At 49.8% G+C, this 230,686-nt stretch carries 177 protein-coding genes, 1 tRNA gene, 2 rRNA genes, 1 pseudogene and 1 CRISPR repeat array (2 of these 182 running past the window's edge); of the genes and pseudogenes, 82 read left to right on the top strand and 99 right to left on the bottom strand.

All coding sequences use genetic code 11. The annotated features are described in order from the left end of the window. The 11 genes from EL262_RS07810 to EL262_RS07760 form a co-directional block, all read right to left on the bottom strand. A protein-coding gene (locus EL262_RS07810; protein WP_025836506.1) for a lysophospholipid acyltransferase family protein crosses the window boundary here: on the bottom strand, nt 1-74 show its start. It extends 865 nt beyond the left edge of the window; the window shows 74 of its 939 coding nt (coding positions 1-74); its start codon is at nt 72-74; its stop codon lies beyond the left edge, outside the window. Nucleotides 75-94: 20 nt separating this feature from the next. Then, nucleotides 95-1,420 (bottom strand): tRNA (N(6)-L-threonylcarbamoyladenosine(37)-C(2))-methylthiotransferase MtaB, encoded by a 1,326-nt coding sequence (gene mtaB / locus EL262_RS07805; RefSeq protein WP_025836504.1) that lies wholly within the window; start codon nt 1,418-1,420, stop codon nt 95-97. Between the two features lie 496 nt (nt 1,421-1,916). Beyond that, nucleotides 1,917-2,687: direct repeats of the CRISPR family, unit length 37 nt; unit sequence GTCTTAATAGTCTTACTGACTGTCTTTGTATAGATAC. Between the two features lie 476 nt (nt 2,688-3,163). Beyond that, nucleotides 3,164-3,454: a CRISPR-associated endonuclease Cas2 gene (gene cas2, locus EL262_RS10275; RefSeq protein WP_036853297.1), complete on the bottom strand. Its 291-nt coding sequence runs from the start codon at nt 3,452-3,454 to the stop codon at nt 3,164-3,166. Between the two features lie 4 nt (nt 3,455-3,458). Then, nucleotides 3,459-5,480 carry a CRISPR-associated endonuclease Cas1 gene (gene cas1 / locus EL262_RS07795; protein ID WP_078735441.1) on the bottom strand — a complete coding sequence of 674 codons (2,022 nt, stop codon included), beginning with the start codon at nt 5,478-5,480 and terminating at the stop codon, nt 3,459-3,461. A 47-nt stretch (nt 5,481-5,527) separates the two neighbouring features. Further along, entirely contained in the window at nt 5,528-6,304 is a 777-nt protein-coding gene (gene cmr6 / locus EL262_RS07790; protein WP_025836495.1) for a type III-B CRISPR module RAMP protein Cmr6, read from the bottom strand. After that, complete coding sequence (gene cmr5, locus EL262_RS07785; RefSeq protein WP_025836493.1) at nt 6,304-6,801, bottom strand: type III-B CRISPR module-associated protein Cmr5; 498 nt, start codon at nt 6,799-6,801, stop codon at nt 6,304-6,306. The genes cmr6 and cmr5 overlap by 1 nt, the downstream gene beginning before the upstream one ends. Then, the gene (gene cmr4, locus EL262_RS07780) at nt 6,802-7,470 is read right to left on the bottom strand and encodes a type III-B CRISPR module RAMP protein Cmr4 (protein WP_025836491.1); all 669 of its coding nucleotides are present in this window, start codon (nt 7,468-7,470) and stop codon (nt 6,802-6,804) included. 11 nt (nt 7,471-7,481) lie between these two features. Beyond that, entirely contained in the window at nt 7,482-8,630 is a 1,149-nt protein-coding gene (cmr3, locus tag EL262_RS07775) for a type III-B CRISPR module-associated protein Cmr3 (RefSeq protein WP_025836489.1), read from the bottom strand. Nucleotide 8,631: 1 nt separating this feature from the next. Then, nucleotides 8,632-10,119, bottom strand: coding sequence for a type III-B CRISPR-associated protein Cas10/Cmr2 (gene cas10 / locus EL262_RS07770; protein ID WP_078735440.1), 1,488 nt, complete (start codon nt 10,117-10,119; stop codon nt 8,632-8,634). Further along, nucleotides 10,116-11,396 (bottom strand): hypothetical protein, encoded by a 1,281-nt coding sequence (locus EL262_RS07765; RefSeq protein ID WP_025836487.1) that lies wholly within the window; start codon nt 11,394-11,396, stop codon nt 10,116-10,118. The genes cas10 and EL262_RS07765 overlap by 4 nt, the downstream gene beginning before the upstream one ends. Before the next feature lie 265 nt (nt 11,397-11,661). Continuing rightward, the gene (locus EL262_RS07760) at nt 11,662-13,284 is read right to left on the bottom strand and encodes a hypothetical protein (RefSeq protein WP_036853294.1); all 1,623 of its coding nucleotides are present in this window, start codon (nt 13,282-13,284) and stop codon (nt 11,662-11,664) included. A 2,388-nt stretch (nt 13,285-15,672) separates the two neighbouring features. Between EL262_RS07760 and EL262_RS07755 the strand changes: the two genes are divergently transcribed. Both EL262_RS07755 and EL262_RS07750 read left to right on the top strand, forming a co-directional pair. After that, complete coding sequence (locus EL262_RS07755) at nt 15,673-16,557, top strand: trypsin-like serine peptidase (RefSeq protein WP_025836480.1); 885 nt, start codon at nt 15,673-15,675, stop codon at nt 16,555-16,557. Nucleotides 16,558-16,739: 182 nt separating this feature from the next. Continuing rightward, on the top strand, nt 16,740-17,009 hold the full coding sequence (locus EL262_RS07750) for a carboxypeptidase regulatory-like domain-containing protein (protein WP_025836478.1): 270 nt from the start codon (nt 16,740-16,742) through the stop codon (nt 17,007-17,009). 142 nt (nt 17,010-17,151) lie between these two features. On the opposite strand, the gene proS is transcribed toward EL262_RS07750, so the two are convergent. After that, nucleotides 17,152-18,633, bottom strand: coding sequence for a proline--tRNA ligase (gene proS, locus EL262_RS07745; protein WP_036846618.1), 1,482 nt, complete (start codon nt 18,631-18,633; stop codon nt 17,152-17,154). A gap of 210 nt (nt 18,634-18,843) precedes the next feature. After that, nucleotides 18,844-19,341: a thiol peroxidase gene (tpx, locus tag EL262_RS07740; RefSeq protein ID WP_025836475.1), complete on the bottom strand. Its 498-nt coding sequence runs from the start codon at nt 19,339-19,341 to the stop codon at nt 18,844-18,846. A 308-nt stretch (nt 19,342-19,649) separates the two neighbouring features. Here tpx and EL262_RS07735 point away from each other — a divergent pair, with 308 nt between their 5' ends. From EL262_RS07735 to lon, 4 genes are all read left to right on the top strand, one after another. Continuing rightward, on the top strand, nt 19,650-20,288 hold the full coding sequence (locus EL262_RS07735; RefSeq protein ID WP_025836473.1) for a porin family protein: 639 nt from the start codon (nt 19,650-19,652) through the stop codon (nt 20,286-20,288). Between the two features lie 377 nt (nt 20,289-20,665). After that, entirely contained in the window at nt 20,666-21,688 is a 1,023-nt protein-coding gene (gene pheS / locus EL262_RS07730; RefSeq protein ID WP_036852002.1) for a phenylalanine--tRNA ligase subunit alpha, read from the top strand. A gap of 15 nt (nt 21,689-21,703) precedes the next feature. Beyond that, complete coding sequence (gene nth / locus EL262_RS07725; protein ID WP_036847015.1) at nt 21,704-22,360, top strand: endonuclease III; 657 nt, start codon at nt 21,704-21,706, stop codon at nt 22,358-22,360. 188 nt (nt 22,361-22,548) lie between these two features. Next, the gene (lon, locus tag EL262_RS07720; protein ID WP_036852000.1) at nt 22,549-25,077 is read left to right on the top strand and encodes an endopeptidase La; all 2,529 of its coding nucleotides are present in this window, start codon (nt 22,549-22,551) and stop codon (nt 25,075-25,077) included. 464 nt (nt 25,078-25,541) lie between these two features. On the opposite strand, the gene EL262_RS07715 is transcribed toward lon, so the two are convergent. Both EL262_RS07715 and EL262_RS07710 read right to left on the bottom strand, forming a co-directional pair. Continuing rightward, nucleotides 25,542-26,159 (bottom strand): OmpH/Skp family outer membrane protein, encoded by a 618-nt coding sequence (locus EL262_RS07715; RefSeq protein ID WP_025836471.1) that lies wholly within the window; start codon nt 26,157-26,159, stop codon nt 25,542-25,544. 60 nt (nt 26,160-26,219) lie between these two features. Continuing rightward, nucleotides 26,220-26,429, bottom strand: a complete 210-nt coding sequence (locus tag EL262_RS07710) for a hypothetical protein (protein WP_025836469.1) — start codon at nt 26,427-26,429, stop codon at nt 26,220-26,222. A 197-nt stretch (nt 26,430-26,626) separates the two neighbouring features. Here EL262_RS07710 and EL262_RS07705 point away from each other — a divergent pair, with 197 nt between their 5' ends. The 5 genes from EL262_RS07705 (at nt 26,627) to EL262_RS07685 (ending at nt 34,966) form a co-directional block, all read left to right on the top strand. Next, a complete protein-coding gene (locus EL262_RS07705; RefSeq protein WP_025836465.1) occupies nt 26,627-28,081 on the top strand; it encodes an aminoacyl-histidine dipeptidase in 1,455 nt (484 codons plus the stop codon). A gap of 35 nt (nt 28,082-28,116) precedes the next feature. Next, entirely contained in the window at nt 28,117-29,208 is a 1,092-nt protein-coding gene (locus EL262_RS07700) for an endonuclease/exonuclease/phosphatase family protein (protein ID WP_025836464.1), read from the top strand. Nucleotides 29,209-29,211: 3 nt separating this feature from the next. Next, a complete protein-coding gene (rlmH, locus tag EL262_RS07695) occupies nt 29,212-29,688 on the top strand; it encodes a 23S rRNA (pseudouridine(1915)-N(3))-methyltransferase RlmH (RefSeq protein WP_025836462.1) in 477 nt (158 codons plus the stop codon). 334 nt (nt 29,689-30,022) lie between these two features. After that, nucleotides 30,023-33,715: a phosphoribosylformylglycinamidine synthase gene (gene purL / locus EL262_RS07690; RefSeq protein WP_025836460.1), complete on the top strand. Its 3,693-nt coding sequence runs from the start codon at nt 30,023-30,025 to the stop codon at nt 33,713-33,715. An 18-nt stretch (nt 33,716-33,733) separates the two neighbouring features. Further along, entirely contained in the window at nt 33,734-34,966 is a 1,233-nt protein-coding gene (locus EL262_RS07685) for a nucleoside recognition domain-containing protein (protein ID WP_078735438.1), read from the top strand. Between the two features lie 333 nt (nt 34,967-35,299). Here the strand turns inward: EL262_RS07685 and EL262_RS07680 are convergent, their stop codons facing one another. The 3 genes from EL262_RS07680 to EL262_RS07670 all read right to left on the bottom strand — a co-directional run bounded on the left by EL262_RS07680 (nt 35,300) and on the right by EL262_RS07670 (nt 40,989). Further along, a complete protein-coding gene (locus EL262_RS07680) occupies nt 35,300-36,253 on the bottom strand; it encodes a PorV/PorQ family protein (RefSeq protein WP_025836458.1) in 954 nt (317 codons plus the stop codon). 46 nt (nt 36,254-36,299) lie between these two features. Then, a complete protein-coding gene (locus EL262_RS07675) occupies nt 36,300-39,125 on the bottom strand; it encodes a S8 family serine peptidase (protein WP_078735437.1) in 2,826 nt (941 codons plus the stop codon). Between the two features lie 136 nt (nt 39,126-39,261). Next, a complete protein-coding gene (locus tag EL262_RS07670; protein WP_025836457.1) occupies nt 39,262-40,989 on the bottom strand; it encodes a BACON domain-containing protein in 1,728 nt (575 codons plus the stop codon). Nucleotides 40,990-41,617: 628 nt separating this feature from the next. Here EL262_RS07670 and EL262_RS07665 point away from each other — a divergent pair. The 3 genes from EL262_RS07665 to EL262_RS07655 all read left to right on the top strand — a co-directional run bounded on the left by EL262_RS07665 (nt 41,618) and on the right by EL262_RS07655 (nt 44,957). Then, a complete protein-coding gene (locus tag EL262_RS07665; RefSeq protein WP_025836456.1) occupies nt 41,618-42,331 on the top strand; it encodes a Crp/Fnr family transcriptional regulator in 714 nt (237 codons plus the stop codon). A gap of 61 nt (nt 42,332-42,392) precedes the next feature. Continuing rightward, nucleotides 42,393-43,751, top strand: coding sequence for an MATE family efflux transporter (locus tag EL262_RS07660; protein ID WP_036847131.1), 1,359 nt, complete (start codon nt 42,393-42,395; stop codon nt 43,749-43,751). Nucleotides 43,752-43,826: 75 nt separating this feature from the next. Beyond that, the gene (locus EL262_RS07655) at nt 43,827-44,957 is read left to right on the top strand and encodes a metallophosphoesterase (RefSeq protein WP_025836455.1); all 1,131 of its coding nucleotides are present in this window, start codon (nt 43,827-43,829) and stop codon (nt 44,955-44,957) included. A gap of 147 nt (nt 44,958-45,104) precedes the next feature. On the opposite strand, the gene EL262_RS07650 is transcribed toward EL262_RS07655, so the two are convergent. The 5 genes from EL262_RS07650 to EL262_RS07630 form a co-directional block, all read right to left on the bottom strand. Beyond that, nucleotides 45,105-45,872: a TIGR03915 family putative DNA repair protein gene (locus EL262_RS07650; protein WP_025836454.1), complete on the bottom strand. Its 768-nt coding sequence runs from the start codon at nt 45,870-45,872 to the stop codon at nt 45,105-45,107. Between the two features lie 6 nt (nt 45,873-45,878). After that, on the bottom strand, nt 45,879-47,144 hold the full coding sequence (locus tag EL262_RS07645) for a putative DNA modification/repair radical SAM protein (protein WP_078735436.1): 1,266 nt from the start codon (nt 47,142-47,144) through the stop codon (nt 45,879-45,881). Nucleotides 47,145-47,283: 139 nt separating this feature from the next. Beyond that, nucleotides 47,284-47,838, bottom strand: a complete 555-nt coding sequence (locus tag EL262_RS07640) for an RsmD family RNA methyltransferase (protein ID WP_025836453.1) — start codon at nt 47,836-47,838, stop codon at nt 47,284-47,286. Further along, a complete protein-coding gene (locus EL262_RS07635) occupies nt 47,829-48,692 on the bottom strand; it encodes a DUF3822 family protein (protein WP_078735435.1) in 864 nt (287 codons plus the stop codon). The genes EL262_RS07640 and EL262_RS07635 overlap by 10 nt, the downstream gene beginning before the upstream one ends. A gap of 60 nt (nt 48,693-48,752) precedes the next feature. Next, nucleotides 48,753-49,457: a hypothetical protein gene (locus EL262_RS07630; RefSeq protein WP_025836449.1), complete on the bottom strand. Its 705-nt coding sequence runs from the start codon at nt 49,455-49,457 to the stop codon at nt 48,753-48,755. Between the two features lie 136 nt (nt 49,458-49,593). Here EL262_RS07630 and EL262_RS07625 point away from each other — a divergent pair, with 136 nt between their 5' ends. Beyond that, nucleotides 49,594-51,060 (top strand): ATP-dependent DNA helicase, encoded by a 1,467-nt coding sequence (locus tag EL262_RS07625; RefSeq protein ID WP_025836448.1) that lies wholly within the window; start codon nt 49,594-49,596, stop codon nt 51,058-51,060. Between the two features lie 199 nt (nt 51,061-51,259). Here the strand turns inward: EL262_RS07625 and rrf are convergent. Together rrf and EL262_RS07615 are read right to left on the bottom strand one after the other, a co-directional pair. Next, nucleotides 51,260-51,368 (bottom strand): 5S ribosomal RNA (gene rrf / locus EL262_RS07620). Between the two features lie 367 nt (nt 51,369-51,735). Further along, nucleotides 51,736-54,632: ribosomal RNA gene (locus tag EL262_RS07615) — 23S ribosomal RNA — on the bottom strand. A 695-nt stretch (nt 54,633-55,327) separates the two neighbouring features. Between EL262_RS07615 and EL262_RS07610 the strand changes: the two genes are divergently transcribed. From EL262_RS07610 to EL262_RS07600, 3 genes are all read left to right on the top strand, one after another. Further along, nucleotides 55,328-58,738 (top strand): tetratricopeptide repeat protein, encoded by a 3,411-nt coding sequence (locus EL262_RS07610; protein ID WP_164715440.1) that lies wholly within the window; start codon nt 55,328-55,330, stop codon nt 58,736-58,738. A 211-nt stretch (nt 58,739-58,949) separates the two neighbouring features. Beyond that, nucleotides 58,950-59,912 (top strand): SPFH domain-containing protein, encoded by a 963-nt coding sequence (locus EL262_RS07605; RefSeq protein ID WP_036853827.1) that lies wholly within the window; start codon nt 58,950-58,952, stop codon nt 59,910-59,912. Nucleotides 59,913-59,951: 39 nt separating this feature from the next. Then, nucleotides 59,952-60,164: a type II toxin-antitoxin system antitoxin gene (locus tag EL262_RS07600; protein ID WP_025838765.1), complete on the top strand. Its 213-nt coding sequence runs from the start codon at nt 59,952-59,954 to the stop codon at nt 60,162-60,164. Nucleotides 60,165-60,511: 347 nt separating this feature from the next. Here the strand turns inward: EL262_RS07600 and EL262_RS07595 are convergent, their stop codons facing one another. Next, nucleotides 60,512-60,991 carry a Dps family protein gene (locus EL262_RS07595; protein ID WP_231551975.1) on the bottom strand — a complete coding sequence of 160 codons (480 nt, stop codon included), beginning with the start codon at nt 60,989-60,991 and terminating at the stop codon, nt 60,512-60,514. A gap of 135 nt (nt 60,992-61,126) precedes the next feature. Between EL262_RS07595 and EL262_RS07590 the strand changes: the two genes are divergently transcribed. From EL262_RS07590 to EL262_RS07575, 4 genes are all read left to right on the top strand, one after another. After that, nucleotides 61,127-62,065 (top strand): LysR substrate-binding domain-containing protein, encoded by a 939-nt coding sequence (locus tag EL262_RS07590; protein WP_025838769.1) that lies wholly within the window; start codon nt 61,127-61,129, stop codon nt 62,063-62,065. A gap of 336 nt (nt 62,066-62,401) precedes the next feature. Then, entirely contained in the window at nt 62,402-64,045 is a 1,644-nt protein-coding gene (locus EL262_RS07585) for a DUF6345 domain-containing protein (RefSeq protein ID WP_025838772.1), read from the top strand. Between the two features lie 251 nt (nt 64,046-64,296). Further along, nucleotides 64,297-64,614 (top strand): helix-turn-helix domain-containing protein, encoded by a 318-nt coding sequence (locus EL262_RS07580; RefSeq protein ID WP_025838773.1) that lies wholly within the window; start codon nt 64,297-64,299, stop codon nt 64,612-64,614. Beyond that, nucleotides 64,607-65,695 carry a type II toxin-antitoxin system HipA family toxin gene (locus EL262_RS07575; RefSeq protein WP_078735848.1) on the top strand — a complete coding sequence of 363 codons (1,089 nt, stop codon included), beginning with the start codon at nt 64,607-64,609 and terminating at the stop codon, nt 65,693-65,695. Before EL262_RS07580 ends, EL262_RS07575 begins: the two co-directional genes overlap by 8 nt. A gap of 254 nt (nt 65,696-65,949) precedes the next feature. Here the strand turns inward: EL262_RS07575 and coaD are convergent, their stop codons facing one another. The 4 genes from coaD to EL262_RS07555 all read right to left on the bottom strand — a co-directional run bounded on the left by coaD (nt 65,950) and on the right by EL262_RS07555 (nt 71,408). After that, nucleotides 65,950-66,411, bottom strand: a complete 462-nt coding sequence (coaD, locus tag EL262_RS07570) for a pantetheine-phosphate adenylyltransferase (RefSeq protein WP_036851109.1) — start codon at nt 66,409-66,411, stop codon at nt 65,950-65,952. Nucleotides 66,412-66,460: 49 nt separating this feature from the next. After that, nucleotides 66,461-68,350 carry a DNA topoisomerase IV subunit B gene (locus tag EL262_RS07565; RefSeq protein WP_078735847.1) on the bottom strand — a complete coding sequence of 630 codons (1,890 nt, stop codon included), beginning with the start codon at nt 68,348-68,350 and terminating at the stop codon, nt 66,461-66,463. Nucleotides 68,351-68,370: 20 nt separating this feature from the next. Then, on the bottom strand, nt 68,371-69,507 hold the full coding sequence (locus EL262_RS07560; RefSeq protein ID WP_036853841.1) for a hypothetical protein: 1,137 nt from the start codon (nt 69,505-69,507) through the stop codon (nt 68,371-68,373). An 89-nt stretch (nt 69,508-69,596) separates the two neighbouring features. Next, a complete protein-coding gene (locus tag EL262_RS07555; RefSeq protein WP_025838777.1) occupies nt 69,597-71,408 on the bottom strand; it encodes a Na/Pi cotransporter family protein in 1,812 nt (603 codons plus the stop codon). Nucleotides 71,409-71,497: 89 nt separating this feature from the next. Between EL262_RS07555 and EL262_RS07550 the strand changes: the two genes are divergently transcribed. Next, entirely contained in the window at nt 71,498-73,174 is a 1,677-nt protein-coding gene (locus EL262_RS07550; protein WP_025838778.1) for a nucleoside kinase, read from the top strand. 39 nt (nt 73,175-73,213) lie between these two features. Then, complete coding sequence (locus tag EL262_RS07545) at nt 73,214-74,419, top strand: metallophosphoesterase (RefSeq protein ID WP_051522775.1); 1,206 nt, start codon at nt 73,214-73,216, stop codon at nt 74,417-74,419. Between the two features lie 168 nt (nt 74,420-74,587). Here EL262_RS07545 and EL262_RS07540 read toward each other — a convergent pair whose 3' ends face one another. Genes EL262_RS07540 through EL262_RS07530 form a run of 3 tightly spaced genes read right to left on the bottom strand, consistent with a single transcriptional unit; the run spans nt 74,588 to nt 75,776 of the window. Then, a complete protein-coding gene (locus tag EL262_RS07540) occupies nt 74,588-74,812 on the bottom strand; it encodes a hypothetical protein (RefSeq protein WP_025838783.1) in 225 nt (74 codons plus the stop codon). Nucleotides 74,813-74,850: 38 nt separating this feature from the next. Further along, nucleotides 74,851-75,309 carry an N-acetylmuramoyl-L-alanine amidase gene (locus EL262_RS07535; protein ID WP_025838785.1) on the bottom strand — a complete coding sequence of 153 codons (459 nt, stop codon included), beginning with the start codon at nt 75,307-75,309 and terminating at the stop codon, nt 74,851-74,853. Between the two features lie 14 nt (nt 75,310-75,323). Beyond that, nucleotides 75,324-75,776 (bottom strand): HU family DNA-binding protein, encoded by a 453-nt coding sequence (locus EL262_RS07530; protein WP_025838787.1) that lies wholly within the window; start codon nt 75,774-75,776, stop codon nt 75,324-75,326. Nucleotides 75,777-76,164: 388 nt separating this feature from the next. On the opposite strand from EL262_RS07530, the gene EL262_RS07525 reads away from it, so the two are divergent. After that, nucleotides 76,165-76,665 (top strand): PH domain-containing protein, encoded by a 501-nt coding sequence (locus EL262_RS07525; protein ID WP_025838789.1) that lies wholly within the window; start codon nt 76,165-76,167, stop codon nt 76,663-76,665. Nucleotides 76,666-76,762: 97 nt separating this feature from the next. On the opposite strand, the gene EL262_RS07520 is transcribed toward EL262_RS07525, so the two are convergent. From EL262_RS07520 to EL262_RS07475, 10 genes are all read right to left on the bottom strand, one after another. Further along, a complete protein-coding gene (locus tag EL262_RS07520) occupies nt 76,763-77,176 on the bottom strand; it encodes a hypothetical protein (protein WP_126464399.1) in 414 nt (137 codons plus the stop codon). 732 nt (nt 77,177-77,908) lie between these two features. After that, nucleotides 77,909-78,145, bottom strand: coding sequence for a DUF4248 domain-containing protein (locus EL262_RS07515; RefSeq protein ID WP_036847502.1), 237 nt, complete (start codon nt 78,143-78,145; stop codon nt 77,909-77,911). Between the two features lie 209 nt (nt 78,146-78,354). After that, nucleotides 78,355-79,194 carry a hypothetical protein gene (locus EL262_RS07510; protein ID WP_078735846.1) on the bottom strand — a complete coding sequence of 280 codons (840 nt, stop codon included), beginning with the start codon at nt 79,192-79,194 and terminating at the stop codon, nt 78,355-78,357. Nucleotides 79,195-79,200: 6 nt separating this feature from the next. Beyond that, a complete protein-coding gene (locus EL262_RS07505; protein ID WP_025838797.1) occupies nt 79,201-79,767 on the bottom strand; it encodes a hypothetical protein in 567 nt (188 codons plus the stop codon). Nucleotides 79,768-79,858: 91 nt separating this feature from the next. Continuing rightward, nucleotides 79,859-80,527, bottom strand: coding sequence for an RluA family pseudouridine synthase (locus tag EL262_RS07500; RefSeq protein ID WP_036847496.1), 669 nt, complete (start codon nt 80,525-80,527; stop codon nt 79,859-79,861). Between the two features lie 24 nt (nt 80,528-80,551). Then, nucleotides 80,552-81,298, bottom strand: coding sequence for a 3-oxoacyl-[acyl-carrier-protein] reductase (fabG, locus tag EL262_RS07495; protein WP_025838799.1), 747 nt, complete (start codon nt 81,296-81,298; stop codon nt 80,552-80,554). Between the two features lie 28 nt (nt 81,299-81,326). Further along, nucleotides 81,327-81,920: a TetR/AcrR family transcriptional regulator gene (locus tag EL262_RS07490; RefSeq protein ID WP_025838801.1), complete on the bottom strand. Its 594-nt coding sequence runs from the start codon at nt 81,918-81,920 to the stop codon at nt 81,327-81,329. A 45-nt stretch (nt 81,921-81,965) separates the two neighbouring features. Beyond that, on the bottom strand, nt 81,966-83,282 hold the full coding sequence (der, locus tag EL262_RS07485; protein WP_025838803.1) for a ribosome biogenesis GTPase Der: 1,317 nt from the start codon (nt 83,280-83,282) through the stop codon (nt 81,966-81,968). A 57-nt stretch (nt 83,283-83,339) separates the two neighbouring features. After that, a complete protein-coding gene (gene era, locus EL262_RS07480; RefSeq protein WP_052095570.1) occupies nt 83,340-84,272 on the bottom strand; it encodes a GTPase Era in 933 nt (310 codons plus the stop codon). Then, nucleotides 84,259-85,260: a beta-ketoacyl-ACP synthase III gene (locus tag EL262_RS07475; protein ID WP_025838805.1), complete on the bottom strand. Its 1,002-nt coding sequence runs from the start codon at nt 85,258-85,260 to the stop codon at nt 84,259-84,261. The genes era and EL262_RS07475 overlap by 14 nt, the downstream gene beginning before the upstream one ends. 670 nt (nt 85,261-85,930) lie before the next feature. On the opposite strand from EL262_RS07475, the gene EL262_RS07470 reads away from it, so the two are divergent. The 5 genes from EL262_RS07470 to EL262_RS07450 are packed head-to-tail and all read left to right on the top strand — an operon-like array spanning nt 85,931 to nt 90,605. Continuing rightward, a complete protein-coding gene (locus EL262_RS07470; RefSeq protein ID WP_223191290.1) occupies nt 85,931-87,079 on the top strand; it encodes a TPM domain-containing protein in 1,149 nt (382 codons plus the stop codon). Between the two features lie 38 nt (nt 87,080-87,117). Then, nucleotides 87,118-87,720 carry a LemA family protein gene (locus EL262_RS07465; RefSeq protein ID WP_078735844.1) on the top strand — a complete coding sequence of 201 codons (603 nt, stop codon included), beginning with the start codon at nt 87,118-87,120 and terminating at the stop codon, nt 87,718-87,720. A gap of 16 nt (nt 87,721-87,736) precedes the next feature. After that, nucleotides 87,737-88,783, top strand: a complete 1,047-nt coding sequence (locus EL262_RS07460) for a hypothetical protein (RefSeq protein WP_078735843.1) — start codon at nt 87,737-87,739, stop codon at nt 88,781-88,783. A gap of 23 nt (nt 88,784-88,806) precedes the next feature. Next, nucleotides 88,807-89,691 (top strand): hypothetical protein, encoded by an 885-nt coding sequence (locus tag EL262_RS07455; protein WP_025838810.1) that lies wholly within the window; start codon nt 88,807-88,809, stop codon nt 89,689-89,691. Nucleotides 89,692-89,702: 11 nt separating this feature from the next. Beyond that, nucleotides 89,703-90,605, top strand: a complete 903-nt coding sequence (locus EL262_RS07450; protein ID WP_126464398.1) for a hypothetical protein — start codon at nt 89,703-89,705, stop codon at nt 90,603-90,605. Nucleotides 90,606-90,743: 138 nt separating this feature from the next. Here the strand turns inward: EL262_RS07450 and EL262_RS07445 are convergent, their stop codons facing one another. The 8 genes from EL262_RS07445 to fsa all read right to left on the bottom strand — a co-directional run bounded on the left by EL262_RS07445 (nt 90,744) and on the right by fsa (nt 106,562). After that, nucleotides 90,744-91,889, bottom strand: coding sequence for an OmpA family protein (locus EL262_RS07445; protein ID WP_025838814.1), 1,146 nt, complete (start codon nt 91,887-91,889; stop codon nt 90,744-90,746). Nucleotides 91,890-91,916: 27 nt separating this feature from the next. Continuing rightward, on the bottom strand, nt 91,917-94,091 hold the full coding sequence (locus EL262_RS07440) for a collagen-like domain-containing protein (RefSeq protein ID WP_164715439.1): 2,175 nt from the start codon (nt 94,089-94,091) through the stop codon (nt 91,917-91,919). A gap of 577 nt (nt 94,092-94,668) precedes the next feature. Further along, nucleotides 94,669-96,126, bottom strand: coding sequence for an RNA polymerase factor sigma-54 (gene rpoN / locus EL262_RS07435; protein WP_025838816.1), 1,458 nt, complete (start codon nt 96,124-96,126; stop codon nt 94,669-94,671). Nucleotides 96,127-96,130: 4 nt separating this feature from the next. Beyond that, the gene (tamL, locus tag EL262_RS07430) at nt 96,131-98,422 is read right to left on the bottom strand and encodes a translocation and assembly module lipoprotein TamL (protein WP_078735840.1); all 2,292 of its coding nucleotides are present in this window, start codon (nt 98,420-98,422) and stop codon (nt 96,131-96,133) included. A gap of 33 nt (nt 98,423-98,455) precedes the next feature. Then, a complete protein-coding gene (locus EL262_RS07425; RefSeq protein WP_078735839.1) occupies nt 98,456-103,156 on the bottom strand; it encodes a translocation/assembly module TamB domain-containing protein in 4,701 nt (1,566 codons plus the stop codon). A gap of 17 nt (nt 103,157-103,173) precedes the next feature. After that, complete coding sequence (locus EL262_RS07420; RefSeq protein ID WP_025838825.1) at nt 103,174-103,974, bottom strand: diadenylate cyclase; 801 nt, start codon at nt 103,972-103,974, stop codon at nt 103,174-103,176. 170 nt (nt 103,975-104,144) lie between these two features. Then, on the bottom strand, nt 104,145-105,617 hold the full coding sequence (locus EL262_RS07415; protein WP_078735849.1) for an RNA-binding domain-containing protein: 1,473 nt from the start codon (nt 105,615-105,617) through the stop codon (nt 104,145-104,147). 291 nt (nt 105,618-105,908) lie between these two features. Beyond that, the gene (gene fsa, locus EL262_RS07410; RefSeq protein WP_025839530.1) at nt 105,909-106,562 is read right to left on the bottom strand and encodes a fructose-6-phosphate aldolase; all 654 of its coding nucleotides are present in this window, start codon (nt 106,560-106,562) and stop codon (nt 105,909-105,911) included. Between the two features lie 406 nt (nt 106,563-106,968). On the opposite strand from fsa, the gene EL262_RS07405 reads away from it, so the two are divergent. The 10 genes from EL262_RS07405 to EL262_RS07360 all read left to right on the top strand — a co-directional run bounded on the left by EL262_RS07405 (nt 106,969) and on the right by EL262_RS07360 (nt 114,269). After that, nucleotides 106,969-107,640 carry a uracil-DNA glycosylase gene (locus EL262_RS07405; RefSeq protein WP_036847455.1) on the top strand — a complete coding sequence of 224 codons (672 nt, stop codon included), beginning with the start codon at nt 106,969-106,971 and terminating at the stop codon, nt 107,638-107,640. Between the two features lie 38 nt (nt 107,641-107,678). Next, nucleotides 107,679-108,680, top strand: a complete 1,002-nt coding sequence (locus tag EL262_RS07400; protein ID WP_025839528.1) for an aspartate-semialdehyde dehydrogenase — start codon at nt 107,679-107,681, stop codon at nt 108,678-108,680. A gap of 84 nt (nt 108,681-108,764) precedes the next feature. Further along, nucleotides 108,765-109,298: a hypothetical protein gene (locus tag EL262_RS07395; RefSeq protein ID WP_078735838.1), complete on the top strand. Its 534-nt coding sequence runs from the start codon at nt 108,765-108,767 to the stop codon at nt 109,296-109,298. A 32-nt stretch (nt 109,299-109,330) separates the two neighbouring features. Beyond that, nucleotides 109,331-109,870, top strand: a complete 540-nt coding sequence (locus EL262_RS07390; RefSeq protein ID WP_025839522.1) for a hypothetical protein — start codon at nt 109,331-109,333, stop codon at nt 109,868-109,870. 25 nt (nt 109,871-109,895) lie between these two features. Beyond that, on the top strand, nt 109,896-110,345 hold the full coding sequence (locus tag EL262_RS07385) for an META domain-containing protein (protein ID WP_025839520.1): 450 nt from the start codon (nt 109,896-109,898) through the stop codon (nt 110,343-110,345). 137 nt (nt 110,346-110,482) lie between these two features. Further along, nucleotides 110,483-110,564: transfer RNA gene (locus EL262_RS07380), tRNA-Leu, on the top strand. 348 nt (nt 110,565-110,912) lie between these two features. Then, nucleotides 110,913-111,536 (top strand): Crp/Fnr family transcriptional regulator, encoded by a 624-nt coding sequence (locus EL262_RS07375; RefSeq protein ID WP_036847609.1) that lies wholly within the window; start codon nt 110,913-110,915, stop codon nt 111,534-111,536. A 37-nt stretch (nt 111,537-111,573) separates the two neighbouring features. Further along, nucleotides 111,574-112,407 carry a sulfite exporter TauE/SafE family protein gene (locus EL262_RS07370; protein ID WP_244919652.1) on the top strand — a complete coding sequence of 278 codons (834 nt, stop codon included), beginning with the start codon at nt 111,574-111,576 and terminating at the stop codon, nt 112,405-112,407. 89 nt (nt 112,408-112,496) lie between these two features. Beyond that, the gene (locus EL262_RS07365; RefSeq protein WP_025839518.1) at nt 112,497-113,912 is read left to right on the top strand and encodes an MBL fold metallo-hydrolase; all 1,416 of its coding nucleotides are present in this window, start codon (nt 112,497-112,499) and stop codon (nt 113,910-113,912) included. Nucleotides 113,913-113,948: 36 nt separating this feature from the next. Then, nucleotides 113,949-114,269 (top strand): rhodanese-like domain-containing protein, encoded by a 321-nt coding sequence (locus tag EL262_RS07360; protein ID WP_025839517.1) that lies wholly within the window; start codon nt 113,949-113,951, stop codon nt 114,267-114,269. A gap of 199 nt (nt 114,270-114,468) precedes the next feature. Here EL262_RS07360 and EL262_RS07355 read toward each other — a convergent pair whose 3' ends face one another. The 3 genes from EL262_RS07355 to EL262_RS07345 are packed head-to-tail and all read right to left on the bottom strand — an operon-like array spanning nt 114,469 to nt 117,850. Further along, nucleotides 114,469-114,714 (bottom strand): hypothetical protein, encoded by a 246-nt coding sequence (locus EL262_RS07355; protein ID WP_025839515.1) that lies wholly within the window; start codon nt 114,712-114,714, stop codon nt 114,469-114,471. A gap of 47 nt (nt 114,715-114,761) precedes the next feature. Further along, nucleotides 114,762-115,685, bottom strand: coding sequence for a lipoyl synthase (gene lipA, locus EL262_RS07350; protein ID WP_420874822.1), 924 nt, complete (start codon nt 115,683-115,685; stop codon nt 114,762-114,764). Next, a complete protein-coding gene (locus EL262_RS07345) occupies nt 115,682-117,850 on the bottom strand; it encodes a S9 family peptidase (protein WP_078735836.1) in 2,169 nt (722 codons plus the stop codon). The genes lipA and EL262_RS07345 overlap by 4 nt, the downstream gene beginning before the upstream one ends. Nucleotides 117,851-118,300: 450 nt before the next feature. Between EL262_RS07345 and EL262_RS07340 the strand changes: the two genes are divergently transcribed. The 17 genes from EL262_RS07340 (at nt 118,301) to EL262_RS07260 (ending at nt 139,618) form a co-directional block, all read left to right on the top strand. Beyond that, nucleotides 118,301-119,941 carry an ATP-binding protein gene (locus EL262_RS07340; protein ID WP_025839509.1) on the top strand — a complete coding sequence of 547 codons (1,641 nt, stop codon included), beginning with the start codon at nt 118,301-118,303 and terminating at the stop codon, nt 119,939-119,941. Between the two features lie 234 nt (nt 119,942-120,175). After that, a complete protein-coding gene (locus EL262_RS07335; protein ID WP_126464397.1) occupies nt 120,176-120,610 on the top strand; it encodes a hypothetical protein in 435 nt (144 codons plus the stop codon). Nucleotides 120,611-120,952: 342 nt separating this feature from the next. Continuing rightward, complete coding sequence (locus tag EL262_RS07330) at nt 120,953-121,387, top strand: hypothetical protein (protein WP_126464396.1); 435 nt, start codon at nt 120,953-120,955, stop codon at nt 121,385-121,387. A gap of 335 nt (nt 121,388-121,722) precedes the next feature. Further along, entirely contained in the window at nt 121,723-122,121 is a 399-nt protein-coding gene (locus EL262_RS07325) for a hypothetical protein (RefSeq protein WP_078735899.1), read from the top strand. Between the two features lie 475 nt (nt 122,122-122,596). Then, complete coding sequence (gene pepE / locus EL262_RS07320) at nt 122,597-123,310, top strand: dipeptidase PepE (protein ID WP_025838693.1); 714 nt, start codon at nt 122,597-122,599, stop codon at nt 123,308-123,310. 51 nt (nt 123,311-123,361) lie between these two features. Beyond that, entirely contained in the window at nt 123,362-123,925 is a 564-nt protein-coding gene (locus EL262_RS07315) for a DUF1599 domain-containing protein (protein ID WP_078735898.1), read from the top strand. Further along, on the top strand, nt 123,922-125,196 hold the full coding sequence (locus tag EL262_RS07310) for a BT_3928 family protein (protein WP_025838695.1): 1,275 nt from the start codon (nt 123,922-123,924) through the stop codon (nt 125,194-125,196). Before EL262_RS07315 ends, EL262_RS07310 begins: the two co-directional genes overlap by 4 nt. 9 nt (nt 125,197-125,205) lie before the next feature. Next, a complete protein-coding gene (gene tpiA, locus EL262_RS07305; RefSeq protein ID WP_078735897.1) occupies nt 125,206-125,970 on the top strand; it encodes a triose-phosphate isomerase in 765 nt (254 codons plus the stop codon). A 452-nt stretch (nt 125,971-126,422) separates the two neighbouring features. Beyond that, complete coding sequence (locus tag EL262_RS07300) at nt 126,423-128,654, top strand: TonB-dependent receptor family protein (RefSeq protein WP_078735896.1); 2,232 nt, start codon at nt 126,423-126,425, stop codon at nt 128,652-128,654. A 110-nt stretch (nt 128,655-128,764) separates the two neighbouring features. Next, nucleotides 128,765-132,139 carry a SusC/RagA family TonB-linked outer membrane protein gene (locus EL262_RS07295; RefSeq protein ID WP_036847426.1) on the top strand — a complete coding sequence of 1,125 codons (3,375 nt, stop codon included), beginning with the start codon at nt 128,765-128,767 and terminating at the stop codon, nt 132,137-132,139. A 15-nt stretch (nt 132,140-132,154) separates the two neighbouring features. Further along, on the top strand, nt 132,155-133,660 hold the full coding sequence (locus tag EL262_RS07290) for a RagB/SusD family nutrient uptake outer membrane protein (protein WP_078735900.1): 1,506 nt from the start codon (nt 132,155-132,157) through the stop codon (nt 133,658-133,660). Between the two features lie 49 nt (nt 133,661-133,709). Next, nucleotides 133,710-134,702: a putative zinc-binding metallopeptidase gene (locus EL262_RS07285; RefSeq protein WP_025838697.1), complete on the top strand. Its 993-nt coding sequence runs from the start codon at nt 133,710-133,712 to the stop codon at nt 134,700-134,702. Next, nucleotides 134,699-135,700, top strand: coding sequence for a DUF4302 domain-containing protein (locus tag EL262_RS07280; RefSeq protein ID WP_025838698.1), 1,002 nt, complete (start codon nt 134,699-134,701; stop codon nt 135,698-135,700). Before EL262_RS07285 ends, EL262_RS07280 begins: the two co-directional genes overlap by 4 nt. A gap of 21 nt (nt 135,701-135,721) precedes the next feature. Beyond that, nucleotides 135,722-136,342, top strand: coding sequence for a hypothetical protein (locus EL262_RS07275; protein ID WP_025838700.1), 621 nt, complete (start codon nt 135,722-135,724; stop codon nt 136,340-136,342). Nucleotides 136,343-136,357: 15 nt separating this feature from the next. Then, nucleotides 136,358-137,545: a DUF4856 domain-containing protein gene (locus EL262_RS07270; protein WP_078735895.1), complete on the top strand. Its 1,188-nt coding sequence runs from the start codon at nt 136,358-136,360 to the stop codon at nt 137,543-137,545. A gap of 6 nt (nt 137,546-137,551) precedes the next feature. Then, entirely contained in the window at nt 137,552-138,646 is a 1,095-nt protein-coding gene (locus tag EL262_RS07265) for a fibronectin type III domain-containing protein (RefSeq protein ID WP_126464395.1), read from the top strand. Between the two features lie 24 nt (nt 138,647-138,670). Beyond that, nucleotides 138,671-139,618: a hypothetical protein gene (locus EL262_RS07260; protein ID WP_036847408.1), complete on the top strand. Its 948-nt coding sequence runs from the start codon at nt 138,671-138,673 to the stop codon at nt 139,616-139,618. Nucleotides 139,619-140,562: 944 nt separating this feature from the next. Here the strand turns inward: EL262_RS07260 and EL262_RS07255 are convergent. From EL262_RS07255 to EL262_RS07220, 8 genes are all read right to left on the bottom strand, one after another. Further along, nucleotides 140,563-141,834: a 3-phosphoshikimate 1-carboxyvinyltransferase gene (locus EL262_RS07255; RefSeq protein WP_025838703.1), complete on the bottom strand. Its 1,272-nt coding sequence runs from the start codon at nt 141,832-141,834 to the stop codon at nt 140,563-140,565. Nucleotides 141,835-142,671: 837 nt separating this feature from the next. Further along, nucleotides 142,672-143,544, bottom strand: a complete 873-nt coding sequence (gene deoC / locus EL262_RS07250; RefSeq protein ID WP_036850369.1) for a deoxyribose-phosphate aldolase — start codon at nt 143,542-143,544, stop codon at nt 142,672-142,674. A gap of 20 nt (nt 143,545-143,564) precedes the next feature. Beyond that, nucleotides 143,565-143,930, bottom strand: a complete 366-nt coding sequence (locus tag EL262_RS07245; RefSeq protein WP_025838708.1) for a nucleotide pyrophosphohydrolase — start codon at nt 143,928-143,930, stop codon at nt 143,565-143,567. Beyond that, nucleotides 143,927-144,382, bottom strand: a complete 456-nt coding sequence (gene dtd / locus EL262_RS07240) for a D-aminoacyl-tRNA deacylase (RefSeq protein WP_025838710.1) — start codon at nt 144,380-144,382, stop codon at nt 143,927-143,929. The genes EL262_RS07245 and dtd overlap by 4 nt, the downstream gene beginning before the upstream one ends. Then, nucleotides 144,379-146,196, bottom strand: a complete 1,818-nt coding sequence (gene uvrC, locus EL262_RS07235; RefSeq protein WP_025838712.1) for an excinuclease ABC subunit UvrC — start codon at nt 146,194-146,196, stop codon at nt 144,379-144,381. Before uvrC ends, dtd begins: the two co-directional genes overlap by 4 nt. Before the next feature lie 23 nt (nt 146,197-146,219). Next, on the bottom strand, nt 146,220-148,103 hold the full coding sequence (mnmG, locus tag EL262_RS07230; protein WP_025838714.1) for a tRNA uridine-5-carboxymethylaminomethyl(34) synthesis enzyme MnmG: 1,884 nt from the start codon (nt 148,101-148,103) through the stop codon (nt 146,220-146,222). A gap of 604 nt (nt 148,104-148,707) precedes the next feature. Then, nucleotides 148,708-150,087, bottom strand: a complete 1,380-nt coding sequence (locus tag EL262_RS07225) for a DUF5723 family protein (protein ID WP_025838719.1) — start codon at nt 150,085-150,087, stop codon at nt 148,708-148,710. A gap of 9 nt (nt 150,088-150,096) precedes the next feature. Continuing rightward, nucleotides 150,097-151,665, bottom strand: a complete 1,569-nt coding sequence (locus tag EL262_RS07220; protein WP_126464394.1) for a hypothetical protein — start codon at nt 151,663-151,665, stop codon at nt 150,097-150,099. A gap of 221 nt (nt 151,666-151,886) precedes the next feature. Between EL262_RS07220 and EL262_RS07215 the strand changes: the two genes are divergently transcribed. Further along, on the top strand, nt 151,887-152,705 hold the full coding sequence (locus EL262_RS07215; protein WP_025838723.1) for a hypothetical protein: 819 nt from the start codon (nt 151,887-151,889) through the stop codon (nt 152,703-152,705). A gap of 291 nt (nt 152,706-152,996) precedes the next feature. On the opposite strand, the gene EL262_RS07210 is transcribed toward EL262_RS07215, so the two are convergent. From EL262_RS07210 to pta, 4 genes are all read right to left on the bottom strand, one after another. Next, nucleotides 152,997-153,998, bottom strand: coding sequence for a nucleotidyl transferase AbiEii/AbiGii toxin family protein (locus tag EL262_RS07210; protein WP_025838724.1), 1,002 nt, complete (start codon nt 153,996-153,998; stop codon nt 152,997-152,999). Continuing rightward, on the bottom strand, nt 153,982-154,596 hold the full coding sequence (locus EL262_RS07205) for a DUF6088 family protein (RefSeq protein ID WP_025838726.1): 615 nt from the start codon (nt 154,594-154,596) through the stop codon (nt 153,982-153,984). The genes EL262_RS07210 and EL262_RS07205 overlap by 17 nt, the downstream gene beginning before the upstream one ends. A 143-nt stretch (nt 154,597-154,739) precedes the next feature. Next, a complete protein-coding gene (locus tag EL262_RS07200) occupies nt 154,740-155,939 on the bottom strand; it encodes an acetate kinase (protein WP_025838728.1) in 1,200 nt (399 codons plus the stop codon). Between the two features lie 42 nt (nt 155,940-155,981). Further along, complete coding sequence (pta, locus tag EL262_RS07195; protein ID WP_025838729.1) at nt 155,982-156,989, bottom strand: phosphate acetyltransferase; 1,008 nt, start codon at nt 156,987-156,989, stop codon at nt 155,982-155,984. Between the two features lie 957 nt (nt 156,990-157,946). Between pta and EL262_RS07190 the strand changes: the two genes are divergently transcribed. The 4 genes from EL262_RS07190 to EL262_RS07175 all read left to right on the top strand — a co-directional run bounded on the left by EL262_RS07190 (nt 157,947) and on the right by EL262_RS07175 (nt 165,516). Continuing rightward, the gene (locus EL262_RS07190; protein WP_025838730.1) at nt 157,947-158,723 is read left to right on the top strand and encodes an ADP-ribosylglycohydrolase family protein; all 777 of its coding nucleotides are present in this window, start codon (nt 157,947-157,949) and stop codon (nt 158,721-158,723) included. 221 nt (nt 158,724-158,944) lie between these two features. Next, nucleotides 158,945-159,646 carry an SIR2 family NAD-dependent protein deacylase gene (locus tag EL262_RS07185; protein WP_025838732.1) on the top strand — a complete coding sequence of 234 codons (702 nt, stop codon included), beginning with the start codon at nt 158,945-158,947 and terminating at the stop codon, nt 159,644-159,646. 20 nt (nt 159,647-159,666) lie between these two features. After that, on the top strand, nt 159,667-160,992 hold the full coding sequence (gene dgt, locus EL262_RS07180) for a dGTP triphosphohydrolase (RefSeq protein WP_025838734.1): 1,326 nt from the start codon (nt 159,667-159,669) through the stop codon (nt 160,990-160,992). 174 nt (nt 160,993-161,166) lie between these two features. Next, complete coding sequence (locus tag EL262_RS07175; protein ID WP_078735891.1) at nt 161,167-165,516, top strand: lamin tail domain-containing protein; 4,350 nt, start codon at nt 161,167-161,169, stop codon at nt 165,514-165,516. Between the two features lie 111 nt (nt 165,517-165,627). On the opposite strand, the gene pgl is transcribed toward EL262_RS07175, so the two are convergent. From pgl to gnd, 3 genes are read right to left on the bottom strand one after another with little or no spacing between them, the layout of a single operon-like run. Then, nucleotides 165,628-167,385 carry a 6-phosphogluconolactonase gene (gene pgl / locus EL262_RS07170; RefSeq protein ID WP_078735890.1) on the bottom strand — a complete coding sequence of 586 codons (1,758 nt, stop codon included), beginning with the start codon at nt 167,383-167,385 and terminating at the stop codon, nt 165,628-165,630. Next, complete coding sequence (gene zwf, locus EL262_RS07165) at nt 167,382-168,914, bottom strand: glucose-6-phosphate dehydrogenase (RefSeq protein ID WP_025838743.1); 1,533 nt, start codon at nt 168,912-168,914, stop codon at nt 167,382-167,384. Before zwf ends, pgl begins: the two co-directional genes overlap by 4 nt. A gap of 52 nt (nt 168,915-168,966) precedes the next feature. Beyond that, entirely contained in the window at nt 168,967-170,430 is a 1,464-nt protein-coding gene (gene gnd, locus EL262_RS07160; RefSeq protein ID WP_420874823.1) for a decarboxylating NADP(+)-dependent phosphogluconate dehydrogenase, read from the bottom strand. 326 nt (nt 170,431-170,756) lie between these two features. Between gnd and EL262_RS07155 the strand changes: the two genes are divergently transcribed. Both EL262_RS07155 and EL262_RS07150 read left to right on the top strand, forming a co-directional pair. Beyond that, nucleotides 170,757-171,521, top strand: coding sequence for a type IV toxin-antitoxin system AbiEi family antitoxin domain-containing protein (locus EL262_RS07155; protein ID WP_078735889.1), 765 nt, complete (start codon nt 170,757-170,759; stop codon nt 171,519-171,521). Then, entirely contained in the window at nt 171,514-172,419 is a 906-nt protein-coding gene (locus EL262_RS07150) for a nucleotidyl transferase AbiEii/AbiGii toxin family protein (protein WP_025838748.1), read from the top strand. Before EL262_RS07155 ends, EL262_RS07150 begins: the two co-directional genes overlap by 8 nt. 122 nt (nt 172,420-172,541) lie before the next feature. Here the strand turns inward: EL262_RS07150 and EL262_RS07145 are convergent, their stop codons facing one another. From EL262_RS07145 to EL262_RS07125, 5 genes are all read right to left on the bottom strand, one after another. Beyond that, nucleotides 172,542-173,000, bottom strand: coding sequence for a Fur family transcriptional regulator (locus tag EL262_RS07145; RefSeq protein ID WP_025838751.1), 459 nt, complete (start codon nt 172,998-173,000; stop codon nt 172,542-172,544). Between the two features lie 21 nt (nt 173,001-173,021). Then, nucleotides 173,022-174,977 carry a heavy metal translocating P-type ATPase gene (locus EL262_RS07140; RefSeq protein ID WP_025838753.1) on the bottom strand — a complete coding sequence of 652 codons (1,956 nt, stop codon included), beginning with the start codon at nt 174,975-174,977 and terminating at the stop codon, nt 173,022-173,024. Between the two features lie 96 nt (nt 174,978-175,073). After that, nucleotides 175,074-175,595 (bottom strand): isoprenylcysteine carboxyl methyltransferase family protein, encoded by a 522-nt coding sequence (locus tag EL262_RS07135; protein WP_025838755.1) that lies wholly within the window; start codon nt 175,593-175,595, stop codon nt 175,074-175,076. 369 nt (nt 175,596-175,964) lie between these two features. Further along, nucleotides 175,965-177,311 carry a sodium:proton antiporter NhaD gene (gene nhaD, locus EL262_RS07130; RefSeq protein WP_025838757.1) on the bottom strand — a complete coding sequence of 449 codons (1,347 nt, stop codon included), beginning with the start codon at nt 177,309-177,311 and terminating at the stop codon, nt 175,965-175,967. Between the two features lie 95 nt (nt 177,312-177,406). After that, on the bottom strand, nt 177,407-178,021 hold the full coding sequence (locus tag EL262_RS07125) for a flavodoxin family protein (protein ID WP_025838759.1): 615 nt from the start codon (nt 178,019-178,021) through the stop codon (nt 177,407-177,409). A 243-nt stretch (nt 178,022-178,264) separates the two neighbouring features. Here EL262_RS07125 and EL262_RS07120 point away from each other — a divergent pair. The 4 genes and pseudogenes from EL262_RS07120 (at nt 178,265) to EL262_RS10260 (ending at nt 180,418) form a co-directional block, all read left to right on the top strand. Then, nucleotides 178,265-179,166 (top strand): annotated as a pseudogene (locus tag EL262_RS07120) (IS982 family transposase). A gap of 53 nt (nt 179,167-179,219) precedes the next feature. After that, nucleotides 179,220-179,741, top strand: coding sequence for a MobV family relaxase (mobV, locus tag EL262_RS10270; RefSeq protein WP_234394721.1), 522 nt, complete (start codon nt 179,220-179,222; stop codon nt 179,739-179,741). A gap of 41 nt (nt 179,742-179,782) precedes the next feature. Next, nucleotides 179,783-180,076, top strand: coding sequence for a hypothetical protein (locus EL262_RS10265; protein ID WP_234394722.1), 294 nt, complete (start codon nt 179,783-179,785; stop codon nt 180,074-180,076). Between the two features lie 12 nt (nt 180,077-180,088). Next, nucleotides 180,089-180,418: a hypothetical protein gene (locus tag EL262_RS10260; RefSeq protein WP_234394723.1), complete on the top strand. Its 330-nt coding sequence runs from the start codon at nt 180,089-180,091 to the stop codon at nt 180,416-180,418. Between the two features lie 4 nt (nt 180,419-180,422). Here EL262_RS10260 and EL262_RS07110 read toward each other — a convergent pair whose 3' ends face one another. The 4 genes from EL262_RS07110 to EL262_RS07095 form a co-directional block, all read right to left on the bottom strand. Continuing rightward, entirely contained in the window at nt 180,423-181,574 is a 1,152-nt protein-coding gene (locus tag EL262_RS07110; RefSeq protein WP_025838238.1) for a PDDEXK-like family protein, read from the bottom strand. A gap of 16 nt (nt 181,575-181,590) precedes the next feature. After that, a complete protein-coding gene (locus EL262_RS07105) occupies nt 181,591-182,868 on the bottom strand; it encodes a PDDEXK nuclease domain-containing protein (RefSeq protein WP_078735901.1) in 1,278 nt (425 codons plus the stop codon). A 4-nt stretch (nt 182,869-182,872) separates the two neighbouring features. Beyond that, complete coding sequence (locus tag EL262_RS07100) at nt 182,873-184,174, bottom strand: site-specific integrase (RefSeq protein WP_025838240.1); 1,302 nt, start codon at nt 184,172-184,174, stop codon at nt 182,873-182,875. A 299-nt stretch (nt 184,175-184,473) separates the two neighbouring features. Continuing rightward, a complete protein-coding gene (locus EL262_RS07095; RefSeq protein ID WP_025838242.1) occupies nt 184,474-184,743 on the bottom strand; it encodes a hypothetical protein in 270 nt (89 codons plus the stop codon). Between the two features lie 326 nt (nt 184,744-185,069). On the opposite strand from EL262_RS07095, the gene EL262_RS07090 reads away from it, so the two are divergent. Then, a complete protein-coding gene (locus EL262_RS07090; RefSeq protein WP_025838244.1) occupies nt 185,070-185,624 on the top strand; it encodes a hypothetical protein in 555 nt (184 codons plus the stop codon). Between the two features lie 156 nt (nt 185,625-185,780). On the opposite strand, the gene EL262_RS07085 is transcribed toward EL262_RS07090, so the two are convergent. Further along, nucleotides 185,781-186,539: a DUF5715 family protein gene (locus EL262_RS07085; RefSeq protein WP_234983440.1), complete on the bottom strand. Its 759-nt coding sequence runs from the start codon at nt 186,537-186,539 to the stop codon at nt 185,781-185,783. Between the two features lie 71 nt (nt 186,540-186,610). Between EL262_RS07085 and dapA the strand changes: the two genes are divergently transcribed. The 3 genes from dapA to EL262_RS07070 are packed head-to-tail and all read left to right on the top strand — an operon-like array spanning nt 186,611 to nt 190,791. After that, nucleotides 186,611-187,501, top strand: coding sequence for a 4-hydroxy-tetrahydrodipicolinate synthase (gene dapA, locus EL262_RS07080; RefSeq protein ID WP_025838248.1), 891 nt, complete (start codon nt 186,611-186,613; stop codon nt 187,499-187,501). Nucleotides 187,502-187,536: 35 nt separating this feature from the next. Further along, a complete protein-coding gene (locus EL262_RS07075) occupies nt 187,537-188,799 on the top strand; it encodes a nucleoside permease (protein WP_126464393.1) in 1,263 nt (420 codons plus the stop codon). Between the two features lie 21 nt (nt 188,800-188,820). Next, on the top strand, nt 188,821-190,791 hold the full coding sequence (locus EL262_RS07070) for a DUF4954 family protein (RefSeq protein ID WP_078735902.1): 1,971 nt from the start codon (nt 188,821-188,823) through the stop codon (nt 190,789-190,791). Nucleotides 190,792-191,098: 307 nt separating this feature from the next. On the opposite strand, the gene sov is transcribed toward EL262_RS07070, so the two are convergent. From sov to EL262_RS07055, 3 genes are all read right to left on the bottom strand, one after another. Further along, nucleotides 191,099-197,746, bottom strand: coding sequence for a T9SS outer membrane translocon Sov/SprA (sov, locus tag EL262_RS07065; protein WP_078735903.1), 6,648 nt, complete (start codon nt 197,744-197,746; stop codon nt 191,099-191,101). A 39-nt stretch (nt 197,747-197,785) separates the two neighbouring features. Beyond that, nucleotides 197,786-198,397, bottom strand: a complete 612-nt coding sequence (ruvA, locus tag EL262_RS07060) for a Holliday junction branch migration protein RuvA (RefSeq protein ID WP_025838257.1) — start codon at nt 198,395-198,397, stop codon at nt 197,786-197,788. 70 nt (nt 198,398-198,467) lie between these two features. Beyond that, a complete protein-coding gene (locus EL262_RS07055) occupies nt 198,468-200,051 on the bottom strand; it encodes an RNA-binding domain-containing protein (protein ID WP_025838259.1) in 1,584 nt (527 codons plus the stop codon). 262 nt (nt 200,052-200,313) lie between these two features. On the opposite strand from EL262_RS07055, the gene EL262_RS07050 reads away from it, so the two are divergent. From EL262_RS07050 to EL262_RS07010, 9 genes are all read left to right on the top strand, one after another. Continuing rightward, nucleotides 200,314-200,769, top strand: coding sequence for a single-stranded DNA-binding protein (locus EL262_RS07050; protein WP_025838261.1), 456 nt, complete (start codon nt 200,314-200,316; stop codon nt 200,767-200,769). Nucleotides 200,770-200,824: 55 nt separating this feature from the next. After that, on the top strand, nt 200,825-202,168 hold the full coding sequence (gene gldE, locus EL262_RS07045) for a gliding motility-associated protein GldE (protein ID WP_078735904.1): 1,344 nt from the start codon (nt 200,825-200,827) through the stop codon (nt 202,166-202,168). After that, nucleotides 202,165-202,818, top strand: coding sequence for a 4'-phosphopantetheinyl transferase family protein (locus EL262_RS07040; RefSeq protein WP_078735905.1), 654 nt, complete (start codon nt 202,165-202,167; stop codon nt 202,816-202,818). The genes gldE and EL262_RS07040 overlap by 4 nt, the downstream gene beginning before the upstream one ends. Nucleotides 202,819-202,891: 73 nt before the next feature. Further along, nucleotides 202,892-203,254 carry a DUF4180 domain-containing protein gene (locus tag EL262_RS07035; RefSeq protein ID WP_025838266.1) on the top strand — a complete coding sequence of 121 codons (363 nt, stop codon included), beginning with the start codon at nt 202,892-202,894 and terminating at the stop codon, nt 203,252-203,254. A gap of 383 nt (nt 203,255-203,637) precedes the next feature. Next, the gene (locus EL262_RS07030) at nt 203,638-205,107 is read left to right on the top strand and encodes a monomeric [FeFe] hydrogenase (RefSeq protein ID WP_025838268.1); all 1,470 of its coding nucleotides are present in this window, start codon (nt 203,638-203,640) and stop codon (nt 205,105-205,107) included. Further along, complete coding sequence (gene hydE, locus EL262_RS07025) at nt 205,088-206,137, top strand: [FeFe] hydrogenase H-cluster radical SAM maturase HydE (protein ID WP_025838271.1); 1,050 nt, start codon at nt 205,088-205,090, stop codon at nt 206,135-206,137. The genes EL262_RS07030 and hydE overlap by 20 nt, the downstream gene beginning before the upstream one ends. A gap of 557 nt (nt 206,138-206,694) precedes the next feature. Continuing rightward, a complete protein-coding gene (locus EL262_RS07020) occupies nt 206,695-209,496 on the top strand; it encodes a S8 family serine peptidase (protein ID WP_078735906.1) in 2,802 nt (933 codons plus the stop codon). 50 nt (nt 209,497-209,546) lie between these two features. Continuing rightward, nucleotides 209,547-210,488, top strand: a complete 942-nt coding sequence (locus EL262_RS07015) for a PorV/PorQ family protein (RefSeq protein ID WP_025838273.1) — start codon at nt 209,547-209,549, stop codon at nt 210,486-210,488. Between the two features lie 92 nt (nt 210,489-210,580). Next, a complete protein-coding gene (locus EL262_RS07010; RefSeq protein ID WP_078735907.1) occupies nt 210,581-212,158 on the top strand; it encodes a BACON domain-containing protein in 1,578 nt (525 codons plus the stop codon). Between the two features lie 327 nt (nt 212,159-212,485). Here the strand turns inward: EL262_RS07010 and EL262_RS07005 are convergent, their stop codons facing one another. The 9 genes from EL262_RS07005 to EL262_RS06965 form a co-directional block, all read right to left on the bottom strand. After that, complete coding sequence (locus EL262_RS07005; protein WP_078735908.1) at nt 212,486-214,390, bottom strand: ComEA family DNA-binding protein; 1,905 nt, start codon at nt 214,388-214,390, stop codon at nt 212,486-212,488. 27 nt (nt 214,391-214,417) lie between these two features. Continuing rightward, a complete protein-coding gene (polA, locus tag EL262_RS07000; RefSeq protein ID WP_078735909.1) occupies nt 214,418-217,231 on the bottom strand; it encodes a DNA polymerase I in 2,814 nt (937 codons plus the stop codon). Nucleotides 217,232-217,356: 125 nt separating this feature from the next. Beyond that, nucleotides 217,357-218,901 carry a YifB family Mg chelatase-like AAA ATPase gene (locus EL262_RS06995; RefSeq protein WP_025838283.1) on the bottom strand — a complete coding sequence of 515 codons (1,545 nt, stop codon included), beginning with the start codon at nt 218,899-218,901 and terminating at the stop codon, nt 217,357-217,359. Nucleotides 218,902-218,921: 20 nt separating this feature from the next. Beyond that, complete coding sequence (locus tag EL262_RS06990; RefSeq protein WP_025838285.1) at nt 218,922-220,013, bottom strand: hypothetical protein; 1,092 nt, start codon at nt 220,011-220,013, stop codon at nt 218,922-218,924. Next, on the bottom strand, nt 220,010-222,070 hold the full coding sequence (locus EL262_RS06985) for a tetratricopeptide repeat protein (RefSeq protein WP_078735910.1): 2,061 nt from the start codon (nt 222,068-222,070) through the stop codon (nt 220,010-220,012). Before EL262_RS06985 ends, EL262_RS06990 begins: the two co-directional genes overlap by 4 nt. A gap of 35 nt (nt 222,071-222,105) precedes the next feature. Then, complete coding sequence (locus EL262_RS06980; RefSeq protein ID WP_025838292.1) at nt 222,106-222,345, bottom strand: immunity 17 family protein; 240 nt, start codon at nt 222,343-222,345, stop codon at nt 222,106-222,108. Between the two features lie 3 nt (nt 222,346-222,348). Then, nucleotides 222,349-222,774: a tRNA (adenosine(37)-N6)-threonylcarbamoyltransferase complex ATPase subunit type 1 TsaE gene (gene tsaE, locus EL262_RS06975; protein ID WP_051522740.1), complete on the bottom strand. Its 426-nt coding sequence runs from the start codon at nt 222,772-222,774 to the stop codon at nt 222,349-222,351. 334 nt (nt 222,775-223,108) lie between these two features. Further along, nucleotides 223,109-223,507 carry an ABC transporter permease gene (locus tag EL262_RS06970; RefSeq protein WP_025838296.1) on the bottom strand — a complete coding sequence of 133 codons (399 nt, stop codon included), beginning with the start codon at nt 223,505-223,507 and terminating at the stop codon, nt 223,109-223,111. Beyond that, on the bottom strand, nt 223,491-224,045 hold the full coding sequence (locus tag EL262_RS06965; RefSeq protein ID WP_025838298.1) for an RNA polymerase sigma factor: 555 nt from the start codon (nt 224,043-224,045) through the stop codon (nt 223,491-223,493). The genes EL262_RS06970 and EL262_RS06965 overlap by 17 nt, the downstream gene beginning before the upstream one ends. A 162-nt stretch (nt 224,046-224,207) precedes the next feature. On the opposite strand from EL262_RS06965, the gene EL262_RS06960 reads away from it, so the two are divergent. Continuing rightward, a complete protein-coding gene (locus EL262_RS06960; protein ID WP_126464392.1) occupies nt 224,208-224,609 on the top strand; it encodes a hypothetical protein in 402 nt (133 codons plus the stop codon). 133 nt (nt 224,610-224,742) lie between these two features. On the opposite strand, the gene EL262_RS06955 is transcribed toward EL262_RS06960, so the two are convergent. The 8 genes from EL262_RS06955 to EL262_RS06920 all read right to left on the bottom strand — a co-directional run. Continuing rightward, nucleotides 224,743-225,210, bottom strand: a complete 468-nt coding sequence (locus tag EL262_RS06955; protein WP_025838302.1) for a DUF1648 domain-containing protein — start codon at nt 225,208-225,210, stop codon at nt 224,743-224,745. Nucleotides 225,211-225,435: 225 nt separating this feature from the next. Next, complete coding sequence (locus EL262_RS06950) at nt 225,436-226,074, bottom strand: ribonuclease H1 domain-containing protein (protein ID WP_078735911.1); 639 nt, start codon at nt 226,072-226,074, stop codon at nt 225,436-225,438. Continuing rightward, nucleotides 226,074-226,832, bottom strand: coding sequence for a YaaA family protein (locus EL262_RS06945; RefSeq protein ID WP_025838303.1), 759 nt, complete (start codon nt 226,830-226,832; stop codon nt 226,074-226,076). The genes EL262_RS06950 and EL262_RS06945 overlap by 1 nt, the downstream gene beginning before the upstream one ends. A gap of 10 nt (nt 226,833-226,842) precedes the next feature. Then, the gene (locus EL262_RS06940; protein ID WP_025838304.1) at nt 226,843-227,520 is read right to left on the bottom strand and encodes a thiamine diphosphokinase; all 678 of its coding nucleotides are present in this window, start codon (nt 227,518-227,520) and stop codon (nt 226,843-226,845) included. Continuing rightward, on the bottom strand, nt 227,517-228,092 hold the full coding sequence (gene pnuC, locus EL262_RS06935) for a nicotinamide riboside transporter PnuC (RefSeq protein ID WP_036847563.1): 576 nt from the start codon (nt 228,090-228,092) through the stop codon (nt 227,517-227,519). Before pnuC ends, EL262_RS06940 begins: the two co-directional genes overlap by 4 nt. 291 nt (nt 228,093-228,383) lie before the next feature. Further along, the gene (locus tag EL262_RS06930) at nt 228,384-229,415 is read right to left on the bottom strand and encodes a porin (RefSeq protein ID WP_025838305.1); all 1,032 of its coding nucleotides are present in this window, start codon (nt 229,413-229,415) and stop codon (nt 228,384-228,386) included. Nucleotides 229,416-229,474: 59 nt separating this feature from the next. Next, entirely contained in the window at nt 229,475-230,221 is a 747-nt protein-coding gene (locus EL262_RS06925) for an ABC transporter permease (RefSeq protein WP_036852758.1), read from the bottom strand. Continuing rightward, on the bottom strand, nt 230,218-230,686 hold the 3' portion of the coding sequence (locus tag EL262_RS06920) for an ABC transporter ATP-binding protein (RefSeq protein ID WP_025838306.1). 239 nt of this gene lie beyond the right edge of the window; the window shows 469 of its 708 coding nt (coding positions 240-708); its start codon lies off the right edge, out of view; it ends in the stop codon at nt 230,218-230,220. Before EL262_RS06920 ends, EL262_RS06925 begins: the two co-directional genes overlap by 4 nt.

The raw sequence follows: 230,686 nt of genomic DNA, 5'->3' as shown, positions 1-230,686 counted from the left end.
TTGCCGATGAGTGCCATGGCGGTGTAGATGATACTGCCGACGATACGGTCCTTTTTGCTGAAGTCAGGGGTCATGAGGCAAAGGGTGATTTTTTTTATTCAGCCAAGGTGGCGGTCATTACTTCGGGATCCTCGTCCGATGGTGCTCCGATGAGGACACTGTGGACCTCACCCTCGGGGACAGCCCCCTTGGGCAGGCGCACACGTATGTAGTTGTCCGTAAATCCGTAGATGTAGTCTTCGTCCGAACTGTGTTCGAAGAGTGCCCTGCGCACACTGCCCTGATGCGAGGCATAGAACGCCCGGAGCTTCTCTGCGCTGAGAGCGATGAGGCGTTTGCTGCGGCGGTGCTTCACCTTGGAATCCACCGTGTATTCGATGTTGAGGGCATCCGTGCCGGGGCGTTCGGAGTAACTGAACACGTGTAGCTGGGAGATGTCCAAGCTCTTGACGAACTCATAACACTCCTCGAAATACTCGTCCCTCTCGCCCCTCGTGCCCACGATGACATCCACCCCGATGAAGGCATGGGGGATGAGTCTCTTGATCGTCTCTATCTTGTGGCGGAAGAGGGTCGTATTGTACCTGCGACGCATGAGCTTGAGCACCTCGTCCGACCCACTCTGGAGGGGGATATGGAAGTGTGGTGCAAATCGCTTCGACCTTGCGACGAACTCTATCGCTTCGTCCGTGATGAGGTTCGGCTCTATCGAGGAGATGCGGAAACGCTCTATGCCCTCCACCTCGTCAAGGGCCTTGATGAGGTCGATGAACTTCTCACCCGTACTGCGTCCAAAGTCTCCGACATTCACGCCCGTGAGGACGATCTCTCGGCCACCTTCGGCGACCACGGTACGAGCCTGAGCCACGAGGTCATCGATACGCCCGTTACGGCTGCGCCCACGAGCCTTGGGGATCGTGCAGTACGAACAGTTGTAGTCGCATCCGTCCTGCACCTTGAGGAAGTGTCGGGTGCGCCCTTCCGAAGACACCGAAGGGGCAAAGGTGTTGATCTCCTTGACAGGCGTATGGAGGATGTGTGACGAAGCATGAGGTGTACCGAGCTGACCGAGATACTTTACGAGATCGACCTTTTCGTTCGACCCAAGAACCATATCCACCCCCTCTATCGAAGCCACCTCCTCGGGCTTGAGCTGTGCGTAGCACCCCGTGACGATGATACGTGCCTTGGGGAAGTCCCTATGCACCTTACGTATCGTCTGACGGCACTTCTTGTCCGCCAGCTCCGTCACCGAACACGTATTGATGAGACACAAGTCGGGCGTCTCCCCATCCCTGATCGTACGCATACCGTACTCGATGAGCGAACGCCCGATGGCAGACGTCTCGGCGAAGTTCAACTTACAGCCCAGCGTATAGTACGCAAAGGTTTTATTTTCGAATATATTGTTGTCTGTCATTACCTAATATAAATATAGGTACAAAAATACGACTTCTACCCGACTTGCGAAAATCAAGCCTCCGCCCCCATCTCCTCCACCTCCCCCCCCAATACAAAAGATCATAGGACGCGACAAAAAAAGTCGTTAGACTTGATGACGAAAGTCGTTAAAGACGATTGATCGTCTTTAACGACTTTTTTTCTACTTCCCGATACCGTCTGAAAGCACATACGAGGACTTGACTGTCTTCACGATGGATATGGATAGATAGTCGTAACAGTCATAAGAGACAAAAAGCCTTTGTTCCGGTATGATACCGACAAAATAAGGGTGGGCATAAATGACAAGAGGAGATGATGACTCATCTCCTCCGATAGGGGGCGCGATGCCTTGCGGACATCTCACCGTAGAGGTCTCGCTCCTCCACACCGCAAATATAAAACAAAATAATAATAAAACGATGGATATAAGCGATTTCGAAAAGATATTTCCCTCTCTCTCTGCTCAACCTGCATCCTATATAGTCCTACTGACTGTCTTTGTATAGATACAAAAATTTGTTTACCTCTTCCGAGTGGCTGTATCAGTCTTAATAGTCTTACTGACTGTCTTTGTATAGATACTTTTAGGAGAAGCTCCTCAAGTTCCTCCTCCTTTTGAGTCTTAATAGTCTTACTGACTGTCTTTGTATAGATACAAGAATCTAGAACAAGGCACTTTCCTTAAAGGAAAAAAGTCTTAATAGTCTTACTGACTGTCTTTGTATAGATACGGGGACTTATTACCTCTTCCTTCTTCCACTACTCTTGGAGTCTTAATAGTCTTACTGACTGTCTTTGTATAGATACATAGAATCTTGGTATGCCGATCGTCCCAATGATAGTCTTAATAGTCTTACTGACTGTCTTTGTATAGATACACAAAGTCCCTAAAGGAGGGGGAATCAACGTTCACTTTGTCTTAATAGTCTTACTGACTGTCTTTGTATAGATACCAATTGTAGAAGGCCTACAAAAAAGTCGAGAGATGATAGCGTCTTAATAGTCTTACTGACTGTCTTTGTATAGATACTCCTTCCTCATGAGAAAAAGGGAAAGGGAAAGGGTCTTAATAGTCTTACTGACTGTCTTTGTATAGATACTCAGCTTTGCACTCGTCCTAAGGGAGAGGAAAAAGAGTCTTAATAGTCTTACTGACTGTCTTTGTATAGATACCCAACGACTTTGCAGACAAGCATTGTTGCTCAGTGTCTTAATAGTCTTACTGACTGTCTTTGTATAGATACAATTTGATTACCAGTGATTTACGAAAACACTCTTTTTATAAAGTCTTTTCTGTGAATCATTTATGTTTTTTCGAAAATCCCCCTTCTAAACTGTTTCTATGTGTACACTATCCTCACTTGATCAAGGGGTACTTCCTTGAGAGACAAAGATATACAATTATGTTGAAATTTCGAAAATCTATGTGGAAAAATCCATCAAAATGACATTTTCGAAAAATCGATAAAATGATAGTTGATAATCAGCGGGTTATACTTTGAGAAAAGTCTATTTTTTCGAAAATCGGGTTCGGGGAAGTCTGCTTGATGCGATTTTCGAAAACAGAGAAATTTAAGCATTTCCATAAGTAACTCATCAATAGATGTATAGCAACTTTTGACAAGGTTGTTTTTTTCGAAAATGTTCTTGTTATCGAGACCTCTTCGGTAAGGTTGTCAGATTTTACGGAATGGGAGCTTTTTTGAGCATACTATACTCTCTATATGATTTTAGTTCTCCTTTTCCGTCGACTCTCAGGGGTATATTTTTTTTCTTCAAACCATGCATTGGCATAACAACGACGACAAAGAGGTAGTACAAAAAGAGAATCTTTTCGTGAAATGATGGGTTGAAAACTATGCAATAGGGCGTTTAGCTGACTTTCTGTCTTTATGGTGCACATAAAGACAGATTTATTCACTCTGATACCATAGTTTTCAAGAATTTTAGCGACTTTCTGTCTACATCTATTCGAAGAAATATCGTAAGCAATCAATATTTTTGAGGGCATAAAACTACCATTTAGGGGTGTAAAACTTGACTTTATTCTCTTTTTTAAGGCAAAAATCTCGTACATTTTTAGTTTGTAGAGCCATTATTTCTGACAATGTTTTTTGTCCTGTTCGGAAGTATTCCGGGGAGCACCATCTCTCCTTTATTTTCGAAATAATACGAGTACGTGTATGTATGTCGAGCAGACCGCTTTTCTCCCGGCGGACTTCTTCCCTTTTAGATAGTATGGCCAAGACACTCCTATCAACGACGAAAGAGCGATATTGTTCCATAAGATCAAAGCATAGAGCCGGCTTATTGTCTTGAGTGCTGTGCAATATGCCAATATTAGGGCTCAGTTGCCACAGGTCTATGGTTCGCATCACATAGCTTTGCAATATGGCATAACCATAGTTGAGCATTTGGTTTACGATGTCTGAAGCCCCTTGCTGTACTCTCCCGTCAAATGCGTGTCCGGTGCGTTGTATCAGAAGTCCAAAAGCACTCCAATATATTTTTGCTCCTCGAGCTTCGAGAAGCATTGCATTTTGACGTACTTTTTCAGCAGTATTACCTGATATCGGAAGCTTTTCGATCGCTTTTAACTGCTCAATGGCTTGTTGTAGATATTGACATAGCTCTTCTTCTTTGCGAAAATACTTGTAATAGTATTTTAGGAGTTTGGCTTGATTTTTGATTTTGTTGCGCACCAAATCCGAAGCGAACTCACGTATCTGATCATCGGACAGACTCATCTGGGCTTTCATGTGAGAGGGAAGAATAGAATCCACACTGCTCACAGAGGCATAGGCTTCTCCTGTTGCCTTGTAGTAGATGATACGGATATTTCTTTTATGACAATAGTTTGCCACATGGCTACTGAACGAAACACCCGGAGCGATGATACTGATCTGTTCGATTTGGTGGGCGGGTTGTTTGCAGATAATATTTCCAAACTTTTTGACCACAAGACAATTACGATTTAGCCCGATAAATGCTCCTGCTTCAGAAACAACAAAGTCAAAAACCTCCTCTTGCTCCTTAAGGTATCTCTTGAACTGTTTTTTCAACACCGTTGCCTCCTGATCTACTTTTTTAGGTCTGTGAGATAGAGTGTTGAGCCAGGTTTGATATAGAGAGGGGTTACCGGGTTCGGCAACAATCTGTCCATTCCCTATGACTGTATGATTGCCTATATGTACCCAATGAGCTATGGAGAGCATAAGGGCTGCAATGGGATCGTAAGACGTTTGGTAGTACAATTGCCCCAATATCCCGGACATATCGTACTGCCGTTTTTCTTTCATTGTAGGCTTATGTGGAATGCTTATTTGAGAGAGCAACAGATCATCTTTTTCTTCAAAAATAAAGGGTGCTGACGGTGCAGAAGATGCGGTAGGCTCTTGGATGTACAAATCGTATAGGCGACGAGAAACCCGATTCATCAGACGAGAAAACGGGATACGGTCTGTAAAGATTTGGTCTATTTTGAGTGTTGTGGGGGTAAGAAATCGGATGCCAAGTGTGTCGCTCCATTGTGGCGCATGCCTCCAAAAGAACTCTACATCCAACTTCGCTTTAGATAAAGGTAGATTGTTTTCGTACCTGTCACTTTGAGCATTGAGCAATTGATAAGATTTATACCGAAGTCCATATTCATGAAAGAAGTTGTAAGCCTGCCACTCGGGCAAAAAGGTGAGGAAGTCCTCGACCAAGCGAGGAGAGCCGGAGATGATGGTAATGTAGAGGTCGAGGGCTTCGCCTGCCCCGAAACCTCGCCGAGTGGGCTTGTCCGCACGTATGACGAGTCGTGAGGAGGGGCTGCTACCGGATCCTTCAGGCTCTTGTGGTTTGAAGAGCTCGTCATAGAGGTGGGAGAAGCGAGAACTGTTTTTCAAGGCATTGCCTAAAGCATAACGTGGCAGGAAATACCATTTGCCCGAAAATGTAATGACCTGACGTGCTTCGAAACGTACCCTGAAGTGATACGCCGAAAAGGCTCTGAGAAAGACAGGCAAAGTCGCTGTATCGATGACTGACGACATACAGATGTGTTGTGCTGAGATATAAATGCAGGGTACGTGCAGTGAATTTACTTTTCGACAAACTGTCCGTACCCTACATTGGTCTTTGCCCCAAGACCGAAGGTGCAGATGATTTCTTTGAAGAGCTTAAGCTTGAACTCCGCAGGGAAGCCTCCGTGATCCTTGAGGATGAATCTAAACTGATAGGTCACGCCGGGATTGACCCTGAGGAAGCGCACAGGCTTGGGGTTCTGCAGAGGATGGGGGTGGTGGGTGATGTAATCTTCGCCGAAAAGATACTGTTTGGGAGTGCCAATGGGGACGGCATCGAGGAAGATGTCCCTATCATAGATGGATAGCCCTTTGCCTTCAAATACCGTTTTGATAAACTTTTCTGCATCTATCCCTTTGTTCTCTCCAAAGCCACACTTCTTAAGTACATCTTTATCCTCCAAGAAGCCCCACTCCAAAATGGCTGAGCGCAACATCCCCTTGATCGAAGATCCGGGAATGACGGGAAGTCCGGAGGTATAGTCAAAGTACATCCCGAGATTATACACTTCGGCGGAGTCTTCTTTGTCGGTCTGATTTCCGCTGCTCTTTGGCTTGTTGACCTCGTGGTGATAACCTATACCACAGACCAAGCCGGGGTAGGTGGTCTTCAGCTCAAAGGTCTCGATCAATCCTTTGCCAAAATCCTCGCATGGCATCTCAGGGATTATTTTAACCTCCTTGAGCTTGTCATGATCACCTTTGTTGAACTCAGAGAAATTGACAACTTCTCCTTTGCCATTGATCCTTAACGTGTCGAAATAACGCCGATAGTACCAGTAACCAAAATTCATCACTCATTACCTCCTTCCTTTTTCTCTTTCTCTCTGGCTGTAAATGTCCGGAGTGCCAGCTTGAGTGCCACTGCGTATTCAAGGATGAGCTTTTCCCAGCTTTTGTATTCGAGTGCGTTTGTCAAGGATCCTACGTTGCCTCCCTTGTTGCCGATAACAAGCTTTATGATTGCCGTGGGATCATCCGCTGTCACTTCTTTGTCTTCTTTATCCATATAATACATAAGATACAAGGCTTCAAGCCACTTTCTTCGATCATCTTTCTTTCGATCATCTTTCTTTCGATCATCTTTCTTTCGGTCATCTTTCTTTCGGTCATCTTTATTGTAAAAGATAAGCGTAGGAAGAAGCCCCGACTGTATGATGTTAGGGCCAAGGGCATTGATGTATCCTTCGTGGACTTTCTCGAACGAAGCAGTCTTAGTGTCCACAATCTTGACCTTCTCGATGACCCTCATTGCTAAGGGAATCAGGGTCTGTATCCTCTTCTTGTCCATCTACTTTTGAGTTTTCGTGCTGTTTTCAATCTTACAAAAGCCGTAACCGATAGAGCCGTTTGCTCCTATCTGTACAATACCCTCTTGAAGTATCGTGTCGAACCCCTTAAAAATCTCTTCATCGTCGTAGGATACAAAGAAGACAAATCGTGTCTCAGAGGGGATGACTTCCTCGTACCATAGATTTTTGCTCTCTCCGTTGTCCAGCTGGTTACGAGCAATCACGGGAAGTTGCTCAAGCTCAGCACGGATCGAATTATCATCACAAAACTCAATCTCTTCGGGAACGAAGTTGAGATCAAGCTCCTTAGCTAAATTTTCGATGGTGCTTGTCAGTGCGTTGCTTGTCCTGAGGGTATATGGCTTCTTCCCCTCATCAGAAGTGCGGATCGGGTAAGCGAACAAGTTCGCTTGAAAGAAAGTAAAGTGTCCCACACTGTTGGTCTGACTCGGATTGTTTGCATCACTCCCAAAGACATGATCTATGGAATCAAATTTCTTGCTCTTGAAGTACTGCCTCAACGCCCCCTTAAGGCTTGACGAATAAATACAAGGAAATCCTGTCGTCACATCTCGCTGCACACAATTATCGACGACTTCATAAGTGGCATCTCCCTTGCCGACGTGCATATTGGTGAGGCATCGGATGGTGTAAATCGCTGTTTTCATATATGATGATATTATTTTTCAGTTTCTGATGGTTTTATGATCATGGCATGGTTATAGCCGATTTTATGGAAGTTTTTCTTGTCCTTTAGAGCTTGGCAGAATGCTTTCGCCTTTTCATGGTCTTTGAAATAGAAGACCGAACCGGCAGCGTAAAGTTCTTGTTGAAAGCTGAGAACGACATGGGGTTCACCTCTGTTACTTTCGTCGCTACCCTCTGAGGTTTGAATAGGCTTCGAGTGACGCTCTTTACCCACATTGTAGTACTTTTTCGTTCCTATGCCGGTGAGTAGGCAGGCAAAGTCTTTCACCGTGGTGATGCCGAAGGTGGCTTCAGAGACCTGATCAGAGGAGATCAAAGCGTCGGACAGCAAGACCACGGTATAGTGCTGCTTGTCTTGAGTGAGGTCGGAGGGTTTCACCGAGAAGTCGAGCGTCTCCTCCGCGACTTCCATCACGAAAGGTTGTCGCTCACCACCGAGATAGACGATACTCTTCTCATTCATGGGGATGTTGATCTTATCGTTGGTTTTCAAAAGGGTTGCAAAGCAAAAGTTGCGGGCATTGTCTTTGCTGAACTTATAGAATGTCTGACGGAAAAAGGCATCATCTTGAGTTCCACCCTTGTAATCCTTACGAATACCGATGCGTTCGTCTGCGACAAAGAAGTCCTCTTCAGAAAACAATGTTTGCCCGTCTGACGAAATCCAACAAGACTCAAGTGCCTCCTTTGATGAATATCCCTCAAGCAATGGAGGGCATCCCTCTTTGTGAGAGAGCGAAAGCAGCTCGATCGATTTGCCATCCTTTTTCTGGTATCGCTTCCCGACGGGGACAAAAAGCTTACCGAACGTCTTATCCATGATGAAGACAGGAGAAAGCGACTCGATCTTACCGAACGACTGTTCTTCCGACTCAAAGGGCAAAAAGCTCTGCTTTCCGATCTCATTCTCTGCAAGAACAGGACAAGCGATCTGGTTGTTCTTGAAGACATCATCACCTGCCACTTGCAACAACCGGTATCTCAGCAATCCCAACAGGGTCGTCTGCTGAGGGAAGTGCGAAGAGTGGACGAAATAGTTGACATTATCGTCGCCAAAGGTATTCTTCTGCCCGAAGAAGAACTTATCCAATGGGGTTAGCTTTATGAGATAGGTCGTCATATCATTTCTCGTCTTTAGCGGTTACAAACTGGCAATAACGCAAGATCCCATGCAGAAGAGCCTTTTTCCCCTCCTGAGTTTGAGGTGCATCTTCGTCCTTATGCATCCGATAGATAAACTCTTCAAGTCGTTCGAAAAAGCCTCCTTCACCACGATGGTTCTTATGGACATCCTCATCGAAGAAGTTGGCAAAAACTGCCTTTATACGATTTTTGTTGCCGGTCACACTGTCCGTGAAGATGGCTTCGTACATCTCCTCGATCCAGTAAATGAGGCTGTTGATCATGGAGACATCACTCTTGAATGCTCGGATGAGCTCCACAGACTTTGCATACAAAGTAGTATTCCGGATATCAGACGTAGCATCGGAATGCTTACGAGGGAGTTGAAATTCGATCTTCTTCCCGCTGTGCTTTCGGATGGATATTGCCACGGCATCTTTTGTTTCAGTCTTTTTTACTTTGTCCAATGTGCCTATGGCGACATCCATGGCTTCGGACATTGGGCTTTTGTGATAGAAGATACTGACGCCATAAGACATCGACAACTGATTATCGGCATTAAGGTTCGTTCGAAATTTTTGGAAGCACTCATCGATAATCTCGATAATCCTGAAGATGTCTTTCTCGACATCACCTCCAAGTATCGGGGCAAAGAGCTTCAAGTCATCGCCACCGATATACACAGGCACAGCCTTTGTCTCGTTTCGCAACTTATTGACCACATCGACCGAAAAGTTGAAAAACGACTTGGCAAAATTTCTCATATCATCGGAACTCGAAAGTTTCCTTATATACTTCCCGAAGTTATCTCCATCGGCTTCTATGATGGCCAGGTACTTGTAACAGTTGCGATAACCGTCTTTCTTCGTCAGCTTCGTGTAGTCGATCTCACTTTTATCGCTGAGATTTTCTTTAATCATATCAGGGCTAAGCCACCCCGACACCGCTATCTCTGAAGTACTCTCAAAAGGCCTTTCGCTTTCACCTTTAAACCCCTGAAGAAATCCATTTTTGGCGTTCTCCATAAACTCCTCCATATAGTCCTTGCCCTGAGGCGAACTTTTGCAGAACAGTTCTTGGGTGTCCAAGTATTCGTTAAGGATTTTCAAGGGGCCTTCCTCTGCATCAGGCACATCCACCAAGATTGTGGAGATGGAGATATAGCTATCTAAGTACTCTGGAATGTCACCTATTCCTTTCTCGGTCAGCTCTTTTATGATCTTTTCTTTGGCTCTTTTGACGTGAGCCTTTGCATCGCCTTCAATAAAAAGCCTATCGGGAAATAATCCGACCTTGGTCTTTATTGTGTCGAAAGACGGTTCTTCCTCGGGTAAATGAGGAGATAGGATCGAGCATCCCCCCAACTCCTCTATAAGCCTTTTCATTATCCACGAAAACATATAGCTCGCAGTCCAAAAAGCTTTCACACTACGAGCCTTCCCGATAGTCTTAAATATCGGTCCGATTGTCACTGCTGTGTAGATCATAGAATTTCAAAGTAGCCTTGGTTGTTAGACAGTAGCCCTTTCAGGGAAATCTTATTGGGAATTGAAAGTATTTGCCCATCTTGATCGTTTTCCTCTAATGTCTTGAAAGAAAACTTTGCTCCCAATAGTTCTTTGGGGATATCATACATGATAACGAAAATTCTCTCATCAATAGGTTTATATAATAATGGAGAAGCAAAACGATCAATGGTGACTTTGTCCGGATCGGATTCTATATGCTGGACAACCACTCTTTTTGATTTAGGGGGCTCATTATCCGGAAACTCAAATTGTCGTGGCAAACCTAATAAGGCTCGCACGAAACGGTAATGTCCTCTTTCTTCTTCAGTCAAATGTACCCCTTCCGCAACTTGTTTCACAAAATCTTTTTCTATCTTACGCTTGTTATTCTCAAATCTTTTCTTCAAGAAATTATTTCTCAATTTATTGTGTATAGATGAGATCGTTTTTAATAGAGATAAGCTGGATACAGGGCTATTATTTTCAGGCTTTATTAAGAAAGCCTTTCCTTTGAAGAATGTTTTTAATCCTTTGAGTGTATTGTATTTCAGACTCACATTTTTAAGCTTACAACTTTGATCCGAAATCAAGATTTTCTTGACAGTATAACTCCCAAATCCTTTTGTCTGACGACTCCCAAAGTTATGTAGCAAAAAGAAGGCCTCTATATGCTCCGATAGTTGATCCAGCAAACCCTCGTGATTGCATAGTGTTTTCCCAATGATTTTTCCCTTATCAAAGAGACCTAGCCGTATTTTAGACCAGTCAGGCTCCTGCCCCTCTGTTAACTTTACCTTGTCTTCATTTGCAAAATAAGCTGTCTGATAAAACACCTTCAAATCAATAGATAAGTTTCTCTTCGCAATCGACTTAAGTTTTTTCAGATTTTCTTTTTGGGGATTTTGCACAAGACAAAGACTGTATTCCGGTTGATCGTTTTTCTCCAACCTGAAAGACAACTTATAGTTCAATGCTCCTTCTTGCCTCGGGATAAGGTATAGCTCCAATCTTTCATTTGTTTTCTCGTGGCGTTTGCGAGCCTTGTCATCCTCTTTTTTGAAGTATTCTATCCCTCTTTCGTAGGGATCCGTTTTTGACAAGGTTGGATCTTGAGCATGTTTCTTTCCGATCTCTGTCAGGATAAAGCGATCCAGCTTTGGCTTGACTTCCGAAGCACGCAGGGTTGCCCCGATGTCCCTTGCTTGGAAGTGGATGATGGGGGTGTGTTGTTTGAGTTCGAATTCTAACTTATGCATAAAGTCTTGTTTTCTTGATTTAAGGACTTACACCATGATGTCACCGGGGATGGCTCTTCATTCCTTATTTGCGAAGAGACTCCTTCTGTTGACCTCTGTTATATCGCATCTCTTCGATTTCTTTTTGAGCGTCTAGCTCTATTTTCCTGAGATGATACTTAAAACATCTGTCAATCAGGACGACAAGCATCACGGTCAGACAGACCGTAAGGATCGGCCAAAATATCAGTTGAAATAAGTTGATCTTTTCATACATAGATTTACGTTATTTGTTTTTTGTTTTAATATGGTATCTGATGGGGAAGTAGAGGCATACGGCGATGACGATTGTCGTTATGAAGTCTCCGATATTCCAGCTGTGCCAGCCCTTGTCGCTCCCAAGCCATCCAAGCAATGACCCAAACCATCCATCCGCCAAGGTGTTGATACCCAATACTCCTGTCAATAGAGCTAAGGGCAAGTAGAGATTTGCTGTCTTATTCAGATTTGACTGCTCCTCTATTTCGAGATAGTTGAACAGTTCGCTCATCTCTGCATCGAGGGCTTTGGCATCCCTCTCGATATTCATAGCCTTTTGGAAGAGGTCATACATCTCGATGCCTTGTATCTGAGATGTCACTTCACGGAAGACGACTTGGTTGAGGAACTTTATGTAGCTCTCATACAATTCTTTGATGTTCTTACTTGTCCTCTTCTTTTTCCCCAACGCATTTTGGGTAAGGTTGGCTATCTCTCCACTGAACCTCAAGATCCCGGCACGTTGCACGATACTGAGGATGGCCATCTGATAGTACATACTCAAGAATTGAGCCCCCAGCACACCAAAACGCGTAGTTGACAGATAGGTCGCAGAGTCTCTCGTGATTCCGATCAGTGTCCCGTACTCGACCCACCTCGAATAAGTGGCTTTCCTGATTTCTGAGATTTGGAAGTCGGAGTTTGCTATCCCCTTGCTATTCCCATCACCATACATATATCTGTACCAGAAGTTGCTCTCTTCTCCGACCTCATACAAGTAACCGGTGTCGATAGCCCCTCTATCGAGGACATTCCTTATTGCTCTGCAGATCATACCTTGCTTCATCCCTACCCTATCCGCCAGGCTGTCGTTTCTATAATAGCTCAAGAAGTACATCCTGTCGTCCATGATGGGCGAGATACGGATCGTCCCTCTTCGCTCATCCCGGTCTCTGAAGACAAACTTCCGCCACTCATCTCCCACTCGATCGGTCTTCGAGTAGCCGAAGACCTGCCGAATATGATCCGGTGGCAAAAAAGGGCTGCGATGATCCACTTCGTCCTCAAACCGACTGAAGTCTTCGTAGAAGTCCAGCGAAGCGATATGTCCCGAGATAGAGTTCGCAAGGAAGACGTCTTTAGCGTTCAGTCTCTTTTCCGAGCCTAAAAACTGCGGATATAGTCGTCGACCAAAGTCATTGATCCTCAATATGTCGTGCTCCTGCGTATAGAGATCATTGAGCAGGGAAAAAGCCACAAGCCCCACCCCCGTATCAAAGATATGTACCGATATCTTCGTCAGCTTCAGATGATAGGTTCTGTTGATGTCGGCTTTGATATCGATAGAGTATGTCCCCCCTTCGCCTTCCAACTCGTAGAAGTACACCGACTTATTTTCTCTCGTCCCATAGAGCGTGTTACGGACAAAAGGATAAAAGTAAGTGAACTCATTATAACGCGTGTGAGAGTCCCTGATCTCAAAAAACGATCTTTCCAGCTTGGTCTCCTGTCTGAATATCCTGTCAAAGGCATCGATGTCCGTACGTTCATTGTACGACAAGTCACCCTTTTGGGAGACCTGACGGCCGATATAGTCCCATTGAAATGGGAAGATGAAGATATGTCTGCTGTACGGCTTGTTGTTATTCATAAGTATAAATCTGAGAGCGACACCTTCTTCCCCTCCTGCCGAAACCCTTTGGAGTGACATCCTCTTCAAGGAGCCTTTGGCTATAAAACCCGGCGAGGCGAGTTAAACAAAGATAAAAATATTTAATGACATTTCAGAGTCTTTGGAAGAATAAATGCAATAAGACAAAATGACACAATCCGGACTCATCAACCTTTCCCGAAGAGTGCAAATGCACAATCAACGGAGAGCAACAGCAATTCATCGAGAAACACCTGATAGACAGCCATATCGAGACCAGACCCTCTTGACGAGAAAAAGATCATAGGAAGCGACAAAAAAAGTCGTTAGACTTGATAACGAAAGTCGTTAAAGACGATTCATCGCCTTTAACGACTTTTTTAGTGACTCTCCCTATCTATTCAAGTATATATTGATCAATCGAGCTTCATCGCTATGCCGTAGCCATCTTAATGACTGAATATGTATAGATAGGGTTCGGGGCTGAGACATTTTGGAGATACCGCTATCGGCCTTAATAGTCTTAATGACTGAATATGTATAGATAGCACAGTTGAGCATCAATATCGTGTCGGGCACTGCGGTCTTAATAGTCTTAATGACTGAATATGTATAGATAGAGAAGAGCTGGGTATGACCTCGACAGCCCTGGCAGGGTCTTAATAGTCTTAATGACTGAATATGTGTAGATAGCAAGAAGTAAAGGAGAACTTCCTATCCTCGGAAGCGTCTTAATAGTCTTAATGACTGAATATGTGTAGATAGCACGATACGACAGGCGACTATGGACTGTGATCACGTCTTAATAGTCTTAATGACTGAATATGTATAGATAGTTTCCTGAATTGGCTAAATGGTCTACAATCAACAAGTCTTAATAGTCTTAATGACTGAATATGTATATATAGGAAGGTCGAAAGGGTGGGTGGTATCTCGTAGCTGAGTCTTAATAGTCTTAAGACTGAATATGTATAGATAGAACGAGTCGACAAGATCAATAGAGAACTCCTATAAAGTCTTAATAGTCTCAATGACTGAATATGTATAGATAGAGTTTAAGTCTATTAAACAATTTATGCAACAATATGAGTCTTAATAGTCTTAATGACTGAATATGTATAGATAGGTTCTATGCTGGGATGATGAAAATGGTAAACATAGCGGAGTCTTAATAGTCTTAATGACTGAATATGTATAGATAGAGCAGAAAGCATTATCATAGGGCAAGGAGCATTTCGGTCTTAATAGTCTTAATGACTGAACATGTATAGATAGCCCATAGTGACCAACTACTCCGCACTAATAATATACGAGTCTTAATAGTCTTAATGACTGAATATGTATAGATAGTCTAGAGTCTCTTGTTTCAAATTCTTTTGGGAAAGAGTCTTAATAGTCTTAATGACTGAATATGTATAGATAGTCATTAGGTTGACCGATTGGGGGATTATTCCGTTACTTGTCTTAATAGTCTTAATGACTGAATATGTATAGATAGGGACTATATTACGATTGCCGTAATTACGTTTAGAGTTTTGTCTTAATAGTCTTAATGACTGAATATGTATAGATAGTGGCCGTTGCCTTACGCATAACAACGGCACAAGCCAAGGTCTTAATAGTCTTAAGACTGAATATGTATAGATAGCGAAGCAATCTAAAATCCACGCAGGCGGAGGAAGAAGGTCTTAATAGTCTTAAGACTGAATATGTATAGATAGAGATTGATTTTCAGAAACTTACTGAAGACCTCTTTTGTAATTAGTTGATAATCAGCAGTGATTATTTCTTCGAAAATCGCCCTCTTTGAATGTATCTGCATGAACACTTTGAGGCCAAAAGCAGCCCTCAAATTGCTGTACGGCAAAGATATATAAAGATTTTGATTTTTCGAAAAACCAAACAATAAAAATCAATTATTTCGATTTTCGAAAAACGCTCATTATGTACTATTGATTATCAGGCGGTTACAAATCGACAAAGTCGCATTTCTTCGAAAATCGATCCTCTATCAGTTCGACTGCTGCGATTTTCGAAAATAGACACAAAACTATATTTTCGATAACATCCTGATAGACAGCAAAAAGTGAATCTCAACACAGTCATTTTTTTCGAAAATGAAATCCACTCCAAGAGCAAACAAAGGTGATGAATGTCGGGTCGCTTAGTAGGGTACAGACACAAGAGAGGGATACCCTGTGCCTAAGATGGCTTCATCGGCATCCTCACATGGGAAGATGGGGTACGACATTGAAATAAATCATCGGGAACATGATTTTATGTAAAATAATTTGTATCATTGCATTACAGTCAAGCATGAAAACGACAGAAGGTGACACATGACCCTTCCTGATGATCCCGGGAGGGTCTCCTAAAAACACAATAACCATGACACAAAAAGAAAACTCTTTGAGAAAGACAAACCGTGAATTATTCATTTCCAGTGATGATGAGCCCACCGCTTCGCGTGGCAAGGTGGCTTTCGAGGACAAGGATGAGAAGTATGTAAGTGCAGAATTTGTCGCTTACCCTCGCACCGAAGTGAAGAAGGCAAAGAGCACTCCTCGTGCCATCATCCCCAAAAACCGTCCATCCATGGAAGCTGTCATAGGCGAGGATGAGAGAGAGCTCGTCATCCCCGAAAATTTCCCTTTCACTGCGATCTGCGCCCTCCGGATCAAGACACGCACGGGTGCCACCTACATAGGCACCGGCTACTTCGTGTCGCCCCGTGTCATCCTCACTGCAGGACACTGTGTGTACATCCATTCGGCGGGGGGCTGGGCAGAGGCCGTAGAGGTCTCTCCGGCTCGTAATGGCAAAGATGCTCCGTTCGGCTCGGTGATCGCAAAGAAGTTTTACGCCCTCGATGCGTGGAAGAAGAGACAGGACAGCAATTCCGACTTTGGGATCATCGTATTACCCGAAGATTGTCCTTTGGGCACTCGCACAGGCCATTTCGAATGCAAAACACTGAGGCTGAACGCAGACTACAAAAAACACCTCCTCCATATCTCGGGCTACCCGGGCGACAAGGGCGGTAAGCAACAGTGGTACATGTCGGGCATGGGGGAGTGTCAGGGACGGTTGCTCAAGTATGACATCGACACGATGGGGGGACAAAGCGGTTCGCCCGTGTGGATATGCGTAGACGGACAGTACCATGCTGTCGGTGTACACACGATGGGCAATCCCAACATGGGCAACTTCGCCACCCGGATCAACCGCACCATCATGAAGATCGTTGAGAGTATCAAAAAAGCCAATCCCTGACCCTGACAGATCTTCATCGGCCGACAAGGTCACGAGAGCTTGCCCTCATGACGATCCAAGGAGGCAGAGCCCCTATGAGGGCAGAGTGGCAGATGAAGTAAGACAAAACCGAGATCACCGACCGATAGCAATCCCGAAGGCTCAGAGATCGACAGACACCATCACCAAACAACGAATGAGTCATGATAGAAGTAAAAGTAACCACCCCGGACGGTAAACCCATAGCAGATGCTGTGGTATCCCTCAAGGAAGTGCCATACAAAGAAGCCTTCCCCGATATAGCAACACTCACAGATGACGACGGACGAGCGAAGATTGCTTGCAAGAGAGAGGCAGGCAAGTACTCTTTTGTGGTCGTCACGGAGGATTACGGGAGGTTTGTCATTGATGCCGAAGTTGCCAAGGATGACACATCCTCTCCCGTCCTGCTGATCATCGATCCGATGGAATGAGGATTGTGGCCCTCGTGTGACAAGACTGCTCCGCCATCGCTCGATCATCAGAAACCCCAAAAACAGAAACGGCACTTCTTCATGCTCAAAAAAGATGAAGAAGTGCCGTTTCTGTTTGTCTATGCCTTATGGGCGTGTATGCTTAGTAAGCACGAGCGAAGAGGACTCGGCGTGCCGATGGCTTGCCGGAGTACATACAGACACCGGGGGTAGTGTCACCATCGAATGGGATACAACGTATGGTGGCTTTGGTCTCGTTCTTGATCGCTTCTTCGGTCTCAGGCGTGCCGTCCCAATGGGCGAGGATGAAACCTCCGAGCTCAAGTTTTTCTTTGAACTCTTCATAAGTATCTACGACATAAGTGTGTGTCGAACGATAGTCGAGTGCCTTCTTGAAGATGTTCGCTTGGATGTCGTCGAGCAAGCCTTGTACATAGTCGGCGATGCCGTCGAAGTCGCGGGTCTCCTTACCGAGTGTATCACGACGCATGACCTCGATGGTACCATTCTCCATGTCTCGACCACCCATGGCGAGGCGCACGGGCACTCCTTTGAGTTCGTATTCGGCAAACTTCCATCCCGGCTTCTTATTGTCGGCATTGTCGTACTTCACCGAGATGCCACGCTTCTTGAGCTCAGCCACGAGGGGAGCGATCTTTTCGTCAATAGCTGCGAGCTGATCCATGGACTTGTAGATAGGCACGATGACGACCTGGATCGGAGCGAGGCGAGGGGGGAGGACGAGACCGTTGTCATCCGAGTGTGTCATGATGAGTGCCCCCATGAGACGGGTAGAGACCCCCCAAGAGGTCGCCCATACATAAGACTGCTTGCCCTCCTTGTCGGTATAGGTCACATCAAACGCCTTTGCGAAGTTCTGTCCGAGGAAGTGAGATGTACCACTCTGAAGAGCCTTACCATCCTGCATGAGGGCTTCGATGGTATAAGTGTCCACCGCACCGGCGAAGCGTTCGCTGGCACTCTTTACCCCCTTCATGACAGGCATGGCCATATAGTTCTCGGCAAAGTCACCATAGACATGGAGCATGCGCTCAGCCTCTTCGAGAGCTTCTTGCTCGGAAGCATGAGCGGTGTGTCCCTCCTGCCACAAAAACTCTGCAGTACGGAGGAAGAGCCTTGTCCTCATCTCCCAACGCACGACATTGGCCCACTGGTTGCAGAGGATGGGCAGGTCACGATAGCTTTGGATCCAGCCCTTGTAGGTATTCCAGATGATGGTCTCCGATGTAGGGCGCACGATGAGTTCTTCTTCGAGGCGTGCAGCCGGGTCGACGACAACACCCGTCCCCTCTTCGTTGGTCTTGAGACGATAGTGGGTGACGACGGCACACTCCTTCGCAAAGCCCTCGACGTGCTCTGCCTCACGGCTAAGGAACGACTTCGGGATGAAGAGCGGGAAGTAGGCGTTCTGGTGACCGGTCTCCTTGAACATATCATCGAGGATACGTTGCATCTTCTCCCATATCGCATAACCATAAGGCTTGATGACCATACATCCACGTACATCCGAGTTTTCGGCAAGGTCCGCCTTGATTACGAGATCCTGATACCACTGAGAGTAGCTGACACTCCGAGGGGTAAGTTCCTTTAGTTCTTTTGCCATAATCTGATCTATATCTTTTTAATGTTGTTCTTCTTATCGGATAGCGCAGTAGCGCAAAGACTTACAAAGTTAATACTTTTTGTAAGGATACATAATTATGTAGGCAAACATTCTGTGATCCGTCGCGGCTCCCGAGGGGGATCAAAAAAAGGGTGTGCCAAAATTTTTCATTTTGACACACCCCTTGTGGGTTCTCTTTGCAACCTTTTATCAGAGGACTGCGAGAGCTGCTTCGTAGTCAGGCTCTTGAGCGATCTCCGGGACAAGTTCCGAGTGAAGTACCTTGCCGTCTGTGTCTACGACAACCACGCTACGAGCGAGGAGACCTGCAAGAGGACCATCAACCATGCCGACACCGTAGTTTGCTTCAAAAGCAGGATAACGGAAAAGAGAAGCAGGGACGACCTTGTCGAGACCTTCTGCACCACAGAAGCGACCAAGGGCAAATGGGAGGTCCTTCGAGAGGCAGAGCACGACAGTATTGTCGAGGCTTGCCGCTCTTGCATTGAATTCTCTTACGCTCTTTGCGCATATACCTGTATCAACACTTGGGAAGATATTGAGGATCACCCTCTTACCCTTGAGGTCAGATAGAGACACTTCTGAGAGGTCTGTCTTGACTGCTGTGAAGCAAGGAGCTTCGGCACCCTTTGCAGGGAGATTGCCGCTGATGTTTATAGGATTACCTTGTAGCGTTACTGTTGCCATAGTTATAATATTTTGGGATTAAAAAACTTAATATCAATCTTTACTAAAACACCTGCCGACATCGATATGTTCACGAAAGGCTGTATAATTTGCGAGCAAAAGTCGCATCTCGTCTTTTTCATCCTTCAACAAGCACTTTTATTTCGGCAGCGAAGCCCTCAAGAATGAGGAAGCTCAAGCCAAGGAGCATCAAGATCAGTCGCTTTTTTTCATATATTTGCGACATAGGGGCGATGCCCCATGATCATGAAAACTCGGAGGGGGAGGCCTTCGGGGGAAGTGTTTAATCCTAAAAACAGAGAGAAGCTATGAAAAAGATTTTGCTCATCGCTTTTGCGCTACTGTGCACGACTGCAGTGGCTCAGAGCCGCCCTACACTCATCGTTGAGGCGGGTTATCAAAGAACAGATATCACCAAGTCTGAGAGGACAATACCTGCACACTGTCTCCGTGCCGGTGTTGCCATCGACTATGCCTTCTTTGGGCTGAACAGCTATGAACTTTCGTTACAGACCGGACTCTACTACTCGATGAAGGGGTTCAGGTCTGATCCTCAAGAGAAGATTCATGTCATTTATAGGATGCATTATGTGGATCTGCCCATTTTGCTCAACAATCGCTTTAAGATCACTGATGCACTCGATGCTTTTGTCAACTTCGGCCCATACATCGCTTATGGGATAAATGCAAAAATGAGCGGCACAGATGAAAAGGGCGAAAAGTTGGATATAAAGAAAAACTTATTCAAGGAGGCTTCTTCTGAAGACAAGCCGTTGTTCGAGAGGATCGACTATGGGATTCAGGTCGGTATGGGTGTCGAAGTACACCGCATGATGCTCAGCGTCGGGACTCAGTATGGACTCAATCCCATCTTCAAAGACGCCCCCGAAGTGGCAAAAAAATATAAGCACATAGGAGGCTACGTTACGGTCGGATACAGGTTCTGAGGGATGCTTTCGGAATAAATAAAACAGGGAGCTGTGCCAAGGATCTTTCCCTTTCGTGAGCACAGTTCCCTTTTAGTCTGTCGGAGAGCGTGAGAAATCCCCCGAGAATGAATAGCAAAGGTTGATCTACTCGAACGGGGCTGAACACCTCCGGCAACATAGACATTTGCGCACTACGGGACATCTCCTTGCAGAGTGGCGGACATGGTGTCACGCTCCTCCCAAAAATGATCTGTCGAGCAAAACCGTGAAAGAAGCCGATTCGTGACACACAGCACGAGGATCGGAAGTCTAATTCTTTCAATCAGATAGCTGTAATTAGGGACAAAAAGCGTAACTTCGCAGTTACGAATTTTATTTATAGCAAGATTAAGGATATGAGACAGAAGATACAAGCACTTAAAGCACAGTTGGCAGAGCTGGCTCCTGAGACCGCAGAGGCTCTGGAGGAGATGAGACTCAAGTATTTGAGCAAAAAAGGCGCACTGAATGCCCTCTTTGCAGACTTCAAACTTGTCCCCAATGAGGAGAAGAAAGAAGTGGGTGCACTCATCAACGAACTCAAACAACTCGCTACCGATAAGTATGCCGAGCTCAAGGAGAGACTCGAGAACAGTCGCCAAAAAGGGGATGCCTCTCTCGACCTCAGCCGTACGGCATACCCTATGCCTTTGGGCTCTCGTCACCCTCTCCATATCGTGAGGGATGAGATCATCAACATCTTTTCTCGCCTCGGCTTCAATGTCGCTGAGGGTCCGGAGATCGAGGATGACTGGCACGTGTTTGAGTCGCTCAACTTTGCCGAAGATCACCCCGCAAGAGATATGCAGGATACGTTCTTCGTGTCTCATACGCCCGAGTTGGTACTACGCACACACACCTCTTCGGTACAGTCTCGTGTGATGGAGCAGGGACAACCACCCTTCCGCATCATCTGTCCGGGTCGAGTGTACCGCAATGAAGCGATCTCTGCTCGTGCCCACTGCTTCTTCCACCAAGTCGAAGCCCTCTATGTGGACGAGAAGGTGACCTTCGCCGACCTTCGTCAGGTGCTGATGCACTTCGCCCAAGAGATGTTCGGTACGGAGACAAAGATCCGCCTCCGTCCTTCGTTCTTCCCATTCACAGAGCCTTCGGCAGAGATGGACATTTCTTGTAACATCTGTGGTGGAGAGGGCTGCGGATTCTGTAAGCATACGGGATGGGTCGAGATCCTCGGCTGTGGCATGGTGGATCCTGCCGTGCTGGAGTCGTGTGGCATCGACAGCAAGAAGTACACGGGCTATGCCCTCGGTATGGGCGTGGAGCGTATCACGAACCTGAAGTACCGTGTGAGTGACTTGAGGCTCTTCTCGGAGAATGACCTGAGGTTCCTGCGCCAGTTCACGGCAGCGCACTAAATGCCCCGACATCAAGTGAAGCGTCAGGAGAGATACGATGGGATCATCGCTTACTTCAAGGAGGCGATGCCGACAGCAGAGACAGAGTTGGTGTACACCAACCCTTTTGAGCTTCTCGTGGCTGTCATCTTGTCCGCACAGTGCACGGACAAGCGTGTCAACATGATCACACCGGCACTCTTCGAGGCCTTCCCCACGGCGGAGGTGATGGCTGCGGCTTCGCCCGAACTGCTCTTCGAGTATATCCGAAGTGTATCATACCCAAACAACAAGTCGAAGCATCTGGCTTCGATGGCAAAGATGCTGGTCGAGGATTTTGGTTCGGTCGTCCCTGATACCATCGATGAGCTGGTCAAACTCCCCGGTGTGGGGCGCAAGACGGCAAATGTCGTGGCTTCGGTCATCTATGACGTGCCCGCCATGCCTGTGGATACTCATGTGTACAGAGTGTCGCACCGTATAGGGTTGGTGCCTTCGACGGCCAACACCCCTCTGAAGGTGGAGCGTATGCTCGAACGCCACATCCCTCGCGACCTCCTCTCTCGTGCGCACCACTGGCTGATCCTTCACGGCAGATATGTCTGCATCGCTCGCAGTCCCAAATGTATGACGTGCGGCATCCGTGATTACTGTCGTCACGGAGAAAAGAAGACTGCTCTGGATAAGGGATGAGTGACACCGTCACTCCCGATGCGTCGATCTTGGAGGGACTGCAAACAGTCGTCTCCCGGACTTTGGCACGTATTTTGCTACACAATATATAATAGGGATGCCACAGACTCTTTCGGTAGAGCCTGCATGAAGTCGCCAAAGGCGATGCATCCCGAGTATTGATTGATCATTTTTTTGAATTAGTTATAATGAACTTAGATATTTTCTTGGACGAGGACTCCATCTCTCCGGATGACTTGACAGGTGGCATGACACCGATGATCTTTCCCGAGGATGTCGATATAGACTTGTCGGAGGGATTGGATAGTCTGCCCGAAGAACTGCCGATCATCCCTCTGAGAGACATGATCCTCTTCCCCGGCGTACTCCTCCCCGTCATGGTGGGACGTGCGAAGACCAAAAAGCTCGTCAACGCCCTCGGCAAGAAGGAAAATAAGCATGTCCTCGTCGCAGTGCAGAAAGAGCCTGAGACGGAGGATCCCGACTTCGAAGACCTCGTACATGTAGGTACGGTGGGTGAGATCGTGCGTGTGATGCAGGTGCAGGACAATGTCCTCACGGTGATCATACAGGGCAAGAGGCGTGTCGAACTGACAGGTCTGACCCGAACCGAGCCTTATCTCAATGGCACTTACCGTCTGCTTGAAGACAACAAGCCTGCGGAGGATGACATAGAGTTTCAGGCGTTGATCACCACCCTCAAGGAGAAGTGCATCTCTATCCTGGGACACCGTGGAGAGCTACCTCAGCCCGTGCTTCATGCGATAAAGAATGTGAAGGATCCTGAGGCAATGCTCAACTTTGCGTGCACCAACTTCCCATCGGACATGGCAGAGAAGCTCTCTCTTCTGATGATCGGTGACCTCAAGACGAGGGCTTACCGTATGCTGTCGGGCGCAAACACCATGCTCCAGCTCTTCGAGATGAAGCAGATGATACAGCAGAAGACGCGCAAGGAACTGGACAAACAACAGAGAGACTTCTTCCTCCAACAGCAACTCAAAGTCATCAAGGATGAACTCAATGAAGGCGAAGAGGATGATCTCCTTGAGCTTCAGAAGAAGGGAAAGAAAAAGAATTGGGACAAGAAGGTCTATGACACATTCAAGAAAGAGGTGAAGAAACTCCAGAAGATGAACTCCCAATCGCCGGACTACAGCATCCAGATGCAGTACTTGCAGACAATGCTTGATCTGCCTTGGGATGATGTCACGGAAGACAACTTCAACATCCCCAATGCGGCGAAGATCCTCGACAAGGATCACTTCGGTCTGGAGAAGGTCAAGGAGCGTATCCTTGAACACCTTGCAGTACTCAAACTCAAGGGAGACTTGCGCTCGCCCATCATTTGTCTCTACGGCCCTCCCGGGGTAGGTAAGACTTCGCTCGGTCAGTCGATAGCATCGGCACTGAACCGCTCTTACGTCCGTATCTCACTCGGTGGTCTCCACGACGAGGCGGAGATCCGTGGGCACAGGCGTACTTATATCGGAGCGATGCCGGGACGTATCATCAAGGGATTTGTCAAAGCCAAGTCGGCAAACCCGGTCTTTGTCCTCGACGAGATAGACAAGTTGGCACAAGACTACAAGGGTGATCCCTCGTCTGCTCTCCTTGAGGTGCTTGACCCGGAACAAAACAATACGTTCCACGACAATTATCTCGACATCGACTACGACCTCAGTAAGGCTCTCTTCATCGCTACAGCCAACAACATCGGTGCCATCCCCGGCCCGCTCCGTGACCGTATGGAGATGATCGAAGTGAGCGGCTACATCCTCGAAGAGAAGATCGAGATCGCTCACCGTCACTTGCTCCCTCGGGCACTCGAAAATCATGGCTTGTCAAAGAAAAATGTCAAAGTGAGCAAGAAGACCATCGCCGAACTCATAGAGCGTTATACTCGTGAGAGCGGTGTGCGTGAGCTCGAGAAGCGTATCGCCTCTCTCCTCCGTAAGGTGGCAAAGAGGGTGGCGGACATCACGGATAGAGGCGAGGAGATGCCTGTATTCACGATAAAGCCCGAAGACCTGAAGGACTACCTCGGTGCGCCCAAGTACACACGTGATCAGTATGAAGGGAATCGCTATGCAGGCGTTGTGACCGGCTTGGCGTGGACTTCTGTGGGTGGGGAGATCCTCCTCGTGGAAAGTGCACTCAGCCCATCCAAAAATGGACGCATGACCATCACCGGTAACCTCGGTGAGGTGATGAAGGAGTCAGCTCTCCTCGCATTGGAGTACGTGAAAAGCCATGCCGACTTATACGACATCCCCAAAGAAGTGTTTGACTATTGGAATGTCCACATCCACGTCCCCGAAGGAGCGATCCCCAAAGATGGACCGAGTGCCGGCATCACGCTCGTGACTTCGCTGATCTCGACATTTACACAGCGTAAGGTAAGGTCTTCTATCGCCATGACAGGGGAAATAACCCTCCGTGGAAAGGTACTGCCTGTGGGTGGTATCAAAGAAAAGATATTGGCTGCGAAGCGTTCGGGCATCAAGACTATTCTCCTTTGTGAGGAAAACCGAAAGGATATCGAGGAGATCAAGGATGTCTATATCTCCGGACTTGAATTCATCTATGTCACCGATATAAAGGAAGTCATCGAGCATGCTGTGATGGATACCAAGGTCAACCATTCGGTAGATTTGATGAAACACGTGAACCAGTTTAAGAAGTCTTCTGTCGAATGCAAAGACAAGGATAAATAAGGCATTTTCAGCCTTTTATATAAACAAAAAGACCGTCCGGAGGCTACTCCGAGCGGTCTTTTTTATGAAAAACGTAGCATTTTGATCATTTTATTAGCGGTATGCTTTGTTTTTAATTTGTATTTGTTTATATTTGCTATTGACACATGTTAAAATAGAGCAATAATACACTGAAAATGCTTTAGAAAACAGCCTTCGGACTGTTTTTGGTTGGGAGTAGAAAAGCCGTGAGGCATCTCAGCTCTTAATGATAATGATTGATGTTTTAGATTGATTTGTTTCATGGAGTTAGGGAGCTTGAGAAAGAACCCTAACTCTTTTTGTTTCACGCCATCGTGATGGCAGAGACACTGAATGAGTCCGGAAACATTTTTCACAGGAAGAAATAAAACAAAAAAAGAAGTGCCACCCGAAAGGATCGGATGGCACTTGACATTTATATGTGCTTGTCGTACCGAGAAAAATTATTGTGCTGAAGTCTCTTCAGTAGGGACATATCTCTTGTTGAGGAACTCGATGAGCTCAGCAGTGATGTCATACTTCTCGTCCGCAAGAAGGATGTTGTCACTCAATGTGTTGGAGTAGATGATCTGATACTTGTGAATCTCGTTGAAGAGCTTGACTTGTGACATGATGGTGTCTCTGAGGATACGATTCATCTCAAGTTGTTTCTCTTGGAGTTCGAGAGTGAGCTTTTGGTTGAGTCTCTCGAAGTCTTCACGCTTCTTGAGGATACGCATCTGCTCCTTCTCTGCACGCTCTCTGTCGAAGAAGGCGTTGTTTTGCAACTTGCGTTGGAACTCTGCTGCCTCAGCTTCGAGAGCACGCGCTTGCTGATTGAGGGTTGCCTGTGCCGACTCGCTCTTGCGTAGCACCTGCTCGTTGAGGTCACGAGAGAACTCATAGCCACTCAAAAGACTGTCCACATTGACGTAAGCCACAGGGAGTGTCACGACCGAGTCTGTCGAAGAGGAGATGTTGGCATGCCCCTTATTCTCACCCTTGTTGCTGAAGAATAGGATAAAAAGAACAAGGACCGCTACGGCCAAGACAACATTGATGATGGTGTTCAAATTTTTCATATACTCATTTTTCTTAATTAAATCATTTCCATGGACTACCCTCTATCCGAGCAGACACGATCACTCCTCGATGCGGTCGAAGAGGTTGCGGCGTTCTTGCTCCTCAACAGTCTGATAACGATGACACTTCAAGCCCTTCTCTCGGAGCGCAGGCTGATCCTCTACGTGCGAAGAGGGGAACTCCCCCTTCTTGGTGAAGAAGACCCTGAAACCCATCAAAAGCACCACGACACCTACAAGAAGTAGGGTCAATATGAGTAGTTTTGTCATCTTTTTTCGTAATTTTGAGCACAAAGATAAGTTTTTTATCGTGTTACTCAAAGGCTTCACTTTCCTTTTTTGTTTATTTATATCACAAATGATCGAGAAAGTGACATCCTTATGTGACACTTGCGCATCCAAGACAATAATTACGGTTGTCTCGCAAGGGACAGCACAATCATTCATACAAAAAAGTTTGATTTATTATGATTAAACAAGAGCCTCAAATTTTATTTGACTACTTCTACGAGATCACTCAGGTGCCTCGCCCTTCGAAGAAGGAAGGAAAGATCATCGCTTACCTCGAAAACTTCGCAAAGAAGCACAACCTCGAATATAAGAAAGACGAAGTCGGTAACATCGTCATCAAGAAGCCGGCGACTCCCGGCATGGAAGATCGCAAGTCGATCATCATGCAGTCACACATGGATATGGTGTGCGAGAAGAACAGTGATGTGACCTTCGACTTCGAAAATGATGCAATCCGCACGAAGATCGTCGATGGCTGGTTGATGGCTGAGGGAACGACTCTCGGTGCAGACAACGGTATCGGCTGTGCGGCTGAGCTTGCAGTCCTTGCATCAAACGACATCGAGCATGGTCCCATCGAGTGTCTTTTCACTGTGGACGAAGAGACCGGTCTCACAGGAGCTATGGCACTCAAGGAAGGCTTCTTCGACTCTGAGATCCTCCTCAACCTCGACAGTGAGGACGAAGGAGAGATGTTCGTGGGTTGTGCCGGTGGTATGGGTACGTTCGCAGACTTCACCTACGAAAAGATGTACGCTTGCCCCGAAATGCACTACCTCACAGTAGATGTCAAGGGACTTCGCGGTGGTCACTCGGGTGGTGACATCCATGTCGGTCTCGGCAACGCGAACAAGATCCTTGCTCGTTTCCTCTATGGTCTCTATGACATCGTGGACGGATGGACACTGGCTTCGTTCCAAGGCGGTAATCTCCACAACGCCATCCCTCGTGAAGCAAAGGCCATCATCGGTGTGCCCATGTCTCAGAAGGAAGCCGTCGCTGTGTTTGCCAACACCTTCTGCGCAGACGTGCGTAACGAACTTGCGGCAGTCGATCCTGATGTGATGCTCACCATCGGTAGCACAGAGAAGCCTGAGTTCGTCATCGATGATACCACAAAGGATCTCCTCATCTCATCTCTCATCGCTTGTCCTCACGGCGTCATCGGCATGAGCCATGCCATCGAAGGCCTTGTCGAAACATCAACCAACCTTGCATCTGTCAAGATGAAGGAAAACAACAGCATCCTCATCGAGACCAGCCAACGCAGTTCGACCGAATCGCTCAAGCAGATGGTCGGTCAGATGGTGAGAGCGACATTCGAGATCGCCGGAGCTTATGTCTATGAGCGTGATGGCTATCCCGGATGGGCACCCAACATGAACTCTGAGATCCTCAAGATCGCTGAAGAAAGCTATGAGTCACTCTTCGGCAAGAAGCCTCTTGTCAAGGCCATCCACGCAGGTCTCGAATGTGGTCTCTTCAAGGAAAAGTACCCTAACCTCGACATGATCTCTTTCGGCCCTACAATGAGAGATGTACACTCACCTGTCGAAAAGCTTGAGCTCAGCACCGTAGATCTATGGTGGAAGCACCTCTTGGATATCCTTCGCAGAGCACCTAAGAAGTGATCCTTTTACGCAACTAAAACGTAAACCAAGTAATAATGTCAGCACACAGAGACATCCTGCTATCGGGACTGCTCTGTGTGCTTTCTTTTTCATTCATCTCTTGGACAATACCTGCCGACACACTTGATTCAACCCTTTCAGACAATATGAGTCGCATAGTGATGTACAATGTCGAAAACCTCTTCGACACCTTCGATGATCCCGACACAGACGACAAGGACTTCCTACCCGACGGTGCTATGCACTGGGACAAGCCTAAGTACCACGACAAGTTGGGACGCATAGCGCAAGTCCTCTCAGACATCGGAGGATGGGGCTACCCGGGCATCATCGGTCTGTGTGAAGTCGAGAATGCCCTCGTCATCCAAGATTTGCTGAAGCGTCGCGAATTGGCTCGTGCCTCGTACCGCTTCGCCATCACAGAGGGAGGAGACTCCAGAGGCATAGATGTCGCCTTGCTCTGGGACAGCAGGGTGTATCGACGACTGCGCCAGAGAGAGATCCCCGCTTATCCACTCTCGGACAATCGACTTTGGATCGACTATCATGAGAAATTGCCTCGACATGGCGGTCGTCATGCCTTGTGGACGACTCTCAAACACTCACCGACAGGCGAGATCCTTGAAGTCATCCTCGTCCATGCACCATCGAGACGACAAGGCACTCGTTCTACTTCCAAGCAACGCATCAAGGTCATGACCCGCATCCGCAAGATCATAGACGACATTTTGCAGACGACTCCCGACAGACACATCGTACTCATGGGTGACTTCAACGACAATCCCACTGACCGCTCCGTCTCGATGACCCTTCAGGCGAAGACCCCTCACCGTGGAGATAGCATCGACACCTTATCGATATACAATATGTCCATGCTCACCCTCCTTGAGCGACAAGGATCACACCGACATCAGGGTCGGACATGGCTGCCCGATCAGATCATTGTCTCCGGGAGCCTCCTGCACCGAGCGAGCGGACTCCTTCGCGTATCACATCAAGGCACCAAGATATTTGACCCCAAGTACCTCCGTCGCCGTGACGGCAACCCTTTACGCTCTTTCAAAGGCACGCACTATGCCTACGGCTATTCGGACCATTTCCCCGTGTATATAGACATCAGATACTGACCCATGCAAGGCATAAGACTTATATTTGTCGGCAAGACCGATGCCAAGGAGATAGCCACGCTCTGTGCAGATTATCTCAAACGAATCAACAGATTCATCCCCATCGAGGTCATTGAACTACCCGATGTCAAGGCACGCAAGTCCCTCTCTCCCGACGAACAAAAAAAGCGTGAAGGCGATATGATCCTCGAAGCCATCGGCAACCTCGACGAGGCCATACTCTTGGACGAAAAGGGGAAAGAGCTCACTTCCAGAGCCTACGCCGAATGGGTCGAACACAAGATGCAGGTCGTTCCTCGTCGCCTTTGTCTCGTCATCGGAGGGCCTTACGGCTTCTCGGAAGAGGTCTATGCACGCTGTCGGGAACGCCTTTCGCTCAGCAAGATGACCTTCTCACATCAGATGGTACGTCTCTTCCTCATCGAACAAATCTACAGAGCCTTCACCATCATCCACGGTCACCCATACCACCACGACTGACCCTCCACATACGAAGAACTAAAATATCCTACATCATCTTTTCACACAAAGGAGAACACCATTCAAATCGAAGCATGGCTTTCAAGGATGGCAAATTTTAGGCTCACCGGATACATTCTGTCAAAGAGCAGAAAGCATTCTGTCCCGGGACAAAAAACTTTCCGTCCCCTGACGAGATGATCGACCTCGAAGGAGTGTGTATGGATTTGTGTCTGAACTCGTTGATATTTTTTATCTCCCGAAAGATGAGTGGCTTACTCCGTATGTGAGCGTAAATAGCTAAATTTGTGTATTAGTTAGTAATACACCACTATCATACCCTAAAATCAGAGATATGCTATCTTTCTTTCGACACAATGATGGTACGGTCTATGCGATACAGCATACTTCGACCTTTTCGGATGCAAATATCAAGGCTTTGACATGGCTCTTTGACGGAGCAGTCGAGGTATCGGCATCGGACTTGACCCACAACTATATCGGCCCTCGTGCGGAGATGATCACACCTTGGAGCACCACTGCTGTGGAGATCACCCAGACCATGGGTTTGCCGGGGATCGAGCGCATCGAGTTTTTCGTTGCGACAAAGCCTGATACGGCTTATGACCCCATGCTTCTTCGTGCCTATGAGGGCATCCATGAAGGAATATTTGCTCAAGACTTCGAGCCTGCTGCGATCCTCAAGGTGGAGGACATACAGACCTACAACGAAGAGCAGGGCTTGGCCCTCAGCGACGAAGAAATAGAGTACCTCAAGGGCGTCTCTCGTGAGCTCGGTCGTCCGCTCACGGACAGCGAACTCTTCGGCTTCTCTCAGGTCAATTCGGAACACTGTCGCCACAAGATCTTCGGCGGTACGTTCGTCATCGATGGCGAAGAGAAGGAGCGTTCGCTCTTCAAGATGATCAAAGACACTTCGGCAGCCAATCCCAACCGACTCGTATCTGCATATAAGGACAATGTTGCCTTCAACCAAGGGCCACGCATCGAACAGTTTGCACCCTCGGCAGGGGACACTTCGTCGTACTTTGGCACGAAGGAAATAGATACAGTGGTGTCGCTCAAGGCAGAGACGCACAACTTCCCGACAACCGTCGAGCCTTTCAACGGTGCAGCCACAGGGTCGGGCGGTGAGATCAGAGACCGTCTCGCAGGCGGTAAAGCCAGCATCCCTCTCGCGGGGACGGCTGTCTATATGACGTCGTATACGAGGGATGAAGACAAGGATCGTAAGTGGGAACAAAAGATCTCGGCTCGTCCTTGGCTCTATCAGACACCTCAACAGATACTTACGAAGGCTTCGAACGGAGCTTCGGACTTCGGGAACAAGTTCGGCCAACCACTCATCTGCGGTTCGGTCTTGACCTTCGAGCATCAGGAGAACGACCAGACCTGGGGTTATGACAAGGTGATCATGCTCGCCGGAGGTGTGGGCTTTGCGAACAAGCGCGATGCCATCAAGGGCAATCCCGAACCGGGAGAGAAGGTCATCGTCATGGGCGGTGACAACTACCGTATCGGGATGGGCGGTGGTGCCGTGTCTTCGGTGAATACGGGCGAGATGAAAGAGGCTGTGGAGCTCAACGCCATCCAACGCTCCAACCCCGAAATGCAGAAGCGTGTGGCCAATGTGGTGCGTTCGCTTGCAGAAAGTGATGACAACCCCATCATCTCCATCCACGACCACGGTGCAGGGGGGCATCTCAACTGCCTCTCGGAACTTATCGAAGCCACCGGTGGACACATCGACATGGATCGCCTTCCGGTGGGCGACCCTACCCTTTCGGCAAAAGAAATCATCGGAAATGAGAGCCAGGAACGTATGGGACTCCTTGTCAAAGAGAAAGACATCGAGCGCATGCGCAAGATCGCTGAGCGTGAGCGTGCTCCGTTTTACGTTGTCGGAGAGACCACCGATGATATGGCTCTCGTGTTTGAAAAAGATAATGGAGAGAAACCCATCGACCTCTCTCTACAACATATGTTTGGCAGTGCGCCCAAGACGATCATGACGGACAAGACCGTCGAAGCGACTTTCGCTACTCCCGAGTCTAAACTCTGTGGCGAGGACTTCGGTAAGCAGGTAGAGACCGTGCTACGTCTTGAAGCTGTGGCTTGTAAGGATTGGCTCACAAACAAGGTGGACCGCTCCGTCACCGGCCGTGTGGCTCGCCAGCAGTGTCAGGGTGAGCTTCAGCTCCCTCTCTCCGACCTCGGTGCGATGTCGCTCGACTTCAGAGGCAATAGCGGTATAGCGACCTCTGTGGGGCACGCTCCTGTCGTTGCACTTGCCAATCCTGCCGCAGGCTCACGTATGGCGATCGCCGAAGCCCTCACGAACCTCATCGGAGCTCCGATCCAAGGTGGTATGGAGGCGATCTCACTATCGGCCAACTGGATGTGGCCTTGTCGCAATGCCGGTGAGGACGCGCGTCTTTATGAAGCGGTAGAGGCTTGCTCAGACTTTGCCATCGAGCTTGGCATCAACATCCCGACGGGTAAGGACTCTCTCTCCATGACGCAGAAGTACCCCTCGGGAGACAGAGTACTTGCCCCCGGTACACTCATCGTCTCCGCTGCCGCAGAGACTGCCGATGTGCGTAAGATCGTCGGCCCTGTCATCAAGGATGTGAAGGGGAGTGCCCTCATCCACATAGATATGTCATTCTGTAAAGCATCTTTGGGTGGCTCGGCATTCTATCAGACTTTGGGCTATGTCGGTGGCGATACGCCCGATATCATGGACTCCGAATACTTCGCTGATGCTTACCTTGCCGTGCAAGGTCTCATCTTCGATGGTAAGGTCTTGGCGATCCACGACATCTCCGCAGGTGGTCTCATCACTACTCTTCTTGAGATGACCTTTGCGAATACCAAAGGTGGTCTCGACGTCACTCTTCCTGCGACTGATATTGACCTGCGCACCCTTCTCTTTGCGGAGAATCCAGGTGTCGTCCTTCAGGTGACAGACCCCAAGGCGGTTATGGCTCGTCTCGAAGAAGCCGGTGTGGGTTGCCCACAGATCGCCACCCTTTCGCCCGACCGTCGCCTCAAGATCTCCGCTAAGGGCAACGACATCACTCTCGATATCGATGCACTCAGGGATGTGTGGTACGAGGCTTCGAAACGAATGGAGCCCTATCAGACCAATCCTGCTCAGGCTACCGAACGTGCGAAGAACTACTTCCACCAACCCCTGCAATATCAGTTCGGTGCCAACTTCAAGGGCACGCTCGAAAGCTATGGCAAGACCCGAGACCGCAAGGAGCGTTCGGGCATCACTGCCGCCATCGTGAGAGACAAGGGGACCAATGGTGAGCGTGAGATGGCTTATTCGCTTCACCTTGCCGGCTTCGATGTCAAAGATGTCCACATGACCGACCTCATGACGGGTCGTGAGGATCTGTCCGAAGTGCAGATGCTCGTCTTCTGCGGTGGCTTCTCCAACTCTGACGTCCTCGGTTCTGCCAAGGGCTGGGCGGCAGGCTTCCTCTACAACGAAAAGGCAAAGGCAGCTCTCGATGCGTTCTACAAGAGAGAGGACACCCTCTCCCTCGGTATCTGCAATGGCTGTCAGCTCCTCGGAGAACTCGGGCTCCTCTATCCCGATCACGAGAAGAAACACCGTATGGTGCACAACGATTCGGGACGATTTGAGTCAGGCTTCGTCTCCCTCGAGATACCTGCCAACGATAGTGTTATGTTCGGCAGTCTAAGCGGACAGAAGATTGGCGTATGGATCGCTCACGGCGAAGGGAAGTTTGACCTCCCATACAGCACCGACAAGTACAATGTCGTCGCAAAGTACGTCTACGATGCTTATCCCGCCAACCCCAACGGTTCGCCCGAAGGTATCGCAGCCCTCACCAGCACGTGCGGTCGCCACATTGCCATGATGCCACACCCCGAGAGGTGTATCTTCCCATGGCAGTGCGGACACTACCCCGAGCATGAAGGCATGGATGTGACCCCATGGTTTGAGGCCTTTGTCAATGCGTTTGACTGGTGCAAGACTCATAAGAAATAAGACCTAAAAGATACAAGGATGTTGCTCAACTACATCTGGATATCGTTCTTCTTAATCGCCCTTGTCGCTGCGGTCTTTCAGACCGTGGTGACGGGCGATTCTGCTGTATGGGGAGCGATCGTGGAGAATATATTCGCTTCGGCGAAGACAGGCTTTGAGATCTCTCTCGGGCTCACCGGTGTGCTCACTCTGTGGCAGGGTTTGCTTAAAGTCGGCGAACGCAGTGGTATGGTCCCGCGTATGTCGAGAGCCACTGCGCCATTCTTCAAGGTACTCTTCCCTGATATACCTGCGGGACATCCCGTCAATGGGACGATGCTCATGAACTTCTCGGCCAACCTCCTCGGACTCGACAACGCAGCCACCCCTCTGGGGCTGGAGGTAATGCAACAGTTGCAGAAGCTCAACGAAGACAAGGAGCGTGCATCGAATGCCATGATCATGTTCATCTGCATCAACGCCTCCGGCCTCACGATCATCCCTATCACGATCATCATGTATCGCATACAGATGGGAAGCGCATCCCCCTCCGACATCTTTCTGCCCATACTCCTTGCCACAGGAGCAAGTACCTTGTCCGCAATCCTCATGGTGGCACTCCGTCAGCGGATCAACCTCCTACGGAAGGCTTTCGTCATCCCGGCACTCATCTTTGCAGGTCTCATAGGTCTGCTCTTCTATGCCTTCAATAATGTCCCCAAAGAGGCCCTTACCCACTACTCTACCCTCACCTCACACATCATCCTCTTCGGCTTCATCTGCCTATTCATACTCTCAGGGATGATTGCCCGGCGCAACGTATATGAGGACTTCATCGATGGGGCGAAAGATGGATTCAAGACTGCTGTCACGATCATCCCTTACCTCGTCGCCATCCTTGTTGCCATAGGCGTCTTCAGAGCATCCGGGGCTATGGATGCCGTCATGTCAGGGGTCTCCTCCGGAGTGGGAGCCTTGGGCTTCGACACGTCTTGGGTCGATGCTCTGCCCACCATGCTCATGAAACCTCTCAGTGGAGGAGGAGCAAGAGGTTTGATGATCGATGCGATGCAGACCCATGGTGCCGACAGTTTCGTAGGACGCCTTGTCTGCCTTGTCCAAGGCGCCAGTGACACCACATTCTACATCATTGCTCTCTACTTCGGTAGCATCGCCATCAAGCGCACTCGCTACACCCTCGGGATCTCACTCATTGCCGATCTCATCGGCATTGTCACAGGGATATTCCTTTGCTACATATTCTTTGGGTAAAACGAATTTGAGGGGGTATCTACCGCCGGAGTATATACGCTGAGCATATCGGATAAGGATGTGTCCGGACACTGAAGCGACACAACCCTTGTCTCCGATGAGAAAGCTGAGTTTTTTATCTCTATCCAAAACTCTCTTCACTTGATTATAATTCGGACACTACCCGTGACACATAGGTTATCGTTCGACTTAGAAGACTCAGATTTGAGGTCTTTAGGCACATCACTTTCATTTCTGTCATCAGAGTTTTTTGCCCATTGAGACAACCAAACAAAGAGGGTGTGACAAAATCTTCGTTTTGCCACACCCTCTTTATTATTCGGTATCGAGAGATCAATAGTCGAAGGATAGGGATACCATCATCCTTTTGGTGTCAAACTCTCCCAAGCCTTTGATGGCTGCAAAGTCGAGCTTAAAGTTGTAGAACTTCACACCTATACCACCGGTCCATGCGCTGGTGGACTGACTGCCATACTGATACCCTGCGCGAAGGCTGACCATCTTAAAGATAACATATTCCGCACCGATATTGGCCTGATATAGAGGCTTGGATGCCAAGAATGAGTATCTTCCACCAAGGGTGAGATTAAGCTCACGATTTTCAGAGAATGCAGAGCCAAGGTCTCCTGTGAGTTCAACTCTCGAAGGAAGAGCAAAAGCATCCTTCGAAGAGAAGGAGATAGGAGCTCCAAGATCTGACACACGAGCTGCGATATTCAAGTACTTTGCAGCACTATTATTGAAGCTCATAAAGTAGTTGGCTCCAAGGCTGAATGTACCTGTCATGGCAGTCCTGCCTGTGTAACTCTGGACAAAGGATCCGGATGCAAACGCAGACAACTGATCGTTGAAACGGAAAGCATATCCCAAGTCAGCCGTCCAGTCAAACGGAGAAACCTTCTTACCCGGTGTACCGAACTGATCCTTGACGGATGGAAGGGTGAGCCCACCCTGGTAGCGGAAACCTGCATATACGACATGGCGGTTGTGGAACTTCCATCCTGCAGTGGCCATCCCATTCAACAGTCGCCCTTCGACCATATTCATCTTGGGGAACAAAAGTCCGCTGGCAGAGACCGTCAGCTTCTTATCTGTCTGGAAGATGGAAGCGGGGTTTACATAGAGATAACTTCTGTCTGTATGAGTCAATGACACTCCACCCATCGCTGCAGCACGAGCATCAACAGGTGTCTCTAATACAGGAAGACTTTGAGCCATCGCCTTGGGTGCAGAGAGAAATCCCATCGCTGCGAAAGAGATCGCTCCTATGATATATTTTATCTTCATATCTTTTATGATTATTGATACAGTTGAGAATATTTACGATCTACGATTATCTCTTTTGTACAGTTCTTTCGAAAGGCTTGTTACCTACATTGACTCTCAGGATATATGTGCCCGGAGCGATCTTTTTTGTGTTGATCTTTGCAAGACCGGTATGATCAGCAGGTACTTCCTTATCAAAAACGACTGCGCCTGTAGGACTCTGCAAGACGATGCGAGCCTTTTTGTGAGACGGATTGAGCCAAACATTCAGCTCTTTTTGCATCGGAAGAGGCCATACGGAGTAAACATCAAGAGTAGGATCTTCGACCACAGTGACAATGAAAGAAGCTGTAGACGACATGTGTCCGTTGCTTACCTCTACGGATATCGTTGCACGTCCGGGCTTGTAACCCTTGATCGTAACCTTACCTGTTTCGTCAACATCTGCCGAAGCAACAGAGCCATTGGAAGAAGAGGCTTTGTACGTAAATGTCAGGTACTCTTGAGGAGCGACATACTCTGCAAGGTTGAGAGAAAGAGCGGTTTCTTTGGTCCCTATTGTTGGGGTTGGGAACGCTTTGACAAACTCAGGCTCAGCCACAGTGATGATTCTGAAAGGAATAGAGTATTCAGAAGAGCCTCCAAGTTCGTCTGTGAGAGTAATCTTGAACGAATATTCTCCTGCAGGAGAGAGTGGACGGATAGTGATTTTCAAACCTTCGCCGGTCTGTGTCACTGCGATAGAGTTACTCTTATCCTCCAACTTATATTTCCACTTGTGCCCATCTATTTCTGATACATTAAGGAAGTATTCAGCTTTTCCCAGGATATTGAGAAGGACAAGAGGACTTTGTGGCAGGTTAGTGATCACAGGAGGATTATTCTTCTTTGTCTTTACAGAAATGAATGAAGGCGTAGAAGCTATCATCCAACGGTCTATGGCGACAAGCGCAAAGTGATACTCCTTATCCGGAGTCAATTTCTTTACAGAGAAAGACATCTCATCATTGAGAGAGAGCCCTCTACCTCCAAGAAGAGGATTGGTCAAGAGAGCACCTTCTTTTTTGTAGTTGTTCGCATCAAGAGGCTTGGCAGACATATAAAGAGCATACTTGGCAGGTGTGCCATCATCTTCATCCTTGGGGACATTCCAGTAGAGTGTGATTTCTTGAAAATCGACACTTTCCTTGATTTTCTTGTCGTTGAATTTTGGAGATTCGGGAGCTTTTTGTCTGTTTTCAAGCGTCAAAGCGGCATAAGCATCAACGTAACCTGCCCCCAAACGACCTGCAGCTGAAGGATTTTCCTTGTCGATGTCAACCGGTAGAACGGATGCGAACAAACGAATCTTTAAGTCTTCATTGGTATATCCGGGGCCACCAAAGTGAGATGCTATAAGAGCAGCAACACCTGAAGCATGAGGACATGCCATGGATGTACCTTGATAATATGTGTACCAGTCACTTACATTGCTAGCATTTTTATCAGTAGTACTTAGGACACCCGCTCTTGTACCATATAGCATCTGATCGCCACCAGGAGCTGAGATATCTACCCAGTCACCATAATTGGAGTAAGTCGCTCTCTTAAAGTTGGTACCGATTGCAGAAACGGCTATACAACCTTCATAGGCTGAAGGTTGGCTTGTAAATTCCAATCCGTCATTACCGGCAGCAAAAAGGACGACCCCACCCTTCATTGGGGAGTCCGGTCTTTGATTACCCTTCCCGTCAGTACCGGCATATTTTACGAAATAGTCGATCGCAACCTTTAAAGACGCCGGAGTCGCAAATACCCCTGAACGATAAGGATATCCCCAAGAGTTTTGAGAGATGATAGCTCCATTGTCGGCACCATACTTGATTGCAGCCGCACCATTGCCACCTTGTGCACCCTCGCGGAAGATTGCAGCTGACATGATGCGGACACCGGTATTAGGATCTCCGTTACCTCCGGCTACTCCGGCTACTCCGACACCATTGTTATTTTTTGCAGCGATGGTACCTGCAACGTGTGTACCATGAGCATCTTCGTCCGGACGCAGATCTCCTTGATTGGTAACAAAACAGTATCCATTGATGTCATCGATGAAGCCATTCTTGTCATCATCCACACCGGGAGCTCCATTCAGCTCGGCTTGATTTACCCACATATTATCTGCAAGATCAGGATGATCTACGTCCACCCCTCCGTCCACGACGCAGACAATAACATTGGGCTTACCCGTAGAGATTTCCCAAGCCTTGAAAAGATTGATGTCAGAGCCCATAACTCCAGATGGGACACCGGCACCTACATTGTTGTAGTGCCACTGTTCCTTCAAAAGAGGGTCATTGAACGGCATTTTTGAGTCTCGTTTAAGATAGTCTTCCGTAGCACCTAACAAGTCTGTAAATCTACGAGGCTGATTGGCAGAAGCAAGAACAACTACCGGATTGAACTCTACAATCTCCACGCCTTCTACGTTATCGAGAGCCTGCATAGCTCCGGAAACCTCTACCTCTTTGTCAAAATACACTGTGAACCATAGGTGAAGACCTTCTTTTCTGGTTCTTTCCTCAAACTCACCTGCAGGAGGGAACAACCTTGTCACACTTTTGGCTCTGATGCTTTGAAGGGCTGCGCCCATAGGAGAAGGCACACTGTTTAGTTGTACTTCTCCAAATTGTGCCTGGATCAGACTCTGTTCGACCTCATCAGTTATCTTGATGATAACTTCTCCGGGGACAGCCGCTCCCGGAGGGACATCATACTTCTTCAACGAAGATGTAGATAATAGGTGTGGTTGGCCGTTTTGTTCGCCGTTATCCAAGAGGTGAAGTTCTCTTTCGTTTTGGCAACCACCTATCGCCAATAGTCCGGAGAGAACGCTCAGCAAATATAATTTTTTCATGATGTTTTTAGTCCTTTAGTGAAAAGTAGATAGAGATATCCCCACCGAAGAGGATACAGTGTACTCTGCTACACTCCCGGTGGGGATATCTAAACTATCTCATTTATACTTTTGCGTATATAAATGATTTACAGAATCAAAGATCCTTAAAAGAAAAACGATTTTGAATATTATTCGCTTGAGTTTTTGATACAGTGGCCATTTTTGCCTCAAGTTTAGCCTTTACCTGTGCCTTATCTACACCTAAGTAGTATTTGCTGAGACGAGAAACTTTGGCTTTTGAAGCACCTGCTTCATACCACAATGCCAACTGAAGTGATGGTTCTCCAGGATTCACATCGCTGAATCTTACAGTTCTGAGGAATAGCACGAAGTCGTCTGCAGTCACATACAAGAATTTTCCATCTTGTTCTTTTTCATTCGCAGTAAAGCCTTCCTTATCCTTGAGAGCGATAAATTCTTTTGTAGGCACGTAAGCACCGTCAGGACGCAACCACATCGCGTAATTGATCTTATCTTGAGTAAAGATCTGAGCAAACTGAGTCAAGCTTTGTAGAAGAGCTGGATCAAGACCTTGATCACCTGTCTTGTGGTAGTATGTCACTACATCCTTAGGTTCTTCTTTACCGACTTCACCTTGTTTAACGAAAGTTTGGTAATAAAGTTCCTCAGGCACACTTCTATTTTTACCATCCTGATCTTTCTTATAGCCACGTCCTTCCATGAATGCAACGATATCTTTCACCTTCTTATCAGGCTTATCCAACAAATCCTTGAGGAAATATGGGAACTTGCTGAATGTAGGATAGTCTTTATCTTGGATATAGTAGCGCTCAAATATGACACCGTACACAATAGAACCATCCTCTTGAGCTTCCTCGAGAATAGAAGCACGTAGTCTCTTTTCTGAGTTTTGGTACACAAGCTTCTTCTCTGCAGACATATCTTCCATGTAAGCAAAGCCTTCCTTCTTAAGAGTTTCGATGAAAGCTCCTTCTGCAACTCTCTCCCATGTGTCTGCGACCATAGCAATGAGTTCCCAAGTCATAGGATTATTGAGAGGGATGACATAAGAGGCATTGATAAAGCCTTCTGCCTCAGGAATCACTGTCAACATACCTGGCTGAGGGCCGAAGAAACCTTGAGATGGTTCACTGAATCTGATGACGATAGAGCCTCTTGCAGCTTCCATTTTCGCACGTTGATAAATGCTCATTTCAGTGTCAATGATAGGGAAGTAAACAGTACTAACCTGGTTTGCAGCTTGAACCACCTTGACAGCCTTTGTTTCAGCACCGACCCTGATATAGATCTTAGCTTCGCGTGCAGCATCAGTCTTGTTGGGGGCTACATCAGCCTTCACAAACTCACCCGCTTTAGTCGCCTTGAGCCAATCTACTTCTTCAGTTTCCATTGCCCATGTTCCACCATTGGTTTCTACTGCAATGAAGAATTGTCCACCATGAGCAGGAGCTTCAACTGTTTCGGAAGAAACATTGATGAAGATCTTTGATGCGCTCTGAGTCACTGCAATCTTTTCGACAAGACCACCGGCATAGACAACAACCTCAGCCTTACGGTCTTTTCCGAGCGTATTAGCTTCAGCACCGACAACGATACCTTCACCCTTACGAGTAGCGGTGAGCCATGTAGCATTGGTAGACACGTTCCACTTGGGTTGGTTAGTAGTCACTTGTACTTGAGCCTCTGTAGGGGTCTGTGCTTGATTGTTTAGAGTCAAAGCTTGGGTAGACAGAGAGAGTGTAGGTTCTTCAGGCCCGTCATCTTTGGGCTGACAAGAAACACTTACCAAGCTCGCAAGAACAACTGCTGAGAATACAGCAAGAAAGTTTTTCAGCTTCATAATCTTGAGATTTTAAGTTAGTAAAAAAACATTTTAGGTAATAAAAAATTCTGCTTGTTTTATATTCAATTGAACATCTGTCAAAATCAGTCTATATCCACCAAAATCACGTTGATGAGTATATCAGAATGTAATCTAAAAGCGCTTCAAGTATTAATTTCTGCTCATAAATTACGGTAAATATTTTCTAATAAACAAACTTTTCGACCTTTAAGATACTACACGAACCTGATGAAATAAGTCTTCACTCCATCATAAGCGATCCCAACACAACTAAACAAAAATCAATAAAACATTATAAAACAAGCATATAACAAACCAAAACAACATTCATTCGCAATATAAGGATGGCAAAGACCACATTAACAAAAAGTTTTTCCGAAGGCGTTTTTTAGAGACTTTATCTTCCTGTCATATACTCATCAGAAGGGTCCTCTTTCAAAAAAGGCTCAGCTGTAACCGGGTCTTCATCACCCATTCCTCAATGTGGCAATAAGTAGCCTTGGGGGTGTCCTAAGAATGAATACTTTACATCCACAACAAGAAAAATAATTTTGTAACTTTGCGAATAACCCCTTTGTACGGAGAGGGGAGATACAAAATAATAGGAAAGAAAGGTTTCAACGACATGACAGACAGACATTCTGTTGCGCCTGAACGTTGCCCTCACCTATCGACATTGATGCCCGAACTGTGGGCGCTCCTTGATGAAAGAGAGCGCGAGCAACTCTTGATCGGTGTATCTTTTTATGTCTTTCAGAAGGGTGAGGTGATCTTCGAGGTGGACTCGACCCCCAAGTACTGCTACATCCTTGCCAAGGGGCAGGTAAAAATAAGCAAGGATGGCATCGGCGAAAAGAGCCAGATATTGAGGATGATCCGTCCGTTGGACTTCTTCGGTATACAAGCTTACTTTTCGGGTCAAAACAATTCGAGCAATGCTGTGGCGATCTGCCGTAGTATGGTCTGTATATTGCCGATACACGTCCTTGAAAGCATCATATTGTCGAATGCAAGGGTAGGTCTCTTTTTCATTCAGAAGTTGGCCCGAAAGCTCTTTGAGACCGATCAACTCACCATCTCCTTGGCACAGAAGCACACGAGAGGTCGACTGGCAGAGTCACTCCTCATGCTCAAGGCGAAATATGGTCTCGAGCCCGACAATGCGACCATCAGCATCTATCTCTCTCGTCAAGAGTTGGCCGATCTATCGAACATGACGGCAAGCAATGCCATCAGGACGCTTTACTCATTTGAAGAAGAGCAGGTCATCGCTCTGGATGGGCGTAAGATCAAGATCATGGATGAGGACAAACTCAGAGAGATCAGCAAGATGGGCTGACATCGCTATCCTCCCTTAACCACTGCTCCCGGCACCAATGACTATGACCACAAGCGCAGACATCAACAACAGTGCGACCTATCAGCTGGCCAACGCTCCGATACCGAAGTTGCTGAGATCGTATGCCATACCCGCTGTGGTCGCCACGATGGTGAATTCGCTGTACAACATCGTGGATCGTATGTTCATCGGTCATGGGGTAGACAGTCTTGCGATATCGGGTCTTGCGATCACCTTCCCTATCCTTATCTTCCTTCAGGCCTTCGGACTACTCATCGGTGTGGGGGCTGCTTCTCGCATCTCTATCCTCTTGGGGCAAAAAGAACACGAGAAGGCCGAAAATCTCCTCGGCAACGCCTTCGTCCTCTCTGTCCTCCTCTCTGTCTCGACGATTGCGCTTTGTATGATCTTCCTCGACCCGCTGTTGAGGAGCTTCGGTGCAAGTGATGTCACACTTCCCTATGCAAGAGAGTACTTGGAGATAGCACTACCGGGGAACATCTTTGCGAACCTCTGCTTCGCCTACAACTCGGTGATGAGGGCTTCGGGCTATCCCACAAAGGCCATGAAAACTATGATCCTCGGTGCTGTGCTCAACACGATCTTGGACTTTGTCTTCATCTTCATCTTCGATATGGGGATCAGAGGTGCCGCTGCAGCTACGGTGATAGCCATGTTTGTGGGGATGTGCTATGTGATGTCACACTTCTTGCAGCAGGACAGCCTCGTGAAACTCAAGTCGAGGTACTTCAAGCTCAAGAAAGAGTACGTCATCGCCATCGTATCGATAGGTATGGCACCGTTTGCGGTCCAATTTTCGAGCAGTATCGTCTCCGTGATCTTCAACAAAGTCATCTACACCCATGGTGGCGACTACGGTATGGGAGCTTACGGTATCCAAAACAGTTACGGTATGCTCATCGTGATGCTCATGCTGGGGGTGTCTCAGGGGATGCAACCCATCGTAGGCTTCAACTATGGAGCCGGACAGATCGATCGCATGAAAGAGGCCTTTTGGCGTTCGTCTCGCGCCAACCTCATCATCGGACTCGTGGGCGTGGCCTTGGCTCTTCTCATTCCCGAAGTCATTGCCAAGGCCTTTACCGACGATCCCAAGATGATCGACATCTCCGCCGATGCTCTCCGACTGGTGATGTGGGCACTGTGGGGTGTGGGCTTTCAAGTCTCGGCAACACAGTTTTTTCAAAGCATCGGTCATGCCAAGAAGTCCGTCTTCCTCTCCATATCGAGACATGCCTTCTTCCTCGTACCCATCCTCCTCATCCTACCGAATTATATCGGTCTCACAGGGGTGTGGCTCTGCTTCCCCATCGCCGATGTGGGGGCGGCTACCCTATCCTCAATACTGATCTATCGTTTCATGAAACGTCTCCCGACGACCCCGACTCCTGAGATCTGACGGACGAAAGGCGGAGGGTGACACCTAAATTATATGTACAAACATTTTTTCTTTCGAACACTGTCAAAATAAGCCATGCACGTATTTCTACTCTCACTCATAGGTCAGACGATATTCAACCTCCTGCTGTTGCTCTTACTTTTCAAGGCGACGAAAAAAGGCGAGCTCATGCGCCGTGCAGGTATAGGTCTGCTCGCTGTCGAGTATCTCGTCTTTGTCACCCTCTTCGCTGTCAGAACTCACTTGTCCGAAGAGACGATCAAACATATCCTCAGGGTCTTCAACAACTACTATGTCGGGCTCATGATCTACCTCTTCTTCACAGGAATGGTCTTTCTGGGGATCTACCTGCTCAGCTTCTTCTTCGTGCGTGAGAAGGAGGCTCGCAAGCCGATCAAGAAGCGTTGGTACCGTCATGCCTTCCTCGTGATGATCCCCGTGACCGTCCTCCTATGCCTTTGGGGACATTACAATACCATTTCGCCCAGGATCGTCCGCCATGAGGTACACCTCCCTCGCACGGCACAGACACCGGACAGTCTGAAGGTCGTCTTCGTCTCTGACACACACATCGGAGAGATCATCAGCCTCAAGAACATACAACATCTCCAAGAGATGGTACGACGAGAAGATCCGACATTCGTCCTCATGGGTGGAGACATCCTTGACTACTACACATCCTATGCACACTTGCCCGGGATAACAGAAACGATGCGTGGACTACACGCAGATCCATCGAAAGTCTACTATGTCAATGGCAACCATGAATACTACTATGGCAGAGAGGAAAAGGAAGCATGGTTCAGAAGTCTCGGGACATTCCTCAAAGACTCCGTGGTGGCAGTCGCCCCCGATGTCTACCTCATCGGCAGGGATGACCACATGAACAAAGAAAGGGCTTCGCTCGCCTCCTTGAAGAGCCACGTACCCTCCGGAGCTGTGACCATCGTCCTTGACCACCAACCTAAAAATGTCATCGAAGAGCGTGAAGAAGGTATTCACCTTGCCCTGCACGGCCATACCCACGATGGGCAGTTCATCCCATTCAAATGGGTTGTCGGAGCAGCATTCGAACAGTCATACGGACTATACTCTAAGGGCAATACGACCTACTGTATCTCATCGGGCTATGGTGTGGCAGCCTCTACATTCAGGGTCGGCACCCGCTCGGAGATCGTCGTGCTGACGCTCTACTTCGACAAGTAGAGCATGACATAAAATTACTGCTCCAAACTAAGAGTATATAATCCTCAAAAAAAGGTCGTATGACTTGATGTAACAAGTCATACGACCTTTGTCATCAAACTTAACGACTTTTTTCAATACACCCAAAGGATATATTTGTAGTGGGATTTACTGCACCTCCGTGAGGTATCGCCAGTACTTTTTAGGCATGTGTTGGCGTTGGAGTCGGAGGTTGATGCGTTCGCGGATGGTGGTACTTTTGAAGTACTCTTTCCAGAGCTTTTGGAAGAAGAGTTCTTCGTCCGATAGTTTTTCATCCTCTATTTTTCCGCTCTTGAGAGCCTCGAGATCTTTCTCAGAGAAAGAAATATATCGGACACTCGACTTGTCGTAGTAGAGTCCGGAGTTTCGTTTGGTGTCGTAGATGATCCACTGCTGATCCGCATAGCGAGCCTCGAAATGAGGGGTGATGAGCGATAGGACATTATACTCGGGAGAAATGGGGGCGAAGTATATGTCGTCGGCAGTCCGCTGAAATCGGACAAACTGGATGAGTTTCCTCGACTCTCCGGCAACCTTCTTGGCGATCTCCTTGACCCGCACGATGTCGGCATCTCCGAAGTTCATCTCGAAGCCTTCGGGGCCGTCTATGATCTTACAGATGTATCTGAAAAGAAGCATCTCCACCTCGGGGAGTTCGGAGAGCCACACCAGCAGGAGCATATTTTGGGCAATCTTGGAAAGTTTTTTCTCCAACCCTACCCACACTCGTTTGGACTTCCGGGGATCTGTCTTTATCACATAAGAAGCCTCCACAAGAAGCGGTCGCTGAGCAGTGGCCGTGATGATGTCATCGGGACGTATCTTGTACTCGTAAGCGAAGAAGACACAGCACAGCAGGCCATCAAGGGTCTTGTCGTAGACAAAAAGTGTCATCCCTGATTATTCTCCAAAATTGAGGGGAAGTTGCATGGCTTTGGACAACACCTCCTGCACCTTCTTCTGTGAGACTTGCTTGCGCACGTATTCGGGCGTGACTTCGTTGATCGTCCTCATCGGGAGGTCGCGACAAACTATGAAATACTGCGCCCTCTTCATAACGACACCCATGCGTTTGAGTTGGAAGGAACTGAGCGTACCGAATCTCCGCGAGGCGAGGATGAGTTTGGCAGAGTTGACTCCGATACCGGGGACTCTCAAGATAACTTCGTAGGGAGCGGTGTTGAGATCGACGGGGAAGTATTCGGGGTGACGGAGAGCCCAGCCCATCTTGGGATCGACATCCAAGTCCAAGTCGGGATGGAGGTCGTCGACGATCTCTCGGGCATCGAAGTGATAAAATCTCATGAGCCAGTCGGCTTGATAGAGACGGTTCTCTCTCACAAGTGGCGGAGCCGGGAGCACGGGAAGACGGTTGTCCTTGGTATTGACCGGAATGTAACCGGAATAATAGACTCGCTTGAACGAGGGACGTCGGTACAATGCCGAAGCAAGCGTGAGGATCTGCTTGTCGCTGTCCGGCGTGGCACCGATGATGACTTGGGTACTCTGACCGGCGGGGACAAACTTGGGAGCGGATCGGTACTTCTTTCGCTCTTCGATGCTCTCCAACATCCCTTGTTGGATGAAACGCATGGGAGCGAAGACACCGGCATAGTCCTTCTCGGGCGCAAGGAGTTTGAGATTTTCTTCGGAGGGGATCTCGAGATTGACACTCATACGATCGACATAGGTCCCTGCCTTGGAGACGAGTTCTTGGCTCGCCCCCGGGATGCTCTTCATATGGATGTAGCCGTTGAAGCGGTGGACTTCTCGAAGAAGTTTGACAGTGCGTAGCATCTGCTCCATCGTGTAGTCGGGATTGCGTATGACACCCGAACTGAGGAAGAGCCCTTCGATATAGTTGCGACGATAAAATTCAATCGTGAGGTCGGCCAACTCGTCGGGCGTAAACATCGCTCTACGAACGTCGTTGCTCCTCCTGTTGGTGCAGTAAGCGCAGTCGTAGATACAGTGATTGGTAAGAAGGACCTTGAAGAGAGAAATACAACGACCATCGGGGGTGAAGCTGTGACAAATACCCCAGCCCGAGGTGGTCCCGACACCACCCTTGGCATTGCGACGAGAGGAGCCACTCGATGCGCAGGAGACATCGTATTTGGCGGCTTCGGCAAGAGTTTTCAGCTTCTCTATTGTACTTTCATTCATCGGGGGAGGAGGGTATTTGTTTCGGATGACACCGATACAAAAATAGCCCAAATTCCGATAAAATACCACCGAGAGGAAAAATACTTTTGCCGTCTTTTCCCACCCCTATCCGGAAGCCATTATCTATATGTGAGTTGTATCAAAGGGTATCTTCGGACGGATGCTCAAAGAATGAGAAGTGTACCGAACCGTACTGTTTGAGTTTGACAAAACAAGGGTGTTCGCTGAAATCATAAGTACCGGGATGCTCAAGGATGAAGAGACCATGAGATGCCAGAAGGGTACCACCCATGATGAGATCGGGCAGGGTATCGAGATTGTCTATGGCATAGGGAGGATCGGCGAAGATGAAGTCAAAGCGTTCGCCCACTTGGTTGGAGATGTACTTGAAGGCATCTCCCTTGATGAGCCGATAATTGGAGTCCTTGAGTTCGCCCAAGACCTTGCGTATAAATGCACAGTGAGCATGATCCATCTCAACCCCGACGACGGTGTGGCAGCCTCTCGAAAGCAACTCAAGGCCTATACTGCCCGTACCGGCAAAGAGGTCCAAAGCCTTGGTTTCTTCCCAATCGATGGAGTTTTCGAGAATGTTGAACAAGTTTTCCTTCGCAAAGTCTGTCGTAGGACGGGCTTTGAAGGTCTTTGGCACCGCAAAACGACGGTGTCCGTACTTACCACGTATTATTCGCATAAGTTGTCGAGGATAAATTCGGGAGGGAGTTGGAGCTTGCGGTCAGAGACGACCTTTGGATCGGCGATGAGGCCATGATAGGTGTTAAGGCTCAGATGTCTGATGGATGTCCCAAGTTTCTCCATAGGCACCTCGACATCCTTTGCGGGGTGCGTGTAGAGGCAGAGGTGATCACTTGTGGGATCGAGATCGAACTGTCGCCAGACTGCAGTGACAAAGTAAAGGACATCCATCGCCTGAGGAGTATCGAACCTATTGGCGAGAAGGAGTTGCCCGTTCCTTGCCAGCGTGATGTCCGTATAGCCATTACCAAGAATGACCATGACCACTGCGGGATGCACACGACGGGTATAACGCATGGCTACGGCAATGAGTGGACGCTGAAGATGATCGAAACGTGGGAAGGCAAACGAACGCTGACAAAACTCGTACAAGTCTGAGCGTACGGCCGTCTCTATCGTCGCAGGTGTATCATTGAGCGGAATGGAGAGGACGTGCTTCCCGTCGGTATCGAGACTGGAGACGACCCAATCGTTCGACGATGCGACAGGCTTGAGGTCCGTAGGTACGAGGGTATAACCCGAACCATCATCGGCAAAGACCCGCGTCGTCTTGAAAGGCAAAGATAACGTCGGATATGAGAAGAATACAGACTTCAATGACTCGACCATATCTCCTCCCTCAAAGGGGATGAAAGCCACTTTACTCTCTTCGGGCTTCTCTCTGTGAAATCCACAAAAAGAAAGTCCATCCGCAGTGATGCGGATGGACGTATCCAGGCTGAGAGCCAGTGTTTCTTCGTACTTTAAGTCCTCCGCGAGCCATCTGGAGCTGTCTATGTCTTTTCGTATCATAGCAGTGCAAGGGGACTTAGGTATAAGTTTATCATGAACGAAGCAACGGAAGGAGATTTTTTACTCCCAGTTACCTGCGTTGTTGTTGACCTCCTTGAGTGAGCCGACCTTAAGACCGGGGTAACGATTGATTGTTTCAGCGACAGACTCCAAGTTCTTGATAAGGTTTTTGTCAAGACCTTGTAGGTACACTTCATAAGGGACAGAAGCCTCAAAAACCTTGATGGAGATACCCGAAGCAGTCTCTACACTTGCTGTATCCATTGCAAACTTCTCGTTTGTTCCGGGGACGATTGCAAGGCTGTTCACATCATATCCTTCAGGGAAAAGACCTTCTTTCGCCACAGACCAGGTAGTATCTCTGGTAAAATACACACGTTGTCCATCTACGATGCTGACAAGGCCTTCCTTTTCTGCCTCTTTCCAGTCCCCTGTACGACGAGCCTTAGCTACAATTTCGACAGCCTTAGCTTCAGTCATGCCGGCTTCGAGCTGTTTGTCTGTAAGTTCACCCTCCTTACGTACGGTAGGTACCTGTCCGTTGTTGAGCCAGTTGATAAGTTCTTCAAATGAACCGGCATGGCGGTTGAACTGCTGCTTGTAAGCGATCTGAGCTTTACGGATATCGATCAACTTAGCGATGATGGCAGCTTCACGAGTCCCCTTTTCCTTCTTGAAACGAATAGGATTCATGATACTTTCGACTGATACCCATACCAGACCTACGATAGCGACGAGCAAAAGAATTTTGTAAATTGTCTTCATGAGGATTATATTTATTTATTTTGTAATTCGTTAGTCACACATGGGTCTACCCCACCACAATAGTTTGCATCAACAAAAATAGCAAACTTTATTGAGACTGACATCTTATTTGTTATAGAAAATAAACACTTTATACATGAGTGCAGAAAATTTCAGAGCTCGGATGAGCCATTTTTTCCCCTTCGAGCCCACTCGGACACAGGCGGAAGTCATAGACACCTTGGCCTCTTTCCTGCATGATGAGGACTACGATGCAGACCACGCCATCTTTGTCTTGAGGGGTTATGCCGGGACGGGAAAATCAAGCCTCATCGGAGCTTTGGCACGCACGATGCTTGCCGAAGGACGTCCTCTTGTACTGCTTGCTCCCACAGGAAGAGCGGCAAAGGTACTTCAGAGTTACTGCGGCATCCCTGCACACACCATACATAGAGTGATCTATCGAGAGCGAATGGGGGCAAATGGGGAATCCAACTTCGAGATGGGCTACAATCGTGGCAGACACGACACCCTTTATATCGTCGACGAAGCCTCTATGATCAACAACACCCCCGATGGTATCAGTCCCTTCGGGAGCGGCTGTCTCCTTGACGACCTTATGGACTTTTGCTTCAGTGTCGATGGAGCCAAGGTGCTTTTTATCGGAGACGACGCACAGCTCCCTCCTGTCGGGACGCCACTCAGTCCGGCGATGGACACGAGATATCTCAGTCGCTACACGGGGCGGATCTTCACAGGGACACTCACAGACATCGTTCGTCAGGACGAAGCCAGCGAGATCGTTACCCTTAGCCACATTCTCAGGGCACGTATCATCGATATGGAAGGAGGCTTGTCCGAGTGGGAAACTCCACTCCTCCCCATGCCCTCGGGCGAGGAAGTCAAGATCGTCTCCGGTTACGACCTCCCCGACCTCGTCGAGAGCTCTTATGCTCAAGTGGGCAAAGAGGAAACCATCCTTCTGACACGTTCGAACAAAGATGCTGAAGAATTTAACCGACAGATACGCTACCGTTCGCTCGGTTACGAGGATGACATCACTCCCGGCGAACTACTCATGGTTTGCCGAAACAACTACTTCCATACCCCCACAGATGCCGAAGGGCATCCGAAAAGTCTCTTTATAGCCAATGGCGAACTGCTCCATGTCGAGCGTTCTCGCAGGACAAAGGAGCTTCATGGCTTCACCTTCAGGGAAGCCGAACTCACCGATACCGAAGGCGGTATCATCCACGCCAATATCATCCTCGAGAGTCTCTACAGCGGTGCGGCAGCCCTCACGCCCGAGCAACGCCAACGTCTATTCGACAGCGTTGTCCTCGACTACCCATGGGCCACCAATAAAAAGCAACTCTATGGTGCTCTTAGAAAAGATCCTTATCTCAATGCCCTACAGATCAAATATGCTTACGCCATGACCTGCCACAAGGCACAGGGCGGACAGTGGCACGACGTCTATATCCACTTCGGTTACCTCACACCCGAAATGATCGATATCTCATTCTGCCGATGGTTATACACAGCCATGACACGTGCCAGCTCCAGACTATACTTCATCTCACCACCCGATTTCATCTTCGGGAAATGGACAGATGATTACTGATCACACAGCAAAGATATGATGAGACTCAAGACCCCGAGTCGATTATCATCGATTGCAGTCCTATCCCGTCGATTATCATCGATTAAAGTCGAATGAGTAGAAAGGGGGTGATCAAGGGGCGATCGGATCGGCAGGGAGCTAAACAACAAAAAAGAGAGAGCTTCGAAGACATCTGTCTACAAAGCTCTCTCGACTGTAAAAGTGGCGGCTACCTACTCTCCCACTTGCGTAGTACCATCGGCGTGATTGGGCTTAACTGCTCTGTTCGGGATGGGAAGAGGTGGATCCCCAATGCTATAGCCACCTTAATTATTTCGTTATTTCCCTCTTATTCATGACCGTTTCTTTACCCCCGGTCATCAGAGAGATATATTAAGGCATATCTGACAAGTCCAAGATAGAGAAGTAGAAATCGTCTACTCAAAGAAACTCACCGAAAACCTCTCGGCCTTCGTTCGTCCCATTCTCTCGATTCATCTCGCGCAGGTTCGATGTCTGTTCTATGAGACCGAACCCATACGAATTCTTTACACGTATACGACTTCGTAACAGTTTGGAATATCTGTCTTACTCCGTTCGTTTTGCTTATGATTTTTCTCTTTTGTTTCCTTCTATTCTTTTAGGCCCTTTACTTCCTTCAGGTTCTTCTGAAACCCAAAAAGAATACAAGAAAACGATATAAAGCGTTCGGGCTATTAGTACTACTCGGCTTTTACATTACTGCATTTACACCTGTAGCCTATCAAGGTCATCGTCTATAACCACCCTATAAAGATATCTAATCTTGAGGAGGGCTTCGTGCTTAGATGCTTTCAGCACTTATCCTTACCGTACGTGGCTACTCGGCAGTGCTCCTGGCGAAACAACCGATAAACCAGTGGTACGTCCAACACGGTCCTCTCGTACTAGTGTCAGACCCTCGCAAATATCTCGCGCCCACAACAGATAGAGACCGAACTGTCTCACGACGTTCTGAACCCAGCTCGCGTGCCACTTTAATGGGCGAACAGCCCAACCCTTGGGACCTTCTCCAGCCCCAGGATGTGACGAGCCGACATCGAGGTGCCAAACCGCTCCGTCGATATGAGCTCTTGGGAGCGATCAGCCTGTTATCCCCGGAGTACCTTTTATCCTTTGAGCGATGGCCCTACCATACGGAACCACCGGATCACTATGCTCAAGTTTCCTTCCTGTGCGACTTGTGTGTCTCCCAGTCAAGCGCCCTTATGCCATTACACTCTACGACCGGTTACCAATCGGCCTGAGGGCACCTTTAGAAGCCTCCGTTACGCTTTTGGAGGCGACCACCCCAGTCAAACTACCCACCATACATTGTCCTCATAATCCACGAGTTAGTATCCAAACATCAAAAGGGCCGTATTTCAACAACGACTCCACAAATACTGGCGTACCTGTTTCTCAGTCTCCGGCCTATCCTACACATCTAATGCCCAAATACAATGTAAAGCTATAGTAAAGGTTCACGGGGTCTTTTCGTCCCGTTGCGGGTAATCGGCATCTTCACCGATACTACAATTTCACCGAGTTCGCGGTTGAGACAGTGCCCAGATCGTTACACCATTCGTGCAGGTCGGAACTTACCCGACAAGGAATTTCGCTACCTTAGGACCGTTATAGTTACGGCCGCCGTTTACTGGGGCTTCAATTCAGAGCTTCTCCTTAAGGATGACTCCTCCTCTTAACCTTCCAGCACCGGGCAGGTGTCAGACTATATACTTCATGTTTCCAGTTTGCATAGCCTTGTGTTTTTGTTAAACAGTCGCCTGGGCCTATTCTCTGCGACCTACGTCTCCGTAGGCGTCCTTTATTCCGAAGTTACAGGACCAATTTGCCTAGTTCCTTAACCGCGAATCGCTCGAGCGCCTTAGTATACTCAACCCAACCACCTGTGTCGGTTTACGGTACGGGTCCCGGCATTGATTAACGTTTAGCGGTTTTTCTTGGAAGTCTGCTTACGCCCTTATCACTTCCCCCGAAGGTTCCGTGTACTATCAGGTTCGACTCTCGGTGCGGATTTGCCTACACCGATCTTAATCTACACCCTTCAACCTACTATTCCGTCAGTAGGCAGGACTGTCACTACTCCGTCACCACATCACTCAATGCGGGAGTATGGGAATATTAACCCATTCATCCATCGGGTACGCCTAAACGGCTACCCCTTAGGTCCCGACTAACCCTGATACGACGAACGTTGATCAGGAATCCTTAGTCTTTCGGCGAGGAGGATTCTCACCTCCTTTATCGTTACTTATACCTACATTTGCTCTTCCAAACAGTCCAGTACAGGTCGTCCCTGTGCCTTCTACCCTTTTTGGAATGCTCCCCTACCGATACTTACGTATCCCACGGCTTCGGTAGACAACTTATGCCCGATTATTATCCATGCCACAATCCTCGACTAGTGAGCTGTTACGCACTCTTTAAATGAATGGCTGCTTCCAAGCCAACATCCTAGCTGTCTGTGCATCGTGACCGCGTTTAATACAACTTAGTTGTCATTTCGGGACCTTAGCCGATGGTCCGGATTCTTCTCCTCTCGGACATGGACCTTAGCACCCATGCCCTCACTCCTTGGCACTGCCTATAAGCATTCGGAGTTTGTCTGGACTTGATAGGCGGTGAAACCCTCGCATCCAATCAGTCGCTCTACCTCTTATAGTATATTCCAAAGGCTGCACCTAAATGCATTTCGGGGAGTACGAGCTATCTCCAAGTTTGATTAGCCTTTCACCCCTACCCTCATCTCATCCGAAAACTTTTCAACGTTTAACGGTTCGGTCCTCTATGTAGTGTTACCTACACTTCAACCTGGACAAGGGTAGATCACTTGGTTTCGCGTCTACTGTAAATAACTATCGCCATTTAAAACTCGCTTTCGCTTCGGTTCCATGTCTTAAAACACTTAACCTCGCTATTCACAGTAACTCGTAGGTTCATTATGCAAAAGGCACGCCGTCACACAACAATTGTGCTCCGACCGCTTGTAGGCAGACGGGTTCAGGGTCTATTTCAATCCTCTCGTCGAGGTGCTTTTCACCTTTCCCTCACGGTACTTGTACACTATCGGTCTCTAAGGAGTATTTAGCCTTGGGAGATGGACCTCCCGGATTCACACAGGATTACACGTGTCCCGCGCTACTCAGGTATCTCGTCATGCAGGTCTTCTGTTTCGAGTAAAGGGCTGTCACCCACTGTGGCCGGCCTTTCCAAACCGTTCCTCTACATACCTCCTGTACACTTTATTCGAGACCCTACAACCCCGATATTGCCGAAACAACACCGGTTTGGGCTCATCCCCGTTCGCTCGCCACTACTAAGGGAATAACTATTGTTCTCTTCTCCTATGGGTACTAAGATGTTTCAGTTCCCCACGTTCGCTCAAACACCCATCGTGTCTGTGACGTGCCGTTAAACACGCCGGGTTGCCCCATTCGGAAATCTGTGGATCAAATCGTATGTGCCAATACCCACAGCTTATCGCAGCTTATCACGTCCTTCATCGCCTCTTAGAGCCTAGGCATCCACCGTCTGCCCTTATCTGCTTTATATCGAATCTTTACCAAGACCTCCTAAGAAATCTTGATTATATCTTCAATAAGCAAAAAAGTAACTTCCTAATGAACTATTACGTTTATTTCGTATACTTCGTAAACTATACTCTTTTACAAGTATAGCGCCCGAGATAAATCCTTCCGCCACAACCGTCCGACTTGCGCCAAACAGCAGAAGCGTAGAACTCGTTTCTCTCGTTTACGTTTTCTATTCTCTATTCTTTACTTGTCAATATGTCTATGATCGCGTTTCCGTGACACTCCCCGATGCTTCTATCGGCGAATGTGGGTGCAAAGTTAAGAACAACTTTTCATTCTTACAAGACCAACAGCAAAAATATTCGTCTCCATACCACACCTTACGAGCATCCTCGAAGAAAAAGCCCAAGGATACTCATTAAATATCTGTATCTAACCTTGCAGCTCCATGAAATCAATAAAACAAAAATGCCATGTCTAAAGGTCGAGATCAAGTCCTCTAAGTCGTTGCATCAAATTAGACAACTTTTTTCAGCACACCACCCTTTGAGGTATAAGGAAGCCCAACACACACAATCATATACTTTTATCATTTACACGTTAAAATATTATATTTGTACTTGTATAGCATCACGTCTCAAAATACAATAAATTCCATGAGCGAAAAAACCACTTTAGAGATCACAGAAATTAGTGATAAGAACCTAATACGAATGCTGATTGACAAGCAGAAGTCCAATGGGAACATGAAGTTCTGTTTTCTTATAGGCTCCGGTGCTTCTCGATCTTCAGGGATTGCAACAGGAGGTACATTGGCAGGTGTTTGGTACAAGGAAATTGAATCTGACACAGAAAAGGCCAAATTCGAGCAATGGAAGAAAAAAGAGGGCATTGATGAGAAGGATTTGGCTGCGTCATACTCTGCCATCTACAAAGAAAGGTTTCAAAACTGCCCCGAAAGTGGATATGAGGCGCTTATCAAAATCATGGAGGGGAAGAACCCTTCTATAGGATACATTATTCTTGCCAAAATCATTGTAGATGAGGGGCATAATGTCGTTATCACGACGAACTTCGACAACCTCTTGGAGGATGCCATAAGGACTTATACCGAAAAGAAACCGTTCATCGCCGGACATGAAAGACTTGCGGACTACGTGCCCAAACGGAGTGATCGACCCATCATAGTCAAGGTTCACCGTGACCTATACCTACAGCCCAAGTCCGATACTGAAGAGACGAGTGAGCTATCAGAGCAATGGAAAAGTGTACTGGATGACATCTTATCCAACTACTACCTCATTGTCATTGGATACGGAGGAAATGATGGCAGCTTGATGAAATATCTGGAAGCTAAAAAAGATGAGAGAAAAGGCAATTTCCGAAGGAAAAACATTTATTGGTGCCTGATGGAGGGAGAGGCTATACCGGAAAAAATTCGGAAGGTATTAGATCAAGAAGATCGAATCGTCAGGATTAAGGGCTTTGATGAACTTATGTATCAGTGTTATATTCGTTTAGGTTTTGATTTTTTGGATGAAATAGAAAAGATCGATCCCACTCCCCCTCATAAACTGCTCGCTCCAAGTTATGAGCGTATAGCCTCTTTGCAAAAGCAGAAGAAAGAGTTGGCTGAGAAGCTTGAAAAGAGAGAGAAAGAAGAAGAATCCAATCAGATCTCGGATTCTGACACATTAATTTATCTATTTAGAATAGGTATAGAAAATGACCTTGACAAGAAGGATGCTCTATTCAAAGAAGCTCTACAAAAATATCCCAACGACTTGGAATTATTAAGTCAGTATGCGAACTTCTTGACAGATATACGTAAGGAGCATGATAAAGCGGAAGAATATTACAAAAAGGCAATTGAAATAGATGAAAAGGACCCAGATAATCTCGGAAACTATGCTATCTTCTTGGAGGACATCCGCAAAGACTATGACAAAGCGGAACAGTATTACAAAAAGGCAATTGAAATAGATGAAAAACACCCGAATAATCTCGGAAACTATGCAATATTCTTGAAGGATATCCGTAAGGACTATGACAAGGCGGAAGAGTATTACAAAAAGGCCATTGAAATCGATGAAAAAAAACCGAATATACTGCGGAGCTATGCTATCTTCTTGGATGATATCCGCAAGGACTATGACAAAGCGGAACAGTATTACAAAAAGGCAATTGAGGCAGATGGGAAAAACCCAAATAACCTCGGGAACTATGCAATATTCTTGAAGGATATACGTGAGGATTATGACAAAGCGGAACAGTATTACAAAAAGGCCATTGAGGCAGATGGGAAAAACCCAAATAACCTCGGGAACTATGCAATATTCTTGAAGGATATCCGCAAGGACTATGACAAAGCGGAACAGTATTACAAAAAGGCCATTGAGGCAGATGAAAAGGACCCAGATAACCTCGGAAACTATGCAATATTCTTGAAGAATATACGTGAGGATTATGACAAAGCGGAACAGTATTACAAAAAGGCCATTGAGGCAGATGGGAAAAACCCAAATAACCTCGGGAACTATGCAATATTCTTGAAGGATATCCGCAAGGACTATGACAAGGCGGAACAGTATTACAAAAAGGCCATTGAGGCAGATGAAAAGGACCCAGATAACCTCGGAAACTATGCTATCTTCTTGGGGAATATCCGCAAGGACTATGACAAGGCGGAACAGTATTACAAAAAGGCCATTGAAATAGATGAAAAGGACCCAGATAATCTCGGAAACTATGCTATCTTCTTGAAGGATATACGTAAGGACTATGACAAGGCGGAACAGTATTACAAAAAGGCTATTGAAATCGATGGAAAAAAACCGAATATACTGGGGAGCTATGCTATCTTCTTACACAGCATCCGTAAGGACTATGACAAGGCGGAACAGTATTACAAAAAGGCCATTGAGGTAGATGGGAAAAACCCAAATAACCTCGGGAACTATGCAATATTCTTGAAGGATATCCGCAAGGACTATGACAAGGCGGAACAGTATTACAAAAAGGCCATTGAGGCAGATGGGAAAAACCCAAATAACCTCGGGAACTATGCAATATTCTTGAAGGATATCCGCAAGGACTATGACAAAGCGGAACAGTATTACAAAAAGACCATTGAAATAGATGAAAAACACCCGAATAATCTCGGAAACTATGCTATCTTCTTGAAGGATATACGCAAGGACTATGACAAGGCGGAAGAGTATTACAAAAAGGCCATTGAGGCAGATGAAAAACACCCGAATAACCTCGGAAACTATGCTATCTTCTTGGATGATATCCGCAAGGACTATGACAAGGCGGAACAGTATTACAAAAAGGCCATTGAGGCAGATGGGAAAAACCCAAATAACCTCGGGAACTATGCAATATTCTTGAAGGATATCCGCAAGGACTATGACAAAGCGGAACAGTATTACAAAAAGACCATTGAAATAGATGAAAAACACCCGAATAATCTCGGAAACTATGCAATATTCTTGAAGGATATCCGTAAGGACTATGACAAGGCGGAAGAGTATTACAAAAAGGCCATTGAAATCGATGGAAAAAAACCGAATATACTGGGGAGCTATGCTATCTTCTTGAAGGATATACGCAAGGACTATGACAAGGCGGAAGAGTATTACAAAAAGGCCATTGAGGCAGATGAAAAACACCCGAATAACCTCGGAAACTATGCTATCTTCTTGGATGATATACGCAAGGACTATGACAAGGCGGAACAGTATTACAAAAAGGCCATTGAGGCAGATGGAAAAGACCCAAATATCCTCGGGAACTATGCTCATCTCTTAATTGTAAATAAAGAAGACTTAGTCTCTGCGAAGCACTACATTCAAGAAGCATTTGACTATATTCCAAATGCGACAGACAAAGAAACGTATTATAATACTATTCTTGCTGAGCTATGGTTTTATCGGTATGCCCATTATTACGAAGAACATGGAGTAGAAGCAGAAAAAGAATTAACGCATCTGCTTGACACCGGAGTTAAATCTCCGGGGTGGGATCTGGCAAAAGATATAGAGATGGCCAAGAAAAACAATCACCCTCACATTGAAAAGGTCGAGGAGTTTGCAAAGCGTCTGACAGAGCCGGAGGCTTGACCATCAAAAAACAATTATAATCTGTAAATAGCAGGGCTGTTCTTTGATCAGGGGACAGCCCTGCTCCTTTTGAAGTAGTGATACCCTTTGCTCGGCTTAGTATTCTTTCCTTGAAAAGCTCCATAAACACATTGTGATTTCCATTTGGAAATATGAGAAAAAGTTACCACATTTGTGATATCAATATGATATCACACTAAACTTTAATATTATGAAAAAAGAATTCGACTTTTCGGGCGTGACACTCAATGGCTTTGCCATGCTTTTTCTCAACATCTTTCTCATCATAGGATCGATCCTCGGAGGAATATATTGGGGTTCGAGGGACGCCTTCCCTGCACAAGACCTCCTTATGTTCACATGTATCGGTGTATTTATCCTGACATGCTTCCTATGGGCAGGCTTTATGTTGCTCGAACCGGGAGAAGCAAGGGTGTGCGTGTTCTTCGGCAAATACCGGGGCACTTTTTCCAAGACCGGCTACTATTGGGTTAACCCCTTCATCCAAGCAAAGAAAGTTTCTCTACGTGCCCGCAACCTCGAAGTGAAGCCCATTAAGGTGAACGATAAGATCGGTAATCCCGTGATGATCGGCTTGGTGCTTGTGTGGAAGCTCAAAGACACCTACAAAGCATTCTTCGAGATTGACGCTCAGACCATGGCTGCATCGGCTGTCAAGGGGGCAGAGAAAGTACAATCCGTGGGACATGTCATGGAGGCTTTCGAAAACTTTGTCAAGGTGCAGAGCGATGCGGCTCTCAGACAAGTGGCCGTACAATACGCTTACGACAACGAAGACCCGAACAGCGATGAACTCTCTCTGCGTAGCGGGGGCGAAGAGATCAACGAACAACTCGAAGCCAAGCTCAACGAACGCCTTGCCATGGCAGGTATCGAGGTCGTCGAAGCTCGTCTCAATTATCTCGCCTATGCACCCGAGATTGCTGCCGTGATGCTCCGCCGTCAGCAGGCAAGTGCGATCATCAGTGCAAGAGAGAAGATCGTCGAGGGTGCAGTATCCATGGTCAAGATGGCACTGACTCAGATATCTGAAGAAAATATCGTCGATCTTGATGAGGAAAAGAAGGCCGCCATGGTGAGCAACCTACTTGTCGTCCTCTGTGCCGATGAGTCTGCACAACCCATAGTGAATGCAGGCACCCTCAATCACTGATAACCTCTCCATACGAGTGACACAACAACCGACAAGACTATGAGCAAAAACAATCCCACCAAAAGTTTCGTCCTCCGGATAGACACCGAGACGATGAACGCCATCGAAGCATGGGCGGCGGATGAGTTTCGCTCAACCAACGGTCAACTCCAATGGATCATCTCCGAAGCTCTCAAAAAGAGTGGAAGGCTGAAGAAAAAGAAAAACAAACCTGTCGTCCCGGCTTCGGAAGAAGACCCCAACGAGCCTTGACCTCCCCCTATCTTACCCGAAGGCTCGATCACAAGGCTTTACACACACCTCAAAAAGGTAGTACGATCCGATAAAAAAGGTCGTTAAGATCGATGACGAAAGTCGTTAGATTCAATACATCGAATCTAACGACTTTTTTTCGTTCATTCCAGAGGTGGTGGTGAGCCAAGTCAAGCATCCGAGAAAACCAACAAAAAAATCTCAAGTCAAACCCTTTCGTCGAACAAAAAACTCCCCCACGATCCGCGCGGACAGTGGGGGAGCAAACAGTGAAAGATTATAAATGAGTATTTATACGGATGGATCTATCTCCTTACCTTCCTAATATTTTGTGTAGATTGACTGTTTTACTTCAAAAATGCTGTGAGCATCCAGACAAGCTTCTCTTGACCTGCGATGTACTCGGACATCATGCCTGCAGTGACGTCGTCGTTGTTGTCAGCTGCAAGGGTAGCAATCTCTCTTTCGAGACGGATGAGGACTGCGACGGTCTCAAGGAGATTCTTGGAGATTTCGCTTGAACAAGTGATGATCTCTGACTGTTTGATCTCCGAAAGCTTCTCGATATCAGCATAGAGGCGTACAGGGACTCCGCCAAGTTGAAGGATGCGTTCTGCCACTTCATCGATGCGCTCTGCTTCAGCGTCGTACATCTTTTCTAACTCTTCGTGGAAAGTGAAGAATGACTTACCTTCGACATGCCAGTGAAAACCACGAAGGTTAGAGTAGTACACGTGAAGTGTTGCTGCGAGCTTGTTGAGCTTTGCGTTCATCTCTTGCGCGTAGTCAGCCTTAATGTTCAGGATTGAAAGAATGTTAGTGTTCATAATCAATATAGTTTTAGTTGTTTTATTTATTCTCAATTAGTTACACTGCAAAGTTATAAAATAAACATCTTGACAACAAACGATAATATCAATACCTTTATAAACGTTATCTATATTTAGCCCAAAAGCAGTGTAATGAACATCCAACAGTTAGAATATCTCCTTGCCTTGCGCAAGTACCGCCACTTCGTAAGAGCGGCCGAAGAGTGTGGTGTCACACAGCCGACACTCAGTGCGATGATAGCCAAACTCGAAGACGAACTCGGGGTCAAACTCCTCGACCGATCCTCACAGCCCATATCTCTCTCTCCGATAGGCGACAGAGTGGCCGACCAAGCTGTCGAGGTACTGAGGGGCATCAGAGGCATAGAGGGTCTCGTAGCCGAAGAGCGAGACGAGATATCGGGGGTGGTCTCGATAGGCATACTGCCGACGGTGGCACCGTTCTTGCTTCCCTTGCTACTGCCGATATGCCACAAGTATATGGGCAATATGGAGATAAGGTTCGTCGAACTCACAACTTCTGCTTGTGAAGCCGCCCTGAGGGATGGCACGATAGATGTAGCGATACTTGCAGGGGATCTGCAAGGCAATAAGTTTGTCACCCATACCATATACTATGAGGAGTTCGTGGGGTACGTGAGTCATAATGAGCCACTGTTCTCGGCTTCGTTCATTCGTAGTTCGGAGATCGAGCCCGATTCGCTGTGGTTGCTGGATGAGGGGCACTGCTTCCGCAACCAACTCATCCGATTCTGCGAATTCAAGAAGACCCACCCCAAGCGGATCAACTTCACCCTCGGCGGTATCGAGACTTACATGAGACTGGTCGAAGCCGGACATGGCGTGACCTTCATCCCCGAGCTCGCCATAGAGACCCTCTCCAAAGCCCAAAAGGAACACCTGCGTCGCTTCGCCATCCCTCGCCCTGTGCGTCCGGTGATGTTGGTACACAGCCCTTCATATATGCGTACCAAGGTGATCGAACATCTGACCTCTCTCATCCTCTCCGCTGTACCCGAGCGCATGCATACGATACACAAGGATCAGACGATGGCCAACAGGATCCAATAAAGAATACAGATAAACACAACCGACCAGCTCCGATCTAAATATGACTCCTTTGATGAAGGAAGGGACCTCCGGGCATGCTGTCCATCCCACCCAAAAAATGAACAAAAAGTATAATTTCAGATAAGAGATCGTTTTTTTGAAAACTTCATTCGTATCTCGCTTGCGGATTCAGATTATAATACGTACATTGCAAGCAAAGCTCAGACAAAAACTCTGATATACGAACATGAACACATGAGCTCAAAACCGCCATTAGGCGATGGCTCATTTTTTTAGTGAAAAACTCTTCGTCAGTAGTGACTGACGCATTAACAACCTTCTAATTATTTTTTTATCATGAGCTACAAAAAATTTATTGCGGAAAATCCTTTTCCCGCAGAGACAGAATCCGCAACAAAGGGCGTCAACTTGGGAGGGACAAGTGGAACTTACGGTGCTTGCAGCATCGAAGACTTCTTGCCTCGAACGTCTGACCTTAATCTGACACATGACGACGCTGAGGGCTTCCTGGACTATGTCACAAGATTCACCCCTGCAAACTTTTGGTATAAAGACCGGAATGTAGCTGTTTGGCTCTATGAGGAGACTTATGACAATTGGCAAGATCGGTATGGGATGGATGCTGTGAAAGTCTTCTATCACTCCGGGCATGGAAATATGTTTCCTGATGGGATCTTTGCTGCACCTATGGGAAGCATCTGGGACAATCGAGCGACGGCTTGGTCTGACAACATGGCCTTTGCCAATGAAAAACTAAGGTACCTCTTCTGGTCTACTTGTCTCGGTCTAAGAATTTCAGAAGGACACAATCCTATTCGTACTTGGTCTCGCGCAAACAAAGGGGGGCTGAGAATGATCTTCGGATACGACACCGTCAGCTATGACAACAAGAATTATGGCAAATTCTTCTGGAATGAGTGGAACAAAGGCCGTTCCTTCAAAGATGCTTTCATTGAGGCGAGTTGGAGAATATCGCACCGCCAAAGTCCTGTGGTATGTGCCATGGGAGCCAACCAAGCTGAAGCCAAGGCAAGACTAGCCAACGAGAGATTTTTTTACACACCCGGAGTCTGCAGTAACTATTGGGCTTGGGAATGGCGCAACGCCGTCAGAAAAGCCAAAAGAGAAAGTGCAAACTTGCTGAAAGAACCTCGCAACAAGAATGCACTAATCCTTGCACCGGATATGCTCGATGATACTCTGTTCTCTGCTATTGGCAACAAGGCCGGTCTCACCAAACGCACGGCTTCAACCATCAAGATTGATGACATGGGGACACGTATCATAGGAACAAAAGACCTGCGAGTAAGTGTCAATAGAGCAGGACACGTAAGCCTCGACATGGCAAAGGCAAACTACCGAAACACAGAGCTAATAGGAGAGAATAAGGCTCTCAAACTCGCAGAAGGCTTCATCTCCGAACTCGGCTTGGCAAAAGGGATAAAATTGGAACAAGCTACGACGTACCACACAATGCAAGGTGGTGGCAACGCAAAGACCGAAGAGCTCTATGATCCCAAAGTAATCGAAACCATCATCCAGTTCCGCCAAGAACACGACAACCTCAAGAGTGTGAACTCGGGACATGGGTTGATATCTGTAGCGGTAGACAATGATGGTAAGATCACAAGGGTGTTCAGTTCTCTCAAACCCATCGTCGACGAACGTGAGCAGGCCAGTGCTCCAAGGAAGGGAAAATCCGCTCCTGCAAAGGAATTTACAAGATCAAGAGACGAACTCTTCCAACAACAGATTGACAGAATCATAGGTGGCAAGGATTATTCTACCGTCAATTTTGATGAACGCACCAAAACCCTCTTGACACGAGAAACAGCAGACATAACTCCAACCGTGAAGATCATCGACGAAAAGATCGGATATGATTTCTCTTCAAACATTGTAAAGCCTGTACATCAGCGTGATGTAGAGATCGCTGTCGGCCCTTATGCTAAGCGATACAAACTCAGAGTCGATCTATAATGAGCAACAACCATCTGATAGTAAGCATAAATAGTAAATATTCTGACTCCTAAAGTGCTATCAGAAAATAGAATCCCAAAGGGGCTGTGTCAAAATTAGTTTTTGACACAGCCCCTTTGGGAGTGTTCAGGATGAGTTAAACTCAAGGTACTAAACAGTGCGCTCATGATATAAAAGTAGAAGTATAAAGATTTAATGATTATATTTGTAACAACCAATATATTGTTAATTACAGGCATAAAGACAGCATTATGAATAATATATTAGCATTTAATGTGCCTAACCTCGATGATATTGCATCACAGATTGCAGATAGAGTCAAGACTCGAAGATTAGAACTCAATCTGACTCAAGAAGGATTAGCAACAAGATCAGGGATTAAGTTTGCAACCTACCGAAGATTTGAGCAGACGGGGGAGATTTCACTGAAAGGGTTACTCCGAATAGGTCTTGCATTGAATGCCTTATCCGAGTTTGAACTGCTTTTTGCACAGAAACAGTATCAAACGCTGGATGAAGTGTTGAATGAAAAAAACACCACTCGAAAAAGAGGAAAGAAGAATGAATAACATCAAACAGATAGAGGTCATCTATGACAATCGTTTGGTCGGTCGATTGGCTCTGACAAAAGAGGGACTATGTGCATTTGAATACTCGGCAGAATGGCTCGGAACAGGCTTCTCTATCTCTCCGTTTGAGTTGCCACTGAAGAGTGGAGTCTTCATAGCTAAACGAGATCCTTTTGAAGGAGGTTTTGGTGTCTTTGATGACTGCCTGCCGGATGGCTGGGGGCTACTTATCCTTGATAGGTACTTACAACAAAAGGGGATCATCCCTCGGACGCTGTCGTTGTTGGATCGTCTTGCCCTGGTGGGCTCTACGGGGCGTGGAGCACTCGAGTTCAGACCAGATAGGAGCGTTGTGTCACAGAAAGACTTCGCTGACTTCGAACAGCTGGCAGTAGAGGCAGAGCGAATCCTCGACAGCGATGATTATTCAGGAGAAAGCATTATGGAATTTCAGTACAGAGGGGGTTCTCCGGGAGGAGCACGTCCAAAAATTTTTGTTCGTTACGACGACAAAGAATGGCTGGTAAAGTTCAGGGCAAAAAGAGATCCGAAACGGATAGGTATCGAAGAGTATCACTACTCCCTCCTCGCCAAAAAGTGCAGGATTGAAATGCCAGACACACACCTTTTCGAAGATAAATACTTCGGAGTCGAACGCTTTGATCGCACAAAAAATGGCAAGCTGCACGTAATAAGCGTTGCGGGACTTATCGGTGCAGATTATCGTTTGTCGAGCATCGACTACATCCATATCTTCAAAGCCTGCCTGGCACTGTCCCGGAATATGGCCGAGATGTGGAAAGTCTACCGTCTGATGGTATTCAATGTCCTTATAGAGAATAAGGATGACCATGCAAAAAACTTCTCGTTCATCTATCGTGATGAAGATTGGCACTTGGCTCCGGCTTATGACTTATTGCCAAGTGATGGTATCGGAGGGTTTAGGACAACGTCGATCAATGGTAGTATAACTCCGACAAAGGAGGATATCTTCGCCGTCGCAGTAAAAGTGGGGCTGGATAAGAAGGAGGCTATAAAAATCTTTGAGGAAATGGAGGGCATCATTCGGGAACAGAAATGATGTTGTATTGACGTGAAAAGAAAGTGAAATTTAAGGTAAAGGGATTAAGTATAATCGACGATATTTGACTATAATCGACGGTATCCGACCGTAATCGATCATAATCGACCAAGAGGATAATGTCGCACACTATCTTTGTCTTCACTTGGAGGTGTTCATAGACATTTTGATTAAGGTTATGGTAATATTATGGTATGATGATGGCTATCCGATAGCTTTTGCCAACGAATAAATCCCGCTTCTGTCTGTATTTATCAGGGAATGTACCGTGAGTAGTCTTCGCCGAAGGTGGCGAGCTCGCGGACGACGGATGAGCTGATACCTGCAAGCTCGGGAGAGGAGAAGAGAAGTATCGTATCCAATCCGAAGTGCGTGAGGTGGATGTCTGCCATACTGCGCTCGTACTCCATGTCGGTGACATTGCGAATGCCTCGGATGAGGACAGTGGCACCGTTGGCCTTGGCATAGGTGGCGGTAAGCCCTTCGTTGAGAGCCACGACGATATGTGGGTTGTCAGAATAGAGTTCTTGGATGGTCTTTAGGCGTTCGTCAGAGGGGATGAATGATGCCTTTCGGGGATTGACCCCGATAACGATATGGAGGGTATCCACAAGTCTGAGTGCCCTTTGGACAATATCCACGTGACCGATGGTGAAGGGGTCGAACGAGCCGGCATAGATACCTACTTTGGGAGAGGTTTGTTCGTTGTTCGTCATTGGCATGGATGGTGTTTGTGAGAGGGTAAAACTTGTGGAGGATGGGGCTTTATTCTTCAGGTTCGAGATTATGCACGATGAAGTCTTGACGGTCGGGGGTATTCTTACCCATGTAGAAGTCAAGAAGCTCTTTGATGTTGTCCTCTTTCTTCATCACCACGGGATCGAGGCGCATATCTTCGCCGATGAAGGCCTTGAACTCCTCTGCCTTTATCTCACCAAGCCCCTTGAATCGTGTGACCGAACAGCCTTTGCCGAGCTTGGCCATAGCAGCGTCACGCTCCTTCTCGTCATAACAGTAGATCGTCTCCTTATCCTGCTTGTCTCGAACTCGGAAGAGGGGGGTCTGAAGGATGAAGACATGATTTTGGCGTATGAGTTCGGGGAAGAACTGCAAGAAGAAGGTGATGATGAGCAGACGGATGTGCATACCGTCGACATCGGCATCGGTAGCGACAATGATCTTGTTGTAACGAAGGTTGTCGATGGAGTCTTCGATATTGAGGGCCGCCTGAAGGAGGTTGAACTCTTCGTTCTCATACACCACTCGTTTGGACAATCCGTACGAATTGAGCGGCTTACCACGGAGGGAGAAGACCGCCTGATAGTTGGCATCACGACTCTGAGTGATACTACCGCTGGCCGAAAGTCCCTCGGTGATAAAGATGGATGTCTTCTCAGGATTGGGGGCTTTGGGCTCGTTGAAGTGGTAGGAGCAGTCGCGGAGCTTCTTGTTGTGGATGGCAGCCTTCTTGGCACGCTCTTTGGCAATCTTGGTGATACCGGCAATGGCTTTGCGCTCCTTCTCACTCTCAAGGATCTTCTTCTGAAGTGCCTCAGCAGTAGCAGGATTTTTGTGAAGGAAATTGTCCAAATGAGTCTTGAGGAAGTCTCCGATGAACTTCTGTATCGTCACCCCCCCCTCTTCGATCTCCTTCGACCCGAGCTTGGTCTTGGTCTGACTCTCGAAGAGTGGATCTTGGATACGGATGCTCACAGCCGCGACAATGCCCGAACGGATATCGTTGAAGTCGAATGACTTGCCGTAAAACTCTCTGATCGTCCTTGCGACCGCCTCCTTGAATGCAGAGAGGTGTGTACCGCCGTGGATGGTGTTCTGCCCGTTGACAAACGAGTGGTACTCCTCACCGTACTGCGAAGAGTGAGTGATGGCGACTTCGATGTCTTTGTCGGTGAAGTGGATGATGGGATAGAGAGGATCGGAGGTCATGGTGTCTTCGAGGAGATCCATAAGCCCGGACTTGGAGAGGTAACGCTTGCCGTTGAGATTGAAGTTAAGTGAGGTGTGAAGATACGAATACATACGTATCATATCCATCACAAAATCTTCACGATAGGCATAACCCTTGAAGAGTGTATCATCCGGAATGAAACGTACGGCAGTACCATCCTTATCTTCGGGAGCATCGAAGAGATCGGTCTCGGAGACAAGCTGTCCCTTCTCGAAGATGACGGTCTTCCCCTTCCCCTCACGGTAAGAGGTGACCTCCATGCGAGAGGAGAGCGCATTGACGGCCTTGAGACCGACACCGTTGAGCCCGACGACCTTCTTGAAGACTTCGTTGTCGTACTTGGCTCCGGTATTCATCTTGCCGACGGCATCTTTGAGCGAACCTTGGGGAATACCTCGACCAAAGTCTCTGACAAAGACTTCCCTATTGTCCGTGATCGTGATGCGAACCATACGACCGAAGCCCATCGCAAACTCATCAATGGCATTGTCTATCACCTCTTTGAGAAGGATATATATACCGTCATCAGGCGATGAGCCGTCGCCGAGCTTCCCGATATACATACCGGGGCGTTGGCGAATGTGTTCCATAGGATCGAGGGTACGTACAGCTTCGTCGCTGTACTTACGCTGAGCCTCGGAGAGGGCGATATCTTCGTCTGATATGAGGGGTTGTTGGTCGCTCATCGGCTGATTGGGATGATGGATTATAACTCTTTGATGTATGCTCGGCGTGTCTTGTGATGCACTTTCTCGAAATAACTCCACTGCAGCTGTACGGATAGGTTCGTCTCCAACTCAGGGTTACTCTCGACGTACTCGACGCCATAGTTCTTGATAATGGGGATGAGATCCTCGAAGATGAGGGCATTGACACCCTTATTTTGATATTCGGGGATGATACCGATGAGCAGAAGATCGACCACCTTGGGTTTGGAATAAAGAGCTCTGAGGATGTGCAAAAAACCAAATGGCCATAGCTTCCCCTTGGCTTTCTTCATAGCGTGGCTGAGGTTGGGGATGGTGATACCGAAGCCCACAACTTCATCATCACTCTCACGAACAATAAGTGTAACGAGATCGAGACGTACCATGGGGATGTACATCTTGACATAGTAGTCTATCTGTGCCGGAGTCAGTGTCGCAAAGCCATAAAGGGGGGCATAAGAAGCATTGAGGGTCTCGAAGATGCGATGGGCGTAGGGATAGACCTCTTTGCGCTTCGTGAACTTCTTGGTAGCCAAGCCGTATTTCTCTCTGACAAGGTTTGCTATGCGACGATGCTTCTCAGGGATCTCGTCCGGGGCATAGATCTTGTACTCCTTCCAGTCCTGATCCTTATGGTAGCCTCGGCGTTCGAGTTGATCCGAGTAGTATGGGTAGTTGTAGTTGGTCGTTATCGTCGCAAGCTGATCAAACCCCTCAATAAGCAACCCTTCTCTGTCCAAGTCGGTGAAACCCATGGGGCCGTGTATGAAGTCACATCCTCGACGACGAGCCCAGTCCTCGACGGCCTCGAAGAGCTTATCAACGACCTCATCGTCATCGATAAAGTCCAAGAATCCGAAGCGGGCATGATTTTGATTCCAGGTCTCATTGGCTCTATTGTTGATGATCCCGGCTATACGACCGACGATCTGATCTCCTCTGTATGCCAAGAAGTATGCTGCATCGCAGAACTCAAAGGCGGGATTCTGATCCCAGTCCAGAGTCATGAGCTCTTCATCGATAAGAGAAGGCACATGGTATGGATTGTCTTTGTAGAGACTGATATTGAATGTCACAAAATCCCTCAAGAGCGACTTGTCCTTGATCCTCTTGAGGATGACCTTCTCTCCGGTCATGGGACTGCTCTTGAAATACTTTGTTATGGCTCTCTTGTATGTATCGTAGCGTCTTGACATTTCGGTCTGTGATTCGTGATATGAGTGCTTCAGAACTTCTTCTCAACGACTGCCTGAACGGTATTGAGGACGAAGTCTCCGAGGTGTTCACACTCGTTGATCATATCATTGTAGTAGACACTATCCTGATAGTCACAAGCCTTATTACCAAAGTCTTCGAGACTCTTCAGCTTGAGGTCATTACGCAGGTTATTGATAGCATTCTCGATATTGTAAGATTCGAGAGCATCTTCGGGAAGGATGTCGGACTTTTTGAGGATGATATTCATCCTGTCGAGGGCTTTTTGGTCAAGCTCTATCATCCTCTTGACATTGCGCATCATCTGTTCGGTAAAGTTGGCATTATTATCCACCTTACGCTTCACCGCCTGAGCAAGATTGTAACAAGAGTCTCCGATGCTCTCGATCTCGGTCGTAGCACGGAGCATGACTCGGATCTTCTCCTTACCCTCCATACTGAGGCGACCTTCGGAGACCTTGGAGAGATAGTTGGCTATCTCGACCTCCATACGGTCACAAATGTTTTCGTACTTCTCAATGCGGTTGAATGTCTCCATGAACTTCTCTTGATCCTTCTCATCCAAGAGCGAATCTACCATACCCAGCATACGTCCGGCTCTTTCGCCAAAGAGAGCCATCTCCTTCTGAGCCTGAGCGAGCGAAAGTTCGGAAGTAGAGAGCATACCGAAGGAGATATAACGCAACTGAAATTCCTCGTTGCCCGAGACCTCTTGCTTCGAAGGGATGATCTTGTTGCAGAGATAGACATACCCCTTGACGAACCAAATCATCACAGAAACGTTGATGATGTTGAAGAGCGAGTGGTAAAGAGATAGACCAAACGACGTGGCAACAACATACTTGTCCATCAACTCCTTATCAGCCATGAGTGAAGCATCGGCTGTGGAAGGGTCGAAGTCGTTGAGAAGTGCCAACCTCTGTGGATCCAGGCCGTTGATGAATGTGTACATCGACGTAGGATCTCCCGGTCCCCAGCCCGACACCAGATTGATGATCAGCGACAAGAAGGGTCGGAAGAGAATCAGCATCCACAACACCCCAAAGACATTGAAAATCAAGTGTGCTATGGCTGCTCTTCTTGCAGGCACATTGGCTCCGAGTGCCGCGATATTTGCAGTCACCGTAGTACCGATATTTTCACCCAACACCATCGCAGCTGCGAGATCGAACGATATCCACCCCTTCGAACACATGATGAGAGTGATGGCAACCGTCGCCGAAGACGATTGGACAATGATAGTGAGGATGGTACCCAAGAGCAAAAATATAATCACAGAGCCGAAGCCCATGTCTGTGTAACTCTGAAGGAATGCCAGTGCCTCAGGATTGGCTTTCAAGTCAGGGACATTGTCTTTCAGGAACTGCAACCCTATGAACAAGAAAGCAAAACCGATGATAAACTCTCCCCACGACTTCCTCGTACCATTACCGGAGAATATAAAGGGAATAGACAATGCTATCAGTGGGATAGCAAACGATGCAATATCCACCTTGAAGCCAAATAAGGAAATGACCCATGCTGTGACGGTCGTACCCACGTTTGCCCCCATGATGACGGTAACAGCCTGTGCAAGGGTCAACAGACCTGCATTCACAAAACTTACTACCATCAAGGTTGTTGCTGACGAAGATTGGACAAGAGCAGTGATGAGGATACCGGTAAAGACCCCAAGGAGTCTGTTTCTTGTCATCGCAGAAAGGATACTGCGCATCTTGTCTCCGGCAATTTTTTGCAACCCTTCACTCATGATCTTCATCCCATAAAGGAAGATACCGAGAGATCCGATCAGGGTCAAAAAGTCGAGAAATCCGTAATTCATTTGTGTAGAAAGTTAAAAATCGCCTGCGGAACTTGCAGGTAAATAGCTATCTTTAGGACAAAATAAATGAAAAAAAGTCGACTATTAAAATGAATGGACAAATAACTATAACCGAACGTATCACAAAAGAGAAACTCACCTTCGAATGCGGGGTGACTCTCATCGATGTATACGAGGCTTTCAGACCGGATCTGAAGTCTCTCCCCATGAATGCAAAGGTGAACAACATCACCCGACCTCTCAACCGCAGACTTTATCGCAACTGTACCGTTGAGTTCATAGACTATACTACGGACTCGGGCTTCCGCACCTATGTGCGTACCCTCGCTCTGATCTTGGGGAAGGCAGCACAAGAACTTGCGCTCAACGGCCGTGGCAATGTCGTATTCGAGCACGCAGTCTCCAATGGCTACTACTGTGTCTGGGGCAAAGGTCTTCCCACTCCCACACACGACGAGGTAAAGCAACTGAAGGAGAAGATGCAGGCAATCATCGAGAACGATCATACCATCCATACCCTACGCATCCCCACCGAAGAGGCAGTCGAGTATCTCAAGACACTCGGAAGGGACTCTTCCGCAGCACTCTTGGCACAAAAAGGGAGATGTTATGTAGACTCATATGAGGTCGATGGCTACCAAGACTTCATCTATGGGTCTGTCTTGCCCCGCACAGGTATGATATGGACCTTTGATCTTGTCCCATACGAAGAAGGGCTGCTTCTGCTTCCTCCGGATCCCGAAGACATCTCTCGACCTCAAAAAGTCATCTCCCAGCCGAAAGCCTTCAAGGCCTTCCATGGACACCTCAGCTTACTCAAATCTTTGGGTGTCGAAGATATCGCACCCCTCAACCAACGCATCCGTGACGGCAAATATGCAGAACTCATCACCATTGCCGAAGCCATGCAGGAGAAGCAGATCGCAGACATCGCCGAAGAGATCACTCGCCGTCACGCTGATGGAGTACGTATCGTGCTTGTTGCAGGCCCCTCATCTTCAGGCAAGACGACCTTCTCCAAACGCTTGCACACCCATCTTCAGATCAATCTCATCAAACCCTACGCACTCTCTCTCGATGACTTTTTCCTTGACAGAGAGTCCACACCGAGGGACGAAAAGGGAGATTACGACTTCGAGAGTCTCTATGCTCTCGATCTACCCTACCTGCGTGAGACGATGACACGCATCCTATCCGGCCAACGAGTACAAATCCCCACCTTTGACTTCATCTCAGGCTCCCGCATCTTCAGAGGCGAGGAGATCGAGCTCAAAGAAGAAGAGATCCTCATCATCGAAGGCATCCATGGACTCAATCCCGATCTGCTTCAAGGAGTCCCCGACTCTTCTATTTTCAGGGTCTATGTCTCCGCACTCACCACTCTGTCCATGGACGAACACAACTGGATATCTACCTCCGACAATCGTCTACTGAGACGTATGGTACGCGACTCCAAATTCAGAGGAGCACCCGCAACCAAGAGCCTCAAGATGTGGGCAGATGTCCGTCGAGGCGAGCGCAAATGGATATTCCCCTACCAGGAAAACGCCGACATGATGTTCAATAGTGCCATGCTCTATGAGATTGCGGCACTCAAAGTTCAGGCCGAACCGCTCCTTCTACAAGTCAAGGAGTCCGATCCCTGCTATAGCGAAGCACACAGACTTCTCAAGTTTTTACAGTTCTTCGAACCCATCACGTACAACCACATGCCTCCGACCTCACTTCTCAGAGAGTTTTTGGGAGGTAGCAGTTTTACGTACTGATTCACCAGACAAGAAGTTTTACCCTAATTCCGAAACCTTATGAAGCCAAAATCTCACCTATGCCCTTCCCGAGTATTCGGGTCTTGGTTCCTCACAGCAGCGGTACTTGTCCCACTTTATATGTCGTTCGGAAGTTGCACAGCCGGAGCGTATAAGTATCGGCCCCATCAGGGGATGACATCTACCCGGCAACAACCCGAAGAGTTCAATCTCAATGGGATAGATGGTCCCTACCTCGTTGGGGCAACCATCTATAGAGTGGATGCTTCAAACAATGTACAGGCTATCCCCTATAAAGTCGGCGATCCGATCTTGGTCGAAGTCCGCAACGAGGATTCCGATCGATTTTATGTTCCCAAGAAAGACAAGATCACCCTCAACCCCGAGATCTATCCCATGCCCAAGAGGCTCATTGCCATCTCCGACATCGAAGGTAATTTCGATGCTTTCGCAGGCTTTCTGATGGCACATCGGGTCATAGACGAAAAGTTCGATTGGATCTTCGGCGACGGGCACCTTGTGTTGGTCGGAGACTTTGTCGATAGAGGGAGCAACGTCGTCCCCGTCCTTTGGCTTATCTACAAGCTCGAAGATGAAGCCCGAAAGCACGGAGGGCATGTGCACTACATCTTAGGCAACCACGAACTCCTCAACTTCCAAGGCAAAACCAAGTACAACGACGAGAGATACATCAAGATTGCCACTATCATCACCGGAAAGGAAGACCCCAAAGAGGCTGTCCGATTCATGTACTCCAAGGAGACCGAGCTCGGCAGGTGGCTACACTCCAAAAATGGGATCGAGAAGATCGGAGACTATCTCTTTGTACATGCAGGGCTGAGTCCCAAACTCCCGGACCTTCGTCTCTCCATCCCACAGATCAACGAGATTTCGAGACAACACTGGGACAAAGATCTGTATAACCACCCCCAAAGTAACAAGGCTGCCAACTTCCTCATTGGCGAAGAAGGCATTTTCTGGTTCAGAGGCTTGGCGAAAGATCACAAGGGACACAAGAAGATATCAGAGGATGAGCTTGAGGACATCCTTGACTACTACCGTGCAGAGACAGTGATCTTCGGACATACTGTTGTCGATCAGGTGACGAAGGACTTCGACGGCAAAGCCATCAATATAGATGTGAAGCATGGCAAGTCCAAACACTCAGAGAAGACCCAGGGGCTCCTTATCGAAGATGGGATCGAATACAGACTCGACGGCACAGGTCGAAGGGTGAGGTTCTGACGGACAAGACCAAGTATCACCCAGACTCATGCCGACCGTGAATCAAGCTATCGCCCAAGCACATCGATAGACAGAGACAATGGTCAGCACGCTCAAAAAGATAAGGGCAAGTGTGAAGGTTCGAGACCTGACACTTGCCCTCTTCTCATTTAGGCACGAAGGGGAGGGCTATTCTCCCTTTTGTTTCCCCTTGACACGATGCGTGTAGTCGATACCGAAGACTGCCCCCACAAAGGTCAGTATCTCACCGAATGCCACCAGCACCGAAGAGTCGATCTCACCCCGAGGAGGCATCACGAGCGCAACGATGAGAAGCATCAGCCCCACGACCGACATGATGACAGCCATGACCAGCTGGACATTCATCTGACGAAAAGTTTCCATGATTTTCATTATTGTTTGATTGATGTTTGTTTTGTTTGATCAGTGATCTAAAGTGTCGCAAACTCCGCCCTCACATCGAAGCACGGACAAGCCTTATACGGATTGAGCTCTCTGTGTCCCACGACCCTGACCTTGCCATGCAGGTAATGCAGACGATCGACCAGCCGCTTCAGACTCTCACGCTGCGCACGAGTCCGAGTATCCTTGGGACGACCCATGGGATCCAGTCCACCCTCATAGCAGATCCCCAGACTCCGATAGTTATACCCTCGGGCATGAGCCCCGGCGACATCCATGCTCCTGGTGAGATAGATACGCCCCTCCATGGTGATGTAGAAGTGATAACCTATACCGTGAAATCCCCTCGCTCTGTGATCCCTGTCGAGCTGAGAGAGGACATAACGCCTGTCCTCTCTCGTCGCACTACAGTGGATGACGATCATATCGATGACACGCTCCGATCGCTCAAGCTCCGATGGCAGGACTTCCCTCGCCTCTGTCTTCATAGGCACAGGAGAGATTAGTCGCTCAACCCATCCGAACCACCACCGGGGACCGTCGGCTTATCCGCTTTAGGCTTCTCTTTCACTATCTGATTGAACGATATAGCCTTCATAGCCTCCTTGATCTTCACGCTGGGGACAAAGACGAGATTCACCTTCTTGATATTGTTCACAGAGAAGTCCTTCTCGGCATCCGTAGACTTGCTGCGCAGTGTGGAGTAGAAGCTACCCAGACGCCCCAGCGCCACGCCATAGCCCAGAGAGACAAAGTGTGTCACCGCATCCGACATTGCTTCGAGTACCGCCGTGATATCTGCCACGTGGAGGGTACAACGCCCTGCGATGTCATCCGCCAGTTCGTACAGCCCCACACGACCGACCTGCTTGGATGATGCATAGAAGACAGTCTTAGGCTCTGCCGAGTTCTTTTGTCTTGCCTTGATCTCTTTTACCTTAAAATTGATTGCCATAATGTTTTAGTTGTGTTTTGAGGTTAATTGATAATTTGTTGATTGATGGAATAGAAGACGACATTCTTAATTGTGCGCACGATTCATTTGATTTTCTTTTACGATCATCCGTCTCACATTCACAATGCAAAGTTATCACCACCCCGAGGCACACCGGTCGATTATCGTCGATTACCGTCAGTTATCGTCGATTACGGTCGGTTATGGTCTTATGGTCGGTTATGGTCGAAATAACGTCGATTAAAGGCAAACTTTACTGCACCGAAAGATGACAAAACAACAAAAAAAGCAGTAGTTTTGTAGCAAAGCGACAAAGAACAGCCTCTTCCCGACTGCCCGACGAAGGACATGGAGGCTCCTTAATGATCTATTAAAACACTATGTACAGATGAAAAACAACAAGTACTTCTTCAAGTGGGACACCTTCTCTATCGTAATCACGAGTCTCATCATCCTTGTCCCCATAGTCATCGTAACCTCCGCCCCCATTGCCACGACATTCGAAAGGATCGGTACGGGAGTCGTTATTGCACTGCTCATTTTCCCGGCCTTCCTCTGCCCACTGAATGCCGAACTCGATGGAAACACACTGCACATCAGGATGCCCCTTCATGTCAAACACATCGATCTCAACGAGTACACCGTCACACGAAGCAAGCAAGAAGACCATCTATGCCATCTCCGTCTCTGCGCATCGGGTGGCTATTTCGGCTATTGGGGCTTGTGGAGGAGCTCTGATGGCACCAAGTACATCTCCTATATCACCTCTCACAAAGACAACATCACCATCTTGATCCCCAAAGACCCAAAGAAAAAACAAGTGTGGCTCAACCTCCCGGTCGGCTTCCTCCCTCAGCCCTCCACAAGCACACACACCAACGAAGCATAACCTACAATCTCACATATACACAAGGGCAGTGCCGAAGCCATAACACTTCGACACTGCCCTTGTGTATAAAGACATATATTTCCCCAACAGGGTGATTTTACGGTGTCTCCAGACGCTTAAGCGTATAAGTAAGATCAGCGATATTGACACCCCATTTGTTCTTGTTATATTCGCTATCCTTGAAGTCCAACACCCATGAAGCCTCCGAGAAAGGATTGGGATAAAGAGTGGAAGACTTCAGGTTGTCTCGTTTTTCTATCGTTGGATGGTACATCATCCCTTGAAGCTTGTGATCATCTATTGAGTAAACTCCTATCGAGTCAAGGCGATCGACTTCCCCTAACAGATGATCCTTAACCAAGGTATTCACCCAAAATTCCTTTGTCCTCCTTGGAGCTGGCACATCCTCATATTCCTCGACAACCCGCGAGCTACTGAGTAGCAATGTATCCTTCTCAAAAACGGTCTCTAAATACCGAGGTCTGTAGAAGAAGACCATATACTCATTCAAATTGTTATCTCTTTGATAGATAACCGTGTGTTTGTAGGATTGATGGAAAGGGTCACACGAAGTCAACCAAAGACACGACACAAGCGCAACTAAAGCACTGATCAGACATCGGATAATTGCTGAATTTTTCATTGATTTTCGATAACTTATTGTAGAACTCTTGACAGTTCGGGCTATCAACCCACCCAATTATACATATTATCTGAGAATAAATCAAATATTGGCAACTTCCTCTCCTAAAAAAGAACCATATATAGATACCAAAACCACTAAAGAGAGGGATAAAAGAAGATAAAGACTCCTTATGTCGGTTCTCCGAGAAATCGACGGAGGAGTTCGATCTGCCGAGGAGCAAATCCATATTTACGGTCACTCCGAACCAAATCAAAAAACTCGAATAATGTTGAATGTTTATTTTGACAGATGTTGAATGTTAATCAACTTCATAACATCATAAAAACCTCATTTAAAGCAAGTTTTACACGATCAGTGTAAAATGTGCATCTTTATCATATGTAAATTGTACATATTATACTCCATATAAAAAATGTAGTATATGGATGCCAACGAAATGACCAAAATTCTCTCGGTACAAGGGTTCCTACCCAATAATCTATAAAGGCAAATAAACGATCGATCCCCTCGAATAGAATGTATTGAATATCAAAAAGGGCTGTGCCACTCTTTTTAGATGGCATAGCCCTCTTGATACAATTTCCCTCACAAGGCATCTCATATCGGATCTCCGAGAAATCGGCGGAGGAGTTCGACCTGTCGAGGGGTAAAGGTACGTTTGCGGTCACTCCATCCCGACTCGACGAGGGACTGATACAGCTCTGGATACTCTTTGATATCTCTTCTCAGGTTGCGTGAAGCCACTTCGGGCAATACATCAACATAATAAAGTGTTGCAAGCTCTTTCACAGAGCACATTTGATTGACAGACATGATTTTCAACGTTTTACTCATAAACTTCCTTGTGTTTTCCTAACTAATCCACATTTCAAAAAACTGCAAATATAGTTATAAAATATAACACAGCAAGGGTTCACGATGAGTATCGAGATAATGCAATTCATCCAAACAAAGGGAGAGCCGATCTCTCAATCGAAAAGAGATTTCTGAACCTATCTCACCAATCTATCAGTATTTTTGTGATTGAAGTGCACCTACATGGATTAGCCCTGCCCTCCTTGATATCCTCCATGGTCGTGAAGGTAACGAAGGTGGAATAGAATGGGGGTACCGTAGTCGGACTTTGAGAGGGGCTTGGCACTGTATGTAAGGATGTCGCGAAGGGGAAGATTGGGATGTGCAGACTTGTACTCTGAACCCAGCCAAATCGAGGCATGACAAGAAGCAGAAGAGAGGACGGCCTTTGCACGAGGAGTCATAGGCTTTTGATCGATCACCTCCTTGACGAGTGCTTCGAATGCTCCCTTGAGCTCAGCAAAAGTGGCATCTGAAGCGAGCAGGAGGGAAGTCATCCGCCCAAAGTCTATGGAACTGACATAAAGAAGCTCGGCTGCACGAGCGTGGATATTCTTGTCCTTTGGATGCAAGATACCGCCTTGAGGCAGATCCATCACAATTGAAAAAAGGATGTGTGTCAGATCTATGCGCACCAAAGTCTTCTTAGTCGTACGGATGGCACTCATGTTCCATCCATAAAGACGAGCATCCTGCTCCAATTCACTGAGATCGCTCACCCTCTTTATAGAGAAACGGAAGCCCATCGTCTGCCCTTTGGTCTTACGCTTTGCCACCGAAGCCTCTACGTACTTCATCATCTCCCCCCTATTCGCAACGAATGTCGCAGGTTGATTCAGGAAAGTGGGAATGATCGCCGTGATAGCATCCGGTGTGATCGTAAGCAGATCTTGTCTCCCACTCTCAAATGCCCTTGTCTCCAGGACGGCACCCAAATAGACTGCCTCAGGCGATCTAACGATATACCCCTGAGCATGAGTGGTCATGGCAAAAAGCAGTGAAAATACGAGGAATATAAGTCTTTTCATCATTCTTTATTTTTTTGAAGGGACGAAGACAAACTTAGCATCTTGTTCAAGGTAGTCCAACATTGCGCCCTCTGAGAGCTCCCAGTCTGAGCCCGACAGACTGCCGTACTCCACCCCTCTATGTAAGATGAGTCTATGAGGATATCCATCCATAAGGTTGAAGTAAGAGAGACGGAGCTTAAAGGTAGCATCATCCCCCATCAGCCCTGCCCAAGCCCATCGGCGAGCAAAGTCGTGGTAGAGCCAAAGTTCCTTTCCCTGCCACCGGATCTTGAACTTCTCGACGACACCCTCAGGCTTCTCGATCGTAAGGGAGTCTTTGGCGAAAAGGATCATACTTGGTGCGGTGAGATCGATGAGTTCGCCAAAGAGGGTCGACATCTCGCTTTCCCTCATCTTTCGAGTACCGCCATCCGTCTCACGATGGATCGAACTGAAGGTCGACAGCCCGACCCTCTTCATAAGGTATTCGTCAGATCCCCTCGGTTCGCCCTTGGGCTTCTCTTCACCCTTTCGACAAGCACCGAGCAAGCCAAGTGCAAGGAAGAGGAGGAAATAAATGTTGTACTTCATTGTATATCTCATTTGTCTCATTGTTTGTTTGATCAAAAGAAAGGGTGTGGCAAGATCCATACATCTTGGCACACCCTCATCCTTTATTTGACTATTTGAAATGCTTCCAAAGTCCTTCCGTATCGGGATAAGGGGCTATGATGCGGACCTTCTCCTTGCTCACGGGGTGGACGAACTCGATGCTGTATGCGTGCAGGGAGATCGATCCATCGGCATTGGATCGTCTGGCACCGTACTTGAGGTCGCCCTTGATGATCGTTCCATTGGCACTGAGTTGGGCACGGATCTGATGATGTCTTCCGGTCTTGAGAGTGACTTCGAGCAGAGTGTACCGATCCGAATGCGCCAAGGTACGGTAAGAAAGTTCAGCGCGCTTGGCTCCGACGACTTGTGAGCCGACGGGGTAGGATTTGTTCTGCTTCTCGTTCTTCTTCAAGAAGTGGACCAGGTCAGCCTCGGGACGTGCCGGAGAGGCTTCGACGATGGCATGATAGATCTTGCGCACCTCATCCTTACGGAAGAGCTCATTCATCCGTGTGAGAGCCTTGCTCGTCTTGGCGAAGACGACAATCCCCGACACCGGTCGATCAAGACGATGAACAAGCCCTAAGAACACGTTCCCGGGCTTGTCATACTTCTCTTTGAGATAGACCTTGAGACTCTCCACGAGAGGACAGTCACCGGTCTTGTCGCCTTGGACGATCTCTCCGGCGGCCTTGTTGATGATCAGCAGGTGATTATCTTCGTAGAGGACGGTCATGGGTATCTTTGAGGCTTACGGTGATCACATCACCATACCACCACAGACGTTGATGACCTGACCGGTGATGTAGGCCGAACTATCCGCAGCGAGGAAAGTCACGGTAGAAGCCACATCTTCGGGACGGCCACCACGACGAAGAGGGATGGTCTTGACCCAGTCTTCGACGACCTTAGGATCAAGTACCGCAGTCATGTCTGTCTCGATGAACCCCGGAGCAATGGCATTGACACGGATACCGCGGCTGCCAAGCTCCTTAGCAAGAGACTTGGTGAGCCCGATGACACCGGCTTTGGATGCTGCGTAGTTTGCCTGCCCTGCGTTGCCCGTGACACCGACGACCGAAGAGATATTGATGATCGAGCCTTGGCGGGCACGCATCATCACCGGGGTGATCGCATGAGAGAGGTTGAAGACAGACTTGAGGTTGACATCGATGACATCGTCCCACTGCTCTTCCGTCATGCGCATCATGAGGGTATCCTTGGTGATACCTGCGTTGTTGACGAGGATATCCACCTTGCCAAACTCCTTCATCACTTCGTCCACGAAGTCGTGAGCAGCCTTGAAGTCGCCTGCATCCGTAGCATAAGCCTTGGCTTTGACCCCGAGGGCTTTGAGTTCGTTCTCTAATGACTCAGTATTCTCGTTGAGCGAGCGTCCTGTAAATGCGACATCAGCACCTTGGCGTGCCATTTCGAGCGCGATGGCTCTGCCAATGCCTCTGGATCCGCCTGTGACAATGGCTACTTTTCCTTGAAGAAGTTTCATATCGTTTGATTGTATTTCTTATTGATTGCTATTTCCTTTTGGCTATACCGTCGAAGATGAACTGCTTGATGACCTTATTGATGTCTACCGAGCCGAGGATCTTACGTGAGAGCTGTCCCTTGATGTAGGGGACTTCGAGGCCTTTGAGCGAGTTGTGCAGGAGGATCGCCATAAATCGTGTGTCTGCGACCTCAAACTCCGATGCAGCCACCCCCTCTCTGAGGATCTTCTGTATCGAGCGGGTCTCCTGTATGTCAAACCTCAAGCGTGCACGCTCCACGAGCGAAATGTCTTGGAAGAAGGCCGCATTGAGCGAACCGTTGCGCTTGACCACTTCGCTGATGAGTGCGAGACGGCGTTGACCATACATGAGGAGCTTCTTCGTCGCTCTTATGGGTGAATCTACTATGGTAGCGAGTTCGTCCGAAAGGGAGTCCAACTCCTGCTCGATGACGGCGGTGAATATCTCGTTCTTACTCTTAAAATACGTATACAGTGTACGCCTACCCCTGTGCGACTCCACGGCGATGTCGTTCATCGTCGTCTTGTCGAACCCTACACTCGCAAAGAGCTTGCGCGCGGCATTGAGGAAGGCGGAGCGAGTCTTACTGATAACTTCCATGTCTCAGGATAGGGGTTTGATGGTGATACATTTATGTGGGTCGTATTACTTTTCCCGGAAAAAGAGGTTGATCGGAGTACCGGAGAAGTCCCAGTTGGCACGGATCTGATTTTCGAGGAAACGCTTGTACTCTTCCTTGATCCACTGAGGGAGGTTGCAGAAGAACACAAAGGAGGGGACAGTCACCTTGGGCAACATCGTGATGTACTTGATCTTGATGTACTTGCCTTTCCAAGATGGAGGTGGTGTCTTCTCGATGATCGGCAACAAGAGCGCATTGATCTGGTTGGTCGAGATACGGGTCTTACGCTTTTCGTAGACCTCCTTCGCAATGTCGAGCACCTTCAGGATACGTTGCTTGTTAAGCGCAGAGATGAAGATGATGGGGAAGTCCGTAAACGGAGCAAGACGACTGCGGATGGCACTGATATAAGAGTCCTGAGCCTTCTGCGAGCGGTCCTCTATGAGGTCCCACTTATTGACGCAGACGATGAGCCCCTTCTTGTTTTTCTGTATGACAGAGAAGATGTTGAGGTCCTGCCCTTCGATACCCTTGGTGGCATCGAGCATGAGGACACAGACATCGCTGTTCTCTATCGCTCTGATCGAACGTATGACGGAGTAGTACTCCAAGTCCTCGTTCACCTTACCGCGCTTACGGATACCCGCAGTATCGACAAGGCTGAACTCGTGTCCGAACTTATTGTATTTCGTATATATCGAGTCACGTGTGGTGCCTGCAATGTCGGTGACGATGTGCCTGTCCTCGCCCAAGAAGGCATTGATGAGGGAAGACTTCCCTGCGTTGGGACGACCGACGACGGCGATGCGTGGGATCTCGGACTCCTCTTCGTCCGAAGCATCATCGGCAGGGAGCAGCTCGACCACCTTATCGAGGAGGTCACCCGTACCCGAACCATTGACGGCAGATATGGGCATGGGATCACCGAGACCGAGGCTGTAAAATTCAGCGGCATAAGCCTCCATGGTGAAGTTGTCAGCCTTATTCGCCAAGAGGAGCACGGGCTTGTTGCTACGACGGAGCAGACGTGCCACACCTTCGTCGGTCTCAAGGAGCCCTACCTGTGTATCCACCATGAAGAGGATAAGGTCCGCTTCCTCGATAGCTATCTCTACTTGTTTATTGATCTCATCTTCAAAGATATCGTCGGATCTCACGATCCATCCACCGGTATCTACCACGGAGAAGTTGACCCCATTCCACTCGGCCTTACCGTACTGTCTGTCTCGTGTCGTACCCGGCTCATCGGTGACGATGGCGGTACGCGTCTTGGTAAGGCGGTTGAAGAGGGTAGACTTACCGACATTGGGTTGTCCTACTATTGCTACTAACCTGCTCATATTTCTTATTATTCGTATATTCTATGTAAAGAGGGTCTTTCGACCCGATCCGCCCCGTCAATCCTGACGATAGCCGAACGAACGAAGGATGTTTTCCCTGTTGCGCCAGTCGCTCTCGACCTTGACAAAGACTTCGAGGAAGACCTTCTTCTCGAAGAAGCGTTCGATGTCGGCACGAGCCTTCGAAGCCATCTTCTTGAGTGCCGCCCCCTTGTGCCCTATGATGATTCCCTTCTGAGAGTCACGCTCCACATATATGACCGCATTGATACGTATGAGGTCATCGCTCTCCTTGAAGCTCTCCACGACCACTTCGCAAGAGTAAGGGATCTCCTTCTGGTAGTACAGCAGGATCTTCTCACGGATGATCTCCGTAACAAAAAACCTCGCCGGACGATCCGTAAATGCATCCTTCTCGAAGTAGGGAGGCGACTCCGGCAAGAGCTCACGGATACGATCCATGATGTACTGCACCCCCACACCATGTAGGGCAGAGAGGGGCACGACCTCTGCCTGTGGCAGTCTCTCCTGCCAGTCCTTGACCATCTGCTCCAGCCCGGCAGGATCGGAGAGATCGGCTTTGTTGATGAGGACGAATACGGGACACTCCACCTTACGCACCTCGGCGAGGAACTCTTCGTTCTTCTCCCCCGACTCCACCGTATCCGTGACATACAGCAAGATGTCGGCATCACCGAGTGCCGAGCGTGAAAATCCCAGCATCGAGTCCTGCAACTTATACTGAGGCTTCAGCACCCCCGGGGTATCCGAGTACACGATCTGCATCTCGGGCGTATTGACGATGCCCATGATACGGTGTCGTGTGGTCTGAGCCTTCGAAGTGATGATAGAGACCTTGTCGCCGACGAGCTTGTTCATCAGCGTGGACTTGCCCACGTTGGGATTGCCGACGATGTTGACGAACCCCGACTTGTGTCCTGCCTTCACACCTCCGAAGAGGGTGTTGTTGTCGCCATCACTTCTTTCCATCATAAGCCCATTTTACGTACACTGCACCCCAGATGTAACCTGCACCGAAAGCCGTGAGGATGAGGTTGTCCCCCTTACGGAGCTTGTCCTCCCACTCCCAGAGGCAGAGAGGGATGGATGCCGAACTCGTGTTGCCATACTTCTGGATGTTCACAGCCACCTTATCCATGGAGAGATTCATACGACGAGCCACGGCATCGATGATGCGGAGGTTCGCCTGATGAGGGAAGACCCAAGCGATGTTGTCGTGGTTGAGACCATTACGCTGAAGCACCTCAGCCGAAGTGTCGCCCATCATCGAGACCGCAGCCTTGAAGACATACTGTCCCTCCTGATAGACATAGTGGAGCTTCTGATCGACCGTTTCGTGTGTCGTGGGACAAGCCGAACCACCGGCCTTCATGATGAGGTGCTCCTTGCCCTCTCCATCATTACGGATGATGGAGTCTATGACACCACAGCCCTCGGTATTGGGCTCTACAAGCACACAGCCCGAGCCATCACCGAAGAGAGGTGTCGTGGCTCTGTCGGTATAGTCGACCGCAGCACTCATCTTCTCCGTACACACGACGAGGATCTTTTTGTAACGACCCGACATGATGTAGTTCGCCGCCATCTCAAGGGTGACGATAAACCCTGTACAAGCCGCCTGCACATCGAAGCAGTAGGCCGATGTGATACCGGTCTCGTGAGCAATGATCGAGGCTGTGGTGGGGAAGTGATAGTCTCCTGTATTGGTCGAGCAGATCACCATCTCTATAGACTTTGGATCGATTTCATTGCGGGCAAACATATCCTTGACCGCCTGGATACCCAGGTACGAAGCACCTTTGTCTTTGTCTCTAAGTATTCGACGCTCTTTGATCCCGACACGAGTGGTGATCCACTCATCCGAGGTATCGATTAGTTTTTCTATGTCAGCGTTGGTCAAGACTCCCTCGGGGACATATCCGCCCACTGCTGTTATAGCTGCATGAAAACGTTCCATAGCCATTATAATTATTATTAGTTATACGCCTTGATTTGATACGAGTCACCCCCTGCTGACCTCTGTCTGTGAGTCGGTTTGACTGCTCCACGCAAGGGCACTCTTAGTCACAAAGGTACGAAAAAAAACATACGAGAATAGGAAATTTGGCACAAAAACTGCACACATTTTTGGATTTGTGCAGTAGCTATAAACAAGAGAGCCTAAAAATCTTGATTTCTTTGACTTTGCTCAAAGAGCCTTTGCCTCGCCTCGGGACGAAAGGGGGTGACATCCGCCGTCTGCAAAGAACGAAGCCCATCTCGGGACAAATCTACCCTCAACGATCCTCTTGATCGAGTTTAACGACTTTCATCATCGATCTTAACGACCTTCGTCATCAAGTCTAACGACTTTTTTCGAGACACTCGAATCAACCCCATCTGATCCCCCAAAGAAGACAGAGAAAAAGAAAAGGCACACGAAAAAAAATAACAAAAACAACTCGACGGATGGCTAAAGTACAAAGAAGTGTTTAACTTTGCGCAAGGGAACTAAAATACGTACACACTTAGTAATACCTAAAAAAACGACCATGGGGAGAGGAATAATGACATACAGACATTATTGTACCGAAAGGGAGGAGACTGCATCATCGGCCTCCAAACACCAACAAAAAAAAGATACAACCGTGAGATGGCAAAAGGTACTCTTACTGATCGCCATCCTCTTATCGACACTGTCACTCCGAGGACAGACTGCCTATCGCGTCAGTGATGTCCCTCCTATATCAAAGATTGAGGGAAGATACATCATCGATCCACAAGGTATCTTGTCGGCAGATGAGAGGGCCGAACTGACACAAAAGATCATCACGATACGCGACTCCACCGACATAGAGATCGCCGTCGTCCTCCTCCACGACTATGACCGGAACACGTACGAGTCCAACCGCCACTTCGGCAACGAGCTCTTCAACACCTGGAGACTCGGACACTCTCGCACAAACAAGGGGTTGCTCATCCTCTTCATCACTCGAGAAGACAAGAGGCAGTTTTCGCTGGAGATCGGAGATGGGCTCGGATACACTCTGACAGATGCTCAGAGCACTCTCGTACAGCGCAAGGTGATGCGTCCTCTACTGCGAGAAGACCATTATTACGAAGCCCTCATCGCAGGGATGGATGCCGTGGTCAAGATCGATCAGGGTGAAGATCTCAAGACTTCGGGCGGAAAGGCTTCGGAGGTCGTCGAGGAGCTGGATGGCTGGGGCTACTTCTTCCTCATAGGCCTACCGATGATTCTTGCCATTTTGTTTTTCCTCAAGTCGTTGTACAACGACAAGAGAGACATCGAAGACCTCGGCTGGATCAAAAAGCTCTACTACACGAGGATCGGAAAAGGGGTGTGGTTCAGCCTCCTTTGCCTGCCGGTCATTCCTGTATTCATCCTCTTCCTGATCGCACGACACTTCCTCACCCGACGCATGGCGAAGGACATCGTCTGCCCGAACTGTCAAGCGGTGAACAAAGTCACCAAAAGTGCCTTGGGGTGCAGCATGGACACGAAGCGGACCATCAAGGACGACGACACTTACACCGGCAGGATAGTCCACACGGCCTATGTCGAGTGCAAGGTCTGTGGTGCGGTATGGGACATCCAAGCCTACGAGGATCTCGTCGGGGTGGTACCGAAAGCGTATACTCAGGAGCATCGCAGGGCGTTCGAGTCGGGACAAGATTGGAAGTTGCCCGACTATTCGAGGTCGTCCGACTCTTGGGGCGGTGGTAGCGACTCGGGAGGGTACAGCAGTGGGGGGGGCTCTTCGTCAGACTATTGATACACAGATACGACATACATTATTTCATTCATACAACTATGGAACAGACAAAAAAAGGTAGTAAGAAGTGGCTCATCGGAGCTCTGATCATCATCGGTGCCATCGCCATATACTGCGTGAGCACATACAACAAAGCCGTCGGACTCGAAGAGGGCATCATGAACTCATGGGGAAATGTCGAAGCACAATGTCAGCGTCGTTTGGATCTGATCCCCAACCTCGTCACCACGGTCAAGGCTTATGCTCAGCACGAGCGTGAGACCTTCGAAGAAGTGGTCGAAGCGAGAGCCAAAGCGACACAGGTGACGATAGATCCATCCCGGCTGAATGCGGAGAACATCCGCGAGTTCGAGGCCGTGCAGTCACAACTCTCGGGAGCCTTGTCACGTCTACTTGCGGTGTCGGAGGCTTATCCCGAACTCAAAGCGAGCGAAAACTTCCTCGTCCTCCAGTCTCAGCTTGAGGGTACCGAAAACCGCATCGCCGTGGCACGACGGGAATTCAACAAACAGGTCAACGCCTACAACGGCTACGTAAGGACCTTCCCTGTCAACATGGTGGCAGGCTTCTTCGGATTTGAGAAGAAAGACTACTTCGCTGCCGAAGCCGGAGCGGAGAAAGCAGTGCAGGTGGAGATGTAAAATACGGACATAGGGGATGAGGAAGATTTTTTCATATACCGTCGGCTTGATGCTGATAGTCGTCGGGATCACAAGGGCTTCGGCACAGGAGACTTACACGGCGGAGAAGATTGTCTCGGAGCTGGATGGGAGCACGCTGATCCATCATATCTATGACCCCGAAGACTTGCTCGGAAAAGAAGCGCAAAAGCGCATCAAGGTAGTGTCTAATGCCATCTATTCGGAGCAGAAGGTCTGTCTCCACACGGTGGTCTTGCCGACCATACCGAGGGGAGCGGCCGAGACCCCGAAGGACTTCTTACGTGCCATCAGCACGAAGCTGAAGAGTTATGCCGACGAAGAGGGGCGGCGCAGAGTCGTCCTACTGTTCGTCACCGATGTGAGTGGGAAGTGGGCTTTTGCGATCGACGAACAGCCTCACATGCAGGCTCCACTCTCGGAGAAGACGGAGCAAAAGATAGTTTCGACCATCTCTGCGGACATGGAGACCCGGTCTTATGGATCAGCAGGAACAAAAGCTGTAGAGACGGTGGGGGCATTGTTCGGGATGAGGGACATCGAAGAGAATCTCTCCATGGAGATCACCCTTGCGATCCTCTGCCTCTTGGCGATTGCCATGGTGATCTACTACTCCATCCGAGAGTACAGACAGCTCAAAAGGGGAAGCATCGGCAGATACAGCATCAACAGGAAGCTGGACACCGCTGTCCTCGTCATCACGTTCGTCCTCTGTCTCCCCATATTGCCGGTACTTCCGCTTTACCTGTTGGCGATGAAGTTACTGCGTCGAAAGTACCCGATCAAATACCCTTGTCACAACTGTGGCAGTATGAAAGGATACGACTTCGTCGACATGAGACCTGGAGATATGCTACGGGAAGACTTGAAAAATGGATCTGCATTTTATTTCAGAGTGACGAAGTTCACCCTCTCCTGCAAACAGTGTGGACACCTCCTCATGGAGACCGAGGTCGAAAAGCTGAGTGGTGATCATGCAGTCACATTCACCCGAGAGATGAAGCCCCCTGTCTCTACCGAAGGGACTACGACAACGATGAAATGATAACAAAAACAAACCAAAGACTTATGATGGAATTTTTCAAAACGACCGCTGCCCTTGCGGTGCTGATACTTATCCTCGCTTCGTTCACTTCTTGCACAGACTCAAAGAAGAAGACAGATGAGTCAGGACAAGACACCACAAGCTCCACCAATGCGATACAGACCGACGACTATGCTCTCGGTGCAGGTGTGATGTCTGTAAGCGTGGACGGTGACATCATTGTACCGGATACCGAGGAGCAGTCCAAGGAGTTTACCCATGCTTTCCTCAATGATGCTTGGCGCAAAGTCACTTATGACGACAAGGAGAGAGGTGAAGTGGGAGCATACAGCGAAGACTTCTATGGCTTGGTCTATCACCTTTCGGACAGAGAGCGTTTGGACTTGAGCGACTCCTATCGATTTATGTTCCTCGCAGACTCTGCTTTCGTGGATCGATTCGAACCCAATACCTTCTCACGCCTCGCATTCGAGGAAGATGAGACTTATAGCCCTGCTTTTTCGGCAGTCTTGGAAGAGGCTAATGCAGAGATAGAAGAGCTTTACAACCGCCCGATCAAAGCACTCGACCTCTTTGCGCTTGCCGATAAGGGCGACCTTGTCGGCTTCTACGGCTCTTTCGAACCTGAGGGCAAGCAAGCTCTCGGCTTCATCGCCATCAAACTGGAGGAGGTCTTCTACATCTTCGAAGATCCCAAAGAAATTGGCGAATACGGCACTTGGAGAGTGGATGACGACAATATGTACCCTGCGCCCATCCTTCACGGCTACATGACGGACAAAGAAGGACACACTGTATTCTTGCTCTCTCGCCCGATATCAGAAGGTGTGCAGATGAATTATTATGTCCCCATGAATGGCAAACTCTCGCCCCTCAAGGCTCAGGGGTGGACAGTCCATCCGATGTAATACAGCCACGTATGAAAGTTATCTTTACGACCTTATCCACACTTGTGCTGGCACTCTCTGTCATCTCTTGCAGTGGCGGCAAAAAGAGTACCTCGAACGAAAACCAAACCTCCGACACGCCCCTCTCACAAACACATCCCTCCGAAGCTTGGCAGGACTTCCCTTTTACTCTATCCTTCGGGAAAGCAAGCGAAGACGGCAAACACATCGTCACCGAGGGGATGACCCTTGGAGATAAGCTCGATCGGATCTACGCTTTTGAAAACAAAAGTCTGAATATCCTCTCTCACTTCGATCGTCGGGTCATCGTTGTACGCACGCCGGTAGATACCCTTTCGGGCGATGCCTACAAGGTGCTCTATGCAGATGACGAGGATCTCGATGTCCTCTCCACTCAAGGAGGATTGGCGACGGAGTCAGCGTTTTTCGATCACTACCATGCGGAAGAGCTCAAAGATCTCGGCTTCGAAGATCCAACCTATCCCACGGATCACCTCACAAAGCGAGCAGAGGAGCTACGTCCCATCATCGAAGGACGATATGACTATAAGATCGAAAGCATCGATCCACTCTGCGCTACGGAGGATGGGAGTGTGGTCTTCTACCAAGCGACCCGAGAGGGGAGCGATGACGGTAATGTGCTCTCCCTACTCATCATGGACACAGAAGATGGGGTGATCAGTTATACCGAAGGGGTGACGAGAGATCTCTATGCCGGTAGGGATGATACGGACGAAGTGCTAAGAAGTTGCTTCCCTTACCCATCGGTGCATACCTACCTCAAAGGGAAAGATGGCTCACAGCTACTTATCCTCACAGACTCAAATGGCGGGCTGGGCATCTATCAGCTCTATAAGGTCGATGGGGAGACCCTCATCCCCTACACTGCCGAGCCTTGGCACAGAAGCAGATAATCTTGTCGTCGACCTTAGACAAAATGCAAAATTAAGAGCAAAGAAAGTACCTCATAAAGAAGAGGGTGCGTCAAAGATTTCACTTCGACACACCCTCTTCCGAGTTTTATCACTAAATCGAGAAAATACTCTGTATGCTTAGAGCCTGTTCCAGAAGGTATCGTCGGTGATCTTCTCGATAGAGACCTTGCGGTCACCTCTTCTGACAGCGTTGTCTTCGCGAGGCTCAGCTACAGAGATAGACTTGCCGACACCTCTGTACTTGAGCATTGCAGGGTTGACACCACGAGCGATGAGCTCGTCATAGACACGCTTAGCTCTTGCGACAGAGAGTTCGTTGTTGTATCTCTTGTTGCCCACAGCATCGGTATATCCGGTGATGAGCAAGCGTAGAGAGGTATCCTCCTTCATCATCTCTGCGACCTTGTCCAGGATGAAGTTATTTTCGGGAGCAAAAGTTGTTTTATTGAAGTCGAATGTGATCTGATCGAGGATGGCGTACTTGGTGACGACATCGACGACACGCACTTCCTTCTCAACAATACGATCGACAGGCTTCTCTACCTCTACATAAGAGATCTGTGGGCGTGGACGCTTGTCTTCGCCTCCGATGCGAAACATCACCCTCATCGTAGCCTGCGCAAAGCGTGGCTCATCCTTGCGGAACGACATGATGTAGTCACCTTGGAGACCGATACCCACTCTATTGTTGAGCCAAGTGTTGAAGCCGAGACCGAGAGACAACGGGAAATACCCCTTCTTTTCTTCTGTCACGCGTCCGCTACCCCACACATCATTGGACTCCCAATGTGCGGTACCTGTCTGATCATTGGTGAAGCGTCCCTTGGTGATCGAACTGAAGTCCTTGTACATATAGTTGATACCTGCACGTAGGTAAGGCTCCACATACTTCGAATTGAAGAGAGAACCGAGACGCAACTGAAGACCCGGCCCTGCCAGCCACAAGAAGTTGTATTTGCTCTCGCCCGAATTGCGAAGGATACCCATAGTCCCTTGTACATCGAGGTACAACCAGGGGTTCAACTCGCGAGCGATGTACAGATTGGCACCGGGAAGGACGTGCTTGACATCCATGTTGAAATGGTACAACTTAGGAGAGATCTCGGCGCCCGTGATAGAGACACGGTTCCAGTTGATCAACGATCCCCCGATACCTATCTCCCAAGCCTTCTTGGCAGGCTGATCCTCTTGTGCAACGACCGTAGTCGCGCACAAGCTGAAAGCCATCACAGAAAAACTGTATATAATATGTCTGATATTCATGATCGTAGTCTTACTTTTAGTCATTGCTTAGTTAGTCCAATCTACAGGTAGAGACTGCTTTGGAAGAGGGAAGTCCGGCTTGACTCCAAAGATATACTTCAGATGATAGTTACCAGAGTTTTCCTCAAGGATATAGTAGGGGAGAGCACGATAAGGTGCATATATAGCCCCGATGACATAATCGTTGGGAGTACCAAGCGTAGTCTTACCCTTCAAATCATCTTCGATGTACATCATGGTAGAGAGAACATACTTAGGATACACAGAGCGTGTGCTGAACTTCGCATGCCCCTTCTTCCAAGGAATGTCTGTATATGTTTGTGTAAGCTGTGCACCGGTCTTTCCGAATGTAAAGATCTTAGCCATGACCTTCTGTTGAAACTGAGCCTTGAGCTGCTGCCCGGTGATCTTCACAGGTCTCCATGGAGCTGTCTCGGAAGCCGGCATCTCGTACTTGATGTATGCTTCAGGAAGCTTATCCATATCAAGTTCGCCCCAAATTGTGGTGACGCCATGGACGATATCTATCTTGGTATCGTTCTTAAACTCTACCATAGGATATATCTCAGGTACGTGGATAGCCTGTGGAAGGATAGGATTCTGCCCATAGAAGAACTTTGTACCCTTCATTGAGAAGTACTTATCATTATTGTCCCATTCGTACTTTTTCACTTCATTGAACCTCTTGGTATATGTACCGAAGTCCGTGATGTCCGTAGGAGGATTGTTTCCGTTCTTCTCGGTGTCTGAAAGGACGACCGGACGAACGATCATGAAGGAATTCTTGGCTTCGTTGAAGTCTGCGTAAGACTTATTGATGCCCCATCTCTGAGACTCCGCACTGTCAGTGATATTTCCTTCGTTCACCGGGCTTGCAGGGTCGTTGACAAAAACCGCAGCAAACTCAGGCTTAGGGAACAGTTCGGGATAGGCTACCCACTGACCATCTACTTCTCTCTCATACTTATATGAGATGACAGTGAAGTGAGCAATCGGATAGGAACCGGCACCCATGGCAGCTGTAGGCTGACGTAGATACACGAAATTGGCTGTGATACGAGTGTTTATTCTATTAGGAACGATAGTATTTTTCGCTGAGGGTTCCATGACACCATTGATCGTAACCTCATCGGTGATACCTCGTCTCTGTCCTACAAGGAGTCTTTCGGGGAGTTGATCACGAGTCACTCGGAACTCTCCTTTCGAGTCTGTGGTGAATGTCTGTCCGGGGATACCAGGAAGACCCTTAACAGTAGATCCTGCAGGTGCCTTTGCTCCCTCTTTATCGAATACCGCAAAGACGACAGAACCATCCGAAGGATCTACATATTCGCCAAGAGTTGCATTATAATACTGTGGCAACACGTTGTACTTACCCTTGATGATAGTACCGGGAACGACACCATCTTCGCCTTGTTCGCCCTTCTGACCTCTCAAAAAGTCCATGAAGTCGTTGAAAGAAACTCTGTCACAATCCCATGGTTGGGTAGGATTGTGAGGATCCATGACCTGTGTAGGTTTACCACAGTTATTTTTTACCTCATCGACCCATAGCTCGTAAGCACTCTTACCATTTTCGCCATTGTTTCCGTCATTACCATCTTGGCCGTCTTGTCCCTTAGGACCCTGGTCACCCTTGGGGCCACGAGCAGGCTTACCGGTATCTCTGCCGTCGATCCACCAGTTGCCGTTCTCTCCGATGATGATGACAGGACTGTGACCGTCCTCACCTCTGGCAGGTACACCGAGGTCGGTATCTCCGATCCACCAGTTGCCATCCTTGATGTAAGGGGTCTTGCCGTCAGCTCCCGGACGTCCCATGAGGAACGCCCAAAAGTCTTGGACTGTGTTCTTCTTAGGATCCCACTTCTTTCCATCGTTGTGTGGGTCATCGACATCACCCGATGCGATGTATTCCTTCCATTGCTCGTATGCACTCACACCGTCTTGACCATCTTTACCGTCTTTTCCTTTGAGGAATCTGAAGAAGTCAGACTCAGAGACTTCGTCCTTGTTCCATTCGATGGTGCCGTTTGCAACCTTTTCTTTCCAAAGCTCATAAGTGCTTTGTCCTCTATCGCCCTTGTCTCCCTTTTCACCTTTGGGACCGATAGGAGCATAAATGTCTACTTGTGTACAAGAAAAAAACCATCCGACTATCAATAGTAGGATTGTGGCTTGAAGTACAAACTTTTTGTTCATCATACAATCAATCTAATCTTACATTTTCACAATAAACACACCTGAAACAGGTGCGCACTTTTCTAAAATTAAAACAAAGATAGTCGCACGGAACAAGAGTCACAAATCTTTTTACATTTATACTCAATAAGGTTCTCCTATGTCTATTCACTTCTCTTAGTTCTTTTTTTCGAATCCTCCTTATTTAACACCAATCAGCCCCAAAAGATCCACAAACGACTAAATAACAATCAGTTAAAACAACAAAACCTTCCATCAAAAAGTGATATTTAGATCGTTCAACGCCAAACACTGCACTTATAATCCTCTTTTTCAGATGCTTATTCAAGCATTACTAAAATTATATATTATAATCATTTAACTTTAAAGACAGCTGAAAACTATAAAACCGAACTCTTCAGGAGACTGTTACGCCCTTGATGTAAAAATATAAATCCCCCCCTAAGTGAGCTCTTGTTTCGAGGTGCTTGAAAGACTCTTTGCTCCTATTTCTACGCACATAAGTCCTCCCCCTTGACAGAAGAGCGACAAAAGTAAGAGATGATAAAGAAGGCTGTCTGAGCCTTTTGGGGAGAAGTCAGATCTCTTTGCGGAGTCTTGCGACGGGGATACCGAGACGATCACGGTACTTGGCGACGGTACGGCGAGCGACTATGAAACCTTCTTCCTTGAGGCGTTCGGTGAGCTGATCGTCGTTGATGGGATGGGTCTTGTCCTCGTTGGCGATGAGTTCGGCAATGAGTTCGCGCACTCGGTGTGTGGATACCTCTTCGCCGTCATCGGTGGTAGCGGACTCGGAGAAGAAGTACTTGAGCGGAAAGACACCGAAGTCTGTCTGCACATACTTTGTCGAAGTCACACGTGAGACCGTGGATATATCCGCCCCGATGAGGTCAGCGATGTCCTTGAGGATCATGGGACGCAGGAGGGCAAGATCTCCGGTGAGGAAGTATTCCCTCTGCTTGTCGACGATGGCGGTCATGGTGGAGAGGAGGGTCGTATTGCGCTGGTGTATCATGTCCACAAACCACCGAGCATCGTCGATCTTCTGCTTGACAAACTTGGCGGCCTCACGACTGCCTCTGTCGACCTTGCGGAGGTCTCCGGTGTAGTCCTTCATCCGATCGGTGAACTCTCGGCTGACTCGGACATCGGGGATGTCGGAGTGATTGAGAGAGACGACGAGAGTCCCCTCTTGCTCGGTGACGACGAAGTCGGGGATGATGATGCTGAGATTATCCTGAAGACGGCCGGTATAGTCGAGTCCCGGAGAGGGATTGAGTCGTGTGATGATCTTGATGGCCTGCCGTAGCTCTTCGTCGTCGACATCGAGGAGGGTGCGGAGCTTGTCGTAGGCCTTGGAGGCAAAGAGGTCGAAGTGATCGGCGATGATCTCTCGTGCAAGTCGAGTGGCAGGCGATGGGTCTTGCCGTCTGTCAAGCTGTGCCAATAGACATCCCTGCACACTGCGCGAAGCGACACCGGGAGGATCGAGGGTGCGTAGGACAGACTCGATGTGTGCCAGTTCGTCCTCGTTAATGTATATGGAATGATAGATCGCAAGATCATCCATAAGGCTCTCGGGATCACGACGGAGGATACCGTCATCGTCAAGACTGCCGATAATGAACTCAGCCACTCTGCGCTCGTCCTCAGAAAGGGAGGTGAGGAGGAGCTGTGCACGGAGATTCTCCTGTAAGGACTCTTCGTCCGCAAAGGGGATGTCAGAGGGAGAGACCCCGGACGAGCGTTCTATCTGCCTGAGCTTGTAGTCCGGGACGTCGTCGATGTCGGCATAGTCGCCAAGGATCATCTCCGCTTCGGTGAGGGCACTTCCGTCATCGAGACCATTGTCGGGGATTTCGGCATCTTGAAGATCTGTACCCTCTTCGAGAGCTGGATTGTCCTCGAGCTCTTCCTTGATACGCTGCTCCAGCTCCGTGACGGGGAGGGTGAGCATCTGCATGAGCTGCACCTGCCGTGTGGAGAGGCGTTGGGATAACTTTTGCTTGAGTGTACCTGTGTGCTCTGCCATGGCTTTAGAAGGGATAACCGATTGCGAAGTGGAAGGTGTACCAGTCGTTCGTATCGAACGTATTGAAGTACTTGCTCCTATCCTTGTACGGTGCATGAAGCGCTACCCCGGCATCGAGACGAAGGACGAGATAGGTGAGGTCGTAACGGATACCGAGCCCCGTACCGAGGGCAATATCCTTGGAGAGGTCTTTGACACTGAATGCCCCTCCGGGACGATGGGTGTCCGAGCGAAGAAGCCAGATGTTGCCGGCGTCAACGAAGGTCGCCAACTCAAGTCCGCCCATAATCTTGTGACGGTACTCGACATTGGCTTCGAATCGGAGGTCTCCCGTACGATCCAAGAGGGCATACTGGTCATTTTCGCGTGGGCGGTACGATCCGGGACCAATGGATCGGACATTGAAGCCTCTGATACTGTTTGCCCCACCGGCATAGAACTGTTCGGTATAAGGTGCTACATCGGCATTGCCATAACTATACACCGCTCCTCCAAAGAGTCGTGTAGCTATCTGTGCTCGTGGGCCGAAGCGGTAGTTGTAGCGGAGTTCGAGTGTCCCTTTGATGAACTGCGCATAAGGTGCACCGAGGAAACGGAACGGCCTCTTGCTCTGATCTTTGTTGCGATAAAGTAGCCCCAGCAGGTTACCGGCCTCGGATATATTCGCCTCGATACCGAATCGGTGCGGGCTCTCGGGATCAGAGGTCTCATAGCCAAGCATATACCCTGCCCCGGCGATGAACTGGTTCTGAAAGGCGAGCCTGAGGATAGGGTTGTCCGAGACGACACTGTCAAACCTCTCTGTCCTGCGCAAGAGGTGATTGTATGCTATACGCACAGGGGTGAGGGTATGTCGAAGACCCTTCGTGGGCTCAAACTGATAGGAGAGTGTCCCGGCAAACTGTCCAAGGCGGTAAAACTCGCCACGATTAAGGAGCTCGCCCGAGAGAGAGATACGTGTGCTGGCGGGGTAGAAGTAGGTCGTGTTCATGATCCAAGGGAGATAGACCCTCGGAAGGGTAAGGGCAGCGGTGAGGTTGAACTGGTAACTGTTGATGTCCCAGCTACGTCCGCCTGAGCGACGGTTGGTCTCCCATTCATAGTTGCCCCCGGTGGTAAGACTGAGGAGCTCTCCTCCTCGGAAGAGGTTCTTCTTATTGACCGTGAAGGCCAGACCGGGTCCGACCTGGTTGTTACTCTTGGCTTTGAAAGTCGCTTCAAGCTCGGAGAAGTAAGGCTTATCGATCATCGAAGAGAGGGTCACGCTGAGGGCATTGTTCAGTGTGTCCATGGGGGCATAGGCCACATCGGTATAGGAGAACGTATTGAGGTACGACATGAGGGCTGTCGTCCTGTTTTGGTACGTCAGGTTGTAGAGGTCTCCGTGCCCGATACGGATGCGAGGGCGGAGGACACTGAGCTTGACGGGAGGAGTATCCCGATAGCGAAAGAGGACACCCTCGTACATCACACTGTCGGTGAGAGGATGACCGGTGCCATCAAGGAGATTGTACGTGATACTCCTGACGTGCCACGGCTCATAAGCCTGCGGAAGGGTCTTGTCCGAGAGACCGATACGGAGCTGCACCTTGCCCGGGGTCTTGACGGTGTCGGCAGTGTAGACGATGTTCTGTGCCTTGAAGAAATAATAGCCCCTGCTCCTGAGCATCTCTGCGATACGCTCGCGTTCGGCTTCGAGCTTGGCCACAGAAAAGTAGTCTCCCGGCTCTATGAGTCTGTCCTTGGGCGAAAACAGATCGGCAGAGTCGAGGGGGACAATCCCGACATTGAACTCTATACTGTCGTACACATAAGGTATCCCAAGTCGTACCTTATAGCCCACCTTGGCTTGTAGAGAGTCTCCCTTCTTGGGGTAAACGGCAGGCTCGACATCGGCGTGGAAGTAGCCGTACTCCTCAAGTATGCGTGTCGCAATGGTCGCCCGACCGTCGGGGTTGGCAGTGGAGACAAACTTGGGCTTCGTCCCCAAGGTCTTGTACAGCCATCGACCGAAGAAGTTCGAACTGTCGTGAAACTTCTTGTCGAAGTAAAAGCCATAGGTGAACGGCAAACGGAGACCGAAGAAGTAACCGTTCGGCTTGTAAGAGAGTACGTCGGAGACATCCGAAAGCACTTCCGCCTCGTGTCGTCCACCTTGTTTCCCTTCGACCTTGATCTCCTTGACACCGAGATAAAACTGTTCGCCCTCGGGGATGTAAGGACGTGGCGAACAGCCCACCACAAACAGAGACAGGATAAATAATAGACTTATGACTAAACTTTTGCTATGCTTCATACTTCTGTAACCTCAAACAAAGGGGTTGATGACTTACTTGTCGGCCTTCTCATCTTTTGGCACCTCGCTCTTCTCCTTCGGAGGTTCGGGAAGCTGTGGGCGTGGTTTGAGATTGAACTTGAACAGTTCCCTCAGCCTTGCCATACGTCTGCGAAGGACATAACCCACACCCGTCTCAATGACTTCACCATCGAGGAGGTTCTCGTAGTTCTTCTTATGGAAGAGACGGACATAGTGTGTGCCGGCCTTGTCGAGACGATAGTCGATCGACATGTTGTTGATGAAGGACTGGCCTGAGGTGCGGGCGGCATTGTTGCCACCGGTCTCGACCTGTCCGCCGACAACGACGCTGATACGGTCGTTGTAGAACTTCTTCGCAATACTGTACGAATAGTTGGTGCCTCGACCGGTCTCGGCGTTTGCCCCCTCGATACCGACATTGATCTCTGCATCAAGTGCCTCCCCGACAAGGCTCGTGAACTGCGATGCAAGGAGCGAAGAGAGCGCGGTATTGACATCGAAGCCCCCTGTCGCGACTCCCTGACCACCGAAATATACACCTGTGGCAAGGAGCATGATCGCCTGACGGCTACGCTCCTCTTCGGTCATCGCCATGATGTTGTTGCGCATGGTCAGGTCTTCGGGTGAGTCCATCGTAAAGAGGAGCGAAAGATCCTCGACGTTGTTTTTTGCCAAAATGCTGACATCGAAGTTGACCTTACGTGAAGCCTCGTTACCGTTGGCGACATCGGACTTGATGCGAGAAGTAGCCTTGAAGTCGATGTAAGGATTCATGACATTGCCGGCCCAAGAGATACGGCTGTCTTTCTCCACGATAAACTTACGACTGATCGGTGGGAGGTTGTAGTAGACATACCCGTCACGGATCTCAAACGTACCGTTAAGACTCATCGTGCCATAGGGAGGCATCGAGAAGTTGAGGTCACCGCCCCCTTGGATGTAGGCTTTGTTCGCCTCGTCCTTGGTGAGGATGGCCGTTGCCCTGAGTGCAGGGTCGATGTGTACCCCCAGCCTGACGTTCATACCTCCGAGAGAAAGACTGTCGACAGCAGCTTTCTTCGCTACGAAGAGTGTGTCGCTGAAGTCGGTGAACTCTATGAGACCCGAGAACTTGTTGCGGTTCTCCAATGGGCTATCCTGCGCCACATAAGTGATGTTCGTGTTACCGTTGATGGAGACATTACCCGTCACATCGAGGGCACGAGCAGGGCCTTTGAGTCGGATATTGGCATCTGCACTGATGATACCATGGAGCATCGTCTTGTCGGTACGCTTCGAGTCGAGCAAAAGCATATCATTGCCTCTCAGCGTAAGGTTCATCTTCATGTCATCACTGAGGCGCACCGTACCGTTGGTGTAGAGCTTTGCATTCGTATTGGCAGCGAGGGCAAAGTTGTCGAGCCTCAGGACATCTTCCTTGACATGGATCTTCTTGTTGTCCAAGCCATAAGACTCATTGATCTTGGGGATGAAGATCGAAGCACTGTCGAAGTGCATCACCCCATCGATGGTAGCTGTGTTGGTCGTCTGGATGTCCTTGGTCGTGTCGTAGTTGCGGATGTCGGCATTGAGATACCCCTTGAGTTCGAGCATATCTTTGGGCAAGAAGGGGTTGGCCTTATCAAGAGGAAGCTCGCTGATCTTCGCACTCCATCGAGCCTTGGCACCCTCCCTCTTCGGAGCAAAGGCCTGCGCATCCATCACAAGCGATCCATCGAGGGCCAACTGAGCGACCGCAAAGGTTCCCATCTCCTTGGGTCTCGTATGACCGGCCACAATGATCGATCCCACATCCTTCTTGTCAAACTTGAAGTTATTGAGACGCAAGAAAGCCGTATAGTCATTGATGCCATCGGTCTTGATCCAGTTTGCATTGAGATTGATCATACCGTCCATGTCGGGTACGAAAGAGAGGTTTTTGATCTTCTCAAGGCTGAAGTTCCTGATGCTGAGGTTGAGTGTATCTGATGGTTCGGGACTCTCACCGAGAGATCTTACGGAGATCCCCGACTCATCCGGAGCGACGAGATCGATGTCGGCTTTGATACGCATTCTGTCGTGTGCCGGCAGGACGATATAGTTAGCACCCTTGACATCAAAACTATTGTATGCAAGTATCTGTGCTCCGGGAGTGAAACTGAACTTCAAGTCGTTGTTCGGCATCTTCGTCATATCGAGACCAAGCTGGAGGAAGCTCTCCTCATTGCGATCCTCCACTCTGGTGAAGACCTCGGTACGATGGACATTTGTCGTGAGGGAGACCATGGCATTGAACGGCTGTTGGTCCTTGAACTTCTCCTTGTGCACCGAAGCCACGGTGTAGAAGAACGAAGAGTCCTGGCGTATCACGGCGTCCATCTGATCCACACGGAAGCCTTCCTTCTGGAAGTTGTCCACGTACAGCTCGCCCGAAAGCCCCTTATCTGTCGATGTCCCCACGGACAAGGCAAACTTCTGCCATCCGATATAATGCTTGTCGAGATAGGTCCTCAGAGGGTTCGACCGGCCCATCGCCAACGAAAGACGCATATCCGGATAGAGCTTGATCCATGGGGATATATCAGTGATCCCCATAGTATCCGCAGTGAAGGTCTGTATCTCCTTCGACAGCTTCTCTATCCGAGAGAGGAAGTCCTTGAGACCGTTGCGTGATGAGAAGTCGAGGACGAGATCCCCGGACTTCACCCCGGCACCGAGAGAGTCCTTCGAAGAGTGGGCATTCATGTATATGTTTGTAGGACGGATGAGCCCCATGTCTGTCGAGAGATGGGCATTCTCTATCTCGCCCACGAAGCTGTAATACTCATCCATATCGCTTCGGAGCGAACTTCTCAGTTCGAGCGAAGCAGCATCCAGCACTCCGGTCTGTATGCCGAGCTTGGATGGGACGATCGTATCTATGAGGAGGTTGACACTCGCCACGAGATTTTTCTTCATGAGAGTCGCATCGACCTGTGCACTCACACCGAGGGCTTCGTTGGGGCTGTTGAGAGCCGCGAAGAGCTGTTGGTCACGGAGCTGAGAGACGAGACTGATGTCCTTGAGCGAAGTATGCATATACTCGAGCGAGTCGATGATGAAGTAGACATTTGCCACCGTCGAAGGCGAGAAGACATCCGTACCCCGACCTTCGGCCACGAGATGAGCACGCACCAAGCCTATCGTGTCTCGGGGTAAGAACTGCCTCATGTCCATATCCGCTATCGTAACATTTGCGCTATAAGCCTTGCTACGAGGGCTGAAAAAACCTTCGGCAGTCAACACCCCTCGGGGAGTGACGATCCTCGTGTCCGTAGACATCCTCTGTGGCGAATACTCCACGTAGCCATCCAATGTCACATCTTGAGGGATGCGCCACGAAGGGTTCGCCACACCGAAGAGGGCAAGGGTCTCCATCACCTCACCGGTCGAAGCCTTGATCCTGACCTTCGCTGTCCTGCGATCTCTCATGATCTCGTTGAGCGTCCCATCGACATTGAGGGCAAGCACCTCCTGCAGTCTCACATCACCCCGTACACGCAAGGCCTGATCCATACGTCCCTGCCCTGAGAGACGGAGCATGATCGGCTGTGACGGCCACTCCTGATCCATAGGCACAAACCTCTCCAGATCCCTCATATATATGAGTCCATTGAGGGCAACACTCATGTCCCCTACACTGTCGGGCTTCCATCCGGCAAACGGTATGCGGGCATCCCCCGTGAGGTAACTCGACATGAGTCGGACATCAAGGTTCTTGATGTCCATATATGTCTCATCCTTGTTGATATCGGCACTGAGCGACTCTACCGTCCACCCATCGGCCGTCATGAAGGTCGCCGACTGCACCTGAGCCAAGGTATAGATACTATCGTACTGCACCCTATGCACATCGAGAGCCAAATCCCAAGGCATGGGGAGCATCTCCATCTCCGGTCCTGCCTTGTAGACACGTCCATCGATGAGGATGTTGTCTGCCTTGTAGAGCGACTTTTCAAGGTTGATCTCGGCATTTGCTATCTTTGCTTTGTGGAGACTGATGTCCACGATATTGGTATCAGGGTGCATCGCAAAAGCCCCCCTCACCTTCTCTATATCCACCTTGCCCAAGTATATCTTCAACTTCGTAGGCTCGGTCTTGGGCTTTGGCTCCTTTTTCGTCGTGTCACCGTAAAATACGTAAGCCTCAGTATGAGCAAGGCGGAGACTGCTGAGTGCGAGTTTTTGCTCTTTGAGGTTGAAGCTCGCATTGTTGGCCCTCAGTTCCCCCACATGACCTTGGACAGCAAACGTGGAATCCGTCGTCATGAAGTCCACCTTCGCTCCCTCCAATGCAGTCTTCGATATCGGGATGATCCCATTCGCTATCGAGAAGACGGACACATCCGCCTCCAACTTCGACACGAACGCTATCGTATCCCCCTCGGCAGAGAGAGCCAGCACATCGCCAACCTCCACCGACAGAGGCAGTCCAAGGTGAAAACGCCCCACGGTGACATCCCAGCCCGTAGCCTTGGACACCTGCTTGGAGACAAGACCTATAGCCCAGTTCTGCAAAGGTGGGACATACAACAACCCCACCACGATGACCGGGAGCAGGAGTATGAAGACCAACACCCCTATCACCCACTTCAGCACCCTCCGCCGCTTCCTGGGCTTCGGAGCAGGGGTCTCTGTCACCGTTTCGGTCGGTTCGTTATTATTATCGATGATATCTCTTTCTTCTTTTTGCATCTGACAAAATGTCTATCCTAAGTCGTCTCTCTTACTGTGCTCAGATCGGTGGTCGTGGCGGACAAAAACTTTTGGAGCTCATCCGCGTTGACATCTGCCAAGATTTCACCCTTGTACGCCACCGACATCTTGCCCCTCTCCTCCGAAATGATGATGACCTTAGCATCCGTCAGTCGAGCCATCCCGAGAGCCGCACGGTGGCGAAGCCCCATTTCCTTGGGCATCATCACATTCTGAGCTACGGGGAGGATACACCCCGCCGAAGCCATGCGATAGTTGCTGATGATGAGCGCACCATCATGGAGCGGACTGTTTTTGAAGAAGATATTTTCGATCAAGCGCGCATTGACATCGGCATTGATGATCTCACCGGTATGCTCATAAGCCTCAAGGTCGATGTCCCCCTCTATGACGATGAGGGCACCACTCTTCTTCTTGGCCATGTTGACACACGCCAAGGTGAGCGAAGCGATGTAGCTTGCATCCAGCTTTTCCTCGCCATTCTCCTTACCGAAAAGGCGACCCAAAAACTTCCATCTCCCCCTCGACCCCAGCGCATTAAGAAATCTCTTGATATCATCCTGAAAAAGAATGACAAGCAAGAAGAAGCCCACTCCCATGAACTTATCGAGGATAGCCCCCATCAAGCGCATATCAAAGAGCCTGTATATCACCACCCAAAGGATGATGAACGAGATGATCCCCGTAAAGAGCGTACGACTCCCCGATGTCTTCAGTGCCTTGTACGTGTAGTACAAGAAGAGAGTCACGAGGAGTACGTCTATGAAGTCTTTGAGGGAAAACTGTATCCAATCCATCTTAAAAGCAAGATATAGTTAAACATATATCAAGGCTAAGATACACAAAATAATCGAAATCGCTCGTTAAAGAAAAGGAGGGATTTCACTTCAACCAATCGCCGAACAAAGACACAGCCCTAACGCCTATTTCAGCCACGTATTACACCATTTACAGAGACGTCTTCACTTTAAGACGTGGTTCTATATCTTTGGTGTTTGCTCCGAGGTTTTTCGGGGATAGTCATTTCAATTTTGCCCTGATCTAATAGCGGGCGAAGGTATTTCTTCAAAAAATGATCTCGGTTCCTTAACTCCAAAAACTCCATCATCTCTTCTCGACTTCGAGAAACTTCGCAAAAGGACAATAACATCGAGACTTTTTCATGTATGTTGTCATGTATGTTGTCATGTATGGTATCATGTATGGTATCATGCATGGTATCATGTATGTTGTCATGTATGTTGTCATGTATGTTGTCATGTATGGTATCATGGATATAATTGACGTTCGGGATGGTCAAGACAAAATCACTCTTTCCAAACACTTCAAAAAAAGGAGTCTTTTCTTTCGTATAACCATAAAGATCCTTTGTGGCATCAAATATTTTCTTCATTCCACTACCTCTTCGTTCCATAAATCTCAATCGGCTGAAGACATCGGCCAATATCGGATTACGTCTCTTTGAGATATAGGATCCATCCCTCATTGGTTCGAGTTCGCCACCACCATAGACCCCTCCGGGAGAAGAAATAACGAGACGGTCATCAAACATATCCACATGAACCTCTGTCCCTCTAAAGTCATATAACCTGTGTATCAAGGCATTGACAACTCCCTCAAAATAAGCACGTTCAGCATAATCAGGTTTTTCGATTCTGCTATCAGGTGTTTTGATCCATCCTTTCCGAGTATTTCTCCGGATAAACTCAGTGGTGTTTTTTAGCAAGGATATCAGATTACCACTGTATTCGGCATCGTCAGCGGCATCATCGTGCACCGATCCTTTTTGTAATCCGTTCCAACGGGTACAAAACACTCTACTATCCGACAACGGACATTGATCCGCAAAAAGCAATCCTGCATTGGTCAAATGAGCATCTTCGGTCGCCAAACCAAAAGAGACATAATCACTCTCTGTCATATGTTGATTCAGAGTGTGTAAGTAAGTTGCTTCCAGTAATGTGAAACTATAATCCGTTCGCAATTTATCTGTTATTTGACTGTCGTATGTCTCGTTCCGTCCCTTGAGGATAAGTTCATTCAGCTGATAGTCGGTCGCGGGGACAGACTCATCTCCCATACGGATATATGCTGTATGGTGGTGTTCGTGAACATAGTAAAAAGGTGTTTGCTTCCCGGAGTCTACACTGACAACCAAAACATCTTTACCCTCTCTCTCCAAAGGGATGCATTCAAAGGTGGGACGAGGTGTGATACGAGCGACTATCAGCTCTGTAATTTTGCTAATGACCGTTTGGATATTTTCTATGCCGATCACTTTACGTGTACCATCTTCTACGCCAAAATAGAGAGTCCCTCCAATACCATTGGCAAACGCACTTACACTTTTCAGCCAACTTTTAGCATTCTTTGTCTCAAGCCGTTCCTTGAAGTCGCTGTCTCCAGACTCGGCTATAGCAATATCTTTTATCTTTCTCATGTCCGTATTGTAGATATCAATAAAGATACTCCAAATAAACGAAAAGATTTTCATCCACAGTCGAGTTTACGACAAAACTACATCGCCACAAAGACATCACCTCGACCTATAGGTAACAGATACCTCCTTTCAGCCTCTTGTCGAAATTTTGTCGTCCGCCAAAATAGCCTCGTGCCAGAATGCCTGCCACTATGCATCTATGAACCAAACGCCCCACATCGAGAGCAGATGTCGCTCTCGATGTGGGGGTGTTATTTTTGGGTCTTGGCAAGTGAGTCCTTGCCGAGGAGATTACTTCAGATTAGCAGAGTCCTTGATGAACTGTGCCAAGCCGTTGTCGGTGAGAGGGTGCTTGAGCAGTCTCAAGATAGAGTCAAGAGGCGAAGTCACGACATCCGCACCCAACTTCGCACAGTAAGTGATGTGGAGTGGCGAACGTATCGATGCAGCCAATATCTCAGTGGTGAAGTCGTAGTTGTCGAAGATCTCACGGATCTCTTCGATGAGGTTGAGACCATCCTGACAGATGTCATCGAGACGTCCGAGGAATGGAGACACGTATGTAGCACCGGCCTTTGCTGCAAGGAGAGCCTGACCGGGAGAGAAGATGAGCGTACAGTTGGTACGGATACCTTCCGAAGCCAATGTCTTGATCACCTTGAGACCATCCACGGTGATGGGCACCTTGACCACGATCTTGGGATCGAGGGCAGCGAGTACGTGAGCTTCGGCGATCATCTCGTCATAGGTGGTCGAGATCACTTCGGCACTCACATCACCATCGACGATGTCGCAGATAGCCTTATAGTGTGCTTTGACAGCATCGTTGCCGGTGATACCTTCCTTGGCCATGAGAGAGGGATTGGTGGTGACGCCGTCGAGGATACCGAGATCCTGAGCTGTCTTGATGTGATCAAGATTTGCAGTGTCGATAAAAAACTTCATAAGTCTATACGATATAAATATTGGATAAATTGGATGTCTACAACAACTTCGGCAACACCGAAGCTACCATCATAGCAAAGGTATCTAATTTATCACCAATTGACAAGAGCCAACAGCCACAAACCCACATCCTAACCACCCCTCCCTCCCCCTTTGTCTCACAAAACAGAAGTCGAATGAGGATCATCCATGACGTTCGGAGTGACTGATTCGGATTTTGAAAAAACTCTTCTGTGATCAGATATATCTCACACAGAGATCTCATCCGGTGTCCATCGAAACAATACGGAGGACAAATGTTGGTCGCCCAAGGCGGTGTACTTATATCCAAAAAAGTTATCTTTGTACAAAATGATCGGGTAACAATGACAAGTACAACAGATATTGATTTCGAAGACAGTGAGAGATGGTACGGATAGAAGAGTCATGGCAGAGGGTCCTTGCCCCGGAGTTTGAGAAGGAGTACTTCGGCATCCTCATCGAGCGTGTACGACAAGCTTATACCACAGGACGTATCTATCCGAAGGGAAAAGACATCTTTGCGGCCTTTGATCTCTGCCCATTCGACAAGGTCAAGGTCGTCATCCTCGGTCAAGACCCTTATCACGGCCCGGGACAGGCGCACGGTCTGAGCTTCTCCGTGCAGGACGGTGTGGCGATCCCCCCATCCCTTCGCAACATCTACAAGGAGTTGTCGGACGACATGGGTGTGGCGTACAGCCCCACTTCGGGCAACCTCACACACTGGGCTCGGCAGGGAGTCCTCCTCCTCAATGCTTCGCTCACCGTCGAGGAGCATCGTCCGATGTCGCACAGCACGATAGGCTGGCATATCTTCACGGACAATGTGATACGCGCCATAAGCAAGGAAAAGGAGCATGTCGTATTTATCCTATGGGGTGCGTTTGCAGGCAGCAAGCGTGGACTCATCGACGAGACAAAGCACTTGGTGCTCTCGTCGGCACACCCTTCGCCGATGTCGGTGCACAGGGGATTTTTCGGGAGCAAACCGTTCAGTAAGGCAAACTACTTCCTCTTTGCCCACGGACTTGCTCCTATACAATGGATTATGGAATGATATTAACGGATTAACGAACAAGATAACAATTCTCGAATATGAATATAGCTATCGTCGGCGCAAGTGGTGCCGTGGGTCAAGAGCTCATCAGGCTCATCGAAGAACGCAACTTCCCCTACTCCTCCCTCAGACTCTTTGGATCGGCTCGTAGTGCGGGCTCGAAGTACCGTGTGCGTGGTGAGGAGATCGTGGTCGAGCTCCTTGAGCATGGAGATGCCTTCAAGGGGATAGACATCGCCTTCGTCTCTGCCGGCGGTGGCACCTCGAAGGAGTTTGCGGAGACGATCACCAAGCATGGAGCGGTGATGATCGACAATTCGAGCACCTTCCGCATGGACCCCGATGTGCCACTTGTCGTGCCCGAAGTCAACGCCGAAGCGGCGAAAGTACGCCCTCGTGGCATCATCGCCAATCCCAACTGTACCACCATCCAGATGGTCGTGGCACTCAATGCCCTCCATCGTGTGAACCCCATCAGCCGTGTCCACGTGGCGACCTATCAGTCGGCCAGCGGTGCAGGAGCTTCGGGCATGGCCGAACTTGAAGAACAAGTGGCACAGACGGCTCGTGGCGAAGAGCTCACGGTCGAGAAGTTTGCTTACCCCCTCGTGTACAACCTCATCCCACAGATCGATGTCTTTACGGACAACGACTACACCAAAGAGGAGATGAAGATGTACCATGAGACCCGCAAGATCCTCGACAAAGACATCGCTGTGAGTGCGACCTGCGTGCGTGTCCCGGTCCTCCGCGCCCATTCGGAGGCGATATGGGTGGAGATGGCTCGCCCGATGACGAAGGAGGAGGCGCACAAGGCATTTATGGAAGCTCCGGGTGTCGTCCTCATCGACAAACCTGCGGAGAAGGAGTACCCCATGCCTCGCTATCTCTCGGGCAAAGATCCCGTGTATGTGGGTCGGGTACGACAAGACCTGACGAACCCCAACGGGTTGACATTTTGGAGCGTGAGCGATCAGATCCGCAAGGGTGCGGCACTCAATGCCGTACAGATAGCGGAGTACCTGATCGACAACAAATAACCATGGCAGCAGATCCGAGAGAGGCCGAAAGCCGGGGCAAGGATTTCGCTCTCTCGGGGCTTGCTCCCCAAAACCTGACCGATCATGAAACGCTACGTTACCCTCGTGACCCTGCTGCTCTTCGCATCGTCACGGCTGTCGGCCCAAGAGGTCACACATGTACCGGAAAGAGAGCCCAAGGTCTTCGCCGAATTTTCGCTGGCGCCTGTATTCATCGGGGTGAGCCTTCACAAAAAGGTATCTCCTAAGGTGCTCATAGGACTGGATATGAAGACCTTCTTCCCGGTGCCGATCATCTACAATATGGTAGCGGGGGACGTGAGGTTTTATCCTCTCGACTATGTCTACAGCCGGCCAAAAGGGATAGGTCTCAATCCACTCGTTCGATCAGGCGTAGTCCTCTCTTATGCTCCATTTGAGGGTGTTGTGGCGTTGCATCCGTTTATAGGAGCAGGGCTGGAGGTCAATTACAAGAAACTCTTCTTGCGCCCTTCGGTCGTGATCAGCAGCCCTTTCGTGATCCACAGAGAGACCGACAAGCAGTCCTTTGGGGACGACTTCAAGGAATCGACACTGTTGAACTCGATATTCTTCAGCACCATAGGCTTCAAATTTTAGTCTTCCGCTCAAAACCTGATGTCTCTCTCACAATGAAATACCTCCTGCTACTCATCCTGCTCTCCGTGAGCACACTACACCTCCATGCCCAAGAGGTCGACATGTCCGACAGAGGGGCTTCTCCTGCCTCCAAAAACCTCTTCGACTACACCGCATCACCGGTTTTCTTCGGTCTGACCTACGACCGAGTACTCACCCCACGACACATCATCAGTGTGACAGCGAAGACCTGCAACTACCTGCCGATCATCTACTCATTGGTATCCATCAGCTACAAATACTACCCTACCGAGATCGCCCTACAGCCGGAGGTGTGGACGAAAAGGAGCATGGTACAAGCAGGTGTGGAAGTCCTGCCCTATTTCCCCTTGACAAACGATACGGGGATCTCACCCTATGTCGCAGGGAGCTTGGAGTTCAGTCGCAAGTCGCTCTTCATCCGCCCCACACTCACGGTGGGCTATCCGCTCACGATAAGGAAAGGTCGGGTCGAATTACCGACCCCGAAGGATATCCTTTTGATGTCGGCATTGACATCCATAGGGATGACGACCATAGGATTCAGATTTTAACTCACTAACAAATACATTATCAACTATGAAACAAATTGTAAGCTCTATCCTCGTGGCGGCAGCATTCATCCTCACAGCCTGCCAGCCCAAAGAACAAAAGACCACAGTCGCAGAGCTCGAAGGCTCATGGCAGATCGTCAAGGTGAATGATGTCATGACTCCGGACACGTTGTTGGACGAGTCGTACATCAGCTTTGACCTCACCCTTCAGACCATCAGTGGCAAGGCAAGTTGCAACCTCTTCAATGCCAGCTTCGAAAAGGACGAGAAGGAAGCAGATAAGTTCAGCTTCGCGCCTATCGCCACGACCATGATGGCTTGTCCTCACCTCGACTTCGAACGCCAAATCTTGGATGCCCTCCAGTCATCTGTGCAGGTCGCTCGTGATGGCGAAGGCTTCGTGCTCCTTGACGAGAACGGCAACAAGAGCATCTTTCTGAAAGCGATGAAGGCAACTTCCGCAGACCGGCAATAAGGAGTGAATTACGGTGAAGGGAACAATGAGAAGCCCCCGAAAAGACAGAATAACAAGAATAATCATCACTTTTTCGTCACGTATTGTCAGATTTCTCAAATTTGTTTACCTTTGCACCAGCAACAAAGAATTGGTGCGCCCAGATGGCGGAATCGGTAGACGCGCTGGTCTCAAACACCAGTGGAGCAATCCATCCCGGTTCGATCCCGGGTCTGGGTACTTGAGTAGAGGCTGAGGACATATTGATCCTCAGCCTCTTTCTTTTTGTCTGCTCCTCCCCAAAGCCAAAGCAGCAGTTCCCCCGACACCCACTTTTGAAGGTATACATCCAACTGAAAACAAAGGGATAAATAAAGTCCTTGGATCCTCACGATCAAGTCTTACGACCTTCGTCATCGAATCTTACGACTTTCGAAATCAAATCCCGGGACTTTTTTGGCTCGGATCGGAAGCCCGGCACAGATACCGACACCACACACACGACAAGTAAAAGACTATTAAAGGATTAGAATACTTTTCGAAGCCAGCTTTAGGGCGAAGTCACGTTTTTTTATTATGTTTGCCACCATGAAGCAGTTAGAAGACATAACCGAATTTCGCAGTTCGCCCGAACTCGTCGAAAAGCTCTACACCCACGGCATCCTCAAGGTATATAAGGCAGGTAGCGTGATCCTCAACGAGCACTCTCACATCCGCTCCATCCCCATCGTCATCAAAGGGGTGATGAAGGTCATACGCACCGAGGACGATGGGCGTGAGATCCTGCTCTATTACATCAAGGCAGGTGAGAGCTGTATCATGTCTTTCCTCGGGGGCTTGCACAACGAGACGAGCAAGGTGAAGGTCGAAATAGAGGATGATGCAGAGATCCTCTTCTTGCCCATCAACAAGGTCTCCCTCTTCATGAAAGAGCACCCCGAGTGGCTCAACTACATCTTCCGCACGTACCACAAGAGGTTCGAGGAGCTCCTTGAGACAGTCAATGCCATAGCTTTCAAGAAGATGGATGAGCGTCTGCTGGACCTTATCCACAAGAAAGCCGAACTCATCGAGGGCAATACCATACAGATCACACACGAACAGTTGGCGACCGAGCTGGGGACAGCCCGAGCCGTGGTGTCAAGACTGCTCAAACAACTCGAAGAGTCGGGAGCTGTCCGTCTGGGGCGCAACAAAATCACCCTTATGTGACAAAAGTAGCTGTACGGGGCTCGGCTTATGACGATCTTTGTGTCGTCCACCAACCGATCCCATCATGTACATCGCAGGTTATTTAGCTTCTATCCTAATAGGTCTTTCGCTCGGACTCGTCGGAGGCGGAGGTAGTATCCTCACCGTCCCCGTACTGGTCTATCTCTTCGGCATCGACCCTGTCTTGGGCACAGCGTACTCCCTCTTCATCGTAGGTGTCACGGGCATCATCGGGAGCATCTCTTACTCCCGTCACTCGCTTGTGGATGTGCGCACGGCGGTCATATTCGGACTGCCGTCGATCGTCGCTGTCTTCCTCACAAGGGCTTACCTCGTCCCTGCCATACCCCAAGAGGTGTTGAGGCTGGGAGACTTCGTCATCGATAAGAGCATGTTGCTCATGCTCCTCTTTGCGATACTCATGCTCGTGGCTTCCGTCAGCATGATCCGCCCGAGCACCCAAAGCCACAAGCCCCCACAATCAGCCCCAACGCACCGCAAGTATCCCTACGCCTTGATCCTCATAGAGGGTCTCGTGGTGGGATCGCTCACGGGCCTTGTCGGTGCAGGTGGGGGCTTCCTCATCATCCCTGCCCTCGTCGTCCTCGGGCGACTACCGATGAAACAAGCCATCGGCACCTCCCTTGTCATCATCTCTGCGAAGTCCCTGCTGGGCTTCTTGGGGGAGGAGGGATTGACGAGTCTGGACTGGGGATTTCTACTCTCCGTGACGGCATTTGCCACTCTCGGCATCTTCTTCGGCATGAAGCTCTCTCACCGTATTGACGGAGCAAGGCTGAAGCCTGCCTTCGGGTGGTTCGTCTTCGTCATGGGTATATATATCATCCTGAAAGAGACTTTGTTTGCCTGAAAACATCCTTATGTGACTAAAGTAGCTGTACGGGGGATAAAAATGCTTCATCTTTGCATCGTAACACAACAACAAAATCCGGCTATATTATGAAAGTAGAACAAATCTATACGGGCTGTCTTGCCCAAGGTGCATACTACATCACCTCCATGGGCGAAGCTGCCATCATCGATCCTCTTCGCGAGATCACACCATACGTCGAACGCCTCAAGCGTGACGGTGTCCGACTCAAATACATCTTGGAGACCCACTTCCACGCCGACTTCGTGAGCGGTCACCTCGACCTGAGCCGTGCCACCGGCGCACCCATCGTCTACGGGCCTACGGCCAAGCCGGGGTTCGATGCCATCGTGGTCGAAGATGGTCAGATACTGGAGCTTGGCAAGGCGAAGATCAAGGTCATCCACACTCCGGGACACACGATGGAGAGCTCCTGCTTCCTTCTCATCGACGAAGATGGTCGTGAGACGGCACTCTTCAGTGGCGACACCCTATTCTTGGGTGATGTGGGTCGCCCCGACTTGGCACAGAAGGCCGCAAACCTCACACAAGAAGAGCTTGCAGGTCTACTCTACGACAGTCTCTACGAAAAGATACTCCCACTCTCGGATGACATCGTCGTCTATCCGGGTCACGGTGCGGGTTCGGCTTGTGGCAAAAACATGATGCAGGAGACCGTGGATACCCTCGGCAACCAAAAGCGTGTCAACTATGCCCTCAAACAACCGAGCAAAGAAGCCTTCATCGCATCCGTGATCGACGGACTCCTCCCTCCTCCGGCTTACTTCGGTGGCAATGTGGCGATGAACAAGCAAGGCTACGACAGCTTCGAACACGTCTTGGAGCGTGGTCAGTCGGCACTCTCTGCGGATGAGCTCGAACACATAGTCGAAGCCTCCGATGCCCTTGTACTCGACACGAGAGCTCCTCAAGTCTTTGCACAAGGCTTCATCCCTCGCTCGATCAACATCGGCATCGACGGCGACTTCGCACCTTGGGCAGGAGCGATGATAGTGGATGTCAAGCAGCCCCTCGTCCTCGTGACCGAACCGGGTCGTGAAGAAGAGGTCATCACAAGGCTCAGCCGTGTGGGATTTGACAATGTCCTCGGCTACCTCGATGGAGGTTTCGAAACTTGGCAGGCTTCGGGCAAGGAGGTCGATCATGTCGAGCGCATCTCGGCAGAAGAGCTTGCAGGACGCTTCCCTCTCACAGACAGCATCATCGTGGACGTCCGCAAGGAGAGCGAGTATGCGGCAGAACACGTCGAAGAGGCTTACAGCCGTCCCCTCGCTTATATCAACGACTGGATACAGGATCTCCCTCGTGACAAGCACTTCTACCTCCACTGTGCCGGCGGTTACCGCAGTATGATAGCTGCGAGCATCCTCCAGGCAAGGGGATACCGCAACTTTACGGACGTCGAAGGGGGCTTCGGAGCCATCGCTCAGACGAGCATCCCCAAGACGGACTATGTGTGCCAGAGCAAGATGTCCAAACAATAAAGTCATTCATCACATCTGTAAAACATCATAATTATTATGTTCAAACTCATCAAAAGTCTCTTCTCTCGTCCGGATGATCAGACCCTCATAGAGGCCATCAAGGACGGTGCATTCTTGGTCGATGTCCGCTCTGCCGGTGAATTTGCTTCGGGCAGTGTCCCCGGAGCTGTCAATATCCCCCTCGATCAGATCGAAAAGAAACTCGACAAGTTCAAAGGCAAAAAGTCGATCATCGTCTTCTGCCTCAGCGGTGGCCGCAGCTCTCAAGCCCACGTCATCCTCCAACGCAACGGCTTCGACAACGTCCTCAACGGCGGCACGTGGAACCACGTCGCTTCCCTCAAGAAAAGCATCTGAATAACCGGCTTGAAACCGCCCTCCCCCGAAAGGCGGACTAAGGCCTAAATCAAGTCCCGAGACTTTTCTCATCGTCTCGGCCAGACAGTAGCGGAGGGCGCACACACACTCCACTTCATCTATCTACAATACAAGCAAACAGGGTGTGGCAGACCATGAGTCTTGCCACACCCTGTTTTGCATGTGTATCGGACAGAGACTACTTGTCTCGATCCGCATTGAGGATCTTGATGACCACGCTTGCGGCAGGGCCTTGGAACGACTTGCCCATCACCTCCGTGAGAGCAGCCATGACCTCGGTGTATTCGCCAAACACACGTGTGGAGATACTGCCGGGTTCGACTTTGAGGCGGTCGTACTTCTGAAGCTCGGCAATGAAGGCCTTGACGTGTGGCTTGAAGTCATCGACAAGGGGATAGTAACTGAGTTCGACTGAACATTTCATAGTTTACGGCTATTTGTGGTGAATGTTGTTATGAGATGCATCCTTTGTCACTTCGCCTTACCCAAGTCACGCAGACTCTTCTGCTCTTTAGCCTTGACAAATTGGCTGTCAGCGTGGTACGATGAGCGTACGAGAGGTCCGCTCTCGACGTGGGTAAGCCCGAGGGCTTCGCCGATGCGCTTATATTCGGCAAATTGGTCAGGGTGCACATACTCGACGACCTCTATATTGCGCTTCGACGGGCGCAGGTACTGACCGATGGTGAGGGTGGAGACCCCGTTGGCGACACAGTCACGCATGAGTTCTTCGACCTCTTCGGGCGTCTCACCAAGGCCTACCATAATGCCGGTCTTGGCGACAAACCCTCTGTCAGAGATGGCACGCAAGACCTTGAGGCTCGTGTCGTAGGTCGCACGGTGGCGTACCGTAGGGGTGAGCCTGCGTACGGTCTCAAGATTGTGACCGACGACATCAGGCTTGACATCGAGCACCTTCTGAAGGCAGTCGAGATCCCCTTGGAAGTCAGGGATGAGCACTTCGACGGTTGTCTCGGGGCATCGATCCTTGACCGCCCCCACACAAGCCGCCCAATGTCCTGCGCCATAATCGTCCATATCGTCCCTGTCGACAGAAGTGATGACGGCATACTTGAGCTTCATCTGAGCGACACTGGCGGCGAGACGACGAGGTTCGAGCGGGTCGACAGGTGCAGGCTTGGCGCAGGAGTTGGTGGCGCAGAAGCGACAAGCTCTGGTGCAGTCGTTGCCACAGATCATGAATGTCGCCGTGCCACGACTCCAACACTCGTGCATGTTGGGACACCTTCCGCTGGCACATATCGTGTGCAGACCTCCTGAGGAGAGTGTCTCCGAAGTGTGTGAATAGTTGTCCGTGCTACGGATGCTTATCTTGAGCCAATCGGGCTTCCGAAGAGGCTTGTTGGCTTTGGCTACTGAAGGCTTGATCATCATAGGTGCGTCTTGAAGTAGCTGATGACCTTACGGAAAAGGTGGTTGCGAGTATTGCCGCCACGGATGCCGTGATCCTTGTCGGTATAAACCATCATGTCATAATCCTTGTCTGCGGCGATGAGTGCCTCGGTGAGGTGCATGATGTTCTGGATGTGCACGTTGTCGTCCGCTGTACCATGGACGATGAGGAGTTTGCCTTGGAGACCATCCACGTGACTGAGCACTGAGGTCTGACGATAGCCCTCGGGATTTTCGTTTGGCGTACGCATATATCTCTCGGTGTAGATCGTATCGTAGAGTCTCCAGTCGCTTGGAGGTGCCACAGCCACACCTGCACGGAAAGTACCGTTGCCACGAGACATACACATGAGGACATTGTATCCGCCGAAGCTCCATCCGAAGATGCCGATACGGCTTCCATCGATGTAGGAGAGTTTGCCCAAGGCCTTTGCCGCAGCGATCTGATCATTGCTCTCGGTGATACCGAGGTTGAGGTAAGTACACTTCTTGAACTCACGACCACGGAAGCCTGTCCCTCTGCCATCGACACAGACGACGATAAAGCCCTCTTCGGCCATGGCTGTCGTCCAATCCGCCTCATACTCGTTCTTGACCTCCTGTGAGCCCGGACCGCTGTACTGAGTCATCACGACGGGATAACGCTTCGAAGGGTCGAAGTTCGAGGGCTTGATCATCCATGCAGAGAGCTCGGTACCATCGGCGATCTTGAGGGTCATGAACTCCTTCTTGGGCATCTTGTACTGCGCAAGGGTAGCACTGAGCTTGCTGTTGTCTTCGAGGAGCTTGACGACCTTGGCATCACGAGTGCGGCGGATCTCATATCGGGGCACCTCTGTCGCTGAAGAATGTGCAAGGAGGTAGTAACTCATATCTTTGCTGAACACGACCGAGCTCACGCCGTCCTTGGGCGAAAGGAAACGTTGCTTACCCTTCTTGTCCTGTGCGATGATGACACGATCGGCCGGTGTCGGAGAAGCCAACGAATAGATGAGTTCGCCCGAAGCCGTCACGCCATAAAGCTGTGCGACATCGCTCTTACCCTTGGTCACCTTGCCCACGAGCGTACCGTTCTTGCCATATCTGTACACCTGTGCTGTGCCGTCTGACTCGTTCACGTAGAGTGCACCCTCGTTGTCGAAGGTGAGCTGACGCACCCACTCGGTGTCGATGTACTTCTCGTCCTTGTCCTGGAGCCATAGCTTTGCAACAAAGCTCTTGGGATTGACGCTGTACACCTTGAAGATGCTCTGATGGCGATTGAGGGTGAAGACATACAATGCATCGCCACGGAAGTCGAGACGAGGGATGTAGTACTCAGCCTTTTCGGGGAGCCTGATCTCCTTGGTGTCACGATTGTCGACGTTATAGAGTTTGAGGGAGATGTCCGAATTTTTCTCGCCGGCCTTAGGGTACTTGTAGACGTAGTTGAGAGGATAGTTGCCACGGCCGAAGATGGTCATGTCGAAGGTCTTCACTGCGCTCTCGTCGCTGCGTACGAACGCCAAGAATGCTCCATCCCTACTCCACTCCATCAGTCCGATGGTATATAGTTCCTCCTCATACACCCAGTCGGTGACACCGTTGAGGATGGCATTGATCTTGCCATCGGTGGTCACACGCACCTCGGTGTCGTAGTCAAACTTCTTGATGTATATATCATTGTCGATGACATAAGCACACATACGACCATTGGGCGAAAGGGTCGGAATGCGTACCTGCCCCTTGGTCGTCGCCAGAGGCTTGACCATATTGCGACGGACATCGTAGTGGTAAGCGGTATAACTACGACTGCGACGATAGATGGGCTTTGTCTCTCTGAGGAGGACGATGTGATGTCCATTGTCGCTGATGCGGTAGTCGTCGATGCTCTCGAAGTCACACTCACGAGCCGTCTTGCAGTTGAACAACGTGTCCACGACCTTAGCCGTCTCATACGAATAGCGCACGATGGCACCATGATCTTCGCTCAAGATCGTGTAGTGCTTGCCATCGGCAGTCGATCGAAAACCATTACCTGCACTACGAGCCGCAAAAGCTCCGGTTGTGATCTCCTTGATGGTCGGCGTCTTCGCACTTGTCGTCTGAGCGACACACACGGGACTGCTCAAAAGGGCAGCCAACAAAAAGTATTTTAATCTGTTCATAGCTATTTTGTTTCTTACTCGGACAAAGATAACCAAAAACGACTTAACCTCCGATCCACCCTACTCTCTCTTCTCTCAACGATCCGAAAAAAGTCCGCAGACCCTCTCGAATCAAATCTTACGACTTTCGTCATCGAGTCAGACAAGCCTTTTATACGCATACATCTTCGCCACCCTCATCCACATACAAGTTGCTCGATTGCAAGATAATTTATACATTTGAGACATTGGGAAATGTGACTTATTCTCCCCTAGGATTTGAGTGTACCTGACGAAACAGGCTTCTCAGCAAACAATATCATTACACAAAAAGGAGACTGAAAAGCTATAGAAAAACCATTGGGAGGATATGCCCGAATAACACATAGTAGCATATTCATAAAAACATATCGTACCAAAAACGTTACCGACGCTCTTGGTATGAATTCCTTGATAGAGAAGGTGTAGCAGATGAAAGAAAACAGCTTATATGACAAGAAGTCCATTCGAGAGATAATGGGCAAAAGCGCTGACTGGAAAGAGGTTGCGAAGGACTGTGTGGCCTTTAGCAACGCAGAAGGTGGCATCATAGACTATGGCATAGAAGACAAGTCTGACACTCCCCCTATCGGGCAGATCATTGATGAGAGACTGCCTGTAACCTTAATAAACAAAATAAGTGGCATGACTATAAATGTCACGGCTTCACCAGAAATCATACGTCATGAAAATGGCTCTCAATACCTCCGTCTCCATATTTCTCGCGGACATACCATTGCATCAACAACATCAGGAAAGTACTTCTTGCGGATAGCGGACAACAGTGTGCCAATCACCGGAAATGAGATAACAAGGCTGGCTGCTGAGAAGGGGTATTACTCCTGGGAGACTCAAACAACCGTATGGAACTGGCAGGATGCCGATCACCAAAAATTGGATCTATTGATCCAAAGACTGACCTCTTCAGCCAGGGTCTCAGCCTTCACCAAAGATAAAGAGACTAAAGAACTACTTGACCACTACTTCTTGACAGAAGAAGAATCAGACAAAATGACTAACCTTGGGGTATTGTTTATCGGGACGCAGTCTCAACGAGGAAGGTTGGTCAATGCTCCTGTCGTCCAGTGCATCAAATATGACGAAAAAGGAGAGAAAGTACAAAAGTACCTCTGGGATGACTTCTCACAGACTCCTCAAGAAATAATAGAAAGCATCTGGGAAACAGTGCCCGAATGGAGAGAGACAAACGAAATCAGCGAGGGGTTATTTCGCAAAGAAATCCCGGCTTATGACAGTCGTGTCATTCGGGAGTTACTCTGCAACGCTCTAGTACACAGACCGTACACGACGAAGGGCGACATCTTCATAAATATACATCCAACCCGAATAGAAGTCACCAACCCGGGCACTTTGCCATTGGGCGTCACTCCGGAAAACATCCTTCACAAGACAGTCAAAAGAAACGAGCATTTCGCAAACCTTTGCTATGCACTCGGACTGATGGAACGTGAAGGATCCGGGTACGACAAAATGTATGAGATCCAGTTGTCCAACGGTAAGCAAGTACCACAGGTAAAAGAGGGAAATGATTCGGTCACAGCCATCATCGAGCGTCGTATCATCAGCAAAGAGGCGATCAAAGTCGTACAAGAGGCCCTACAAATAGCAGATCTAAGGCAAAAACAGATCATCTGCTTGGGTTTGATTGCACAACACGAGAGCATATCTGCCACAAGTCTGATCCGAACATTGCATCTTCGAGACAGGCATGAACTATCGCCTTGGCTTGACCCTCTACTCGAACATAGTATAGTACAAGCCGTAGGATCACACAGGGCGAAGGAATATCGAGTGAGTTCGCCCGTATTACAACAAAGCAACTACAAGGGGAAGACCTCCCTCAAGAGGATCGAAGATTATCGTATAAGGGAACTCATCGTAGAGGATCTGAAAATATACTCCTGTGCTCCGTTGAAGGATATACACCAAAGGGTAGGGAAGGAGATCCCCTACAAAAAACTTTGGCTCCAAATGAAGCACTTGGTAAATGAGGGTATCATCAAAGAAGTCGGCAGAAACAGATGGGTAAAATATCAACTCCACCGGAAATAGAGTCTCATTATTATTCTCTTTTCCAAAAAATGAAATAGAATATCGAATAGAAATTGAAGTGGAAATGAGAACTGGAATTGACACAGTCTTTTCTACTAATAATCAACACAATAGATATAATACTATTACTACAATAGAACTTGAGAATAGAAATGAGAATTGGAATAGAGTTTCATTGTCACTAAATAAATAACCTTACAGCAAAAACAATTTCACCTAAAACCAAATACAAACATGAAAAGAACCGTCCGTAACACACTTTTGAAAGGAGGAGCTCTGGTTTTCTCTTCAGCCATACTTGTATCTTTGAGCTATGATAGTGAGCGTCCACTAACCCGTTTATCCATGTGGATCATGATGATTAGTTACTATGCACTGCTTACGATCGTAGATGCAAAGATGCTCGCAGATGAGGCAAAGGAAAAAGATCGGAAGAAGTACAACAAAAGCCTCACCATAGGTGCAGTCATCATTTGCGTATTGGGGGGTATTGCCGGTATCTATAGTCTCACCATTCCGGATACGATGGGAGGGGTGGGTGCCCTTGCCGGTATAGCAATAGTCCTTTCATTTCTGAGAAAAAACCTCAAAGGTGAACATAGGCTCGCAGACATGAATGAGAAAAATGAGGAGGCAAAAGACACCGAAAAGACCATATCACAGGCATAAATTAAACATAGATACACACCACATGAAAGCCACATTCGGAGAGGAAACGCTCCGAGACTTCGTATTGCTGGTTGCTCCGCAAGAAGATTCACGAAACCTGATGGCTTGAAGAGATCAGCAAAGGGAGCGTGTCAAAGGGATCACCTCGACACGCTCCCTATCTCGTTTTCGTAAATGACCTCCGCAGACCCTCTCGAATCAAATCTTACGACTTTCGTCATCGAGTTTAATGACTTTTTCACTGTCACAAAAGCGGATTGGCAAATTTCACAAAAAATCATACCTTTGGGTTTGAAACACATTCTTCTCACAAGATTATATCACCTAAAACCAAATACAAACATGAAAAAATCCGTCCGTAACGCACTTTTGAAAGGAGGAGCTCTGGTTTTCTCTTCAGCCATACTTGTATCTTTGAGCTATGATAGTGAGCGTCCACTAACCCGTTTATCCATGTGGATCATGATGATTAGTTACTATGCACTGCTTACGATCGTAGATGCAAAGATGCTCGCAGATGAGGCAAAGGAAAAAGATCGGAAGAAGTACAACAAAAGCCTCACCATAGGTGCAGCTATCATTTGCGTATTGGGGGGTATTGCCGGTATCTATAGTCTCACCATTCCGGATACGATGGGAGGGGTGGGTGCCCTTGCCGGTATAGCAATAGTCCTTTCATTTCTGAGAAAAAACCTCAAAGGTGAACATAGGCTCGCAGACATGAATGAGAAAAATGAGGAGGCAAAAGACACCGAAAAGACCATATCACAGGCATAAATAAACATAGATACACACCACATGAAAGCCACATTCGGAGAGGAAATGCTCCGACACTTCAGGTTGCTCCGCAAGAAGATTCACGAAGCCTGATGGCTTGAAGAGATCAGCAAAGGGAGCGTGTCGAAGGGATCACCTCGACACGCTCCCTATCTCGTTTTCGCAAGTGACCTCCGCAGACCCTCTCGAATCAAATCTTACGACTTTCGTCATCGAGTTTAATGACTTTTTCACTGTCACAAAAGCAGATTGGCAAATTTCACAAAAAAATCATACCTTTGGGTTTGAAACACATTCTTCTCACAAGATTATATCACCTAAAACCAAATACAAACATGAAAAAATCCGTCCGTAACGCACTTTTGAGGGGGGCACTTATGGTCACCTTAGCGGTATTAACTATCTTTTGGCTCTATGATAGCGAACGTCCATTTACTTACCTATCCATGTGGTACATAATATTTGGCTACTATTTACTGAGCTCTGTCATAGATGTGAAGATGGCCATTGATGGGACAAGTGGCGAATCTCTGAAGAAATACAAAAAAGCTCTCATCGTAGGGACATCGGTGATTTGTATTTTGGGGGGTATTATCGGGATCTACAGCCTCGCTATTCAGTATTGGAGAGGAGCCGCCAGTGCGCTTTTCGGCATAATACTTATCCTCTTGTTCCTGAGAAAAGAGAGCAAAGAAGAGCGATGGATCGCCGACATGGAAGAGCAAGACGAGTAAGCAAAAGATTACATAAAAGCCACATTCGGAGAGGAAATGCTCCGACACTTCAGGTTGCTCCGCAAGAAGATTCATGAAACCTGATGGCTTGAAGAGATCAGCAAAGGGAGCGTGTCGAAGGGATCACCTCGACACGCTCCCTTTCTCATTTTCGCAAGTGACCTCCGCAGACCCTCTCGAACCAAGTCCATGGACTCTCAAAATCGAATCTAACGACTTTCGTCATCGAATCTAACGACCTTCGTCATCGAGTCTAACGACTTTTTTTCGGAGTCATGAAGGGATGTGAGATCACCATGTCAGAGGAGCTTTGAGGAGGGGTCGGAAAAAGAAATCGGAGGGTAAGGCAGTCATGAAAGGCTTAGGAATCAGAAAAATGCGTGATCCGTGCAGTGTGTGGGCTTCTTCTTCGGGGGAAAAAAGTTATATTTGTGGAGATTATAGAGTACAAACCAACATAAAATTTTTGATAGATATGAGACTACTTCTTATCAGCAACTCGGCATCTCCCGGAGAGACTTATCTCGAAAAACCAGGCGCAGACATCGCTCGTCACCTCGGCGATGCCAAGGGTGATGTGGTATTTATTCCGTTTGCAGGGGTCACGATGACCTTTGACGATTATGTCACAAAGGTCAATGCCGCGCTTGCACCGCACGGTGTCAAGGTAAGAGGTATCCATACCTTCGACGAGCCTCTTCGTGCCATTGCCGAAGCCAAGGCGATCATGATCGGTGGTGGCAATACCTTCCGCCTCCTCAAGATGATGCAAGAGTCTGGGATCATCAATGCCATCCGTGAACGCGTCAAGGCCGGTGTACCCTATGTAGGATGGAGCGCAGGTGCCAATGTGGCTTGCCCTACGATCTGTACGACGAACGATATGCCTATCGTCGAGCCATTGAGCTTCGAGGCACTCGGCTTTGTCCCCTTCCAGATCAATCCTCACTACCTCGATGCACATCCCGAAGGGCATGGAGGAGAGACTCGTGAACAACGCATCCGCGAGTATCTCGTGGCCAACCCCGGTGTCCGTGTCGTAGGACTCAGGGAGGGCTCTCGAATGTTTTACGAAGGTGGCAAGTTGACCCTCGTGGGCGAGCATACCGCACGTCTCTTCCTCTTCGGCGATGAGCCTCGTGAAGTGGCTCCGAGCGAAGATGTCAACTTCCTCTTGCGCAAGCCTTGAGGGCTTTTTCTCTCAAAATACTTTCACATCACAACAACATCTATCCGCCCTATGGCTCATACCCCCGATACATCGAGACAGTACGATGAGGTAGTACAGGAGTGTCGTTCGCTCTTCGTCGCGAAGCTCCAAGACTATGGTGCATCGTGGCGCATCATGCGCCCCACCTCCATGACCGACCAGATCTTCATCAAGGTCAATAGGATACGTACCATACAGGACAAAGGCATCAGCCTCGTGGGAGACGGCATCCGTGGGGAGTTCGTCGCCATCATCAACTACGGCATCATGGGACTCATTCAGCTCGACAAGGGGCACACAGAGTTGCCCGAAGAGCAGGTCGATGAGATCATCGAGTGGTACGACCACTATGCTTCGGTGGCGAAGTCCCTCATGCAGTCCAAAAACCACGACTACGATGAGGCTTGGCGCAGTATGCGTATCGCATCGCTCACGGACATGATCCTCACGAAGGTCTTCCGTACCAAGCAGATCGAGGACCATAAGGGACAGACCAATGTCTCCGAGGGGATAGATGCCAATTATCTCGATATGATCAACTACGCCGTCTTTGCGCTCATCAGACTCAACGAAGAGAAGGAGGGCAAAGCATGAAAAAGAGTATACAATGCCTCGTCTGGGGGGCTCGTATCGTCCTGAGCCTGCTCTTCATCTTCTCCGGTCTCATGAAGGGGATAGACCCCATGGGCACGGCGATCAAGATCGAAGAGTACTTCGCCACGGCATCGTTGCCGATGACGTCTTGGCTTGCGATGTCGGGGTCGGTGGCTCTGTGCCTGTTTGAGTTTACCCTCGGAGTGACTCTGCTCATCGGGGTATGGCGCAGGATCGCAGGGGCACTCGCGACGATCATGATGACAGCGATGACGTTGCTCACGCTCTATATCATGATCAAGGATCCTATCAGCGACTGCGGATGCTTCGGCGATGCGATGAAGCTGAGCAATGAGGCGACTTTTGTCAAGAACCTCCTGCTCCTGCCCCTCGCATTTGTGCTCCTCCACTATTCGGAGTATGTGAGTCCGTTGATGTCCTTCCGCAGAGGCAAACTGGCAGTGGTGGGCTTTGGACTCGTGATGGCAAACTTCCTCTTTGCCACCGTCACAGATCTCCCTGCCATAGACTTCAGACCGTTCAAGGTGGGGACCAACCTCTTGGAGGTCAAGTCGGCACAGAAGGCGCAGATGGACAACCCCGAAAACTTCCGCTTCGTCTACAGTAAAGATGGCGAAGAGCGTGTCTTCAAGATGAACGAACTCGACCAAGTCGACTCGACATGGGTCTTCGTAAGAGATGCCTCTCAGGAGCCTATGGCAGAGGTACAGGTCACGGCGGCAGACTTCGCACTCACCGATGTCGATGGGAGCGATGTGTCGCACCGACTGATGACTGCGCAGCCCTATATGCTGGTGTACTGTGCAGGTCTCAAGGGAGGTGACAAGCTCCTTTCAGAGCGTGATCGTCTGGAACGCCTCTCGAAGATCGCCTACGACCTCAACGGCTCGTTCTACATCGCCACGGCACACACCCTACCTACCGATTACGAAGCCCCCGTGTGGTCGCTCAGAGACATCGCCTCGCTGTACCACATGGATGCCACGCTCATGAAGACCGTCGTGCGCTCAGACCCTGCTCTCCTCATCATCAGTGACGGAGTACTCGTACGCAAGGTGGCTGACCGCAAGATAGACAGCCTCATCGAAGACAAGGACTTTGTCGCCAAAGTGTTCGATGCCGAGTACAACCTCTCTGCCGCCAAGCGTGCAGGCATAATGAAGTTTGTACCCTTTGTCATTGCATTGCTGGTGCTGGGTCTCTTGCTCTTCTTCGACAAAAAGAATGTATTAACCTATAAACCAAGATGAAAAATAGTTATGAGAAAGAATATCGTAGCAGGAAACTGGAAAATGAATACATCCCTCGCTGAGGGTATCCTCCTTGCCAAGGACGTCAAGGCATCCATAGAGGGCAAGACACTCCGATGTGATGTCATCCTCGGTGTCCCCTTCACACACCTCGCCTCTGTCGCAGAGGTCGTCAAGGGCTCACCCATCAAGGTGGCTGCCGAAGATTGTGCAGCTTACGACAAGGGGGCATACACGGGCGAAGTGTCGGCAGAGATGGTCGCTTCGACAGGTGCGACACACGTCATCTTGGGTCACTCCGAGCGTCGTATGTACTTCAAGGAATGCCACGAGACCCTTGCAAAAAAGGTACGATTGGCACTTGACAACGGTCTTACGCCCATCTTCTGTATAGGAGAAGTGCTCGAAGAGCGTGAGGCCGGCAAGCACTTCGAAGTCGTCAGTCGCCAAGTGGAGGAGTCTCTCTTCGGTCTCTCCGAAACAGACTTCCGCAAGGTCATCCTCGCCTACGAACCCGTATGGGCCATCGGTACAGGCAAGACAGCAACAGCAGAGCAGGCTCAAGAGATCCACGATCACATCCGCAAGGCCGTGGCGAAGAAGTATGGCGAAGCCGTAGCCCAAGACTGCTCCATCCTCTATGGAGGCAGCTGCAACGGTGGTAATGCTTCCGAGCTCTTCTCCAAGCCCGATGTCGATGGAGGTCTCATCGGAGGAGCTGCGCTCACAGCAGAGAAGTTCCTCCCCATCATCGAGGCCTTCGACAAAAACTGAGAAAGCAAGACTCCAAAATCACAGAAAAACCGTCACAGATGATCTCTGTGGCGGTTTTTTCATTCATGCGAGGGTAGATAGGCCTACCGGGGACGGTGAGCCAACAAATGTGGGTATATGAGATTTATTCATTTCGACACAAAGAGGCAATACATAAATACAAAACACATTTCATTGTCAATGAGTTATGCAGCTCTATCGATCGCCCTGTCGATATTCTGTGAAAAGGGGAGAAATACCAACATATTGGTATATCAAATGTAAACAAATACTTAATTGTGGTGATTGTGACAGTTTTTCAAAATATATTCCTTTGCACTCGTAAATATATTGAGTGGCAATACAGCCTGATTTTGTAGATCTTGCGGTGCGACTCGGATTGAAAGATTATTCTAAAACATAGTACAAAACTTCAAAAAGTGCAGGTCTGAAATACCCCTGTACAGATACAAATGAAGCGATCAAAATTTCTCTTTACGTGTGTTGTAGCTCTGACTCCGCTCACCCTCGCGGCTCAGAAGGTCGAGCACGAACGCGACACGACGTACAATCTGAAAGAGTTTGTGGTGGTGACCAAGCCGATGCTTGGGAGCAAGTTCCAAGCACGCAACCGTACAGGATCGGCGTACTTCCTGTCTCCCGAAGAGATAGCGAAGCTGGAGTACACGGACGTCATCCGTATGCTCAGATCCGTGCCGGGGGTCAATATGTATGAGGAGGATGGCTACGGCCTCCGCCCCAATATCAGCCTCCGTGGTACCAAGGCAGAGCGTAGCGAACGTGTATCGATCATGGAGGATGGTGTCCTTGCGGCTCCTGCGCCTTACTCGGCACCGGCAGCCTACTACTTCCCCAACGCTGCGAGGATGCACGCTGTCGAGGTACTCAAGGGTAGCAGTCAGGTACAGTACGGACCATTCACCACCGGTGGTGCCGTCAACCTCGTCTCGACCCCTATCCCTGACAGATTTTCGGGTAAGGTCAACTTCTCTTACGGTACAAACAACACGATCAAAGGTCACTTCAACATCGGCGACCGCTCTCGTCACTTCGGCTACCTTGTCGAGTACCTCCGCTATCAGTCGGATGGCTTCAAGAAGTTTGCCGACGGAGACAAGGAAGGCTTCAAGCGCAACGATGTGCTGGCAAAGTTTGTCGCCAATACGGACAACGAAGAAGGCATCAATCAGGCTCTCGAACTGAAGTTCGGCTATGCCGACGAATACTCCCACGAGTCTTACGTAGGTCTCTCGGAGCAAGACTTCAAGGCCACACCGTTCTTGAAGTACCCCGGCTCTCGCATGGACGACATGACGACCCGGCACATGCAGTGGGTAGCGACCTATCTCCTCGAACTCACTCCGACACTCAAGATCACGACCAATGCGTACTACAATACCTTCCATCGTAACTGGTACAAGCTCAACGATGTGCGTGCAGGTGTCACGAAGGATGAGAAGCGAAGCATAGAGCGGGTACTGGCCGATCCCGAGACCAATGCGGCTTACTTCGACATCCTTACGGGGCGTAAAGATTATGACGGTGAGGCACTCATCGTTCGTGCGAACAACCGTAACTACAAGTCGCGTGGCATCCAGTCCAAGATGGAGTACAACTTCCGCCTCGGCAGTGTGTACAACAACCTCGAAGCAGCCATACGCTATCACATGGACGAAGAGGATCGTTTCCAATGGGATGACAGCTACTCCATCAAAGGAGGTAAGATGTCCCTCTTCCTCCCCGGCATCCACGGCACACAAGCCAATCGTATCACTTCGGCCAATGCCCTCGCTGCTTATATCCTCAACAAAGTACGCTGGGACAAGCTCACTGTGACCGCAGGGGTGCGCTATGAGGATGTGGATCTGCTGAAGAAGGACTACACCAAGGCCGACCTCCGTCGCACCGGTGGGGTGAGGATCGAGACGCCTAACCACGCGAGAGCCATCATCCCAAGCCTTGGGGTGAACTATGAGTTTGCCAAGTTCTTGTCCGTCTTCTCGGGCGTACACAAGGGTTTTGCGCCACCGAGTGCGGAGCTCTATCAGAAGCCTGAGAGCAGTATCAATGTGGAGCTTGGCACACGCTTCTCGACCTCGGCGGTGAAGGCCGAGATCATCGGATTTTACAACGATTACAGCAACATGCTCGGTAGCGACCTTGCCGCAGGCGGTGGTCTCGGTACGCTGGAGCAGTTCAACGTCGGTGCCGCCCTCGTGCGAGGTGTGGAGTTTCTCCTTCAGGCACAGTTGATCGGCGAGAGCTTCGCCCTCAAACTGCCCTTCCAAGTCTCTTATACTTATACCGACACGGAGATGAAAAACTCCTTCGACAGCAATGCCTGGGGCACTGTCCACGTCGGTGATGAGATCCCATACATCTACAAGCACGCCCTCAATGTACAGCTCGGCGCAGAGTACAAGAGGGTCGATGCGACGGTCAACGTGCGCTACAACAGCGATATGCGTACCACACCGGGACAAGGCTCCATCGCTGAATCGGAGCGTGTCCCTGCGCACGTCATCATCGACGCATCGGCACACTGGAGACCTACGGACAGACTCACCCTCTCGGTCAATGCCATCAACCTTGCCGACAAGACCTATATCACCTCTCGTCACCCCTCGGGCTTGAGAGCAGGGCATCCGTTCGGCATCTTCGGAGGGTTCACTTATCGTTTTTGATTCAACCAATGTAAGCCTGCCCGACGGAAGACGTTCTGCCACACGACAGAAAGCATTCTGACAGGCGACAGAAAACATTCCGGCACGGGACAGAATAGAAAGAAGTATATATGAACAACTACAGATTTATGAGGTTACTCGTCGTCTTCCTTTTGATGATGTTCGGCGTTGCGCTCCAAGCGGAGGCTCAGCGTCCCATGAAGGTCAAAGGGGTCGTACAGACCACCAAGGGCGAGCCCCTACCCGGTGCGACCGTCAAGGTACGCAAGGGGGGTGGTACAGCAACCAATATCGATGGCGAGTTCGTCATCACGGCCCGTATGGGTGATGTCCTCGAAGTGAGCTTCGTGGGGATGATCACACAGAAGGTCAAGGTGACGGCCGAAAAGATGACCATCGTCCTCAAAGACAATGTCAAGGAGATCGACGAAGTCGTCATCACGGGCTATCAGACGATCAAGAACAGAGTCTACACCGGTGCTGCGGCATCGGTCAAGCTCGATGACATCAAGCTCGAAGGGGTGAGCGACGTCTCTCGTATGCTTGAGGGTCGTGTGGCGGGTCTGTCGATACAGAACATCTCCGGATCTTTCGGCTCGGCACCCCGCATCAACATCCGTGGGGGTGCATCCATCCTCGGCAACGTACAGCCCCTGTGGGTCATCGACGGTGCTGTGTATGAGGACTTGGTGTCGCTCACGCTGGATCAGCTGGCTTCGGGAGATGCTGTGACATTGATCAGTTCGGCTGTCGCAGGACTCAATGCTTCGGACATCGAAGACATACAGGTACTCAAGGATGCTTCGGCCACCTCCATATACGGAGCTCGTGCCCTCAATGGTGTGATCGTCATCACGACAAAGTCGGGCAAGCGCAATGCTCCGAACCGCATCTCATACTCGTACGAACTCAGTATGAGGGCCATCCCATCATACACACAGTTTGACCTCCTCAACTCCCAGGAGACGATGTCGATGTACATGGAAATGGACAAGAAGGGGTACTTCTCTCTCTCCAACGCCCTCTACGGCAGACGAAGTGGGGTGTACTATCAGATGTACAAGGCTCTGAGCACGATCAATCCGGAGACAGGCAACTTCTACCTCCCCAACACGGACGAGGCCAAGGCTGCCTTCCTCAAGGAGAGGGAGTATGCCAATACGGACTGGTTCAGAGAGCTCTTTACCTACAAGCCTATACACAGCCACACGGTGACATTTTCGGGCGGTGGAGAGCACTCCACCACGTATGCATCGGTGGGCTTCTATGACGATAAGGGGTGGACACTCGCGGACAACGTGAAGCGTGTGACTGCCAACCTCAAGAATGTCTACCACTGGGGAGAGAGCCTCAAGACCACGATCTCCGCTCAGGGTAATATGCGTAACCAGTCGGCTCCGGGAACCATCCCTCAGAAGAAGAATGCGGTCATCGGTGCATTCGAGAGAGACTTCGACATCAACCCATTCTCTTACGCTCTCGGTACGAGCCGTACGCTCTCGCCACGCAACAGTGATGGTACGCTCTCTTACTACCGAAACAACTGGGCACCGTTCAACATACTCAACGAGTACGACAACAACTACATGAAGACCAACGTATTGGACTTCAAGGTACAGGGAGAGATCACCTACAATGTCAATCGTCACCTCCGACTCATCGCTCTTGCGGCCGCTCGTCATGCCCTTACGAGCACTTCGCACTTCATCAAGGAGGGCTCGAACGTGGTACAGGCCTTTCGTGCCAACGAAACACCCGATGTGGCTCGCCAAAACATCTATCTCCTCAGGGATAAGGATAACCCGCTACACCAGCCTCAGATCGCTCTCCCTCACGGAGGCATCTTCAACAAGACGGAGACGTCGATGAAGAACTATATGGGGAGATTTGCGGTGGAGTTCAACAAGGAGATGGGAGAGCACGACCTCCGTGCGTTCGGATTTACAGAGGTACGCCATACCGATCGTACGATCAATCCGTTTCAAGGCTATGGGATACAGTACGACAGGGGTAATCAGATATTTACAGACCCTCGGATATTCCAAAAGTTGTCCAACGAAGGCAACAGCTACTTCTCTCTCCTCAACAGATACGAGAGAGGTGTGACCTTCTCCGGAAGTGCCACCTACGGCTACGCAGGGAAGTACATCTTCAACACCGTGCTGAACTACGAAGGCTCCAACACCGCAGGACAGTCGGCAGCCTCTCGTTGGCTACCGACATGGAACGTGGGTGTGAAGTGGAACCTCGACCGTGAGGAGTTCATGAAGGGATACAGCCATATCTCGGGACTTGCGCTCCGTGCGAGCTATGGTCTCACCGCAAAGATGAACGAGGAGGCGATCAGCTCGACCGCTGTCTTCAAAAACATCATCACCAACAGATTCGACATCAAGGACAGAGAGAATGCCCTCCGTATCCTGCACCTCGAAAACCGTGACTTGACATGGGAAAAGATGTACGAACTCAATATCGGTGCGGACATCAGGCTCTTCGGCGGCCGTCTCAATACGACCCTCGATGTCTATCAACGTAACTCGTTCGACCTCATCGACCTTGTGCGCACATCGGGCATCGGAGGGCAGTACTACAAGTATGCCAACTTCGGCGACATGAGGACAAGAGGGGTGGAGCTCCTCATCCATTCGAAGAACATCGTCTCCGACGACTTCTCCTGGACGACAAACCTCACCCTCAGTGCGATGGATCAGAAGATCACACGCCTCCTCAACACGCCCAATACCTTCGACATGGTGGCAGGTACGGGACGAGGCAACATCGTGGACTTCCCACGGGGATCGCTCTTCTCATTCAATTTCCAAGGGCTCAATGCCAATGGTCTGCCGACGTTTGACTTCGGTCTCTATCCATCGAACCAGAGTCCGAACAACAACGTCCACGGCGCAGACTTCCTCGATGCACAGTACTCCAAGTCGTACCTCATCTATCACGGTCCTATCGAGCCCGTGTACATCGGAGGTCTCTCGAATACGTTCAGGTACAAGGAGTGGGAGCTGTCGTTCTTCATCACGATGCAGGCAGGCAACAAGATCCGTCTCAATCCGACCTTCGATCCCAACTTCGCCGACCTCAATGTCTTCTCCAAGGAGTACTACGACCGTTGGCTCAATCCCGGCGAAGAGCTGAAGACCGACGTGCCTACACTGCCATCGCAGGACTTGATCCGTCAGATCGGTGTCGAAAACATAGAGAGAGCATACAATACCTACAACTACTCTCAGATGCGTGTCGCAGATGGTAGCTTTGTACGTATGAAGAATATCTCTCTCGGCTACAACCTGCCAAAGAAGATGAGAGAAGCCCTCAAACTCCAACACGCAGGCTTGAAGGTGAATGTCACCAACCCATTCTTGATCTATGCCGACAAGAAGCTCAAAGGACAAGATCCCGAGTACTACAAGTCGGGTGGGGTATCTCTCCCCACACCGAGACAGTTGACAATGACATTGAACATCGGATTTTAACACGCTATTATGCTTATGAAGAAGATATTTTTCCTGATGACAGTAGCACTTTCGCTGAGTGCGTGTCAGGACTTTCTAAGTACCAATCCCGACTCTTCGCTCGAAGTCAAAATAGACAGCGAGGACAAGATAGCGGAGCTCCTCACCGGGGCTTATCCCGATGCGAGCTACTTCGCATTCCTTGAGGCTCGCACAGACAATGTCGGCGAACGTGTCAACGGAGTACACTCGCGTCTCAACGAAGCGATGTACTTCTGGGAGGACTATGATCACGAGGACCTCGACACTCCTCTCAACTATTGGAATGCTTGTTACACGGGTATCGCTCAGGCCAATAAGGCTCTCGAACTGCTTGCGACATATCCCAAGACAGAGCGTGTCAAGGCGTTGTATGGTGAGGCTTTCCTCCTCCGTGCTTACCTACACTTCATGCTCGTCAATATATGGTCGGAGCCTTATGGCACTGCCAAGTCGGCTGTGGCACCCGGGATCCCTTACCTCACCAAGCCCGAGAAGAACGCCCTCGTGCAGTACAAACGTGGCACGGTGAAGGAGGTCTACGACAACATCGAAAAGGATCTGAAGTTGGGTATAACCCTCGTCAGCGACAAGTACTACAAGCACCCTAAGTTTCACTTCAACAAGAAGGCGGCCTATGCTTTTGCTTCGCGCTTCTATCTGATGAAAGGGGAGTGGCAGCTCGTCGTGGACTATGCCAACTATGTCCTCGGACATGACCCGGGCAAGATACTCCGTCCTTGGATCGGCTATGGACGCGAACTCGGGCTCAACCATGTCGGACTCTATCGCAAATATACCGACCCTGCGGAGCCTGCAAACCTACTCTTGACTTCGACAGAGTCTCGCATAGCTCGCAACAACCCTGTCGAGAAGTATGGCGTGACCTACGACTCGATGGTGGAGGTCTTCAACAACAAGGGGATCGATGGCTGTGACAACTTCAAGAAACCCAATCTCGCACCCCTCTACCTCTTCAACGCATCGAACATCCCCGTGGCTGATGCGAGATACATCGCAAAGTTTGACGAGCTCTCCGTCCTCGGACATGACGGTACGAGACCAAAAGGGCTCTATGTCACGAATGTGCTCCTCTCTACCGATGAGGTGCTCCTCAACAGGATGGAGGCCTACGCCATGCTGAGAGAGTATGAGCGTTCGATCGACGACCTGCTCTTGTTCATCAAGACGAAGTTCGGCGACATACCGGCCTGCACAAGAGCTGATTACACGTGGACCAACAGCAGCAACTACGAGACATACACTCCATTTTATGGCATGACGATCAAGCAGCTTGCCTTGGTGAAGATCATCACGGATTTTCGTCAGAAGGAGTTCGTCCACGAGGGATTGAGGTGGTTTGACCTGCGTCGCTTCTATATGCCGGTGAAACGTCAGTCAAAAAATCCGCTCTACCGCCCCCTCCTCAAGGAAGACCCACGCAAACTCCTTCAGATCCCCATAGAGGCCATCAACAACGGGCTTGAACCCAACCCCAGATGATGTCGGAGGATTATTGTCACATTCACAAAAAAGCAACGTATCAGGATTTATGAATACTAAGATATTATCGCTCCTTTCGCTCCTTATCCTCGTCGTATCGGGGTGCAGTCGCGAAAAACTCTCGGATCTAAGTGTGGTAGACAGCAACAAAGTGGAGAGACAGCATAACGAACTGGATCGGTGGATCAGAGAGACACTCACCCTGCCATACGGTATAGAGGTCATCTACCGCTGGGAGCGCAATGCGGCTCAGCCCGGGAGCTTTACCTATCCGCCCAAGGCCGACAATGTCAAGGCGGTGCTGGAGACGGCCAAGCATCTTTGGATCGACCTATATACGCAGGACGAGTTCGGAGGCAAAGACTTCATGAAGGGCAAAGCTCCCATCAAGATATACATGTATGGCGGGAAGAATGTCGATATACATGGATTCGAACTACTGTCGAATGCCACTGCCATCGGCTCTGAGATGCACATCTACAACGTCAATGACTTCGACCCCAAGGATCAGTCCAAAGTATATGCTTTGATGCGCAGTGTGCATCACCAGTTTGCCCGACGACTCTCCGAACTCTTTGCTTATGACAGAGACAAGTTCCTCGCGATCAGCAAAAATCGCTATGTGTCCTCCACGGGAGACTATCTCGCGACGGTGCAAAAAGGGATCACAGACCGCAGCAGGATCTTCTCGATAAGTGACTACGGCAACAAGAGGGGGACACTCACCATCAATGCCCTGCTCTCTGCGCAGGATGACTTCTGCGAGATCGTCAGCGCAACGATCACGTACACCGCCAAGGACATCAAGCAAGCCATCCGAAATGCTCAGACCCCTTATCCATCGGGGGATGATCCTCAGGATCAGCAACGGGCTCTCGAAGCAGCAAAGCAGGCTCATCACGAACTCGTCACCAAGCTCGACTTTGTCAACGACTACTTCTCCAAGACGGTCGGCATAAACATGGTACGATTTCAACGTGCTTCAAACAAACTCATGAGAACTTATTTATCCACAGAGGAAAAAAGCGAAACAGACAGATGAAACAATACGGAATTTACCTACTGGCACTCTTTATCGTCGCCTTCTCTTCGTGTAAGGAAGATGGGGTCTTCTCTCTATCCCCATCGGAGCGAAGTGCGCTGAGTATCTCGGATCTGAGAAAAGAGCTTACCGATGCTACTCATGGGTGGAAAGTCGTCTATTTCTCCAAGACCGACTCCACGATCTTTTCGGATGTGACGGCAAAGATAGGGAGGGGCTATGAGTACGATTACGGTGTCGGAGGTCATTACTTCCACATGAAGTTTGATCCCAAAGGGACTGTCCGGATGCGTGCCGACTATGACGAAGCATCGGCAGCAGAGTTTAAGGAGAGTGAGTTCGAAATCAAGCAAAACACCTATACACAGTTGAGCTTCACGACATACAACTACCTCCACAACCTCGTCAACGATGTCTTCTCCGGCGCACCGGACTTCCTCTATGTCGGCAAAGACCTCGACGGCAACCTCATCTTCAAGACCCCATCTTATGCAGAGCCTGCGAGAGAATACATCCGATTCGAGAAGGTCACCTCACCCGAGGACGAGCAGGCTGTCGTCACCAAGGCAGTCGAGAACAGAGCCTTCTTCGAGCAGATGCGTTACCCACAGATGAAGATCCAAAAAGGGGATCGTATCTACTTCAGCACGAATGTCGTCATCAGTCAGGACAATCTGTTCGAAGAGTGGGTGCAGAAGAGCATCAAGAGACGGTACAGGGTATTTCTCTATGACAAGACCCTCTTGAGCCTCAAGGAGAACCTGATCGGACTCGGATCGGGTTATACGGGAACGGACAAGGGGCTGAGCTTCCACACCGGGCTGAGATACAGCAAGGATGCCATCTTTTATGACTTTGAAAGGGTAGGGGACACCTTTGTCTGCGAACTCGTGCGTGTATATGACCCCAAGACCCGTATATGGAGGTATAAGAGCAAACACCTTGCTCCCAACGGTGAACCCACAGGTATGGTTGCGAAGATATGGAACGAAAACTAATTCATGGATAAAACGATCATTATGAGATATTTATTTTTACTCTTGCTACTTCTCCTCCCCTCGTGCAACAGGATCGACAGAGACCCAGCACCCGAGGACTATGATAAGTTGTTTCCCTTCGGTGGCATAGACAAACCCGACAACATAAGGGGAGACATGGTCGTGAAGCCATGCGATCCCGAACTGGCTCTCGAAAACTATACCTATCCCGGAGAGGATGTACCGGCAGGCGACGAATATGAAGTAGTACTGACGTGCGTGTTCAACGAAGTGGACAACAACGGTCGCTTTGTCGATCATTCGACTTCGCAATATACCGTCTCCTACATCAATGAGAAAAAGGAGCTCGTGGTCATCGTCTGTGGAGAGGATGGAGCAGGTGACGAGGAGGACGAAGAAGCACCTCCGGTGATGGAAAACGGCATCATAAAGGAAATCACCTTCAAGGTGCGTTCGGGCTTCCCCATGTACTTGTCCGTGAACGGTGTAGGGCCTCGAAATTCGAACGTCAAAGCAAGCATCAAAGCGACCTCTGTCGATGGTCTTGTAGAGACACCCGAGCTATCCACGGAGCAATATCAGAATGAAGAAGGGCCGAACAAACTTAGGACGCCTTACTGCGAATTCATTATTTTACCCTAAAGCAAAGATCAGATAATGGACAAACAATGGCAATACATTATAGCGATCATAGGGGGCATACTCTTGGGAGGCTGTACCCATCATCGCCCCGGAGAGGTCGTCGAGAGTGCATACATACCACCACTCTTCCCCGAGCCCAAGTACTCATTTGCACGCAATGGCAGCAGCAGTGTGGACATCCAGGAGTGCGAGTACCTGAGCACCCCATTGGATTATATCTACGAGAGCGGATTGAGGGAGGCACGTCTTGGCGCAGCCGCTGACTATGATCACATCATGGGGCTTTACCGAGAGGGGGATTTCGGCTTCAAGCCTCGCGAAGAGATCGCGAAGTCGGAGTTTGCCTCCTCCATGCGTGCTGAAGTCCGGACATATATCGACGGACTCATCGATGCTTCTGCCGCCATAGCAGGGAAAGGGAAGCCCGACTACGTAGAGCACCGCAGACAAGAGGCCAAGCCCGGCAATACCGGTTACGTAGGCAAAAATATAGGTGACAGAGACATCTACTTCGTAGACGAGAAAGGCTTCGTCGTCGCAGACATATTCAAATATGCCGTGATGGGAGCGGTATATCTGGACAAGATCCTCAACATCCATCTTGACCCCAAGACCTTGGGAGACGAAGCCATCCGAAAGGCGCACGAGTCGGTGACCCTGCCCTCCGGACGCAACTACACCGTCCTTGAGCACCACTGGGATCTCGCTTATGGTTACTACGCCTTTTGGAGACCATTGGCACAAGCCGAGGGTATCCCTGCACTACGAGACAGCGAATACAAGATATTCAGAGCCTTTGTCGAGGGGCGTGTCGTCATGGACACGTTCAGATACTCAGATATGCTTACCCAGGCCAAGATCATCAGAGAAGAGCTTGCCAGAGTACTGATCATCAGAGCCATGCACCTCTTGGTAGGCCCCAACACGATGGCAAACCTTGAGGAGAAGCCCAAGTACGCCTTCCGATTCATCTCACAAGCCTGCGGACTCATTTATTCTGCAATGTTCATCCGTGATGCAGAGGGCAAGCCATACTTCACTCAAGCCGACATAGAAGACATCTTACAAAGCCTTGGAGAGGGCGAGGGCTTGTGGGACAGCAAGCGACTCCTCTCCGATGCAGCGACCAAGGGGTCTCTTCGCAATATAGCGATGCGCCTCGGACAAGCCATAGGTATCACGCCCGAAGACATAAAAAAATAATTGATCATGATGAAAAATAAGATACTGATCCTACTCCTTTCGGCCCTCATGGGGTTGACCTGTCACACCGATCTCAAAGCCCAGCAGAATGTACTCCGTCACGGAGGGTTCGAAGAGTTTATCCAAGCCGGACTGAGCGAAAGGCCTTTGGGATGGCTCGTGAGCAACACCCTCTTTGGGATGAAGAGGGAGGGCCAACGCCCCGGTGGCAAAGGGAGCTATCTCCTACACGTGTATGCCAACGGGGGCAACTTCCACACCTTGGATGTCGATGATCCCGGCAACGTCCCCGTAGAGGGCGGCAAAGCCTATCGATTGACCTTCTGGCACAAAGGGAACAAGAGAAATCTCGTCATAAAAGTCAGATTTACGTGGTATCAAGGTGAGACCCACAAAGGAGTATCTCCCGAGTCCACTGTCAAGACCTCTGCGGAGACGTGGGTGGAGGAGGAGCTCTACTTCCGTGTCCCTGCGGATGCCGATAGGGGAGAGCTCAAGTTCACATTGGACTACAACAATGGCGGACAAGTCAGCTTCGATGATGTCGAGATGTTTCTCCATGAAGGAGATATACCCGAGCCACTCACACCGCCGGCCAATATCCGTGCGACCTCTCATCAGAGAGAGATTGAGTTTACCTGGGACAGAGCCGGAGATCCCAAGATCACATGGGAGGTCTCTGTCAACAACAAGCTCTATACCGACATCAAGACCAACAGCTTCACGCTCGACAACCTCAATCCGGACAGTCCTCATGCCGTCAAGATACGCTCCGTACAGGGGACAAAGAAGTCTGACTTCTCACCCACAAAATACTACCGTACCAAGCCTTTGGAGAAAGCCCTGGATGCGCCCGATCGTACCCCTTACCTGCGTACGATCTACCCCGACGGACGTAGCGAAAGACGCATCAAACCCTACTTCAATGACCTCGGCTCCTCCACCGCCACCATCACCTACATCATCGACGGTGCACCGGCAGAGCTTCAGGATGGTTATCTGGTCTTCTCCGGAAAGGGCGAGCATCGTCTCGTCGTAAACATCGACGAAGGCAATGGCAATAAGTTCAGACTCTCCTATCGCATCTACATCACTAACTGATAAATTCCATCCGAACGATACAGTATGACAACAAAAGCAACAACACTCTATACCTCCCTTGTCGCCCTCCTATTGTTCTCTTTTCAGAGCTGTAAGGAAGAAGACAAGACTCCCATCTCGGACATCAAGATCGGTAAGGAAGAGATGCTGAAAGAGGTCGCACTCAACCGTCAGACAGAGCGCAAGATCCTCCTCAGCGGTGGTAATGGGAAGTTCAGGGTCAATGTCGAAGACTCACGCATCGCCTCCGTCTCCATCAGCAGGGATACCCTCCGAGTCAAAGGACTCTTTGAGGGTGAGACCTTCGCCACCGTCACCTCTCATGACAAGAGAGCACGCCTCAAGATCAGTGTCGTCCCACCGACGCTCGGCTTCAGCCACGACTCCATCGTGGTATATCCCAAGGATCAGATCTTCTACGTCAGCCTTGCCGGCGGTGGCGAAAACGTCACGCTCAAAAAGGTAGACCCACACAACATCCTCTCCATGAGATGGAACGGCAGGACGGGCATCCTTGAGATGCACGCCCACTATGAGGGAGCAGTGGACATCACCGCCACAGGCGAAAACGGCACCGAAGCCAAGCTCCATGTCAAGGTCAAAGTCGCCGACGAGATCATCGAGCCCGGCGTCTATGGCACAGACAGGAAGTATTACAGCAGCAATGAGATCATGCGATGCGTGATGATGGTGGAGAAAGAGGGCTTCGGAGTGACGATGCACAACAGCGCACGACCCTATGGAGGATGGATCACCACCTACAACGGTGCTTCACTCCAGATCACACCCGAAGTCATCAACCCCAAGCTCGGGGACATCATCGAGGTAGATCTGCTCAATAAGGGCAATGAAGAGCCCATAATAGCGTCAGGCAAGTACAGCCTCACCATCGAGGAGATCAGAGAGAAGACCGGTACGGTCATCCTCCGTCATCCACGATTCAAGGTACATATACCTTACTACACAAGATAAATCATCTTTCAATCTAATAGTTCTGAAGTCCCGATCCGATCCCCGACGAGAGTCGACATCGGATCGGGCTTTTTTATGGCGTCATGGTTACTTAGCGAGGTAAGAGAGCGACAAATACTTCCGTATGCACAGAAAATCAGGGATCAAACCTCATAATCCCTGCCCCCAAGCCAGCTTTTTATATACAGACGTACGGAACAACCCCAGCTTTCCGGTCATATGAAGCATGGAGACCATAAATCGAGTGTTGATATTACATAGCCCGACAGAAAGTATTCTGTAATGCGCCGGAATTCATTCTGACGCGCGTCAGAACGATTTTTGGAGGGGACAACACGAAAAGCATTTCGGACACGATTACGGCCATTTATAGGCTTCTGAGGGGATTATTTTATTTCGTAGGGGGATGATTGCAAGAGCTGTACCCATTTTTTTGTGTGTGATACAAGCCAAATAGTAGTGACACATTGGTCCGTTGTGTCACGACACACGTATTTCGAGCTCATAGAAGACATAATCCCTGATTTTTCAGGCTTCGTAGTAGGGGAGACTCCGCACGCTGCATGCACCGGCTATGGTGTGGATGATAGATTCGTCACAACCACTGCGTTTCTGAAGATAAGGACTGTGTCACTGCAAAACATCTCCTCCACACAAGGGAGGGAAGAAGAGTTGACTTCAAGGTTTTCGAAAGACGATATTATTTCCATAGTATCTGTTTATCAATCATAAAGACAGACCGTAAATCCCTATCAATGCGTGCAAATATCATATTTCCCCCAGAGTAAAAGAAAAAAGTAGAGCCCCTGAGCACTCCCGATCCCGACACACCATCTGCACAGAAGGAGTCATAGGAAGGTCGATGAAAAGTCGTTAGATTCGATGAAACAAGTCTAACGACTTTCGTCATCGAATCTAACGACTTTTTTTGGGGGAGAGAATGATCAGGGGAGAGAGGGGATAGGATGGGGACGGAGGGTGGCGACCTTGGAAAGCTCGTCCCAAAAGGCGGGGTAACTCTTACGGACGCTCTCTGCTCCTTCGACAGTGAGACCTATGGGCATGGTGGCTCCTGCAATGGCAAAACTCATCGCTATGCGGTGGTCGTCGTGACTGTCAATGATGATGGGTGTAGAAGAGGGATTTCGAGGGGTGCCGTCGTACGAGAAGGTATCACTGTCGTACCTCAAACCGTCGGTGAACCCCATGGCTCGGAGACCCGAAAGGACGGTATCGAGACGGTTGCTCTCCTTGATCGCAAGACTACGAAGACCGACGAGGTGCACACTCCTTCCGAGCATGGCATAGCTCACCGCAAGGGTGGGGAAGAGGTCGGGATAGTGTGAGAGATCTATGGTGGGGACTTCGCCTTGATCCGGATCGGTGGGAATACGCTTGGAGAGTGTAACCCCACCGCTACTCTCGGCGGTGTATATGCCGAAAGCCTCAAAAAGTTTTGCGACGGTCTTGTCGCCTTGGAGGCTGTCGGTGAAGAAAAGCCCGGGCAGATACAGCTCAGACAAGTCGGGATGTAGCGCAAGGAGCTGATACCAGTATCCGGCACTGCTCCAGTCCCTCTCATCCGTGATCTGCGGAGGTAGGCGGTAGGGCGTGTCGGAGACGGTGATGAGATCGCCTTGCCACACCACGGATGCACCATACCTCTTCATCTGTTCGATGGTGAGGTCTATATATGGGGTAGATCCATCTTGTCTGCTTCTAAGCAACCTGAGACCACCTTTGACCTTCGGGGCAATCAGGAGCAGGGCACTCACATACTGCGAGCTCTCCCATCCTCGGGCATCGATCGTGCCATGCGAAGCGAGGTTGCACCCTCGGATGAGTAGAGGGAGATGCCCCTCCTTATCCATATAAGTAATGTCTGCGCCAAGAGTCTTGAGCGCATCGACAAGGGGTGCGATGGGTCTTTTCTGCACCTGGGGGTCACCTCGGAGGATGAAGCTACCCTCCGAGCAGGATAAGAGGGCGGTCATCAGTCTCATGGCGGTGCCGGACTGATGGATGTAGACAGGAGAACTTAAATTATGATCCTTACACATTAAATAACACTTCGAGAGTGCCTCACAAGCTTCCAGAAGGATCTGAATATCCTTACTTTCGTCCCTATGCTCACCCGCAGGTATCGGCTTACCGAGTATGTTTCGGATGATGATATCCCTCGAATAAATGCTCTTCGAACGGCTCAAAAGAAGCATTTCACGTTTTTTTAATGGTTTTTTCAGGCAAATCTCGACTTTTAACGCCATTAGAGAAAATTTATTCGTTTCCTTATTGTGTTATTTTAATTTTATTTTATACTTTTGTAGTACAGGTCAATGTCCTCTCTGAAGAACACATTTCAAGGATAATTATTTTGTAAATGAACCATGTCGTAAAGCTATCAATTATGAATGGTTTGTCAAACCGATTTCTCATGAAATTCAGAGATATGGGAGGATTTGGTCATGATTTTGAACTTACAATTCGCTTGAGAAAGATATCACTGTAAGGTACTGAGTTTTTTTAAGAGTTTTTACGCAGTACTCATTCGTTATGCAACGACAGTGCTAAATACTCGTAAGCTGGCATGCCGTGAGGCAGTCCTACCTTACGGGTATTTCTTTTTTTGTGTATCTACCATACCTCCGCCGTGAAACAACAGATATCCAAAACCTCCACGAGAGGAAAAATGTGACTTTCGTCTGAGAGACGACACAAAGTGAAAAATCGGATGACGGATAAAACATCTTTACGTTCGTCATTCGTGTGAAACATCATTCACCATCACTTTTGACACAGATAGGGTAGGGGAGAGCCAAAATGAGGCTTAGATGAAGGAGGATGACGAACAGCACTCGATTATTCGCCATTTACAGCTCGAATTTACGACTCAATTTTATTTTGGATAAACATATCGCCCAAAAAGAGATCTCCATTTTTAGAACCATTTATGAGCGTCGTTTTTTTCGACCTGAAATACAAAAAAGGGTACCTTATCCGAAGACAAGGTACCCTCGACCCATGATGGATCCGGATGATGATGTTATGACAGCTTAGTCGAGCCTCTTCTGAAGATCTGTGACGAGAGAGCTAGCACCGACACGGAAGAGCTTGTTGTTCATCCATTCGTCGCCGAGGATCTCTTTCACGATACAGAGGTACTTGATAGCCTCTTCGGTGGTACGGATACCGCCGGACACCTTGAGCCCTCTCTTGATACCATACTTGGCATCGTACTCCTTGAGGACTTGGCACATGACATAAGCAGCTTCGAGCGATGCTCCTGGATACTCCTTACCTGTCGATGTCTTGATGAAGTCGGCATCACAGAAGAGTGAGAGGATAGAAGCACGTTGGATGTTCTCCGCCTTCTTGAGTGCACCCGTCTCAAGGATGACTTTGAGCTTCTTGCCCTTGCAAGCCGCCTTGATCTCTTGGATCTCGTCAGCGACTTCTTGGTAGTTGCCTGCAAGGAAGTTGCCGAGGTGAAGGACAATATCTACTTCGTCAGCTCCATCTGCAACAGCGAGACCGGTCTCCACGATCTTTGTTTCGAGGAAGGACTGTGAGGATGGGAATGCACCCGATACACAAGCGATCGCGACGTCCTGAACCATGAGGGCATCCTTGACAGTCTTGACGAAGTTGGGGTACACGCAGATGGCAGCAACGGGTGGGATGGTAGGATTGGTCTCATCGAGCTCGTTGACCTGCTTTACGAAGTTGTAGATGTGATCGACGTGGTCGGTGGGATTGAGAGATGTAAGGTCTACGCAGCTATGGATGAGCTTGATGCTGTCCTTGTTGTTGAGGCTGTCGTAGTGCTTGTCGATGATCTTTTGGATCTCCGCCTTGATTTGTTCGTCAGAAAGGACGGGAGAGAAGCCTTCGAATGCTTCTTGAAATTTACTCTTCATGTTAATCATATCTTAATATTTTTGTGTAGTTATTCTTTCAGTTTGATATTGTTGATGTGTCTGTCTTTGTCCCTTGAGGTCTTCTTGTCTATGTTTCGTCTGAAAGCCTCAGAGAGGTCACAACCGGTCTGATTAGCGATACAAGCAACGACCCAAAGGATATCGGAGAGTTCGTCTGCGAGCTTATCGGTCGAGATATCTTCGCCTTTCTTCGCGGACTGATCACCGTAGATACGCGACATGAGCCGAGCCACTTCGCCGACTTCCTCGGTGAGGATAGCCATATTCGTCAGAGGAGAGAAATACCTTACCCCATACTCTTTGATCCATCGGTCTACCGACTCTTGCACTTCGGATAGGGTAGGGGAGGAGAGAGATGATTGATTTGTATTCATCTGTTCTTACTGTCTATGATGATGGTGACAGGACCGTCATTGACCAAGGCAACCTTCATATCAGCCCCAAATTTACCGGTTTGAACTCGCTTTCCCAAACTTTCGGATAGTTTTTCGACCATTTGTTCGTAAAGGGGGATGGCTTGTTCGGGTCTTGCAGCTCCGATGTACGATGGACGGTTGCCCTTGCGTGTATCGGCAAGCAGCGTGAACTGCGACACGAGGAGTATATCTCCGCTCGGATACGTTTGGGTGATGTCGAGATTCATCACCCCGGACTCGTCATCGAAGATACGCAGCTTCGGTATCTTCTTCAGGAGATAATCCATATCCTCTGCGGTATCGTCGACACTGATGCCAAGGAGGATGACCATCCCTGCACCGATCTCCGAATACACGGTGCCATCTATCGTGAGTCGGGCTTCGGTGACCCGTTGGATTACGACTTTCATTGCTCGTTATTGAAGTAGTTGTATATGATCTTTGCCTTGCTCTCGCCTATGACATCGGATAGGTCTTGGAGCGAAGACGAACGTATTCTTTTGATGCTTTTGAAGTGCGACAGGAGGGCTTTCTTGGTCACCGGACCTATGCCCTTGATGTCGTCCAGCTGTGATCTGTTTTGCTTCTTGGCACGCACCTCTCTGTGAAACTTTATCGCAAAACGATGCACCTCATCCTGTATCCTCGTCAAGAGATGGAAGGCCTGACTGCGCTGCATGATGCCGACGAGTTGGGGAGGATCACCGAAAAGGATGTTGGCGGTGTTATGGTGTTTATCCTTCGCCAGACCGAGGATGGGCACCTCGATACCAAGCTCAGCAAGGGCAGCAGAGACGGTGCTCATGTGCCCCTTGCCACCATCCGTGATGATGAGGTCGGGGAGATCAGCCCCTTCTTCGATCATCTTGCTGTAACGACGCTTGACGACCTCGCTCATCGAAGCATAGTCATCAGGTCCGACGACATCACGTATATGGTAGTGTCGGTAGTCCGCCTTGGAGGGGCGAGCACCCTTGAAGACGACACAAGCAGCGACAGGGGCATCCCCTGCGATGTTTGAGTTGTCGAAGCACTCTATGTGGTAAGGCAGAGTAGGTAATCCTACCGTCACCATGAGTTCGCGAAGGAGTTGGGTATTGCGTTGCTCAGGATTGAGTTTCTCCGCCTGCTTATACTTGTCGGTCATATACTGGCGGACATTTTCGAGAGAAAGATCCAAGACCCTCTTTCGGTCGCCCCTCTGAGGCACGGTGATCGATACGGAAGCATCGAGTTTGAAGCCCGGATCAAACGGTAATATCACCTCCTTGATACTGCCACTTCGGCTCGTCTGTATCAGCTCCTGCACGACCGAAGCCAACACATCGTCCTTATCCTCCTCCAGTCTCATCTTGTACTCCATCGTCTTTCCGGCGATGATATTGCCATGTCGTAGCTCAAGATAATTGACATAAAACGCTTCGCTGTCCGACTCGCAAGACACCACCAAAGCATTCCCGATGACATCGCTGATGATGGTCGACTTTGCTTGATGATTTTCGAGTGCAATGATCGTTTGTTGTATCTCGTGGGCTTTCTCAAACTCCAACTTCTCCGCATGGGTCAGCATGGCATCCTTGAGTTCGCTGACGACCTCCTTGATGTTGCCATTGAGGATCTTCTTCGCGCTCTCCACATCCTTACGATACTCCTCGATCGAGACATCGCCGACACAAGGTGCCTTGCACCTCTTGATGTGGTACTGGAGGCAGACTCGGAACTTACCCGCTCTGACACTCTCCGGAGTGAGGGCGAGCTTGCACGTGCGGAACTTGAACAACCACTTGAACAGTTTGATCAGCGTGTACGGCAGACTCCGATCCGGATAAGGACCGAAGTACAACGACCCATCCTTACTCATCTTGTGCGTCACAAATATCCTCGGGAAAGGCTCCCTCGTGACACAGATCCACGGATAGGTGTTACCCTCCTTGAGGAGGATGTTGTACATGGGCTGATGCTCCTTGATGAGATTATTTTCGAGAAGCAAGGCATCATGCTCCGTCTCTACGACGATGTATTCCACCGACACCAAGTCCCTGAGTAAAGCCCGTGTCTTGGGGTCGTTGTTCTCCTTTTGGAAGTACGAAGACACCCGCTTCCTGAGGTTCTTCGCCTTACCCACATAGATGACCGTACCACTATCGTTACGATAACGGTAACACCCGGGTTTCTCCGGAATGGCATTGAGCGAAGCCTTTATATTTTCTCTTGGAATAAGCATGATGTTCCACGTGGAACAATGGTTTATCTACCTATCAGCACCAATAGTATATTGATGTCGCTTGGGGATATACCCGGGATGCGAGCGGCTTGACCTATCGTCTCCGGATCTATCTTCTTGAGCTTTTGTCTCGCTTCGGTAGAGAGAGATTTGATCGAGTCATAGTCAAAGTGACCACGTATCTTAATGTGTTCCAATCTCTTAGCCTTATCAGCGAGTTCTCTTTCCCTATCTATGTACCCCTTATACTTCATGGCGATCTCTGCCGCTTCGATGATCTCCTCACGTCTATCACCTGGTAATGAAGCGATTGCGTTCGAAAGAGGAAGGATAGCCTCTGCCAACACCTTCAGCGATAGCGTAGGACGAAGCACAAGGTCGACGAGCTTACAACCGTGACGAAGAGGTGTCGTGCCGCATTCTTCGAGGAGCTTATCCACCTCCGAAGGAGACACCGAAGTATTGTGACAAAGGTGTACGAGATCCTCCATGAGGCGTTCTTTCTGACGAAGGAGCTCCATACGCTCCGCGCCACAGATGCCGAACTTGTCTGCCAGCGGTGTCAACCTCGCATCCGCATTATCCTGACGAAGGAGGATGCGGTACTCTGCACGGCTCGTAAACATACGGTAAGGCTCATCCACACCCTTCGTCACGAGGTCATCGATGAGCACCCCGATGTAGGCCTCATCACGATGTAGGACAAATTCGTCCGAAGCACTGTGCACCGCCAAGTGGGCATTGACTCCTGCCACTATACCTTGGCCTGCCGCCTCCTCGTACCCTGTCGTACCGTTGATCTGCCCTGCGAAGAAGAGTCTCTTCACAAGCATTGTTTCAAGCGTGTGCTTGAGCTGTGTGGGAGGGAAGAAGTCATACTCTATCGCATACCCCGGACGAAGGATGTGCGCATCCTTGAGCGCAGGGATGGCACGTATCGCCGCATCCTGCACCTCGTAGGGTAACGAAGAAGAGAAGCCATTGATATAATACTCCGTCGTGTGCTCGCCCTCGGGCTCAAGGAAGAGCTGATGACGCTCCTTCTCCGCAAACGTCGTGATCTTCGTCTCTATGCTGGGACAATACCTCGGCCCTATGCTCTGTATCTGACCGTTGTACAACGGAGAGTCATCGAGGCTGTCGGCGAGTATCTTGTGCACCTCGGGGTTCGTGTAGGTGATGTGACAAGGGCGTTGGACCAGGAGTTTGTTCGACACCCCCGGGAGGAACGAAAACTTATGGAAGTCCTCATCCCCATACTGCACCTCGCACAAGTCAAAGTGTATCGTACGGGCATCCACACGCATGGGTGTACCCGTCTTCATCCGGTCCGACTCGAAGCCCAACGAGCGCAACTGTTCCGTGAGCCCCATCGAGGCAGGTTCGGAGATACGACCTCCGGCAAACTGGAGCTTACCCACGTGCATGAGACCGTTGAGAAACGTCCCGTTGGTCAAGACCACCGCACGAGACACGAACTCCACGCCCATGAACGTACGCACGCCCCTCACCTCGCCATCCTTGACAAGCACCTCACTGACCGTATCCTGCCACACGGAGAGATTCTCCGTCTGCTCCACGATCATACGCCACGCCTCGCTGAACCTCTGACGGTCACTCTGCGCACGAGGACTCCACATCGCAGGCCCCTTGCTACGGTTGAGCATCCTGAACTGTATGGCCGTCTGATCCGACACCACCCCCATGTGTCCACCCAGAGCATCTATCTCTCTGACGATCTGACCCTTGGCGATACCGCCCACGGCAGGGTTACAGCTCATCTGAGCTATCTTGTTCGTATCCATCGTGATGAGCAAGGTCTTCGATCCCAGCCGTGCCGCAGCCGTAGCCGCCTCACAACCCGCGTGACCTGCACCTACCACGATGACGTCGTAGTTGACTCTCATTGTATATCGTTATATCCTTATTCGATTTTATAAAACTGTGAAACACACAAAGGTACGAAAAATAAGAGGCTCTGACAATACGGATATTCAGGGACAAAAACAGAAACAGATCGAGCTTCCGGCCGAAGCCCATCGGAAGGATTGAGGCGAAAGGTCTTATTTATGCTAAGTCTCACTATATCTGCCGACTATCTTCACGATTATCGGTATCTGAACGATTGCGACAATGACAAAAGCCCTCGAAGCCCCAAGCCCAAGAGTAAAAGAAAAGACACAGAGACAGACAGCGAGATTGATACCAAAGAGACCAAAGCATTCATTCTTTGTTCGATAATCACATCCGACAAGACACAGCCGTTTCGTCTGAAGTGACAAAAAAAGTCGTAGGATTCGATGAAACAAGTCATACGACTTTCGTCATCGAATCCTACGATTCGTTTTATCGCATCCTATGACTTTTGTCGGACAAAAGAGGATGATGAGGGATATGGTTGATATTCGTTGATTTATGGCAAAAAAGTACTCCCCCTTGCTCCGAGTGAGGGCAAGGGGGAGTAACGGTCATATTTTATACTTGGCTTACCTCTTCATGTTCAGAGAAGATTCAGAAGCGCAGGCTGAGCCCTGCACGACCTTGAAGGCTGATGAGGTTGAAGGGCAGGATGTGGTTCACGCCAAAATGGAACTGCAACCTATTGCCCAGAACAAGTCCCCAGCCGACGGTCACGGGCGTGCCGTGTAGGGAGCTGACACTGATCGCCGTACCGAGGAGATCCCATGGTTGCCAGTTCGCAGAGAGTGCCACATCGGGACGCCAACGCCCGAGGATGCTGCTACCACCGAGGAGACCGGTGATGGCGAGCTTTTCGATGGGGTTGTAGGTCACTCCGGCGTGGAAGTTGGCGTCGAGTGCCGAACTGATGTCCTTATCCTCACGATAGGTGAAGTTGTCCGAAAAGGCATTTTTCATCGTCTCTATGACATCCGTTTTGGTCTTCTTTCCGGGTGTCGAGGTGAGTCCGTCGGAGACATCTATACCCTTGAAGGATATGGCCTTGTCTCCCATTAGGTCTTCTTCCAACACGTTACTCCCTGCCCAACGGATGAAACCGAGGTCTCTCAACGAGAGTGAAACGCTCCACCGGTCGTTGATCTTGTAACTCGCACCGAGATCGACACCGAGACCATAGCTCGATGGGAAACGTGGTGTCACGGCAGAAGCGACGTCCGCAGTGGACCAGTCGATCTTGCCTTGAGCATCGGTCCTTGGGAGACCCTTGGCGTTGATATAGCCGGTCTGAAAGGCTTCGAGACGAAGCTCGTCACCCGAAGGTGAGGTATAGAGGCCGAAGTCGCTCTGTACAAGCTCTGCATAAAGGTGCCCACCGAGGAGCTTGAGGCGCGCACCGACCTGCAGACGGCCGTCGCTGAGGAGCTTGTCCGTAGCATAGCCGAGGGCAAGTTCGTTGTAGACACGAGCCTTCATCGACCCCATACGACCCCGTCGCCACTCACCGAGGGTGTTCATATTGCCCTCCGAGAGGAGCGTGCCAAAGCTCTTGTCTATCGATGCGAAGGCCGATGCTTTCGCCCCGAACGAAAACGAGAAGAAGCCTACCTTTGTCTTAAAACCAAACTGCAAAAGATTGACCTCTGCATCGAGACCTAAGTTATTGCCCGAAAGACTCTTGATAAGGCGGTCGTAATACACCCTCAAGAGCTGCTTGTCGTCCGAAGGCTTGGCGACATCGTAGAGCGTAAAGGGCACGTGTGCGGAGACGCTGATGTCGGAGATCAGGGGGATGCCGATGACAAGGTCGACATCCGTAGGGATGTAAGAGGGATTGAGCTGTATGCGCACGAAGTCCGCCCGTGAGCCCATCAAGGGTATCTCCGGACTTTGGGCTCTGAGGCTCTGGCCTGTCAAGGTAAGTAGACTGAGGAGTAGGAGGGTGCGGAATAGATTTTTACCGATGCTTGACATAGGGATGATTTATTTACTGTTGATCAATACGATGATGCGGAACCGGACATCTTGTTCGGGACGGAGCTCGACCCAACTGTCCGAAGACTTGACTTCGCCCGAGAAGCGGATGCGGTGTGCCTGCTCCAAGCGTCGGACTTGGTCGAGACTGAGACCCAGGCGGAGCTTACTCACCTGTGCCTGCGTGCCGTCGGGACTGTTTTTGAGGTCAAAGTCTATCGGTATCTTGCCTTGCTCGATCTCCTTGCCGGACTTGTCCAGCATCGTCAGTCCGTCTATCCTGAAGCCTATGGGCAGTCTGCTGCTCACGTCGATGTCCAAGGCAAAGTTGCGGAGCAAACCCTCTTGACTCTCGTCGATATGTTGGTTGAGAGGAATCCTCGGAGCTGCGAAGTCAAACTTGATCGGCAGGCGACCGAACTTCATCCTCAGCGGAATGTCCAAGACCAACGATAGATCGATGAAGCTCTCCTTGTCCAGCACGATCTGAGAGCGCGAAAAGTCGAGCGAGAAGGCATTTATGGAGACTCCGCTCTTCGACAAGCCGGAGAGGATATCGTCCAATACCCCTGCTTCGAAAGGTATCTTCTGCGAGCCCTCGGTATCCAAGGCATTGAGGGTGATGAGGGGCAGGGTGGGTTTGATGCGTAGGGTCTTTCCTTTTTTGTTGGTGAGACTGATGTCTGCTTTGGTGCTGAAGCCCATCTTACCTCTGTATCTGAGATCGAGTTCGAGACTGCTACCTTGTATGGCGAGATCTTCGAGATCATCCCATTCGTCATAAGCAAAAGTGATGGGCTTCTTGGGTTTGATGTCTATGGTATTGCTGAGTCGTCCCTCAAAGTTGGACACATCCAACTCCGACAGAGCCAAGTCCACCATGATCTCTCTCGGCAGGGTCTCGCCGGGGCGTTTGGTACCAAGTGTGCGAGCAGATAAGCGGTACTTCAAGGATATGGCACTGCCTTTCTTGTTCTCCATCGTGAGTCGGGGCAGGAGCTTGTCAAGCTCGCCCGAACCCTCATCCGTGCGCCATTCGACCTTGAGAGGACGGTTGTTTTCGTCCTTTATCTCCGGTAGTTCGAGCGAATAACTCATGTGTACGGGCAGATCGGGGATGGATAGTTTCGCACGACAAGACCAAGTCAGACGGTCTATGGAGACGACTTTTTCGGGTAGATTGAGGAGAAATTCGCCCTCTTGCACAGGCAACTGCACCTCCTCGGTCATCACCACCGCAGAGCCCGACCATGTCCTGTGGGGTACCGTCCATCGCACTTGTGTACGGTACTCCCTCTTCTCTGGAAGTATGAGTTCGAGGAGATTGGCTCTATACACCGACTCAAGGCGTTTGTGGAGCTTGAGTACCCCCTTGTCATCCACCCGGAGGACGGAGGCACGCTCCCGGTCTCCCTTGATGAGGATGTCCTTCAGATTGGCGGAGGCATAGACCGCAGGAGCGACCAAGGAGGGCGGTTCCTCCGCCACAAGTCGTACTTCGCCCTTGAAATAATCTCTGTCTATACACCCCAAGACCGAAAGGGCAAGTGCCAAAAGCATTGAAATTTGTCTGTACATAAAGGCTTAATTTATTTGATATTAGCACAAATATAATTCAAAATCATCTATCCATGATCCGGTATGACCATGATTGGGGAGAAATGATATTTGCTTAATCATCTGAATATATACCGTTTGACAAGAATGATACTTTGATAAATTTGTGCAACTTTGTAGTCTGCAAGCCATCGCTGCCCGACGGACAGAATGTGCCCACAACTCAAAAAAAAACTTTTGACATGACTGCGCCGAACAACTACAATACCACCAATGCCCACAGCAGAGACAGAGATCTGATCTTCTACGAGGATACCCATACGTACATACACAATGGGGTCGCACTCACCTCCGTCAGCAATGTCATCAAGGACTTCTTCCCCGACTTCGATGCCGAAGCCATGGCGCAGCGAAAGGCAGTTCATGAGGGAGTCACTCCTACATTACTTCTCGAACAATGGGATGCCAAGGGCGCAGTGGCAAGAGAGGTCGGCACATTCATCCACTCACAGATCGAACGCACATTCTTGGGTCTGCCCACAGAGATGACCTACCACTTCGTCTACGAGGGCAAAGAGATCCGTCGTGAGGAACACGTCAGCATCGAACGAGAGATGACTTACTTCGCCGACTTGTGCAAGCATCCCATCCTTCTCGAACATCCCATATACCGCACCGAATGGCGTATCTACGACGAAGACCTCCGTATAGCAGGAACGATAGACTGCCTTCTGCGTTCGCCCGAAGGGAAGTTCGTCCTCATGGACTGGAAGCGCAGCGAGAAGATCGGCAGAGAGGAATACGGCAACTTCATCCCCATGACGACCAATCCCTTCCCCTATGCCATAGGAAAAGGAGCGTTGTCTCACATGAGCGATACCCCATTCACCAAATATATACTCCAGCAAAACCTGTACAGCCACATCCTCCGCACTCGTTATGACATAGAGGTGGAGGAGATGTATCTCGCTGTCCTCAGCCCCGTATACAGCTCTTATCACCTCGTCAAGGTGCCTCGTCTCGACGCAGAGGTCGAAGCCATCCTAAGCACAAGGAGATAACGATAAAGAGCACACACTCTACACTTCTATTGGATAAGCCGTAGATAGCCTTATTTCGGACGAAAGCGAAGATCAGGCACGACACCATCCCTTCGGTTGATTACAGTCGATTACCGTCGTTTTTGATCGATTATCATCAATTATTGCTGACTTGATCCATCGGATCAGACACCCATCCCTCCAAACATTCCCAAGACAGTAAACTAAAAAGCCCGACAGAATACCCTCTGCCGAGCTACGGAACACTTTCTGTTGTGCAACAGAACGCATTCTGTCTCCTATCAGAAAAACTTACCTATTACGAAAATGATTCTCAAGATCAGAAATCCTATTCAACAACTCTCCAAAAAGCAATGATGAGCCGTAAATCATCGAAGTCTGCATCTCCTTATAATCCTTTTCCCAAACGTCTCTAACCTCAGCAGGAGGAAGCAATACTATACGATTCCGAATATCAGGTGTGTAGTCCACCCCTGACAAACTCGTAAATACTTCTCGGTGATGTGCAATACTTTCCCAAAGTTTGTCGTCCTTAATCACCTGCCTTGCAAAGTCATGATCCATCATCTTCTCCAGATCATACAGATGTCGTGACTTTCTGTCAGCTATAGTTGCCCTCCCTGTCGTGAACAATTCGTGCAACAAAAATGCTTTTTCCAAAAATGTCTTTGCAGGAGTAGAGGTTGTAATCTGTGGAGAAATAATATCTGTGTTGATATGATCAAATTTGGCAGAGATAAAGCTCTTGATTGTAGTAACTTCAGTGGGTTCGAATAACGAACGTGCACCTATCTCCAACATTATCTCAGAGTTAAGGTAACTGTCATACTGAAAAAGAGACTTGTATCGTACGTGTATCTTACGAGGCTCGGGATAAGTAGAATCACCTTCTCCATCCGGTTCGGGCACAATATCACACAGATGATCAAGTCCGAAGTCAACCATCGATTTACGAAGAGCCAAAGAAAAATCATCCTTCACAAATAAGGAAGACTGCTTGCGCAAGTTTTTTATCTGCCTCTTCGTCAAATCCCCGAAGAGCCCGAAATACTCTCGATCGATGACCAGATCAATGTCCTCGGAAAAGCGATCGATCAATCCGTAAGACTTACTTAGTGAAGTCCCTCCCTTGAAAACCAAGTAGTCGGAAAATGGTAAAGTAAAAACAATCTTCAAGATGATACTTACCCACAAGTCCTTCTCTACGGCTTGCGGGGGGATACCCATCTGTGCCGATGTCTGAATAATGATGATTCGCTGTTGTTCTTCGGTCAACTCAAAGTAGTTGTTCATAGATGTCTTTTATGATCGTACGTATCCAAACGGGCATCAACCTATAATCACCGGATACCCTGTTCTCAGGGATTTTCTCCAGTGTCCTTCGAAGGATCTTTTTATGTTCATCGGTGACATTATCTTGTCCTAAATCTTTGAGGGCAAAAGTGATGAGCTGAGCTGTTTTGTCTTGAAATGATAAATTCTTAGGGACAGTGTGTTTGAAAGTAATCTGATGCCCATTGAACATCCTTATTTTACGAGGAGATCCATCGGTCAAGAAGACTATGTTCATAGGTATCTGCGTCGTAAGACCGAGTATATTCATCGCATAGGCTCCTGCAGGTGTGATACGAGCCTTATCTCTCCTCGCTATACTCATGGCTATCTCATCGTAAGATGGATAAAGTACGCCGAGACCAAGTACCTTATCTCGTTTCGGATAATAGTACACGCCTCGAGCAAGACGAATAATCTTACCCGATTGAGTCAAACGCTCCAAGGATTTGAGGATTGTCTTATGCTCCCCGAGACTTATAAAATCACTCGAAAAAAAAACACTACCCCTTCCGCGTTTAGATATAGATTTAATTACCTTTTCATCAATACTTTCCATACTATTATTAACCTTATTTTGTCGCAAAAATACATCTTTTTTACGACAAAAGTAAGAGTTAATAAGGACAAAAGACAAGAGGGTGTACCGAATATGTTTCGGTACACCCTCTTTCCTATTTAGCTTTGGTGATAGATTCGGTATTACTTACCTGCGAGGGTGAGTGTATCTGTAGCGATCATCAACTCTTCGTCGGTAGGTACGATCATCACTGTCACCTTGCTTGAAGGCTTGGAGATGACGATTTCTTTACCACGAGTCTTAGAGTTGAGTTCGTTATCAAGCTCGATACCGCAATACTCCATGCCTGCACATACGATCTCACGTGTAGAAGTTTGGTTTTCGCCCACACCACCTGTGAAGATGATGATGTCGCAACCACCGAGTTCGGCCATGAACGCACCTATATACTTCTTGATACGGTGGTTGTACATATCCATAGCGAGCTTCGCACGTTCGTTGCCTGACTCGATAGCGTTCTCGATGTCACGCATATCCGAAGAGATACCTGACACACCGAATACACCTGATTCCTTGTTGATAAGGTTGCTGAATCCTTCGACATTGAGGTTTTCCTTACCCATGATGAATGCCAAAGCACCCGGATCGACGTCACCACAACGTGTACCCATCATGAGACCTTCGGTAGGAGTGAGACCCATGGTGGTATCGATGACCTTACCGTTCTTGATCGCATTCATAGATGCACCGTTACCGATGTGGCAAGTGATGATGCGTGCGTTATTGTAGTCCTTACCGAGGATTTCGCAAGCTCTCTTGCTTACGTATCTGTGGCTGGTACCGTGGAAGCCATAACGACGTACACCGTACTTCTCATACACACGGTATGGAAGAGCATACATAAATGCGTGTGGCTCCATAGACTGCTGGAACGCTGTGTCGAATACACCTACCTGTGGGATAGAAGGGAGGAGCTTCTTGATGGCATCGATACCCTTGAGGTTGGGTGGGTTGTGTAGAGGAGCGAGATCGATACACTCGTTCACCTTAGCGATCACTTCGTCGGTGATGAGGACACTTTCCTTGAACGCTTCACCACCGTGTACGAGACGGTGACCCACGGCGTTGATCTCGTCGAAAGACTTGATGCAGCCATACTGTGGGCTTGTGAGGTTTTCGAGGATGAACTCCACCGCGCTGGTGTGCTCAGGCATTTCTTTTTCGAGGACGACCTTTTCGCCGTTTGGCAAAGTCATCTTGAGGAACGAGTCCTTGAGACCCAACTTTTCGACTACACCCTGTGCCAACACATCCTTTGCAGGCATCTCGTATAGCTTGTACTTAACTGAGGAACTTCCGCAGTTCAAAACAAGAATTTTCATTATTTCCCTTTTGTCTATTTGTGTGTATAAATGTTGATTTCTTTACTTCTTGGCTGCCATGGCTTGGTTCGCAGTGATTGCTGCCATGTAGTAGATATCTTCGACCGAACAACCACGGCTGAGGTCGTTGATAGGAGCAGCCATACCCTGAAGGATAGGACCTACAGCTTCGGCACCACCAAGGCGTTGGACGAGCTTATAAGAGATGTTACCCACTTCGAGGTTAGGGAAGACAAGGACATTCGCCTTACCGGCTACGGTGCTGTCCTTAGCTTTCTGACGAGCCACAGACTCTACGAGAGCAGCATCGGCTTGGAGTTCGCCATCGATGGCAAGCTCGGGAGCCATTTCTTTCGCAAGGCGAGTAGCTTCGACCACCTTATCCACACACTCGTGAGCCGCACTACCCTTGGTAGAGAAGCTGAGCATAGCCACACGTGGTTCGATACCACCGATAGCCTTCGCTGTCTGAGCCGAAGCCACAGCGATCTGTGCAAGCTCTTCGGCAGTAGGCTGAGGCATCACTGCACAGTCCGCAAAGATAAGGAGACCATCTTCGCCATAACCCTTTTCCTTCACCATCATTAGGAAAGCACCCGACACACACTTCATGCCCGGAGCAGTCTTGACGATCTGAAGTGCAGGACGAAGGACGTTACCTGTCGTGTTGAGTGCACCGGCGACTTCACCATCCGCATCACCGTTCTTGATCATAAGGCAAGCGAGATATAGAGGATCTTCAGCCTTCTTTGTAGCCTCTTCGATGGTCATACCCTTGCTCTTACGGAGTTCGAAAAGGAGGTTGGCATAGACCTCTTTCTTGTCGTTGCTCTTAGGGCATACGAGGGTAGCCTCTTCGATGTGCTTGAGACCGAGCTCTCCGGCCTTTGCTCTGATCTCCGCAGGATCTCCGATAAGGATGACCTTGACCACCTTTTCAGCAAGGAGACGATCAGCAGCTTTGAGTGTACGCTCTTCTGTACCCTCGGGCAACACGATGCGCATAGGGTTGTTTTGAGCTCTCTTGATGATATCTTCGAGTAGTTTCATAAATGATATATTGATAATGAATTGAATTCTTGCACAAATGTAACCATTATTTTGTAGTCTGACGGACAATTAGTTTAGCTTTTTCCACACTTTTCATCTTCTTTATATTATATGGTAGTAACTTCTTTTTGAAGACTTGTGGAAAAAAGGTTATTCTAAAAAAAAAGAACTCGCCTAATAAACGATGATAATAGCTGTGGATATTGTGGATAGAGATTTTGAGACATTTTCATTAGCTATCACATGAGGATCTCTATTCACATCCATCCACAAGTCTATCCACAGCTTATAGACCTCTGATATAAGTAAATAAACATTATTGTGAATAGTCCGAATAATCACTGTGGAGAGCTAACTGATCTTGATTTTGTGTGGATTTGATGTGGATAACCCATAGAGTAACTTTTGGATAACTTTTGCCCTTATTTTTTGGTCACTTCGATAAAGATTTTATACCGATTTTGTATCCGTTAATCCAAATATTTTAACACTTATTTTTCCACAAGTTTTCCACAGCCTATTCACAGATTTTCCACAATCGATGTGGATAAAAAAAAGTCCTTGGACCTTCGAGATCAAGTTTAACGACTTTCGTCACGAAGTCGTTAAACTTGTCACATCGTCTTTAACGACTTTTTTTGAGGAATGGATATAAGAAAATAACCCTTTGTCTGTGAGTTTACTATAATTATCTACATTTTTATGAGAAACTTTATTGATATCATTCACACTTTTATGAGGGAGATAATTATGATTATATACATTTTTATGAGGGACTTTATCGATATTATTCACACTTTTATGAGGGAGATGACGAATCTATCTATATTATTTGAGAGTCATTATTATCTCAAAAAGAAGTAACTTTAGTGTGAGTTGATAGTTGGTATCTTGCTATCTGAGGACACCCTTGAGAGTCAGGTGAAGTTTCATCAAATAATAAATGTATATGGTATCATGTTAGGAGCTATTATAGGGGATATTGTAGGGTCGAGATTTGAGTTCAATAATACGAGACGTAAGGATTTTGAGTTTTTTACCGGAGAATGTGATTTCACAGACGATACCGTGTGTACTGTCGCTGTGGCGGATGCAGTGTTGAGGGATCTGGATTTTGGGAAGACTTTGCACGACTGGTGCAACCGTTATCCTTATCCCATGGGAGCTTATGGAGGTAGATTTTCGGAGTGGGTACATTCGAGTACTCCCAAGCCCTATGGAAGTTTTGGCAACGGTTCGGCTATGCGTGTTTCGGCTTGTGGTTGGCTACCGATGAGAGAAGAGGTACTGACGAAAGCCAAGGCTTCTGCCGAGTGCACACACAATCATCCCGAAGGTATAAAGGGGGCTGTGTGTGTGGCAGACTGTATCCATCATGTCCTCCGTGGAGCTACGAAAGAAGAGATAAAAGCCCTTGTGATTTCGGGATATGGTTATGATCTTGACCAAACGTGCGATGAGATCCGAGCTACAAACACCTTCAATGAGACTTGCCAAGTCACCGTACCTCAGTCTATTGTATGTTTTCTTGAGAGTAAGGATTTTGAAGACGCCATCAGGCTTGCCGTCTCCATCGGTGGAGACAGTGACACGATAGCAGCCATTACCGGAGGTATTGCCGAAGCTTATCATGGAATATCGGACGAAATGAGAGCCAAGGCTTTGACTTATCTCAAAAAAGACATGAAAGAAGTCATCGATCTCTTTGAAAAGAAATACGGAAAACATAAATGAAACATAAGGGCAAAGGCTTTTCTTCTTTGCCTTTGTGTTTTTTCGGGCACGGATTACTTACATACTCTACTTCTAATAAAAAATGAAGGTCTTCCAAAGGCTCTCAAAAAGGTGTGAGATCGAAGAGAAACTTTGTAAATCAGGTTATTTTCTTGCTGTGGAGTGGGGGAGTAATGGACTAAAAAATTCTATCTTTGTTTACAAACCAAGTTATTGTAACAATGGATAGAAAACCCATACTTACCGTACTTACGGGTGCGGGGATGAGTGCCGAGAGTGGTTTGGCCACTTTCAGGGATTCGGATGGTCTGTGGGCAAAGTACAAGATCGAAGAGGTCTGTACGCCTGAGGCTCTGCGTGCCAATCCCGCACTTGTCATAGACTTCTACAACATGAGGCGTCGTGAGTGTGCCAAGGCTCAGCCCAATGAGGCACATCGTCTCCTTGCCGAGCTTGAGAAGGATTACGATGTACGTATCGTGACCCAAAACGTGGATGATCTCCATGAGCGGGCAGGATCGACAAATGTCATCCACCTTCATGGCGAACTCTTCAAATGTGCTTCGATGGCCAATCCTTATCGCCCCCTTCCGCTCCCCGATGGTCGTATAGAGATGACTGTGGAGGACAAGGATGCGGATGGGTATATGCTCAGGCCGTTCATTGTCTTCTTCGGCGAACAAGTACCTCGTCTCGAAGACGGTGCTCGTGAAGTACAGAGGGCGGACATCTTCCTCATCATAGGGACTTCGCTCAACGTCTATCCTGCATCGGGCTTGATCCACTACACCAAGAGTGATACTCCTATCTTCCTCATAGACCCGAACGATGTCCATGCAGGATCTAAGGTTCATTATATCAAGGCAGGAGCTTCGGAAGGGATGAAGAAGTTCGTCGAAATCCTCAAAGACCTCAAGCTATGAGTCATACCGATAGAGGAAAGATGGATTGGCACAGGCTGATCAGTGATAGGAGGTTCGGACTGGAGGACTATGAGGTCAAGGAGAGTACCCGTACCGACTTTCAGAGGGATTATGACAGATTGATATTTTCGGCACCTTTCAGGAGGCTGCAAAACAAGACACAGGTCTTCCCTCTCCCTGGTAAGATCTTCGTTCACAACCGACTCACGCATAGTCTTGAGGTCTCTTGTATCGGCAGATCTCTGGGTACTCAGGTCGGTAGGGCTGTCAAGGAGCGTCATCCCGACCTCGAAGCGGACTTCTCCGACTTCGGGGCCATCGTCTCTGCTGCTTGTCTTGCGCACGACATGGGCAATCCACCTTTCGGTCATGCCGGCGAACGCGCCATCACAGCTTATTTCACCGAGGGTAAGGGGCGCAAGTGGGAGGCTCAGGTGCGTGCCGAAGGGTGTCGATGGGAGGATTTTGCTCACTTCGAGGGTAATGCCAATGCCATCCGACTCCTCACCCATGCTTTCGAGGGGCGTAGGGCAGGAGGCTTTGTACTCACATACAGCACCTTGGCTTCGATAGTGAAGTATCCTTACACTTCGAAGTACAATGGACATAAGTTCGGATTTTTCGAGACCGAAGAGGCTTCGTATGCCAAGATAGCTGATCATCTCGGACTCTTGAGACTTTCGCCCGAAGGCGAGCTACCCGTCTATGCCCGCCATCCGTTGGTCTTTCTTGTCGAGGCTGCGGATGACATATGCTATCAGATCATGGACATCGAAGATGCCTTCAAACTCAAGATATTGAGCTACGAGGAGACGACAGAGTTGTTGTTGGGCTTCTTCGACGAGGAGCGCAAAGCATCGCTCTCGAAGATGATGGAGCGTGTCCAAGACACCAACGAGCGGATCGCCTATCTGCGTTCGTCCGCCATAGGGGTACTGGTCGATGCCTGCGTGCAGTGCTTCCTCGATCATGAGGACGAGATACTTTCGGGGACATTCGACAGTTCGCTCATCAAGGTACTTCCCAAACGCCCAAAAGAAGCTTATGAGGCTTGTCAGAAGGTGGCTTATGGACGGATATACAACGCCAAGGAGGTCGTCGACATCGAGTTGGCCGGCTTCAGGATCTTCGAGTATTTGTTGGAGACGGTCATCGAGGCACAGTTGCAACCCGACCATGCGTACTCGAAGCTGTGGTTCAACCGTATCCCTTCGCAGTACGAACTCAACCGTACCACTCTTTACGGCAAGATACAGACAGCCCTTGACTACATCTCCGGGATGACCGACGTCTACGCTCTCGATGTCTATCGAAAGTTTACGGGGATGAGTCTGCCTGCGGTGTAAAAGCAACCAAAACAAGATATACAAGGCTCGACAAAAGATTGTATGACTTGATGCCTTGATTCATACAATCTTCGTCATCGGGATATATAACCTTTTGTCGAGCTTCGGATATATTTTAGGGACATCGATGACCTTGATGTCCGGCTCTCATGGAGAGCAAATTGAAACCTATACATGAAACAACCACAGCGAAACCTTATACTGATACTGCTGGTGCTCCTCCCCTTGCTCCGAGCCAAGGCTTCGACTCAGACCCTGCAAGACTGGCATGGAGACACTTCGGCATTCGTATTCAAAGATGGTGTACTATCGATAGCCGAGGGTGCAGCGGGAAGTTCTGCAATGATTTACAGGGGATTTTCCGATCTCGGTGATGTGTATTCTTTCAGCATCACTACCCTTATGGACAAACCTCCCACAAGTCGTAACACATTCAAGTGGGAGGTACTCTCACTTCGCAGCAATGGGGGTGAATATGGCTTGTATGTCGCGCCTACGGCTCAGGGACAGGGTGTGGGACTGTATCAGGAACTTCCCTCCGGCACAGACAGGTTGCTCACCTCACTTGTACTTCCCGACCGACTCAGCGACTGGCAAAGGCTTAAGATCCTTGTCGAGAGAGACAAGACAAAGTACCGGCTGAGGATCATCACTCCCACAGGTAGGGCGATCAAAGGAGATTGGCTCACATTGCCGGTGGAGGGTGATGTCATCAGACGGATGATATTCACCGCAAAGTTTACGAAGAATGCTCGTAGTCATCTCCATTGGCGACTTCCCACAGTCTCTGAGGGGCTCGAAGGAGTGCCGGATGATGAGGTGCATGTCGATGTGCAGATCCTTTCGATCAAGCCCGACCCTTCGGGAAAAGTAACCCTCACCCTCGACAGAGCCGTGGACACCTCCGGAGCCGAAGTCTACTGCGAAGGACACAATCCTACACTGCGCTCGCTTCCGCAGGATGATAAGAGCATGGAGATAGATCTGCACCGCCCATTTGTCGAAAGGAAAGTCTATACGATCAGTGTACAAGGCCTGAAGACGCTTGATGGTCGTGTCGTTAATACCTTTTCGTTCGAGATCTCGACAAGCGAAGACACACCACCATCGGATTTCGGAGCATGGACGGGAGACTTGTCACAGTTTGTACTCAGGGATGGCACACTGTCCGTACATCGGGATGCACTACCGCCGAGTGCCGAACTCATGCTTCGTTATGGAGAAGAGGATAAGATCAGAGTATTCGGCATGGAGAGCAGGATGGAGCGTATCCCGACGAGCCGTAATACCTTCCGGTGGCAAGTGGCTGCTTATGAAAATGGGACAACGAGGGAAGCTCTCGTCGTCAAGCCCGGTAATGATGGAGCTTCGGTACAGTTGTACAGAGAGACGACAAGGGGTGAGAAGGTCTCGAAACAAACATTGCTCACCTCCCTTGCAGTGCATTCGCCCAAGACGTCTTGGGCAGGACTGAAGATATTTGTCTTACGGGAGAAGAACGGATTGAGACTGAAAAGCATCGAAAAAGATGGAGAAGAACGACTTTCAGATCTTGTGCCGTTTGACGTCGGAGGTCGTTTTGTGGGAGAGATGCGTTTTGTTGCCAAATTTACGAAAGGCGAAAAGGATAAACTTCACTGGCAGATACCCAAGGTACTCCAAGAAGGGGATATGGTCGCACCACCCACACCACCATCACCGGGAGAGCCCGATCCTCCGTCACCGACAGAAGTAAGGATCGTGTCTACCTCTGCCACGGCGGAGGGTCGGATCACATTGGTCTTCAGTCAGGAGGTCGATGTGTCTGTGGCCAAGGTCACCTGCCGAGGCTTTGTTCCGATGATTTCGGCAATAACAGACGAACCCCGAAAAGCCCTCATAACGATGGGAAAAGAGCTCAAGTCGGACCACATTTACAAGTTATCCATCAAGGGTTTGCGCACCATTTCGGGCAAGACTGTGAAGACCCTTTCTTTCGAGGTACGTATCCCGAAAGTAGATACTCCTTCGGACGAAATGGTCGGTTGGTCGGGACAGACTTCACACTTCGTCTACCGATCGGGACGGCTCTCCATACATCCCGATAGTACCGGACCCAAGAGCACTATCTCCCACAAGTATGGAGAGATACCGACGGCTTGGAACTTCGATCTCGACTGCCTTATGGAGCGACTCCCCTCGGGTCAGAATACGTTCGAGTGGCATTTGTTCTCTTTCACTGATCGGCAGCGCAAGACATCCTACTTTGTGTGCCCGGATGCGACGGGTTCGGCCGTGCGTCTCTGCAGGGAGGTGAGCGACGGCTCCAAGTCTCCCAAGGTCAGTATCCTCTCCTCAATCGAACTCAATGATCCTTCTCAGTCTTGGCAAAGTCTACATGTGTCGGTCTCACACACCCGAAAAGGTCTTTGTCTCTCCCTCAGAGAGGGTGAACAGACCCTCTTTGCAGATACAGTGAAGATTGATCGACAAGGGGCTTTTGACGGCACTATGAAGTTCACTGCGAAGTACACCAAGAACGAAAAGAAAAAGCTGCACTGGCGACTCCCTGCTGTGACACCTGTCGAGGATGATCCTGCCGAAGAGCCCACACCTTCTCCCGATCCCTCACCCGAAGAGATCACAGGATGGGAGGGACAGCTATCTCACTTCGACTATCGGGATGGTAAGCTATCCATTGCGGAGAAAAGCAGCGGTCCTAAGAGTACCATCACCCACAAGTATGGAGATGCTCCGACGGCTTGGTCGTTTGCCTTGGGTTGTCTTATGGAGAGGGAGCCCTCGCCACAGAACTCCTTCCGCTGGGATTTGTTCTCTTATACCGATGATGAGCGCAGAAGTAACTCTTATTTCGTCCGTCCCGACCTCTCCGGCACATCGGTTCAGCTCTGTATCGAACGCTCCACAGGTACTTCGACATCCAAGGTGAAAATCCTCTCTTCGCTCGACCTCCAAGACCCTTCTCAGTCTTGGCATGGCCTCGACATCTGCGTCACTCACACCCGAAAAGGTCTTTGTCTCTCTCTCCAAGAGGGTGAACAGACTCTCTTTGCAGATACCGTCAGGATCGATCGACAGGGCACTTTTGACGGCACGATGAAGTTCACTGCGAAGTACACCAAGAACGAAAAGAAAAAGCTACACTGGCGACTCCCTGCTGTGACACCTGCCGAGGATGATCCTGCCGAAGAGCCCACACCTACCCCTCCTCCTGCGGAAGAGAAGACACTGTATATCTCAGAGATCATGGCTTCGGCACCTGAGGACGGGCCGTTTGAGGGTTTCAAGTATCTCGAACTCTACAATCCACATGAGACAGAGGTCTCTCTCCATACATTTGTCTTGCGTTACAAAAATACCTCTTACACCCTGCCCGAAGTCACTGTCGCACCTCGCTCTTATGTGACCCTCTTTGATGAGGATAATCCCCCTGCAGAGCCTCTGCCACACTCGGTAGGGATGGGTAAGTTTCCGGCTCTTTCGGGTACATTTGTCCTTCAACTCATCGGGGTTGATTCGAGGAAGGTTGTGGACCGTGTCAAGTTTGGGCACAGACTCTATGGTTATGGTTTTGAGAAGGGAAGAGCCTCGGTCGAACGCCTTTCTTTTTCGGGACAAGATGACCGATGGAGGCGATCCGACGATCCCCGAGGAGGGACACCGTCCGAGCCCACCAAGATGAAGCGTCCCCTGCCTGTCGTGTCAGGTACTGTCATCATCAACGAGCTCCTCCTCTCACCTCCATCGACGGGAGAGAAGTACATCGAACTTCACAACACGAGTGACAAGCCCATCCGTCTCCAAGACTTGTATCTGCGCTATCGCAATAAGCCTGAGGGCGATCCCACCGAGTGGAGACTCGTCACCTCAGAGCATCTCATCCCTGCTCATGGATACATCGTCCTCACTCCCTATCCTGATGCCTTGGTACGGTTGTACCGAGATGTGCCGACAGATGTACTCATCGAGCGCATAGACTTTCCCTCGCTCAGTCCTACTTATACGGAGATCTCTCTGCACGCTTATGCCACGGACGAAGTCATCGATAGGGTGGTTTACCGTCGTCAGCATCTCGGTTCGTCGACCAAAGACCGCAACGGCTTTGCTCTCGAACGCCGCCTTCCCACGCTCGATGGTACCAAGGAAAGTTCGTGGCGAAGAGCACTGAAAGAGAGTAACGGAGGTACACCCGGTCGGGTCAACTCTGTCTACGACCTTCCGGCTCTTTCTGAAGAGGAAGAGGAGGTGGGAGATCTCTGGCCCGATGACCCCGAACTCGACTACACACAGCTGGAGCGTTATGCCCGTCGTTATGCCGATCGACTCGTGATGGAGGTCTTCTCTCTGCTGGGACAACCCCTCGTGAGCCAACGAGGTACAGACTGCCTTCAGTTCATCGATGACTTCCGACAGAGTCGTCTGTCTTGGGATACACGACTCTATATCATCTCCATTCGTATCAGAGGCTCTGACAAACAGCATGACCTCCATTACAAGGGGAAGTGGTTGTACCGAGGTTTCTGAGATCTTTCCCTCCGGTATATGCCGTGGTACCACGAAAAAAAGGTGTCTGTCTTGTTTGACACAGGACAGACACCTTTTTGTATGCTATGTTGTTTGAGGGGGAGTGCTTCGTCACGCACCGCACTTGCGCTTGGAGACGATCGAATTGGCGAGGAGGATCGTGTGCTTGAGGTACTGATACTCTTCTTTGAAGACAGGAGAGAGCATACCTTTGTTGATCTCCTCGTTGATCCTTCGAGCACACCAAAACTCGCCCCCTACGGTCACTTCGGGAGGAGGACACTCGGTGCCGAGATTGATGACGTAGAGGTAGACGACATGGCCACCGTCGTTGTCATCGGAGTTGTAACGAAGCAAAAACTTTGGGTTATGCCCTTTCGGCAGACGTTTTTTGAGACGATCCAAGGCGGTCTGACGATCTTCGCCGGATCTGATGAATGTAGAGAAAGGGAGATCATAGTCTCGGCATTCTTCACGATCGGTACAAGGGTTTGGCGTGAGCCACACCTCTTGCCCTCGTATGATGGCTACGCGTACCTCTTGGCGACTTTCGATACATGTAGGGATCGTCGTGCGGGCTCTTCGTCGTGCACGTCCGAGGATGCGCAGTGTGTGCGTCGCCCATACCGATACGATGAGGAGGGCAGGGAGCACTCCATCCATCCATGTATGGCCTGATAAGACGATATAGAGCGGAAGGTAAAGTGCTGCGACTGCACCCATGAGTCGGTGTGAGAAGAGGAGCTCACGGCAGGTGGGATGCTTGGATAGTTCGCAGGTGCGTATCGAGGAGATGCCCCAGATACTTGCCACGACAATAAGACCGAAAAGGAGAGGTGTAGAATAGTTCCCTGAAAGAGACATCATGCCCTCCATAAGGCGCACAAGAATGACCTTGTGAAACGGAATGAGAAGCAGAAGAGGCAGATGGGCATAGAGACTGCGGTAGTTGATCCTGAAGAGGCTCTGTATGACCGCAAAGAGTATGAGGAGTCCCGCAGCGCAGAGGTGTGGCGTGAGTCCCCAAAGACCGAACCCTTCGCTCTCGGCCAACAGTATGGGCAGTACCGACAGCCAGAGCAAAGAGGGATTGAGTATCCCACTGAGGAGGTGAGAGGACAGACCTCTCTTCCTCGAAGTGGGGAGCTTGATGTCCGTGAATATCTCAGCCTTCTGTGCTATGCGCATGGCATAAGCCGCAGGCAGACGTCTTGTCTCGATATCCGAAGTCTTACCCACGGCGAGTGAGATGACTTCGGCGAGTCTGTCTGTCTTGGATGCTCCTGTGACGTGGAAGATACACTTCGGTGCACGGCGGATGCCTTCGTAAGAGAGTGCCACCCTTTCTATACCATTGACAGGGTGTACCGAGCGTAAGAAGTCCTTGTCGATGTCGTAAAGCTCTTGACCCGGGAAGAGCGAAGAGGTGTGTCCGTCTTCGCCTACACCCAGGATGACGAGGTCGAAAGGCTCCGGCTTTGCGTATTCCTTCTTGAAGGCTTCGACTTCTGAATTGTACTTCGCCACGGCTTCGTCGATGCTTTGTCCCTCGACATAGGCTATCGGGTGAAGCTTGTCGGAATCATAACCGATGGGATCGAAGACCGCCCTGAGGGCATTGCCGAAGTTGCTGTCCTTCGACTCCACGGGCACCATACGCTCATCGACCCACCAGAAGTGTATGTCTCGCTCTTGGAGCACCTCGGGGTGAGCCCTCCAGTAGTCGAAGAGCACCTTGGGTGTAGATCCGCCACTGAGGGCTATGCTGAACGGATATGACGACGCATCATCGTAGAGACGGATGATACGCTCCGAGAGGGCTTCTGCCACTTCTTGCGGACCGGGACGGTAGGTGTAGCCGGGCATCATAGTTCGCAGTAGAGGTCGGTATCGGTGAGGTTCTTACAAGGGTTGGTCCAATATCGCCTTTCGGGCATGAGTGCATCTGCCTCCTTCGGTCCCCACGTACGAGCAGGATAACCGTGGAGAGGGATCGTCTCGTCCTCTTTCCAAGCCTTGATGATGGGGTCGAAGTACTTCCACGAAGCCTCGACGGCATCGCTTCGGGTGAAGAGCGTGGGATCACCTTTCATACAGTCCTCAAGGAGACGCGAGTAAGCATCACCGACGGGTACGCCGCCGAGCTTATCGTAGGAGAAGTCCATCGATACCTGTTGGACATCGAAGCCTGATCCAGGTACTTTCATGCCGAAACGCAGTGCCGTACCTTCGTTGGGTTGGATACGTATGGTGAGGACATTAGGGATATGACAGTCGGTACAGTCGGGCGTAAACATCGAATGTGGAGTGCCCTTGAAATGGACGACGATCTCCGTCACCTTCGTCGGCATCTGTTTACCTGTACGGATGAAGAACGGTACTCCGCCCCATCGCCAGTTGTCGACATACATCTTCATGGCGACATAAGTCTCCGTACGGCTCTCGGGATCGACCTTGTCCTCCCCTCGATAAGCCTTGAGCTGTTTGCCATTGACCATCGATTCCGTGTACTGTCCACGGATGACTTCCTCATGTATTTGTTTGTCTTTGAGGGGTCTGAAAGATTGGTAGACCTTGACGATCTCATCACGGAACGTGTCCGAGTTGAAGACCGCAGGGGGCTCCATCGCCGTGAGAGCAAGGAGCTGTACGAGGTGGTTCTGTACCATGTCTCGGAGTGCTCCCGTCTCGTCGTAGAAGCCACCACGTCCCTCGATGCCGAGGTTTTCGACCGCCGTGATTTCGATACGATCGATGTAATTGCGGTTCCAGAGGGGCTCAAAGATACCGTTCGCAAAGCGCAGAGCCATGATGTTCTGTGCTGTCTCCTTACCCAAGAAGTGGTCGATACGGTAGAGCTGATCCTCCTCGAACGAAGAGGTATATACCTTGTTGAGCTCCAGCGCAGACTCCAGATCGTAACCGAAAGGCTTCTCTATGACGATGCGACGGATCTCCTCCGTACCATGCGCATTGCCCTCGTTGAGTCCCACGGATGTCAGGTGCTGAGGTATGATACCGTAGAGGCGAGGAGGCGTCGCGAGATAGAAGACATAGTTGCGAGGATTGTCCAGCTCCTTGTCGAGACTTTCGAGACGATCCTTGAAGCCGTCGTAATCTCCCACTTCGGCAGGATCCATGGCGTGGTAGTACAGATGACGGAGGAAGTCCCTTGCCACCTCTTCGGTGAATACCTCTTCGGGCAAGTGTTCCTTGAGTTTGTCATAGAGATAATCCCTGTATGCCTCATCGGTGTAAGCCGTGCGGGCAGCCCCCACGATGGCAAAACGCTCGGGCATCTTGTTCTTGATGAAGAGTTGGTACAGCGAGGGCACCAACTTGCGCATCGTCAAGTCTCCCGAAGCACCAAAGATCACGAGGATCAGGGACTTCGGCATTATCGGCTGTATATTTCTTGTTGTCAATGTCATAGATTGTGTTTTATACCTTTTAGACGGTGTAGACAGTGCTCTCGGCATCTCCGCCCAGACCGACCCAATCTTCGTGGAAAAACTCTCCCCTCGGTCTGTCTACCCTCTCGAACATGTGCGCACCGAAGTAGTCTCTCTGCGCTTGTATCATGTTGGCCGAGAGTCGAGCCGTCGTGAGAGAATGGAAGTAGTTGAGGGCCGAACTGTATGCCGGTATCGGCAGACCCACACGAGCACCCAGTGAGACGACTTCACGCCAGTCTTCGAGGGACTTGATCATCTCGCTCTTGAAGTATTCGTCGAAGAGGAGGTGTGGGAGCTGAGCGTTACGCTCATAGGCTTCAGCGATCTTGTTGAGGAAAGACGAACGAATGATACATCCCCCTCTCCACAGACGAGCCACATCGCTGAGGTTGAGGTCCCAGCCCCTCTCCGCCGAAGCCTCCGCCATGAGTTGGAAGCCTTGTGCATAAGACACGAGTTTGGATGCATAGAGAGCAGTCTCTATCTTCTTCACGGGCTCTCCCGTAAACGGTAGTGGCACGAGGTGAAGGTTGTACAGCTCTGTAGCCTCGGTACGCAAGCCTTTGAGCGCAGAGATGCTACGCTCGTAGACCGCTGTCGATATGAGGTTGAGAGGGATGCCATATTCGAGCGAATTGATCACCGACCACTTGCCCGTACCCTTTTGTCCTGCGGCATCGAGGATGATGTCGATGAGGTGTGTACCCGTTGCCTCGTCTTTACGACGCAGGATGTCCGAAGTGATCTCCACGAGGTAGCTCTCAAGGACACCTTTGTTCCAAGTGGCGAAGATGTCCGCCATGTGGTCGTTGTCGTAGTTGAGCACCTTCTTCATGATGAAATAAGCCTCCGAGATGAGTTGCATATCACCGTATTCGATCCCGTTGTGGATCATCTTGACGAAATGTCCCGATCCACCGCCACCGACCCAGTTGCAACAAGGAGCACCATCCTCCTTCGCCACCGCAGCGATCTTCTGAAGTATAGGCATCACATGAGGGCGAGCTTCGACCGCACCACCCGGCATGATCGAAGGTCCGTTGAGTGCACCCTCTTCGCCACCCGAGATACCACAGCCGACGAAGAGGATACCCTTTGCTCGGAGAGATTCCACACGGCGTTCGGTGTCGATATAGTTGGAGTTGCCCCCATCGATGAGGATGTCTCCCTCTTCGAGGTGAGGCAAGAGCTGATCGATGACCTGATCCACAGGAGCACCGGCCTTGATCATCATGACGATCTTGCGAGGACGTTCCAGCGAAGCCACGAACGAGGCAATGTCCTTGTGTCCTGCAAAACGTTTCCCTGCAGCACGACCGTTCATAAATCTATCGACCTGCTCTGCGCTACGGTTGTAGACAGAGACACGGAAGCCGTTGCGCTCCATATTGAGAGCGAGGTTTTCGCCCATCACGGCAAGTCCGATGAGCCCTATGTGAGATAGTTCCATATTATATATAGGTATGATATTTATTGAATTCTGATTATCTGTTTTATGTTTAACAAATATGATCTCTATAAAGTTTGACAACCCTCCTTTCGCTCCTCCGCAAAAAGTCGCCTAAGGAGATGTAAGAAGTTTGTCTGAGGTGATGCAACAAGTTAGAGTTTTTTTTCGGAGAGTCGGACATCTGACTTTTTTGAGGATGAGCCCTTGTTGGTTTATTTTAATTCTTACTAATCAACTATAAGTTTATTATACCTCATAAAAACAAACTGTTTCTTTGTCAGAGTATTCGAATGTTTATATATTTGTAGTTGAAGAATACCTGAAGAAAATAAACTATGAGTATATTAAAAGAGAGTAAAATAAACCAATTGCTCCAATTGGGACAGAAGGGGGGCTTATACTTCTCCACGTGGCTGAACAAACAAGGGTACTCTCCTCAGCTCATCAACCGTTATCGCTCCTCGGGCTGGCTGTCATCACTGAGCAGAGGGGTTATGTATAGGACAGGAGACTCCTTGTCAGCCTTCGGGGCATTGGTGTCGTACAATACCCAACTCAAAAAGGACTTCAGAGTTGCCGCACATTCAGCCTTGGAGCTGTGGGGATTCAACCACTATGTGCCTATGGGGAAGCCGCTGCTCATGGTAACTTCGAGACAAGAGACTACCCCTCAATGGATGAGGGCAGAGGCCTTTGACCGTGAGTTCAGAGCATTTGGGACAGAGGTGTTTTTGGTACCTCAAGTAACAAGTCTGAAGTATCTCGACTGGGATTTGCTTGTCTCTGCCCCCGAACAAGCCTTTATGGAGTGCCTTTTTCTTGCTCCCCGACATTACGGATATATGGACTTGTTTTATATAATGGAGCAACTCACTACTCTACGTCCCGACATAGTACAGCATCTCCTCCATACCACCAAACACTACCGACTCAAACGGGTCTTTCTCTATATGGCCGAAAAGGCAGGCCACTATTGGTTTGACGAGTTGGATCTGTCTGACGTAGACTTAGGCACACACAAACTACAGTTGGTCAAGTCGGGGGTGTACATCAACAAATACCGAATGACAATCCCCCAAGAACTCCATGACTATGAATGATACACAGTACAAGCATCAAGTGGCATTGCTGATCCGCATCATGCCTCTGGTATATCAGATCAAGGATTTTGCCGTCCATGGAGGTACGGCCATCAATTTGTTTCACCAAGATCTCCCTCGTTACTCTGTAGATGTTGACCTGACCTATATCCCTATCGAGCCTCGCAAAGAGAGTTTGGACAAAATCAATTTTCATCTGGCGAAGTTAAAGGCCTTGATAGAGCGTAGTATACCAGGAATTAAAGTGGTACACGAACCTGATATTTGGAAGTTAAAATGTGCCTATCAAGGAGCAATGGTCAAAATAGAAGTAAATGGAACCAAGCGTGGTATCCTTGGGGAAGTGGATGTCCGTACACTTTGCCCCAAAGCGAGAGAAGAGTTTCAGGCTGATTGTAAAGCCAGACTTGTTCCATACTCCCAACTCTATGGAGGAAAGATTGCTGCGGCATTAAGCCGACAGCATCCGAGAGATATTTTTGATTGCAAATACATCAAGGATGAGGCTTGGGGATGCGTCAAAGGTGGGCTGCTGTTGGCACTATTGGGGAGTGATAAGCCTATCATCGAGTCCCTTGCTCCTCACGATGTAGATCAAGAGGGAGCACTTGAAAATCAATTCAGAGGAATGACAGAAATCCCCTTTTCTTACTCTGATTACAAAGAAGCAAGGTGTACACTTATCCAAAAAGTGAATGATAGTTTAGATGATGGAGATAGAGCCTTTCTGCTGTCGTTTGAGCACGGTGCCCCCAAATGGGATCTATGTCCCGTGGGAGATCTCAGCGCCTTTCCATCTGTGCAGTGGAAGCTCCAAAATATCTCAAAACTAAAAGAGAAAGATCCCCAAAAATTTGCCCAAGGCATACAAAAACTCTTAGATCATCTGAAAATATGAATGTTATATAAGTTCGAAAGAAAGTCGCCTAAGGACGGAGGTAGGGAAGACAAACAAGTGTGCCACGAGCCTTATATTGATGGCTCGTGGCACACTTGTTTTATGGTGAGGGGGTGGAGGGCTTATTTCTTTTTCGAAGCGTTGCAAGCCGGGCATACCCCTTGGATGATGAGGTCCAATACTTGTGGAGTGAAGCCTTCGGGGAGTTCGATCGAAGGCAGGGTCGTCTGTTCGACACACACCGTCTTGCCACAACGCAAGCAGTAGAAGTGTGCATGGGGAGACTCGTTGTGCTCCTCTGCATCGATCTGTGAGACGGCATACTTGATCGCTCCTGTGCCATCATTGATGCGGTGGATCACGCCTACCCCTTCGAGGAGATGGAGTGTGCGAGAGATTGTACTCTTGTCCACCGTCGACAGACGCACCTCGATGTCGCCGAGGGAGAGGGCTTCGTCGGCTTGGGCAAGGGTCGTGTAGATAAGCTCTCTGAGTGCCGTGGGGCGCACTCCCTCCTGTCCGAAGAGAGCTTCAAGTTCGTTGATGCTCAGCACTTTCTTTTTTTCGGGATGATCACACATGGCACAAATTATTTTTAGTCGTTACTTTACTCTGAAGCCCAGTACCCTCATGGCATTGAGGACAACGAGGAGCGATACACCCACGTCCGCAACGATGGCAAGGGTGAGGGTGGCAAGCCCTGCGGTAGCCAAGATCATGATGATGACCTTGAAGGCTAATGCAAATATAATGTTTTGGAGCACTATACGGTGCGTAAATCGAGAGATGTCTACTCCTTCGGAGAGACGGAGGAGGTCGTCGGACTGTATGACCACATCGGCAGCTTCGATGGCTGCATCACTGCCGATGGCTCCCATAGCGAAGCTGAGATCACTCATCGCCATGACAGGGGCATCGTTGAGTCCATCTCCCACAAATGCCACGGTCTCTCCGGCACGGATGAGTGCTTGCACCTCTCTGACCTTGTCCTGTGGCAATAGTCCGCCTATACCTCTGTCAGCACCCACGGTACGAGCGACCTCATCGACGATGGGTTGTCGGTCTCCTGAGAGGATGACGACCTCACGTACACCCTTTTGATGCAGTGCGGAGAGGGCCTGAGTGCTCGTCTCCTTGTAGGTATCTGAGAGGAGGACAGCCCCTTGCCATACGTTGTCGATGGCGATGAGGACGAAGGTGTGGGTCTCGTCGATGAGCCCTTCGGGAAGGGCCACACCGTGCTTCTCCATCATCTTGGGACTGCCTACGAGGATGGTCTTTCCGCTTTCGGTACGTGCCGTGAGCCCGAATCCTGCATCCTCATGGATGTCTGTCACCGAGGGAAGCGTCTCGAAGCCGAAGTATCTGCACACGGCTTGAGCTATTGGGTGAGTGCTGTGGCCTTCGACAGCCACGAGGAGACGGAAAGTCTCTTCGCCTGCACCGTCTGCCGGCTTTGTCGAAGTGACATCAAAATTGCCACGTGTCACCGTACCGGTCTTGTCGAGCGCAAAGGCGGTAATTTGTCTCAGTTTGTCGAGATGTACGCTGCCTTTGAAGAGGAGGCCGTGCTTCGAAGCACTCCCTATGCCTGCGAAGTATGCGAGAGGCACACCGATGACCAAGGCGCATGGGCACGAAGTGACCAAGAATACCAGCCCACGATAAAACCATGTGTGGAAGTCATAGTAGAAGCCCCCATCATACATCGACCACAGCCACGGAACGGTGACGATAAGCACCGCAAGAGCTGTGACGATAGGGGTATAGACACGTGCGAACCTTCGGATGAAGGTCTCTGTCTTGGACTTGTACTGTCCCGACTCTTCGACGAGATGAAGGAGCTTGGCCAGCGTACTTTCGGAGTAAGGGCGACTCACCGTCATCTCTATGGGTGATCCCATCACGATAGATCCTGCGAGGATCATCTCTCCCTGAGAGACATCCACAGGTCTTGACTCTCCGGTGAGTGCCGAAGTATCGAGTGTGGCGATAGACGAAGACAGTGTACCATCGAGAGAGACACGTTCGCCCACACGCAGACGGATCACCTCACCCACGGAGACTTGGGACGGATGTGTCTCTTCCTCCTTGCCGTCACGCAGGACATGGACGGTATCGGGGCGCACATCGAGCAGGTCGCCGATGTTGCGACGAGCCTTCTCCACCGCCTTGTCTTGGAGGATCTCACCGACGGTATAGAGGATGATGAGGGTGAGGGCTTCGGGATACTCTCCTATGTAGAAGGCACCGATGGTCGCCAAGATCATGAGCGAAAGTTCGTTGAAGACGGATCTCTCCTTCTTCCACAGCTCCCACGCCGAGTCGAATATGGGTTCGGCCACGAGGAGGTAGGCGAAGAGATACCAAGCCTTGGGCAACCAACATATCCCCCAGCAGGTAAATCCATTCCACCCGAGGGCGACACCGATGATGAGCATCGCTGTCGCCACTCCGAGGCGGATGTATTCGTTTCGTTTCGATGTCTTGTCTCCGGTGTGGCAGTGAGATGTGCCACATCCGCAAGACGATTGGGTATTATGATTATTGCAACTCATGATGACGATGTTGTTAAGTGGTTTTTCTTCCTATCACAAATGTAAGGATTAACCCCTGCAACCGAGTTGCAATATGCTTTTTGTGGGGCAAAGATCTTATTCGCCCTTGACCCAAAGGTGCTTCATCGCCACCTCTTCCTGACGGATACGGACAGCAAGGAGGCACGCATACACAGGAAGTCCGAAGATGAGTGTGTACCAGGCGTTGCAGAGGAGGGCTACACCGATGAGCTCGGGGATGATGTTGAGGAAGTAGTTGGGGTGACGTACGACCTTGAAGATGAAGCTCGTATCGATCCTTTGGTTCGGCACGATGTAGAGCTTGACCGTCCAGATGTCATGGAGCTTGTAGATGACATAGAAGAGCATCACATAGGCAAAGGCCATCACACCCACGCCCCAAGCCGAAAGGTTGTTGAACTCTATCCCCCTTGCATAAGCCTCATAGAGCGCAGAGAAGTAGTAAGCAATGTGTGCGAGGGTGAGTAGGAGCGAATTTTTCTTGCCGTACTGGACACCGCCCTTGCTGATGAGGCGTTTCTCATTGCGAATCGAGTAGGAGAGCGACACAAGTCTGAGCGCAAAAAAGACTGCGAAAGTGATGATGATGTACTGCATGGTCTGTAATGATTGATTTGTTAATGAATTGTGTTTGTTCTGATTTTCGGTGCAAATATAGTTTTTTTGAGAGAAAGCCACTTTAATAAATTTACACAAATTTGCGATGAGTGTGCTTTCGTGCATCTCCTTTGTCTCGATCTTTTGCCATCATGGAGTCCTGCCTGACAGCTCCCCGAAAAAAAAGTCGTAGGACTTGATCACGAAGGTCGTAAGATTTGAAGACGAAAGTCGTAAGACTTGATTGAGACGATCCAAGGACTTTTTGTGGTGCTGTGTGCGTGGGAGATACGGGGGCGGATGTGAAGAAGGGGCTGTGTCGACAAGGATATTGTGACACAGCCCCTTATGTGGCAAGGTATTGTCAGTTTAGAAGAGGTGGCTCTGGAGGAGGAGTATCCCGAAGCCTGCGATGTAACCCAGCACTGCCAATGGTGAGATGCGACGGAGGTACCATGCAAATGAGACCTTCTCCAAGCCCATCATGATCACCCCCGCGGCCGAACCGATGATAAGGAGGCTACCTCCCGTACCGGCACAGTAGGCAATGAGGTTCCAAAACTCCCCATCGACACAGAGCTGAGCCGACATGGGATCGATCTTGTACATCCCCATGGATGCAGCCACGAGAGGGACATTGTCCACTATGGATGAGGCAGCCCCGATGAGGAAGCTCTGTGTCTCCAGCCCGAGGATCTCCATCTCTGTGGCGAGCGAGCCGAGGATGCCTGTGAGTTCGAGGGTCTTGACCGACATGAGGATCCCGAAGAAGAAGAGGAGCGTGGCGATGTCCACCGTCTGTACGACGAGGCTGACCTGTCGCATGAGCCCTTCTTTGATGTATTTGCGTCTGCGTCTGTAGAAGATGTCGGTGTACATCCATAGGACACCGAGACCGCCAAGCATGGCGAGGAAGGGGGGGAGATGCGTCACAGCCTTGAAGACAGGGGTGAAGAGGAGGATGCCGACACCGAGGGCGAGGATGATGAGCTTCTCATGGCTCGTCATGCGGTGCTGGAGCTCGGCAAGGGCGGCCTCTTCGGCAGAGACTTCCGTATCGTCGGGCGGACAGACTTCACCGTGTAGGAAAGGGGTGACGACGATGAGGGGGATGAGGATCGTAAAGATGCTTGGCAAGAGGAGCGAGGGTATGAGGTGTCCTGCCGTGACATTGCCGTTGACCCAAAGCATGATCGTCGTGACGTCACCGATGGGGGAGAAGGCTCCCCCTGCGTTGGCACTGATGACGACTATCCCTGCATAGAAGAGTCGTAGATCTCTGTCTCCTATGATGCGCCTCAGGATCATGATCATCACGATGGTGGTGGTCATGTTGTCGAGGACGGAGGAGAAGACGAAAGCTATCGATGCCACGACCCACAGCAGTGTCCTCTTCTTGCGTGTGGTGACGATGTCGGCGACATAGCTGAATCCGCCATGGAAGTCGACGACCTGCACGATCGTCATAGCTCCGAGGAGCAGGAGGATCGTCTCTCCTATCTCTCCTACCGTCTCCATCAGGCGCGACTCGACGAGGGGGACGACACCATCGGAGCTGACAGCAGGCTCAAAGGCCGTGAGGGCATACCTGTACAGCACCCACAGCCCCGTACCCATGACGAGGGCTGTCGCTGCTTTGTTGATCTTGAGTGGGTGTTCGAGGGCTATCATGAGATAGCCGAGGATGAAAAGTGAGATGAATAAAACTTCAAACATACGTGTACTTACCTAAATGTCTGTCTCTGTGAAACAAGAAAGTGGTGGATGGCTCCGATGACCGAAGCCCTCCGGATGATGATTGCAAGGGGGGATCAACGCACAAAGTTGGTGCGCTCCTTCGGTTCGGCTTCAGGCAGAGGTCTGTCGGCCTCCTTGATGCCTTTGAGGAGCCAGGACATATTGCGCCCGAGGACACGTAGGGTCTGCAACCCTTCGGCATCCTGAAGCACTTCGCCCGGAGTCTCACCGTGGATGATGTTCCAGTACTGAGACGATACGATGGGCATATTGCACGCCATGAAAAATCTGTTGAGACTGTCGAAGGTCGTCGTCGCTCCTCCACGGCGAGCCACCACGACTGCCGCGGCAGGCTTGTATGAGACGGCATCCCTGTTGGAGTAGAGGAGGCGGGAGAGGAGTGCTGTGAGACTGCCGTTGGGGCCTGCGAAGTAGGTCGGCGATCCTACGATGAGGGCATCGGCAGAGAGCATACGCTCACGAGCTTCGTTGTACAAGTCGTCCTCGAAGACACATCGTCCGATGGTCTTGCAACGCCCACAGCCTGTACAGCCCTGTATCGGCTTGGTGCCGATCTGCATGATGTGGGTGTCTATCCCTTCACTTTGGAGTATCTCTGCGACGACCGAAAGGGCGGTGAAGGTATTCCCCTTGGCACGTGCACTGCCGTTGATGAGTAGGACGTTCATAGTCTGTGTTGTATTTATTTTTATGGATGAATGGATGTCCAAAGTTACGACAACTATCTCTATCTCTGTGACAATCCTTGTATTAAAAAATGTCAGTTCGACGTAAGAAAACGAAGAATGAAACAAACTCACAAACCACATTAACGGCCTAACATAGTTGTGGTTATAATTGAAAAAGTGGCGAATGATTTGTGTATTAGTATCTGAAAACCAAGGTGATACACACAAATAAAACGCCACTTTATGAAGACAAATATAGTTGATATTTTTTGTATGGTAGATGACTTCTCAAAGCTTTTTGACCAAACAATCAAGGAAAAGAGTATAGAAAAGGATGGTAAAAAGCGTAGAAACAGGAAGTCTAGGATGTCTGACGGTGAGGTAATGACCATCCTTATACTCTTTCATCTCTCAAGGTACCGAGATCTCAAGGCTTTTTATCTACAATATATCACCCACTCGTGTCGATCCGAATTTCCTGATCTTGTCTCCTACAATCGATTTGTCGAATTGCAAAGTAAAGTGGGATACAAGCTCATCGCATTCCTGAATATGTGCTGTTTAGGCGAATGTACAGGTATCTCTTTTATAGACTCGACCCCGCTGAGAGCCTGTCATGTCAAACGAGCTCAAGGACATAAGACAATGAAAGGATTGGCTCGAAAAGGGAAGTGTACCATGGGGTGGTTTTATGGCTTTAAGCTACACATTGTCATCAACGACAAAGGAGAAATCATCAAATATCAAATCACTCCGGGCAATTGTGATGACAGAGAACCCCTTAAGGACTCGGCTTTCACCAAGAAGCTTTTCGGTAAACTCATCGGAGATAGAGGTTATATCTCCCAAAGTCTTTTTGATCAACTCTTTGTCGATGATATTCACATGATCACAAGAATCAAAAAAACATGAAGAACTCTCTTATGCATCTTTACGACAAAGTGTTACTAAGAAAAAGAACTCTCATAGAGACCGTCAATGATATGCTCAAAAACGTCTGTCAGATAGAGCATACCAGACATCGTAGTGTTAACAATTTTCTTACCAACCTTATCTCGGGGCTGATTGCTTACAACTTCCTCCCTAAGAAGCCTGAGCTGAATATTGAAATCGTTAGAAACCCCAAACTTCCTACTTGCGCTTAAATCGAACTGGCGTCTTATTACATATAGACAAGGCGAAAGGCAACGACTCGGGGGTGACCGCTCATATCGAGCGGACATACGCCCCGAATAATGTCGATGCCTCTCGCACATGCTTCAATCGGGAACTGGTGCAATTCCCAGAAAATATCACGAGCCGAACACAGGCTATCGAGCACCGAATAGCGACCGCAGGTATCTACCGAAAGGTCTCCGACAATCAAGTGCGAGCCTTGCGATTTATCCTCTCGGGCTCGCACGAGGATATGCTCCGCATCGAAAAAGAAGGACGACTCTCTGAATGGTGCGAGGCTTCGATGGATTGGCTACGACAGACCTTCGGAGCGGAGAATGTCGTAGCAGCCACGCTCCACGCAGACGAAGAGACGCCCCACATCCACGCCACCGTCGTGCCAATCGTGCAAGGCGAAAGACGCAAAGCCAAGGATGAAGCCGACAACGGCAAACGCAAGTACAAGACCAAGCGAAACAAGGTGCGCCTCTGTGCCGATGATGTCCTCACGCCCAAGAAGCTGGAAGAGTATCAAACGACCTATGCCCGAGCGGCTTCGGCTTAGAACGAGGTCTTCACGGCTCGGAAGCCAAGCATCGCATGAACATGGCGTATTACAAAGAGTTGGTCAAAGCAACCGAAAACAAGAAGGCAGAGGAAGCTGAGCTCAAAGAGCATGTTGCCCAACTGGAAAAGAAAGCAGGTAAGCTCCGTATCAAGGGAACGCTCTATTCATTTTTTGGTAATTCAGAGCTGGACAAAGCCGAACAGCGTATCGAATCTCTTGAAAAGGAGGCAGAACAAGCTCAATACCTCAGCGAAAAAGAAAAGAACGACATTCGCAAGGAGATTGTCGTCCTACAAGACAGGTTCAAGGATAAGGACAGGGAACTGGAATAACAGCGTAAGGAGTTGAAAGCCTACGAGGAGGAGCGGAGTTTTATTCAGAGATTTATGCCCCCATTCTTTGCCCTCCTCAATGTACGCAGGCTCTTAGCGTTTATGGGCTTCTCAGATGAGCAAGTCACACAGATGTACCGCACAGGCAATGCCGTGCGAGCCAAAGCCAAGGTTTACTCCTCGATGTACAGACGCTACTTCGAGGAGGAAGACACGATGCTCTGTATTGAGAAAGACCAAAAGCAAAAGCCCTTCCTCTCCATCAACGGCTTATCTGTCCCCGATTGGTGCGAACACAAGTGGCAACAGCTTATTAGGCGAAATAGAGCGAGGAAACTTTGAACCCTCAAAACTGCTCATTCTCTGTCAGATTGATAATCTCTTTGATTTTATCCTGAATCCAATTAAGTACCTCTTTCTCACAAATTTGTGGATATTGCGCAGGATCATGCCAGTTGTTCCCCTCATCATCAGAAATCCAGCTCCAACCAAAGAGATTATCTTCGTGGGGAGGGTCAGAGAAACAATCAAGCTTTCTCTCTTCCGTCGAATTGAAGGAATTAGAATTCTTAATTATACTAATCCATACACGTTCCCAATAATGTCTATTCTCTGTTTTTATACGAATCGCATAATTTGTCCATTTTTGAGGTACTAGGAGTAGAGCTCCATTATCCTCGGTTACCTTATAAGAAATATTCTGGTCCTTAGCCCATGTATTCAGTGGAGAAAATATATACCTATCTCTGATTTCCTTTCCCATCTCTTCGCTTAGCTGCAGTAATATTGAAGTTGCACTAATATTATCAATGGCTTCTTGAATAACATTTTCTTTGTATGCAGTATCCATATCTTGGGATGTGAGCTGTTTGATAATAGCAATATAATCTTGGATAGTACGATGGATTGGTTTTGGAGATTGAGACTGTGCAAACTCCTCCAACAAGTTTAATACATCTTGTCCATAGGAGAGTTGGGCAACATTAAAAATTTCTCCTCCCAATGATATCTCTGATGGCTCGCAACCATATAACGTAAGATAAACTAATTTGAAGTTGTTTTCCCCAAACTCTTTTTTCCCATAGTTGTAATATCGAAGCAATTGGTTTGGTTGGTCGCTCGCATAGATTTTATTCTCTATAATGATGGCATGGTTTCCATCTTCAAGAATGATATCTATCCGCCCTCCATCAGTCTGTGTTACCTTTCCTACATACCTCTCAACTAACTGACCTTTACAATGTATAATGTAGTTTTCAGGTAAATCTATGGTCCCCAAGAAAGATTTAAGAAATACATCTCCCAATCCATGGTCAGCATTGGGGTTGAGTAATGTTGCCAATAAGCGTGAATGTAAATGCACTTCATCAGAGCTCAGATTCAGTGCAGAAAACACATTAAAGCATTTCCCATCCTCCTTTTCTTTCTTAATTCTCTCTTGTTCTACTTTATGCAAGTGTGACAACTTAGATAAGAGTTTTTGTATATCCTCCATCATAACACAAAATATCTTACTAAATTTCTCTCTCTACAATCTTATTCAATTCCTCCTCTACTTCTTCAATGCTGGGGAGGGTAGAGCGGAGATTATCGGGGATAGCCTTAGTGAGCTGATAGTCGCTGACGCCTATTGGCTGTTCATAACCCGAGAGGGCATATTGAGCCACAACCTTATCGCCACCATTGCAGAGCAGCAAGCCGATAGTCTTATTGTCGTGTTCGCCTCGGAGCGTGTCGTCTATCACATTGATGTAGAAATTCAGTTGCCCCATATATTCGGGCTTGAAAGGCGTTGCTTTCAGTTCAATGACCACATAGGCATGTAGCTGAATGTTGTAAAGAACGAGGTCAGCATAGAAATCTTGTTCGCCCACCTGAAAATGCTTTTGCTGAGCCACAAAGGCAAAGCCACTACCCATCTCGAGCAGATACTTAGTGATGTGCGACACCAACTGATGCTCAATGTCTCGCTCCGCCATCTGCTCCGTCTGCCCCATGATGTCGAAAATGTAGGGGTCTTTCATCAAATAGTTGGCGAGGTCGCTCTGTGGCTCGGGCAGACGCACTGCGAAGTTGGTTACTTTCTTCGCCTCAATCTGACGAGCGAAGAGGTTGGTATCCAACTGTGTTTTCAGCACGTTCCGACTCCAGCCGTTCGCGACGGCTTGCGTGATGTACCAATAGCGTTCGCCAAGAGGTAGCTTGCTATTGAGGAGTATTACATGGCTCGCCCAATTTGTACGAACGACCGCAGAACGCTTGAAGAGTTCTTCTATTTGCTGAATGTCTTTCTGATAGATGGAGGATAGTGTTTGAACTACTTCTCCTAATTGTGCAACAGGTTGTTGCACTAATTCAAATGTCTGATTATTTGCATTTTGAATTAACGCAACAGGTTGTTGCGTAATTTCGTTGAGGGCTTTCGTTTGCTTCAAAACCTGCTCCACGGAAGGATTGGCCAATGTCTTATCCGCCTCTCCCAGCTGCACTAAGACTTCCAATGTATAAGCCTTGGCGAATTGGCACATATAAAGCAGATTGCGAGCCGAATATCCTTTCTTATCGGGATATTGCGAGCGAATAGCCTCCGAGAGCTTGTCAATAACCTTAGCACCCCAGCCCTCTCTCTCTTGGAGGTAAAGAATGAAATGCCCCACCTTCCAATAGTGAAAGAGCATATCGGCATTGGCGGATGCCACGATGCGCACCTGAGTTTGCTCGATGTCTGTCCCGATGGCATGTACGATAGGAGCGAAGTCCTTGCGGTCTATGGCTTGTATTTCTTGTTTCATAGGGCTATAACTGATTGAATTTACTCATCGCATTCGCCTTGATGTCGTCTGCAATGTCGATGTAAGGCTTCATGGCCTTGTAGTCGCTGTGTCCTGTCCACTTCATAACCACCTGCGGAGGGATACCGAGGTCAAGGGCATTACAAATGAAGGTGCGACGCCCAGCATGCGTACCAAGGAGAGCATACTTGGGCGTGACCTCGTCTATACGCTCATTACCTCGGTAGTACGTCTGACGCACAGGCTCATCTATGCCTGCTAACTCTGCCAATTCCTTGAGGTAGTCGTTCATCTTTTGGTTGGTAATCACAGGCAAGACCTTGTCATCTTCAAAAGCTACATCCTTATATTTATCCAAAATCGCCTTGCTGTGATTGTTCAGTTCGATGATCAGGCTGTCCGAGGTCTTAACGGTGGTCACCTCGATATGCTCGCCTTTGACATCGCTTCGGCGGAGGTTGAACACATCCGAATATCGCAAGCCTGTGAAGCATTGAAAGAGGAATACATCACGCACTCGTTCGAGAGCCTGCTTGTTCGCAGGTATTTCGAACTCTCGGAGCTTCGTCAGCTCATCCCACGTCAGGAAGATGATTTTCTTCTGCGTGCTCTTGAGTTTGGGCTTATAAGTGTCGTAAGCATTGTTCTGATGCACTCCTTGTTTGAAAGCCCAACGCAAAAAACATTTGAGGAATGCCAGCTGCTTGCCGATGGTGCTATTACGCATCTCCTTGACCTCACGAAGATAAGCGACATAGTCGTTCAGTCCCTTTTCATCGAAAAACTCGAAATTGAGTTCCTCTCGAAAGTTCGAAAGGTGATTCTTTACGGCTGCAAACTTCTCATAAGTGGAGTGTGTCCAATCATTCTGTCGACCACAATCACGCACAAACTCATCAAAGACCTTATAGAAATCGTTGCCCTCTGTGGCTTTTTTCTTTTTGGAGGGCTTCACTTCTTCCTCCGCAGGTTTGTGCAGAGCATTGAATGCCTCATTGATTTGCTCGGGCGTAGGCATCACCTCATCGACCTCAAACTTCTTGAATATTTCCTGTATCTCGGTATAGTAGCCGAGGAGCGAAGGATTGATTTCGGCTGCCGACTGCTTAAGCTTGTTGGTGCAACCATTTTTGACCCGCTGTTTGTCTGCATCCCACTTAACAGCATCAATGCGATATCCCGTAGTAAACTCGATGCGCTGAGAGGCAAAGTTCACACGCATGCGGATAGGCACATTCTCCACAATGGGAACACCTGCCTTCTTGCGACTCTCAAGAGCAAAGATGATATTGCGTTTGATATTCATATTGTCTGGGTGTGTAGTTTCTGCACCCGAAAATACACCCAAAAATCGATATAACCAAAGATTCTCTATGAAATCTCATTTTATTGAATCAGAACACAAATAGCTGAAAAGCAATAGATTGAATATCTGTGACTATTTATAAGAGTTCAAGAGAAAGAGCCTCCCCTCTTGAGGATCGATTCCCCCTTGAGGATAAAAAGAAAAGGTGTACCGCTCTGTCTTTCGACTGCGATACACCTTTTCAGATGATTCTATGTAAGGGATCCGAAGATCGCCCCACTGCCCGTGCTCTTCCGGCCTTAGGCTTCACCCTTGCTCGCTTCGTACTCGGCGAGGATTTCTCTGGCTTTGTCGAGGATTGTGGAGTCGTTGAGCTCCACGATACCACCGTCGGGACCGGGTTGGATGTTGATACCTGCGCTACGTCCATCTTTGAAGTTGTGCCCACCGAAGTAGTTGCGCACCGTTTCGACTTTGATACCGAGTTCGTCTGCAATACGCTGAGATGCCCCATCAGGAAGGGAGTCTTTGATTCGTCTTAGCTCGTTGAATGTCAATGTTTTTGTCATAGCTGGATGTATTTATCAAGGTGATTACTAAATTTTATTACTCACAATTATTGATTTGCAACCCTAACTTAGTTATTTTCTTCCGAACAAACAAATTTCTATGGAAATAAATACTTAAACTTTTTTCGCACATTTTTTATCCATCCTCTCAGTACCCAATTATCGTGATGATGACGGACGAAAGAGGAGGGATTATGCCTAATTTTTGTCATTGTGTGCATGGATAATCCTCCGTATTTTTGTCTGAGGAAAAGGGTGTCAAAGACTCGCATCCCCTTTCCGGCTTGAAATCTTCACGACTTATTTTAAGGACAAGAACAAAGACTATGGACACTACTTCTACGGCAACTGCCACCCTCACAGCCACCGATGCTTCCGAACTCCTCATATCGGCTTACACCGACGGTCATACCCTCGATGTGGATACCGTCCTCCGCAACGCTGAAGCCTCCACAGGTACGGAGATTTCCGTCCACGGACTCTGTACCCATGCGTGTCGTCATGCAGGGCGCAAGGTGTTTCTCAAAGGTTCGGAGCGTCGTCAGGTCATACGTATAGACGGAAGTGAGGTGGGAGGCTTCGACCACGAAAAGTGTACGGGAAAGAAGCTCTGCGTGCGTGGGATGCTCAAGGAACAACGCATCGACGAGACCTTCTTGCAGAAGTGGGAGGAGCGTCTCAGAGAACGCCGGGGACAAGGGCACAACGATCCCCTCGGCGGATGCAGTGCAGACAGACAGTCTCGTGGCGAGACGGCAATCACGGTGGAGGATCGCATAGCGGCATTCCGACAGAAGATCGCCCAACGCACGGCTGAGAGTGGCAAGGCTTACTTGTCCTTCTACCACATCGTGGCACAGGACTATATCATCCTGCCATAAGAGAGTACCGAAAAAGGTGGTCTGACGGATGAAACAGGTCGTCTGAGGTGATCATTGCCTCAGACGACTTTTTTGTGTCTCATGGGCAAAACAAAAGGGACACCCGATGTGATGATGTCGGGTGTCCCTTTCGTTATCTCGTTTCAGTCTATTTCTTCATGGTCGTGTGGTGATGTGGAAGCAGGCTTGTTTGATCTCGTGCTTGATGTAACAACGTCCGTCGGCTCTGAGATCGGATAGGACGATGGCGAGGACGTGTTTGAGTTCGTCGGGCGAGAGCACACGTGGTTCGTCGGGGTCGACCTTCTTGTATCTGCGCCAGCTGATGTCGAAGGTGGTGGCATAGAGATGTGTGCTGTGGTCGGTGGCGTTGACATTGCCGCGTTGGAGCCGCTTGACATCTTGCCGTGTGCGGGTGATGCTGGTGACGATCGGACGATAGAGGGGCAGACCTTTGTCTTTGAGCCGGGCGACGAATCGACGACCTATCTCGTTGAGGAGGTCGTGTGCCTTGGGGACGAGGTAGGGTACGGAGTGGGTGAGGGGGTCGATCTGTATCCTGTCGTTGCTGGTGACTTCGCGGAGCTTACCGAGGACCGGGTCGAGGGCTTCTCGTGATTCGAGAGGGCGGATGCCGATGCGTTCGGCGGCTTGGAGCTGGAGATCGTTGAGGTCGTTGAAGTCCCTGCGGAAGCTACCCTTGTATCTGATACCGCTCGTGACCATCGTATGCTCCATGTCTTCGCGCTCCCCCCGAGAGGGAAGGGTGATGAAGTCCTCGAGCCAGAGCACTCCGATAAGGGTGATGATTATCAGTGGGATAATATATCTGACGAGGAGGGGTAGGTAATTGATCCGCTCTTCGTCGTGCAGGTATTCGATGTCGCTTGTTTCGGTGTTGTGTCCTATCTCCATTTGTGCCAACTTTTGATACAAATATAGGGCAAAAAAATTATCTTTGTGCCTATACAAACATAAGGATCACAATGGATGCAAAGTCAATAAAAGGGATGGGAACGGCACTCATCACCCCCTTCAAGGAGGACGACAGTGTCGACTACGCAAAGCTCAGAGAACTTGTCGAACTACAGATAACTGCCGGTGCTGACTTCATCGTCGCCATAGGGACGACGGCGGAGTCGCCTGCACTCACCACCGAGGAGCAGGATGAGATCATCCGCACCATCAAGGAGATCAACAAAGGGCGTATCCCTCTCGTCGTAGGTGTCTGTGGCAACGGTACAAACAAGGTCATCCACCGTATCCTCACCATGGACAAGGAGGGCGTGGATGCCCTCTTGTGCGTGTGTCCGTACTACAACAAACCTACTCAAGAGGGACTCTATCGACACTTCAAAGCCCTTTCGGAGGCAAGCCCTCTACCTATCATCCTCTACAACATCCCTGCTCGTGCAGGGGTCAATATGTTGCCCGAGACGACACTCCGCATCGCTCGTGAGTGCCCCAACATCATCGGGATCAAGGAGGCTTCGGGCATCGTCGGTCAGATCGACATGATCATCAAGCAGAGAGAGCCGGACTTCATCGTACTCAGCGGTGACGACACGATCACCTATCCACTCATCGCCATGGGTGCCGATGGGGTGATCTCGGTCATCGGGAATGCCTTCCCGCAGGCGTTCAGCACGATGGTGCGCTTGGCTCGTCGGGGCGATATCACTTCGGCTTTGCCGATACACCACTCGTTCAAGGAGCTTTACCCCCTTCTCTTCGTGGATGGCAATCCTTCGGGCATCAAGATGGCCATGAAGCACTTGGGTATGCTCAACGGTCATCTCCGTCTGCCCCTCGTCCCCATGACGGATGAGAACAGCGCAAAGATGGCTGCCGTCCTGAGTGACATCACCGGCAAATAATCAAATCAATCATTATCAAGTTATACCTCAAAACAATGCAAAACAACAACATCAAACTCAGGCTGACTGTAATGAACTTCCTCCAGTTCGCCACCTGGGGAGCCTGGCTCATCTCTCTCGGAGGATACATGGCTGTAAAGCTTGGTGCCGATGGCGAACAGATCGGTGCGGTCTATGCCCTCATGGGTATCGCTTCGCTCTTCATGCCCGGTATCATCGGTATCATCGCTGACCGTTGGGTCAACGCCGAACGCCTCCTCGGTATCCTTCACCTCATCGCCGGCGGTATCCTTATCGCTGTGGCAAACACCACGGACTACGGATCATTCTATGCCCTCATGCTCTTCTTGTGTATGTGTTATATGCCGACCTTGGCACTGACCTACACGATAGCATACTCGGCTCTCAACAAGGCAAGACTCGACATCGTCAAGACTTTCCCTCCCATCCGTGTATGGGGGACAGTAGGTTTCATCCTCGCCATGTGGATCGTCGACCTCTCGGGATCGGGACGTAGCGAGATGCAGTTCTACATCTCTGCCGGCTTCGCTATCCTCTTGGGTATTTATAGCTTTACACTCCCTGCTTGTCCGCCCAATAGGGACGCAGGTGCGGAGAAGAAGAGCCTCCTCTCTACACTCGGGCTCGATGCTTTTGTCCTCTTCAAGAGCCAAAAGATGGCGGTATTCTTCATCTTCTCCGTCCTCTTGCGAGCGTGTCTTCAGATCACCAATGCCTTCGGCAATCCTTTCCTTGACAGCTTCAAGGCCGATTATGCCGATAGTCTTGCCGTAAGGTACCCCAACGTCCTTCTCTCCCTCTCTCAGATCTCCGAGACCCTCTTCATCCTCGCCATCCCATTCTTCTTGAGCCGATTCGGCATCAAGAGGGTGATGCTCATCAGTATGTTGGCATGGGTACTTCGTTTCGGGTTCTTCGGTATCGGCAATCCCGGTGACGGATTTGTTTTCCTCGTCCTCTCGATGATCGTGTACGGCATGGCATTCGATTTCTTCAATATCTCGGGATCGATCTTCGTGGACCGTGAAGTAGACACCAAGATACGCGCTTCGGCACAAGGACTCTTCATCATCATGACCAATGGTATCGGTGCCATCATCGGCAGTCTCGCCAGCGGATGGATCGTCAAGCACTTCACCCACGACGGAGTCACTGCATGGCAGACCGTGTGGTTCATCTTGGCAGGTTATGCCTTTGTGATCATGGTCCTCTTTGCCATCCTCTTCCGTTACAAGGAACAGCCCGGAGCTATCTCTGCGCAGGATGTCAAGCACTGATCTTCATCCCAAGACAAGCTTATGAGACATCTTACAGACATCGAGATAACCGCTCTCAAGAAGAACGGCTGTTACTCCAAGGACTGGTCGCTCGTCGAGGTGCATGATGCGTTCGATCCCGACACTTGCTTCTATTCCACTTTCATCGGCAAGTGTTACATCGGCGACTTGTCGGGCTATCGTGACAACGAGCTCGGCATACCCCTCCCCAACGGCATCCGTCATGCCCTCATCCACGAGTGTCACATCGGCAACCACGTCCGCATCGACCATGTCAACGACTGTATCTCACGTTACGACATCGGTGATCACACCACGATCAGCAACATCTGCACCTTGGCGATGAAGGGGGATTCGACCTTTGGCAACGGTACTGCCGTCTCCGTCCTCGATGAGATGGGGGGCATAGAGATCAAGATATGTGACCTCCTCACCGCCCATACCGCCTATCTCATGGCATTCATGGGGCACGACAAGGCTCTCAAGCAGAGTCTCGGACGACTCTTTGACACTTATACCGAAAGTCTCCGCAGTGACCGAGGACATATCGGCCAGCACGTGACGATCAAGAACGCCGGCTCGATCATCAACGCCCGCATCGGAGCACACACCGTCATCGACGGTGCCACGCTCCTCGAAGACTGCAGCCTCAACAGTACGCCCTCTCGTCCCGTCTATATCGGACCTAATGTGATGGCGGAGCACTTCATCGCAGCCTCGGGGGCGAAGATCTCCGGAGGCTCGGTCGTGCACTACTGTTTCGTGGGGCAGTCCACCAAGATCGACCGCCTCTTCTCTGCCGAACACTCCTTGTTCTTTGCCAACTGTCAGTGCGAAAACGGTGAGTCCTGCGCAGTCTTTGCCGGTCCCTACACCGTCACCATGCACAAGAGCAGTCTCCTCATCGCAGGACACTACTCCTTCCTCAACGCAGGCAGTGGTTCGAACCAGTCCAATCACCTCTACAAGCTCGGCCCCATGCACTTCGGTGTCGTCGAGCGAGGGAGCAAGACCACCAGCGACTCCTACGTCCTCTGGCCCTCACGTATCGCCCCCTTCAGCCTCATCATGGGTCGACACGTTCACCACATCGATACCTCCGACTTTCCCTTCTCGTATGTCATCGAGAACGACGACGAATCCTACCTCGTCCCCGGTGCCAACCTGCGCTCCATCGGTACCATACGTGATGCGAAGAAGTGGCCACAGCGTGACCGCCGTCATCCCGAGGACCGCACGGACTGCATCAACTTCAACCTCCTCAGCCCCTTTACCATCGGCAAGATGGAGCGAGGCTACAACCGCCTCAAGGAGCTCCGCGCCTTCATCGGTCACCACGGCAAGACGTACATTTACAACAACATAAACATACGTTCGTCCTCCTTGGAGCACGGCCTCAAGACCTACGACCTCGGGATCAAGAAGTTCATCGGCAATTCCGTCATTCAGCAGATGAAGGACTGGGACCTCACTTCCGAAGAGAGCCTTCGTGCCTGCCTTCTGCCCAAGCACACCCGGAGTGCCGGCGAATGGCTCGACATCTCGGGGCTCATCGCTCCCAAGACTGCGATAGACAAGATCGTCGAAGGTATCAAGGACGGCACACTCTCCGACCTCTCGGGGATCAATGCCGCCTTCCAATCTCTCCATGGCTCGTACTACGACTTGGAGTGGGAATGGTCGTACCACCTCATGTGCCGTTGGTACGGCATCCGTCGTCACGAAGACATCGACTCCGCCCTCATCACACGCATCGTCAAGGAGTGGATGGACGCCGTCATCACCATCGACAAGTACCTCCACAGCGATGCCTACAAGGAGCATGAGATCGTCGGGCGTATCAGCTTTGCTAACCAACGCTACGCCGACATCGACGAAAAGATGGCAGCGATCGAAAACAACCCCATCGTGCTCGAAGTCACCGAACACATAGAGAAGAAGCGAACCCTCGGCGAACAGACCCTCGAACGTCTCGTGAAGATCACGCACTGACGCCCGAGTCCTCGTCTCTACCTCACAAATAGGGGCTGTGCCAAAGGTAAACACCACGGCACAGCCCCTGTTTCTGTGTTTTGAACTTCTCCAACTCCCTGCCTATCGGGAGCCCCCCATTCTCTACCCAATATCCGCCCCCAAAAAAGTCGTTAGACTCGATTTCAAAGGTCGTTAGACTTTCGTCATCGAGTCTAACGATTCGTTTTGTCACCTTCTACACCGATCGAAGCACCCTTATAAACACATCCCGAACTCCTCTCCCTCTCCTTTGTGTTTCTATCTCTGTAGGAGATTTTTATTCTTCTTATGGGCGGAGGCTGAGGCGGAGCATGAGGCCGTAGGACTTGGAGATGAAAGGGTAGGTGTGGAGGGAGACGAGAGGGGTACGGCGGTCGATATCGTAGAAGCCCCTCAGGGAGAGACCTGTGGTGATGGTGTAGTCGAGGGCGAGGCGGGTGGTGAGGGATCGGACGCCTTGGGTGGCTTGGGCGGTGTATCGGCCGAGGTCACGGGAGACGATGTAGTTCTGCCCGAGGGTCATGGAGCATTGGGCGGTGAGGGCGGAGTCTTCGACTTTCTTCTTCGTGAAGAGGCGAAGGACGGACGGCACCTTGGTGCGGTAACGGAGGCCGGCGAGGACTTCGTCACGGTACTGTTCGAGGAGGCGTGCGGACTGAAGGAGGAGGGTGAGTTCGCGCACTTTGTTGTAACGTACATCGAACGAAGGGCCGTGCTTGATGCCGACTTCGATGCCGATGAAGGGGGAGAGTTCGTCACGTTGGGTCATCGTCAATGGTTCGTAAAGAGCACCTGGGCGGAGGTTACCACCGGCTTCTTCGACAAAACCTATCCGTTCGTCCGAAGAGAACCCTTGCCAATGGTCACGGAGTCGATAGCTGTTGACCTCCATTCGTCCGCGGTAGCGGTGTTGTAGTTCGAGCTTGGGGAAGAGTTTTTTCAGTCGGGGAAAGAGCTCTGTCAGATCAAGATGGATGCCCCAGTTGGGGAGTATGGCGGTGAGCCCGGGAAGGAGCTTGTCCCCTTGGTTCATCCTTTTCGCATAAGTCATCATAAAGGCTTGTCCCAAGACATCGGGGTGGGTGGGGGTTATCTTTTCGGCCAGGGATGAGGCGTGGGGATTGTCCATGCCGATGTAGTCGGACTTGAGTGCCGAGCGTCGGGCAAGGATGGAGTGTCGGTAATCCTCGAAGAGGGCGGATCGGTAGCCTTCTTCGCGCAGAGGGCGATCAAAGAAGTGTCCGAGACCGATCGTGGAGAACGAGAGCGAGCCCATACGGCGGGGGCGAGTGTGGGCTTCGGCAGGGAGGAGTTCGGCACGGGAGTGGTGGATGTGGGAGAGATAGAGGTCGAGGCGTAGACCCTTGAGAGGGGCGAAGGAGAGCTCGGCCTCAAAGTCGGCGTTGTGGTACCACGAGAGGGGGCGTTGGCGACTGCGGTCGGTGATGACCCAAGCCTTGTCTATCGTCCGGCGGAGGTGCTTTTCTTCGTCTCCGAGGCCAAGCATATATCCGAGTCCGGGGGCGGTGAGGTCACCCCCTTTCGACAGTCCGAAGAATGCCCCTGCCTCGGGCAGGAATCCGGGAATGTGACTGCCCCAACTGTCTCGCTGACGGAGAGACAGGTGTCGTAGCCATCGTTCGAGTCGGTAAGAGAGGAGGATGTCTCTCATCGTCGTGCGACGGACATTGTGTCCTGTGGAGAGTTGTCGGTGTGAGAGGGCTTCGCGATCCCAGCGGTAGTTGCCCGTCAAGGTCAGGGAGCCTGAGAGTCCTTCGAGAAGACGATGCTCGAACTTCGGAAGCCGGAGACTGAGGTGCCCACGACTGTCATAACTTGCCGTCCGTCCGAGGTGGAGGAGGGAGTGTGCGATGGTGTCGGACAAGGCTCTGAAGGCGACATCACCGTGTCGTGAGAGTTCGCGCTCGAAAGGTTCGTCGATCAGGGCATTCGTCATACTGTCCCACGAGAGACGGAGGATGTCCGCCACTTGCCATCCGATACGGAGGCTACGCTCCCAGTCGAAGCGGTGGTAGAGGTGGTGTGAGACCTTGTCGTCGTTGTCGAAGATGGTCTTGTCCCACTGTTTGCGGTGGTCGTAGGTGCGTCGCCATCTCGACACGACCTGCCATTCCTGCGGATAGGGATAGAGGGTGAGGTCTTTGTCGATCTCAATCCCCTTGGGCTGTGCCGTGAAAGCATAGATGAGGTGGGAGGTGGCGTGACGGCGGTAGTGCCCGGCGAGTTCGGGCGAGGAGAGACGGCTCTCCTCTTGTCGGTAAGCGAGACGGAGGTTGGCCGGGTGCCAAAACTTCGGTATGGAGTCTTTGATGTCAAAATGGACATCCTCGATCGACAAGAGACCGGTCTGCTCGATGTGGGAGACCTTGAGGTCGTAGGCTTGGCGTTCGTCATCGGAGAGGGCGGTGAGCCTTTCGGAGTAGAGGATGTCGTCGGCGATGGGGTCAAACTTTGGTGATGAGCGACGGAACGAACGTTGGTACTTGATGGGGATGTCCGCCTTCCATGATGGGGGGAAAAACTTGCCCAACCTCAGTTCGCCTCTGAGATCAAAGTGGCGACTGTCGTCCATACGGAGGTGGCGTATATTGTTGTCGATGAGTCCGAAGCCTGCACTACGGGTCGTGCCGGAGACTTCGATCCGTGCAAGGTCGGAGAGGCGGAGGTCGGCTTGGGCGGTGAGGGCATGTCCTCCGCCATGACCGGTACCCGAGACACGGAGTTCGTCAAACCACACTTCGCCCCTGAGCGTATGATCGACGGTCGACCGTACACCTATCATCACTGCCGTGACATCACCGAGGGAGGGATGCCCTTTCACGGAGATTGTCGTCCTTGAAGGTGACGAAAGTACTTCTTCAAAAGGGCGAGAGGGGTCGTGACCGAGGGCGGCATCTCTTTTGTTTTTGAGACGGGCGAGCTCTTGGAGAGGGATTTCGACATTGTTGTCGACAGGCCAGATGTCGTACTCGTTGAGTGGGAGAGTGCCATCCGGAGCAAAGGCCGTCACCTTGAGCGGAAGTCTATACTCGTAGTAGTTCTCAGTGTAGTCCCTCCCGAGTCTCACGAAGACTTCGAGCGCACCATCGGTGAGGAGCTTGGGATCGTCCACAGGCGACTCTGCGTGGACATACATCTTGAGTTTGTCGTAGTGACGAAGGTCGTGGCGGAAGGACTTGTAGATCCCCACGGGTTGTCGGCCTTCGAGGCGGTCGAGACGGAGGCTCAGCGAACGCTCGTCTTGGAGTGCGGAGTCGAAGACCTCTTGCGCTCTTTCGCGGTCAAGCCCGGGAGGCAAGACATAGGGGACTGGTGTGCGACCGCTGTCTTCTTCGAGGCTGAGGACTCCCAAGGCTACATCGCCGGTGCGCCTATCATCCGTCGTCAGAGGCGCATCGAAGAGTGACCAGTCGCTACGGACGAGTCTCAGTGCCGCCCAACGCAGGTGCACCGTCTCCTCAAAGCCTTTGACAAAGAGCCTTATACCCCTCACGTCTCGCAGAGAGGGCTGACTGCCGATACGCTCGCTGTACTGAGAGAGGGGGATGCGCACCTTGTACCATGTGACCTCTTTGGTTCCGTCGGGTGTGTCTACCTCGGTCTTTTGTTGTGAGACGATGTGGTTGCGACCGACTTCGAAAGAGCCCTTGTCGATCTTCATCCGATAACGGAAGAAGGCTTCTGTCTTGTCCATCTGCATATCGCCGTCCAGGTCTTCGGTGTCGGGCATCCACGAGCGTGCCGACTGCTGGCCGTGTATGGTCCGTGTCGAGGAGTTGCCCTCCACACCGTTGACGAACTTATACCTCGTGAGGATGTCGGCCTCCACACGGTCCCAAAAGTCACCGAGGTAGAACTGATAGTCATCTCCTGCCGGGTCGTTGAGAGGGTGAAAAGGGGCTTCGGTGCCGTCGATCTTCCAACGCTTGGCATCTCTGTACCCTGCCATCTTATCGAGGAAGTCGGTATAAGCTCCGTGTGTCTTCTCCATCGACGAGGACAGACCATTGTAACCGATGTCTTGGGGATTGTCCTCGTCGCCCATACGGTCGAAAGCGTAGACCTGCACCTGTTCGGCAGGAGCTTGACCGAGAGGTATGTCGTAGGTCTTTCGTTCGGGGTGGAGGGTCGAGGGGAGTCCGTTTTCGTAGGCATGGGCATCGTCTGCCAAGATGTCTTCGGAGAGTCGCCCGAGATCGATGATGAGTTCGCCCCCCTTGGGCGGAGTCGTCGCTTCGGCAAAAGGATCCATGAACCAACCCTCGATGTATTCGACCCTTGCAGCCTCGAAGTCTCGCACCGGCAACGAGCGCATCACCCCCCCCCACATCCGCATCGGATCGGAGAAGTAGGCTTCCGTGTCGATGCTCGTGGTCGAGAGGTTGTAGGGGCCTCGCTCTTTGGGATAAAAGGAGAGATTGACGGTGTTGAGAAAGCTACTCGACAGTCGGGTGTGATCCGATGAAGGGAAGAGCTCGATGTAGGGGACTTCTCTGACAAACAGCCCTTGTCTCTGAGCTTTGTTTCGGCGAAGGTGGTCGGGCATGATGTTGCCGAGATCTTCACGCACCAGACGAGGGTCGATGCTGTACCAAGCCAAGAGTGCCCTGTGGTCGCCGTCAAGAGGAGTGTCTGTCCCTGAAGGAGGTGAGGACAGTCGCCACGCCCATGGATCGAGGAGATCGTAGGTCGTGGTACTTTGTTCGAAATCCTCCACGACAATATCCTGATCCTCTTTGTTTGCCATATCGAGCTTTGCAAAGGCTGTGCGAATGTTCAGAGACGAGGGTTCGTCAAGTTCGAGCATGGGGAGGGTGTTGAGCCACTCTGTCCAACGCGCCGATGTCATCCCATAATCCAGATGCAACCCCCACATCCTGTTGTGTATCGGCTCTTCGCCCCATCGTATCCGCCTACGTATCCCTCGCTCCCGATAGTCCAGTGCTGTCGCTCCCACGGAGAGGTAAGGCGACAGCGCATAAGTAGCCTCGATACCCATGAGGGTCTTGTCTCTGCGGGAGGATCGGTCACGCTCTTCGATGACGACCTCTATCTCCTCGGACTCGGAGATCGCTGCCGAGGGGAGTAAGGTCAGTTCGCCCGAAGCATAATTGATCGAGAAGTCCGCCCCCTCCTGGAGTTGTCGCCCCCGAGTGGTGAGCGTGACACTGCCCGGGACGATGTCGCTCCCTCCGAGGAAGATGGTCGTCCGTGCATCGGAAGAGTATTCGCCCTTGAAACTGAAGAGGTCTATGTCTGTCAGGCGTCGGGCAACGATCTGAGTCGTGTCGTACAACTGCTCATAAGTGGGATAGTACGAGGCACCGCCATTGGCTCGACGGATCACGGTCTCAAGCGGTCTTCGGGAAGGCAGGAAGAGCACCCCGAAAGCTGTATCCACCGTGACATCGGGAACGAAATCAAACCGCCCGTCTGCCGTCCCACTGCCCTGACCGTCGCTCTTGTCCCACCCGAAGAGCTCCGACCACGATCGACCGGCAAAGGACCCTTGAGTGATGTTGCGACGCTCGGTATTGGCTGAGAAGTCCTTGTAAAGTACATCCACCTTGAGATCTTCTCTCGTCAGCCCACGACCGCCGCCCGGCAGGGCATAAGCATTCTTCATCATCAGATCCCACACCGGTGATGTCGGCTCTTTGGCTCTCGTGGCTATCAGTGCCGCAGGGATGAGGTCCGACGGAGTGTCGTCCCCTGCAAAGTCTCCCACACGGTAACGCCTCCCTTGGTATGTGTATTCGTAGCTCACCGCCAGAGCCTCGTTATCCGAGAGAGGTGTGTTGAGCGAGAGGTAGCCCAGTTGCCTGTTGACTTTGTACGCTCCTTCAGGCAGACGACGTGCACCCTCCATCACCTCGATGTCCGAAGTGCCCGAAGCGGCTGCTTTCCATGCCGAAAGGGGTTGGCTCGAAAGGGTGGTGTAATGCTTGTCGTCTTGATTGTCGGATGGTCTCGGTGCGGTACTCAGTGAAGCCAGAGCCCCGACTTGTTCGATGACTTGAGCCGAACGCTCATTGGCACGGGCGGTGACCCAGACTTGTATCCGTTCGATGTAGAGGTCGGATGACACAAGCGGTAAGAGACTGAGAGCTTCGTCGTATCGACGTGCGAAAAACTCAGACAAGAAGAAGTGTCGTGCTCTATCATACTCAGAGCCTCGGATCTCGAAGGGGCGCACTTGTCGTCCGCCTCTCACCGTCATGCGACGACTTGCTCCCTCACGTTTGGAGACAAACGTCTTGATGTTCAATGCTCCAAGGTCCATCTCTCCCTTTATCCCAAAGAGAGGTGACAGCCCCTGTATCAGCGGATTGGCCGAGACGAACGAGATGTCTCCCACTTCCAGTCCCTTGATCGCATCGTGTCGCTCACCTTTGTAAGAGAGGTTGAGGCGGCGCGACTCTCCCCACAGACTGCTCTCGGTATTGTATCCGACATCCATCTTGAGGTGATCGCCATAGGTCGCGGTGGCACGCACATTGACCGACTGCTTGAAGTCGACATAACTCCTCTTTCGGAGGGACTCAGGCACGGCCGGATTGTCATCCGATATGACCTTGTTCCCCACCGAGAGCACGATGTCCCCGATGAGGTCAAATTTCAGCTTCGGTTTGAGTCTTGGTATCGTGTCCTTTGCCAAAAAGGATGGCAGAGGGATGCTGTCTCCCTTGTGTCCCAAGGCATAACGACGGCGTAGCTCGGCCTGTCTCCACTCGACATACTCTTTCGGCGTGAAGGCCTGTCTCAGGCGCATCGGGGCACCCTCCTCCGCTCGTACATAACGCAGATAAAGTCCTCCACGAGGATCATAAGCGATAGAGTCCTGGGGGTATCTTACCTGCCCCCACATCATCAATGGGCAGAGACAGGAGAGGATGAAGAGCCACCGTCGCATACCTCGCTATCGCTCTAAGGCTGGGTAGGGACCCGAGGATCAGAACATCCTCAAGCCCATACGTACCATATCGTTGATGGACACTCCGGGATAAGCCTTGGCAATCTTCACCGCCACCTTACGTGCTGCTGCGGCAGGATAACCGAGGGCGACAAAGGCCTTGACTCCCTCCTCGATGACCTCCTTGTCCGTGCCCGAAGTCTCGATAAGGGTCTCTTCGGGTGTCGCATGGAGCTGTTCGGCCATCTCCTTGGCTATCTTCTTCTTCAGATCCACGATGATACGTTGAGCCGTCTTCACCCCGATGCCTTTGATTGCTTTGAGGGACTCCTCGTCACCGTTGGCGATCTTTTTCGCCAGATCCGTCGGTGTGAACGTCGACAGCATCACTTGTGCTGTACTTGCCCCCACGCTGTTGACCGTGATGAGCATACGGAAGAGGCGGCGTTCGATCTCTTCGGCAAAGCCATAAAGGTCGTGTGTATCCTCACGGATGACCTCGTGTACAAAGAGTTTGACCTCTCCTTGCCCCTCATCGAGGTGGTTGTAGGTGTTGAGGGTGATGAAGACTTCGTACCCCACGCCATGGACATCGATGACGGCCGAAGTCGGAGTGCGCTGCACGCAGGTGCCTCTCAAATATTCGATCATATAGTGTTGTGTACTTATTGTGTATGCGTACCCCTAAGTTACGAAGAATTAGCACGAGACACTCAATTCTTTATTTATCGTCATTTGGAATCAGCATATTATCTTCTTCCCTATTTGAAGGTAGGGCTACTTCCCATTGTCCCACTTTTCTTCCTCCTATTCGGCTGATAAGTCCTTTGTCGGTAAGGGCTTTGAGATCCCGTGAGATTGTAGCAGTAGAGACTTCCAAACGATTTGCCAACTGTTCAGAAGAGATTTGGGGGAACTTTATCAACAAAAGTATGACCTTTCTTTGTCTTACAGACTTGAGATTATGTCCTAAAATATCATCTATTCTATCATCTATTCTATCATCTATTCTATCATCTATTCTATCATCTATTCTATCATCTATGAAAGTAGGATGACATGGAATTGTGATCAAGAAGTATGTCCTGGTCTCATCTGTCTCTATTTTTGCAGTTGGTGAACCATTACGGCGCAACTCATTTTGTATGGTAGGAATCCCTGTAGATCTACCTTCCGATAAGTTTAGCTCCTTTAGGTAATCTCCCAAACGCCTGTTGCGGTATCTGCGTACTCTGAGACGTTGAGCTTTTTGGATTTCTTCAAGGCTGATGGAGCGATCCGGTCCTGAAAAGCTTAGAATCCTGATTTCATGTGGCTCTATAGTGATTTCTACAGGTTCACGTACTTGATAATCTCGATGATAGAGAGCATTTACCACAGCTTCCTCTAAGGCTTGATAAGGATAGTTGAAAAACTTAATTGCCTCAGCCTTATCTTTGACCTTGATTATCTTTTCTTTTATGACATTGGTTCTCAGATAACTCAATGTCGCTTGTATCATTTGTGGTACAGTCCCTACAATACGAGGAACTTCTATCATATTGTTGGGATTGTTTATACTTCCGTTTGGAAAGAGGACAATATCTACTTGTGTATAGGGAAAGAAGTGATAATTCTCTTCACAAAACATCATTGCAGCGACATTTTTTATCATTCGTCTCTCTTTGGGACCGACAAAGAGATCCAGGTGTTCGAGGACTGACTCTAATGGAAGATGACCAAACTCTTCTAACAGTTTACTTCTCACCTTTTTCAAGTACTCTTGAATCAATATCGGAGAGAGGTCGTTGATCGAGATGTTTTCATTGCCTCGATCATCAAACGGCACTTTATTGGCCATTTCTCGCAATTCGTCTAAGGCTTCACCTTTAGCCTCGATGGTGTTCGTTCCATATCGGATATACCAATGATATTTGGCATTCTTTGATTTGACTTCGTCCGGCACCTTGTAAGGACGATCCAATCCTGAAGGTACCCAAATAGCGAGTATGCTTTTTCCGTCGACTTCTTCCACCGAAATTCGAGGTTGATAGTAAGGATCGATCTTATTATTGAAGCTTACCATCTCTTGTTGAATCTTATCTATATTATCTTCTGGAATGCCCAATACCGGACGTTTGGCTCTTCCATGCTCCTCCTCCACGCCAACAAGAATATAACCTCCTCCGATATTGTCGAAGTCGTTAGCAAAAGCACAAATGCTCCGATAGATTTTTGAGGGGTTCCAACCTCTCTTAAATTCTATTCGATTGCTTTCTATTCGTTGCTTGTTGAGCAGATCTTCTATGTTGATGGGTAGTGCCACGATGGTGTATTTATTTTGGGAAGAAACAAGGAATATGTCGTTGGATGTGAGAAAGTCGAGCTCCCATATTTAGGAGTGCTACAGCCCCCCTCTCTATGACAAATATAAGTCTTTTAACTTAACCCATAGCTCATAGCTGTGAGAAAATCTTTTCAAACTTTGACTCGAATGCAAGTCCTACACAACAGCGTATATTCCCACTCAAAACTCTTTATATCTGATACCTGTGACAAAAAATATGTATCTTTGACTTTGTATAATTATGTCGTACAACAAAGTCATACTCATAGGCAACGTAGGTAAAGATCCGGAGGTAAAGTACTTCGATCGGGAGAGTTGTGTCGCCACATTTTCTCTCGCCACCAACGAGCGTGGGTATGTCAAGCCCAACGGCGAAGAGGTGCCACCGACGACGGATTGGCATCAGATTACGACATTCAAGTACACGGCGATGTTTGTGGAGAAGTATGTACGAAAGGGAGCATACCTCTTTGTCGAAGGTCGCATACACTACCGTGACTTCACCGACAGGCAGGGGCGTTCGCAGCGCACGACGGAGATCATCGCCGACAAGGTCGAGCTCCTCGGTCGAGACCGACAGCACGACAGCACGACGATGGAGACCGGTGTCACCACGCTCTCTCCTGAGGATGCCGGAGATAAGTACAAGAAGTACACGGACATGATCAAAGGGAAAGACCCCGACCTGCCTTTCTGAGACCTCGGTTTTGTGCAGGGTCGACACACATAAAAACAGATAACGAAGAAAATACGTGGACATTGACGGTTATTTACAGCAACTATTTGCAGACATTACGGTAACTCCTCTGACTTGGGCTACAGGTCTGGCACTCATTGTGGTAGTCATCCTACTGATGCTTTCGGCATATATGTCGGGCTCCGAAGTCGCCTTCTTCTCTCTCTCTCCTGCCGATCTCGATGAGATACGCAACAGCAAGGACAAGAGAGACACCATCATCCAAGAACTCCTCGCCGACTCCGAACGCCTCCTCGGCACTATCCTCGTCGGCAACAACATGGTCAATGTCGCCATCGTCATGCTTTCGAACTACATCGTCAGCGACACCCTTGACTTTTCCTCAGCCCCCATTCTGGGCTTCATCGTGCAGGTCGTCTTGCTCACCTTCTTGCTCCTCCTTTTTGGCGAAATACTCCCAAAAATCTACTGTCAGAACAAGTCGTTGCAGTTCTCACGTTTTGCGGCCTCTTCCATGAGCAAGGTGCAAGTCCTCTTCACCCCCATCTCCAAGCCTCTCGTCTTCCTCGGCAGTCGTCTCACCAAGTCAATGCGCCGCAAGACCTATGATCTCTCTGCCGATGAGCTTTCCAAGGCGATACAGCTCACCACCGAGACGAGCGAAGAGCAGGGGTTGCTCAACGAGATTGTAAAGTTTTACAGCAAGACAGCATCCGAAGTCATGACCCCACGTGTCGACATCGTGGCACTCGAATATCATACCCCTTATAGCGAAGTCCTCCGTTTCGTCATCGACAAGGGGTACTCACGCATCCCTGTCTACGACGACCGTATCGACGACATGAAGGGGATCCTCTATATCAAAGACCTCTTGCCACACCTCTCGGAGGGTGATGAGTTCCACTGGCAGAGTCTCCTTCGTCCGGTCTTTTATGTGCCTGACTCCAAGAGGGTCGATCGTCTCCTCGAAGACTTCCGTGAGCAGAAGATTCACGTGGGTATAGTCGTCGATGAGTTTGGCGGCACTTCCGGTCTCGTGACGATGGAAGACCTCCTCGAAGAGATCGTCGGCGAGATCTCCGACGAGTACGACGATGATGACCGTCTCTATCGGCAGGAGCCTGACGGCTCTTATGTCCTCGATGCGAAGTTGTCCCTCGTAGACTTCATCCGCATCGTCAAGATCGAAGAGTCGCCGATGATCGAAGAGATGAAAGAAGAGGTCGACACCATCGGAGGACTACTTCTGGAGATCAAGGGAGAGTTTCCGATTGTGGGCGAAGAGATCGTGGTCGATGAGCACCGCTTCATCATCTTGGAGATGGGGCGCAGACGTATCTCCATGGTGAAGTTCATCAAGCGTCCCGAACCCGATCAAGAGGGTGGTACTCACTCATGATGACCTCGTGCCCCGGCGACATACATGACTTCGATCAAGTAGGTATTTACCTCGCAGACATACGTCCTCTCATGACAGAGGACTCGGACAGAGCGGATCAACTCCTCACCCAGCGGGCAGTGGTGCGGGCGTTGCTCCGATACGTTTTGGGTACGGAAGAAGATGCCCTCGCACACCATCCCGACGGTAGTCCTTACCTCCCTCTGTATCCTACACTCTCACTCTCCGTCTCCCATTGTCCCACGGCTGTCGCCATAGCCCTTGCTCCTCAAGAGATACGCATCGGTATCGACATAGAGTCCAAGCGAGATAAGGCGGCACTCCTCCTCTCTCGTTACGCTTCGGAAGAGGAGGTCCGGCGGATGAATGCGGACGGCACATCGGCCGTGGAGCTTTGGAGTGCCAAGGAGACCGTCTACAAGCTCGCCGAAGGTGCGATTGCAGGCTTTGGCGAAAAAATCGTGTATCAAGGCAGAGAGGGAGACCTCCTCCTCATCCTCTCAAAACCTCAAGACCTCCCCGACCATCTGCACCATGTGCGTACCCTCCCCCTTGCAGATCTCGGTCTCCTCACCTATGCCCTTTCGCCCGATAGTCCCGACGATATACCTCTCACCTGGGTCGATCTCTCCACCCTCGGCAGTCTCTGATGATCCTCAGTTTTACATCCTCTATTTTGACCCATATTCCACAAAGTATTTATCAGTAGATTATCCAATTATGATGAAAATACAAGTTCTCGATATAAATGATAAGAAAGTCGCCGAAATAGTCTCAGACGAACCTATACTGCAGTCTATCGATGATGGCTTGGATTTACTGGGCAATCTGTATTATCAGGGGATCGAACAAGTCGTTATGTACGAGAAGGATATCACACCAGCCTTCTTTGACCTAAAAACCAAAATCGCAGGAGAAATACTCCAAAAGTTCGTTCAGTACCGGATGCCATTGATAATCGTAGGGGATTTTTCGAAATATCAGAGCAAGAGTTTGGATGAGTTCATTCTTGAGAGTAACAAGGGTAGACACGTAAGTTTCGTCAACTCCCGATCCGAGGCGATGGCATTGCTGGGAAACAGATAAGTGAGGCTTATACGCCAGTCTCCACCGACCTCACCAAAAAAGTCGTTGAAGAGTCGATCAAAGGTCGTAAGACTTGATGACGAAAGTCGTTAGACTCGTTTTGTCGAGTCTAACGACTTTTTTCGTGTCCTCATGCGTCGGTCATTCTTGGATGTGTTAAAATATTGCAAAAGGATGGTTAAAACCCCCGAGTGACACAAAATGAGACATATAGCAAGCCAAATTATTTGGACTGTATCGACTTTTGGGCTTATCTTTGTGCGTTCGAAAGCGACAACCCTGATTTATTATCTCAAAACGAAGAAATTACACCTTCTTTCGAGTGGTAAATTTACCTTGTGATAATAGCATAAAGAACAGAATATACTTTATCATAAAAACCTATGGCATACACAAGTAACGTGATGTTCGTTCGCCACAGACTGCTTGCCAAGCTCGTCGAAATGTGGAAGAATGACGAACTCGTAGAAAAAATCGACTATCTACCCATCGAGTTCAGCCCTCGCAGATCAAAACCCCTCGGTAGATGTTGTCCACACAAAGAGCGTGCGGTATGGAAGTACAAGAGCTTTCCACTCCTCGGATTTGACATGAGCGACGAAGTCGACGAGATCGATCCGCTATCGAAGTACGCTCGCAAGGCCTTGGATCGTAAGGCTCCCGAGAAGGAAAACATCATGTGTGTCATCGACGAGGCTTGTACCTCTTGTGTCGAGATCAACTACGAGGTGTCCAACCTCTGCCGTGGTTGTGTCGCTCGCAGCTGTTATGTCAACTGCCCAAAGGACTCTATCACTTTCCAAAAGAACGGTCAGGCGCAGATCAATCACGATACTTGTATCAGCTGCGGTATCTGTCACAAGTCTTGTCCTTATCACGCCATCGTGTACATCCCCGTGCCTTGCGAGGAGGCTTGCCCCGTCAATGCCATCAGCAAGGATGAGTACGGCATCGAGCACATCGACGAGAGTAAGTGTATCTACTGTGGTAAGTGTCTCAATGCTTGTCCTTTCGGTGCGATCTTTGAGATCTCACAGACCTTCGACGTCCTCCAGAGCATCCGCCGTGGAGAGGAGACCATTGCGATCATCGCACCTTCGATCCTCGGACAGTTCAAGACCAATATCGATCAGGTCTACGGCGCATTCAAACAAATAGGATTTACCGACGTCATCGAAGTGGCTCAGGGAGCTATGGGTACGATCAGCAACGAAGGTGAAGAGCTCCTTGAGAAGATCGACGAAGGCCAGAGCTTCATGACCACATCATGCTGTCCGTCATACATCGAGCTGGTCAATAAGCACATCCCTGAGATGAAGCCTTATGTCTCTCACACCGGTTCTCCCATGTACTACGCTGCTCGTGTGGCTCGTGAGAAGTACCCCAACGGTAAGATCGTCTTCGTCGGCCCTTGTATCGGTAAGCGTGCAGAGCTCCGCAGGGACGAAGAGGTGGACATGATCCTCACGTTCGAGGAAGTCGGTGCGATCTTCCAAGGTATGGGCATCGAGATCGAGCAAGCTCCGGAGTACCAGATGTCGTTCAAGTCTGTACGTGAGGCACATGCCTTCGCTTACAACGGCGGTGTGATGGGTGCGGTGAAGTCTTATCTCGGACCTCGTGCCACCGGCGTCAATGGTATCGAAGTGGCTGACCTCAACAAGGGTAACATCAAGATGCTTCGTAGCTATGCCAAGGCAGGCAAAGCTCCGGGCAACTTCATCGAAGTCATGTCCTGCCCCGGTGGATGTATCTCCGGACCAAGCGCATACAACGATATCATGGCCGGTCGTCGCCAGCTCAACAAAGAGCTTACCAAGATACAAGAGACTTATGCCACAATGCACGGTTGATCTCTTAGCGACGAACCACAGTCTATCTGACCACGAACTACTCGACCTCCTTTCGACCTCCGATACAGAGACCATCTCGTACCTGCATCGGAGAGGAAGGGAGGTCGCCCTTTCTGTATTTGGCAACAAGGTCTACCTCCGTGGCTTGATCGAGGTGAGCAACTTCTGTCGCAACGACTGCTACTATTGTGGCATCCGTCGTAGCAATAGGGAAGTGTCTCGTTATCGTCTCTCACACGAGGATGTGATGTCGTGTTGTGCCGAAGGGTATGCCTTGGGCTTGCGCACCTTCGTCCTCCAAGGGGGCGAGGACCCCCGACAAAACATCGACTGGCTCGTCGACCTCGTCACCGAGATGAGACAGACCTATCCCGACTGTGCCATCACCCTTTCCCTCGGGGAGAAGACGCCCGAAGAGTACCGACGTCTCAAGGCTGCCGGTGCCAATCGTTATCTCCTCCGACACGAGACCTTCGATGCCGGACATTATGGCGAACTGCACCCGGAGGGGATGAGTCGGGACTATCGTATCGAATGTCTCAGGACGCTCAAAGAGATAGGGTTTCAGACCGGTACGGGCATCATGGTAGGCAGTCCGGGACAGACGCTCGAACACATCATCAAGGACCTCAGATTTATCCAAGATCTTCAGCCGGAGATGATCGGCTTGGGACCATTCATCCCACACCACGCCACTCCTTTTGCTGACAGACGTGCCGGCACCGTTGATCTCACTCTGAGACTCATCGCCATCTGTCGACTCATGCTCCCCCATGCCCTCATACCTGCCACCACCGCACTTGCCTCTCTACCGGGTCAAGGTCGCCTCGGGGGTATCCTCGCAGGGGCAAATGTCGTCATGCCGAACCTCTCCCCCTCCTCCTTCCGTAAGGACTACTCCCTCTACGACAACAAAGCCGCCTTCGGAAGTGAGTCTGCCCAAGGCATCCGTATGCTCCAAGAGCAGTTCGCCACCATCGGCTACGAGGTCTCCATGGAGCGCGGAGATCATCCTGACATCGAGGTTTGATCCCTTTGTGGCATCATCGCTTTTCACATTCATCTCTCATCACCCTCAATCATAAGAGGTATACTCGTATCTCACCGTACGTTGCCTTCAAGCCATTCGCTCCCGGGGCAGAACAGATTCTGCCCCGGGAGCGAATGTGTTCTGTCAGGCGATAGTATACTTTCTATTTCTTGAAGTGTTAAAAAAGTATACAGATGATTTCTTTTTCCCATGCATGAATATCTCTTTGTTAAGAGATATTGTGGAAATCTAAGCATATTGACCGATCGACACTTTTTAGATCCTTATAGGGTATGGTAGCTTCATTGTAATATTTTGTTGCATAAGCTGTTACGGCTTTTTGTTGCAATTTCTTTATTCGTGTTTTGAATGATTTTTTCTGATTTTGATGCCTTCGTTATTTTTTAGATTTAACTTTTATCCTCTTTTTCTGCCGGTTAAAGTCCATATCTCAGATTGATTTTGATTAATTAAATTTATTAACTTTGCCGGCAACGCCTTTGTTAGACGTTGGGCTAAGGCTCAAAATATTACCTATAAACATACTATATAATTCTATGAAAAATTATGTATTGCTTGGTACAGCCATCTGTGCCATGAGTTTGTTCACAAACTGTAAGGAAACTTATGGATTTGATGACATCGAGGCCCCAAGCACGGATGTTTCGGTGCGCAACCATACCAATAGGTACGCGCCTCAGAATGCCGTTCCGGGTGTGCTCTTGGTCAAGGTCGCTAAAACTGCCGATGTGAATCTCGAATCATTTTCGGCATCTGATCTTACCCTTATGGGAGTTTCATCGCCTGTCATGCAAGCATTCAAAACTCTTTCAGTGCGTAGCGCCGAACGTCTCTTCCGTCCCCATCCCAAGTTTCCTAACATGGAGAAGCGTTTCGGTTTGGATCGCTGGTACCGTATAACATTTGATGAGACAAAAAGCCTTGATATGGCATTGCAGAGCTTCGATGGACAAAGAGAGTTTGAAGTGGTCGAGGCAGAGATACGCATGCAACACCCTATGTCTAAGTCTTTCAGCCTTCCACGTCCTGAGCCTACCGAGGGGATCATGGTACGAGAAGCGATGATCCGTGAGGAGATCAGCAAGCAAACTTCTTTCAATGATCCTGAGCTCCATCGTCAGTGGCATTACCATAATACGGGGAACCTTTCTCATGGTCAGTTACGTGCTGATATCAATCTTTTTGAGGCATGGAAGATCACTACAGGTAGACCCGATGTGATCGTCTCTATCGTTGATGGCGAGCTCTATGTACAGCATGAAGATCTTGTCGAAAGCCTTTGGAGAAATCCGGGAGAGATCCCCGGTGATGGCATAGATAATGATAAAAATAATTATATAGATGATATCTATGGCTACAGCTTCGTCAATAATACCGGAACCCTCCTTGGGGATCAGTTAGGGCATGGTACACACGTTGCCGGGACTATCGCTGCACGTAATAACAACGGTAAAGGACTCTGTGGAATCGCCGGAGGTGATGGTACGGCAGACTCCGGTGTGCGCATTATGTCCTGTGCTATCTTTGGTAAAGATGAGCTTTCGGGGGGTAATGCCGATGCAATACGTTATGGAGCCAATCACGGTGCTGTCATCAGCCAGAACTCTTGGGGATATGCATACCCTGCCACCACAATGCCCGTTCATGTCAAGGATGCCATTGACTATTTTATCAAAGTTGCCGGCTGCGATGACCAGGGTAATCAACGTCCCGACTCTCCGATGAAAGGTGGAGTGCTATTTTTCGCTGCGGGAAATGATGCTCTTATGTTTGACGCACATCCTGCACGCTACGATGCTGTCATCTCCGTTACGGCCATGGCACCTTCGTGGAAGGCAGCCTCATATACCAACTACGGTCTCTGGACTGATATTATGGCTCCGGGCGGCGAACTTGCTCATGGTGATGATCACGGTGTGTACAGTACTATGATCCCTGATTGTGAATGGCCTCAGTCCAAGCCTGGCAAGTTGTATGCCCCCATGGAGGGGACTTCCATGGCTTGTCCGCATGTCTCCGGTGTCGCAGCTCTTGTTGTATCCAAGTTTGGTGGTCCGGGCTTTACCAACGAAGATCTCAAGCAACGTATCCTCGGTGGACTACGCCCCGTAAACATTACCGAAAAAAACCTCGACTATCCAATCTCCACACTTGGAGTGGGGGTCATCGATGCTGCGATGTGTCTGGCTGAAAACAAAGGGTTGGCTCCTGAGGATATAAAGGATCTGTCGGCTGATATCTCTTATACCGAGATGACACTTTCGTGGTCTGCCGTAGCGGATGCCGATGATAACTTTCCTGTATATTATCACCTTTATTCATCTGCCGAACCCATAACTTCTGAAGCTGATCTCGCCAAGGCGGAGTTGCGTAAGATCCCTGCTTATAATATTTCACCGGGGACGCAATTGACAGCAAATTATAGCTTTCTTGACGATGGTAGAGCTTATCATTACGCCCTCTTTGCCATCGACCGCTGGGGACTCAAGAGTAAAATTGTCTACAAAACCTTTACGACTAAGAAAAACACTCCCCCAACGGGTACTTTCTCCACCTCCTTGCCGGTCAAGGTGTCGAAGGCCATGCCGGTGACATTCGAACTCAAGGTTAAGGATGCCGAAGGCCATGCTTTCGAGGTGGGTGTGCATGGCGAGAGTCGAGGAGTCTCATACAGCAGAAAGGATGATACGGTATACTTCACCATACGTGCTGTTGCCCCCGAAGGTAAGCATCTTGCACTCGTTGATCTTACTGATGCCTTAGGTGGTCGCTCCACGATAGAAGTGCCTTTTGAGGTAATTCCTTATAGAGCTCCAGCACTTGAGACAGCTTTCGGCAATATGGTGATCGGACGTGATACTGAGACTCTTTCCATCGACCTTTCAGACCATTTCTCCCTTGATCCCAACTTCCCCATCGTTTGTACTGTCGAGGTCAAGGATCCTTCCGTTGCTACTGTAAAAAGCGAGGGAGGTAAGCTGTTCATCACTCCGGGACGCAATGGTGTTACGAGAGTAACCGTATATGTGACCGACGGTATCACCGAAGCTGTGTCGTCATCTTTTGATCTCTCCGTAGTCAACGATAAAGGGGATCTCGTCTACTCTCTCTCCCCCAATCCGGTCAAGACACGTCTTCTACTCCTTGTTAATCCAGATATGAAGAAGGTGGATATAGACATCCGTACCATACGTGGTGAGCAGGTTTACAAGAAATCAATGATTGTCAGAGCATCAGGCAAGGTGCCTCTCAATCTTAAGCGCCTTGCAATGGGAACATACACGATCTATGTCAAGGGAGAGCTCGGGGTGTACAAGGGTTCTTTTGTCAAACTCTAACTTTTCCGAGCATAAGTTTAATGTCTTAAAAATACATACAAAATCAAAAAATGAAAAGATACAGTATATGTGCCACTCTCTTGACCCTCATATTGGGGACAACCCTTTCGGTATCGGCACAGAACAATACTCTTCCCATACTTGATATCACTCCCTCGGCACGAGCACTCGCCATGGGAAGTCATACCGTAGGGCTCTCCAAAGGAATGTATATATACACCAATCCGGCGTCATTTTTTTATAATTCGATCGGAAATTTCAATGTCTCCTATACCGGACAACTTCATAGCTCTCTTGAGGGAGCCGGACGGCTACAGTATCATGCTCTTGGGGCAGGGTATAAGACAGGTCGTCATGCGTTCTTGGCGGGGCTGAGGTATATGGGAGGTTTGGAGTATAATCTCGATGATGGCACGACGCTCTCTCCCGGGTGGTTCACTACCGATCTGACTTATGCGGCAAAGATATGGCATGGGTTGGTTACGTCTGTGGGTGCTTCGTTTATACGGAGTAAGTACGACACCTCTGCAATGACAGTGGGCTGTAATGCCTCTTTGCATTATGGTGATCAAATCGCATGGGTAGGAAGATCGTGGGATTATACAGTCGGTGCGAGTGTCGTTGGGGTAGGTTTGCCTCTCAATTATGGTGACGATAGACCCAAGGTAGATATACCGATTCGTACAGATATCGGAGGTGAGATAGCTACCGACATTGCCACAGACCACCGCTTGTCCATGGCAATGGCTACTCAGCTATATGTGTTCCCTACGCAGACACAGAGTGTGTCGGTGAGCGGAGGTATGGAGTATTCTTTCAGACGTTTGTGTTTTGTCAGGGGAGGATACACTCACGGACAGAATGATTATCGGGTGGCTTCTGCCGGGATCGGTGTTTCTTATCGATCATTCTCAATCGATGCAACCTATCATAAGATCCTCATTGAGGGGGGCATTGGTGCTCTGACCATTAGTATCGGGCACTCGTTCTGATCCTTACTCTTCTCTCCTGAGTTTTTTGAGGAAGGAGAGAAAGGTTTTATTTCGGAAGATAAATGTAAAACTATTAAACAAAGTATATTACTATGAAAATTAAATCATTAGCCTCATGGCTGACACTTATCTCAATCCTCGTTGCCTTTGTAGGATGTCGTAAGGATGGAAATATGCCTAATGACAGTGCGATTCTTGAACTCTCAGTGACTGCGCTCGACTTTAAAAATACGGGTGGTACGCAGCAGATAGAGGTCATCACCGATCAAGAGGAGTGGATCGCGGATACCGGAGCCGATTGGATCTCACCAATAAAGGATGGTAACAATATCAAGGTTGTTGTCGAACCCAATAGGGATGGTCGTCCACGCCAAGGACGTATTTCTGTACATGCAGGGGACAGACATGCACAGGTCATTGTCAAGCAAGTTGCTTCGGAGATTGTCCTTAAACCACAGCATTCAGAACTTCATTTCACTAAGGCTGGTGGTACGATAGATGTATCGTTTGCGACCAACGTCAAGGAAGTCCAGATCGAAGTGGATGAGACTCTCAAAGAGTGGCTTACTGTGGACTATGTCTCTGGATCTCATATGATCTCTTTCAATGCCCAACCCAACACCGGATCTGCTCCACGTGTCGGGAAGATATACCTCAAAGCCACAGTTACAGACTTTGTTGAGATCTCGATCCACCAAGCTTGTACCCCTAAGTATATCCTTCCATATCTCGATCGTAGGTCTACACGATTTGCAGATATAAATAGGTTTGAGATCGCACGTGGTGCAGCCTTGGCATATACACCGGGTGTCCTCCCTAAGAATGGAAGTGTGGAGATCAATCCTTTTTATATCTATACTGCAGATTGTGAAGCATTTGTTCAAGTCAACTATCTCATAAGTCCTGAGAATAAAGATTACTACACCAATGCTATCCTTCTTGCAAATGAAGCTAAACATCTCAAAGACCCTTCGTTTGATCTCTTTATGAAGGAAAATGGCTTTGAGAAAGAAGTCGTCAAAGATCAGATCGAATATCATCATAAAACCTATCCCTACTACGCATATATCAATATAGATGAATCTAAGAATATCTATGCACTAAATTTTGAATATGAACCCAGACAGGTTGAGCCACAGGAAACCTTTAAAACTGTCCCTATGAGTGAAAGACTCGATTGGTTACAGTTCAAAGACGAAGAAATCCAGGGTAAGACCTATGATGAGGTTAAGGCCGTTTATGATGCAGAGGGACTTGCTCTTCCAAAGCCTAATAAAAATGGCTATACTCGCGCTGATTATTCTGAAAATAATCCTGAGACTCGACTCTTTGATGGCTTTTGGTTCAGACTCCCCAAATTTGGAAAAACCGATCAATACACCCACAAACTCTATTATATGCGTCGTGTGTATAGAGATACGACGAAGGCATTCTATGTAGTCAACGACAAGGCATATATCACTGATGAGTTTAAGACTTTCATGAAGGCGGCCGGGTATATTTATCTCGGTATGGATGCTGATCAGATTTTCCATCGCTTCGGTAATTTGGATACAAATACGAGATATGATGTTGGCTATGTCATCATCAGTGGCGAAGGAGATGGCAAACCACTATTGGATATCAGAGTAGGGCGTACAGACTTATCAGTGTTTAAGCCTAAAGAATAGGTCAAGGAACCGTTTGTGAGTCACTCAAAGATCAGTGACTTTTAACTGAAGTACCTCTTAAAGTCAGATACTGAATTATAGATTACTTCTAAATAGAAGTTCCTTAAAAAACATCTTTAAGCGAGATACCATTTGCTAATGGTATCTCGCTTAAAATTTTGATAAGCTTCTAAAGAGCATTCATGGTTCTTGATACTGTCCTAAAGAAGTGTGTAAGCCCCCATTGTTTCGAAGGTAGTATCCCGAAAGAGGAGGGGATCGGAAGTCTTTTGGCTTTGGGAGATGTTGAGGTTTGCTTTGAGATAAGGCGGACTTTTCTCTTTGTTGTCAGTGGAGGCGATGGGAGAGGGCGAGATCGAGGAGGGGTGAGAGTGGTGTCGTGGGACGGTGAAAGTAGAGGGTCGGGGTGTAGCGGAGGTGAAGGAGGGTGCGAGGGCTCAGGGATAGGCGCACCTTGGTGATGAGGCGCAGGCCTGCACCTCGGAGCATCGGGATGTAGTAGCTGTAGGGCATATATGCGGCATCGGCACGGAGGGGGAGGGCTCGGGCATCGAAGAGGTGAAGTCCGCCTTCGCATTGTAGCTTCTCTTGGGCATAACGCAGACGGAGAGAGACGGCCTTGGAGAGTGCCGAGAGGTGTCTGAAGGACAGTTGCCCTCCGAACTTTATCGTCCATCCGGAGCTCATGGTGCGGTCGAGGGTCGTCCTCAAGCTGTGGCGTTGGTCTTCGTCCGTGAGGTGGCTTCGCCAGCGGATGGTCGCCATAAAGTCTCTATGCCGGTAGTCCAAGCGAGCGGAGAAGAGTCTCCCTTGCTCAGAGCGGCGACGAGGGTCGGGCACCAAAGAGCGATAATACTCGGCATAAAGCGTCCCCAGCAGGCCTCTACCGACTTCTCCATGCCATGTCGCAGAGAGAGCTTTCTCATTGCGTGCATTGCTGTATCGGCTCTCGGGGGAGGCGTAAGGGGTGGCATAATCTTTGCCCAGATAACGCCCTGCCAAGGTCCATCGACCCCAATAATCATCGTACAGAGAGAAGCCTGCTGTCGTTGCCAAGGCTTGACGGATCGGGAGCGAACTTTCGCCCCAGAGAAGCAGATCGCCTGCTTGTACTCGCCAGTCGAGGGCGGTGGTGAGTGCAGGCTCTTGCCGTCCCGAGGGATTGTGCCGTATGAGTGTACCTTCTTCACCTCTATAACGGTGCGCCACACCGAGCAGACCGAGGTGGAAGGCTTCTCTGTCGAGGGATAGATAGCTCCCCACGACTTCCCTACGAGCCGTATTTCGGTGCTTCTGCTCCGAGGGTGTGCGGTGCATCCCCGTGCGGTAGAGGGTGAGGACTTGTCTCCCTTCGAGATGAGCATCGAGGGCTTCGTATCCGCAGAAGAGGTTGAGCGACAAGGTTTCGCTCATCGACAGTCGTCCTGCAACCCCTCTAAGGAAACCGTACTCCCTTGCCGAATGATGTGGGCGGAGGGGTGAGCGCACGAAGGAGGGTGTGCCCATCCGGCTTTCGAGGTGGGAGAAGTAGGAGCGTGACATCCCCATCACCAGCCCTTGACCCGTATTGATCCTGAAGTCCCCGATGAGGAGACTATGATCGAGGGCATTGTCCGTGTGCCCTGCCCATGCCTTTGTGAGGGTGAAGGAGAGATGATCGAAGAGTCCGCGGTGCAGGGGTTGGGCCGGCTCACCTCTATCCCTTTCGGCGACGAGATAAGCCGACCAACTACGCTCGGAGAGGCTCTCGAAATGGATCATCGGTGCAAGGCGGTCGGTGAACTTTATCCCCTTGGACAGATCTGTGCCGGTTCCGATATGGAGGCGACCCCGACGAGGGATGGGGCGTTGTCCTTCATCCATCGGAGAGACCGTGAGGAATGGTTCCAACAGCGGTAAGTACAATATCGGTGCTCCGCTGATCTGCTTGAGGTCGTAGACGGAGCGAAAGCCCCCTCTGCGTGAGCGTTCGAGGAGAAGGTTGCGGACGAAAAAGGCATCGAAGAAGGGGATGGTGGAGAGCTCCTCGGATGAGGCTTTGTTGAGATCGAGAGGGTGATCAAGGAGGGTTTGCAGGACTTCGGCGACCCTTTCACGCTCCTCATCGTCATCTATATGACGCAGTAGGAGCTCGGTGTGCTCTTCTCTCCGTGGCTCCTGAGCCTTTGCGGACAATGAAAAGAGACACACAGCCACCACCGTATATAGGAGTAGTATTGCCGTGTGTCTCATGATTTTTCTTCGTTGTTTGAGGGTGGATCAGTGCGCTTGGAGCCAATTGTCACCACTGCCTATGTCCACAGTGAGAGGTACTGAGAGTGATGGGCATACCCCTTCCATCTCTTCTCTGATGATGACGGAGAGGCGATCCAACTCTGCCTTGGGGCAAGAGAAGTTGAGTTCGTCATGCACCTGAAGGATCATCTTAGCCCCCAATGCTTCTTTTTCGAGACGCTCTGAGATGCGTACCATAGCGAGTTTGATGATGTCTGCTGCAGAGCCTTGGATCGGTGCATTGACAGCATTGCGCTCGGCATAACCCCTCACGACAGCGTTACCTGCGTGGATGTCCTTGAGGTAACGACGACGACCAAGGATGGTCTCGACGTAGCCCTTTTCACGAGCTTCGGCGATGACCTTGTCCATATAGGCCTTGACCTTAGGATAAGAGGCAAAGTAGCCGTCTATGAGTTCGGATGCCTCCTTACGTGGGATGCTCAGGCGTTCGCTCAAGCCGAACGATGAGATACCGTAAATGATCCCGAAATTTGCCGTTTTGGCACGACGTCTCATCTCCGAAGTCACCTCATCGAGTGCTACACCGAAGATCTTTGCGGCCGTGGCAGCATGGATGTCCTGCCCCGTACGGAACGCTTCGACAAGTGCTTCATCGCCACAGAGGTGCGCCATGAGACGGAGTTCGATCTGTGAGTAGTCCGCAGACACGAATACATCCGTCTGTGGATCATGGGCGGTGAAAGCCTTACGGATCTCACGCCCATCATCGTCTCGGATGGGGATGTTCTGGAGGTTGGGGTTGGTGCTGGAGAGACGCCCTGTGGCAGCCACGGTCTGATTGTAAGTCGTGTGGATGCGTCCTGTGGCAGGGTTGATGAGCTCGGGCAATGCCTCTACATAGGTCGATAGGAGTTTGCGCAGACCACGATAACGCAGGATCATCTCCACCACGGGGTGCTCGCTCTTGAGCTTCTGGAGGATCTCCTCACCGGTGGCATAGTTGCCTGTCTTTGTCTTTTTGTGCTTGCTACCCAGTCCCAAGCGGTCGAAGAGGACCTCTCCCACGACCTTGGGCGAATTGATATTGAACTCTACCCCTGCGCTCTCATATATGTCCTTTTCGAGTACCGACAGTCGAGCCTCCATATCCGTCGCCACGGTGCGTAGCTCAGCGGTATTGAGGGCGACTCCTTCCTGCTCCATCGCCATAAGGACCTCCATGAGTGGCATCTCCAAGTCGTAGAAAAGACTCCCCAACGAACGTTCTTCGATCTGTGGACGGAGGAAGTGGTACAGACGGAGCGTGACATCCGCATCTTCGGCCGCATAGGGAGCGACCTTTTCGACCGGCACATCACGCATGCTGAGTTGCTTCTTACCCTTAGGGCCTATAAGGTCGGTGATCGGTATGGGTCGATAGCCGAGATAATTCTCTGACATATAGTCCATGCCGTGCGAAAGTTCGGGATTGAGGAGGTAGTGAGCGATCATCGTGTCGAAGTAGGGAGCGCAAGGTGTGATGCCGTAACGCATGAGTACTTCGAGGTCAAACTTGATGTTTTGCCCCACCTTGAGGATGTCCTTGCGAGCAAAAAGAGGTACAAGGGGAGCGAGGAGAGCCGTGGCCTCTGCCTTGTCCTCGGGAAGGGGGATGTACCACGCTTCGCCCTCCTTGCAGGCAAACGAAGCCCCCACGATCCCTGCGGTAAGGGCATCGAGTCCGTCCGTCTCCGTGTCGAATGCAAAGACATCGCTCTGCATGAGTCTGAGGGCAAGGTCTTCGACTCCCTTCAACGTGGTGACGGTATGGTATTCGGGCTTCTCGTCCGAGATGGTACGGTAGCTCGAAAGGCTATCCGAAGCCGTGTCCTCCTCGGCAGGCGTCTCTGCCTTGGGTGCAAAGAGATCCCCGAAGAGCGAAGCCTGCTGCACCTCCGTGGGGGAAGGGGCAGGTGTAGATGTCGCCTCCTCCGTGACCTTTTTGAGAAGGGTCTTGATCTCCAGCTCTTCATATATGCGAGTGATCGCAGGGAGGTCTATCTCACGGATCTTACAGTCCTCAAGGGCGAAGTCCACAGGCGCATCGGTGACGATGGTGACGAGTTCGCGCGAAAGTCTCACAAGTGCCTCATGCTCCGCAAGACGCTCACCCAGTTTGCCCTTGATCTCCGACACGTGGGCATAGATGTCGTCCACATCGTCGTATTGAGACAAGAGTTTGGCTGCTGTCTTTTCGCCCACCCCCGGTGCACCGGGGACATTGTCCGAAGCATCGCCCATGAGGGCGAGGAGGTCGATGACCTGACCGTGGTTGCGGATGCCGTACTTCTCCACCACTTCGGCAGGGCCTATGCGCTCGAACTCTGCCCCTTTGAGGGGTTTGTAGATGAAGACATTGTCCGACACGAGTTGGCCATAGTCCTTATCGGGAGTGACCATGAGTACCTCTGCCTCTCCGCTCTCTCCTACTCTCTTGGCTATCGTGCCGATGACGTCATCCGCCTCGTAGCGAGGGACTTCGTAGATCTGTACCCCCATCCCCTTGATGATCTCTTTGATGTAAGGAACACCGAAACGTATCGAGTCGGGTGTCTCCTCACGCTGAGCCTTGTACTCGGGGTAGGTCTCGTGGCGGAAGGTAGGTCCCTTGGGGTCAAAGACCACGGCAAGGTAGTCGTCCTTGGCCTTCTTGCGGATCTCGTCGAAGGTGAGGAGGAAGCCGAAGACGGCCGAAGTGTCCTTGCCCTGACTGTTGATGCGAGGGTTGCGGATGAATGCGAAATAGCCTCTGTATATCAGGGCATAAGCATCGAGGAGATATAGTTTCTTCTTCATAATCGTGTAGTGTCTGTTGTTGTCTGACGGCCGACAGAATCTTTTCTGTTGTTTGACAGAATGCTTTCTGTCGTGGGACAAAATTTCTTTTCGTGGGCAAAAACATATAGCCCCGTATATTTATCTTACCCGAACTGTCCCCAACTCTCCCTGTCGAGTCGTCGGTAGCCCACGGCTTCGCCGATGTGGGTGGCAGTGACGTCCGCACTCCCTGCGAGGTCGGCAATGGTACGGCTGACCTTGAGGATCCTGTCATAGGCACGTGCCGAGAGGGCAAACTTGTCCATCGCGACACGGAGGCGTTCGAGTCCCGCGTTGTCGACACGGACGAAGTCTTTGAGGAGGGCGGGAGGCATCTGTGCGTTGCTGAAGATGTGAGCGAAGTCCTTGAATCGCTCACGCTGTATCTCCCTTGCCTTGACGACACGCTCACGGATCACGGCACTCGACTCGGACGGAGTGCGGTCGGCAAGGGCATCGAAGGGGACGGGGACGATCTCCACCTGCAGGTCGATGCGATCGAGGAGAGGTCCCGAGATGCGATTGAGGTAGGAGGTCACTTGATAAGGGGCACAACGGCAGGCCTTGAGGGGATTATTGTAGTTGCCACAAGGGCAGGGGTTCATCGAAGCGACGAGCATAAATGAAGCCGGGAATGTCGTCGTCATCTTTGCTCTCGATATGGTGATGGCACGGTCTTCGAGAGGCTGACGAAGGACTTCGAGGACATTGCGGGCAAACTCGGGCAGTTCGTCCAAGAAGAGGACACCATTGTGTGCGAGACTGATCTCTCCCGGTTTGGGGAAAGATCCGCCACCCACGAGGGCGACATTCGAAGTACTGTGATGGGGTGCTCTGAAGGGTCTCTCTTTCATCAACGCGGTACCGCTCGGCAATGTGCCTGCCACGGAGTGTATCATAGTGGTCTCCAGAGCTTCGTCGGGATCGAACGGTGGTAGGATCGTGGGCAACCTCTTTGCCATCATCGACTTGCCACTGCCCGGAGGTCCTACCATGATGATGTTGTGCATACCTGCTGCGGCGATCTCCATGGCACGCTTGACGGTCTCTTGTCCCTTGACCTCTGCGAAGTCGAGGAGGGGGAAGGCATCCCCTTCGTCAAAAAGAGCATCGTCACCTGCGTGGCGGGGCAGACGCTCGTCTTCGCCATTGAGAAAGGCGACGACATCTGCGAGGTGGCTTGCGCCGTAGACGTTGAGCCCTTCGACCACCCCAGCTTCACGGGCATTGGCGGAGGGGACGATGATGCTCTCGAAACCCTCTTTCCTTGCCGTGAGTGCCATAGGCAGGATGCCTTGGACGGGTTGGATGGAGCCGTCGAGGGAGAGTTCGCCCATGATGACGGTAGTGGCGAGCCTTTCGGTCGAGACCGCACCCGTGGAGGCGAGGATGGAGATGGCGAGGGGGAGGTCATAGCTCGCCCCTTCTTTCTTGATGTCTGCCGGTGCCATGTTGATGATGTACCGCATGACGGGATAGGCAAGACCACTCTGTTTGATCGCTGTGACCACTCGCTGATGGCTCTCCTTGACGACGGTGTCGGGCAGACCGACAAGCATGAACCGTGTCCCTCTCGATGCCTGCGCCTCGATGACGACCGTGGTGGCACTGATCCCACTCACCGCGGAGGCAAAGACCTTGACGAGGATAGGGGTGTCGGAGGTGTGGCTCATTTCTTCTGCTCCTTTGCGAAGTGAGCAAATACGCTGTCGGCTTCGTGCCACTGCTCCTTGATCATCCCGAGGGTATCGACGAGGAGATAGGTGGGCAGTCGGTTGATACGGCGTTGGGTCGCAAACTCGCTCGCTTCTCCGAGGGAGTCGACGAGGAAGTATGACGGTGTCTTGGCCACCTGACCTATCGGATGTGACTTCCACTCTTTGGGCAACTTGTCGGTCTCTACGAGCGTGGTGAGGAGCGGTATCTTGAGCGAATCCATCTTCTTGATCACCTTGGTGGCAATGGCTGTGGAGAGGGAGTCACCCTTGTAAAGGGTCGTGAACTGATACAGTGCCACCCCTTTCTTCTTTGCAAAGGTGCTCACCTTCAGCAGCGATGTGCCCTTCTTGTCCTTTATTTCGATCGGAAGTGTCGTACCCACGCTACGGTGACGATTGTACGGATCTAGGTAAGATAATCTGTTGGAGCTCACCCCGATGACGTTTATGAGTTCTCTGTCCTCCAGTATAAGGTTCTGACCGATGCCTCTGGCTCTCCTGGCGATCTCGGAGGTGTCACCGGAGAGGTTGTAATGCGTGAAGATCATTGCCCCTGCTTTGTGGCGGAGCATCGAGGTCAGGAAGGTGTGGAGACTGTCTTGTCGGATGCTGTCGGGGAGTGCTTCTCCACGCAAGAAGCTCAGCCATTTCGTGAGGTCTTCGGCATAACGCATCCCTTCGGCTTTTATCTTCGGGTTTTTCTTGTCGAGCTTGAGTGTCGAGAACTGATAGCCGGGGTCGGGGAAGATGGGTAAAAGTATATCTCCTGAGCCGTCATAGAGAAGACAGAGATCGAGGGTGTCTCGTTCGAAGACGTGTTCGAAAGTGATGCGACCCTCCACGGATGCTCTCTCCAAAGTGTCTATGCTTACCGAATGGGTACCGAAAGTGTACAAGTACCACACCGAGTCGAGTGGTGATGAGGAGGTATAGTCGATCTCCAAAGCCCACAGACCTTTGTCCAGGGCCTTACGCTTTCCGCAAGAAAACATCAGGACTGCCAGCACGAGGAGGGCAAGGATGTTGGGTATCAATCTTTTCATAGTTTTGATATAGCTATTGTCAGTGCATCAAGGATGAGCGAAATATCGGTTTTGGTCCAGCCGTGAGCAGGCAAGACATGTCTGACTTGTGTCGAAAATCGGTGCAGACGGTCATCATGCTCCGAGCACCAAGGGGCGAGGTCGGCGAGTGCACCTGAGCGTTCGCCAAGGATGATCCGTGCGATCTGTTTGTTGATGAAGACTTTGTCATCTTCTGAAGGCAGCTCCGAAAGTCTTTCGAGAGCTTCTTGTGCCTTGCCTGCCATGAGTAGAGCCTCTGCCAAGAGCGACACGATCTCATGCTCTTTCCCATCTGTGGCGAAGAAGAGGGCATAGAGCACCTTCAATGCTTCTTCATGAGAGCCCCTCTCGATCAGTCTTCGGGCATAGACATCGCCAAGCCCCTTATCTTCGGGTGCGTCGGCATAAGCCTGTTCGTAGAGCCCGAATGCCTTTTCCGACTCTCCGGCACGCTCATAAAGGGCTCCGAGACGGAGAGCTATTGCCGAAGAGAGCCCCTCGGTCTTCACGATTTGTTCGAGTGTTGCTCGCGCATTGTCGTAGTCTTCGGCTCTGTAATGAGCCACGGCGAGGAGCCTCAATAGATGCGTATCTTCGCTACCGGTCGTCGGCATGAGCCCCTTCGCCATCGATATGCCGAGGGTGTACTCCTTGAGGGTGACGAGTCGCTCGATAAGCCGGTGCAACACCTGACGGTGCGGCAGGTCGTACACACGCCCCATGAGATCGATGTCCAGGATCTCAAGACCTTCTCCGAATGGGTCGGGGAACTTCTCTCCCCATGACGACAACTTCAAAAAACGGTAAAGTCCGAAGACAAAATCCTTGGCATAGTAGTCCGCATCCTGCACCATCTTCACTCCTGTGAGGTCAGGCAGATTGCCCCCGAGCATCTCGACGAACTGCTTCCAGTACTCTATGCTCCCGAACGAATAACAGTCCGAAGAGCACACCATGCCGTCCCTGAAGGTCATCGGCAGTAGCTTCTCGAACGCTGCGGCATTCTCCGTGTCCAACACGGGATGTCGCTTGTCCCATGGGAGGAAAAACCTTGGTATCGAGTCGAAGAAGGGATAGCCCTTCATCTTGTGTATCGTATGAAATGTGAGATCCCTATCCTTCGGCAATTCGTCCTGTATATCCAGCACCGTTCGTTCGATGTCGGAGACCTCGCCCGTCTTTTCCGCATCCTTGAGACGCTCGAAGAGGTCATCTCCCCTGAGTAGGTTCATCTTCTGTGCGATGTCGTTGAGTTGGGGCTCTATGCGTTCGACGAATATACGGTGGTCTTCCTCCGTGCGATACGAAGAGAAGATCGCATTGCAAGCCGCAAACAGTTCTTCCGGCTCGGCGATGGTGACAAGAGACTGAGCTTCCTCCCAAAGCTCGGTACGAAGTTCGCGGAGTTCTTCCGCATTTTGTGCAGAGACAAGGAGCAATGCCGCCAAAGCCGGGACACGCACGGCAAGTGCGCTGTGGCGACAAGCCTCCAAGAGGAGTCCGTACTTCGAAGGCTCTATCCCTATCGACAGTCCGAGGTACAACGCACCGATCAATGTACGAGCCACGAAAGTCCCTTCCCCATCCGTCATCACGTAACGAAGTGCCGACACCTCTTCATCGGAGAGATGAGGAGCCTGCCACAGCTTGTCAAACAACGTCTCCAGCACCTGAAATCCGGGTGCTTCTTCCGGCTCATAACCCTCCTGCAACATCTGTACGAGAGCCAGCACAGGCGATGCCTCCCGCTCCACATCGAGGTGATGTGAGGGCACGAAGTAACTGTATTTGCCTATCTTGAGGAGTTCGTTGCGATAGCGTACCCCCTCCAGAGTCATCCTCATCTCATCGAGCAGGCGTGCACGCTCGGGATCGTCCCCACCGCTTACGAAGTAGCCGGAGAGGAAGGAGTAGTTTTCCTTTATTGTCGAGAGTGCATCCCTCACTTCGGGGACAGCCTCCTTTTCGAGCATCTGTATCGCACCAAAGATCTCATGGTTGAGGATGAAGTGGCGTATGGGATTCAAGTGTTTCATTGTCAAGGTGATGTTCGGTAAATTTGTCGAAAATCTCATCGTCTCAGCAAATGTTCGGGATCGATCAGACCATAGATACCGCAAGCGATGAGGAGCAGTCCCAGCAGGGTGTAGAAGATCCGTGCACCCATCAGTCCGAACGTACCTCGGAAGTACTTCGTCCCCTGAGACGAAAAGAACCAACGGCTACCGGTCACTCCGGCAACGAAAGAGATGCTCCCCGGCAGGATGAACATCACCACAAGCACGATACGGATCAGCGTAACGGGAGACATGACTCAGGCCTGCCTTACGGTGAGACGACGGGTCATCCCGTCGATGATCTCTATCTTGATCCACAACGTATCGTCAGGCAGGATCGGAGCGATCACATCCGGCCACTCGACGAAGCAGTACGATCCACTGTCGAGGTACTCCTCCGTACCTATATTGTAAGCATCCGCAAGGGTCTCGAAGCGGTAGCAGTCGAAGTGATACACCTCACCTACAGGGCTTTGGTACACGTTGATGATCGCAAAGGTAGGGCTCGAAGTCGTCTCCTCCACCCCGAGGGTGTGGCACAACTCTTTGATCAAGGTCGTCTTGCCGGCTCCCATCGGAGCATCGAAAGCCCACACCTTGTCCTTGCCATACTTTTCGAGCAAAGATTTGGCCAGAGAAGGGAGCTCACCCTCGGTATAAGTAATGGTTTCGATATCTTTCATTTTCATTCCGTTTAGAAACACTAAGTTAACTCATTAGCCCGACTGACACAAGAAAATCGACCTAAAAACGACTAAACCCCTCTGTGATAAGAGGCAGGGGACTGCCCTCCCTCCACCTCCCTCCACCTCCCTCCACCCTCCGACGATCTCATGGCATTACGTCATGCTCCGGAAAGCTTTCTGTGGTACGACAGAATGTTTTCCGGAGCGCGACAGAACACATTCTGTCCCGGGACAGAATGTGTCGAGTGATATCTCTGTGTTTTTTTTGATAGAGTCGAGCAGTTGTTGATGCTTATAAGCCTTAATGTCAATGGATTTACCCTCCTCATCCTTAGGATGAAGACTTGTCCCTGCGGAGGGATAGCCAGAGGTCGATGGAGAGGTAAAAGAAGAAGACACAAGGCACGAGATACACTGCACCGCCCGAAAGGGCATCCAGCAGATCTGTGTAGCTGTCTGTCACCTTGGTAGGAGAGTCGCGGAAGATCATTTGAATCACGACAAGCGACAAGATGAGTCCTAAGACACTGACCAATCCTATGGCTATGTAGAAGAGCGTCTTTGCCCGACGCTTACGGCGAGCATCCACCTCGCGTATGCGGGACATGATCGCTCGGCGCACCTCGGGGTGGGAGGCTTCAGGTTCAGGGAGACGAGCGAAGAGATGGGACAACCCTTCGTCCCGGAGACTGCTTTCGTGAGGTATGTATGTTTTACTGTCTTTCTTCATAGGAGGACATCAGTTTTTTGAGTTTGTTACGCAGGCGGAAGAGTCTTATCTTGATGTTCGAGGCGGATTGGTCGGTGATGACACAGAGTTCGGCTACCGACTTCCCTTCGCCGTAGTAAAGCGATAGCAGAGTCCGATCTCCGGGGTCGAGGAGGGAGAGTGCCCATTGGAGAGCTTCGGGAGTCTGTCGGCTCTCCTGCTCTTCGTCATCCGCCTCATCGGAGATGACACCCTCTTCGAGGGGGATCTCGATGTATTTCGACTTTCGTCTCATATCGCTCACGGCACGGTTGTAGGCGATCCGATAGAGCCATGTTGAGAATGCACACTGTCCATGAAACGACCCCAAGTGTTCGAAGGCCTTGATCATCACTTCCTGTACGAGATCCTCGGCATCCGCTTTTTCTTTCACAAGGGGCATCACCATACGGATGAGGCGGTCGTTGTAACGCCCCACGAGGAGACCGAAGGCCTCGGTGTCTCCGGCCTTCACTCGCTCGATGCAAGCCTCATCTGTCAGTAGGTGGTGTCGATCCATTATGGTGTGCTTTTACCCTTTAGACGCAAAAGAGTCGTGACGGTTACAGTCTGTGAAGATAATTTTTCTTCTCAAAAAAAGTGTAACCGTCACGGCTCTTTTGCGTCTAAAGGGTAAGAACGGACAGATAACAATGTACAAACTTAAAATACACTTACAATCATGAAAGAATTAATGGCAGTTGCCTGCATCGGCTTCTTCTTCGGTACTATCTACAAGATATTCGAGCTCTTTATCCGTCGTAGCGAGCGTATGAAGCTCATCGACCACCTCAGCGAAAGCCCCGATCCGCAGAGCCTCCATACCAGCCTCTTTGCGAAGAGTAATATGTTCAGCAACAAGATGGGGATCAAGATCGCTTCGCTTCTCATCGGTATGGCAGTGGGGCTTTTGGGTGTGCTGGCCATCTCTTATGCCGACTTCATGTCACAGCAGTTGGGTTACAGCCATACCTCCTTCGTGGAGAAGAATATCGAAGTCCTTACTTTAGGCTTTGTCCTTTTCTTCGGCGGTGTAGGTCTGTTGGTGCCTTCGATCATCTTCTACAAGCAGGACAAGAAGTGATCCGAGAGAGACGGACGGATCGCAAAACAGGGTGTGTCAAAGTAAAGATTTGACACACCCTGTTTTGTTTGTTTTTCTTTCTATCTCCTCGATGTGAGGAGATCAGAACTGTTGTATGACCTTTGGTTTTTTTTCAATGTCCTTTGTTGGCCTTACTCATGCAGATACTGCCGATGATGAGGATGAGGGTGATCGAGATGAGGATAGTGAGGGTGAAAGCGGAGGTGAGGAATCGCACCGATAATGCCGTGAAGATCGTGATGCAGGCAAAGGTCAACATGAAGACGACCCTCAGGGCTTTGACCATGGCTGCCGCCACGGAGTAGACCCGGAGCTTGTTGGCCTCTTTGATCTCGAAGGGGTAGTTGAATCTATGAGGGTATCTGCTGATGAGCCCCAGCAGGATGTATCCGCCGACCATGATCCCAAGTACGATGAAGAGGTTACTCTTGTCCCCCATGGCATCACACTGCCCATACATATCGTAGTGGATGGGTATCCGATCGGGTATGGAGGGATAGTACATCGCGATGAAAAGAAGGATTCCCACCACCACGGTGTGAGATAGGAAATCAGATATACGTTTGACCTTTTTACTCATGACGGTATCGAAAGCTAAGGGTTAGACCGGTGGAGCGTGCCGATGAGGGTGGTGAAAAGCTCCTTGACCCATGGTACGTGGAGAGAGCCACTTCAGAGATATATCATCCCTTGTCTGCCGGTCTCAAACTTCGTACATATCCCCATCTGCAATGAGCTCTGTCCGATACCGCAAGGTAGTCATTTAATCTGAAAAGATCCCATCCTATCGGGCTCTTTCTCGTATTTATTTCCTGCCGAAGTCTGCCGGTATCTCTCCTCTGTGCTCCGTATCCCATTTCAGGATCGTATAGGGCGAGAGGTCGTGGGTCTTGAGCCAAGAGAGGGCTCTCTCGATGTGTTGCCAGAGGGTCTCGGTCTTGGCATCACGAGGGAGCTTGGTCTTGACGGCTTTGTTCTTCACCCACGCTATCGCAGTCCTGCTGTCGGAGTATAGGGGGACGATGTGCCTCTTCTGCTCCATGAGGGCGAGGGCATGCACGATGGCGAGGAACTCTCCTATGTTGTTCGTGCCTCGGGGGTACTTTTGGCTATGGAAGATGACATCCCCTGTCTCTATCATCACCCCTCTGTACTCCATCACTCCGGGGTTGCCTGCACAAGCGGCATCCACGGCTATTGCATCGGGATCTATCGGAGGTAGATCCTTGGGGATGGCGGTCGGGCTTGAAGTCTTTGTCCGGGCAACTTCGGGGGCACCCTCCAAGAGGAGGCTTTTGGCTTCGGCACGAGAGATGCCCTTGAAGGACTTGTATCTCGCTCCCTTTTGTCCGATCACTTGTCGTTTGCACTCGTCCCAGGTCTCATAGACTCCGGGCTCACGACCCGACCAGACGATGTACCACTTCTTCTCGTCCTTTGCCATCAGAATATATAGGTGTAAGTCAGTCCGTCCTTGCTCACCTGGAGCTCGGATGCCCCCACGACATCGGCATAAGCACGCATCTCGGCATCCGTGCCCATCATCTTGTGGACGATGGCATGACGACACATCTGTCCCCTCATCATCTTCGTGTAGACGACGATCTGCTTCACCTTACCGTCCTTGCGTACCTTGAAGAGAGGATGTACGACACGCACCATCTTTTGGACACGTTTCCAGTCGAATAGTTGCTTCATCTCCTCGCTGGCAAGGAAGAGGAGCGTGCCGCCCTGAGCCTTGACCTCCTCTATGAGGATGTCTGTCAGCTTCTCGCGCCAGTAAGCAAATACCGTACTTCCATCTGTGGCATCGAGTCTCACGTCGCCCTCCATGCGATAGGTACGTACCGCATCGCTTGGCTTGAGCAGGCCGTAGAAGAACGAACAGATACGCAGCTGTGCGATCACCCTCGCACGCTCCTCTTCGGTGAGGGTCTCGGGCGAAAGGTTCTTGAAGACGATCCCATCGTAAGCGATGAAGGCCGGCGTCTTGGGAGCCTGGGCAAAGGCCTGAAAGACAGAGTGCACCTCTTCGGCGAGTTTTGGAGCGAGCTTGAGTTCGTGAGCAAGGGTAGCGATATTCTTTCCACTCATCTCGAAGGCAAAGCGTTCGGCCGTCTCTTCGAACCGTGGTGCGGTCATCTCTATCGGAGTCACTGAGACGGAGCGCATGAGTTTGGCGGGCGAAAGTAGTATCAGCATGATGTATGATTTATTTGCGGTGTTTGCGTTCTTGGGCGACATATACGAGGATCACGTCCGAAGAGAGCAGGCAGACCTCCGATGCCGTCGCCTCATTGAGGGTAGCCTGCCACAGAGGTGCGAAGATCTCTTCTTCGAATGGGTACTTCACCCCTCGTGCCGAGAATGGTCTGCCTCCGATGTTGAAGAACGAAAGTTGTGTCCCCTCCTCGACAAGCAGGGTCACAGCCCCCTCAGTGGGGACGAACGTGCCGAAGTCCGACATCATCCTCACCTCCAGCCCCATCTTGTGGTAGTCGCCCAGGAGAGAGATGTTGCCGATCGTATGGTCTTCACGACGGCCTGTGCCACCGAGGATGCAGATACGTGTCCAGCCCCTCTCTGCACAATGCTTGATACTCTTCGTGAGGTCGTTGGTATCTTGGTCACTGATGTGTACGAAGGGTATGTCGAGCTCTGCCAACTTGTCCATCGGCACCGAGTCTCCGTCGCCTATGACACAGTCGGGTCTGCGGGACGAGTGTGTGAGCAATCCATTGACCGCACCATCGCAGATGATGAGATGGGGGGCGGTGTCTATCATATGTCTCAGCCCATTGTCCGCAGGGTAGTCTCCTTGGGCAAGGATGACCGCATCAGGAGCGAAGTCGAGGCGTGCTCTGAGGTCGATGACTTGGGGTGTGTTCATGCTTGTTGTTGCATTAGTTTGCGCCAGTTAAGATACCCCACGACGGCCATCACCGTATAGATCGCAAAGAATACGCAGGTGACATAGAAGCCTTGGAGGGCAAAGAGGGCGCAGAAGATTGCATTCGAGACGAACCAACAGTACCAGTTCTCCATATACTTCTTCGCCAAGAGCCACATCCCCACAAAGGCAATGACTGTGGCGGTTGCATCCCAAAAGGGATAAGGGCTCTCCATGAAGTGTCCGAAGACAGGCGTCAGACCTGCGATGCCCACAGCGGCGATACCTAAGAGTATGCCGGCCGTGCGTCGGGGTGCATATATGATCTTGTCCTCTTGGGGGGTGTCGCTACTTCGACGGTGCCACACCCACCAGCCCCATATCGCGGCGATGAGGTAGTAGATATTGACAAAGATATTGCCATAGACCTCGCCCACAAACGAGATATACATATAGAAGAATGGCAGGATGACGCCTACCGGCCAAAGCCACATATTCGCCTTGATCTCCAGCCATACGTATATGATCCCGATAAGGGCAGCGACGATCTCTATGATTTGAAGGGTGTCCATGTCGTGTTGTCGTGAGTCTTGATTGTCCACCCCAAATTTAGGATTTTTGCTCGTGGTATGGAAGCCCCACGAGATGGTGCTACAAGATTATTTCTATCCTGCTTCATCCCGACGGCCTTTTGCTTCGCTCGGCGTGTTTGGGGCAAAGTGTCTCTCTTTGGGTGCTCAGTGTGTCAATCTTATGTCTCATGGCCTTTTAGCATCCCAAAAAGAAAGGGTGTGCCAAAGTGAAAAACTTCGGCACACCCTGTTGGGCTCTTATGTGTGGTGAGAGGTCTATGCCTCCCGGGATCAGAAGACGAACTGCGCTTGTGCGAGGAGTCCGTGCTCGTTGGAGTCGGTCACGTGTGAGGTGTACCCTGTGAAGGTCGAGGTGAGGCGGTACTGCATCTGCAGACGACATTTGCCGTAGAACCAGTACTGCACACCCAGATAAAAAGATCCGCGAAGGTCCTTCGCCTCGGTGTCTCTCGTGTATCCATCGAGTGCGCCGATGACTTCGACCTTGGGTGCTACGGTCACTGCTGTGGTGAGGTAGTAGCCGAGACCTGTCGTTTTGTGGTCTTTGCCGACGATCCATTCGCCCATGAATCTCACCGGATGATACTCGCCACGGACAGCGATGCTTGCACGTGAGCGATCGTACTCTTCGCCGGCCTTGATGCCGAAAGCCTCACCTTGTGAGGTGCGTCGTCCCTGCATGACGGAGCCGTAGATGTCGAGTTTGTCGTTGAGTCGATAGTTGAGCGATGCCGCCACGGTGCGAGGATGTGTGGTGATACGGTTGTTGATCCCTTGGCCGTTCATGAGCATAAGTCGGTAGGTGAGGTTGTCGACGAAGAACTTACCATTCATCTCTATACCGATGTCTCTGCCGGCACACCCGAAGAAGAGAGGGTCGATATTGATCCCATTGAAATAAATAGCCGAATAGCTCGCTCCCTGAACGAGATTGGAGAGAAACGGTGCGACTTGATTTTCGAGCGTGAAGGGGGTCTTGAACTGTCCGACCCTGAAGTTGAAATACTCCGATGCCGAGTAGCTCATGTAGAGGTCTTTGAGCTGCATGGGCGTGTTGATCTGAGAGGTGATGCCGAAGCTCCACTTGTCCGTGATCTTGCCATTGATCATGACCTCTGCCAGACGGACGTGAAATGTGCCCATGTCGTGATGCTTCGAGATGACATGGTCATAGCCCAGCATGCCGAATCCCTTGACCGTGATCCTGTCAAGGATGGACTTGGATGTCTCTCCTTGCTGAGCCGCTGCACCGATACAAATAAATGAAATCAGTGCCATGAGGATGAATTGTCTTGTCTTCATAATTATTCTATTTAGTAGAGTTAATATGATATTCTTCTATTGTTACCTGATCGATATATTTACCTCTCACGCCATCGACAGAAGTACGACTCCGCCATGTCCGTGAGGAAAAATAGCGCAAAGCCTACGATACTCAAGATCACGATACCTCCGTACATCTCTATATATGAGAGGCGCATCCAGGCATCTATGATGAAGTAGCCCATGCCCTTGTCCGTACCGTAAGTCTCGGTGACGAAGAGTACCGATATGGCCGTGCCTATGGCGACACGGATCGTCGAGAGGACATCCGGCAAGGTGGCCGGGATGAGGATATGACGGAGGACTTGGAGGGTAGAGGCTCCGAGAGAAGTGGCTACGAGGAAGCTCTCCTTCGGTATGTTGTTGAGACTGTCACGTACATTGATCGTGATCTGGAAGAGGATGATGAGGACGATCATCGTGATCTTGCCGGCATCGCCGAGCCCGGCAAGGATCATCACCACCGGCAGGAGGGCGAGCTTGGGGATGGGGTAGCACAGATACACGAACGACCCGAGCAACAACCTGATCTTCCTGAACCTATACATCGCCCAAGCCATCACGATACCGATGAATAGAGCGATAGGTATGCCGACGAACAGACGGTAGAGGCTTGCCCATATATGTGGTGCGATCTTGCCCGGCAGTCGGGGCAGATGCGCGTAGACGTCTATCGGTGAGACCAGTGCAGAGGTGCCGAGGACGAGCGAACCGACATACCACAGCAGGTTGATGAGTATCGCTCCGATGGCGAACTGCAAAAGTATGCGTCTCTTGCGCTTCATGATTTACTGCCGGCTAAGTGGGTTCGTAAAGTCTCCGCATCGGGACGGTCATGACGAGCAATGATCCGCCCGGGGCTGTCTCCCATGACGATGATGTGATCGCACATCTCGATGGCCTCATCTATATTATGTGTCACGAGGATGGTGGTCACACCGGTGAGTTGTTGGAGTGATGCAAAGAGTCGTCGGCTCTTCGCCGCGGTGTTGATGTCCAAGGCCGAGAATGCCTCGTCAAGGAGCAGGATGTCGGGGCGTTGGACGAAAGCACGTGCAAGTGCGACGCGCTGACACTGGCCACCACTGAGTTCGTGCGGAAATCGTGACAAGAGAGGTCTCAGCTCAAGCCCTTCGATGATGTTGTCGAAGAGGGTGGGGTCGACCTTTTGGCGACGCAGGTGGAGGGGGAAGAGGATATTGTCTTCGGCTGTCTTCCATGGTAAGAGCCCATAGTTCTGAGGCACAAGG

It is taken from the genome of Porphyromonas cangingivalis (assembly GCF_900638305.1).
Lineage (GTDB): Bacteria > Bacteroidota > Bacteroidia > Bacteroidales > Porphyromonadaceae > Porphyromonas_A > Porphyromonas_A cangingivalis.
The sequence above is the reverse complement of the archived record's forward strand: the minus strand, read 5'-3'. Positions and strand labels throughout refer to the sequence as shown.

Coding starts and splice junctions, on each gene's coding strand:
- mtaB (WP_025836504.1), bottom strand. CDS start 1,420: ATGACAGACAACAATATATTCGAAAATAAAACCTTTGCGTACTATACG.
- cas2 (WP_036853297.1), bottom strand. CDS start 3,454: ATGCCCTCAAAAATATTGATTGCTTACGATATTTCTTCGAATAGATGT.
- cas1 (WP_078735441.1), bottom strand. CDS start 5,480: ATGTCGTCAGTCATCGATACAGCGACTTTGCCTGTCTTTCTCAGAGCC.
- cmr6 (WP_025836495.1), bottom strand. CDS start 6,304: ATGAATTTTGGTTACTGGTACTATCGGCGTTATTTCGACACGTTAAGG.
- cmr5 (WP_025836493.1), bottom strand. CDS start 6,801: ATGGACAAGAAGAGGATACAGACCCTGATTCCCTTAGCAATGAGGGTC.
- cmr4 (WP_025836491.1), bottom strand. CDS start 7,470: ATGAAAACAGCGATTTACACCATCCGATGCCTCACCAATATGCACGTC.
- cmr3 (WP_025836489.1), bottom strand. CDS start 8,630: ATGACGACCTATCTCATAAAGCTAACCCCATTGGATAAGTTCTTCTTC.
- cas10 (WP_078735440.1), bottom strand. CDS start 10,119: ATGATCTACACAGCAGTGACAATCGGACCGATATTTAAGACTATCGGG.
- EL262_RS07765 (WP_025836487.1), bottom strand. CDS start 11,396: ATGCATAAGTTAGAATTCGAACTCAAACAACACACCCCCATCATCCAC.
- EL262_RS07760 (WP_036853294.1), bottom strand. CDS start 13,284: ATGAATAACAACAAGCCGTACAGCAGACATATCTTCATCTTCCCATTT.
- EL262_RS07755 (WP_025836480.1), top strand. CDS start 15,673: ATGACACAAAAAGAAAACTCTTTGAGAAAGACAAACCGTGAATTATTC.
- EL262_RS07750 (WP_025836478.1), top strand. CDS start 16,740: ATGATAGAAGTAAAAGTAACCACCCCGGACGGTAAACCCATAGCAGAT.
- proS (WP_036846618.1), bottom strand. CDS start 18,633: ATGGCAAAAGAACTAAAGGAACTTACCCCTCGGAGTGTCAGCTACTCT.
- tpx (WP_025836475.1), bottom strand. CDS start 19,341: ATGGCAACAGTAACGCTACAAGGTAATCCTATAAACATCAGCGGCAAT.
- EL262_RS07735 (WP_025836473.1), top strand. CDS start 19,650: ATGAAAAAGATTTTGCTCATCGCTTTTGCGCTACTGTGCACGACTGCA.
- pheS (WP_036852002.1), top strand. CDS start 20,666: ATGAGACAGAAGATACAAGCACTTAAAGCACAGTTGGCAGAGCTGGCT.
- lon (WP_036852000.1), top strand. CDS start 22,549: ATGAACTTAGATATTTTCTTGGACGAGGACTCCATCTCTCCGGATGAC.
- EL262_RS07715 (WP_025836471.1), bottom strand. CDS start 26,159: ATGAAAAATTTGAACACCATCATCAATGTTGTCTTGGCCGTAGCGGTC.
- EL262_RS07710 (WP_025836469.1), bottom strand. CDS start 26,429: ATGACAAAACTACTCATATTGACCCTACTTCTTGTAGGTGTCGTGGTG.
- EL262_RS07705 (WP_025836465.1), top strand. CDS start 26,627: ATGATTAAACAAGAGCCTCAAATTTTATTTGACTACTTCTACGAGATC.
- EL262_RS07700 (WP_025836464.1), top strand. CDS start 28,117: ATGTCAGCACACAGAGACATCCTGCTATCGGGACTGCTCTGTGTGCTT.
- rlmH (WP_025836462.1), top strand. CDS start 29,212: ATGCAAGGCATAAGACTTATATTTGTCGGCAAGACCGATGCCAAGGAG.
- purL (WP_025836460.1), top strand. CDS start 30,023: ATGCTATCTTTCTTTCGACACAATGATGGTACGGTCTATGCGATACAG.
- EL262_RS07685 (WP_078735438.1), top strand. CDS start 33,734: ATGTTGCTCAACTACATCTGGATATCGTTCTTCTTAATCGCCCTTGTC.
- EL262_RS07680 (WP_025836458.1), bottom strand. CDS start 36,253: ATGAAGATAAAATATATCATAGGAGCGATCTCTTTCGCAGCGATGGGA.
- EL262_RS07675 (WP_078735437.1), bottom strand. CDS start 39,125: ATGAAAAAATTATATTTGCTGAGCGTTCTCTCCGGACTATTGGCGATA.
- EL262_RS07670 (WP_025836457.1), bottom strand. CDS start 40,989: ATGAAGCTGAAAAACTTTCTTGCTGTATTCTCAGCAGTTGTTCTTGCG.
- EL262_RS07665 (WP_025836456.1), top strand. CDS start 41,618: ATGACAGACAGACATTCTGTTGCGCCTGAACGTTGCCCTCACCTATCG.
- EL262_RS07655 (WP_025836455.1), top strand. CDS start 43,827: ATGCACGTATTTCTACTCTCACTCATAGGTCAGACGATATTCAACCTC.
- EL262_RS07650 (WP_025836454.1), bottom strand. CDS start 45,872: ATGACACTTTTTGTCTACGACAAGACCCTTGATGGCCTGCTGTGCTGT.
- EL262_RS07645 (WP_078735436.1), bottom strand. CDS start 47,144: ATGAATGAAAGTACAATAGAGAAGCTGAAAACTCTTGCCGAAGCCGCC.
- EL262_RS07640 (WP_025836453.1), bottom strand. CDS start 47,838: ATGCGAATAATACGTGGTAAGTACGGACACCGTCGTTTTGCGGTGCCA.
- EL262_RS07635 (WP_078735435.1), bottom strand. CDS start 48,692: ATGATACGAAAAGACATAGACAGCTCCAGATGGCTCGCGGAGGACTTA.
- EL262_RS07630 (WP_025836449.1), bottom strand. CDS start 49,457: ATGAAGACAATTTACAAAATTCTTTTGCTCGTCGCTATCGTAGGTCTG.
- EL262_RS07625 (WP_025836448.1), top strand. CDS start 49,594: ATGAGTGCAGAAAATTTCAGAGCTCGGATGAGCCATTTTTTCCCCTTC.
- EL262_RS07610 (WP_164715440.1), top strand. CDS start 55,328: ATGCTGATTGACAAGCAGAAGTCCAATGGGAACATGAAGTTCTGTTTT.
- EL262_RS07605 (WP_036853827.1), top strand. CDS start 58,950: ATGAAAAAAGAATTCGACTTTTCGGGCGTGACACTCAATGGCTTTGCC.
- EL262_RS07600 (WP_025838765.1), top strand. CDS start 59,952: ATGAGCAAAAACAATCCCACCAAAAGTTTCGTCCTCCGGATAGACACC.
- EL262_RS07595 (WP_231551975.1), bottom strand. CDS start 60,991: ATGAACACTAACATTCTTTCAATCCTGAACATTAAGGCTGACTACGCG.
- EL262_RS07590 (WP_025838769.1), top strand. CDS start 61,127: ATGAACATCCAACAGTTAGAATATCTCCTTGCCTTGCGCAAGTACCGC.
- EL262_RS07585 (WP_025838772.1), top strand. CDS start 62,402: ATGAGCTACAAAAAATTTATTGCGGAAAATCCTTTTCCCGCAGAGACA.
- EL262_RS07580 (WP_025838773.1), top strand. CDS start 64,297: ATGAATAATATATTAGCATTTAATGTGCCTAACCTCGATGATATTGCA.
- EL262_RS07575 (WP_078735848.1), top strand. CDS start 64,607: ATGAATAACATCAAACAGATAGAGGTCATCTATGACAATCGTTTGGTC.
- coaD (WP_036851109.1), bottom strand. CDS start 66,411: ATGACGAACAACGAACAAACCTCTCCCAAAGTAGGTATCTATGCCGGC.
- EL262_RS07565 (WP_078735847.1), bottom strand. CDS start 68,350: ATGAGCGACCAACAACCCCTCATATCAGACGAAGATATCGCCCTCTCC.
- EL262_RS07560 (WP_036853841.1), bottom strand. CDS start 69,507: ATGACCGGAGAGAAGGTCATCCTCAAGAGGATCAAGGACAAGTCGCTC.
- EL262_RS07555 (WP_025838777.1), bottom strand. CDS start 71,408: ATGAATTACGGATTTCTCGACTTTTTGACCCTGATCGGATCTCTCGGT.
- EL262_RS07550 (WP_025838778.1), top strand. CDS start 71,498: ATGAATGGACAAATAACTATAACCGAACGTATCACAAAAGAGAAACTC.
- EL262_RS07545 (WP_051522775.1), top strand. CDS start 73,214: ATGAAGCCAAAATCTCACCTATGCCCTTCCCGAGTATTCGGGTCTTGG.
- EL262_RS07540 (WP_025838783.1), bottom strand. CDS start 74,812: ATGAAAATCATGGAAACTTTTCGTCAGATGAATGTCCAGCTGGTCATG.
- EL262_RS07535 (WP_025838785.1), bottom strand. CDS start 75,309: ATGAAGACAGAGGCGAGGGAAGTCCTGCCATCGGAGCTTGAGCGATCG.
- EL262_RS07530 (WP_025838787.1), bottom strand. CDS start 75,776: ATGGCAATCAATTTTAAGGTAAAAGAGATCAAGGCAAGACAAAAGAAC.
- EL262_RS07525 (WP_025838789.1), top strand. CDS start 76,165: ATGAAAAACAACAAGTACTTCTTCAAGTGGGACACCTTCTCTATCGTA.
- EL262_RS07515 (WP_036847502.1), bottom strand. CDS start 78,145: ATGAGTAAAACGTTGAAAATCATGTCTGTCAATCAAATGTGCTCTGTG.
- EL262_RS07510 (WP_078735846.1), bottom strand. CDS start 79,194: ATGAAAAGACTTATATTCCTCGTATTTTCACTGCTTTTTGCCATGACC.
- EL262_RS07505 (WP_025838797.1), bottom strand. CDS start 79,767: ATGAAGTACAACATTTATTTCCTCCTCTTCCTTGCACTTGGCTTGCTC.
- EL262_RS07500 (WP_036847496.1), bottom strand. CDS start 80,527: ATGACCGTCCTCTACGAAGATAATCACCTGCTGATCATCAACAAGGCC.
- fabG (WP_025838799.1), bottom strand. CDS start 81,298: ATGAAACTTCTTCAAGGAAAAGTAGCCATTGTCACAGGCGGATCCAGA.
- EL262_RS07490 (WP_025838801.1), bottom strand. CDS start 81,920: ATGGAAGTTATCAGTAAGACTCGCTCCGCCTTCCTCAATGCCGCGCGC.
- der (WP_025838803.1), bottom strand. CDS start 83,282: ATGAGCAGGTTAGTAGCAATAGTAGGACAACCCAATGTCGGTAAGTCT.
- era (WP_052095570.1), bottom strand. CDS start 84,272: ATGGAAAGAAGTGATGGCGACAACAACACCCTCTTCGGAGGTGTGAAG.
- EL262_RS07475 (WP_025838805.1), bottom strand. CDS start 85,260: ATGGAACGTTTTCATGCAGCTATAACAGCAGTGGGCGGATATGTCCCC.
- EL262_RS07465 (WP_078735844.1), top strand. CDS start 87,118: ATGGAACAGACAAAAAAAGGTAGTAAGAAGTGGCTCATCGGAGCTCTG.
- EL262_RS07460 (WP_078735843.1), top strand. CDS start 87,737: ATGAGGAAGATTTTTTCATATACCGTCGGCTTGATGCTGATAGTCGTC.
- EL262_RS07455 (WP_025838810.1), top strand. CDS start 88,807: ATGATGGAATTTTTCAAAACGACCGCTGCCCTTGCGGTGCTGATACTT.
- EL262_RS07450 (WP_126464398.1), top strand. CDS start 89,703: ATGAAAGTTATCTTTACGACCTTATCCACACTTGTGCTGGCACTCTCT.
- EL262_RS07445 (WP_025838814.1), bottom strand. CDS start 91,889: ATGAATATCAGACATATTATATACAGTTTTTCTGTGATGGCTTTCAGC.
- EL262_RS07440 (WP_164715439.1), bottom strand. CDS start 94,091: ATGAACAAAAAGTTTGTACTTCAAGCCACAATCCTACTATTGATAGTC.
- rpoN (WP_025838816.1), bottom strand. CDS start 96,126: ATGGCAGAGCACACAGGTACACTCAAGCAAAAGTTATCCCAACGCCTC.
- tamL (WP_078735840.1), bottom strand. CDS start 98,422: ATGAAGCATAGCAAAAGTTTAGTCATAAGTCTATTATTTATCCTGTCT.
- EL262_RS07425 (WP_078735839.1), bottom strand. CDS start 103,156: ATGCAAAAAGAAGAAAGAGATATCATCGATAATAATAACGAACCGACC.
- EL262_RS07420 (WP_025838825.1), bottom strand. CDS start 103,974: ATGGATTGGATACAGTTTTCCCTCAAAGACTTCATAGACGTACTCCTC.
- EL262_RS07415 (WP_078735849.1), bottom strand. CDS start 105,617: ATGAGAAAGATAAAAGATATTGCTATAGCCGAGTCTGGAGACAGCGAC.
- fsa (WP_025839530.1), bottom strand. CDS start 106,562: ATGAAGTTTTTTATCGACACTGCAAATCTTGATCACATCAAGACAGCT.
- EL262_RS07405 (WP_036847455.1), top strand. CDS start 106,969: ATGGTACGGATAGAAGAGTCATGGCAGAGGGTCCTTGCCCCGGAGTTT.
- EL262_RS07400 (WP_025839528.1), top strand. CDS start 107,679: ATGAATATAGCTATCGTCGGCGCAAGTGGTGCCGTGGGTCAAGAGCTC.
- EL262_RS07395 (WP_078735838.1), top strand. CDS start 108,765: ATGAAACGCTACGTTACCCTCGTGACCCTGCTGCTCTTCGCATCGTCA.
- EL262_RS07390 (WP_025839522.1), top strand. CDS start 109,331: ATGAAATACCTCCTGCTACTCATCCTGCTCTCCGTGAGCACACTACAC.
- EL262_RS07385 (WP_025839520.1), top strand. CDS start 109,896: ATGAAACAAATTGTAAGCTCTATCCTCGTGGCGGCAGCATTCATCCTC.
- EL262_RS07375 (WP_036847609.1), top strand. CDS start 110,913: ATGAAGCAGTTAGAAGACATAACCGAATTTCGCAGTTCGCCCGAACTC.
- EL262_RS07365 (WP_025839518.1), top strand. CDS start 112,497: ATGAAAGTAGAACAAATCTATACGGGCTGTCTTGCCCAAGGTGCATAC.
- EL262_RS07360 (WP_025839517.1), top strand. CDS start 113,949: ATGTTCAAACTCATCAAAAGTCTCTTCTCTCGTCCGGATGATCAGACC.
- EL262_RS07355 (WP_025839515.1), bottom strand. CDS start 114,714: ATGAAATGTTCAGTCGAACTCAGTTACTATCCCCTTGTCGATGACTTC.
- lipA (WP_420874822.1), bottom strand. CDS start 115,685: ATGATGATCAAGCCTTCAGTAGCCAAAGCCAACAAGCCTCTTCGGAAG.
- EL262_RS07345 (WP_078735836.1), bottom strand. CDS start 117,850: ATGAACAGATTAAAATACTTTTTGTTGGCTGCCCTTTTGAGCAGTCCC.
- EL262_RS07340 (WP_025839509.1), top strand. CDS start 118,301: ATGAAAGAAAACAGCTTATATGACAAGAAGTCCATTCGAGAGATAATG.
- EL262_RS07335 (WP_126464397.1), top strand. CDS start 120,176: ATGAAAAGAACCGTCCGTAACACACTTTTGAAAGGAGGAGCTCTGGTT.
- EL262_RS07330 (WP_126464396.1), top strand. CDS start 120,953: ATGAAAAAATCCGTCCGTAACGCACTTTTGAAAGGAGGAGCTCTGGTT.
- EL262_RS07325 (WP_078735899.1), top strand. CDS start 121,723: ATGAAAAAATCCGTCCGTAACGCACTTTTGAGGGGGGCACTTATGGTC.
- pepE (WP_025838693.1), top strand. CDS start 122,597: ATGAGACTACTTCTTATCAGCAACTCGGCATCTCCCGGAGAGACTTAT.
- EL262_RS07315 (WP_078735898.1), top strand. CDS start 123,362: ATGGCTCATACCCCCGATACATCGAGACAGTACGATGAGGTAGTACAG.
- EL262_RS07310 (WP_025838695.1), top strand. CDS start 123,922: ATGAAAAAGAGTATACAATGCCTCGTCTGGGGGGCTCGTATCGTCCTG.
- tpiA (WP_078735897.1), top strand. CDS start 125,206: ATGAGAAAGAATATCGTAGCAGGAAACTGGAAAATGAATACATCCCTC.
- EL262_RS07300 (WP_078735896.1), top strand. CDS start 126,423: ATGAAGCGATCAAAATTTCTCTTTACGTGTGTTGTAGCTCTGACTCCG.
- EL262_RS07295 (WP_036847426.1), top strand. CDS start 128,765: ATGAACAACTACAGATTTATGAGGTTACTCGTCGTCTTCCTTTTGATG.
- EL262_RS07290 (WP_078735900.1), top strand. CDS start 132,155: ATGAAGAAGATATTTTTCCTGATGACAGTAGCACTTTCGCTGAGTGCG.
- EL262_RS07285 (WP_025838697.1), top strand. CDS start 133,710: ATGAATACTAAGATATTATCGCTCCTTTCGCTCCTTATCCTCGTCGTA.
- EL262_RS07280 (WP_025838698.1), top strand. CDS start 134,699: ATGAAACAATACGGAATTTACCTACTGGCACTCTTTATCGTCGCCTTC.
- EL262_RS07275 (WP_025838700.1), top strand. CDS start 135,722: ATGAGATATTTATTTTTACTCTTGCTACTTCTCCTCCCCTCGTGCAAC.
- EL262_RS07270 (WP_078735895.1), top strand. CDS start 136,358: ATGGACAAACAATGGCAATACATTATAGCGATCATAGGGGGCATACTC.
- EL262_RS07265 (WP_126464395.1), top strand. CDS start 137,552: ATGATGAAAAATAAGATACTGATCCTACTCCTTTCGGCCCTCATGGGG.
- EL262_RS07260 (WP_036847408.1), top strand. CDS start 138,671: ATGACAACAAAAGCAACAACACTCTATACCTCCCTTGTCGCCCTCCTA.
- EL262_RS07255 (WP_025838703.1), bottom strand. CDS start 141,834: ATGCTTCTTTTGAGCCGTTCGAAGAGCATTTATTCGAGGGATATCATC.
- deoC (WP_036850369.1), bottom strand. CDS start 143,544: ATGATTAACATGAAGAGTAAATTTCAAGAAGCATTCGAAGGCTTCTCT.
- EL262_RS07245 (WP_025838708.1), bottom strand. CDS start 143,930: ATGAATACAAATCAATCATCTCTCTCCTCCCCTACCCTATCCGAAGTG.
- dtd (WP_025838710.1), bottom strand. CDS start 144,382: ATGAAAGTCGTAATCCAACGGGTCACCGAAGCCCGACTCACGATAGAT.
- uvrC (WP_025838712.1), bottom strand. CDS start 146,196: ATGCTTATTCCAAGAGAAAATATAAAGGCTTCGCTCAATGCCATTCCG.
- mnmG (WP_025838714.1), bottom strand. CDS start 148,103: ATGAGAGTCAACTACGACGTCATCGTGGTAGGTGCAGGTCACGCGGGT.
- EL262_RS07225 (WP_025838719.1), bottom strand. CDS start 150,087: ATGTCAAGCATCGGTAAAAATCTATTCCGCACCCTCCTACTCCTCAGT.
- EL262_RS07220 (WP_126464394.1), bottom strand. CDS start 151,665: ATGTACAGACAAATTTCAATGCTTTTGGCACTTGCCCTTTCGGTCTTG.
- EL262_RS07215 (WP_025838723.1), top strand. CDS start 151,887: ATGACTGCGCCGAACAACTACAATACCACCAATGCCCACAGCAGAGAC.
- EL262_RS07210 (WP_025838724.1), bottom strand. CDS start 153,998: ATGAACAACTACTTTGAGTTGACCGAAGAACAACAGCGAATCATCATT.
- EL262_RS07205 (WP_025838726.1), bottom strand. CDS start 154,596: ATGGAAAGTATTGATGAAAAGGTAATTAAATCTATATCTAAACGCGGA.
- EL262_RS07200 (WP_025838728.1), bottom strand. CDS start 155,939: ATGAAAATTCTTGTTTTGAACTGCGGAAGTTCCTCAGTTAAGTACAAG.
- pta (WP_025838729.1), bottom strand. CDS start 156,989: ATGAAACTACTCGAAGATATCATCAAGAGAGCTCAAAACAACCCTATG.
- EL262_RS07190 (WP_025838730.1), top strand. CDS start 157,947: ATGTTAGGAGCTATTATAGGGGATATTGTAGGGTCGAGATTTGAGTTC.
- EL262_RS07185 (WP_025838732.1), top strand. CDS start 158,945: ATGGATAGAAAACCCATACTTACCGTACTTACGGGTGCGGGGATGAGT.
- dgt (WP_025838734.1), top strand. CDS start 159,667: ATGGATTGGCACAGGCTGATCAGTGATAGGAGGTTCGGACTGGAGGAC.
- EL262_RS07175 (WP_078735891.1), top strand. CDS start 161,167: ATGAAACAACCACAGCGAAACCTTATACTGATACTGCTGGTGCTCCTC.
- pgl (WP_078735890.1), bottom strand. CDS start 167,385: ATGATGCCCGGCTACACCTACCGTCCCGGTCCGCAAGAAGTGGCAGAA.
- zwf (WP_025838743.1), bottom strand. CDS start 168,914: ATGCCGAAGTCCCTGATCCTCGTGATCTTTGGTGCTTCGGGAGACTTG.
- EL262_RS07155 (WP_078735889.1), top strand. CDS start 170,757: ATGAGTATATTAAAAGAGAGTAAAATAAACCAATTGCTCCAATTGGGA.
- EL262_RS07150 (WP_025838748.1), top strand. CDS start 171,514: ATGAATGATACACAGTACAAGCATCAAGTGGCATTGCTGATCCGCATC.
- EL262_RS07145 (WP_025838751.1), bottom strand. CDS start 173,000: ATGTGTGATCATCCCGAAAAAAAGAAAGTGCTGAGCATCAACGAACTT.
- EL262_RS07140 (WP_025838753.1), bottom strand. CDS start 174,977: ATGAGTTGCAATAATCATAATACCCAATCGTCTTGCGGATGTGGCACA.
- EL262_RS07135 (WP_025838755.1), bottom strand. CDS start 175,595: ATGCAGTACATCATCATCACTTTCGCAGTCTTTTTTGCGCTCAGACTT.
- nhaD (WP_025838757.1), bottom strand. CDS start 177,311: ATGTTTGAAGTTTTATTCATCTCACTTTTCATCCTCGGCTATCTCATG.
- EL262_RS07125 (WP_025838759.1), bottom strand. CDS start 178,021: ATGAACGTCCTACTCATCAACGGCAGTGCACGTGCCAAGGGGAATACC.
- EL262_RS10265 (WP_234394722.1), top strand. CDS start 179,783: ATGGCGTATTACAAAGAGTTGGTCAAAGCAACCGAAAACAAGAAGGCA.
- EL262_RS07110 (WP_025838238.1), bottom strand. CDS start 181,574: ATGATGGAGGATATACAAAAACTCTTATCTAAGTTGTCACACTTGCAT.
- EL262_RS07105 (WP_078735901.1), bottom strand. CDS start 182,868: ATGAAACAAGAAATACAAGCCATAGACCGCAAGGACTTCGCTCCTATC.
- EL262_RS07100 (WP_025838240.1), bottom strand. CDS start 184,174: ATGAATATCAAACGCAATATCATCTTTGCTCTTGAGAGTCGCAAGAAG.
- EL262_RS07095 (WP_025838242.1), bottom strand. CDS start 184,743: ATGACAAAAACATTGACATTCAACGAGCTAAGACGAATCAAAGACTCC.
- EL262_RS07090 (WP_025838244.1), top strand. CDS start 185,070: ATGGACACTACTTCTACGGCAACTGCCACCCTCACAGCCACCGATGCT.
- EL262_RS07085 (WP_234983440.1), bottom strand. CDS start 186,539: ATGGAGATAGGACACAACACCGAAACAAGCGACATCGAATACCTGCAC.
- dapA (WP_025838248.1), top strand. CDS start 186,611: ATGGATGCAAAGTCAATAAAAGGGATGGGAACGGCACTCATCACCCCC.
- EL262_RS07075 (WP_126464393.1), top strand. CDS start 187,537: ATGCAAAACAACAACATCAAACTCAGGCTGACTGTAATGAACTTCCTC.
- EL262_RS07070 (WP_078735902.1), top strand. CDS start 188,821: ATGAGACATCTTACAGACATCGAGATAACCGCTCTCAAGAAGAACGGC.
- sov (WP_078735903.1), bottom strand. CDS start 197,746: ATGCGACGGTGGCTCTTCATCCTCTCCTGTCTCTGCCCATTGATGATG.
- ruvA (WP_025838257.1), bottom strand. CDS start 198,397: ATGATCGAATATTTGAGAGGCACCTGCGTGCAGCGCACTCCGACTTCG.
- EL262_RS07050 (WP_025838261.1), top strand. CDS start 200,314: ATGTCGTACAACAAAGTCATACTCATAGGCAACGTAGGTAAAGATCCG.
- EL262_RS07040 (WP_078735905.1), top strand. CDS start 202,165: ATGATGACCTCGTGCCCCGGCGACATACATGACTTCGATCAAGTAGGT.
- EL262_RS07035 (WP_025838266.1), top strand. CDS start 202,892: ATGAAAATACAAGTTCTCGATATAAATGATAAGAAAGTCGCCGAAATA.
- EL262_RS07030 (WP_025838268.1), top strand. CDS start 203,638: ATGGCATACACAAGTAACGTGATGTTCGTTCGCCACAGACTGCTTGCC.
- hydE (WP_025838271.1), top strand. CDS start 205,088: ATGCCACAATGCACGGTTGATCTCTTAGCGACGAACCACAGTCTATCT.
- EL262_RS07020 (WP_078735906.1), top strand. CDS start 206,695: ATGAAAAATTATGTATTGCTTGGTACAGCCATCTGTGCCATGAGTTTG.
- EL262_RS07015 (WP_025838273.1), top strand. CDS start 209,547: ATGAAAAGATACAGTATATGTGCCACTCTCTTGACCCTCATATTGGGG.
- EL262_RS07010 (WP_078735907.1), top strand. CDS start 210,581: ATGAAAATTAAATCATTAGCCTCATGGCTGACACTTATCTCAATCCTC.
- EL262_RS07005 (WP_078735908.1), bottom strand. CDS start 214,390: ATGAGACACACGGCAATACTACTCCTATATACGGTGGTGGCTGTGTGT.
- polA (WP_078735909.1), bottom strand. CDS start 217,231: ATGAAGAAGAAACTATATCTCCTCGATGCTTATGCCCTGATATACAGA.
- EL262_RS06990 (WP_025838285.1), bottom strand. CDS start 220,013: ATGAAAAGATTGATACCCAACATCCTTGCCCTCCTCGTGCTGGCAGTC.
- EL262_RS06985 (WP_078735910.1), bottom strand. CDS start 222,070: ATGAAACACTTGAATCCCATACGCCACTTCATCCTCAACCATGAGATC.
- EL262_RS06980 (WP_025838292.1), bottom strand. CDS start 222,345: ATGTCTCCCGTTACGCTGATCCGTATCGTGCTTGTGGTGATGTTCATC.
- tsaE (WP_051522740.1), bottom strand. CDS start 222,774: ATGAAAGATATCGAAACCATTACTTATACCGAGGGTGAGCTCCCTTCT.
- EL262_RS06970 (WP_025838296.1), bottom strand. CDS start 223,507: ATGAAGAAAGACAGTAAAACATACATACCTCACGAAAGCAGTCTCCGG.
- EL262_RS06965 (WP_025838298.1), bottom strand. CDS start 224,045: ATGGATCGACACCACCTACTGACAGATGAGGCTTGCATCGAGCGAGTG.
- EL262_RS06960 (WP_126464392.1), top strand. CDS start 224,208: ATGAAAGAATTAATGGCAGTTGCCTGCATCGGCTTCTTCTTCGGTACT.
- EL262_RS06955 (WP_025838302.1), bottom strand. CDS start 225,210: ATGAGTAAAAAGGTCAAACGTATATCTGATTTCCTATCTCACACCGTG.
- EL262_RS06950 (WP_078735911.1), bottom strand. CDS start 226,074: ATGGCAAAGGACGAGAAGAAGTGGTACATCGTCTGGTCGGGTCGTGAG.
- EL262_RS06945 (WP_025838303.1), bottom strand. CDS start 226,832: ATGCTGATACTACTTTCGCCCGCCAAACTCATGCGCTCCGTCTCAGTG.
- EL262_RS06940 (WP_025838304.1), bottom strand. CDS start 227,520: ATGAACACACCCCAAGTCATCGACCTCAGAGCACGCCTCGACTTCGCT.
- pnuC (WP_036847563.1), bottom strand. CDS start 228,092: ATGGACACCCTTCAAATCATAGAGATCGTCGCTGCCCTTATCGGGATC.
- EL262_RS06930 (WP_025838305.1), bottom strand. CDS start 229,415: ATGAAGACAAGACAATTCATCCTCATGGCACTGATTTCATTTATTTGT.
- EL262_RS06925 (WP_036852758.1), bottom strand. CDS start 230,221: ATGAAGCGCAAGAGACGCATACTTTTGCAGTTCGCCATCGGAGCGATA.